208 protein-coding genes and 10 tRNA genes (1 of these 218 only partly in view) are annotated in these 227,031 nt (G+C 66.3%); 140 read left to right on the top strand and 78 right to left on the bottom strand.

Translation table 11 applies throughout. The annotated features are described in order from the left end of the window. Positions 1-26 carry the end of an EI24 domain-containing protein gene (locus tag ACTJLD_RS27615; protein ID WP_059699126.1) on the top strand. 802 nt of this gene lie to the left of the window's left edge, so the window shows 26 of its 828 coding nt (coding positions 803-828); the start codon falls outside the window, past its left edge; it ends in the stop codon at positions 24-26. Further along, a complete protein-coding gene (locus ACTJLD_RS27610; RefSeq protein ID WP_027786951.1) occupies positions 23-838 on the top strand; it encodes a competence/damage-inducible protein A in 816 nt (271 codons plus the stop codon). Before ACTJLD_RS27615 ends, ACTJLD_RS27610 begins: the two co-directional genes overlap by 4 nt. A gap of 115 nt (positions 839-953) precedes the next feature. On the opposite strand, the gene ACTJLD_RS27605 is transcribed toward ACTJLD_RS27610, so the two are convergent. After that, the gene (locus ACTJLD_RS27605) at positions 954-1,418 is read right to left on the bottom strand and encodes a rhodanese-like domain-containing protein (protein WP_440660038.1); all 465 of its coding nucleotides are present in this window, start codon (positions 1,416-1,418) and stop codon (positions 954-956) included. A gap of 407 nt (positions 1,419-1,825) precedes the next feature. Between ACTJLD_RS27605 and glnA the strand changes: the two genes are divergently transcribed. The 4 genes from glnA to ACTJLD_RS27585 all read left to right on the top strand — a co-directional run bounded on the left by glnA (position 1,826) and on the right by ACTJLD_RS27585 (position 8,306). Further along, entirely contained in the window at positions 1,826-3,241 is a 1,416-nt protein-coding gene (gene glnA / locus ACTJLD_RS27600; protein WP_017331833.1) for a type I glutamate--ammonia ligase, read from the top strand. A 160-nt stretch (positions 3,242-3,401) separates the two neighbouring features. Continuing rightward, positions 3,402-4,544: a nitrogen regulation protein NR(II) gene (gene glnL / locus ACTJLD_RS27595; RefSeq protein WP_021157653.1), complete on the top strand. Its 1,143-nt coding sequence runs from the start codon at positions 3,402-3,404 to the stop codon at positions 4,542-4,544. 46 nt (positions 4,545-4,590) lie between these two features. After that, a complete protein-coding gene (gene ntrC, locus ACTJLD_RS27590) occupies positions 4,591-6,108 on the top strand; it encodes a nitrogen regulation protein NR(I) (protein ID WP_021157654.1) in 1,518 nt (505 codons plus the stop codon). 89 nt (positions 6,109-6,197) lie between these two features. Continuing rightward, positions 6,198-8,306 carry a prolyl oligopeptidase family serine peptidase gene (locus tag ACTJLD_RS27585; protein WP_321907525.1) on the top strand — a complete coding sequence of 703 codons (2,109 nt, stop codon included), beginning with the start codon at positions 6,198-6,200 and terminating at the stop codon, positions 8,304-8,306. Positions 8,307-8,325: 19 nt separating this feature from the next. Here ACTJLD_RS27585 and xth read toward each other — a convergent pair whose 3' ends face one another. Then, positions 8,326-9,102, bottom strand: a complete 777-nt coding sequence (gene xth, locus ACTJLD_RS27580; RefSeq protein ID WP_048024087.1) for an exodeoxyribonuclease III — start codon at positions 9,100-9,102, stop codon at positions 8,326-8,328. Between the two features lie 183 nt (positions 9,103-9,285). On the opposite strand from xth, the gene ACTJLD_RS27575 reads away from it, so the two are divergent. Beyond that, positions 9,286-9,362 (top strand) — tRNA-Met (locus ACTJLD_RS27575). A gap of 98 nt (positions 9,363-9,460) precedes the next feature. Here ACTJLD_RS27575 and ACTJLD_RS27570 read toward each other — a convergent pair. Further along, the gene (locus ACTJLD_RS27570; RefSeq protein ID WP_060169985.1) at positions 9,461-10,153 is read right to left on the bottom strand and encodes an aspartate/glutamate racemase family protein; all 693 of its coding nucleotides are present in this window, start codon (positions 10,151-10,153) and stop codon (positions 9,461-9,463) included. Positions 10,154-10,289: 136 nt separating this feature from the next. On the opposite strand from ACTJLD_RS27570, the gene dinB reads away from it, so the two are divergent. After that, positions 10,290-11,483, top strand: a complete 1,194-nt coding sequence (dinB, locus tag ACTJLD_RS27565) for a DNA polymerase IV (RefSeq protein WP_272545952.1) — start codon at positions 10,290-10,292, stop codon at positions 11,481-11,483. A gap of 60 nt (positions 11,484-11,543) precedes the next feature. On the opposite strand, the gene ACTJLD_RS27560 is transcribed toward dinB, so the two are convergent. Further along, entirely contained in the window at positions 11,544-13,631 is a 2,088-nt protein-coding gene (locus ACTJLD_RS27560; protein ID WP_027786957.1) for a M3 family metallopeptidase, read from the bottom strand. Between the two features lie 237 nt (positions 13,632-13,868). Further along, positions 13,869-14,729, bottom strand: a complete 861-nt coding sequence (gene folD / locus ACTJLD_RS27555; protein WP_027786958.1) for a bifunctional methylenetetrahydrofolate dehydrogenase/methenyltetrahydrofolate cyclohydrolase FolD — start codon at positions 14,727-14,729, stop codon at positions 13,869-13,871. On the opposite strand from folD, the gene ACTJLD_RS27550 reads away from it, so the two are divergent. Further along, the gene (locus ACTJLD_RS27550; protein ID WP_027786959.1) at positions 14,728-14,922 is read left to right on the top strand and encodes a hypothetical protein; all 195 of its coding nucleotides are present in this window, start codon (positions 14,728-14,730) and stop codon (positions 14,920-14,922) included. The two genes, folD and ACTJLD_RS27550, sit on opposite strands and share 2 nt — an antisense overlap. Before the next feature lie 52 nt (positions 14,923-14,974). Here the strand turns inward: ACTJLD_RS27550 and fixJ are convergent, their stop codons facing one another. Continuing rightward, positions 14,975-15,613, bottom strand: coding sequence for an oxygen response regulator transcription factor FixJ (fixJ, locus tag ACTJLD_RS27545; protein ID WP_006493245.1), 639 nt, complete (start codon positions 15,611-15,613; stop codon positions 14,975-14,977). Then, positions 15,610-18,126 (bottom strand): oxygen sensor histidine kinase FixL, encoded by a 2,517-nt coding sequence (gene fixL, locus ACTJLD_RS27540; protein WP_027786960.1) that lies wholly within the window; start codon positions 18,124-18,126, stop codon positions 15,610-15,612. The genes fixJ and fixL overlap by 4 nt, the downstream gene beginning before the upstream one ends. Positions 18,127-18,399: 273 nt before the next feature. Between fixL and aceE the strand changes: the two genes are divergently transcribed. The 3 genes from aceE (at position 18,400) to lpdA (ending at position 24,885) form a co-directional block, all read left to right on the top strand. Then, a complete protein-coding gene (aceE, locus tag ACTJLD_RS27535; RefSeq protein ID WP_027786961.1) occupies positions 18,400-21,096 on the top strand; it encodes a pyruvate dehydrogenase (acetyl-transferring), homodimeric type in 2,697 nt (898 codons plus the stop codon). 68 nt (positions 21,097-21,164) lie between these two features. Then, positions 21,165-22,832, top strand: coding sequence for a dihydrolipoyllysine-residue acetyltransferase (aceF, locus tag ACTJLD_RS27530; protein WP_440660035.1), 1,668 nt, complete (start codon positions 21,165-21,167; stop codon positions 22,830-22,832). Between the two features lie 286 nt (positions 22,833-23,118). Beyond that, positions 23,119-24,885 (top strand): dihydrolipoyl dehydrogenase, encoded by a 1,767-nt coding sequence (lpdA, locus tag ACTJLD_RS27525; RefSeq protein WP_059699118.1) that lies wholly within the window; start codon positions 23,119-23,121, stop codon positions 24,883-24,885. 192 nt (positions 24,886-25,077) lie between these two features. Here lpdA and ACTJLD_RS27520 read toward each other — a convergent pair whose 3' ends face one another. Further along, the gene (locus ACTJLD_RS27520; RefSeq protein ID WP_006481973.1) at positions 25,078-25,644 is read right to left on the bottom strand and encodes a phasin family protein; all 567 of its coding nucleotides are present in this window, start codon (positions 25,642-25,644) and stop codon (positions 25,078-25,080) included. Between the two features lie 652 nt (positions 25,645-26,296). On the opposite strand from ACTJLD_RS27520, the gene pbpG reads away from it, so the two are divergent. Continuing rightward, positions 26,297-27,466: a D-alanyl-D-alanine endopeptidase gene (pbpG, locus tag ACTJLD_RS27515; protein WP_027786964.1), complete on the top strand. Its 1,170-nt coding sequence runs from the start codon at positions 26,297-26,299 to the stop codon at positions 27,464-27,466. Between the two features lie 94 nt (positions 27,467-27,560). On the opposite strand, the gene ACTJLD_RS27510 is transcribed toward pbpG, so the two are convergent. After that, complete coding sequence (locus tag ACTJLD_RS27510) at positions 27,561-28,370, bottom strand: IclR family transcriptional regulator (protein ID WP_027786965.1); 810 nt, start codon at positions 28,368-28,370, stop codon at positions 27,561-27,563. A gap of 183 nt (positions 28,371-28,553) precedes the next feature. Between ACTJLD_RS27510 and ACTJLD_RS27505 the strand changes: the two genes are divergently transcribed. From ACTJLD_RS27505 to iscX, 12 genes are all read left to right on the top strand, one after another. Further along, a complete protein-coding gene (locus ACTJLD_RS27505; RefSeq protein WP_021157667.1) occupies positions 28,554-29,276 on the top strand; it encodes a (Fe-S)-binding protein in 723 nt (240 codons plus the stop codon). A gap of 34 nt (positions 29,277-29,310) precedes the next feature. Further along, positions 29,311-30,720 carry a lactate utilization protein B gene (locus ACTJLD_RS27500; protein WP_440660033.1) on the top strand — a complete coding sequence of 470 codons (1,410 nt, stop codon included), beginning with the start codon at positions 29,311-29,313 and terminating at the stop codon, positions 30,718-30,720. A 129-nt stretch (positions 30,721-30,849) separates the two neighbouring features. After that, on the top strand, positions 30,850-31,077 hold the full coding sequence (locus tag ACTJLD_RS27495; protein WP_060169975.1) for a hypothetical protein: 228 nt from the start codon (positions 30,850-30,852) through the stop codon (positions 31,075-31,077). Between the two features lie 101 nt (positions 31,078-31,178). Next, positions 31,179-31,661 carry a low molecular weight protein-tyrosine-phosphatase gene (locus tag ACTJLD_RS27490; RefSeq protein ID WP_440660032.1) on the top strand — a complete coding sequence of 161 codons (483 nt, stop codon included), beginning with the start codon at positions 31,179-31,181 and terminating at the stop codon, positions 31,659-31,661. A gap of 114 nt (positions 31,662-31,775) precedes the next feature. Next, complete coding sequence (gene iscR, locus ACTJLD_RS27485; protein WP_009691731.1) at positions 31,776-32,315, top strand: Fe-S cluster assembly transcriptional regulator IscR; 540 nt, start codon at positions 31,776-31,778, stop codon at positions 32,313-32,315. Between the two features lie 65 nt (positions 32,316-32,380). Beyond that, positions 32,381-33,604 (top strand): IscS subfamily cysteine desulfurase, encoded by a 1,224-nt coding sequence (locus tag ACTJLD_RS27480; protein WP_021157672.1) that lies wholly within the window; start codon positions 32,381-32,383, stop codon positions 33,602-33,604. A gap of 68 nt (positions 33,605-33,672) precedes the next feature. Continuing rightward, positions 33,673-34,080 carry a Fe-S cluster assembly scaffold IscU gene (iscU, locus tag ACTJLD_RS27475; protein ID WP_006481982.1) on the top strand — a complete coding sequence of 136 codons (408 nt, stop codon included), beginning with the start codon at positions 33,673-33,675 and terminating at the stop codon, positions 34,078-34,080. 65 nt (positions 34,081-34,145) lie between these two features. Beyond that, positions 34,146-34,469 (top strand): iron-sulfur cluster assembly protein IscA, encoded by a 324-nt coding sequence (gene iscA / locus ACTJLD_RS27470; RefSeq protein WP_012492710.1) that lies wholly within the window; start codon positions 34,146-34,148, stop codon positions 34,467-34,469. A gap of 94 nt (positions 34,470-34,563) precedes the next feature. Further along, positions 34,564-35,091, top strand: coding sequence for a Fe-S protein assembly co-chaperone HscB (hscB, locus tag ACTJLD_RS27465; RefSeq protein ID WP_440660027.1), 528 nt, complete (start codon positions 34,564-34,566; stop codon positions 35,089-35,091). A 54-nt stretch (positions 35,092-35,145) separates the two neighbouring features. Beyond that, a complete protein-coding gene (gene hscA / locus ACTJLD_RS27460) occupies positions 35,146-37,014 on the top strand; it encodes a Fe-S protein assembly chaperone HscA (protein WP_440660026.1) in 1,869 nt (622 codons plus the stop codon). 88 nt (positions 37,015-37,102) lie between these two features. Further along, positions 37,103-37,444, top strand: a complete 342-nt coding sequence (gene fdx, locus ACTJLD_RS27455) for an ISC system 2Fe-2S type ferredoxin (protein ID WP_011352558.1) — start codon at positions 37,103-37,105, stop codon at positions 37,442-37,444. 19 nt (positions 37,445-37,463) lie between these two features. After that, entirely contained in the window at positions 37,464-37,673 is a 210-nt protein-coding gene (gene iscX / locus ACTJLD_RS27450; protein WP_021157676.1) for a Fe-S cluster assembly protein IscX, read from the top strand. 140 nt (positions 37,674-37,813) lie between these two features. On the opposite strand, the gene ACTJLD_RS27445 is transcribed toward iscX, so the two are convergent. The 5 genes from ACTJLD_RS27445 to ACTJLD_RS27425 form a co-directional block, all read right to left on the bottom strand. Continuing rightward, complete coding sequence (locus ACTJLD_RS27445) at positions 37,814-38,557, bottom strand: glycine zipper 2TM domain-containing protein (protein ID WP_021157677.1); 744 nt, start codon at positions 38,555-38,557, stop codon at positions 37,814-37,816. A 347-nt stretch (positions 38,558-38,904) separates the two neighbouring features. Next, on the bottom strand, positions 38,905-40,431 hold the full coding sequence (gene lysS / locus ACTJLD_RS27440; RefSeq protein ID WP_440660023.1) for a lysine--tRNA ligase: 1,527 nt from the start codon (positions 40,429-40,431) through the stop codon (positions 38,905-38,907). 82 nt (positions 40,432-40,513) lie between these two features. Further along, a protein-coding gene (gene prfB, locus ACTJLD_RS27435) for a peptide chain release factor 2 (RefSeq protein WP_099318679.1) occupies positions 40,514-41,618 on the bottom strand; the annotation gives its coding sequence in 2 pieces (ribosomal slippage) (positions 40,514-41,536 and positions 41,538-41,618; 1,104 coding nt in all). A gap of 131 nt (positions 41,619-41,749) precedes the next feature. Continuing rightward, positions 41,750-43,447, bottom strand: a complete 1,698-nt coding sequence (gene recJ / locus ACTJLD_RS27430) for a single-stranded-DNA-specific exonuclease RecJ (RefSeq protein ID WP_334045547.1) — start codon at positions 43,445-43,447, stop codon at positions 41,750-41,752. A gap of 14 nt (positions 43,448-43,461) precedes the next feature. Beyond that, positions 43,462-44,526, bottom strand: a complete 1,065-nt coding sequence (locus ACTJLD_RS27425) for a regulator (RefSeq protein WP_091921069.1) — start codon at positions 44,524-44,526, stop codon at positions 43,462-43,464. 162 nt (positions 44,527-44,688) lie between these two features. Between ACTJLD_RS27425 and ACTJLD_RS27420 the strand changes: the two genes are divergently transcribed. The 9 genes from ACTJLD_RS27420 to ftsB all read left to right on the top strand — a co-directional run bounded on the left by ACTJLD_RS27420 (position 44,689) and on the right by ftsB (position 55,579). Continuing rightward, positions 44,689-45,942, top strand: a complete 1,254-nt coding sequence (locus tag ACTJLD_RS27420) for a lipoprotein-releasing ABC transporter permease subunit (RefSeq protein WP_176097745.1) — start codon at positions 44,689-44,691, stop codon at positions 45,940-45,942. After that, positions 45,935-46,693 carry a lipoprotein-releasing ABC transporter ATP-binding protein LolD gene (lolD, locus tag ACTJLD_RS27415; RefSeq protein ID WP_027786974.1) on the top strand — a complete coding sequence of 253 codons (759 nt, stop codon included), beginning with the start codon at positions 45,935-45,937 and terminating at the stop codon, positions 46,691-46,693. Before ACTJLD_RS27420 ends, lolD begins: the two co-directional genes overlap by 8 nt. 64 nt (positions 46,694-46,757) lie before the next feature. Then, a complete protein-coding gene (locus ACTJLD_RS27410; RefSeq protein ID WP_027786975.1) occupies positions 46,758-47,546 on the top strand; it encodes a TatD family hydrolase in 789 nt (262 codons plus the stop codon). A 57-nt stretch (positions 47,547-47,603) separates the two neighbouring features. Then, a complete protein-coding gene (locus ACTJLD_RS27405) occupies positions 47,604-50,096 on the top strand; it encodes a DNA internalization-related competence protein ComEC/Rec2 (protein WP_440660019.1) in 2,493 nt (830 codons plus the stop codon). Between the two features lie 49 nt (positions 50,097-50,145). Continuing rightward, entirely contained in the window at positions 50,146-50,991 is an 846-nt protein-coding gene (locus ACTJLD_RS27400; RefSeq protein ID WP_031399457.1) for an alpha/beta fold hydrolase, read from the top strand. A 181-nt stretch (positions 50,992-51,172) separates the two neighbouring features. Beyond that, positions 51,173-52,831 carry a CTP synthase gene (locus tag ACTJLD_RS27395; protein ID WP_021157687.1) on the top strand — a complete coding sequence of 553 codons (1,659 nt, stop codon included), beginning with the start codon at positions 51,173-51,175 and terminating at the stop codon, positions 52,829-52,831. Next, positions 52,828-53,682 carry a 3-deoxy-8-phosphooctulonate synthase gene (kdsA, locus tag ACTJLD_RS27390; RefSeq protein WP_060084351.1) on the top strand — a complete coding sequence of 285 codons (855 nt, stop codon included), beginning with the start codon at positions 52,828-52,830 and terminating at the stop codon, positions 53,680-53,682. The genes ACTJLD_RS27395 and kdsA overlap by 4 nt, the downstream gene beginning before the upstream one ends. Positions 53,683-53,788: 106 nt before the next feature. Continuing rightward, positions 53,789-55,072: a phosphopyruvate hydratase gene (eno, locus tag ACTJLD_RS27385; protein ID WP_011352544.1), complete on the top strand. Its 1,284-nt coding sequence runs from the start codon at positions 53,789-53,791 to the stop codon at positions 55,070-55,072. An 81-nt stretch (positions 55,073-55,153) separates the two neighbouring features. Continuing rightward, the gene (gene ftsB / locus ACTJLD_RS27380; RefSeq protein ID WP_027786978.1) at positions 55,154-55,579 is read left to right on the top strand and encodes a cell division protein FtsB; all 426 of its coding nucleotides are present in this window, start codon (positions 55,154-55,156) and stop codon (positions 55,577-55,579) included. Between the two features lie 88 nt (positions 55,580-55,667). On the opposite strand, the gene ACTJLD_RS27375 is transcribed toward ftsB, so the two are convergent. The 3 genes from ACTJLD_RS27375 to ACTJLD_RS27365 form a co-directional block, all read right to left on the bottom strand. Beyond that, positions 55,668-56,030: a hypothetical protein gene (locus tag ACTJLD_RS27375; protein WP_027786979.1), complete on the bottom strand. Its 363-nt coding sequence runs from the start codon at positions 56,028-56,030 to the stop codon at positions 55,668-55,670. 134 nt (positions 56,031-56,164) lie between these two features. Further along, positions 56,165-57,115 (bottom strand): Hsp33 family molecular chaperone HslO, encoded by a 951-nt coding sequence (gene hslO / locus ACTJLD_RS27370; protein ID WP_027786980.1) that lies wholly within the window; start codon positions 57,113-57,115, stop codon positions 56,165-56,167. 25 nt (positions 57,116-57,140) lie between these two features. Then, complete coding sequence (locus ACTJLD_RS27365; RefSeq protein ID WP_021157692.1) at positions 57,141-57,665, bottom strand: gamma carbonic anhydrase family protein; 525 nt, start codon at positions 57,663-57,665, stop codon at positions 57,141-57,143. A gap of 149 nt (positions 57,666-57,814) precedes the next feature. Between ACTJLD_RS27365 and ACTJLD_RS27360 the strand changes: the two genes are divergently transcribed. The 10 genes from ACTJLD_RS27360 to ACTJLD_RS27315 all read left to right on the top strand — a co-directional run bounded on the left by ACTJLD_RS27360 (position 57,815) and on the right by ACTJLD_RS27315 (position 66,893). Continuing rightward, positions 57,815-58,672, top strand: a complete 858-nt coding sequence (locus ACTJLD_RS27360) for a ferritin-like domain-containing protein (protein ID WP_226151547.1) — start codon at positions 57,815-57,817, stop codon at positions 58,670-58,672. A 176-nt stretch (positions 58,673-58,848) separates the two neighbouring features. Beyond that, positions 58,849-59,739 carry an alpha/beta fold hydrolase gene (locus tag ACTJLD_RS27355; protein WP_175757828.1) on the top strand — a complete coding sequence of 297 codons (891 nt, stop codon included), beginning with the start codon at positions 58,849-58,851 and terminating at the stop codon, positions 59,737-59,739. Positions 59,740-59,821: 82 nt separating this feature from the next. Beyond that, the gene (locus tag ACTJLD_RS27350) at positions 59,822-60,652 is read left to right on the top strand and encodes a 3',5'-nucleoside bisphosphate phosphatase (protein ID WP_226151592.1); all 831 of its coding nucleotides are present in this window, start codon (positions 59,822-59,824) and stop codon (positions 60,650-60,652) included. A gap of 82 nt (positions 60,653-60,734) precedes the next feature. Continuing rightward, positions 60,735-61,367, top strand: coding sequence for an L-threonylcarbamoyladenylate synthase (locus ACTJLD_RS27345; RefSeq protein ID WP_021157697.1), 633 nt, complete (start codon positions 60,735-60,737; stop codon positions 61,365-61,367). A 49-nt stretch (positions 61,368-61,416) separates the two neighbouring features. Then, on the top strand, positions 61,417-62,079 hold the full coding sequence (locus ACTJLD_RS27340) for a site-2 protease family protein (RefSeq protein WP_027786984.1): 663 nt from the start codon (positions 61,417-61,419) through the stop codon (positions 62,077-62,079). Between the two features lie 8 nt (positions 62,080-62,087). Further along, positions 62,088-63,290 carry a tryptophan--tRNA ligase gene (locus tag ACTJLD_RS27335; RefSeq protein ID WP_011352534.1) on the top strand — a complete coding sequence of 401 codons (1,203 nt, stop codon included), beginning with the start codon at positions 62,088-62,090 and terminating at the stop codon, positions 63,288-63,290. 8 nt (positions 63,291-63,298) lie between these two features. Continuing rightward, positions 63,299-63,901, top strand: a complete 603-nt coding sequence (locus tag ACTJLD_RS27330; protein WP_059554211.1) for a class I SAM-dependent methyltransferase — start codon at positions 63,299-63,301, stop codon at positions 63,899-63,901. 48 nt (positions 63,902-63,949) lie between these two features. Then, positions 63,950-64,855, top strand: coding sequence for a 4-hydroxy-tetrahydrodipicolinate synthase (gene dapA / locus ACTJLD_RS27325; protein WP_021162674.1), 906 nt, complete (start codon positions 63,950-63,952; stop codon positions 64,853-64,855). 111 nt (positions 64,856-64,966) lie between these two features. Beyond that, positions 64,967-66,112 carry an outer membrane protein assembly factor BamC gene (gene bamC, locus ACTJLD_RS27320; RefSeq protein ID WP_027786987.1) on the top strand — a complete coding sequence of 382 codons (1,146 nt, stop codon included), beginning with the start codon at positions 64,967-64,969 and terminating at the stop codon, positions 66,110-66,112. A gap of 4 nt (positions 66,113-66,116) precedes the next feature. Continuing rightward, positions 66,117-66,893 carry an MBL fold metallo-hydrolase gene (locus tag ACTJLD_RS27315; RefSeq protein WP_059699095.1) on the top strand — a complete coding sequence of 259 codons (777 nt, stop codon included), beginning with the start codon at positions 66,117-66,119 and terminating at the stop codon, positions 66,891-66,893. A gap of 113 nt (positions 66,894-67,006) precedes the next feature. On the opposite strand, the gene ACTJLD_RS27310 is transcribed toward ACTJLD_RS27315, so the two are convergent. The 3 genes from ACTJLD_RS27310 to ACTJLD_RS27300 are packed head-to-tail and all read right to left on the bottom strand — an operon-like array spanning position 67,007 to position 68,722. Next, positions 67,007-67,270, bottom strand: coding sequence for a hypothetical protein (locus ACTJLD_RS27310; protein ID WP_034195863.1), 264 nt, complete (start codon positions 67,268-67,270; stop codon positions 67,007-67,009). Continuing rightward, entirely contained in the window at positions 67,200-67,445 is a 246-nt protein-coding gene (locus ACTJLD_RS27305) for a hypothetical protein (protein ID WP_075122947.1), read from the bottom strand. The genes ACTJLD_RS27310 and ACTJLD_RS27305 overlap by 71 nt, the downstream gene beginning before the upstream one ends. Positions 67,446-67,501: 56 nt before the next feature. After that, on the bottom strand, positions 67,502-68,722 hold the full coding sequence (locus ACTJLD_RS27300) for a cupin domain-containing protein (RefSeq protein WP_027786989.1): 1,221 nt from the start codon (positions 68,720-68,722) through the stop codon (positions 67,502-67,504). A 32-nt stretch (positions 68,723-68,754) separates the two neighbouring features. Here ACTJLD_RS27300 and ACTJLD_RS27295 point away from each other — a divergent pair, with 32 nt between their 5' ends. Beyond that, positions 68,755-69,297 (top strand): FKBP-type peptidyl-prolyl cis-trans isomerase, encoded by a 543-nt coding sequence (locus ACTJLD_RS27295; RefSeq protein WP_027786990.1) that lies wholly within the window; start codon positions 68,755-68,757, stop codon positions 69,295-69,297. On the opposite strand, the gene ACTJLD_RS27290 is transcribed toward ACTJLD_RS27295, so the two are convergent. After that, positions 69,277-70,548, bottom strand: coding sequence for a hypothetical protein (locus ACTJLD_RS27290; RefSeq protein WP_060084346.1), 1,272 nt, complete (start codon positions 70,546-70,548; stop codon positions 69,277-69,279). The genes ACTJLD_RS27295 and ACTJLD_RS27290 overlap by 21 nt on opposite strands. Next, a complete protein-coding gene (gene mutS, locus ACTJLD_RS27285; RefSeq protein WP_440660010.1) occupies positions 70,529-73,186 on the bottom strand; it encodes a DNA mismatch repair protein MutS in 2,658 nt (885 codons plus the stop codon). Before mutS ends, ACTJLD_RS27290 begins: the two co-directional genes overlap by 20 nt. A 993-nt stretch (positions 73,187-74,179) precedes the next feature. On the opposite strand from mutS, the gene ACTJLD_RS27280 reads away from it, so the two are divergent. From ACTJLD_RS27280 to ACTJLD_RS27270, 3 genes are all read left to right on the top strand, one after another. Beyond that, the gene (locus ACTJLD_RS27280) at positions 74,180-75,070 is read left to right on the top strand and encodes a transporter substrate-binding domain-containing protein (protein ID WP_440660009.1); all 891 of its coding nucleotides are present in this window, start codon (positions 74,180-74,182) and stop codon (positions 75,068-75,070) included. A gap of 983 nt (positions 75,071-76,053) precedes the next feature. After that, positions 76,054-77,055 carry a hypothetical protein gene (locus ACTJLD_RS27275; RefSeq protein ID WP_440660008.1) on the top strand — a complete coding sequence of 334 codons (1,002 nt, stop codon included), beginning with the start codon at positions 76,054-76,056 and terminating at the stop codon, positions 77,053-77,055. 699 nt (positions 77,056-77,754) lie between these two features. Beyond that, complete coding sequence (locus ACTJLD_RS27270; RefSeq protein WP_440660006.1) at positions 77,755-78,450, top strand: methyltransferase family protein; 696 nt, start codon at positions 77,755-77,757, stop codon at positions 78,448-78,450. Between the two features lie 117 nt (positions 78,451-78,567). On the opposite strand, the gene ACTJLD_RS27265 is transcribed toward ACTJLD_RS27270, so the two are convergent. Both ACTJLD_RS27265 and ACTJLD_RS27260 read right to left on the bottom strand, forming a co-directional pair. Next, positions 78,568-80,190: an NAD(P)/FAD-dependent oxidoreductase gene (locus ACTJLD_RS27265; RefSeq protein WP_059589645.1), complete on the bottom strand. Its 1,623-nt coding sequence runs from the start codon at positions 80,188-80,190 to the stop codon at positions 78,568-78,570. Between the two features lie 325 nt (positions 80,191-80,515). Beyond that, positions 80,516-81,319 (bottom strand): inositol monophosphatase family protein, encoded by an 804-nt coding sequence (locus ACTJLD_RS27260; protein WP_021162664.1) that lies wholly within the window; start codon positions 81,317-81,319, stop codon positions 80,516-80,518. A gap of 280 nt (positions 81,320-81,599) precedes the next feature. On the opposite strand from ACTJLD_RS27260, the gene ACTJLD_RS27255 reads away from it, so the two are divergent. Beyond that, positions 81,600-82,424, top strand: a complete 825-nt coding sequence (locus tag ACTJLD_RS27255; RefSeq protein ID WP_021162663.1) for an RNA methyltransferase — start codon at positions 81,600-81,602, stop codon at positions 82,422-82,424. A gap of 307 nt (positions 82,425-82,731) precedes the next feature. Further along, positions 82,732-83,505 (top strand): serine O-acetyltransferase, encoded by a 774-nt coding sequence (gene cysE, locus ACTJLD_RS27250; RefSeq protein WP_021162662.1) that lies wholly within the window; start codon positions 82,732-82,734, stop codon positions 83,503-83,505. A 58-nt stretch (positions 83,506-83,563) separates the two neighbouring features. Here cysE and ACTJLD_RS27245 read toward each other — a convergent pair whose 3' ends face one another. The 4 genes from ACTJLD_RS27245 to ACTJLD_RS27230 all read right to left on the bottom strand — a co-directional run bounded on the left by ACTJLD_RS27245 (position 83,564) and on the right by ACTJLD_RS27230 (position 86,315). After that, complete coding sequence (locus ACTJLD_RS27245; RefSeq protein ID WP_060084342.1) at positions 83,564-84,364, bottom strand: UDP-2,3-diacylglucosamine diphosphatase; 801 nt, start codon at positions 84,362-84,364, stop codon at positions 83,564-83,566. A gap of 27 nt (positions 84,365-84,391) precedes the next feature. Beyond that, positions 84,392-84,883 (bottom strand): peptidylprolyl isomerase, encoded by a 492-nt coding sequence (locus ACTJLD_RS27240; RefSeq protein WP_006751616.1) that lies wholly within the window; start codon positions 84,881-84,883, stop codon positions 84,392-84,394. 88 nt (positions 84,884-84,971) lie between these two features. Next, positions 84,972-85,553, bottom strand: coding sequence for a peptidylprolyl isomerase (locus tag ACTJLD_RS27235; RefSeq protein ID WP_021162660.1), 582 nt, complete (start codon positions 85,551-85,553; stop codon positions 84,972-84,974). Positions 85,554-85,592: 39 nt separating this feature from the next. Further along, complete coding sequence (locus ACTJLD_RS27230; RefSeq protein WP_027787046.1) at positions 85,593-86,315, bottom strand: tetratricopeptide repeat protein; 723 nt, start codon at positions 86,313-86,315, stop codon at positions 85,593-85,595. Between the two features lie 234 nt (positions 86,316-86,549). Here ACTJLD_RS27230 and cysS point away from each other — a divergent pair, with 234 nt between their 5' ends. From cysS to ACTJLD_RS27200, 6 genes are all read left to right on the top strand, one after another. Then, entirely contained in the window at positions 86,550-87,947 is a 1,398-nt protein-coding gene (cysS, locus tag ACTJLD_RS27225) for a cysteine--tRNA ligase (protein WP_021162658.1), read from the top strand. A gap of 43 nt (positions 87,948-87,990) precedes the next feature. Further along, complete coding sequence (locus ACTJLD_RS27220) at positions 87,991-88,818, top strand: DNA-3-methyladenine glycosylase family protein (protein WP_059493276.1); 828 nt, start codon at positions 87,991-87,993, stop codon at positions 88,816-88,818. Between the two features lie 103 nt (positions 88,819-88,921). After that, positions 88,922-89,893: an acetyl-CoA carboxylase carboxyltransferase subunit alpha gene (locus ACTJLD_RS27215; protein ID WP_006478433.1), complete on the top strand. Its 972-nt coding sequence runs from the start codon at positions 88,922-88,924 to the stop codon at positions 89,891-89,893. 46 nt (positions 89,894-89,939) lie between these two features. After that, positions 89,940-91,361: a tRNA lysidine(34) synthetase TilS gene (gene tilS / locus ACTJLD_RS27210; RefSeq protein WP_440660000.1), complete on the top strand. Its 1,422-nt coding sequence runs from the start codon at positions 89,940-89,942 to the stop codon at positions 91,359-91,361. Between the two features lie 343 nt (positions 91,362-91,704). Further along, positions 91,705-92,958, top strand: a complete 1,254-nt coding sequence (locus ACTJLD_RS27205) for an aspartate kinase (protein ID WP_027787050.1) — start codon at positions 91,705-91,707, stop codon at positions 92,956-92,958. A 110-nt stretch (positions 92,959-93,068) separates the two neighbouring features. After that, positions 93,069-93,162 (top strand) — tRNA-Ser (locus tag ACTJLD_RS27200). Positions 93,163-93,580: 418 nt separating this feature from the next. Here ACTJLD_RS27200 and ACTJLD_RS27195 read toward each other — a convergent pair. Beyond that, on the bottom strand, positions 93,581-94,513 hold the full coding sequence (locus tag ACTJLD_RS27195) for a LysR family transcriptional regulator (RefSeq protein ID WP_440659998.1): 933 nt from the start codon (positions 94,511-94,513) through the stop codon (positions 93,581-93,583). A 68-nt stretch (positions 94,514-94,581) separates the two neighbouring features. On the opposite strand from ACTJLD_RS27195, the gene ACTJLD_RS27190 reads away from it, so the two are divergent. Next, entirely contained in the window at positions 94,582-95,358 is a 777-nt protein-coding gene (locus tag ACTJLD_RS27190) for an SDR family oxidoreductase (RefSeq protein ID WP_060311907.1), read from the top strand. Beyond that, positions 95,351-95,749 carry a GlcG/HbpS family heme-binding protein gene (locus tag ACTJLD_RS27185; RefSeq protein WP_027787053.1) on the top strand — a complete coding sequence of 133 codons (399 nt, stop codon included), beginning with the start codon at positions 95,351-95,353 and terminating at the stop codon, positions 95,747-95,749. Before ACTJLD_RS27190 ends, ACTJLD_RS27185 begins: the two co-directional genes overlap by 8 nt. A gap of 399 nt (positions 95,750-96,148) precedes the next feature. On the opposite strand, the gene ACTJLD_RS27180 is transcribed toward ACTJLD_RS27185, so the two are convergent. After that, on the bottom strand, positions 96,149-96,526 hold the full coding sequence (locus ACTJLD_RS27180; protein ID WP_334045542.1) for a hypothetical protein: 378 nt from the start codon (positions 96,524-96,526) through the stop codon (positions 96,149-96,151). A gap of 594 nt (positions 96,527-97,120) precedes the next feature. Here ACTJLD_RS27180 and ACTJLD_RS27175 point away from each other — a divergent pair. The 6 genes from ACTJLD_RS27175 (at position 97,121) to ACTJLD_RS27150 (ending at position 103,454) form a co-directional block, all read left to right on the top strand. Beyond that, positions 97,121-98,650 (top strand): complex I subunit 4 family protein, encoded by a 1,530-nt coding sequence (locus ACTJLD_RS27175; protein ID WP_119337749.1) that lies wholly within the window; start codon positions 97,121-97,123, stop codon positions 98,648-98,650. Positions 98,651-98,919: 269 nt separating this feature from the next. Further along, the gene (gene cyoA / locus ACTJLD_RS27170; RefSeq protein ID WP_027787056.1) at positions 98,920-99,807 is read left to right on the top strand and encodes a ubiquinol oxidase subunit II; all 888 of its coding nucleotides are present in this window, start codon (positions 98,920-98,922) and stop codon (positions 99,805-99,807) included. A gap of 3 nt (positions 99,808-99,810) precedes the next feature. Then, positions 99,811-101,817: a cytochrome o ubiquinol oxidase subunit I gene (gene cyoB, locus ACTJLD_RS27165; RefSeq protein ID WP_021162481.1), complete on the top strand. Its 2,007-nt coding sequence runs from the start codon at positions 99,811-99,813 to the stop codon at positions 101,815-101,817. Then, complete coding sequence (gene cyoC, locus ACTJLD_RS27160; protein ID WP_021162482.1) at positions 101,817-102,425, top strand: cytochrome o ubiquinol oxidase subunit III; 609 nt, start codon at positions 101,817-101,819, stop codon at positions 102,423-102,425. The genes cyoB and cyoC overlap by 1 nt, the downstream gene beginning before the upstream one ends. After that, on the top strand, positions 102,426-102,758 hold the full coding sequence (cyoD, locus tag ACTJLD_RS27155; RefSeq protein ID WP_011352504.1) for a cytochrome o ubiquinol oxidase subunit IV: 333 nt from the start codon (positions 102,426-102,428) through the stop codon (positions 102,756-102,758). A gap of 330 nt (positions 102,759-103,088) precedes the next feature. Next, positions 103,089-103,454: a hypothetical protein gene (locus tag ACTJLD_RS27150; RefSeq protein ID WP_027787057.1), complete on the top strand. Its 366-nt coding sequence runs from the start codon at positions 103,089-103,091 to the stop codon at positions 103,452-103,454. A 315-nt stretch (positions 103,455-103,769) separates the two neighbouring features. Here the strand turns inward: ACTJLD_RS27150 and ACTJLD_RS27145 are convergent, their stop codons facing one another. Both ACTJLD_RS27145 and ACTJLD_RS27140 read right to left on the bottom strand, forming a co-directional pair. Continuing rightward, positions 103,770-104,153, bottom strand: coding sequence for a hypothetical protein (locus tag ACTJLD_RS27145; RefSeq protein WP_155647991.1), 384 nt, complete (start codon positions 104,151-104,153; stop codon positions 103,770-103,772). A gap of 423 nt (positions 104,154-104,576) precedes the next feature. Continuing rightward, positions 104,577-104,703 (bottom strand) — tRNA-Arg (locus ACTJLD_RS27140). A 75-nt stretch (positions 104,704-104,778) separates the two neighbouring features. Between ACTJLD_RS27140 and ACTJLD_RS27135 the strand changes: the two genes are divergently transcribed. The 5 genes from ACTJLD_RS27135 (at position 104,779) to ACTJLD_RS27115 (ending at position 110,124) form a co-directional block, all read left to right on the top strand. Beyond that, a complete protein-coding gene (locus tag ACTJLD_RS27135; RefSeq protein ID WP_148668953.1) occupies positions 104,779-105,462 on the top strand; it encodes an ABC transporter substrate-binding protein in 684 nt (227 codons plus the stop codon). Positions 105,463-105,512: 50 nt separating this feature from the next. Further along, entirely contained in the window at positions 105,513-106,556 is a 1,044-nt protein-coding gene (locus ACTJLD_RS27130) for a microcin C ABC transporter permease YejB (protein ID WP_027787059.1), read from the top strand. A 48-nt stretch (positions 106,557-106,604) separates the two neighbouring features. Then, the gene (locus ACTJLD_RS27125) at positions 106,605-107,702 is read left to right on the top strand and encodes an ABC transporter permease (protein ID WP_048020867.1); all 1,098 of its coding nucleotides are present in this window, start codon (positions 106,605-106,607) and stop codon (positions 107,700-107,702) included. Next, entirely contained in the window at positions 107,699-109,321 is a 1,623-nt protein-coding gene (locus ACTJLD_RS27120; RefSeq protein ID WP_060373099.1) for an ABC transporter ATP-binding protein, read from the top strand. The genes ACTJLD_RS27125 and ACTJLD_RS27120 overlap by 4 nt, the downstream gene beginning before the upstream one ends. 128 nt (positions 109,322-109,449) lie before the next feature. Continuing rightward, positions 109,450-110,124, top strand: coding sequence for a C40 family peptidase (locus ACTJLD_RS27115; RefSeq protein WP_021162486.1), 675 nt, complete (start codon positions 109,450-109,452; stop codon positions 110,122-110,124). 146 nt (positions 110,125-110,270) lie between these two features. Here the strand turns inward: ACTJLD_RS27115 and ACTJLD_RS27110 are convergent, their stop codons facing one another. Continuing rightward, positions 110,271-111,197 carry a patatin-like phospholipase family protein gene (locus ACTJLD_RS27110; protein ID WP_059694727.1) on the bottom strand — a complete coding sequence of 309 codons (927 nt, stop codon included), beginning with the start codon at positions 111,195-111,197 and terminating at the stop codon, positions 110,271-110,273. 280 nt (positions 111,198-111,477) lie between these two features. On the opposite strand from ACTJLD_RS27110, the gene gltX reads away from it, so the two are divergent. The 9 genes from gltX (at position 111,478) to ACTJLD_RS27065 (ending at position 114,686) form a co-directional block, all read left to right on the top strand. Next, positions 111,478-112,887, top strand: coding sequence for a glutamate--tRNA ligase (gene gltX / locus ACTJLD_RS27105; protein ID WP_027787063.1), 1,410 nt, complete (start codon positions 111,478-111,480; stop codon positions 112,885-112,887). Between the two features lie 128 nt (positions 112,888-113,015). After that, positions 113,016-113,091, top strand: a tRNA-Ala gene (locus ACTJLD_RS27100). Between the two features lie 141 nt (positions 113,092-113,232). Further along, positions 113,233-113,308 (top strand) — tRNA-Glu (locus tag ACTJLD_RS27095). 79 nt (positions 113,309-113,387) lie between these two features. Beyond that, positions 113,388-113,464 (top strand) — tRNA-Asp (locus ACTJLD_RS27090). A 63-nt stretch (positions 113,465-113,527) separates the two neighbouring features. After that, positions 113,528-113,603 (top strand) — tRNA-Glu (locus tag ACTJLD_RS27085). Positions 113,604-113,683: 80 nt separating this feature from the next. Continuing rightward, positions 113,684-113,760, top strand: a tRNA-Asp gene (locus ACTJLD_RS27080). 66 nt (positions 113,761-113,826) lie between these two features. Further along, positions 113,827-113,902 (top strand) — tRNA-Glu (locus tag ACTJLD_RS27075). Between the two features lie 73 nt (positions 113,903-113,975). Further along, positions 113,976-114,052: transfer RNA gene (locus ACTJLD_RS27070), tRNA-Asp, on the top strand. 169 nt (positions 114,053-114,221) lie between these two features. Further along, complete coding sequence (locus ACTJLD_RS27065; RefSeq protein ID WP_027787064.1) at positions 114,222-114,686, top strand: GNAT family N-acetyltransferase; 465 nt, start codon at positions 114,222-114,224, stop codon at positions 114,684-114,686. Positions 114,687-114,712: 26 nt separating this feature from the next. Here ACTJLD_RS27065 and ACTJLD_RS27060 read toward each other — a convergent pair whose 3' ends face one another. After that, a complete protein-coding gene (locus ACTJLD_RS27060) occupies positions 114,713-115,588 on the bottom strand; it encodes an AraC family transcriptional regulator (protein WP_059585839.1) in 876 nt (291 codons plus the stop codon). Positions 115,589-115,867: 279 nt separating this feature from the next. Between ACTJLD_RS27060 and ACTJLD_RS27055 the strand changes: the two genes are divergently transcribed. Then, positions 115,868-116,281: a gamma-glutamylcyclotransferase family protein gene (locus tag ACTJLD_RS27055; RefSeq protein ID WP_059651599.1), complete on the top strand. Its 414-nt coding sequence runs from the start codon at positions 115,868-115,870 to the stop codon at positions 116,279-116,281. Positions 116,282-116,408: 127 nt separating this feature from the next. Here ACTJLD_RS27055 and aceB read toward each other — a convergent pair whose 3' ends face one another. Both aceB and ACTJLD_RS27045 read right to left on the bottom strand, forming a co-directional pair. Beyond that, on the bottom strand, positions 116,409-118,001 hold the full coding sequence (aceB, locus tag ACTJLD_RS27050) for a malate synthase A (protein ID WP_334068656.1): 1,593 nt from the start codon (positions 117,999-118,001) through the stop codon (positions 116,409-116,411). Positions 118,002-118,066: 65 nt separating this feature from the next. Then, a complete protein-coding gene (locus ACTJLD_RS27045) occupies positions 118,067-118,828 on the bottom strand; it encodes a haloacid dehalogenase type II (protein WP_021159073.1) in 762 nt (253 codons plus the stop codon). 154 nt (positions 118,829-118,982) lie between these two features. On the opposite strand from ACTJLD_RS27045, the gene ACTJLD_RS27040 reads away from it, so the two are divergent. Then, positions 118,983-119,888, top strand: coding sequence for a LysR family transcriptional regulator (locus ACTJLD_RS27040; protein WP_021159074.1), 906 nt, complete (start codon positions 118,983-118,985; stop codon positions 119,886-119,888). Between the two features lie 171 nt (positions 119,889-120,059). Continuing rightward, positions 120,060-120,494 (top strand): universal stress protein, encoded by a 435-nt coding sequence (locus tag ACTJLD_RS27035; RefSeq protein ID WP_011352489.1) that lies wholly within the window; start codon positions 120,060-120,062, stop codon positions 120,492-120,494. A 188-nt stretch (positions 120,495-120,682) separates the two neighbouring features. Here ACTJLD_RS27035 and aceA read toward each other — a convergent pair whose 3' ends face one another. The 3 genes from aceA to ACTJLD_RS27020 all read right to left on the bottom strand — a co-directional run bounded on the left by aceA (position 120,683) and on the right by ACTJLD_RS27020 (position 124,565). Further along, positions 120,683-121,990 (bottom strand): isocitrate lyase, encoded by a 1,308-nt coding sequence (gene aceA / locus ACTJLD_RS27030; RefSeq protein ID WP_027787068.1) that lies wholly within the window; start codon positions 121,988-121,990, stop codon positions 120,683-120,685. Between the two features lie 393 nt (positions 121,991-122,383). Beyond that, positions 122,384-123,925 carry a DEAD/DEAH box helicase gene (locus ACTJLD_RS27025; protein ID WP_021159078.1) on the bottom strand — a complete coding sequence of 514 codons (1,542 nt, stop codon included), beginning with the start codon at positions 123,923-123,925 and terminating at the stop codon, positions 122,384-122,386. Between the two features lie 370 nt (positions 123,926-124,295). Then, positions 124,296-124,565 carry an acyl-CoA-binding protein gene (locus tag ACTJLD_RS27020; protein WP_011352486.1) on the bottom strand — a complete coding sequence of 90 codons (270 nt, stop codon included), beginning with the start codon at positions 124,563-124,565 and terminating at the stop codon, positions 124,296-124,298. Positions 124,566-124,712: 147 nt separating this feature from the next. Between ACTJLD_RS27020 and tsaB the strand changes: the two genes are divergently transcribed. From tsaB to ACTJLD_RS27000, 4 genes are read left to right on the top strand one after another with little or no spacing between them, the layout of a single operon-like run. After that, on the top strand, positions 124,713-125,480 hold the full coding sequence (tsaB, locus tag ACTJLD_RS27015; protein ID WP_060084335.1) for a tRNA (adenosine(37)-N6)-threonylcarbamoyltransferase complex dimerization subunit type 1 TsaB: 768 nt from the start codon (positions 124,713-124,715) through the stop codon (positions 125,478-125,480). Beyond that, positions 125,477-125,977, top strand: a complete 501-nt coding sequence (gene rimI / locus ACTJLD_RS27010; RefSeq protein ID WP_060170445.1) for a ribosomal protein S18-alanine N-acetyltransferase — start codon at positions 125,477-125,479, stop codon at positions 125,975-125,977. Before tsaB ends, rimI begins: the two co-directional genes overlap by 4 nt. Further along, a complete protein-coding gene (locus ACTJLD_RS27005; protein WP_226180169.1) occupies positions 125,964-127,001 on the top strand; it encodes a uracil-DNA glycosylase in 1,038 nt (345 codons plus the stop codon). The genes rimI and ACTJLD_RS27005 overlap by 14 nt, the downstream gene beginning before the upstream one ends. Further along, positions 126,998-127,963, top strand: a complete 966-nt coding sequence (locus tag ACTJLD_RS27000) for a DUF1853 family protein (RefSeq protein WP_060194431.1) — start codon at positions 126,998-127,000, stop codon at positions 127,961-127,963. The genes ACTJLD_RS27005 and ACTJLD_RS27000 overlap by 4 nt, the downstream gene beginning before the upstream one ends. An 18-nt stretch (positions 127,964-127,981) precedes the next feature. Here the strand turns inward: ACTJLD_RS27000 and thiD are convergent, their stop codons facing one another. Both thiD and lplT read right to left on the bottom strand, forming a co-directional pair. Then, positions 127,982-128,791, bottom strand: a complete 810-nt coding sequence (gene thiD / locus ACTJLD_RS26995) for a bifunctional hydroxymethylpyrimidine kinase/phosphomethylpyrimidine kinase (RefSeq protein WP_060311873.1) — start codon at positions 128,789-128,791, stop codon at positions 127,982-127,984. Between the two features lie 58 nt (positions 128,792-128,849). Continuing rightward, on the bottom strand, positions 128,850-130,157 hold the full coding sequence (lplT, locus tag ACTJLD_RS26990; RefSeq protein WP_027787074.1) for a lysophospholipid transporter LplT: 1,308 nt from the start codon (positions 130,155-130,157) through the stop codon (positions 128,850-128,852). Between the two features lie 218 nt (positions 130,158-130,375). On the opposite strand from lplT, the gene alr reads away from it, so the two are divergent. The 3 genes from alr (at position 130,376) to ACTJLD_RS26975 (ending at position 133,247) form a co-directional block, all read left to right on the top strand. Then, positions 130,376-131,446, top strand: a complete 1,071-nt coding sequence (alr, locus tag ACTJLD_RS26985) for an alanine racemase (protein ID WP_021159086.1) — start codon at positions 130,376-130,378, stop codon at positions 131,444-131,446. An 11-nt stretch (positions 131,447-131,457) separates the two neighbouring features. Next, the gene (gene radA, locus ACTJLD_RS26980) at positions 131,458-132,834 is read left to right on the top strand and encodes a DNA repair protein RadA (RefSeq protein WP_027787075.1); all 1,377 of its coding nucleotides are present in this window, start codon (positions 131,458-131,460) and stop codon (positions 132,832-132,834) included. Between the two features lie 146 nt (positions 132,835-132,980). Continuing rightward, complete coding sequence (locus tag ACTJLD_RS26975) at positions 132,981-133,247, top strand: DUF2866 domain-containing protein (protein WP_021159088.1); 267 nt, start codon at positions 132,981-132,983, stop codon at positions 133,245-133,247. Positions 133,248-133,449: 202 nt separating this feature from the next. On the opposite strand, the gene ACTJLD_RS26970 is transcribed toward ACTJLD_RS26975, so the two are convergent. Next, positions 133,450-135,381, bottom strand: a complete 1,932-nt coding sequence (locus ACTJLD_RS26970) for an ATP-binding cassette domain-containing protein (protein ID WP_042974800.1) — start codon at positions 135,379-135,381, stop codon at positions 133,450-133,452. 136 nt (positions 135,382-135,517) lie between these two features. Here ACTJLD_RS26970 and ACTJLD_RS26965 point away from each other — a divergent pair, with 136 nt between their 5' ends. Further along, positions 135,518-135,997 carry a glutathione peroxidase gene (locus ACTJLD_RS26965; protein WP_027787077.1) on the top strand — a complete coding sequence of 160 codons (480 nt, stop codon included), beginning with the start codon at positions 135,518-135,520 and terminating at the stop codon, positions 135,995-135,997. Positions 135,998-136,060: 63 nt separating this feature from the next. Here ACTJLD_RS26965 and cls read toward each other — a convergent pair whose 3' ends face one another. The 6 genes from cls to dapC all read right to left on the bottom strand — a co-directional run bounded on the left by cls (position 136,061) and on the right by dapC (position 142,231). Continuing rightward, positions 136,061-137,500, bottom strand: coding sequence for a cardiolipin synthase (gene cls, locus ACTJLD_RS26960; RefSeq protein WP_059694711.1), 1,440 nt, complete (start codon positions 137,498-137,500; stop codon positions 136,061-136,063). 108 nt (positions 137,501-137,608) lie between these two features. Continuing rightward, positions 137,609-138,517 (bottom strand): 50S ribosomal protein L3 N(5)-glutamine methyltransferase, encoded by a 909-nt coding sequence (gene prmB / locus ACTJLD_RS26955; RefSeq protein WP_027787079.1) that lies wholly within the window; start codon positions 138,515-138,517, stop codon positions 137,609-137,611. An 11-nt stretch (positions 138,518-138,528) separates the two neighbouring features. Further along, entirely contained in the window at positions 138,529-139,668 is a 1,140-nt protein-coding gene (dapE, locus tag ACTJLD_RS26950) for a succinyl-diaminopimelate desuccinylase (protein ID WP_060084331.1), read from the bottom strand. Positions 139,669-139,758: 90 nt separating this feature from the next. Next, positions 139,759-140,127: an ArsC family reductase gene (locus ACTJLD_RS26945; protein ID WP_006478478.1), complete on the bottom strand. Its 369-nt coding sequence runs from the start codon at positions 140,125-140,127 to the stop codon at positions 139,759-139,761. Next, a complete protein-coding gene (dapD, locus tag ACTJLD_RS26940) occupies positions 140,127-140,954 on the bottom strand; it encodes a 2,3,4,5-tetrahydropyridine-2,6-dicarboxylate N-succinyltransferase (RefSeq protein ID WP_014896723.1) in 828 nt (275 codons plus the stop codon). The genes ACTJLD_RS26945 and dapD overlap by 1 nt, the downstream gene beginning before the upstream one ends. Positions 140,955-140,998: 44 nt before the next feature. Then, positions 140,999-142,231 (bottom strand): succinyldiaminopimelate transaminase, encoded by a 1,233-nt coding sequence (dapC, locus tag ACTJLD_RS26935; protein WP_440659985.1) that lies wholly within the window; start codon positions 142,229-142,231, stop codon positions 140,999-141,001. 159 nt (positions 142,232-142,390) lie between these two features. Here dapC and ACTJLD_RS26930 point away from each other — a divergent pair, with 159 nt between their 5' ends. The 5 genes from ACTJLD_RS26930 to def all read left to right on the top strand — a co-directional run bounded on the left by ACTJLD_RS26930 (position 142,391) and on the right by def (position 151,125). Then, positions 142,391-143,332: a DMT family transporter gene (locus ACTJLD_RS26930; RefSeq protein WP_027787082.1), complete on the top strand. Its 942-nt coding sequence runs from the start codon at positions 142,391-142,393 to the stop codon at positions 143,330-143,332. A 139-nt stretch (positions 143,333-143,471) separates the two neighbouring features. Further along, positions 143,472-146,984, top strand: a complete 3,513-nt coding sequence (gene smc, locus ACTJLD_RS26925; protein WP_440659983.1) for a chromosome segregation protein SMC — start codon at positions 143,472-143,474, stop codon at positions 146,982-146,984. A gap of 85 nt (positions 146,985-147,069) precedes the next feature. Continuing rightward, positions 147,070-148,353: a cell division protein ZipA C-terminal FtsZ-binding domain-containing protein gene (locus ACTJLD_RS26920; protein ID WP_440659981.1), complete on the top strand. Its 1,284-nt coding sequence runs from the start codon at positions 147,070-147,072 to the stop codon at positions 148,351-148,353. Positions 148,354-148,519: 166 nt separating this feature from the next. Beyond that, on the top strand, positions 148,520-150,595 hold the full coding sequence (gene ligA / locus ACTJLD_RS26915; protein ID WP_440659979.1) for an NAD-dependent DNA ligase LigA: 2,076 nt from the start codon (positions 148,520-148,522) through the stop codon (positions 150,593-150,595). After that, positions 150,592-151,125, top strand: a complete 534-nt coding sequence (gene def, locus ACTJLD_RS26910; protein ID WP_059532269.1) for a peptide deformylase — start codon at positions 150,592-150,594, stop codon at positions 151,123-151,125. The genes ligA and def overlap by 4 nt, the downstream gene beginning before the upstream one ends. A 90-nt stretch (positions 151,126-151,215) precedes the next feature. Here def and ACTJLD_RS26905 read toward each other — a convergent pair whose 3' ends face one another. From ACTJLD_RS26905 to map, 3 genes are read right to left on the bottom strand one after another with little or no spacing between them, the layout of a single operon-like run. Then, on the bottom strand, positions 151,216-153,213 hold the full coding sequence (locus ACTJLD_RS26905) for a pseudouridine synthase (protein WP_440659977.1): 1,998 nt from the start codon (positions 153,211-153,213) through the stop codon (positions 151,216-151,218). Positions 153,214-153,229: 16 nt separating this feature from the next. Beyond that, positions 153,230-155,806 carry a [protein-PII] uridylyltransferase gene (locus ACTJLD_RS26900; protein ID WP_060170433.1) on the bottom strand — a complete coding sequence of 859 codons (2,577 nt, stop codon included), beginning with the start codon at positions 155,804-155,806 and terminating at the stop codon, positions 153,230-153,232. Positions 155,807-155,860: 54 nt separating this feature from the next. Continuing rightward, positions 155,861-156,676, bottom strand: coding sequence for a type I methionyl aminopeptidase (map, locus tag ACTJLD_RS26895; RefSeq protein WP_021159103.1), 816 nt, complete (start codon positions 156,674-156,676; stop codon positions 155,861-155,863). A gap of 377 nt (positions 156,677-157,053) precedes the next feature. Here map and rpsB point away from each other — a divergent pair, with 377 nt between their 5' ends. From rpsB to ACTJLD_RS26815, 16 genes are all read left to right on the top strand, one after another. Beyond that, a complete protein-coding gene (gene rpsB, locus ACTJLD_RS26890; RefSeq protein WP_006483818.1) occupies positions 157,054-157,794 on the top strand; it encodes a 30S ribosomal protein S2 in 741 nt (246 codons plus the stop codon). Between the two features lie 162 nt (positions 157,795-157,956). Then, positions 157,957-158,838, top strand: a complete 882-nt coding sequence (gene tsf / locus ACTJLD_RS26885; RefSeq protein WP_021159104.1) for a translation elongation factor Ts — start codon at positions 157,957-157,959, stop codon at positions 158,836-158,838. A 163-nt stretch (positions 158,839-159,001) separates the two neighbouring features. Further along, positions 159,002-159,715, top strand: a complete 714-nt coding sequence (gene pyrH / locus ACTJLD_RS26880) for a UMP kinase (RefSeq protein WP_011352459.1) — start codon at positions 159,002-159,004, stop codon at positions 159,713-159,715. Positions 159,716-159,806: 91 nt separating this feature from the next. Next, the gene (gene frr / locus ACTJLD_RS26875; protein ID WP_027787089.1) at positions 159,807-160,367 is read left to right on the top strand and encodes a ribosome recycling factor; all 561 of its coding nucleotides are present in this window, start codon (positions 159,807-159,809) and stop codon (positions 160,365-160,367) included. 47 nt (positions 160,368-160,414) lie between these two features. Continuing rightward, entirely contained in the window at positions 160,415-161,197 is a 783-nt protein-coding gene (uppS, locus tag ACTJLD_RS26870; protein WP_006478494.1) for a polyprenyl diphosphate synthase, read from the top strand. After that, positions 161,191-162,012: a phosphatidate cytidylyltransferase gene (locus tag ACTJLD_RS26865; RefSeq protein WP_027787090.1), complete on the top strand. Its 822-nt coding sequence runs from the start codon at positions 161,191-161,193 to the stop codon at positions 162,010-162,012. The genes uppS and ACTJLD_RS26865 overlap by 7 nt, the downstream gene beginning before the upstream one ends. Before the next feature lie 15 nt (positions 162,013-162,027). Beyond that, on the top strand, positions 162,028-163,224 hold the full coding sequence (locus ACTJLD_RS26860) for a 1-deoxy-D-xylulose-5-phosphate reductoisomerase (protein ID WP_027787091.1): 1,197 nt from the start codon (positions 162,028-162,030) through the stop codon (positions 163,222-163,224). A gap of 11 nt (positions 163,225-163,235) precedes the next feature. Beyond that, on the top strand, positions 163,236-164,621 hold the full coding sequence (gene rseP, locus ACTJLD_RS26855) for an RIP metalloprotease RseP (RefSeq protein ID WP_059694695.1): 1,386 nt from the start codon (positions 163,236-163,238) through the stop codon (positions 164,619-164,621). Positions 164,622-164,682: 61 nt separating this feature from the next. Beyond that, the gene (gene bamA, locus ACTJLD_RS26850; RefSeq protein ID WP_057056463.1) at positions 164,683-166,992 is read left to right on the top strand and encodes an outer membrane protein assembly factor BamA; all 2,310 of its coding nucleotides are present in this window, start codon (positions 164,683-164,685) and stop codon (positions 166,990-166,992) included. A gap of 64 nt (positions 166,993-167,056) precedes the next feature. Next, complete coding sequence (locus ACTJLD_RS26845; RefSeq protein ID WP_011549544.1) at positions 167,057-167,554, top strand: OmpH family outer membrane protein; 498 nt, start codon at positions 167,057-167,059, stop codon at positions 167,552-167,554. A 16-nt stretch (positions 167,555-167,570) separates the two neighbouring features. Further along, the gene (lpxD, locus tag ACTJLD_RS26840; RefSeq protein ID WP_060170429.1) at positions 167,571-168,650 is read left to right on the top strand and encodes a UDP-3-O-(3-hydroxymyristoyl)glucosamine N-acyltransferase; all 1,080 of its coding nucleotides are present in this window, start codon (positions 167,571-167,573) and stop codon (positions 168,648-168,650) included. A 129-nt stretch (positions 168,651-168,779) separates the two neighbouring features. After that, complete coding sequence (gene fabZ, locus ACTJLD_RS26835) at positions 168,780-169,247, top strand: 3-hydroxyacyl-ACP dehydratase FabZ (protein ID WP_021159112.1); 468 nt, start codon at positions 168,780-168,782, stop codon at positions 169,245-169,247. Positions 169,248-169,305: 58 nt separating this feature from the next. Next, positions 169,306-170,094, top strand: coding sequence for an acyl-ACP--UDP-N-acetylglucosamine O-acyltransferase (lpxA, locus tag ACTJLD_RS26830; RefSeq protein ID WP_021159113.1), 789 nt, complete (start codon positions 169,306-169,308; stop codon positions 170,092-170,094). 3 nt (positions 170,095-170,097) lie between these two features. After that, positions 170,098-171,267 carry a lipid-A-disaccharide synthase gene (gene lpxB / locus ACTJLD_RS26825; protein ID WP_027787095.1) on the top strand — a complete coding sequence of 390 codons (1,170 nt, stop codon included), beginning with the start codon at positions 170,098-170,100 and terminating at the stop codon, positions 171,265-171,267. Beyond that, positions 171,264-171,908, top strand: a complete 645-nt coding sequence (gene rnhB / locus ACTJLD_RS26820) for a ribonuclease HII (RefSeq protein WP_027787096.1) — start codon at positions 171,264-171,266, stop codon at positions 171,906-171,908. Before lpxB ends, rnhB begins: the two co-directional genes overlap by 4 nt. After that, positions 171,905-172,681, top strand: coding sequence for a TrmH family RNA methyltransferase (locus tag ACTJLD_RS26815; RefSeq protein ID WP_440659969.1), 777 nt, complete (start codon positions 171,905-171,907; stop codon positions 172,679-172,681). The genes rnhB and ACTJLD_RS26815 overlap by 4 nt, the downstream gene beginning before the upstream one ends. Before the next feature lie 103 nt (positions 172,682-172,784). On the opposite strand, the gene ppsR is transcribed toward ACTJLD_RS26815, so the two are convergent. Continuing rightward, complete coding sequence (gene ppsR, locus ACTJLD_RS26810; RefSeq protein WP_021159117.1) at positions 172,785-173,600, bottom strand: posphoenolpyruvate synthetase regulatory kinase/phosphorylase PpsR; 816 nt, start codon at positions 173,598-173,600, stop codon at positions 172,785-172,787. Between the two features lie 375 nt (positions 173,601-173,975). Here ppsR and ppsA point away from each other — a divergent pair, with 375 nt between their 5' ends. The 3 genes from ppsA (at position 173,976) to ACTJLD_RS26795 (ending at position 177,984) form a co-directional block, all read left to right on the top strand. Then, on the top strand, positions 173,976-176,375 hold the full coding sequence (ppsA, locus tag ACTJLD_RS26805; RefSeq protein ID WP_027787098.1) for a phosphoenolpyruvate synthase: 2,400 nt from the start codon (positions 173,976-173,978) through the stop codon (positions 176,373-176,375). Positions 176,376-176,580: 205 nt separating this feature from the next. Then, the gene (locus ACTJLD_RS26800; protein ID WP_027787099.1) at positions 176,581-177,015 is read left to right on the top strand and encodes an NfeD family protein; all 435 of its coding nucleotides are present in this window, start codon (positions 176,581-176,583) and stop codon (positions 177,013-177,015) included. A gap of 33 nt (positions 177,016-177,048) precedes the next feature. Further along, complete coding sequence (locus tag ACTJLD_RS26795) at positions 177,049-177,984, top strand: SPFH domain-containing protein (protein WP_014896750.1); 936 nt, start codon at positions 177,049-177,051, stop codon at positions 177,982-177,984. Positions 177,985-178,219: 235 nt separating this feature from the next. Here the strand turns inward: ACTJLD_RS26795 and smpB are convergent, their stop codons facing one another. Next, positions 178,220-178,666: an SsrA-binding protein SmpB gene (smpB, locus tag ACTJLD_RS26790; RefSeq protein WP_006478511.1), complete on the bottom strand. Its 447-nt coding sequence runs from the start codon at positions 178,664-178,666 to the stop codon at positions 178,220-178,222. A 98-nt stretch (positions 178,667-178,764) separates the two neighbouring features. Here smpB and ACTJLD_RS26785 point away from each other — a divergent pair, with 98 nt between their 5' ends. Both ACTJLD_RS26785 and ACTJLD_RS26780 read left to right on the top strand, forming a co-directional pair. Beyond that, complete coding sequence (locus ACTJLD_RS26785) at positions 178,765-179,202, top strand: type II toxin-antitoxin system RatA family toxin (protein WP_027787100.1); 438 nt, start codon at positions 178,765-178,767, stop codon at positions 179,200-179,202. Between the two features lie 4 nt (positions 179,203-179,206). Continuing rightward, entirely contained in the window at positions 179,207-179,530 is a 324-nt protein-coding gene (locus ACTJLD_RS26780) for an RnfH family protein (protein ID WP_021159122.1), read from the top strand. Positions 179,531-179,584: 54 nt separating this feature from the next. Here the strand turns inward: ACTJLD_RS26780 and ACTJLD_RS26775 are convergent, their stop codons facing one another. From ACTJLD_RS26775 to ACTJLD_RS26765, 3 genes are all read right to left on the bottom strand, one after another. Next, complete coding sequence (locus ACTJLD_RS26775) at positions 179,585-180,568, bottom strand: DMT family transporter (RefSeq protein WP_440659966.1); 984 nt, start codon at positions 180,566-180,568, stop codon at positions 179,585-179,587. A gap of 136 nt (positions 180,569-180,704) precedes the next feature. Continuing rightward, positions 180,705-181,388 carry a Vgb family protein gene (locus ACTJLD_RS26770; protein WP_091921063.1) on the bottom strand — a complete coding sequence of 228 codons (684 nt, stop codon included), beginning with the start codon at positions 181,386-181,388 and terminating at the stop codon, positions 180,705-180,707. A gap of 31 nt (positions 181,389-181,419) precedes the next feature. Continuing rightward, positions 181,420-182,640, bottom strand: a complete 1,221-nt coding sequence (locus tag ACTJLD_RS26765; RefSeq protein WP_440659964.1) for a helix-turn-helix domain-containing protein — start codon at positions 182,638-182,640, stop codon at positions 181,420-181,422. A gap of 114 nt (positions 182,641-182,754) precedes the next feature. On the opposite strand from ACTJLD_RS26765, the gene ACTJLD_RS26760 reads away from it, so the two are divergent. From ACTJLD_RS26760 to guaA, 5 genes are all read left to right on the top strand, one after another. Continuing rightward, positions 182,755-183,519, top strand: a complete 765-nt coding sequence (locus tag ACTJLD_RS26760) for a DUF899 domain-containing protein (RefSeq protein WP_175810408.1) — start codon at positions 182,755-182,757, stop codon at positions 183,517-183,519. 37 nt (positions 183,520-183,556) lie between these two features. Further along, complete coding sequence (locus ACTJLD_RS26755; protein ID WP_440660045.1) at positions 183,557-184,363, top strand: copper chaperone; 807 nt, start codon at positions 183,557-183,559, stop codon at positions 184,361-184,363. A gap of 278 nt (positions 184,364-184,641) precedes the next feature. Beyond that, a complete protein-coding gene (gene guaB / locus ACTJLD_RS26750; RefSeq protein ID WP_027787106.1) occupies positions 184,642-186,102 on the top strand; it encodes an IMP dehydrogenase in 1,461 nt (486 codons plus the stop codon). 6 nt (positions 186,103-186,108) lie between these two features. After that, a complete protein-coding gene (locus ACTJLD_RS26745) occupies positions 186,109-186,720 on the top strand; it encodes an alkaline shock response membrane anchor protein AmaP (RefSeq protein WP_226156390.1) in 612 nt (203 codons plus the stop codon). Between the two features lie 116 nt (positions 186,721-186,836). Next, positions 186,837-188,456: a glutamine-hydrolyzing GMP synthase gene (guaA, locus tag ACTJLD_RS26740; RefSeq protein ID WP_027787108.1), complete on the top strand. Its 1,620-nt coding sequence runs from the start codon at positions 186,837-186,839 to the stop codon at positions 188,454-188,456. A 304-nt stretch (positions 188,457-188,760) separates the two neighbouring features. On the opposite strand, the gene ACTJLD_RS26735 is transcribed toward guaA, so the two are convergent. Further along, complete coding sequence (locus ACTJLD_RS26735; protein WP_440659962.1) at positions 188,761-189,120, bottom strand: hypothetical protein; 360 nt, start codon at positions 189,118-189,120, stop codon at positions 188,761-188,763. A 180-nt stretch (positions 189,121-189,300) separates the two neighbouring features. Here ACTJLD_RS26735 and ACTJLD_RS26730 point away from each other — a divergent pair, with 180 nt between their 5' ends. Next, positions 189,301-190,656, top strand: coding sequence for a glycosyl hydrolase family 18 protein (locus ACTJLD_RS26730; protein ID WP_177203620.1), 1,356 nt, complete (start codon positions 189,301-189,303; stop codon positions 190,654-190,656). A gap of 205 nt (positions 190,657-190,861) precedes the next feature. Here ACTJLD_RS26730 and ACTJLD_RS26725 read toward each other — a convergent pair whose 3' ends face one another. Both ACTJLD_RS26725 and ACTJLD_RS26720 read right to left on the bottom strand, forming a co-directional pair. After that, positions 190,862-191,479 (bottom strand): 3'-5' exonuclease, encoded by a 618-nt coding sequence (locus ACTJLD_RS26725; protein WP_146252938.1) that lies wholly within the window; start codon positions 191,477-191,479, stop codon positions 190,862-190,864. A 235-nt stretch (positions 191,480-191,714) separates the two neighbouring features. Then, positions 191,715-192,368 (bottom strand): DJ-1/PfpI family protein, encoded by a 654-nt coding sequence (locus ACTJLD_RS26720; protein WP_440659961.1) that lies wholly within the window; start codon positions 192,366-192,368, stop codon positions 191,715-191,717. A gap of 96 nt (positions 192,369-192,464) precedes the next feature. Between ACTJLD_RS26720 and ACTJLD_RS26715 the strand changes: the two genes are divergently transcribed. Then, positions 192,465-193,031: a TetR/AcrR family transcriptional regulator gene (locus tag ACTJLD_RS26715; RefSeq protein WP_440659960.1), complete on the top strand. Its 567-nt coding sequence runs from the start codon at positions 192,465-192,467 to the stop codon at positions 193,029-193,031. Positions 193,032-193,162: 131 nt separating this feature from the next. Here ACTJLD_RS26715 and ACTJLD_RS26710 read toward each other — a convergent pair whose 3' ends face one another. From ACTJLD_RS26710 to ACTJLD_RS26690, 5 genes are all read right to left on the bottom strand, one after another. Further along, positions 193,163-193,627: an acetyltransferase gene (locus ACTJLD_RS26710; protein WP_060084316.1), complete on the bottom strand. Its 465-nt coding sequence runs from the start codon at positions 193,625-193,627 to the stop codon at positions 193,163-193,165. A 103-nt stretch (positions 193,628-193,730) separates the two neighbouring features. Then, positions 193,731-194,222 (bottom strand): NUDIX hydrolase, encoded by a 492-nt coding sequence (locus tag ACTJLD_RS26705; RefSeq protein ID WP_060084373.1) that lies wholly within the window; start codon positions 194,220-194,222, stop codon positions 193,731-193,733. Positions 194,223-194,268: 46 nt separating this feature from the next. Continuing rightward, on the bottom strand, positions 194,269-195,153 hold the full coding sequence (locus ACTJLD_RS26700) for an NAD(P)-dependent oxidoreductase (RefSeq protein WP_027787118.1): 885 nt from the start codon (positions 195,151-195,153) through the stop codon (positions 194,269-194,271). A 97-nt stretch (positions 195,154-195,250) separates the two neighbouring features. Further along, entirely contained in the window at positions 195,251-195,565 is a 315-nt protein-coding gene (locus ACTJLD_RS26695; RefSeq protein WP_321907458.1) for a gamma-butyrobetaine hydroxylase-like domain-containing protein, read from the bottom strand. Beyond that, on the bottom strand, positions 195,562-196,557 hold the full coding sequence (locus ACTJLD_RS26690; RefSeq protein WP_440659958.1) for a HEAT repeat domain-containing protein: 996 nt from the start codon (positions 196,555-196,557) through the stop codon (positions 195,562-195,564). The genes ACTJLD_RS26695 and ACTJLD_RS26690 overlap by 4 nt, the downstream gene beginning before the upstream one ends. Before the next feature lie 18 nt (positions 196,558-196,575). Here ACTJLD_RS26690 and ACTJLD_RS26685 point away from each other — a divergent pair, with 18 nt between their 5' ends. After that, on the top strand, positions 196,576-196,746 hold the full coding sequence (locus ACTJLD_RS26685; RefSeq protein ID WP_155687564.1) for a hypothetical protein: 171 nt from the start codon (positions 196,576-196,578) through the stop codon (positions 196,744-196,746). Here the strand turns inward: ACTJLD_RS26685 and ACTJLD_RS26680 are convergent. From ACTJLD_RS26680 to ACTJLD_RS26670, 3 genes are read right to left on the bottom strand one after another with little or no spacing between them, the layout of a single operon-like run. Further along, positions 196,715-196,960: a 4Fe-4S dicluster domain-containing protein gene (locus ACTJLD_RS26680; protein ID WP_006764074.1), complete on the bottom strand. Its 246-nt coding sequence runs from the start codon at positions 196,958-196,960 to the stop codon at positions 196,715-196,717. The genes ACTJLD_RS26685 and ACTJLD_RS26680 overlap by 32 nt on opposite strands. Before the next feature lie 11 nt (positions 196,961-196,971). After that, positions 196,972-198,711 (bottom strand): fumarate reductase/succinate dehydrogenase flavoprotein subunit, encoded by a 1,740-nt coding sequence (locus tag ACTJLD_RS26675; protein ID WP_440659956.1) that lies wholly within the window; start codon positions 198,709-198,711, stop codon positions 196,972-196,974. Beyond that, entirely contained in the window at positions 198,708-199,478 is a 771-nt protein-coding gene (locus ACTJLD_RS26670; protein ID WP_059694668.1) for a GntR family transcriptional regulator, read from the bottom strand. The genes ACTJLD_RS26675 and ACTJLD_RS26670 overlap by 4 nt, the downstream gene beginning before the upstream one ends. A gap of 324 nt (positions 199,479-199,802) precedes the next feature. Here ACTJLD_RS26670 and ACTJLD_RS26665 point away from each other — a divergent pair, with 324 nt between their 5' ends. The 11 genes from ACTJLD_RS26665 (at position 199,803) to ACTJLD_RS26615 (ending at position 209,997) form a co-directional block, all read left to right on the top strand. Continuing rightward, on the top strand, positions 199,803-201,032 hold the full coding sequence (locus ACTJLD_RS26665) for an MFS transporter (RefSeq protein ID WP_027787123.1): 1,230 nt from the start codon (positions 199,803-199,805) through the stop codon (positions 201,030-201,032). 277 nt (positions 201,033-201,309) lie between these two features. Beyond that, the gene (locus ACTJLD_RS26660) at positions 201,310-201,711 is read left to right on the top strand and encodes a DnaJ family domain-containing protein (RefSeq protein WP_006478536.1); all 402 of its coding nucleotides are present in this window, start codon (positions 201,310-201,312) and stop codon (positions 201,709-201,711) included. After that, positions 201,708-202,304 (top strand): tRNA adenosine(34) deaminase TadA, encoded by a 597-nt coding sequence (gene tadA, locus ACTJLD_RS26655; protein ID WP_440659953.1) that lies wholly within the window; start codon positions 201,708-201,710, stop codon positions 202,302-202,304. The genes ACTJLD_RS26660 and tadA overlap by 4 nt, the downstream gene beginning before the upstream one ends. A 101-nt stretch (positions 202,305-202,405) precedes the next feature. Next, positions 202,406-203,344, top strand: coding sequence for a muramoyltetrapeptide carboxypeptidase (gene ldcA, locus ACTJLD_RS26650; RefSeq protein WP_091920959.1), 939 nt, complete (start codon positions 202,406-202,408; stop codon positions 203,342-203,344). Positions 203,345-203,651: 307 nt separating this feature from the next. Then, positions 203,652-204,356, top strand: a complete 705-nt coding sequence (locus ACTJLD_RS26645; RefSeq protein WP_027787125.1) for a GntR family transcriptional regulator — start codon at positions 203,652-203,654, stop codon at positions 204,354-204,356. Positions 204,357-204,505: 149 nt separating this feature from the next. After that, the gene (locus tag ACTJLD_RS26640) at positions 204,506-205,990 is read left to right on the top strand and encodes an NCS1 family nucleobase:cation symporter-1 (protein ID WP_059694659.1); all 1,485 of its coding nucleotides are present in this window, start codon (positions 204,506-204,508) and stop codon (positions 205,988-205,990) included. Positions 205,991-206,000: 10 nt separating this feature from the next. Next, positions 206,001-206,792, top strand: a complete 792-nt coding sequence (locus tag ACTJLD_RS26635) for an aspartate/glutamate racemase family protein (RefSeq protein WP_048020956.1) — start codon at positions 206,001-206,003, stop codon at positions 206,790-206,792. Positions 206,793-206,940: 148 nt separating this feature from the next. Then, complete coding sequence (gene puuE, locus ACTJLD_RS26630; RefSeq protein ID WP_059694654.1) at positions 206,941-207,894, top strand: allantoinase PuuE; 954 nt, start codon at positions 206,941-206,943, stop codon at positions 207,892-207,894. Continuing rightward, positions 207,891-208,412 (top strand): 2-oxo-4-hydroxy-4-carboxy-5-ureidoimidazoline decarboxylase, encoded by a 522-nt coding sequence (uraD, locus tag ACTJLD_RS26625; protein WP_027787129.1) that lies wholly within the window; start codon positions 207,891-207,893, stop codon positions 208,410-208,412. The genes puuE and uraD overlap by 4 nt, the downstream gene beginning before the upstream one ends. 62 nt (positions 208,413-208,474) lie before the next feature. Next, positions 208,475-209,488: an allantoicase gene (gene alc / locus ACTJLD_RS26620; protein WP_027787130.1), complete on the top strand. Its 1,014-nt coding sequence runs from the start codon at positions 208,475-208,477 to the stop codon at positions 209,486-209,488. After that, a complete protein-coding gene (locus ACTJLD_RS26615) occupies positions 209,485-209,997 on the top strand; it encodes an ureidoglycolate lyase (RefSeq protein ID WP_027787131.1) in 513 nt (170 codons plus the stop codon). The genes alc and ACTJLD_RS26615 overlap by 4 nt, the downstream gene beginning before the upstream one ends. A gap of 86 nt (positions 209,998-210,083) precedes the next feature. Here the strand turns inward: ACTJLD_RS26615 and ACTJLD_RS26610 are convergent, their stop codons facing one another. Beyond that, positions 210,084-211,049, bottom strand: a complete 966-nt coding sequence (locus ACTJLD_RS26610; protein WP_440659951.1) for a LysR substrate-binding domain-containing protein — start codon at positions 211,047-211,049, stop codon at positions 210,084-210,086. Positions 211,050-211,201: 152 nt separating this feature from the next. On the opposite strand from ACTJLD_RS26610, the gene ACTJLD_RS26605 reads away from it, so the two are divergent. Continuing rightward, positions 211,202-211,606 carry a RidA family protein gene (locus ACTJLD_RS26605; protein ID WP_124816964.1) on the top strand — a complete coding sequence of 135 codons (405 nt, stop codon included), beginning with the start codon at positions 211,202-211,204 and terminating at the stop codon, positions 211,604-211,606. Between the two features lie 26 nt (positions 211,607-211,632). Here the strand turns inward: ACTJLD_RS26605 and ACTJLD_RS26600 are convergent, their stop codons facing one another. Beyond that, on the bottom strand, positions 211,633-212,448 hold the full coding sequence (locus tag ACTJLD_RS26600; RefSeq protein WP_440659949.1) for an aminotransferase class IV family protein: 816 nt from the start codon (positions 212,446-212,448) through the stop codon (positions 211,633-211,635). Between the two features lie 134 nt (positions 212,449-212,582). Here ACTJLD_RS26600 and ACTJLD_RS26595 point away from each other — a divergent pair, with 134 nt between their 5' ends. After that, the gene (locus tag ACTJLD_RS26595) at positions 212,583-213,503 is read left to right on the top strand and encodes a LysR substrate-binding domain-containing protein (RefSeq protein WP_440659947.1); all 921 of its coding nucleotides are present in this window, start codon (positions 212,583-212,585) and stop codon (positions 213,501-213,503) included. Positions 213,504-213,578: 75 nt separating this feature from the next. Then, entirely contained in the window at positions 213,579-213,989 is a 411-nt protein-coding gene (locus ACTJLD_RS26590; RefSeq protein WP_200058374.1) for an ACT domain-containing protein, read from the top strand. A 101-nt stretch (positions 213,990-214,090) separates the two neighbouring features. On the opposite strand, the gene ACTJLD_RS26585 is transcribed toward ACTJLD_RS26590, so the two are convergent. Together ACTJLD_RS26585 and uraH are read right to left on the bottom strand one after the other, a co-directional pair. Then, positions 214,091-215,284 (bottom strand): urate hydroxylase PuuD, encoded by a 1,194-nt coding sequence (locus ACTJLD_RS26585; RefSeq protein ID WP_021160368.1) that lies wholly within the window; start codon positions 215,282-215,284, stop codon positions 214,091-214,093. 52 nt (positions 215,285-215,336) lie between these two features. Further along, positions 215,337-215,690, bottom strand: coding sequence for a hydroxyisourate hydrolase (gene uraH, locus ACTJLD_RS26580; RefSeq protein WP_059694643.1), 354 nt, complete (start codon positions 215,688-215,690; stop codon positions 215,337-215,339). Positions 215,691-216,209: 519 nt separating this feature from the next. Here uraH and ACTJLD_RS26575 point away from each other — a divergent pair. Continuing rightward, a complete protein-coding gene (locus tag ACTJLD_RS26575; protein WP_060194407.1) occupies positions 216,210-217,622 on the top strand; it encodes an 8-oxoguanine deaminase in 1,413 nt (470 codons plus the stop codon). A 147-nt stretch (positions 217,623-217,769) separates the two neighbouring features. On the opposite strand, the gene ACTJLD_RS26570 is transcribed toward ACTJLD_RS26575, so the two are convergent. Both ACTJLD_RS26570 and ACTJLD_RS26565 read right to left on the bottom strand, forming a co-directional pair. Beyond that, positions 217,770-218,699 carry a LysR substrate-binding domain-containing protein gene (locus tag ACTJLD_RS26570; RefSeq protein WP_006478550.1) on the bottom strand — a complete coding sequence of 310 codons (930 nt, stop codon included), beginning with the start codon at positions 218,697-218,699 and terminating at the stop codon, positions 217,770-217,772. Between the two features lie 222 nt (positions 218,700-218,921). Further along, the gene (locus tag ACTJLD_RS26565; RefSeq protein WP_021160372.1) at positions 218,922-219,131 is read right to left on the bottom strand and encodes a dodecin; all 210 of its coding nucleotides are present in this window, start codon (positions 219,129-219,131) and stop codon (positions 218,922-218,924) included. 135 nt (positions 219,132-219,266) lie between these two features. Between ACTJLD_RS26565 and ACTJLD_RS26560 the strand changes: the two genes are divergently transcribed. After that, positions 219,267-220,160, top strand: coding sequence for an NAD(P)-dependent oxidoreductase (locus tag ACTJLD_RS26560; RefSeq protein ID WP_048020970.1), 894 nt, complete (start codon positions 219,267-219,269; stop codon positions 220,158-220,160). 66 nt (positions 220,161-220,226) lie between these two features. On the opposite strand, the gene ACTJLD_RS26555 is transcribed toward ACTJLD_RS26560, so the two are convergent. From ACTJLD_RS26555 to ACTJLD_RS26540, 4 genes are all read right to left on the bottom strand, one after another. Further along, on the bottom strand, positions 220,227-220,673 hold the full coding sequence (locus tag ACTJLD_RS26555) for a hypothetical protein (protein WP_440660044.1): 447 nt from the start codon (positions 220,671-220,673) through the stop codon (positions 220,227-220,229). Between the two features lie 333 nt (positions 220,674-221,006). After that, positions 221,007-221,438, bottom strand: coding sequence for a large conductance mechanosensitive channel protein MscL (gene mscL, locus ACTJLD_RS26550; RefSeq protein ID WP_006487991.1), 432 nt, complete (start codon positions 221,436-221,438; stop codon positions 221,007-221,009). Positions 221,439-221,670: 232 nt separating this feature from the next. After that, positions 221,671-222,834 (bottom strand): tetratricopeptide repeat protein, encoded by a 1,164-nt coding sequence (locus ACTJLD_RS26545; protein WP_440659943.1) that lies wholly within the window; start codon positions 222,832-222,834, stop codon positions 221,671-221,673. A 90-nt stretch (positions 222,835-222,924) separates the two neighbouring features. Further along, positions 222,925-223,605 (bottom strand): PspA/IM30 family protein, encoded by a 681-nt coding sequence (locus ACTJLD_RS26540; protein ID WP_021160377.1) that lies wholly within the window; start codon positions 223,603-223,605, stop codon positions 222,925-222,927. 443 nt (positions 223,606-224,048) lie between these two features. Between ACTJLD_RS26540 and ACTJLD_RS26535 the strand changes: the two genes are divergently transcribed. Beyond that, a complete protein-coding gene (locus tag ACTJLD_RS26535; protein ID WP_027787140.1) occupies positions 224,049-226,565 on the top strand; it encodes a penicillin-binding protein 1A in 2,517 nt (838 codons plus the stop codon). 83 nt (positions 226,566-226,648) lie between these two features. On the opposite strand, the gene ACTJLD_RS26530 is transcribed toward ACTJLD_RS26535, so the two are convergent. Continuing rightward, positions 226,649-227,031 (bottom strand): DUF3574 domain-containing protein (locus ACTJLD_RS26530; RefSeq protein ID WP_440659942.1); only part of this gene is annotated, 383 nt, incomplete at its 5' end.

The following is a 227,031-nucleotide window of genomic DNA, read 5'->3' as shown; positions in this document are numbered from 1 at the left end:
CCGCAATCGACATGGGGCAGGCATGAGCATCGGCATCATCATCATCGGCGACGAAATCCTTTCGGGCCGCCGGCAGGACAAGCATCTGGCGAAGGTCATCGAGCTGCTCGGCGCACGCGGCCTCGCGCTCGACTGGGCCGAATACGTCGGCGACGATCCGGCGCGCATCACGGCGACGCTCGCGCGCGCGATCGCGTCGGGCGACATCGTGTTCTCGACGGGCGGGATCGGCGCGACGCCGGACGACCACACGCGCCAGTGTGCGGCCGCCGCGCTCGGCGTGACGCTCGAGCTGCATCCGGAAGCGAAGGTGCTGATTTCGGAGCGGATCCGCGAAACCCACACCGACCCGGCCACGCCGGTCGATTTCGATTCTCCGGAGAACCAGCACCGCTTCAACATGGGCGTGTTTCCGGTGGGCGCGACGATCATCCCGAACGGCTACAACCGGATTCCCGGTTTCTCGGTCGGCGACCTGCACTTCGTGCCGGGTTTCCCGGTGATGGCGTGGCCGATGATCGAATGGGTGCTCGATACGAAGTACGCGCACCTGCATCACGCGACGCCGCACGCGGAGCGTTCGCTGTACGTGTTCGAGCTGCCGGAATCGACGCTCACGCCGTTGATGGAGCGCATCGAGCGCGATTTCCCGGGCGTGCGCGTGTTCAGCCTGCCGAGCGTGGGCGATGCGGAGCGTGGCGGGATCTTCGCGCGCCGTCACATCGACCTCGGCGTGAAGGGCGAGCCGGAAGCGGTCGCGGCCGCGTACGTGAAGCTGCGCGAGGGCGTGCACCTGCTCGGCGGCGACGTCGTCGAAGCCGAGACGTCGCGGGCCTGAGCGGCGCGCCAGCCGGCCGCGCAAAAACCACGGGCCGCGCAACGCGGCCCGTCATCGGCATGTCATCGCCCGGCTCGACGATAAGGCTGTCGTCACCGGCGGGCGCGGCGCGCCGTCAGGCGCCGATCCACGGCAGTTTCCGGAAGCACCAGCCGTCGACCGTCTTGCGGTGGCCTTCGGCGTCCTTCGCGCCCTCGAAGCCTTCGAGCAGGTCGAACGCCTTCGTGAAGCCGGCCTGCGTGGAGGCGACCGCGGCGAGCTTCGAGCGCGCGGCGCTGCGGCACAGGAACAGGATGGGGGTATCGGCCGGGAGGGCCGCCTTCAGTTCGTTGACGAATTCGGCGTTCGGCACGCCACCCGGGTAGCGCGTCCATTCGAGGTGCAGATACTGGCCGTCGCCGACGAGCGGGCGGCCGATCCAGTCGAGTTCGGCGCGGGTGCGCACGTCGACGAGGCGTGCCGACGGATCGAGCTGCAGCAGTTCGAAGGCTTCGGCCGGCAGCAGCGCCCCGGCGTAGTTGAGCGGGCCTTGGGCGCGGCGTTCGTCGGCCTTCGCGTAAAGCTGGTCGAGCGTACTCATGGCAGGGAGTCTCCGTATCGGTCAAACGAGCATTCTAGCGCGGCGTCGCGGCATGGATGGCCGCGTGCGGTGCGGTGCACGCGTGGCCCACGTGTTCACCAAAAAAGTGCAGAATGGCACGTATGCACCAGAATGATTCCTTGGTTGCGGCGGGCTGCCGGAATTGCACCATCACAGTGCTTTCGGCGAGCGACCGGTGCGGCGCAAGGCCCCGGAATCGCGCAGCCCGGCCCTGTCGTGGCGAGCCCCGGCGCGATTTGCGCCCGTCGTTCGCAAAGGTGGCACGGAAGCTGCTATATAGAATTCGGTCGAATCGGGGCGCGCTGCGCCAAAGCAAGACCCCGGTCAGCTCGATAAACGAGGCGGTTCCCAGTCCGCCGGAATTGTTCTAATCAGGAGAAGAGGTTATGAGTAAAACCGTCGCCGACGTCATGCAGCTCGTGAAGGACGAGGACGTCAAGTTTGTCGATTTCCGCTTCACGGATACGCGCGGCAAGGAGCAGCACGTGTCGGTGCCGGTTTCGGCGTTTGACGAAGACAAGTTCGAAAGCGGCCATGCATTCGACGGCTCGTCGATCGCCGGCTGGAAGGGCATCGAGGCGTCGGACATGCTGCTCATGCCGGACCCGAGCGCCGCTTTCGTCGACCCGTTCTATGAAGAGTCGACCCTCGTGCTGACCTGCGACGTGGTCGAGCCGGCCGACGGCAAGGGCTACGAGCGCGATCCGCGTTCGCTCGCGAAGCGCGGCGAAGCGTACCTGAAGAGCACGGGCATCGGCGACACGGCCTACTTCGGTCCGGAACCGGAATTCTTCATTTTCGACTCGGTCCAGTGGAACACGGACATGTCGGGCTGCTTCGTGAAGATCAACTCGGAAGAAGCGCCGTGGTCGGCAGGCAAGGAATTCGAAGGCGGCAACACGGGCCACCGTCCGGGCACGAAGGGCGGCTACTTCCCGGTCGCACCGGTCGACACGTTCCAGGACATGCGTTCGGAAATGTGTCTGCTGCTCGAACAGCTCGGCATTCCGGTCGAAGTGCACCACCACGAAGTGGCGGGCCAGGGCCAGAACGAAATCGGCACGAAGTTCTCGACGCTGGTTCAGCGCGCCGACTGGACGCAATGGTCGAAGTACATCATCCACAACGTCGCGCACTCGTACGGCAAGACCGCGACGTTCATGCCGAAGCCGGTCGTCGGCGACAACGGTTCGGGCATGCACGTTCACCAGTCGATCTGGAAGGACGGCCAGAACCTGTTCGCGGGCAACGGCTACGCCGGCCTGTCGGAACTGGCGCTGTTCTACATCGGCGGCATCATCAAGCACGCCCGTGCACTGAACGCGATCACGAACCCGACGACGAACTCGTACAAGCGTCTGGTCCCGCACTTCGAAGCACCGGTCAAGCTCGCGTACTCCGCACGCAACCGCTCGGCATCGATCCGCATTCCGCACGTGTCGAACCCGAAGGGCCGCCGTATCGAAACGCGCTTCCCGGATCCGATGGCGAACCCGTACCTGTGCTTCACGGCGCTGATGATGGCCGGCCTCGACGGGATCCAGAACAAGATCCATCCGGGCGAAGCAGCGGACAAGAACCTGTACGACCTGCCGCCGGAAGAGGATGCAAAGATCCCGACCGTCTGCGCGGGCCTCGACCAGGCACTCGAAGCGCTCGACAAGGATCGCGAGTTCCTGACGCGCGGCGGCGTGTTCACGGACGGCATGATCGACGCGTACCTCGCGCTGAAGGAGCAGGAGCTGGCGAAGTTCCGCATGACGACGCACCCGATCGAGTTCGAGATGTACTACTCGCTGTAATCGGCGATGGCGCTTCGATTCAGCGCCGTTTTGCCGGTTCGTTCCCGCCGCGCGGTTGGCGGCGGGGGCGGCGGAGTCTGAAAGGGGCGGCGTTCAGCCGTCCCTTTTTTGTTCCGGTGATTTTCCTTTTCTGGCCCGTTGAGGCGCGACAAGCACGCAGATGGTTCTGAAGAATCTGATCAAGGCGAAAACGGGGCAGCCCGAGCGACTGACGGACGACGAGCGGCTCGCACGCTCGGGCCTGCTGGCAGGGCTGGAAGCGCTGCCGACGGTTGTGCTCGTGCTCGACCGCAAGACGCTGCGGATCGCGTTCGCGAACCCCTCCGCGGAGGCGATGCTCGACATCTCGCGCCGGCAGCTCGCGCAGCGGCCGTGGGGCGAGATCTTTCCGAACGCGAACGAACTGGCGTCGACGATCACCGCGATCGGCGAGGAGCGCTTTCACGCGACGCACCTCGATACCGTGCTCGACCGGCCCGGCCGCGAACCGCTGCACGTGCATGCGATCGTCGGCTTCCTCGAGACCGCGCCCGATTTCGTGCTCGTCGAGCTGTTCGAGAACGAACGGCAGTCGCGCACCGATCGCGAGGAGCGCATCCACGACCTGACCGCGGTCAACAAGCAGCTGATCCGCAACCTCGCGCACGAGATCAAGAATCCGCTCGGCGGCATTCGCGGCGCGGCCCAGCTGCTCGAATTCGAACTCGGCGAGCGCGAGCGCGGCGAGTTGCGCGAATACACGCAGGTGATCATCAAGGAGTCCGACCGCCTGCAGACGCTCGTCGACCGGTTGCTGGAGCCGCACCGGCATCCGCACATCGTCGGCGACGTGAACATTCATGAAGTATGCGAACGCGTGCGCGCGGTGATGCTCGCGGAATTCCCGCGCGGGCTCACGATCGAGCGCGACTACGACGTGAGCGTGCCGGACCTGCGCGGCGACAAGGAGCAACTGATCCAGGCGCTGCTCAACATCGTGCGCAACGCGGCGCAGGCGCTGCGCGAACGGATCGCGCAGGGCGACGCGAAGATCGAGTTGCGCACGCGCATCGCGCGCAAGGTGACGATCGCGAAGCGCCTGTACCGGCTGGCACTGGACTTGCACGTGATCGACAACGGACCCGGCATCCCGGAAGACATCCGCGACCGGATCTTCTACCCGCTCGTGTCCGGGCGCGACGACGGCAGCGGCCTCGGCCTGACGCTCGCGCAGACGTTCGTGCAGCAGCACGACGGGACGATCGAGGTCGAAAGCCGGCCCGGACGTACCGAATTTCAGATCCTGCTGCCGCTCGATCATTGAGCGACGGCATGGCGATTCACCGGATTCACCAATATCTGACCGACCTATGAAGCCGATCTGGATAGTAGACGACGACCAATCGATCCGCTGGGTGCTTGAAAAGGCGCTCGCCCGGGACAGCTTCGCGACGAAGAGCTTCGCGAACGTGCGCGACGCGCTGGCCGCGCTCGACCACGAGACGCCGCAGGTGCTCGTATCCGACATCCGGATGCCGGGCGGCTCGGGCCTCGAGTTGCTGCAGGCGATGCACGAGCGCCTGCCGGGCCTGCCCGTCATCATCATGACGGCGTTCTCCGATCTCGACAGTGCCGTCGCGGCGTTCCAGGGCGGCGCGTTCGAATATCTCGCGAAGCCGTTCGACGTCGACAAGGCGGTCGAGCTGATCCGCCGCGCCGTCGAGGAAAGCCTGCGCGGCGGCGTGCCGCAGGACGAGCGCGTGGCCGAGGCGCCCGAGATGCTGGGCCAGGCGCCCGCGATGCAGGACATGTTCCGCGCGATCGGCCGCCTGTCGCACTCGGCCGCGACCGTGCTGATCACCGGCGAATCGGGCACCGGCAAGGAGCTCGTCGCGCGTGCGCTGCACCGTCACAGCCCGCGCGCGAACGGGCCGTTCATCGCGCTGAACACCGCGGCGATTCCGAAGGACCTGCTCGAATCCGAGCTGTTCGGCCATGAGCGCGGCGCGTTCACCGGCGCGCAGTCGACGCGGCAGGGCCGCTTCGAGCAGGCCGAGAACGGCACGCTGTTCCTCGACGAAATCGGCGACATGCCGTTCGACCTGCAGACGCGCCTGTTGCGCGTGCTGTCGGACGGGCAGTTCTATCGGGTCGGCGGGCACAACCCGCTGCGCGCGAACGTGCGCGTGATCGCCGCGACGCACCAGAATCTCGAATCGCGCGTGCGGCAGGGCCTGTTCCGCGAAGACCTTTACCACCGGCTCAACGTGATCCGGCTGCGGCTGCCGCCGCTGCGCGAGCGCAGCGAGGACATCGCGCTGCTCACGCGCCACTTCCTGCAGAAGAGCGCGCGCGATCTGGGCGTCGAGCCGAAACGCGTGTCCGACGAGGCGCTGGCCTACCTGACGTCGCTCGCGTTTCCCGGCAACGTGCGCCAGCTCGAGAACCTCGCGAACTGGCTGACCGTGATGGCGCCCGCGCAGACGGTCGAGATCAAGGACCTGCCGCCCGACCTCGTGCCGGCCGGCGCGCCGGTCGTCGCTGCGGGTGAAGGTGCGGGCACGCACGTCGGTGGTGGCGATACGGCACTCTCTGCACCGGTGACGGGCACGGCGCCGGTGGCGTCCGCGCCTGTCGCGGCCGCGCCGAACGGCAGCGCGCCGGCCGGCTATCCGGTGTGGGAGCATGGTTTGCGCACCGAGGTGGCGCGGCTGTTGCGCGAGAATTCGGCCGACGTGATGGACGAACTCGCACGCCGCTTCGAGGCGGCCGTGATCCGCGAGGCGCTCGACTTCACGCGCGGTCGCAAGGTCGAGGCCGCGGAGCGCCTCGGCATCGGCCGCAACACGATCACGCGCAAGATCCAGGAACTCCATCTGGAGCCCTGAGCACGATTTGCGGCATGCGCGGGCATCGCGCATGCCGCGATCGGACATAATCGCGGTTTGCACGCCGTTTGCCATTCCGCCCATCCGCAATGTCCGATTCCTTCCGCTGGCCCGCCGGGGCCGACCCGTTCCGTTTCCTCGAAGCGCTCGACAGCAAGCGCGCCCGCACGTGGGTCGACGAGCAGAACGCGCGCACGCGCGCCGCGCTGCGTGACGACGATGCCTATCGCGCGCTGACGGCGCGCCTCGCGAAAGCGTACCTGCCGCGCGAACGCCCGGTGATTCCAACCCGCTGGCGCGACTGGGCCTACGACCTGTGGCAGGACGATCTCCATCCGAAGGGGCTGTGGCGCCGCACGCGCTGGGACGACTGGCGTGCAGGCCGGCCGGCGTGGGAAACGCTGCTCGACGTCGACGCGCTCGGCGCGGAGGAGGGCGAATCGTGGGTGTTCGAGCAGGACGCGATCCTGTACCCGGACGGCGATCGCGCACTGCTGTCGCTGTCGCCGGGCGGTGCCGACGCGGTCGTCGTGCGCGAATTCGATCTCGTCGAACGTCGTTTCGTCGACGGCGGCTTCACGATCGACGAGCCGGGGCATCACACGGTCGGCTGGATCGATCGCGATACCGTCTACGTGAGCTGGGATCGCGGCGACGCGCATGCCACCGCGGCCGGCTATCCGTATGAAGCGCGGCGCTGGGTGCGCGGCACCGCGCTTGCCGACGCGCCGGTCGTCTTCAGCGGCGAACCCGACGACATCAGCGCGGGCGCGGGGTTCGATCCGATCGACAACCGCCACGTCGCGTGGCGCAGCGTCGACTTCTTCGACGCGCATGCGTACCGGCTGACCGATGCGGGCGAGTGGGCGCGCTACGACGTGCCGCCCCATGTCGAGGTCGGGTTCTGGGAAGGCTGGCTCATGCTGGAGCCGCGCCTCGACTGGGATTGCGGCGGCGTGCGCCATGCGGGCGGCTCGCTGCTGGCGATCCGCGAGCAGGCGTTCCTGGCCGGGTCGCGCGAACTCACGACGCTGTTCGCGCCGCAGCCGACGACGTCCGCGTGCACGTGGACGCACACGCGCACGACGCTGATCGCGAGCTGGCTCGACGACGTGCACAACCGCACGATGCTGTGGCAACCGCGACAGGTCGACGACGGTACGTGGACATGGGATGCGCGGCCGTTCGAGTGGGCGGGCGACGCGCAGATCGACGTCGAGCCCGTCGAGGCGACGCTGAACGACGAGGTGTACGTCGACGTCGACACCTATCTCGATCCGCCCGAATGCTGGCTGGCGGATCTGGCCGACCGCGCGGACGATGCGTCGTCGCGCCGCGTGCTGCTCGACCGGCCGCCGGTGCAGTTCGACGCGACGGGGCTCGTCGTGCGCCGCGCGAGCGCGCGCTCGCAAGACGGCACGATGGTGCCGTACACGCTGATCGGGCCGCGCGATGCACTCGATCCGGCCGAAGGCGCCACGCGCGTCGCGCGGCCGTGTTTGCTGTCGGGCTACGGCGGTTTTGCGATCCCGAACCTGCCGGGCTACAGCGACGCGTTCGGCATCGGGTGGCTCGAGCGCGGCGGCGTGATGGCGTTCGCGCACATCCGCGGCGGCGGCGAGTTCGGGCCGCGCTGGCACGTCGACGCGCAGCGCGAACACCGCCAGCGCTCGTTCGACGATTTCATCGCGGTGGCCGAGGACCTGGCCGCGACCGGCGTGACGAGCGCCGCTCAGCTCGGCATCGAGGGCGGCAGCAACGGCGGGCTGCTGGTTGCCGCGTGCATGGTGCAGCGGCCGGAGCTGTTCGGCGCGGTGCTCTGCCGCGTGCCGCTGCTCGACATGCGGCGTTATCCGAAGCTGCACGCGGGCGCCGCGTGGCTCGACGAATACGGCGACCCGGACGATCCGCACGAAGGTGCGGCGCTGGCCGCGTATTCGCCGTATCACCGCGTGCGTGAAGGCGTCGCGTATCCGCCGTTACTGCTGACGACGTCGACGCGCGACGACCGCGTGCATCCCGCGCATGCGCGCAAGATGGCCGCGCGCATGCGTGCGCTCGGTCATGAACGGGTGTGGTATTGGGAGAACACCGACGGCGGCCACGGCAGTGCCGACGATCTGGAACGCGCGGAAGCCGACGCGGCGGAATTCGGGTTCCTGTGGGCCCATCTCGGGCCGGCGCCCGCGCGGCGCTGAACGCGCGCGGGCTGCCCGGTCAGCCGACGACCGCGACCACGGGCGTGTGGTCGGACGGCTGTTCCCACGTGCGCGGCGTGCGATCGACCTCGCACGACGTGCAGGTTTGCGCGAGCGCCGGCGACAGCAGCACGTGGTCGATGCGCAGCCCCGCGTTGCGGCGGAACGCCATCATCCGGTAGTCCCACCACGTGAAGGTCTTCTCCGGCTGTTCGAAGCGGCGGAACGCATCGACGAAGCCGAGTTCGATCAGTTGCGCGAAGTGGGCGCGCTCCTGCGGCGACACGAGGTTCTGGCCTTCCCATTTCGCGGGGTCGTGCACGTCGCGGTCTTCCGGCGCGATGTTGTAGTCGCCGAGCAGCGCGAGCTTCGGGTAGCGCTGCAGCTCGGTGCGCAGCCACGCCTGCAGCGCGTCGAGCCATTGCATCTTGTAGACGAACTTGTCCGAGTCGGGCGCCTGGCCGTTCGGGAAATACGCGGACACGATGCGCACGCCGTCGACCGTCGCGGCGATCACGCGTTGCTGGGGATCGTCGAAGCCCGGAATGTTGCGCACGACGTCCGATTCGTCGACGGACAGCGTGTCGCGCGCGAGGATCGCGACGCCGTTGTAGGTCTTCTGGCCCGTGAACCAGCTGCGATAACCGGCGGCTTCAAGATCGGCGCGCGGGAATTTCTCGTCCGGCAGCTTCAGTTCCTGCAGGCACAGCACGTCGGTGCCGCTTTGCGCGAGCCAGTCGAGTACGTGCTGCTTGCGGACGTTGAGCGAGTTGACGTTCCAGGTGGCGATTTTCATGAACGGGGAGTGTGCGTGCGGGGTAAATGCGAAGGCCGCCATCTTACCGCGAGCACGCGGTGCGAACGCGCCCGTCGTGCGGGGCGGGGCGGTGCCTCGCACCGCCGTCACGGGGAATCGGGAAGAAATTGTGACAAAAGTATTGACGTGAGTACTTCCTCACCCTATAATTTATTTCTCTGACGCGGGGTGGAGCAGTCTGGCAGCTCGTCGGGCTCATAACCCGAAGGTCGTAGGTTCAAATCCTACCCCCGCAACCAAGCACACCAGACGATGTGCAGCGCATATGACCGATGCGCGCTTCGTCGACAAGAACCCGGCTCCATGCCGGGTTTTTTGTTTTCTGCGCGCGGCGCCGCTATCGCGCCGCCCACTCGACCGCCGCCTTCGCATGCAGCGCGGTCGTATCGAACACCGGCAGCGGCGAGTCGTCCGCGCCGATCAGCAGCGTGATTTCCGTGCAGCCGAGGATCACCGCCTGGGCGCCGCGCGTCGCCAGTTCCTCGATGATCGTCACGTACGTCGCGCGCGATTCCGGCGCGATGATGCCGTGGCACAGCTCGTCGTAGATGATCCGGTGCACGTCGTCGCGCCCGCGTTCGTCCGGCACGAGCACCTCCATGCCGAACCTGTCGCGCAACCGCTCCGCGTAGAACGGCAACTCCATCGTGTAGCGCGTGCCCAGCAGCGCGACGCGCTCGATGCCCGCATCGCGCAGCGCGGCGCCGGTCGGATCGGCGATGTGCAGGAACGGCAGTGTCACCGCGGCTTCGATCGCGGCGTGGACGCGATGCATCGTATTGGTCGTCAACACGACAAGATCGGCGCCGGCCGCTTCGAGCTGCCGCGCGGCACTCGCCATCCGCTCGCCGAGCGCGGCCCAGTCGTGCGTGCGCTGCAGCGCTTCGATCTCCGCGAAATCGACCGTGACCAGCACGCTTTTCGCGTTGTGATGTCCGCCGTGCAGCGCCTTCGAATGGCGATTGATCATCCGGTAGTACTCTGCCGACGATTCCCAGCTCATCCCGCCGATCAGTCCGATCGTCTTCATCCGTCACCTTTGCGTTTCGTGTATTGCGGCAGACGAGTATAGGCGCCGCTGCCCGCGCCGGCCGGTACGATCCGCGCAAAGCGGGCCGGTACGGCACAGCCGGGCGCGACCGCACGCGACAGTTGAAACCGGCACTGTGTTTTTGTACAGTATCGGCACCGTGAACCCGACCATCATTCCGCCTGCCGATCCGCACGCGCCGCCGCCGGGCGACGTGCTGCCGCGCATGCGCAAGATCATTCATTGCGATTGCGACTGCTTCTACGCGTCGGTCGAGATGCGCGACGACCCGTCGCTGCGCAACCGGCCGCTCGCGGTCGGCGGCCGGCCCGACCAGCGCGGCGTGATCGCGACCTGCAACTACGAGGCGCGGCGCTACGGCGTGCATTCGGCGATGTCGTCGGCGCTGGCGATGCGCAAGTGTCCGGACCTGCTGATCCTGCCGTCCGCGATGGACAAGTACCGCGCGGCATCGCGGCAGATCATGGCGATCTATCGCGACTACACGCCCGACGTCGAGCCGCTGTCGCTCGACGAGGCGTACCTCGACGTCAGCGGGTCGGAGCGGTGCCAGGGCAGTGCGACGCTGATTGCGCGGGAGATCCGTCAGCGCGTGCACGATACGGTCGGCGTGACCGTGTCGGCCGGCGTCGCGCCGAACAAGTTCATCGCGAAGATCGCGTCCGACTGGAACAAGCCCGACGGGCTGTTCGTCGTGCGGCCGCACGAGATCGACGCGTTCGTCGCGGCGCTGCCGGTGCGCAAGCTGCACGGCGTCGGCAAGGTGACGGCCTCGCGGCTCGACCGGCTCGGCATCCAGACCTGCGCGCAATTGCGCGACTGGCCGCTGATCGACCTGCACCGCGAATTCGGCGCGTTCGGGCGGCGGCTGTACGAATTGTCGCGCGGGATCGACGAGCGGCCGGTGCAGGCCGACCAGGAGCGCAAGTCGGTCAGCGTCGAGACGACCTACGTCACCGATCTGACGACGCTCGAGCAGTGCGCGGAAGAAATCCGCCGCCTCGTCGTGCAGCTCGACGCGCGTATCGCGCGGGCGGGCGCCGCGCGGTCGATCCGCAAGCTGTACGTGAAGATCCGCTTCGCCGATTTCCAGCGGACGACGGTCGAGTGCGTGGCCGACGCGACGCATGCGGATACGGCCGTCACGCTGCTCGCGAAGGGGCTGCAACGGCGTGCGCAGGCGGTGCGGCTGCTCGGCGTCGGCGTGCGCATCGACGAGGATACCGCCGAGCGCCACGGGCAGTTCTCGCTGTTCGACGACGAAGCCGGTAACGCCGACGACGCAGCCGGCGAACTCCCGGCGCCATGAAAAAAGGCACCGCCGCGGCGGTGCCTTTCGATGCAGCCGGACGAGCCGGACAGCGGGCGCTCAGTGCGCGGGGGCAGCCATCCCGTTGTGGCGCAGCAGCGCATCGATCTGCGGCTCGCGGCCGCGGAACGCCTTGAACGAGTCCATCGCCGGGCGGCTGCCGCCGACCTCGAGGATTTCGCGGCGATAGCGCGTGCCGGTCGCCGCGTCGAGTACGCTGCCGCTCGCGGCGGCCGCTTCCTCGAACGCCGCGTACGCATCGGCCGACAGCACCTCGGCCCACTTGTAGCTGTAGTAGCCGGCCGCGTAGCCGCCCGCGAAGATGTGGCTGAACGTGTTCGGCCAGCGCGAGAACGCGGCTTGCGGGATCACGTGATAGCGTTCGTTGATCTCGCGCGCGAATGCGGTCACGCCGGTGGCGCCGGCCGGGTCGAAGTCGACGTGCAGCAGCATGTCGAACATCGAGAACACGATCTGGCGCAGCGTGCCGAGCCCGCTCTGGAAGTTCTTCGCGGCGATCATCTTGTCGAACAGCTCGCGCGGCAGCGCGGCGCCCGTATCGACGTGCGACGACATCGACGACAGCACGTCCCATTCCCAGCAGAAGTTTTCCATGAACTGCGACGGCAGCTCGACGGCATCCCATTCGACGCCGTTGATGCCCGACACGCCGAGCTCGTCGACGCGCGTGAGCATGTGGTGCAGCCCGTGGCCGAATTCATGGAACAGCGTGATGACTTCGTCGTGCGTGAAGCATGCGGGCTTGCCGCCGACCGGTGCCGAGAAGTTGCAGGTCAGGTACGCGACCGGCGTCTGCACGGTGCTGCCGCGCTTCGCGCGCGAACGCGCGTCGTCCATCCACGCGCCGCCGCGCTTGCCTTCGCGCGCGTACAGGTCGAGATAGAACTGCGCGACGAGCGAGCCGTCGCGGTTTTCGACGCGGAAGAAGCGCACGTCCTTGTGCCACACCGGCGCATCGTCCGGCTTGATCTGGACGCCGAACAGCGTCTCGGTGACGGTGAACAGGCCCTTCAGCGCGGCCGGCTCCGGGAAGTACTGCTTGACCTCGTTTTCCGAGAACGCGTAGCGCTGCTGGCGCAGCTTCTCGGCCGCGTATGCGACGTCCCACGGCGCGAGTTCGGCGAGGCCGAGTTCCTTCGCGGCGAACGTGCGCAGCTCGTCCCAGTCCTTGTCCGCGTGCGGGCGTGCGCGCGTTGCGAGATCCTCGAGGAACGCGATCACCTGCTGCGGCGATTCGGCCATCTTCGGCGCGAGCGACACTTCGGCGAAGTTGCGGTAGCCGAGCATCTGCGCCTCTTCGCGGCGCAGCTTCAGCGCATCGGCGACGATCGCCGTGTTGTCCCATTCGGCCTTGCCGTCGCCGTACTGCGGACCGAGTTCCGACGCGCGTGTCGCATAGGCGCGGTAGAGCGTCTCGCGCAGCGCGCGGTTGTCGGCGTATTGCAGCACCGGGAAGTACGACGGGAAGTGCAGCGTGAATTTCCAGCCTTCCTTGCCGTCCTTCTGCGCGGCTTCGCGGGCGGCCTCGATCGCGTCGCCGGGCAGGCCGGCCAGTTCGGCGTCGTCCTGCACGATGTACGCGTACGCGTTGGTCGCGTCGAGCACGTGATCGGAGAAGGCCTTCGACAGCGCGGCCTGCTGTTCCTGCAGTTCCGCGAAGCGCGGCTTCTGGTCCTCGGGCAGCTCGGCGCCCGACAGGCGGAAATCGCGCAGCGCGTTGTCGAGAATCTTTTTGCGTTCGGTGGACAGCGTTGCGTATTCGGCACTCGCGGCGATCGCCTTGTACTTCTCGTACAGCGCGAGGTTCTGGCCGACGCTCGACCAGAATTCGGTCACGCGCGGCAGGTTTTCGCCGTAGGCGGCCCGCAGTTCGGGGGTATCGGCGACCGCGTTCAGGTGGCCGACGATGCCCCACGCGCGACCGAGCGGCTCCGTCGCGTGCTCGACCGTCTCGACGACATCCGCCCAGGTTGCCGGCGTCGCGGCCGCGCTTGCGGTCTCGACCGCGCGGTTGGCGGCATCGAGCAGCGTGTCGAGCGCGGGCGTCACGTGTTCCGGGCGGATCTCGCCGAAGCGGGGCAGGCCCGAGAAGTCGAGAAGCGGGTTGGTGTTGGCGCTGGCGGACATAAGACTCCCTGTCTGTTGCCGGATGAACCGGAGTGAAAAGGGTAAGGCGCGCACGGCAGCGCGGCGCCCGATATCGACATTATTGGGGCGCATCGCGCGCTTTCCAATCGTTAGTTTCTAACGACGCGATTGGCGCGGGGTCGAATGCGGGACGGGGCGGCCGGCAAGGTGCGGCCGGCCAGGTGCGGCCGGCGAGGCGCCGGCGCGCGGAACCGCACGCCGGCTGAACGGGCAGGGTCAGGCGGCTGCGTCGGCCGCGCGCTCGGCGGCTTCGATCGTGTTGATCAGCAGCATCGTGATGGTCATCGGGCCGACGCCGCCCGGCACCGGCGTGATGTGGCCGGCCACTTCCTTCACGCCCGCGAAGTCGACGTCGCCGCACAGCTTGCCCGCATCGTCGCGGTTCATGCCGACGTCGATCACCGTCGCGCCGGGCTTCACCATGTCGGCGGTCAGGATGTTGCGCTTGCCGACCGCGGCGACCACGACATCGGCCTGCCGCGTATGCGCGGCGAGGTCACGCGTCTTGCTGTGGCAGATCGTCACGGTCGCGCCGGCGTCGAGCAGCATCATCGCCATCGGCTTGCCGACGATGTTCGAGCGGCCGATCACGACCGCGTTCGCACCCTGCAGCGCGATGCCGTGCGCCTCGAACATCTTCATCACGCCATACGGCGTGCACGGCCGGAACAGCGGCTTGCCGGTCATCAGCGCGCCGGCGTTCGCGATGTGGAAGCCGTCGACGTCCTTCTCCGGCGCGATCGCCTCGATCACCTTGTGGCTGTCGATGTGCGCGGGCAGCGGCAGCTGGACGAGAATGCCGTGGATCTTCGGGTCGCGGTTCAGCTCGTCGATGCGCGCGAGCAGGTCGGCTTCCGACAGCGTGGCCGGGTACGCATCCTTCAGCGAGAAGAAGCCGTTGTCCTCGCACGCCTTGATCTTGTTGCGCACGTAGACTTCGCTCGCCGGGTTGGCGCCGACGAGGATCACCGCGAGACCGGGCTGGTGGCCGCGTGCGGTCAGGGCGGCGGCGCGTTCGGCGGCCTGCGCGCGCAAGGTCTTCGAGAGGGCGTTGCCGTCGATGAGGAGGGCTGTCATGGTGGTGGTCCTGCCGGGAAGTTGGAATGCGGGCGTGCGGCACGCGAAGCGCCGCAGCAAAGCACGCAATTATACCGGTCGCCTGCCGTCGTCCGACAGTGAATACAAGGAAAGCGTCATGGCGCCGGTGCCGGCGCTCCGGGAGGAAGCGCCGGGATGCCGCGCGAGTGGGCCGCATCGCGCGGCGCGGTAGTGTCCGATGGTGCGGCTGGCCGGGCAGGGCTGCCCGGAGCCGCGCGCGACGCTCAGGCCTGCTTCTTCGACAGCGCGAGGCGCAGCAGGTCGGCCACCGTATTGACGTTGAGCTTTTCCATGATGTTCGCGCGGTGCGCTTCGACCGTCTTGATGCTGATGCCGAGATCGTCGGCGATCTGCTTGTTCAGGCGGCCCGCGATGATCCGTTCGAGCACCTGCTGCTCGCGCGCGGTCAGCTTCGACAGGCGTTCGCTCGCGGCACGCTGCTCCTGGACGCTCTTGCTTTCGCTTCGGGCCTTGTCGAGCATCCGCTCGACGAGCTTGCGCAGCTCGGCTTCGTCGAACGGTTTCTCGATAAAGTCCATCGCACCCTTTTTCATCGTCGACACGGCCATCGGCACGTCGCCGTGACCCGTGACGAAGATGATCGGCAGCGCGGCATTGTCGGCGATCAGGCGCTCCTGCAGCTCGAGACCGCTCATGCCCGACATCCGCACGTCGAGGATCAGGCACGCGATCTGGCCGGCCTGCTGCGCCGGCTGGTACGCATCGAGGAACTGCTCGGCGCTCGAGAAGCATTGCACGCGATAGCCGTTCGCCTCCAGCAGCCAGCGCAGCGAGTCCCGTACGGCCTCGTCGTCGTCGACGACGAAGACGGTTTCCTGAGTGGTGGTGACAGGGCTATTCATAGTTCTCCCGTAACGGTATGTGATGCCGATGCCTCGCGCCCCCCTTGGCCGAGATCAGCGGGTTCCCCAATGGGCAGGCTGCAGTGGAACGTCGCGCCGGAAATGCGGCCATCCGGCTCGACGTTGTTGACCACCCACAGACGCCCCCGATGCGATTCGATGATCGAACGGCAGATGTTCAGCCCCATGCCCATGCCATCGGACTTGGTGCTGTAAAACGGTTCGAACAGGCGCTCGGCGGTCGCTTCGTCGACGCCCGGGCCCTGGTCGATCACGCGGATGTCGACGAATCCCGCCTCGATGTCGGCGATGACGCGGATCACGCCGTCCGCCGACGCCGGCTTCACGTCGGCCATCGCCTCGGCCGCGTTCTTCATCAGGTTCACGAGCACCTGCTCGATCAGCACGGGGTCGACATAAATAATAGGCATTCTTGCGAGGATTTCCGTGACGATCCGGATCCTGCGCTTCCTGGCCTCGATTTCAGCGAGCCCGACTGCGTCGGCGACGATGTCCGCGACCCGGGCCGGCTGGCGCTTCGGTTCGCTGCGCTTCACGAATTCGCGGATCCGCTTGACGATCATCCCGGCGCGCAGCGCCTGCTGCGCGGTCTTTTCCAGCGCGGGCTGCAGCGTCTCGGGCGTGCCGCGGCCGCTCTTCACGAGCGCGAGCGTTCCCGAGCAGTAGTTGTTGATCGCGGCGAGCGGCTGATTCAATTCGTGAGCAATCGACGACGCCATTTCACCCATCGTCATCAATCGGCTCGTGAACTGCAGCTTCTCTTCCTGCTGGTGCGCGAGCTCCTGCGCCTTCTTGCGGGTCGTGATGTCGGTCGCGATCTGCATCTGCGCGAGGTGGCCGTCCACCCACTGGATGTACTGGCGGCGCACTTCGAACCACTTCTGGATGCTCTCGACGTACACCTCCTGCGCATCGGCCGTGCTGCTCGTCAGCGCGGCGGCCGGCAAGCCCGCGAACGCGTCGACCATGTCGATCGAGTCGGACGATGCCTGCGCGCGGTCGAAGCCGCCGCCCGACAGCTCGAGATGGCCGTCCGGGCGAATGCCGAACAGGTGGCGGTAGTAGCGGTTCGCGAACAGCAGCTCGGCTTCGTCGGCGGCCAGCACCGACACCGCGGCGTCGAGGCTTTCGAGCACCGTCGTGAAGCGCTCGTGCGCGGCCGCGAGTTCCTCGCGCGCGCGCTTCGGCTCGGTGATGTCGGTCATCGACGACATCCAGCCGGTCTGTCGGCCCGAACTGTCGATCAGCGGCGACACGTACAGGCGCGCATGGAACAGCGTGCCGTTCTTGCGCCGCACGCGCAGCTCGAAGCCCGAACTCGGCGCCTTGCCGCGCAGCGTCATGTCGAGCTGGCGCTGCATTTCCGGGTAAGCGTCGCGCGGCCAGTACGGGAACGGCGCGACCTTGCCGACGAGGTCGGTTTCGTCCCAGCCGGTCATCCGGCAGAACGCGGGGTTCACGTGCGTGATGCGGCCGTGCATGTCGAGCACGCGCATGCCGATCAGCACCGAATTTTCCATCGCGCGGCGGAAGAACGCTTCCGCGTACAGCGCCTGCTGCGCCTCGAAGCGCTGGCGCGTGTGCTTCCACAGGCTCCAGAGGCTCCACAGCACGAAGCACGACAGGCCCGCCACGAGCCACACGAGCGTGTTGTTGGTGAGGTTCGTGAGCTGCGGGAATGCGTACACGCGCACGGTCAGCCCCTGGCCGGGCGGATCGAGCGGCAGGTCGTAGTGCGAGTCGCGCGGCAGGCGCGGGCGCGTCGACGTGGACGACAGCTCGCGGTTGTTCGCGTCGGTGATCGAGATCTTGTACTTCGACGACAGTTCCTGCGGGATGTCGTGCTTCAGGATGCCTTCGACCGAGAACACCGCGGCGATCGAGCCGAGGTACTCGCGGTCGCCGCGCATGACGGGCGTCTGCAGCGTGATGAAGCCGTTGCCGAAGTCGTCGTAGATCAGCGGCGAATAGGCCTGGCGGCGCGTGCTGCGCGCCTCGTCGTATGCGCCGCGCACGGCGTCCTGCATCTGCGCTTCGCCGGGCTTCGCGAGCCGCTGGCCGAGCAGCGGTGGATGCACGGTCGGCCAGCGCTGTACGCCGGGCGACGTGTACCAGTTCAGGTAGAGGATTTCCGGGTGCGTCTGCATCACGTCCGCGACGGCCATCTGGAACGCGTTCTGGTCGAGGCGGCCGGATGCGAGGTCGCGCGACAGTGCCTGGAGCTGTTCCTGCGCGCCCGTCATCGACAGGCGGATCTGCTGCTGCGCCCACGCGACGTTCCGGAAGAGGGTGTCTTCCTGCTGCTGCTGTTCGCGGCGGTTGAGGCTCCACAGGATGAGGCTCATCACCACCAGGAACACGAGGATCGACAGCAGTGGCGTCAGCAAATAGGAATTGGACCACCACGGTCCGTGGTGCCAACGGGACGGCTGCGACTCCGCCGGCGGGCCCGACGGTCGCGCCGAGCGTGCGAAAAGCCGATCGGTCAACATGGCAGGATTGTAGCGCAGCGCAATACATGGAAAACCTATACCGGATATGTTGAACGGAAACGGATTTGTTTCGCCGGGACGCGCCGGAGAGCCCCGAAATATGGGTGCAGCGCAGCAATATTTCGTATTGCGAGAAAAGATCTCACTATTCGAAAATTTTGTTGCGCAGGCCCGCGCACGCTCATTACAATCCGCTGGAGCTTGCCCGCAGCCGGTCGCGTCGCGTCGTCTGCACGAGAGCGATCCTCACATTCCAGGACCCAGGAGACGAGAATGTCCGCTGTACCGAACGAAGTGATGAAATATGTCGCCGCCGAACGTGACGACGACCCGCAAGAAACCGTCGAGTGGCTGGAGTCGCTCGATGGCGTGATCTCCTCCGTGGGCACCGGCCGCGCGCATTACCTGATCGAAAAGCAGATCGAGTTCGCCCGCATGCACGGCGAACACCTGCCGTTCTCCGCCAATACCCCGTACATCAACACGATCCCGGTCGAAGCCCAGGCGAAGATCCCTGGCGACCAGGACATCGAGCACCGCATCCGTTCGTACACGCGCTGGAACGCGCTGGCGATGGTGCTACGTGCAGGCAAGGACACGAACGTCGGCGGCCACATCGCGTCGTTCGCGTCGGCCGCGACGCTCTATGACGTCGGCTACAACCATTTCTGGCACGCAGCGTCCGAGCAGCACGGCGGCGATCTCGTGTTCGTGCAGGGCCACTCGTCGCCGGGCGTCTACTCGCGCGCATTCCTGCTCGGCCGCCTGAAGGAAGAGCAGCTCGACAACTTCCGCCAGGAAGTCGACGGCAACGGCATTTCGTCGTACCCGCACCCGTGGCTGATGCCGGACTTCTGGCAGTTCCCGACCGTGTCGATGGGCCTCGGCCCGATCATGGCGATCTACCAGGCACGTTTCATGAAGTACCTGGAAGCGCGCGGCATCGCGAAGACGGAAGGCCGCAAGGTGTGGGCATTCCTCGGCGACGGCGAGACGGACGAGCCGGAATCGCTCGGCGCGATCGGGATGGCGAGCCGCGAAAAGCTCGACAACCTCGTGTTCGTGATCAACTGCAACCTGCAGCGTCTCGACGGCCCGGTGCGCGGCAACGGCAAGATCATCCAGGAACTGGAATCGGAATTCCGCGGTGCCGGCTGGAACGTGATCAAGGTCATCTGGGGCAGCCGCTGGGATGCGCTGTTCGCACGCGACAAGACGGGCGCGCTGATGCGCCGCATGATGGAAGTCGTCGACGGCGAGTACCAGACGTACAAGTCGGAGTCGGGCGCGTTCGTGCGCGAGCACTTCTTCAACACGCCTGAGCTGAAGGCGCTCGTCGCCGACTGGTCCGATGACGACATCTGGGCGCTGAACCGCGGCGGCCACGATCCGCACAAGATCTACGCGGCTTTCCACGAAGCCACGAACACGAAGGGTGCGCCGACCGTCATTCTCGCGAAGACCATCAAGGGCTACGGGATGGGCGAATCGGGCCAGGCGATGAACATCACGCACCAGCAGAAGAAGCTGCCGGTCGAGCAACTGAAGAAGTTCCGTGACCAGTTCCGCCTGCCGATCACCGACGAGCAGATCGCCGACGTGCCGTACCTGAAGTTCGAGGAAGGCTCGAAGGAACTCGAATACATGCGCAAGCAGCGCATGGATCTCGGCGGCTACCTGCCGCATCGCCGCGAGAAGGCGACGTCGCTGCCGGTGCCGGCGCTCGACGCGTTCGAACCGCTGCTGAAGGGCACGGGCGAGGGCCGCGAGATCTCGACGACGATGGCGTTCGTGCGGATCCTGAACATCCTGCTGAAGGACAAGGCGCTCGGCAAGCGCGTCGTGCCGATCGTCCCGGACGAATCGCGTACGTTCGGCATGGAAGGCCTGTTCCGCCAGATCGGTATCTGGAACCAGCAGGGCCAGAAGTACGTGCCTGAAGATTCCGACCAGCTGATGTTCTACAAGGAATCGGAGACCGGCCAGATCCTGCAGGAAGGCATCAACGAAGCGGGCGGCATGTGCGACTGGATCGCGGCGGCGACGTCGTATTCGACGCACGGCGAGATCATGGTGCCGTTCTACATCTTCTATTCGATGTTCGGCTTCCAGCGGATCGGCGACCTGGCATGGGCCGCGGGCGACATGCGTTCGCGCGGCTTCCTGCTCGGCGGTACCGCGGGCCGCACGACGCTGAACGGCGAAGGCCTGCAGCACGAAGACGGTCACTCGCTCCTGTGGGCGGCATCGGTGCCGAACTGCGTGAGCTACGACCCGACCTTCGGCTACGAGCTCGCGGTGATCGTCCAGGACGGCCTGCGCCGCATGGTGCAGGACCAGGAGGACGTGTACTACTACATCACGGTGATGAACGAGAACTACGAGCACCCGGCGATTCCGCAGGGCGAGCACGTGGCGGCCGACATCATCAAGGGCATGTACTCGTTCAAGAAGGCCGACGCCGACAAGAAGGCGCCGCGCGTTCAACTGCTCGGCGCGGGCACGATCTTCAACGAAGTGATCGCTGCCGCCGACCTGCTGAAGAACGACTGGGGCGTCGCCGCCGACCTGTGGAGCGTGCCGAGCTTCACCGAGCTGGCGCGTGAAGGCCACCAGGTCGAGCGCTGGAACCTGCTCCATCCGACCGAGGAGCGTCGCCTGTCGCACGTGCAGAAGTGCCTGAAGGACACGCAGGGCCCGGTCATCGCGTCGACCGACTACGTCCGCGCGCTGGTCGACCAGATCCGCGGCCAGATCGATCGCCGCTTCGTCGTGCTGGGCACCGACGGTTTCGGCCGCTCGGATACCCGCGAGAAGCTGCGTCACTTCTTCGAAGTCGACCGTCACTGGGTCACCGTCGCCGCGCTCAACGCGCTGGCCGACGAGGGCACGATCGAGCGCAAGGTGGTCGCGGACGCGATCGCCAAGTACAACCTCGATCCGTCGAAGCCCAACCCGATGACCGTTTAACGCACACGCCGTGTGATGCCGCGCGCCGCTTCCGCGAGAAGCGCGCGCGGCCATGGAGACAGAAACAGATGAGTCAAGCGATCGAAGTGAAGGTGCCGGATATCGGCGATTACAAGGACGTGCCGGTGATCGAGATCGGCGTGAAGGTCGGCGACACGGTCGAGCCGGAGCAGTCGCTCGTCACGCTCGAGTCGGACAAGGCGACGATGGACGTGCCGAGCCCGGTAGGCGGCGTCGTGAAGGAAATCAAGGTCAAGGTGGGCGATTCCGTGTCGGAAGGCTCGCTGATCATCCTGCTCGAAGGCGGCGCCGCGGCGCAGGCCAACGGCGCGGCCGCGCCGGCCGCAGCACCGGCTCCGGCGGCAGCGCCTGCGCCGGCCGCAGCGGCACCGGCTGCCGCACCGGCAGCCGCACCGGCAGCCGCACCGGCAGCCGCCGGCGGCACGCTCGAAGTGAAGGTACCCGACATCGGCGACTACAAGGACGTTCCGGTGATCGAGATCGGCGTGAAGGTCGGCGACACGGTCGAGAAGGAACAGTCGCTCGTCACGCTCGAGTCGGACAAGGCGACGATGGACGTGCCGAGCCCGGCAGCGGGCGTCGTGAAGGAAATCAAGGTCAAGGTGGGCGATTCGGTGTCGGAAGGCACGCTGATCGTGCTGCTCGAAACCGCAGGTGCAGCGGCTGCCGCACCGCAGGCGAGCGCACCGGCGCCCGCCGCAGCAGCGCCGGCGCCGGCACCCGCCGCCGCACCCGCGAAGGCCGCACCGGCCGCTGCTGCGCCGGCTCCGGCCGCGGCACCGTCGGGCGAATACCGCGCCAGCCACGCATCGCCGTCGGTACGCAAGTTCGCGCGCGAACTCGGCGTCGAAGTCGCGCGCGTGCAGGGCTCGGGTCCGAAGGGCCGCATCACGAAGGAAGACGTCACGGGCTTCGTGAAGGGCGTGATGACTGGCCAGCGCGCGGCACCGGGCGCGGCAGCCGCGCCGGCAGGCGGCGGCGAGCTGAACCTGCTGCCGTGGTCGAAGGTCGACTTCTCGAAGTTCGGCCCGTTCGAAGCGAAGCCGCTGTCGCGCATCAAGAAGATCTCGGGCGCGAACCTGCATCGCAACTGGGTGATGATCCCGCACGTCACGAACAACGACGAAGCGGACATCACCGAGCTCGAAGCGCTGCGCGTGCAGCTGAACAAGGAGCACGAAAAGGCGGGCGTGAAGTTCACGATGCTCGCGTTCGTGATCAAGGCGGTCGTCGCCGCGCTGAAGAAATTCCCGACCTTCAACGCGAGCCTCGACGGCGACAACCTGGTGTTCAAGCAGTACTACCACATCGGTTTTGCCGCGGACACGCCGAACGGCCTCGTCGTGCCGGTGATCCGCGATGCGGACAAGAAGGGGCTCGTCGATATCGCGAAGGAAATGGCCGAGCTGTCGAAGGCCGCACGCGACGGCAAGCTGAAGCCGGACCAGATGCAGGGCGGTTGCTTCTCGATCTCGTCGCTCGGCGGGATCGGTGGCACCAACTTCACGCCGATCATCAATGCGCCGGAAGTCGCGATCCTCGGGTTGTCGCGCGGCCAGATGAAGCCGGTGTGGGACGGCAAGCAGTTCGTGCCGCGTCTGACGCTGCCGCTGTCGCTGTCGTATGACCATCGCGTGATCGATGGCGCGGAAGCCGCGCGGTTCAATGCGTATCTCGGCGCGTTGCTCGCGGATTTCCGTCGCATCATTCTTTGATGAGCGGGGAGCTTGCTCGCGGGGGCGTGGGTTTTATGTCGGTCATCCACGTTTCGGCGTTGAACCTGTCTTGCTAACGGTCTGCTAGCGTCGCCCCTGCGCGGGGCGGCGGTCACTTTTCTTTGTCTTCCAAAGAAAAGTAACCAAAAGAAAGGCGCGTCCTTGGGCGGACGGCAAAGGTGGTCCTGCCCAACGTCGCGTTCTCTTGTCAGGCCGTAGTCGCAGTAGTGGGTTCTTCCGCGGGTTTCTCCCTCTCTGTCTGCAGCTAATCAAGAAGGGGACAGTAATGAGTCTCATCGAAGTCAAGGTTCCGGATATCGGCGATTTCAGCGGCGTCGATGTCATCGAAGTCAACGTGAAGCCGGGCGACGTGATCGAAAAAGAGCAGACGCTCATCACGCTCGAATCGGACAAAGCCTCCATGGAAGTGCCCAGCGACGTCGCCGGCACCGTCAAGGAAGTCAAGGTCAAGGCCGGCGAGAAAGTCTCGCAAGGCACCGTCATCGCCATCGTCGAAGCAGCGGCAGGCGCCGCCGCGCCCGCGAAAGCACCCGAAGCAGCAAAGCCCGCGGCAGCTGCGCCGGCACCGGCCGCAGCCGCTCCGGCACCCGCGCCGCAAGCCGGCAGCTACGCAGGCGCCGTCGACATCGAGTGCGACATGCTCGTGCTCGGCGCCGGCCCCGGCGGCTACTCGGCCGCGTTCCGCGCAGCCGACCTCGGCATGAAGACCGTGCTCGTCGAACGCTACTCGACGCTCGGCGGCGTGTGCCTGAACGTCGGCTGCATCCCGTCGAAGGCGCTGCTGCATACGTCGCTCGTCGTCGAGGAAGCCGCGGCGCTCGCGTCGCACGGCATCACGTTCGGCAAGCCGGAAGTCGATCTCGACAAGCTGCGCGACTTCAAGGGCGGCGTCGTCAAGAAACTGACGACGGGCCTCGCCGGCATGGCCAAGGCGCGCAAGGTCGAAGTGGTCACGGGCGTCGGCGCATTCGTCGATCCGTTCCACATGGAAGTGCAGGGCGAAAACGGCAAGAAGGTCGTCAGGTTCAAGCAGGCGATCATCGCGGCGGGCTCGCAGGCCGTGAAGCTGCCGTTCATGCCGGAAGACCCGCGCGTCGTCGATTCGACCGGCGCGCTCGAGCTGCGTCAGCTGCCGAAGCGCATGCTCGTGATCGGCGGCGGCATCATCGGCCTCGAAATGGCGACGGTGTACTCGACGCTCGGCGCCGAGATCGACGTCGTCGAAATGATGGACGGCCTGATGATGGGCGCGGACCGCGATCTCGTGAAGGTCTGGGAAAAGTACAACGCGAAGCGCTTCGGCAACGTGATGCTGAAGACCAAGACGGTCGGCGCAGAAGCGAAGGAAGACGGCATCTACGTGAAGTTCGAGGGCGAGAAGGCGCCGGCGGAAGCGCAGCGCTACGACCTCGTGCTCGTCGCGGTGGGCCGCAGCCCGAACGGCAAGAAGATCGGCGCCGACAAGGCAGGCGTCGCCGTCACGGACCGCGGCTTCATCGACGTCGACAAGCAGATGCGCACGAACGTCCCGCACATCTTCGCGATCGGCGACATCGTCGGCCAGCCGATGCTCGCGCACAAGGCCGTGCATGAAGGCCACGTCGCAGCGGAAGCTGCACACGGCGAGAAGGCGTACTTCGACGCGCTGCAGATCCCGTCGGTGGCGTACACCGATCCGGAAGTGGCGTGGGCCGGCAAGACGGAAGACCAGTGCAAGGCCGAAGGCATCAAGTACGGCAAGGCGGTGTTCCCGTGGGCCGCATCGGGCCGCGCGATCGCGAACGGCCGCGACGAAGGCTTCACGAAGCTGATCTTCGACGAGGAAACCCACCGGGTGATCGGCGGCGCGATCGTCGGCCTGAACGCGGGCGACCTGATCAGCGAAGTGTGCCTCGCCGTCGAGATGGGCGCGGACGCGGAAGACATCGGCAAGACGATCCATCCGCACCCGACGCTCGGCGAATCGGTCGGCATGGCCGCCGAACTGTACGAAGGCGTCTGTACGGACCTGCCGCCGCAGCGCAAGAAGTAACGCGACCGGCATGTTGCCTGCCACAAAAAACGCCGCCTCCCGGGCGATCCGGGCGGCGGCGTTTTCTTTTGCGGGCGGCCGATGCTCAAACGACCGTTCGAGCACGGCCGGCGGCTTGGCGATTCCGGCGTGGTGCGGCGCCAGAAACGAAAAAGCCGCGCTGTGCGCGGCTCTTTCAGGAGCAGGGGACGCTTACGCGGCCGGCTTGCTCGAACGACGTGCGGCAGCGGCGGTAGCAGCCTTCGTTGCGACGGCAGCAGCAGCGTTGAAGTTCGTTTCAGCGATTTCGACGGCTTGCTTCGTGGCCTTCTGAACCGTTTCGTACGTGGTGTTCGCAGCGTTCAGCGCCGACTTCAGTGCGGCGACAGCCGTTTCCGAACCGGCCGGGGCGTTCTTCGCGACGTTGTCGACGAGTGCCTGGACCTTCTTGTTCTGTTCTTCGAATTGCGCTTCTGCAACCTTCGCGAACTCGGCTTGCGTCGACGATGCGATTTCGTACAGGTGACGGCCGTACGACAGCACCTTTTCCGCGACCGGCTGCGACAGGCTGGCTTGCAGGGCGATCAGTTCCTGTGCGTCCTTCACCGACAGCAGGCGCTGTGCGTTTTCCTGGCCTTCGGCCAGCGTCGACTTCACGACCTGCAGGTTGAGTTCGATCAGCTTCTCGACGCCTTCGAACGCCTTGGTCGTCAGACCGAACAGGCTTTCGAGGTTGGCTTTCTGTGCAGCGGCGATTTGCTCGGGGGTCAGCAAGGACATGTCCAGCTCCTGAAAAGCGATCGCGTCGATCGCAGGGTAAAGGGCACTACGACGGGGAACCTCGGATGCGCGTGCTTTGTGCAACGCAGCAATGAGGCCTATTTTAGGGCAGAGAAAACGGATGTCAAGTGTTTTTTGTGCGTTGCACAATCGCGACAAATTATCGATAAAACAACAAGTTATCGTGCCCGTTCGGAATCGGTTTCACGCGCGTCTCCCAGATGGTGCGCACGAACGCGGGGCGCACGCGGCGCACCATGATCATGCACAGGTAAACCTGACAGGGTCATGGAACGTTATCCTTCTGTTCCTGTCGAAAACGCGCCGTTTCGATGCGCGTACCGTGGCGACGTGCCGCCGCTACGGCCGAGACCGGCTCCCAGGCACCCCGAGCGCCGGATACGTAGTTTCCCCGCTTTAAATCGCCTCCGAAGTGACGTTATCTCAATTAACCGTGTGTAATCGGGAGACGGGTACTGTCGGGCAGCGCATCCCATGAATTTTTTCGATGGGAGCGGGAGGGTTCATTGGTCAGAGGTTGGCCAACCCTTACATTCCGGTTTAACGACGATCGGTAAGTGCCTAATATTGCTCTTTTTTTCAGCTTTAACTACACTTGCGGAAACCTCCCGCCCGCTTTGTCCAGACCCCAATGAAAGCCGAATCGTTTTCACCGCGCAGATTGTTGCAGAGCATGACGCTCGGCACGGCTGTGTCGGTCGCTGTCGCCTTGCTGGCGACCACTGCGTCCGTCACGCCCGCTGACGCCTTTGCCGCCACTGCGAAGACCCAACAAGCCGCCAAGAAAAAGGCTGTCGCTCCTGCTTCGTCCGCGAAGAAGAAGTCGGCCAGGGCTACCTCCGACAAATCCGCCAAGGTCGCCGCGGCCGATGCGCCGCGCGCAAAGGCGTCGCGCAAGCGCGTGACGCTCGCGGCGAACAGCGTGCGTGCCGGCCATCACGGCGCGGTTCGCAAGGTCGCGTTCCAGCCGCGTCGGCAGAGCGTCGGCCAGGCGTTCGGCCTGCACGACACGCCGGACGCGCTCGCGCTGCGTTCGAGCGTCGCGTACGTCGTCGACCAGAATTCCGGCGAGCCGCTGTTCGACAAGAATTCGCACGCCGTCGTGCCGATCGCGTCGATCTCGAAGCTGATGACCGCGATGGTCGTACTCGACTCGAAGGCGCCGATGGCCGACCAGATCGAAGTCACCGACGAAGACCGCGACTACGAGAAGGGCACGGGTTCGCGCCTGTCGGTCGGCTCGGTGCTGTCGCGTGAAGACATGCTGCACATCGCGCTGATGGCGTCGGAAAACCGCGCAGCCGCCGCGCTGTCGCGTTATTACCCGGGCGGTCGTCCGGCGTTCATCGCCGCGATGAACGCGAAGGCGAAGTCGCTCGGCATGGCCGATACCCATTTCGAGAATTCGACCGGCCTGTCGAGCTCGAACGTGTCGAGCGCGCGCGATCTGGTGAAGATGGTCAATGCGGCGTACCAGTACCCGATGATCCGTCAGTTCTCGACCGATCGCAGCTACGAGGTGTACACGGGCAAGCGCAATCTCGCCTACAACAGCACGAACGCGCTGATCCGCGGCAACGGCTCGTGGGACATCGGTCTGCAGAAGACGGGCTTCATCAACGAAGCGGGCGAATGTCTCGTGATGCAGGCGACGATCCACGGCCGGCCGATGGTGATGGTGCTGCTCGATTCGTTCGGCAAGTATTCGCGCTTCGCCGACGCGGCGCGTCTGCGTAACTGGCTCGACGCCGGCGGCGGCGAGCGCCTGACGGCGGCCAACACGCCGAACGGCGGGACCTGATCGCACGGCGGCGTGGCGGTTCGCCGCCGCGCCGATGGCCGAAAAAAAGCCCCGCAATCGCGGGGCTTTTTTACTGCGGGCGCGCGGGAGCGGCTTACGCCTGCCGTTGCAGCCCGTCCGCATCCTTCGTGGGCGCCGGCCGGTAGCCGAGCGATTCCGAAATGGTGAGGGCAGTACGGCTCAACTGGCCGAGCCAGGCATCCTGGAGGCGATCGGCCGGCGCCGACAGCGACAGGCCCGCGACGAGCTTGCCCGAATCGTCGTAGATGCCGGCCGCGATACAGCGCACGCCGAGCTCCAGTTCCTCGTTGTCGCGTGCGCACGATTGCTGGCGGACGATCGTCAGCTCGCGCTCGAGCTTCGCGATGTCGGTGATGCTGTTCTGCGTATGGCCGGACAGCCCCGTGCGCGTTGCATAGGCACGCACGCGCGACGTTTCGTCGGCTGCAAGGAACAGCTTGCCGACCGACGTGAGGTGCAGCGGCGCGCGGCCGCCGATCGCACGGACGACCTGCATCCCCGAGCGCTCCGAATACGCGCGCTCGATGTAGACGATCTCGTCGCCCTGGCGCACCGATAGGTTCACGGTCTGCCCGGTGAGACGGTGCAGCTCGCGCATCGGCATCAGCGCCGCGTCGCGTACCGACAGGCGTGCCTTCACGAGGTTGCCGAGCTCCAGCAGCCGCATGCCGAGGCGATACGTGCCGGGATCGGAGCGGTCGACGAGGCGGCAGGTCACCATGTCGTTGAGGATGCGGTGCGCCGTAGACGGGTGCAGCTCCGTGCGCTGCGCAAGTTCCTTCAGGCTCACGGGGTCACTGTGCGCGGCGAGCGCGTCCAGCAACCGCATCATGCGTTCGATCACCTGGATCGACGTTTTGGAATCCGGGGTGGGTTGGCTCATGTCGGGGGAGAAATCGGTTGACGCGGCAAGCGGTGTTGCAACGATTGTATCTCGTATCGTGAAAAAAGCGAACGCCGTTCGAGGAAGTCCTCGTTTCGCGCAGTGCGGGCTTGCGCGCGAGCCGGCGTTGGTCTCGCCGGCCAAACGGCGGATAATGAGAGCCGTTTTCTCGAAGGAGCACGTATGCGAGTCGGTTTGTTCGTGACCTGCCTGGTCGATCTGATGCGTCCGGAAATCGGTTTTTCGGCGCTCAAGCTGATTCGCGACGCCGGCTACGAGGTGATCGTGCCGCCCGCGCAGACTTGCTGCGGCCAGCCGGCCTACAACTCGGGCGACCGCGCGCTCGCCCGCGATCTCGCGGAAAAGACGCTGCGCGAGTTCGAGCAGTTCGATTACGTCGTCGCGCCGTCGGGTTCATGCGGCGGGATGATCCGCGCGCACTACGGCGACCTGTTCCGCGACGACCCCGAGCTGATGGGGCGCTACACGCGGTTCCAGCAGAAGGTCTACGAACTGACCGATTTCCTGGCGAATGTCGCGAAGGTCTCGCTCGCGCCGGGTGAATTCACGGGGCCCGTCACCTATCACGATTCGTGCTCGGGCCTGCGCGAGCTCGGCGTGAAGGCACAGCCGCGTGCGCTGCTCGCGCAGCGCGGCATTGCGGTCACCGAGATGAAGGACTGCGAGCACTGCTGCGGCTTCGGCGGCACGTTTGCGGTGAAGTACGGCGACATCTCGGCGGCCATCGCGGACGAGAAGTGCGCGAACGTGCGCGCGTCGGGCGCGGGCGCCGTCGTGCTCGGCGATCTCGGCTGCATGCTGAACATCGAAGGGCGGTTGCGCCGCACCGGCGACCGCGACACGCGCGTGCTGCACGTCGCGCAGGTGCTGGCGGGCGACGTCTGACGCCCGGTTCCGCTCACTTTTCCCCGATACCGCGATGCAAGTCCAATCGATGCATTTCAAGGCGCGCGCCGGCCAGAAGCTGGCCGACCAGCGCCTGCAGCAGAACCTGAAGAAGCTGTCGACGAAGTTCGTGTCCGCGCGTGCCGACGCGATGACCGCGATCGACTTCCCGGCCACGCGGGCGGCGCTGAAGGCGCGCCGCAACCGCGCGCTGGAGAACCTCGACGTGTGGCTCGAGGCCTTCGAGCAGGAGGCGACGCGGCGCGGCACGACCGTGCTGTTCGCCGAGACGACGGCGGACGCCGCGCGGCTCGTGGCCGACATTGCGCGCCGTCACGACGTGAAGAAGGTCATCAAGACCAAGTCGATGGTGTCGGAGGAAATGCGCCTGAACGCGGTGCTCGCGGAAATGGGCGTGCAATCGATCGAGACGGACCTCGGCGAATACATCCTGCAGATCAACGACAACGAGCCGCCGAGCCACATCATTGCGCCCGTCGTCCACAAGGACAAGGACGAGATCGCCGACCTGTTCGCGCGCACGCACCACCGCGAGCGGCTCACCGAGATTCCGGACATGACGCGCGAGGCGCGCGAGGTGCTGCGCCCGCATTTCATGTCGGCCGACATGGGCGTGACCGGCGGCAACTTCGTGATCGCCGAGACCGGTTCGGTCGCGATCGTGACGAACGAAGGGAACGAGGGGATGTGCACGGTGATGCCGCGCGTGCATGTGGCGGTGACGGGCATCGAGAAGGTGCTGCCGACCCTCGAGGATCTCGCGACCGCGATGCGCCTGCTGCCGCGTTCCGCGACGGGGCAGAAGACGTCGAACTATTTCTCGCTGCTGACCGGGCCGCGCGGGCCGGGTGACGAGGACGGCCCCGAGCACAACTACGTGGTGCTCGTCGACGGCGGCCGCACGGGGCTGATCGGCGGCGAGTTCCAGGAGATGCTGCGTTGCATCCGCTGCGGCGCATGCATGAACCATTGCCCGGTTTACCAGAAGGTCGGCGGCCATGCGTACGGCTGGGTCTACCCGGGGCCGATGGGTTCCGTGCTGACGCCGAGTTACGTCGGGCTCGATCGCGCGCTGGATCTGCCGCAGGCCGCGACGCTTTGCGGAGAATGCGACAGCGTCTGCCCGGCCGGGATTCCGCTGTCGCATCTGTTGCGCACGCTGCGCGAAAAACAGGTCGAGCGGCACCTGCGGCCGTGGCGCGAGCGGGCGGCGCTCACCGCATGGGGTTTCGTCGCGCGGCGGCCGATGCTGTACGCACTGACGACGAAGCTCGCGGTGCGCATCCTCGAGCGGCTGGGCGCCGGCGGCACGCTGCGGCGCCTGCCGATGATGGGCAGCTGGATGGACACGCGCGACATGCCGACCCCGACCGGGCGCACGTTCCGGGAACTGTACGCGGCGTCGCAAAGCCACCTCGGCTGACGACTGTTCATCCGGCGACAACAGAGCGTTCGCTATTTGGATATTTATCTCGATAGATGCGGTCTATAGAATCTCGTCTGTAGTCCCCGGAATTGGGTTTCGGGGTACGAGGTCAAGGAGGTCCGCATCATGAAAAAGACAATATCGATGTACTGGCCGCTGGCAATCGTCGTTCCGCTGGCCGCGGCTGCCTATCTGCATGCGATGGCCGATGCGCCGTCGCGTGGCCCGCTCGCAGTTCACCAGGCATCCGCTGAATTGGCGCGTGCGGTGTCGTTCGGGCTGGTCGACGACGCGGCGAAGCCGTTGCCGGCGGCATCCGGCGACGTCGCACTCGTCGTGCCGAAGGCGCTGTAATGCACGGCGCCGTCGCTTTGCCCGGCGGCGCGATTCCGGTCGCCTTTGTATAATGGCGCGTTCTTCTCCCGCGCGGTTCGCCGCGGCTTTCCGATAGTGCGATGACCCGCGTTTCGATCTGTTTCGTCTGTCTCGGCAACATCTGCCGTTCGCCCACCGCGGAAGGCGTGATGCGTCACCAGGTCGATGCGGCCGCGCTGGCGGACCGGATCGGGATCGATTCGGCCGGCACCGGCGACTGGCATGTCGGCGAACCGCCCGATACGCGTGCGCAGGCGGCCGCTCGCGGCCGCGGCTACGATCTGTCGGCGCTGCGCGCACGACAGGTGAGCGCGGCGGATTTCGAGCGCTTCGACCTGCTGCTCGCGATGGATGAGGCGAATCTCGCGGAGCTGCGTCGCCGCTGTCCGCCGCAGCATCTCGACAAGGTGCGCCTGCTGATGGAATTCGCGCCGGATTCGACCGAAACCGAAGTGGCCGATCCGTATTTCGGCGGCGCGCAGGGCTTCGAGCAGGTGCTCGATCAGGTCGAGCGCGCGTGCGCGGGCCTGCTTGAGACGCTCCGGCCCCGCACGGAGCGCTGATCGCGCGGTATTCAGCGGTCTACGAATACCCTTTCAAAGACATGGATACTTGACTAAAAACGTCAAATATTTATACTTGACCAAAATCGTCAAGATTGCAGTCCCCTAGACACCATGAGACTCACCACCAAAGGCCGTTTCGCCGTCACGGCGATGATTGACTTGGCACTGCGCCAGGAGCAGGGCCCGGTGACGCTTGCAGGCATCAGCCAGCGCCAGCGGATTTCGCTCTCGTATCTCGAACAGCTGTTCGGGAAGCTGCGCAGGCATGAAATCGTCGAATCCGTGCGCGGCCCGGGCGGCGGTTACAACCTCGCGCGTCGCGCGCAGGACGTCACCGTTGCCGACATCATCATCGCGGTCGATGAACCGCTCGACGCCACGCAGTGCGGCGGCAAAGGCACGTGCGACGGCTCGAAGCAGCCCGACGGCCATTGCATGACGCACGAGCTGTGGTCGACGCTGAACCAGAAGATGGTCGAATACCTCGACTCCGTGTCGCTGCAGGATCTCGTCGATCAGCAGCGCGCACGCGAAGGCGCCCCTGCGGTGTTGCGCGATCGCCGCACGCCGGAGCCCGTCGCCGCACCGGCCGAGCCGGTGCGCACGATGCCGCTCGGTCCCAATTCGGTGTTCAACATCGCGAGTTCGTGAGCGCGAAGGCGCCCGCCATACCCCATAACGCACATAGTCCCTGCACAGAATTCCCGGAGCGACAGATGACCCAAGAGACTCTCCACCTGCCCATCTACATGGATTACAGCGCGACGACACCGGTCGACCCGCGTGTGGTCGACAAGATGGTGCCGTACCTGCGCGAGCAGTTCGGCAACCCGGCATCGCGCAGCCACGCGTACGGCTGGGATGCCGAGCGTGCGGTCGAGGAAGCGCGCGAACAGGTGGCCGCGCTCGTGAACGCGGATCCGCGCGAGATCATCTGGACGTCCGGCGCAACGGAGTCGGACAACCTCGCGATCAAGGGTGCCGCGAACTTCTACAAGGGCAAGGGCAAGCACATCGTCACGGTGAAGACCGAGCACAAGGCCGTGCTCGACACGTGCCGCGAGCTCGAGCGCGACGGCTTCGAAGTCACCTACCTCGACGTCAAGGATGACGGCCTGATCGACCTCGACGTGTTCAAGGCCGCGCTGCGTCCGGACACGATCCTCGTGTCGGTGATGCACGTGAACAACGAGATCGGCGTAATCCAGGACATCGAGACGATCGGTGAAATCTGCCGCGAGAAGGGCATCGTGTTCCACGTCGACGCCGCACAGTCGACGGGCAAGGTCGGGATCGATCTCGCGAAGCTGAAGGTCGACCTGATGTCGTTCTCGGCGCACAAGACGTACGGCCCGAAGGGCATCGGCGCGCTGTACGTGCGCCGCAAGCCGCGTGTGCGCATCGAAGCGCAGATGCACGGCGGCGGCCACGAGCGCGGGATGCGTTCGGGCACGCTGCCGACGCACCAGATCGTCGGCATGGGTGAAGCGTTCCGCATCGCACGTGAAGAAATGGCGACGGAAAACGAGCGCGTCCGCATGCTGCGAGACAAGCTGCTGCGCGGCCTGTCGCAGATCGAGGAAACGTACGTGAACGGCGACATGGAACGCCGTGTCCCGCACAACCTCAACATCAGTTTCAACTTCGTCGAAGGCGAGTCGCTGATCATGGCGATCAAGGACGTCGCGGTGTCGTCGGGCTCCGCGTGCACGTCGGCGTCGCTGGAGCCGTCGTACGTGCTGCGTGCGCTCGGCCGCAACGACGAGCTGGCGCACAGCTCGATCCGCTTCACGGTCGGCCGCTTCACGACGGAGCAGGAAGTCGACTTCGTGATCAACCTGCTGAACAGCAAGATCGCGAAGCTGCGCGAACTGTCGCCGCTCTGGGAAATGCACCAGGAAGGCATCGATCTGTCGACGATCGAATGGGCCGCACACTGAGCGCCGGATTGAACATACCCGCGGGCGGATTCGCGCACGCAGACGTAACGAGTCAAGGAGTCTGAGTCATGTCTTACAGCAACAAGGTTCTGGATCACTACGAAAACCCGCGCAACGTCGGTTCGTTCGCGAAGGACGACGACACGGTCGGCACGGGCATGGTCGGCGCGCCGGCCTGCGGCGACGTGATGAAGCTGCAGATCCGCGTCGGCGCGGACGGCGTGATCGAAGACGCGAAGTTCAAGACGTACGGTTGCGGTTCGGCGATCGCGTCGAGCTCGCTCGTCACCGAGTGGGTGAAGGGCAAGACGCTCGACGAAGCACTGTCGATCAAGAACACGCAGATCGCCGAAGAACTCGCGCTGCCGCCGGTGAAGATTCACTGCTCGATCCTCGCGGAAGATGCGATCAAGGCAGCCGTGGCCGACTACAAGAAGCGCCACGACACCAAGGAAGGCGATCAGGCAGCAGCCTGAGCGGCATCGAGCGGCTAGAGAAGGAAACGCGGCAGGCCCCGGTGGCGTGCCGCGGCAAGGACATCATGGCAATTACACTGACCGAAAAAGCAGCACAGCACGTCCAGAAATACCTCGTCCGTCGCGGCAAGGGTATGGGCCTGCGGCTTGGCGTTCGCACGACCGGGTGCTCGGGGCTCGCGTACAAGCTCGAGTATGTCGACGAGCTGGCTCCCGAGGATCAGGTGTTCGAGAGCCATGGCGTGAAGGTGATCGTCGATCCGAAGAGTCTTGCGTACATCGACGGCACCGAGCTCGACTTCGCCCGCGAAGGCCTGAACGAAGGGTTCAAGTTCAACAACCCGAACGTGAAGGACGAGTGCGGTTGCGGCGAATCGTTCCGCGTGTGACGCGGGTCTCCGCGCGATGCGGGCAAGAGGCGGCACGGGCCGCCTTTTTAATGTGCGGCGTTTGCCGTGCGACGAACCGGAATTGAACGCGACGATGGTTTCGCTGAAAGACAGCCACTTCGACCTGTTTCACCTGCCGGCGCAATTCGCGCTCGACGAGACGGCGCTCGACGCCGCCTATCGGACGGTGCAGACGCAGGTGCATCCGGACCGTTTCGCGGCGGCCGGCGATGCGCAGAAACGTATCGCGATGCAATGGGCAACCCGTGCGAACGAGGCGTACCGCACGCTGCGCGATCCGCTGAAGCGCGCGTCGTATCTGCTGTTCCTGCGTGGTGTCGACATCGGTGCGGAAAACAATACCGCGATGGAGCCCGCGTTCCTGATGCAGCAGATGGAGTGGCGCGAGGGCATCGAGGATGCCGCGGCCGCCCGCAATGTCGACGCGCTCGACGCGCTGCTCGCCGAGTTGCGCGAAGAGCGGCGCATTCGTGTGGAGCGTCTCGGCACGCTGCTCGACAGCGGCGCCGATCAGGCGGCCGCCGAGGCCGTGCGCCAGCTGATGTTCATCGAACGGGTCGCGTCGGAAGTGGGCGCGCAGATCGAGCGCCTCGAAACTTAACCGCGTGCCTCGCGGCACGCGCAGCAAACGGGCCGAGCGCCCGAACGAACCAAGATGGCTTTACTGCAAATTTCCGAACCGGGCATGGCACCGGCGCCGCATCAGCGGCGACTCGCCGTCGGGATCGATCTCGGCACGACGAACTCGCTCGTCGCGGCCGTGCGTAACAGCGTGCCGGAGGTGCTGCCGGACGAGGCGGGCCGTGTGCTGCTGCCGTCGGTGGTCCGCTATCTCGAGAAGGGCGGCCGGCGTATCGGCCACGAGGCGAAAGAGCAGGCCGCGACCGATCCGCGCAACACGATCGTGTCGGTCAAGCGCTTCATGGGCCGCGGCAAGGCCGAGGTCGAAGGCGCGGCGAACGCGCCGTACGAATTCGTCGATGCGCCGGGCATGGTGCAGATCCGCACCGTCGACGGCGTGAAGAGCCCCGTCGAAGTGTCGGCCGAGATTCTCGCGACGCTGCGCTATCGCGCGGAAGATTCGCTTGGCGACGACCTCGTCGGCGCGGTGATCACGGTGCCCGCGTATTTCGACGAAGCGCAACGCCAGGCGACCAAGGACGCCGCGCGCCTCGCGGGCCTCAACGTGCTGCGCCTGCTGAACGAACCGACCGCCGCGGCGATTGCCTATGGCCTCGACAACGGGGCCGAAGGCCTCTACGCGGTGTACGACCTCGGCGGCGGCACGTTCGACCTGTCGATCCTGAAGCTGACGAAAGGCGTGTTCGAAGTGCTGGCCGCGGGCGGCGATTCCGCGCTCGGCGGCGACGATTTCGACCACGCGTTGTTCGGTCACGTGCTCGCGCAGGCCGACATCGATGCGAAGACGCTCGCGCCCGAGGACGTGCGCCTGCTGCTCGACCGTGTGCGCGTGCTGAAGGAAGCGCTGTCGTCCGCGCCGCAGGCGTCGCTCGACGTCACGCTGTCGGGCGGTGCGCATCTCGTGCAGACGATCTCGCACGACACGTTCGCGTCGCTCGTCGAGCCGCTCGTGCAGCGTACGCTCACGCCGACCCGCAAGGCGCTGCGCGACGCGCAGGTTACGCCGGCCGACATCAAGGGCGTCGTGCTCGTCGGCGGCGCGACGCGCATGCCGGTGATTCGCGACGCGGTCGCGAAGTATTTCGGCCAGCCGCCGCTCGTGAACCTCGATCCGGATCAGGTCGTCGCGCTCGGCGCAGCGATCCAGGCCGACCTGCTCGCAGGCAATCGCGGCACAGGCGACGACTGGCTGCTGCTCGACGTGATTCCGCTGTCGCTCGGTGTCGAGACGATGGGCGGCCTCGTCGAGAAGATCATCCCGCGTAACTCGACGATTCCGATCGCACGCGCACAGGAATTCACGACCTTCAAGGACGGCCAGACCGCGATGGCGATCCATGTCGTGCAGGGCGAGCGCGAGCTCGTCGCCGACTGCCGCTCGCTCGCGCGCTTCGAGCTGCGCGGCATTCCGCCGATGACGGCCGGTGCGGCGCGCATTCGCGTGACCTACCAGGTCGATGCGGACGGGCTGCTGTCGGTGTTCGCACGCGAGCAGCATTCGGGCGTCGAGGCGTCGGTCGTTGTGAAGCCGTCGTACGGTCTTGCCGACGACGACATCGCGAAGATGCTCGAGGACAGTTTCAAGACTGCCGAAATCGACATGCGCGCCCGCGCGCTGCGCGAAGCGCAGGTCGAGGCCGAGCGGATGCTCGAGGCGACGCAGGCCGCGCTGGCGGCCGACGGTGAACTGCTCGACACGGACGAGCGCACGCAGGTCGATGCGTTGGCCGCGGCGCTGCGCACGATCGCGCAGGGCGACGACACGGACGCGATCGAAACCGCGACCAAGGCGCTGGCCGACGGTACCGACGAATTCGCGGCGCGCCGGATGGACAAGAGCATCAAGCGCGCGTTGTCGGGCCGCCGGCTCGACGAGATCTGAACTCACGAACTGCGCATCGGCCGGTAACGGCCCGCGCGATATTGAACCGTGCGGTGCCTGGCGCCGCACCCTGACTGACGGAACGGACATGCCTCAACTGGTGGTGCTGCCTCACGTCGAACTGTGCCCGGACGGCGCGGTGATCGACGCGACGCCCGGCAAGAGTATCTGCGACAACCTGCTCGAACACGGGATCGAGATCGAGCATGCATGCGAGAAGTCGTGCGCGTGCACGACGTGCCACGTGGTGATCCGCGAAGGCTTCAACGATCTGACACCGTCCGAGGAGGACGAGGACGATCTGCTGGACAAGGCGTGGGGCCTCGAGCCGACGTCGCGCCTGTCGTGCCAGGCGATCGTGAAGGAAGATTCGGACCTGGTGGTCGAGATTCCGAAGTACTCGATCAACCACGCGAAGGAAAATCACTGACAGGAACCGGAGGCAGGCGATGAAATGGACCGATTCGCGTGAAATAGCCATTGCGCTGGCGGACAAGCACCCCGACATCGACCCGCAGCGGATCAACTTCGTCGACCTGCGTCAGTGGGTGCTCGAACTCGACGGTTTCGACGACGATCCCAAGCACTCGGGCGAGAAGATCCTCGAAGCGATCCAGGCCCACTGGATCGACGAATCGGACTTCGACGACGAAGACTGAACACCGCGTGCGCCGTAACGGCGCAGACGGCCGGTCATGAAAAAACGGCTCGTGAGCAATCGCTCACGAGCCGTTTTCGTTTTCAGGCCGCTTGCCCGCACACGACACGCGGGCAGGGGGACACCGATGCGATCAGGCGATTACGCGCCGACCAGCGTGCCGTTCTCGATCCGCACGCGCTGGCCCTGGCCGAAAGGCGGCGGGTTGTGGTACGTGAACGTGCGCGTCGCGCCGCTCTCCATCTGCACTTGCACCTGATAGTCGGTTTCCGCACGCACCTGCTTTTCAACCTGGTTGCCGGCGAGACCACCGCCCAGCGCGCCGATGATCGTCATCGCGGTGCGGCCGTTACCGTGGCCGAACTGGTTGCCGAGCAGGCCGCCGGCTGCAGCGCCGCCCACGGCGCCGATCCCCGAGCTCTGGCCCGGCGTGCGCGTCTGCGTGATCGCGACGACCGTGCCGCAGCTCTGGCAGTAGGTCTGGGCCGGCGCCGACGGCTGCTGCGCGTATTGCGGCGGCTGCGGTGCCGTCGTATGACGGCGGTGCGGTGCAGCCGGGCGCGGCGCGGGCTTCGGCTCGGCCTGCGCGATGGCAGCCTTCTGTTCGGCCGCCTTCTGCTGCGCGGCGGCTTGTTCGGCCGCCTGCTGCTGGGCTTGCGCGGCCAGCGCGGCGCTGGCCGCCGCGGCCGTATCGACGGCCGGCTGCGACGCGATCAGCGCGGCCTGGGTCTGGCCGTTCTGTGCGTTGCTGCTGCTGGCCTTCGGGAAGATGCCCGTGATCGCAGCCGTCGCCGCGAGGCTGGCGACGATGACGGCGCCGGCGGCGGTGGCGATAAGCGGGTGGAGGCGTTGCTTTTGCGGCGTGGTCTGATTCTGGTTGTCCATTTTTTTCTCCGATGTCGATCCGGATCGGCACTGCGGCGTCGGGCCGGATCCCACGCTTCGGGCTCGAGCAGACTTGGCGTTCCTGCGCCTCGTTCTGGTCCCGTGTCATGCGTGGTGACGCAAAAGGAGTGTCGTCCACCGGCAAGCGGCGCGCCGTATCAAGGTGTAACGAATTGCAGCGGGGCGCTGGTGACTATGACAGGGAAAACCCGGAGAAGGCCGTCGCGACGGGGGAATAAAACGGGGGAGGATCGAGAGCCGGCGGACGCCGGCCGAAGGGATTTACGCGTCGTTACAAAGCTGACGCGTGCGCGCCGCGGGGCGCGGCGCATACGCGGGCGCGGCGATCAGTCTTCGCGGCGCAGATGCGGGAACAGCAGCACGTCGCGGATCGTCGGGCTGTCGGTCAGCAGCATCACGAGACGGTCGATGCCGATCCCGCAGCCGCCGGTCGGAGGCATCCCGTATTCGAGCGCACGGATGTAGTCGGCGTCGAAGAACATCGCTTCCTCGTCGCCCGCATCCTTCTGCTCGACCTGCTTCTTGAAGCGTGCGGCCTGGTCTTCCGGATCGTTCAGCTCCGAGAAGCCGTTCGCGATTTCGCGGCCGGTCATGAACAGCTCGAAACGCTCGGTGATGCCCGCCACCGTATCCGATGCGCGTGCGAGCGGCGACACTTCGACCGGGTAATCGATGATGAAGGTCGGCTCCCACAGCTGCGCTTCGGCCGTTTCCTCGAAGAGCGCGAGCTGCAGTGCGCCGGTACCCGCGTTCAGGAACGCCGGCTGCGACACGTCGACGCCGAAGCGCTTCAGTTCGGTGCGCAGGAACGCGTCGTCCGACAGCTGGCCGTCGGTGTAGTCCGGTGCGTACTTCTGGATCGCCTGCGTGATCGTCAGGCGATGGAACGGCTTCGCGAGGTCGAGTTCGCGGCCCTGGTACTGGATCGTCGCGGTGCCGAGCGCATCGATCGCCGCCTGGCGGATCAGTTGCTCGGTGAAGTCCATCAGCCAGCGGTAGTCGGTGTACGCGGCGTAGAACTCCATCATCGTGAATTCCGGGTTGTGACGCGGCGACACGCCTTCGTTCCGGAAGTTACGGTTGATCTCGAACACGCGCTCGAAGCCGCCGACGATCAGGCGCTTCAGGTACAGCTCCGGCGCAATGCGCAGGAACATCTGCATGTCGAGCGCATTGTGATGCGTGACGAACGGCTTCGCCGCTGCGCCGCCCGGGATCGGGTGCAGCATCGGCGTTTCGACTTCCATGAACTCGGCGTTGTCCATGAACTTGCGGATCGATGCGATCGTCTTCGTGCGGGCGCGGAACGTGTCGCGCGTTTCCGGCGTGACGATCAGGTCGACGTAGCGCTGGCGGTAGCGCATTTCCTGGTCGGACAGGCCGTGGAACTTGTCCGGCAGCGGGCGCAGTGCCTTCGACAGCAGGCGCAGTTCCTTGCACTGGACCGACAGTTCGCCCTTGTTGGTGCGGAACAGCACGCCACGCGCGGCGACGATGTCGCCCAGGTCCCACTTCTTGAATGCGTCGTAGGTTTCCGCGCCGACGTCGTTCGGCGTCACGAAGAACTGGATCTGGCCCGACCCGTCCTGCACCGTCGCGAAGCTCGCCTTGCCCATCACGCGCTTGAGCATCATGCGGCCGGCCACCGACACCTCGACCGGGTTCGCTTCGAGCGCGGCCTTGTCCGAGTCGGCGAATTTCGCCTGCAGGTCGGCAGCGTGGTGCTCGGGCCGGAAATCGTTCGGGTAGGCGACGCCTTGCTCGCGCAGGGCGCGCAGCTTCTCGCGGCGCTCGGCGATGATCTGGTTTTCGTCCGCGGTGACGGCGGGCTGCGTTTGGGTCGGTTCGGTCATGATGGTCGGAATTCGGAGTGGGTGCGGCAACGCAAACGGGAAGGGCAAGGGGGCGCGGCCTGGCCAGGCCGCGCCGCGGCGCTTACACGCCCTGTTTGAGGCTCGCGCTGATGAAGTCGTCGAGGTCGCCGTCGAGGACGGCTCTCGTGTTGCTCATTTCGACGTTCGTGCGCAGGTCCTTCACGCGGCTCTGGTCGAGCACGTACGAGCGGATCTGATGGCCCCAGCCCACATCGGTCTTGCTCGATTCGAGCTTGTCCTGTTCGGCCTGGCGCTTGCGCATCTCGACTTCGTACAGGCGCGACTTCAGCATTGCCATCGCTTCGGCGCGGTTGCGGTGCTGCGAGCGGTCGTTCTGGCACTGCACGACGATACCGGTCGGCATGTGCGTGATCCGCACCGCGGAGTCGGTCTTGTTGATGTGCTGGCCGCCCGCGCCCGATGCGCGGTACGTGTCGATGCGCAGGTCGGCCGGGTTGATCTCGACTTCGATCGAGTCGTCGATTTCCGGATAGACGAACACCGACGAGAACGACGTGTGGCGGCCGCCCGACGAGTCGAACGGCGACTTGCGCACGAGGCGGTGGATGCCCGTTTCGGTGCGCAGGAAGCCGTATGCGTATTCGCCCGAGACCTTGACCGTCGCGTTCTTGATGCCGGCGACGTCGCCGTCGGACTCTTCGAGCACTTCGGCCTTGAAGCCCTTGCGTTCGCAGTAGCGCAGGTACTGGCGCAGCAGCATCGATGCCCAGTCGCACGCCTCGGTGCCGCCGGCGCCGGCCTGGATGTCGATGAAGCAGTTGTTCGGGTCGGCCGGGTTCGAGAACATCCGGCGGAACTCGATGTCGCCGACGCGCGCCTCGAGTTTCGCGGCGTCTTCTTCCGACGCGATGAGGGTGTCTTCGTCGCCTTCCTCGCGGGCCAGCTCGAACAGGTCGAGCGCGTCGCGCAGGTCGCCGTCAAGCGCGGTGAGCGTCGTGACGACGCCCTCGAGCAGCTTCTTCTCGCGACCGAGCGCCTGGGCGTTCTTCGAATCGTTCCAGACGTTCGGGTCTTCGAGTTCCTTGTTGACTTCGGTCAGACGCGCAGCTTTTGCGTCGTAGTCAAAGATACCCCCGGAGCTCGCCCGCGCGATTGCGCAGGTCGAGCAGGGAGCTTTCGATCGCGTTGAGACGTTCCGCTTCCATGATCGCTCGCTATTCTTGCTTCGTAAAAAAGCGGAATTATAGCCGATCGGCAGGGTTGCCCGGTGACGCAAACGGTGCTCGCGCGTGCACCGCGGCCCCGTCCGGCGCGGCGCGCATGCATCGGCGGGCGCTCAGCCGGCCGCGTGTTCGACGATCAGCTGGACGCGCGTGACGCCGTTCCACGTGTCGGCGACGAGCCGGTACGCGACCAGCGCGCTTTCCGGCAGGGGCTCCGTGTGGTTGAACCAGATCGCGTTGAAGCGCTGGCGGCCGCGTGCAAGCTGCAGTTTCAGGTGCTTTTCCTTCACGAGCGACTGGGACACGACGTCGAATTCGCCCGAGAAAAGCGGGGCCGGAAAACCTTGCCCCCAGACGGCCTCGTCGAGCAGCCCGACGAACTGCGGCGTGAAGTAGGCGTCCTCGAGTTCGCCGTCGGTCTCGATCACGCGGGCGAGCGCGTCGTCGGACAGCCATTCGCGCGCGACCGCCTCGAACGCGGCGGCGAAGCGCGGCACGTTCTCGGTGTCGAGCGTGAGGCCGGCCGCCATCGCGTGGCCGCCGAACGCGACGATCAGGTCCGGTTCGCGTTTCGACACGAGGTCGAGTGCGTCGCGCAGGTGGAAGCCCGCGATCGACCGGCCCGAACCCTTGACCCGCTTGCCTTCGTCGTCCGCGTGCGCAAACGTGAACGACGGGCGGTGGAATTTTTCCTTGAGCCGGCCGGCGACGATGCCGATCACGCCCTGGTGCCACTCGGGGTTGAAGAGGGTGATCGTGCATGCGTCGGCCGGGTCGACGTCGGCGAGATCGGCGAGCGCCTGCTGCTGCATGCCGGCCTCGATCTCGCGGCGCTCGCGGTTCATCACGTCGAGCTGTTGCGCCAGATCCCATGCGCGGCCGATGTCGTCGGTGATCAGGCACTCGATGCCGAGCGACATGTCGGAGAGCCGCCCGGCGGCGTTCAGGCGAGGGCCGAGGCCGAAACCGAGGTCGAAGCCCGATGCCGTGCGCGCTTCGCGCGCGGCGGCGCGGAACAGCGCGGCGACGCCCGGTTGCATGCGGCCGTTGCGGATGCGCTGCAGCCCCTGCGCGACGAGCACGCGGTTGTTGCCGTCGAGCCGCACGACGTCGGCGACGGTGCCGAGCGCGACGAGGTCGAGCAGGCCGTCGAGGCGCGGCTCGGCTTCCTTGCTCGCAAAGGCGCCGCGGCGGCGCAGCTCGGCGCGCAGCGCGAGCAGCACGTAGAACATCACGCCGACGCCGGCGAGGTGCTTGCTCGGGAACGCGCAGCCCGGCTGGTTCGGGTTGACGATCGCGCGTGCGGCGGGCAGTGCGTCGCCGGGCAGGTGGTGATCGGTCACGAGCACGTCGATGCCGCGCGCGTTCGCCGCTTCGACGCCCGCGACGCTCGCGATCCCGTTGTCGACGGTGATCAGCAGGTCGGGCTTGCGCGCGGCGGCGAGTTCGACGATCTCGGGCGTGAGGCCGTAGCCGTATTCGAAGCGGTTCGGCACCAGGTAGTCGATCTGCGCGCCGAACATCCGCAGGCCGCGCACCGCGACCGCGCAAGCGGTCGCGCCGTCGCAGTCGTAGTCGGCGACGACGAGCAGGCGCCGCTTGTCGGCGATCGCGTCGGCGAGCAGCGACGCCGCATCGGCGCAGCCTTTCAGCTCGGTGGGCGGGACGAGCCGCGCAAGCGCGGTCTCGATGTCGGCGGGGGACTGCACGCCGCGCGCCGCGTACAGGCGCGCGAGCACGGGATGCAGGCCGTGGCGCGCGAGCGCTTCGGCGTCGGCGGGCGCGACGGGGCGGGTAACGATCCGGGTCATACGGGGTGTGCTTGTTATTCGAACAGGGAGGCCAGCGCGCGGCGGCGCCAGAACTTGCGCAGGTCTGAGCGCGTCGCACGCAGCGTCACGGAACTCGTGTCGCCGCACAGCGTGAAATCGACGCCCGCCAGCTCGCCGTTCCGCAGCGCGGCGAGGGCCGGCGCGAACCAGTCGCGCTCGAGCGCGGCGAGTCCGTCGTGCCAGCGCGCCCAGTCCTGCTCGATGAACGGAGTGGTCAGCGCCGGCAGGTCGACGAGCGTCGCGCCGTCGGCAGCGGGCAGTGCGCCGAATGCGGCGGGTACGCCCGAGGCGTCGATCCGCGCGGCGCGCGCAAGGCCGAGCGCCGCGGGCGATGCGGACAGCACGCGCGCGAACGGCTGGCCGACCGGTTTCAGCGTGCCCTGCGCATGGAACCAGATCGAGTTGACGGCCGGCAGCCCGCGCGCTTCGCGCGCTTCGTTGACCGGGTGCTGGAACCAGGCCATCTGCACTTCGTTCTGCAGCTTCATCCACATCCGCGAGCGTTCGCCCGTATGCGCCTCGTGCGGCAGCCAGATTTCGATGTTGCGGCCGCTCGCGCGCAGCGGCGCGGCGCCGGCGAGCCGGGCGAGCTGCTCGCTCGACAGGTACCAGCGTGACGGGTTCGGCGCTTCGAGCCGTACGCCGAGCTCCTCGATCAGCGGCCGGGCGACCGCGAGCAACGCGGCCGCGTCGCCGTCGTCGAGCGCAAGGGCCGCCGGATCGACGAGCACCAGATGATCGTGCGCGATTTCGACGTGGACGGGCTCGACGCAGGCCCAGGCCCGGGCGCCCGGATCGCCGCCGTCCGCCAGCAGCATGTAGGGCGCGAGCGGCGCCTCGTCGGCGGCGTTGCCCTGGGTCGCGCCGAACTGGCGGGCCAGCCAGCGCTCGTGCGGCAGCGTGCGCTGGAAGTCCTCGCCGGCCACGCGCTCGACGAGGCTCGCGCGGGCGAGCAACTTTTCGAGCGCGGGGCTGTCCAGCGTGTGCAGGGACGAGGCCGCATCGGCCGCCGACGGCAGCGCGAACGGAACGAGAAAATGGAGGCGTCGGTCGTGCATGATGGTGCGCATTGTATGGCAAACTGCGCGCGTGATCGGGCCGGCTGACGGCCCGTTCGCGTCCGGCGGCCGTTTTTCGACCGTGCCCGGGCCGGTGGCCGCCACCGGGCGGCGGTCCGGCCGCGGGGCGCCTCCCCGCCGTAACCAGCAGAAAGGATTCGCTTGAAACTTCCGTACGAATGGCAGATCGGCTGGCGCTACACGCGCGCCGGCAAACGCACGACCGGTAACGGCTTCATTTCCTTCATCGCGCTCGTGTCGATGCTCGGGATCGCGCTCGGTGTCGCGGCACTGATCGTCGTGCTGTCGGTGATGAACGGCTTCCAGAAGGAAGTGCGCGACCGCATGCTGTCGGTGCTCGCGCACGTCGAGGTGTTCTCGCCGACGGGCTCGATGCCCGACTGGCAGCTGACCGCGCAGGAAGCGCGCCGCAATCCGGCGGTGATCGGCGCGGCGCCGTACGTCGACGCACAGGCGCTGCTCACTCGCCAGGACGCGGTGAGCGGCGTGATGCTGCGCGGTGTCGAGCCGACGCTCGAGCCGCAGGTGTCGGACATCGGCAAGGACATGAAGGCCGGCCAGCTCGCCGCGCTCGTGCCGGGCCAGTTCGGCATCGTGCTCGGCGACGCGCTTGCCGGCAACCTCGGCGTGACGGTCGGCGACAAGGTCACGCTCGTCGCGCCGGAGGGTTCGATCACGCCGGCCGGCATGATGCCGCGGCTGAAGCAGTTCACGGTCGTCGGTGTGTTCGAGTCCGGGCACTACGAATACGACAGCACGCTCGCGATGATCAACATCCGCGATGCCGAGGCGCTGTTCCGGATGGCCGCGCCGACCGGTGTGCGGCTGCGGCTGAAGGACATGCAGAAAGCGCCGGACGTGGCGGTCGAGCTGTCGCATACGCTGTCGGGCAGCCTGTACATCCGCGACTGGACCCAGCAGAACAAGACGTGGTTCTCGGCCGTGCAGATCGAGAAGCGGATGATGTTCATCATCCTCACGCTGATCATCGCGGTGGCCGCGTTCAACCTCGTGTCGTCGCTCGTGATGACGGTGACCAACAAGCAGGCAGACATCGCGATCCTGCGCACGCTCGGCGCGCAGCCGGGGTCGATCATGAAGATCTTCGTCGTGCAGGGCGTGACGATCGGCTTCGTCGGCACGGCGTCGGGCGTCGCGCTCGGCTGCCTGATCGCATGGAGCATCCCGTGGCTGATTCCGATGATCGAGCACCTGTTCGGTGTGCAGTTCCTGCCGCCGTCGGTGTACTTCATCAGCGAGCTGCCGTCGGAACTCGTCGCGAGCGACGTGATCCGGATCGGGCTGATCGCGTTCGCGCTGTCGGCTGTCGCGACGCTCTATCCGAGCTGGCGCGGGGCGAAGGTGAAGCCGGCGGAGGCCCTTCGCTATGAATGATCGCGCGACCGCATTCGCGGATTCACGACAACACAACACACAGGATTCGGCAGGTATGCAGGAATACGTGCTTCAGGCGCGCGGGATCACGAAGGCGTTCGTACAGGGCGGCTTCAACGTGCAGGTGCTCGACAATACCGAGCTGACGGTGCGGCGCGGCGAGAAGCTTGCGGTCGTCGGCGCGTCGGGCTCCGGCAAGAGCACGCTGCTGCACGTACTGGGCGGGCTCGACGAGCCGAGCGCGGGCGAGGTGTCGCTGCTCGGCAAGCCGTTCACGCAACTCGCCGAACGCGAGCGCAACGAATTGCGCAACCGTGCGCTCGGTTTCGTCTACCAGTTCCATCACCTGCTGCCCGAGTTCACGGCGCTCGACAACGTCGCGATGCCGCTGCGCATCCGCCGGATGACGACCGAGGCCGCGCGTGCCGAGGCCCAGGCGATGCTCGAACGCGTCGGTCTCGGGCCGCGGGCGAAGCATCGGCCGGGCGAGCTGTCGGGTGGCGAGCGGCAGCGCGTCGCGATCGCGCGCGCGCTGGTCACGAAGCCCGCGTGCGTGCTTGCCGACGAGCCGACCGGCAACCTCGACGGCACGACGGCAGATACGGTGTTCAACCTGATGCTCGAATTGTCGGAAACGCTCGAAACGAGCTTCGTGATCGTCACGCACGATCCCGATCTCGCCGCGCGCTGCGACCGCATCATGCGGCTGCGCGACGGCGTGCTGCACGAGGAGCCGGCGTTGCCGGTGTAAGTGAACGCCGCTGGCCGGCTGCCGGGTTCGTCCCGGCGCGGCGCCAGCGTGCTGGAACATCGCCATGTGGATCGATACGCACTGCCATCTCGATGCCGCCGAGTTCGACGCCGACCGCGACGCGGTCGTACAGGCGGCGCACGCGGCCGGCGTGTCGCGCATCGTGATCCCGAGCGTCGGGCGCGACAACTTCACGACGGTGCGCGAGCTTGCGCACCGCACGCCGGGCGCGGTCTATGCGCTCGGCATCCATCCGATGTATACGCCGCGCGCACGCGACGAGGATCTCGACCTGTTGCGCATGGAAATCGAGGCGAGCCTCGACGATCCGCGCTTCGTCGCGATCGGCGAGATCGGACTCGACTATTTCGTGCAGGGGCTCGACGACGCGCGGCAGCAGTTCTTCTACCAGGGGCAGCTGAAGCTTGCGCGCGAATTCGACCTGCCCGTGCTGTGTCACGTGCGCAAGTCGCAGGACCGCGTACTGGCCGGGCTGCGCCGCTTCGGCGTGCGGCGCGGCATCGCGCATGCGTTCAACGGCAGTTTTCAACAGGCCGAAGCGTATCTCGCGCACGGGCTGCATCTCGGCTTCGGCGGCAACGTGACGTTCACGCGGGCGCTGCAGATCCGCCGGCTCGCGACGCAGTTGCCGCTCGAGGCGATCGTCGTCGAGACGGACGCGCCCGACATCGCGCCCGAATGGGCATACAAATCCCGCAACACGCCCGACCAGGTGCCGCGCATCGGCGACGTGCTCGCCGAACTGCGCGGGATCGACACCGGCGCGCTCTCCCTATGCACTTCGGCTAACGCGCTCGCCGCGCTGCCGCGACTCGCCCTTTCGTCCGCATAATCGTTGCCGGAAGGCGCCGTATTCGCAATGGCGGCGCCGGATCGACGAGGAGGTGCGATGCGCGTGTGGTGGATCGCGTTCGCGCTCGGCGTGGTCGTACTGCAGCGGCAGGCGACGCTGCCGGGTGCGTTCGCATGGACGATCGGTGCGACCGGGCTCGCGGGCTGCGTGGTCCTGGGCGCGTGGTGCATGCGCCGCCGGCGTATGCGCATGACCGTCGCGTTCGGATGGATGCTTTGCGCGCTCGCGGCCTGCGTCGCCGGATTCGGCTACGCGGCCGCGCGGGCCGAATGGCGGCTGGGCGATAGCCTGCCCGTCGAGTGGGAAGGGCGCGACATCGTCGTCACCGGTGTGATCCGGGGGCTGCCCGTGGTCGACGACACAGGTGCGCGGCTGCTGTTCGCGGTCGAGTCGAACGATGCGCGGCTGGCCCGTTTCCCGCCGTTGATCCGTCTGTCGTGGCGCGCGTATGACGCGGCCGCGACGCGCGACGCGCTGCCCGATCTGCGCGCCGCGCAGCGCTGGCGTTTCGTCGTGCGCCTGAAGCGCCCGCATGCGGAGGCCAATCCCGGCGTGCGCGACAGCGAGGCGGCCTGGCTTGCCGCGGGCATTCGCGCCGTCGGTTATGTCAGCGCGCCCCGGCGGGCGGTATTGCTCGATGCGCGCGCGTCGGGATGGCGTGCATCGATCGATCGGCTGCGCGACGTGCTGCGCTCGCGCATCGGCGAGACGCTTGGCGGCGACGCCGGCCATCGCGGCATCGTCGCCGCGCTCGCGATCGGCGACCAGTCGGGCATCGGCGACGACGACTGGCGCGTGTTGCGCAACACGGGCACGAGCCATCTCGTCGCGATCTCCGGCCTGCATGTCGGGCTCGTCGGCGCGATCGCGGGCGGGCTGGTGTCGATGGTCTGGCGTCGCCTGCGCTGGCGCGCCCGGGCCGCGACGCTCGTATTGCCGGCGCCGTACGCGGCCGCGCTCGCCGCGCTGACGGCCGCGGCCGGTTATGCGGCGCTCGCCGGCTTCAACGTGCCGGCGCAGCGCGCATGGTGGATGATCGCGGCCGGCGGCATTGCGTATCTGGCCGGGCGCAGCGTGCCGGCTTCCGCGGTGCTGTGCGCGTCGCTCGGCGGCGTACTGCTTGCCGATCCGTGGGCTGTGCTGTCGGCCGGGTTCTGGCTGTCGTTCGGGGCGGTCGCCGTGATCCTGCTGGCGGTTTCCGGCTGGCGCGCCGTGCGCGAGGCCGATGCGCAAGGCGATGGGGGTGAGGAGGGCGGCGGCACCGCTGGCTTGTCGAACCGGGCGCGCGCGTGGGGTGCACGCGCCGGGCGCCGCATCGCCGAGGCCACGCGCGTGCAGTACGCGGTGACGATCGGCCTCGCGCCGCTGACGGCCGCCTGGTTTGCGCAGATATCGCTGTCGGGCCCGTTCGGCAATGCGTTCGCGATTCCCTGGGTCAGCTCGGTCGTGACGCCGGTCGTGCTGGCCGGCATCGCGCTGCCGGCGCCGTTCGATGCCTATGCGTTCCGGCTTGCGCACGCGGCGCTCGAACCGATGATGACGTTGCTGGGATACCTCGCCGACTGGCCGGCCGGTGTGTTCTGGTTGCGCATGCCCGACTGGCCGGTGCTGGCGCTGGCCTGCGTGGGCGTCGCATGGGCGGTGATGCCGCGCGGCTGGCCGCTGCGCTGGGCTGCGCCGCTCACGTGGCTGCCGCTCGTCGCGCCGGCAGCCGATGCGCCGCCGCCGGGCGGTTTCCGGCTGACCGTGCTCGACGTCGGGCAGGGTGCGGCGGTGCTGGTGGAGACCGCCCGACGGACCTTGCTGTTCGACGCGGGACCGGGCGCGGAGTCGACGCATGCCGGTGCGCGGATCGTCGCGCCGGCATTGCGCTCGCGAGGCATCGCGGTGGTCGATTCGCTCGTGCTCAGTCACGCGCACGCCGATCACGCGGGCGGCGCACCGGCCGTCTATGCGGCTGCCGACGTGCGCCAGCTGCTGGCGGGCATTCCGCCGACGAGCGGGCTGTGGCGCGATGCGATGGCCGCCGGCGTTGCCGACCGGCTGCCGTGCGCGGCCGGGCAGCGCTGGACCTGGGACGGCGTGGTGTTCACGATGCTCTGGCCGTCGGGCGGTCCGGGCGCGGGTTCGTCGAACGGGCAGTCGTGCGTGCTGCGCATCGATGCGGGCGGGACGTCCGCGCTGCTGACGGGCGACATCGAAGCGCCCGTCGAACGCCAGCTCGTGGGCACGGCGCGCGACACGCTGGCCGCGCAGATCCTGGTCGTTCCGCACCACGGCAGCCGCACGTCGTCGGTCGAGCCTTTCCTCGATTCGGTCGGGCCGCGCGTCGCGGTATTTCCTGTAGGCTATCGCAATCGTTTCGGACATCCGCACCGGGCGGTTCTCGCACGTTACGAGGGGCGCGGGATTCCGCTGCCGCGCACCGATCGCGACGGCGCCGTGCGGTTCGACGTCGCGCCGGCCGACGGCGGGTTTGCCTTCGAGCTTCATCGCGACGTTCGGCGGCGATACTGGATGGATCGGTGAGCGCGGCAAGGGCCGCATCAATTCCGGTCGACAAGGGAGACATCGGCGTTTGAAGGATATCCTCCATTTCTCGCATGCGAACGGCTTTCCGGCGTCGACGTACCGCACGATCTTCGCCGAACTGGCCGACGACTACGAGCTGCGCTACATCGAACGGATCGGCCACGACCGCCGCTATCCGGTGACGCGCGACTGGCCGCATCTCGTCGAGCAACTGCTCGACGACATCGGCAGCCGCTACGAGCGTCCCGTCTGGCTCGTCGGCCATTCGCTCGGCGGCTACCTGTCGCTGATGGCTGCGCTGAAGAAGCCTCAATGGGTGCGCGGCGTCGTGATGATCGATTCGCCGATCATCGCGGGCTGGCGCGCCGGCGCATTGCGTGCGAGCCAGTGGGCGGGGCTCGACGAGCGGCTGTCGCCGGCGGCCGCGACGCGCAACCGGCGCACGCGCTGGGTGAGCCGTGACGAAGTCTGGCGGCACTTTCGTGAGAAACCGGCGTTCGCCCGCTGGGACGAACGGATGCTGGCCGACTACATCGACTACGGGATTCCGCAGGCCGGGGCCGACGGCGAGCGGGCGCTCGCGTTCGACCGGCAGGTCGAATACCTGATCTACCGGACGCTGCCGCACACGCTCGGCCCGAGGCTCGCGCACGGCGCGCCGGTGCCGCTCGGTTTTCTCGCCGGCACGCGTTCGCGCGAGGTGCGCCAGGTCGGGCTCGATGCGACGCGCCGCGCGGCGCGCGGCCGCGTCGAATGGCTGGAAGGCAGCCACCTGTTCCCGATGGAGCGGCCGCTCGAGACCGCCCGCGCATTGCAGCGGATGCTGAATTCGCTGAAGGCAGCCGAGGGCGACGTGTCGCAGGGCGGCGCCCCGCTCGCGAAGCGCGCCTGACGCCGGGCCGGGTGACCGGGCCGCGCCGCCAGTGCGTGCGGCTGCGCCGGCCGGCGGGGGGGCTTCGCCCCGGCGCCCACGGCTGGTGCGGGGCGGCGCGAAAGGGCGCGATCATCGAGTCAATTGCTGAGAGAAGGGCGGGCTTTACGGTATAATCCGTTTTTCCCGCGAGCATTCAGCGATGACCAAATATGTTTTCGTCACCGGCGGCGTAGTTTCTTCCCTCGGCAAGGGTATTGCCGCCGCCTCCCTCGCCGCGATCCTCGAATCGCGCGGTCTGAAAGTCACCCTCCTCAAACTCGATCCCTACATCAACGTCGACCCCGGCACGATGAGCCCGTTCCAGCACGGCGAAGTGTTCGTGACGGAAGACGGAGCGGAGACCGACCTCGACCTCGGCCACTATGAGCGCTTCATCAGCACGAAGATGCGCAAGGCCAACAACTTCACGACCGGCCAGATCTACGAATCGGTGATCCGCAAGGAACGCCGCGGCGACTATCTCGGCAAGACCGTGCAGGTCATTCCGCACATCACGAACGAAATCCAGGCGTTCATCGAGCGCGGGGCGGCATCGGCCACCTGCGGCGAGCCGGATGTCGCGATCGTCGAGATCGGCGGCACGGTCGGCGATATCGAATCGCTGCCGTTCCTTGAAGCCGCGCGCCAGATGAGCCTGCGCCTCGGCCGCAACAGCGCGTGCTTCGTGCACCTGACGCTGGTGCCGTACGTCGCGACGGCCGGCGAGCTGAAGACGAAGCCGACCCAGCACAGCGTGCAGAAGCTGCGCGAGATCGGCATCCTGCCGCACGTGCTGCTGTGCCGTGCGGACCGCCGCATTCCGGACGACGAATCGAAGAAGATCTCGATGTTCTCGAACGTGCCGGAAGACGCCGTGATCTCGGTGTGGGACGCCGACAGCATCTACAAGATTCCGCAGATGCTGCACGACCAGGGCCTCGACCGGATCATCTGCGAGGAACTGAAGCTGTCGCCGAAGGACGCCGACCTGAGCATGTGGTCGGAACTCGTCGAGAAGCTCGAGAACCCGAAGCACGAAGTGACGATCGGCATGGTCGGCAAGTACGTCGACCTGACCGAGTCGTACAAGTCGCTGATCGAGGCGCTGCGCCACGCATCGCTGCACACGTCGACCAAGGTCAACATCGAATACATCGACTCGGAAGAGATCGAGTCGAACGGCGTCGACAGCCTGAAGCACCTCGACGCCGTGCTGGTGCCGGGCGGTTTCGGCCGTCGCGGCACGGAAGGCAAGATCGCGGCGATCCGCTATGCGCGTGAAGCCAAGGTGCCGTATCTCGGCATCTGCCTCGGCATGCAGCTCGCGGTGATCGAATTCGCACGCGACGTCGTCGGCCTGAAGCAGGCGAACAGCACGGAATTCGAGCCGGACACGCCGGAACGCGTGGTCGCGCTGATCACCGAGTGGTATGACCGCGACGGCAAGGTCGAGACGCGCACCGAGGAATCCGACCTCGGCGGCACGATGCGCCTCGGTTCGCAGCGCTGCCCGATCAAGCCCGGCACGATGGCCGAGGAAATCTATGGCAAGGACGTGAACGAACGCCATCGCCACCGTTATGAAGTCAATAACCGCTTCGTGCCCCAGCTCGAAGCCGGCGGCCTTATCATCAGCGCCCGTACCCCGAGCGAGGATCTGCCGGAAATGATGGAGCTGCCGCGTTCGATGCACCCGTGGTTCGTCGGCGTCCAGTTCCACCCGGAATTCACGTCCACGCCGCGTGACGGTCATCCCCTCTTCAAGTCGTTCGTCGAAGCCGCGCTCGCCAACAAGCAAGCGCGCGGAGTGCAAGCATGAAGCTGTGCGATTTCGAGGTCGGTCTCGACAAGCCTTTCTTCCTGATCGCGGGTACCTGCGTCGTCGAGTCGGAGCAAATGACGATCGACACGGCAGGCCGCCTGAAGGAAATCTGCGCGAAGCTGAACGTTCCGTTCATCTACAAGTCGTCCTACGACAAGGCGAACCGCAGCTCGGGCAAGTCGTTTCGTGGCCTCGGAATGGACGAGGGCCTGCGGATCCTGTCCGAGGTGAAGCGCCAGCTCGGCCTGCCGGTGCTGACCGACGTGCATTCGATCGACGAGATCGAGCAGGTCGCGTCGGTCGTCGACGTGCTGCAGACGCCCGCGTTCCTGTGCCGCCAGACCGATTTCATCCAGGCGTGCGCGCGCTCGGGCAAGCCCGTCAACATCAAGAAGGGCCAGTTCCTCGCGCCGCACGACATGAAGAACGTGATCGACAAGGCGCGCGACGCCGCACGTGAAGCGGGGCTGTCGGAAGACCGCTTCATGGCGTGCGAGCGCGGTGTCTCGTTCGGCTACAACAATCTCGTGTCGGACATGCGTTCGCTCGCGATCATGCGCGAGACGAGCGCCCCGGTCGTGTTCGACGCGACCCACTCGGTGCAGTTGCCGGGCGGGCAGGGCACGAGCTCGGGCGGCCAGCGCGAATTTGTGCCGGTGCTTGCCCGTGCGGCAGTCGCGACGGGCGTCGCGGGCCTCTTCATGGAAACGCACCCGAATCCGGCCGAGGCAAAATCGGACGGCCCGAACGCGGTGCCGCTGAACCGGATGGGCGCGCTGCTGGAGACCCTCGTCACGCTCGACCAGGCGGTGAAGCGCCACCCGTTCCTGGAAAACGATTTCAATTAAAGATCGAATGAACCTTGCGACGGTTTCGCGCGTCAGTAGCGAAAGCGGTTCGGGCGCGTGCGCCGTCGCAGTTTGAAGAATCCATCGTCATTCTCAGAGGAAACCCATGAGTGCAATCGTAGATATCATCGGCCGCGAGATTCTGGATTCGCGCGGCAACCCCACCGTCGAATGCGACGTGCTGCTCGAATCGGGCACGATGGGCCGCGCGGCCGTGCCGTCGGGCGCGTCCACCGGCTCGCGTGAAGCGATCGAACTGCGCGACGGCGAAGCCGGCCGCTACAACGGCAAGGGCGTGCTGAAGGCGGTCGAGCACATCAACACCGAAATCTCCGAAGCCATCATGGGCCTCGACGCGTCGGAACAGGCGTTCCTCGACAAGACGCTGCTCGAGCTGGACGGCACCGACAACAAGTCGCGCCTCGGCGCGAACGCGATGCTGGCCGTATCGATGGCCGTCGCGAAGGCGGCCGCCGAAGAGGCCGGCCTGCCGCTGTACCGCTACTTCGGCGGTTCCGGCGCGATGCAACTGCCGGTGCCGATGATGAACATCGTCAACGGCGGCGCGCATGCGAACAACAGCCTCGACATCCAGGAATTCATGATCGTCCCGGTGAGCCAGCCGACGTTCCGTGAAGCCCTGCGTTGCGGCGCGGAAGTGTTCCACGCACTGAAGAAGATCCTGAGCGACCGCGGCATGAGCACGGCAGTCGGCGACGAAGGCGGCTTCGCGCCGAACTTCGGCAGCAACGACGAGTGCCTGTCGACGATCCTGCAGGCGATCGAGAAGGCCGGCTACCGTGCGGGCGAAGACGTGCTGCTCGCGCTCGACTGCGCGGCATCCGAGTTCTATCACGACGGCAAGTACCAGCTCGCGGGCGAAGGCCTGCAACTGTCGTCGGCCGAATTCACCGACTACCTCGCGACGCTCGCCGACAAGTTCCCGATCGTGTCGATCGAGGACGGCATGCACGAAAGCGACTGGGAAGGCTGGAAGCTGCTGACCGACCGCCTCGGCAAGAAGGTGCAGCTGGTCGGCGACGACCTGTTCGTCACGAACACGCGCATCCTGAAGGAAGGCATCGAGAAGGGCATCGCGAACTCGATCCTCATCAAGATCAACCAGATCGGTACGCTGACCGAAACGTTCGCGGCCATCGAAATGGCGAAGCGCGCAGGCTACACGGCCGTGATCTCGCACCGCTCGGGCGAAACGGAAGATTCGACGATCGCGGATATCGCGGTTGGCCTGAACGCCGGTCAGATCAAGACGGGTTCGCTGTCGCGCAGCGACCGTATCTCGAAGTACAACCAGCTGCTGCGCATCGAGGAAGATCTCGGCGACATCGCGAGCTACCCGGGTAAATCGGCTTTCTATAACCTGCGCTAACGCGCTACTATCGGGTTCGTCATATCGACGCCGCTCTGTGCATGTGCGCGGAGCGGCGCTTCTTATATCTGCGTTTCTTACATGCGGCTTGTCACTGTCGTCCTGATTGCCTTGCTGGCGCTCATTCAGTACCCCCTATGGTGGGGACACGGCGGCTGGCTGCGGGTGCATGAATTGCGTCAGCAGCTCGACGACCAGCTCCAGAAGAATGCGGACGAGAAGCTGCGCAACGAGCGCACCGCCGGCGAAGTGCAGGATCTGCAGAGCGGCACCGCGGCCATCGAGGAGCGCGCGCGCTACGAGATGGGCATGGTGAAGGACGGCGAGGTGTTCGTGCAGTTCGTGTCGCCGAATGCGCCGGCCGCGCCGCTGAACAACATGCCGTCGAATACGTCGACGCGCGGCGCCGTGTCCGCGGCGCCGGTGCGCGTCGTGCCGAATCCGCAGTCGATCGCGAAGCCGTCGCGGCATCATGGCGGCGACAAGGGCAAGGCCGCACATCACTGACACGATCGTTCGAACCCATTGAAAAAGCGCGGGAAATGCCGCGCTTTTTTATTTCCTGCCGGTAGTCAATCGGCTGAGCGATGGATGCTCACCACCACCATCCCGGGTAACCGTAGCTGATACCCGTGCCCCAGCGATTGCCCCATCCGCCGTAATACCCGCCGTAGACGGTCACGGGCGGCGGCGAGTAATAAGCCCACGCGCGCGCGGCTGCCTCGGCTGCCATCGCGCTGTTCTGTTCGCGCAGCACTTGCTGGTCGATCTCGTCATAGCGCTTGCGTTCGGCGCTCGACAGCGCGGGCGGCTGGCCGCCCGATGCGCCGGGTTCGGGCAGGCGGCTCAGGATCGTGGAAGTCGGCGGCGGCATCGCGCAGCCGGCAAGCGCGAGCGTGCAGGCGGCAACGCTCGTCAGGACGACGGTTCGAAACGGGAGACGAAGCGGGCGATTCATGTGTTTCTCCTGCAGCGCGCCGACGACGGGAAGCGGCTTGCGCCGAAGTGCGGGACTTCGGCGCGCGAGCCTTGCGTGCGACGCTCGTGCGTCATTATGCGCCCGTGCCCGGACGGCGGGCATCGGGTCGCCGCTCAGTGACGCTGTTCGGTCGCGGGCGCGATGCCCGTCTCGACGCCGGGTGCCGCGAACAGCTGCGCGACGTCGACCGGATCGAATTCATAGCGCTGATTGCAGAACTCGCAATGGATCTCGACGTGGCCACGCTCGACGATCACGCTGTCGACTTCTTCGCGGCCGAGCATCCGCAGCATCGCACCGACCTTCTCGCGCGAGCACGAGCACTGGAAGCGCGTGCCGGCCGGCTCGAAGTGCTGCACGTTTTCCTGCCAGAACAGCCGGCGGAACACGACTTCCGGCTCGACCTCGAGCAGTTCCTTGGCGGACAGCGTGCCGCCGAGCGTGCAGACGCGTTCCCACGTATCGGTATCGGTTTCGGCGTTGCGCGGCACGATGCCGCCGTCGCCCGGCAGCTTCTGCAGCAGCATGCCGACCGCACGGTCGCGATCGGCCGCGAGCCACATCCGCGTGTCGAGCTGCTCCGAGTGATGCATGTAATGCTCGAGCACCTGCGAGACGGATTCGAGCGGGCCGTCGACGCCGTTCAGCGGCACGATGCCCTGGTAGGGCTGCTGGCCCGGCAGCTTGTCGGCCGGGTCGAGCGTGATCACGCAACGGCCATGACCGCTCGCGTTGACGAGAGATGCGAAGCTGGTGTCGTCGCCGATCGTCTGGGCGGCGTCGCCGGCGAACTTCGCGGTGGCCCGCATCGACAGATCCGAGCCGCACTGGACGACCAGCATCTGGACCGGCCCGTCGCCGAAGATCTGCATGATCAGGGTGCCGTTGAATTTCAGGTTCGCGGACAGCAGCGCGCATGCGGCCATCATCTCGCCGAGCACCGTGCGCACGGGGGCCGGGTAGTCGCGGCGGGAGAGCACTTCCTGCCACGTATTGCGCAGCGAAACGATCTCGCCGCGCACGGGCGCCGCATTGAACATGAATTTCTGTAACTGGTCGCTCACTCTTCTTCCTTGAAATCCGTGCGAATCACCCGATTCGCACGAGTTGCTCCTTGAAATGCGCACGCCGCTCGACGTACGTCTTCGCGTTCGTGCGCAGCCGCGCGATGTCTTCCGCCGTCAGCTCGCGCACGACTTTCGCCGGTGCGCCGAGAATCAGCGAATTGTCCGGGAACGTCTTGCCTTCGGTCACGACCGCGCCGGCACCAACCAGACAGTTGCGGCCGATTACCGCTCCATTCAAGACCACCGCCTGAATCCCGACCAGCGACCCCTCGCCGATCGTGCAGCCGTGCAGCATGGCCTGGTGCCCGATCGTCACGTTTTCGGCAATCGTCAGCGGAAAGCCCGGGTCCGTATGCAGTACCGCGCCTTCCTGGACGTTGCTGCCCGCGCCGACGGTAATCGTCTCGTTGTCGCCGCGAATCGTCGCACCGAACCAGACGCTCGCGTTCTCCTCGAGCACGACCTTGCCGATGATGGCCGCCGTGTCGGCGACGAATACGCTTTCGTGGATCGTCGGGGCCGTATCGCCCAGCTTGTAGATCGTCACGGAGTCTCCTTGTCTCTTCGATGATGGGCGCCGGTAGAATGGCGCGTCCGGTTTGCCCGGCGCGTTCGCATTGCGCCGCGGAACAATCGCCTATTGTAAACCGTCGCGTGCGTGCGCTCCCGCGATGCGCGCGCAGGGTGTCCCCGTTTATGAGCATGGAGTCTTCTTCTTTCGGCGATGCGCGTGCCTGCGTGCGCCGCGCCGCGCTTGTCGCACTGCGTGACGCAGAACCCGCGGCCAAGGCCTCACAGGTGCGCTCGCTTCACGATGCGCTGCTGGCCGGGCGGGCGACGATCGCCCCATCGCTCGAATTGCCCGAGCCGGCCGACTTGCCCGGGCGCCCGGCGCGCCCGCCGCTGGTCGAGCCGCGCCAGCTCGAGCGACGCAGCATGCGTTCGCCCGAAGGGCGCGCCGTGCTGCTGCACGCGCTTGCCCATATCGAGTTCAATGCGATCAACCTCGCGCTCGACGCCGTCTGGCGCTTCGCGGGCCTGCCGAACGCGTTCTACTCGGACTGGCTGAAGGTGGCGGCCGAGGAGGCGTACCACTTCACGCTGCTGTCCGACCGCCTGGCGGCATTCGGGCATGCGTACGGCGATTTTCCCGCGCACAACGGCCTGTGGGAGATGTGCGAGCGAACCAAGGGCGACGTGCTTGCGCGCATGGCGCTCGTGCCGCGTACGCTCGAGGCCCGCGGGCTCGACGCATCGCCGCCGATCCGCGCGCGGCTCGTACAGGCGGGCGACGAGGCGTCGGCCGCGATCCTCGACGTGATCCTGCGCGACGAAATCGGCCATGTCGCGATCGGCAACCGCTGGTTCCGGCATCTGTGCGACGAAGCCGGCCGCGATCCCGTGCCGACCTACCGGCAGCTCGCCGAGCAATACCATGCCCCGCGGCTGCGCGGCCCGTTCAATTTCGACGCACGCCGCGATGCCGGATTCGAGCAGGCTGAACTCGACGAACTGGCCGCGCAGGACGGGGCGGACGGAAGCGCGCCGCGCTGACCCGCTCGGGTTCGGCTGCGTTTCGACCGCCGCCGGCTGTCCAGGGCACCCGGCAGATGGCGCGTCCCGGCGGCCCGTGCGCGCCGGCGCCGCTAGAGCAGCGCCTCGACTGCCGACCACCGGAAAGAAAGCGCCGCCGCTATAATCGAACGACCATTCTTTTTTGAGCGGCTGCGATGAGTGCCTCGAGTTCTGTTTCCGATTTCGTCATGGTGCGCGGCGTCCAGCTGCATGTCCGGCGCTGGGGCCGGCCCGATGCGCCGACGCTGTTCATGCTGCATGGCTGGATGGACGTCGCGGCGTCGTTCCAGTTCGTCGTCGATGCGCTCGCGGGCGACTGGCAGGTGATCGCGCCCGATGCGCGCGGCTTCGGGCTGTCCGACTGGCCGGTCGCGCGGCAGGGTGGCGGTCACTACTGGTTCCACGAATATCTGGGCGATCTCGATGCGCTCGTCGACCACTATGCGCCGGTCGGCGAAGTCAACCTGGTCGGGCACAGCATGGGCGCGAACGTCGTGTGCCTGTATGCCGGCGCACGGCCGGAGCGCGTGCGGCGCGTGGTCGATCTCGAGGGTTTCGGGCTCGCGCCCGCGCGGGCCGAGCAGGCGCCGCGCCGGCTGCGCGGCTGGCTCGACGAGTTGCGCGAACCGCCCGCGCTGCGCCCTTATGCGTCACTCGACGACGTGGCGGCGCGCCTGACCAGGACCAATCCCCGGCTGGACCCGCGTCGCGCCGCGTTCCTCGCCGCGCACTGGTCGAAGCGCGGCGACGACGGCCTCTACCACCTGCTGGCCGACCCCGCTCACAAGATGCCGGGCCCGCTGCTGTACCGGCTCGACGAAGTGATGGCTACCTGGGCGCAGGTGCGTGCGAAGGTGCTGCACGTCGAGGCCGTCAACTCGCCGACGCTCGCACACATCGCCGGCGATATCCCGCTGCCGGAATTCAAGGCGCGTTTCAACGCGTTTCCCGACTGGCGCGAGAAGCTCGTCGAGGATGCTGGCCACATGGTGCATCACGACCAGCCCGAGCAGATCGCGGCGCTGATCGAGGCGTTCTGCGCGTAAGCCGCGCGTCGTCAGCGGCGGGGCAGGCGGGCGGCGCATTGCCGCGTTGCAGTAGAATGAAGCCTTACCTGCCATGCCGACAATGAACGCCGATCTCCACTGCCATTCGAATGTTTCCGACGGGTTGCTGTCGCCTGCCGACGTCGCGCGCCGCGCCCATGCCGGCGGCGTGACCCTGTGGGCGTTGACCGACCACGACGAAATCGGCGGTCAGGCGGCGGCGCGTAGCGAGGCGGAAGCGCTCGGCATGCGCTACCTGAGCGGCGTCGAGATTTCGGTCACGTGGGCGTCGCGCACCGTGCACATCGTCGGCCTGAACATCGATCCCGCGAATCCGGTGCTCGTCGACGGCCTGTATCGCACGCGCCACGGCCGCGCGGCGCGCGCGCTGGCGATCGGCGAGCAGCTCGCCACGCTCGGCATTCCCGGCGCGTACGAAGGCGCGCTGAAGTACGTATCGAATCCCGACCTGATCTCCCGCACGCATTTCGCGCGGTTTCTCGTCGAGAACGGCCATGCCGAATCGACGTCCGACGTGTTCGATCGCCTGCTCGGCGACGGCAAGCCCGGGTTCGTCCCGCACCGTTGGGCGACGCTGCCCGACGCCGTCGCCTGGATTCGGGCGGCCGGCGGCGAAGCCGTGGTCGCGCATCCGGGCCGTTATCGCTATACGCCCGTCGAATTCGACGCGTTTTTCGGCGAGTTCATCGATCTGGGTGGCCGCGCGATCGAGGTCGTGACGGGCAGCCACACGCCCGACCAGTACCGCGAATACGCGGACGTCGCACGCCGCTTCGGCTTCGAGGTATCGCGCGGCTCGGATTTCCATGCGCCAGGCGAGGGCCGTGTCGAGCTCGGCGGCCTGCCGCCGCTGCCGCCCGACCTGACGCCGGTCTGGGAGCGCTGGCTCTGACACCGGGCGGCGGTCTGCCGCCCGCGTTGCCGCCGGCGCGCGCATCCGATTTCTCTTCCTTTACGTACCCCCACGTACCCCCATGTCCCAGTTCTTCAGGATTCATCCGGATAATCCGCAACCGCGCCTGATCAAGCAGGCCGTGGAGATCGTCAGCAAGGGCGGCGTGATCGCGATGCCGACCGATTCGAGCTATGCGCTCGCGTGCCATCTCGACGACAAGGACGCGGTCGAGCGGGTGCGCCGGATTCGCGGCCTCGACGAGAAGCAGCACCTGTCGCTGCTCGTGCGCGACCTGTCGGAGCTCGCCAACTTCGCGATGGTCGACAACCGCCAGTACCGCCAGATCAAGTCGGTGACGCCCGGCCCGTACGTGTTCATCCTGCAGGCGACCAAGGAAGTGCCGCGCCGGCTGTCGCATCCGTCGCGCAAGACGATCGGGTTGCGCGTGCCCGATCACGCGATCACGCTCGCGTTACTGGAGTCGCTCGGCCAGCCGCTGCTCGGCACGACACTGATCCTGCCGCCGGACGACGAGCCGCTCAACGATCCCGAAGACATTCGCGCGCGGCTCGAGAAACAGGTCGATCTCGTGATCGACGGTGGCGCGTGCCCGCGCGAGCCGTCGACGGTGATCGACCTCACCGGCGACGAGCCTGAGCTCGTGCGCGCGGGGCGCGGCGCGCTCGAGCCGTTCGGCCTCTCGGCGCCGTAAGCGCGCCGTTCCATTTTTTGCGCGAGTGCGCTTGTTACAATAACGCGATATGGATGCTTCCCTGATACAGACCATCGCCGTCTACGCGCTGCCCGTGATCTTCGCGATCACGCTGCACGAGGCCGCGCACGGCTACGCCGCCCGCCTGCTCGGCGACAACACCGCCTACATGATGGGACGCGTGTCGTTCAACCCGATGCGCCACATCGATCCGCTCGGCACGATCGCGATTCCGCTCGCGATGTATTTCCTGACGGGCGGCGCGTTCCTGTTCGGCTATGCGAAGCCGGTGCCGGTGTCGTTCGGCAACCTGCGCGATCCGCGCTGGGGCAGCCTGTGGGTATCGCTCGCGGGGCCGGCCTGCAACTTCGTGCAGGCGCTGATCTGGGGCGTGCTGACGCTCGTGCTGCCCGCCGTCGGCATCGACGAGCCGTTCTTCACGCGGATGGCGTTTGCCGGCGTCAGCGCGAACCTCGTGCTGGGCGTGCTGAACCTGTTTCCGCTGCCGCCGCTCGACGGCGGCCGCATCCTGGCGGCGCTGCTGCCGACGAAGCAATCGATCGCGCTGTCGCGCATCGAGCCGTACGGTTTCATCATCGTCCTCGCGCTGGTCGCGACGGGCGTGCTGACGAACTTCTGGCTGCGCCCGCTCGTCAACGTCGGCTACGCCGTCCTGAGCGCCATCCTGTCCCCATTCGCCTCGCTTTTCTAACGACAATCATGTTCCCTGAACGTATTTTCTCCGGCATGCGACCCACCGGGTCGCTGCACCTCGGTCATTACCACGGCGTGCTGAAAAACTGGGTGAAGCTGCAGTCCGAGTACCCGTGCTTCTTCTGCGTCGTCGACTGGCATGCGCTGACGACGCACTACGAGACTCCCGAGGTCATCGAGAAGAACGTGTGGGACGTGCTGATCGACTGGCTTGCGTCCGGCATCGATCCGGCCCAGGCGACGCTGTTCATCCAGAGCAAGGTGCCCGAACATGCCGAACTCGCGCTGCTGCTCGGCATGAGCACGCCGCTCGGCTGGCTCGAACGCGTGCCGACCTACAAGGAGCAGATGGAGAAGCTGAAGGACAAGGATCTGTCGACCTACGGCTTCCTCGGCTACCCGGTGCTGATGGCGGCCGACATCCTGCTGTATCGCGGCTCGCTCGTGCCGGTCGGTGAAGACCAGGTGCCACACGTCGAGATGACGCGCGAGATCGCGCGCCGCTTCAACTACCTGTACGGCCGCGAGCCGGGCTTCGAGGAGAAGGCGCTCGATGCCGCGAAGAAACTCGGCGGCAAGCGCGCGAAGCTCTATCACGAGCTGCGCAATGCATACCAGCAGGAGGGCGACGACGAGGCGCTCGAACAGGCGCGCGCGATGCTGCAGGAATCGCAGAGTCTGTCGATGAGCGACCGCGAGCGCCTGTTCGGCTATCTCGAAGGCGCGCGCAAGATCATCCTCGTCGAGCCGCAGGCGCTCCTCACCGAAGCATCGCGGATGCCGGGTCTCGACGGGCAGAAGATGTCCAAGTCGTACGGCAACACGATCGGCCTGCGTGAAGACGCCGAGACGATCACGAAGAAGGTCCGCACGATGCCGACCGATCCCGCGCGCGTGCGCCGCACCGATCCGGGTGATCCCGACAAGTGCCCGGTGTGGCAGCTGCACCAGGTCTATACGGACGAAGCGACGCACGACTGGGTGCAGAAGGGCTGTCGTTCGGCGGGCATCGGCTGCCTCGATTGCAAGCAGCCGGTCGTCGAAGGGATCCTGCGCGAGCAGCAGCCGATGCTCGAGCGTGCGCAGAAGTACATGGACGATCCGTCGCTGCTGCGCGCGATCGTCGCGGACGGTTGCGACAAGGCGCGCAAGTATGCGACGGAAACGATGCGCGACGTGCGCGACGCGATGGGCCTGTCGTACAACTGATCGACCGCATGAGCGCATCCGTCATCGCCGCCGCGGGCGGCCACGTCGCCCAGGCCGAGCCGTCGCGCTGGGTCGCGCAATGGTCGCGGCTCGTGCCGGCAGGCGGCGCGGTGCTGGATGTCGCCGCGGGCGGCGGGCGCCATGCGCGCTGGTTCGCGTCGCGCGGGCATCCGGTCGTCGCACTCGACCGCGACCCGGTCGCGCTGGCCGCGTTGCGTGCGATTCCGGGCGTCGACGCCCGTGACGCCGATCTCGAAGGCGCGCCGTGGCCATTGCCGGCCGGCGAGCAGTTTTCGGCGGTGATCGTCACCCATTATCTGCATCGTCCGCTCTGGCCCCATCTGCTCGATGCGGTGGCGCCGGGCGGCGTGCTCATCTACGAAACCTTCGCGCAAGGAAACGAATCGGTCGGTAAACCGTCCAACCCCGCGTTCCTGCTCGCCCCGGGCGAGCTGCTGGATGCCGTGCACGGCCGCCTGCGGGTGGTGGCGTACGAGGACGGGTTCGTTGCCGCGCCGCGCGAGGCGTTCGTCCAGCGTCTCTGCGCAGTGCGCGAGGGCGCGACCCCGAAGGCGGGGGCGGGAATTCCACGTTACGAACTGCCCGGCTAATCCGCTACAATCTCAACGTTTACCGGTACATAACCTCAATCGCGTTTCATGGCTAACGGCACCCAAGACGGCATTCAAATCCGCGGCAGCATCCCCGCGATCGTCACCCCGATGCTCGAAGACGGCAGTCTCGACCTGCCGGCGTTTCGCAAACTGATCGACTGGCATATCGCGGAAGGCACCGATGCGCTCGTCGTGGTCGGTACGAGCGGCGAGTCGGCAACGCTCAACGTCGAAGAGCACATCCTGATGATCCGCACGGCGGTCGAGCATGCGGCGAAACGCATCCCGATCATCGCGGGCGCGGGCGGCAACTCGACCGCCGAGGCGATCGAGCTGACGAAGCACGCGAAAGCTGTCGGCGCGGACGCGACGCTGCAGGTCGTGCCGTACTACAACAAGCCGACGCAGGAAGGCATGTACCGTCACTTCAAGACGATCGCCGAAGCGGTCGACCTGCCGGTGATCCTGTACAACGTGCCGGGCCGCACGGTCGCGGACATGGCGAACGAGACGATGCTGCGCCTCGCGGAAGTCCCGGGCATCATCGGCGTGAAGGAAGCGACCGGCAACATCGATCGCGCCGCGCACCTGATCAAGGCTGCACCGAAGCATTTCGCGATCTATAGCGGCGACGATCCGACGGCAATCGCGCTGATGCTGCTCGGCGGCCACGGCAACATCTCGGTCACGGCGAACGTCGCACCGCGTGCGATGAGCGAGCTGTGCCGCGCGGCGCTGGCCGGCGACGTACAGACGGCCCGCGAACTGCACATGAAGCTGCTGTCGCTGCACAAGAACCTGTTCATCGAGGCGAACCCGATTCCGGTGAAGTGGGCGCTGCAGGCGATGGGCAAGATGCAGGGCGGCATCCGGCTGCCGCTCACGGCGCTCGACGAGCGCTGCCACGATGCCGTGCGTTCGGCCCTCGTCGAGGCCGGCGTCCTCGCCTGATGCCGGGGCGGCCGCGTCCTGCGGCCGCCGGCTCGTACCCTGATCAACCCGCACCGGCCGGCTCCGTCCGGCGCCGCTCCTGACGAGCGTTCTAGCAAGACGAAGGATTTCATGAAACGTTTCGCCTTTTCCTCTCGCGCCATCCAGATGTCGGTGGTGGCGCTGGCGCTGGGCGCGCTCGCCGGCTGCGATACGCTGAACGACTATCTGGCCCCCGACCGGGTCAACTACAAGAACACCGGTTCGGCGCCGCCGCTCGCGGTGCCGAGCGACCTGAAGCCGGTGCCGACGACGCAGCAGTTCGTCGCGCCGCCGAGCAACGCCGGCCTCGGCACGCTGCCGCCGCGGGCCACGACCCAGGCCGGCAACGCGACCGACGGCATTCCGAGCGCGCAGGATCCGTTCGGCATGCACATCGAGCGCGACGGCGACCGCCGCTGGCTCGTCGTCGATGGCCGGACGCCCGAGCAGCTGTGGCCGATCCTGAAGGAGTTCTGGCAGGAGAACGGCTTCTCGCTGAAGACCGACGCGCCGTCGACGGGCATCATGGCCACCGACTGGGCCGAAAACCGCGCGAACATTCCTGACGACTGGTTCCGTCGCACGATCGGCAAGGTCATCGATTTCGCATACTCGTCCGGTACGCGCGACCGCTTCCGTACGCTCGTGAACCGCACGTCGGACGGCAACACCGACATCTCGATCACGCACAGCGCGATGGAAGAAATGATGGTCGGCCCGCAGGGCGGCACGTCGTCGCGCTGGGAGGAGCGTCCGCGCAACCCGGTGCTGGAAGCCGTGTTCCTGTCGAAGTTGATGCAGAAGTTCGGCCTGACCGATGCGCAGGCGAAGCAGCTGCTGACCGATGCACGCCCCGCGACGGCGCCGGCGCAGGTCAGCGACGCGAGCAACGGCGCGGCAACGCTGCAGCTGGCCGAGTCGTTCGACCGTGCGTGGCTGCGAGTGGGTCTGGCGCTCGACCGGACCAACTTCACGGTCGACAATCGCGACCGCGAGAAGGGCGTGTACACCGTGCGCTATGCGAATTCCATGGAAGAGCTGAAGCGTGACGGCCTGTTCGGCAAGCTGTTCTACGGCGGCCCGGCGGCCGCGAAGCCGGGCAAGGAATTCCTGGTCAACGTGCGTGCGCAAGGCAACGGCGGCACGCAGGTCGCGGTGATCGGCGCAAACGGTCAGGTCGACAACTCGTCGGACGCGCAGCGGATCATTTCGCTGCTCCACGCGCAGCTGAACTGAGCGCGTGCGATTCGCCAGCCTCGGAAGCGGCAGCGAAGGCAACGCGCTGGTCGTCGAGGCCTCGAGCGGCACGACGACCACCCGCGTGCTGCTCGATTGCGGCTTTTCCGCCAAGGAGGTCGAGCGTCGGCTCGGCCGTCTGAATCTCTGCATCGGCGATCTCGATGCGATCCTGATTACCCACGAACACAGCGACCACGTCGGCAGTGCGCTGACGCTCGCCCGCCGGGCGTCGCTGCCACTCTACATGAGCTGGGGCACCGCGCGCGCGGTCGGCGCGGACGAGGCCGATGTCGACCTCCACGTGCTGTGGGGCGACGAGACGGCCGCGATTCGCGATCTGGCCGTGATGCCCTATACGGTCCCTCACGACGCGCGCGAGCCGCTCCAGTTCGTCTTTATGGACGGCTGCAGCCGGCTCGGCGTGCTGACGGACGTCGGCATGGCCACGCCGCACATCACGACGGTACTGAGCGGTTGTGACGCGCTGGTGCTCGAATCCAACCACGACACCGCAATGCTGGCCGCGAGCCGCTATCCGCAGTCGCTGAAGGCGCGCATCGGCGGCAACCACGGCCACCTGAGCAACGACGCGGCGGCGGCCATCCTCGCATCGCTTGAGCGCAGCCGTCTCCGGCACTTGGTCGGGGCGCATCTGAGCCAGCAGAACAACCTGCCGGAACTGGTCCGCCAGGCGTTTGGCGGCGTACTGGGGACGAACGGGGAGGACGTGATCGTAGCCACGCAGGACGCGGGCTTCGACTGGCTGGCGCTCGAATGAGCGGGGCAGGGCCGTTGCGGCGGCCCGGTACGACTGCCGGGCGACAGACGCGAAAACGGCAGACGTAAAAAAACCGGCCCTCGGGCCGGTTTTTTTTCAGCTGACGCTGAGGCTTACTGGCTTGCGCCCGAAGCCGGAGCAGCCGTCGCTGCCGAAGCAGCCGACGCCACTGCAGCAGCAGCGTCGCTCGCAGCAGCCGTTGCCGACGAAGCAGCGGCAGCAGCGTCGCTCGCTGCACCAGCAACTGCCGAAGCAGCCGTCGAAGCAGCAGCAGCCGCGTCGCTTGCAGCCGACGAAGCAGCTTGATCAGCGCTCTTGTTGCAAGCAGCCAGTGCAACAGCAGCCAACAGGGAAGCTACGAGGAGGGATTTCTTCATGATCACGTCCTTTTATGGTTAAAGGTAAGCAACAGCGCGAAACAATACCGGTAATGTGCTCCAACACCGACCTGGGCCGCTGGTGGAGATGCACTTCTAGAGCGTGAATCTTCCCTACGGCTTGGGCGGAAATTATATGCACTTTCCTATCGACCGTCGACAAATGCGGGGTCAATACGTTGTCTTTCCCATACAGAATTTGATCTGTACGGGCATACGGGGCGACTCACACTAATTCCGGTTTCCGACCCGTATCCAGCCCGCACGATACCACTCGTGCAATAAAGCTGTCATTGAGGGAGCCCGGGATAGTGTTACAAACCGTTTCGCCTCCATCTGGCGTTGATTGGCCAGTTCGGGCAGCCATTCGCTGGCTTGCTCGAGCGGTCCTTCCTCGCCATTAATGAAGTACGAGCGCGCGTTATACATCAATGCGGCCCTTCTGTCGAGACACACGCCACGACGTGACGCTTGCGTGACGAACGCGGCTTCGGACAGCGGCCGCGCGGGTGGGTCGAAAACGACGTTCGGTTTGGGCTCGCTCAGGTAGCAGCCGAGAAACTCTGCGACGTCGCGCTTGCGCCAGCGAATCGCGTCGACGATCTCGGCAACGCGCTCGACCATCGCCGGAGGCAGTTGCGCGGGCGTGTCGACGGCCGGCTGCTTCGGGTCGCGGTAGAGGTCGTCGCCGCACCCGTCCCGCAGGCCGCCACGCTCCGCGAGATAGTACAGGAACTGGGCGCCCAGTTCGCCTGCGGACGGCGCCCGGAAGCCGATCGAGCAGGTCATGCATTCGCCTTCGGCCACGCCGTCGTGCGCGATGTGCGGCGGCAGGTACAGCATGTCGCCGGGTTCCAGCACCCATTCGTCGCTCGGCTCGAAGTTTTCGAGGATCTTCAGCGGCACGTCCGGCTGCAGCGACAGGTCCTTCTGCGCGCCGACGCGCCAGCGGCGCCGGCCCTCGACCTGCAGCAGGAAGACGTCGTATGAATCGAAATGCGGGCCGACGCCGCCGCCGTCCGTCGCGTACGAGATCATCAGGTCGTCCAGCCGCGCGTCGGGGATGAAGCGGAAGCGGTCGAGCAGCGCGCGCGCCGCGTCGACGTGCAGGTCGAGCCCTTGTACGAGCAGGGTCCAGGCCTTGCGCGTGACGGCCGGCAGCGAGCCCGGTTCGAACGGGCCGTGAGCCAGTTGCCACTTGTTACGAAAATGGGTGATCAGTCGCGATTCCGCGTCATAGTCCGTGGCGAGCTCGAACAGCGCGTCGCGCGAGACCGGCGACGCGACGCCGGGGATCGCCTGGCGGATCAGGAGCGGCTTCTTCTGCCAGTAGCCGCGCATGAATTGCGTCGGCGTAAGACCGCCGAGCAGCGGTGTGGGAAGATCGGAGGGCGGCGCGCCGAGCGGGGCGGCAGCGGCATCCCGCGGTTCGGCTTGAGACCGGTTGCGCATCGTATAATGAGACTTGTATTTGGGAGAATTGGATGAAAATCGCAAAAAACACCGTCGTGTCGGTCACTTACAAGCTGTCGGATGCACAGGGCAATCTGATCGAGGAAAGCGACGAGCCGATGGTTTATCTGCACGGCGGCTATGATGGCACGTTCCCCAAGATCGAGGAACAGCTCGACGGCCACGAGCCGGGCTACGAGGCACAGGTCCAGCTCGAGCCGCAGGACGCGTTCGGCGACTACGATCCCGAACTCGTGAAGATCGAGCCGCGCGATCGTTTTCCCGAGCCGCTCGAAGTGGGCATGCAGTTCGAAGGCACGCCGGAAGACGGCGACGAGGAAGTCGATTCGCTGATCTATACGGTCACCGACATCGCCGAAGACAAGGTCGTGCTCGACGGCAACCACCCGCTGGCAGGCATGGCGCTGCGTTTCGCGCTGACCGTGAAGGACGTTCGCGAAGCCACCGAAGACGAAATCGAGCATGAGCACGCACATGGCGCTGAAGGGCTCGAGATCGTCGACGAGGACGAAGACGAAGACGGCGAAGCGCCGTCAGGGCGCACCCTGCACTGAGCTTGCAGGCAGGCCGGGCGCCGGCCCCGACGCTGGGGTTGGCACGGGCCACGACGCGCCGCCCGGGGCGGTGCCGTCGCCCTGCAGCGGCGGCGCGACCGACGACGAGTCAGGTAGCGCCGGCAATGCAGGGATTTCCGGCATCTGCGGCAGCGGGACGTCGTCACGGGGCACGAGCGGCAGCGCGGGCGGCACGGGCAGGTTCTTCGGTACTTCCTGCAGGCTCACGTTGAAGATCGTCTGCCGTGCCGGCGACACGCTCACCTTGACCCACTGATTCACCGGATGGCGCGGTCCGATCGCGACGCGCGTCACGTTACCGACCAGTTCACCGTCGTCCGCACGCAGCGGGCGGTCGATCAGAAAGCCGTTCGCCAGCGCTTCGCTGCTCGCGTGCATCACGAGTATCGGGCCGCGGAACGTCGCCGCCGCCTTCACCAGCGTTCGTTTCAACTCGCGGAAGCCGTCCCGCACGCGCGGCCGGTTGAAACGCAGCCATGCGAAGCGTTCCGCGCGTTCATAGCGCTCGAACTGCGGATCGCCTTCGAATATCACCACCATCGCACGCGCCTCGCGCCGCTTCGCGTATTCGGCCGCGTGGTCGATCCAGAAACCGTTCGCGATGATGCGGTCCTCGAATTCGCCGTTGCGGCCGCCGGCCGTCAGGTAATGGTTGTTCGGCGCCGGCGCGTTGAGTGCGACGTAGACGATGTCGTCGCGCATCCAGCGTGCATTTTCCCGATACGGCCGGAACCGTGCGACTTCGCTTTCCCGCGTGATCGGCAGCGCGCCGGGATCGGGCAGTGCCGAATCGGCGAGCAGCGTCTGCCGCAGGAAGTCGAGCCGCTCGACCGGATCGTAGCTACCGCCGGCCACGGTGTTGCACGTTGCCCAGTCGTCGTGACCGGGAACGAATACGAGCGGCACGCGTGCCGCATCCAGGATCGCGCCGCGCTGCGAATACAGTGCATCGCGGCACGCTTCCTTCGAACCCTTCAGATCGCCCGCATACACCACGAACGCGAGATTGCGCTCGCGCGCGATCGCATCGAGCAGCCGCTGGGCGGCCGGTTCGTCCGCAGGAGTGTTGATCACGCCCGACACGACCGCGAACGAGTAGGGCGCGGTGCTGCGCTTCGGCGGCGCAGCCAGCGCGGCGGCCTGCGCGAGCGCGAGCACCGCCGCGACGAGCGCGGCGGCGGCGCGTGCCGGCAGGCCGCGCGGAATGCGCTTACGCGTGCCCGTCGGCATCGTGCGACCGGACCAGCGTGCGCAGTTCGTACAGCAGGTCGAGCGCCTCGCGCGGCTTGAGATCGTCGGGATCGATGTCGCGCAGTTTTTCGAGCGCCGGATGCGGTGTGTCGGGCAGCGCCGGTGAGTCCGCGCATTCGAGATCGTCGGCGGCCACCGGCGGCGCGCTGAACAGGTCGAGCTGCGGCGTGTGCTGCGACGCCGACTGCTGTTCGAGGTACGCGAGGTGCTTGCGCGCGGCACGGATCACGGGCGCCGGAACGCCTGCGAGCTGTGCGACCTGCAGGCCGTAGCTCTGGTTGGCCGGGCCTTCGTTGACCGCGTGCAGGAACACGATGCCGTGGCCGTGCTCGACGGCCGACAGGTGGACGTTGGCCGCTTGCGGAAATTCCGCCGGCAGTTGCGTCAGCTCGAAGTAGTGCGTCGCGAACAGCGTGTAGCACGCGTTGTGTGCCAGCAGGTGGCGCGCGATGGCCCATGCGAGCGCGAGGCCGTCGAACGTCGACGTGCCGCGGCCGATCTCGTCCATCAGCACGAGGCTTTGCGGTGTCGCGTCGTTGAGGATCGCCGCGGCTTCGGTCATCTCGACCATGAACGTCGAGCGGCCGCCCGCGAGATCGTCCGCCGCGCCGATGCGCGTGAAGATCCGGTCGATCGGGCCGAAGCATGCCGACCTGGCCGGCACGTAGCTGCCGACGTAAGCCATCAGTGCGATCAACGCGGTCTGCCGCATGAACGTCGACTTACCGCCCATGTTCGGGCCGGTGATCAGCAGCAGCTTGCGCTCGGCGCCGAACCGGCAGTCGTTCGCGATGAACTGTTCGACCTGCGCCTCGACGACCGGGTGGCGGCCCTGTTCGATTTCGATGCCGATCTCGTCGGTGAAGGTCGGCGCGACCCAGTCGAGCGCGCGGGCGCGTTCCGCGAATGCGGCGAGCAGGTCGAGTTCGGCGAGCGCCGATGCGACGCGCTGACACTCGGGGATGAACGGCAGCAGTGCCTGCAGCACTGCGTCGTACAGCGCGCGTTCGCGCGCCAGGGCGCGTTCCTGCGCGGACAGCGCCTTGTCCTCGAAAGTCTTCAGTTCGGGCGTGATGTAGCGCTCGGCATTTTTCAACGTCTGGCGCCGGCGATAGTCGTCGGGCACCTTGTCGGTCTGGCCGCGCGTGACCTCGATGTAGAAGCCGTGCACCTTGTTGTATTCGACGCGCAGGTTCGCGATGCCGGTGCGCGTGCGCTCGCGCGCTTCGAGATCGATCAGGAACTGTCCGCAGTTTTCCGAGATGTCGCGCAGCTCGTCGAGCTCCGCGTCGTAGCCGCGCGCGATCACGCCGCCGTCTCGCACCATCGCGGCCGGTTCGGGCGCGATCGCGCTCGTCAGCAGGTCGAGGCATTCGGCGGGCGGTGCGAGTGCCGCGTCGACGCGGGTGAGGGCGTCCGCGTTCGGGACGATCGCGCTGATACGCTCGCGTAGCGCGGGGAGGGCGGCGAACGTGTCGCGCAGGCTCGACAAGTCACGCGGGCGCGCGGACAGCAGTGCGAGGCGCCCGGTGATCCGTTCGACGTCCGCGATCTGGCGCAGCGCACTGCGCAGCGCATCGAGGCTTGCGTTTGCCGGTGCATCGAGCAGCGCGCCGATCGCCTGCTGGCGCGATTGCGCGGCGACCGACGCTCGCGGCGGGTGATGCAGCCAGTGACGCAGCAGGCGGCTGCCCATCGTCGTGCAGCAGGTGTCGAGCAGCGAATACAGGGTCGGCGACTCGGTGCCGCGCAGCGTCTCGGTCAGTTCGAGGTTGCGGCGCGTGGCCGGATCGAGCCCGATGTACTCGGTTTCGTTTTCGACCTTCAGGCTGCGCACGTGCCGCAACTGCTGGCCCTGTGTGGCCGCTGCGTAGAGCAGCAGCGCGCCGGCCGCGCCGCACGCGCTCGTCAGCGAATGTGCGCCGAAGCCGTCGAGGCTCGCGACATCGAGCTGGTCGCACAGGCGCTGTGTGCCCGACGCGATGTCGAAGTGCCACGCCGGCACGCGCTTGCTTGCGCCTGCGCCTGCCGGCACGGCGTCGGTTGCGCCGTCCGGCGTCAGGATCTCGGCCGGCCGGATGCGCTCGAGCGCGGCAGCGAGTTGCTCGGGTTCGATTTCTGCGAGCCGCAGCGCGCCGCTTGCGAGGTTCAGCCACGCGAGGCCGACATTGACCGCGACGCCACGCTTGTTGTGGCCCGTGCACATCGCGAGCAGGTAAACATCGTTCTTGTCGGACAGCAGTGCTGCATCGGTCAGCGTGCCGGGCGTGACGACGCGCACGACCTTGCGCTCGACGGGGCCCTTCGACGTGGCGGGATCGCCGATCTGTTCGCAGATCGCGACCGATTCGCCCATCTTCACGAGCTTGGCGAGATACTGTTCGACCGCGTGGTGCGGTACGCCCGCCATCTTGATCGGCGTGCCGGCGGATGCGCCGCGTTGCGTGAGGGTCAGGTCGAGCAGGCGTGCGGCCTTTTCCGCGTCTTCGAAGAACAGCTCGTAGAAGTCGCCCATCCGGTAGAAGACAAGCGTGTCGGGATGGTCGGCCTTGATGCGCAGGTACTGCTGCATCATTGGAGTGACGGGTGCAGGTGCTGCGGTGGGTTGCGTGCTCATGTGACCGGGAAAAGTTGCTTTGGCTGCCCGAGTTTACCAGTGGCTTCAGCGTTCACGCGCGAAGTTCGCCGTTTGGCCAGGTGCGGGTGATGGTGAGCGGCAGCCAAGCGTTTCCAAACTCTCGCGACGCTAGACAACGAACAAGCAATCACAAAATATCAGAGACGGACCATTAGTACATATCTTCGCCCGGCTTGCACCAGGGCAAAGGTATTGACCGCATCGTAAACGTCACTCTGCGCGTATCGACGTTCGCATTCTGCGCGTGAATAAAATCTACGAAACGGTATTGATTTGGAGGTGGCAGATCTTCGCTGGCTCCCAGTCCAAACTGACGGCAGTGAGGCGTCTCGACACGAATGAACCCGTACTCGCCGTCCGGGCCATTCATATGCCTAGATAGATCCTTTGATAACCCGATGAGAGTCGCAGCGTTCTGTCCCTGCGCTGTCGAAACGACCGACAAGCCTGTTAATGCAACCAGAATGAGTAGTGACTTCACAAGCTGCCCAGTTGGTTTTTCGCGACGACGCATGATTGTGACACGTTCGATGCCATGCCCTTTTCGGCTAACGACAGATTCTGAAAAGGGGGCGTAGGTCTTGGCGTAGCTTTGCGGGCTGATCCCTGTCAGGCGAGGCGCAGGTACTGCTGCATCATTGGAGTTACGGAGGCAGGTGCTGCTGCTGATTGCGTGCTCATGTGACCGGGAAAAGTTGCTTTGGCTGCCCGAGTGTACCAGCGGCCCAGACATGGAGGGGCCAAGTCTGCCTTTAGGTCAGCCCCTTCAGATCTGCCGAAGCTCTCTCCCTGCATTCGTTCCATCGCGACTGCGCCCTTGACCTGAGTCAATCGGCGGTGATCGACTCCGCTTAAAGTAAATTCACGTCGGAGTTGATGGACGTGCGGTAAGGGATACCACGGGTCTGCCACTGACGGAAATGGCTCGGGAAATCGAGCTTCTGCGGGGGAAACGTCGTGAACAGAGGCATTATGAGATATCAATTCACTGCCATGCTCGCCGCACTATTTGCGGGGTATGCCACGTCGACGACTGCCTGTGCGCAGACGTTAGACAAAATCTCCCGGTCCAATCAAATCGTTGTTTCGTACAGGGAAGCCGCCGTGCCGTTCAGCTATCTGCTGACGCCGCATAAAGCCGTGGGCTTTTCGATGGACGTAACCGAAGCAATCGTCGACGACGTTCGCAAGGCACTTCGCAGGCCGGATCTGAGGGTCGCCTATGTGCCGGTTACCGGACAAAATCGCATTCCGCTGCTCGTCAATGGCAGCTACGACCTGGAGTGCGGGTCGACGACAAACACGTCGGCGCGCAGCAAGGATGTCGCGTTTTCGATCAATTACTTTTATGCCGGTACGCGGCTGATGGCGAAACGGGCGTCGCACATTGGGGATTATGCCGACCTCGCGCATAAGGCTGTCGTGACAGTCGGCGGAAGTACGAATGAAAAAACGCTGCGACGCCAACTCGAAGCGCAGCACATCGATGCCGAAGTCGCGCTGACAAAAGATTACGCCGAGGCCCTGAAGATCGTCGCGGACGACAAAGCAGCAGCACTCGCGCTCGATGACGTTCTGCTGTATGGGTTGAGGGCGAACGCTGACGACCCGAGTACGTGGGTTGTCACCGGGAACGCACTGCAGGTGGAGCCGTACGCATGTATGGTGCGCAAAGACGATCCAGTGTTCAAGCGACTCGTCGATGGCACGCTCACTCGGCTCATGAAAAGTGGCGAATTCACTCGCCTGTACGCAAAGTGGTTCGAATCACCGATTCCGCCGCGCGGCGCGAATCTCAACATGCCGATGAGCGCGGCGCTAAAGGGAAATCTCGTCACGCGCAGTGATCGGCCTGCGCAATGACTAGCCATGGTGCGGACATAGCTAAGCGCCGCGCTTGAATCGCGGCCGTTCCGTTGCGACTTACTGGGCACTCAATGCGGCCAACTAAAGCGGGCGTTTGGCGGCGTAAGCGGCATTGCCGTGTTGTCGATGGCTGCTTCTCCTGAGTGCCCGGATGCAACTTCGCTGATACCTGGCTGCGCCATCGAGGCGGGGGCGAGAATGTTTGGTGCCTCATTGAGGCAGAGCCACTCAGTGGTACCGGGTTGCAGCGGATCGGACTCCGACAGCCAGTTTGTACCACACTGACGGCAGTGATACTGTCGGACGACTATTGTGGGCCGTCCTAGTGGGCGCAACTTTTTGGGCTTGTGCAATTCCACCAGTTCGTCGTGTGCGACCTGAGTCGGGATCGTGCACATTCGCATGCAAGCTTGGCAAGGCATGTGAGTCAGCCTCTCAAGAATTTATCCGCTCGCTGAAACGTCTCTTGGCACATGACTCAATAGTCTGCGGATTGCAACGCGATCGGTATTGCACCGCTCCCACGTTCAATTAAAGCACGCTCGCTATCGTGATGGGCGCCAATTTTCTCCGGGAAAGGGTGGCGTAGCTATCAGCGTAGGTTTGTGCGGCAGGCGTTATCAGATAAGGTGAAGGTACTGCTGCATCATTGGAGTGGCGGTAGCAGGTGCTGCGGTGGGTTGCGTGCTCATGTGACCGGGAAAAGTTGCTTTGGCTGCCCGAGTTTACCAGCGGGCCGGATGCGCTTGGGCGAAGTTCGCCGTTTGGCCAGTTGCTGGTGTTGGAGAACGGTAGCGATCGTTATCACCCGGCTTTAGCGCCCCGACTCGCGCATAACGGTAACAAAGACTAGCCATTCGACATCGTCCAGCAGATCGTCGACAATCTGCACGCGCGTCGTGCAACGGCATGGCAGTCTCGCATTGCTCAAAGGATTTGGCGTATGTCGAAGTCTTCGAACTGACGCACCGGAAATTGCCATGAGATATCCGAGAACCGCGTTCATTCTGTCGGCGATCGATCCGGATCTTCTGTACCCGTGCCTTGAGGTTCGATTCGAAACCGACCACCTTGATGCGCTGCGGCGACTGGTCGACCCGGACGCACCAGAGGATGCGGACCTCGACGACTGCTATCTTCTATCGCCGACACAGGTCGCCGCCGTATGCGACACCTTTGCGATCGAGTTTGACCATGGTTCGCGTGATGCCGTCATCTCGAAGTATGTCGATACTGGTGTTCGTATCCCTTACCTTGTCCATACAGGTTACGAACTGGCTTTGATGGTGCAAGGGCGCAAACCATTCGGGTTCATCGAATTCAACAGCGAATGGTGGCCGTCGGTCATACTGAAGGCTCGCTTCGACGAGTATGTGGCTCAAGGCGTCTTGCACTCGCACGAAATCATCCATGACGCACCGGCCCGTCCAGGTCTTCCCGCGCGTCGAATTGGGCAAATTCTGTATACGCTCAAAGGCGAGGAGTGGCGCATCCCGGCTCTGGAATTTTTCCGTCAGAATCTCAACCGGCAAGGCGACGGCTGCGAGAACATGGAGCGCCTAGAGGGTGCGTTGCTCGGTTACGAGCGATGGCAAAACGACTGGTGGATCGACCATCTCGAGCGCAGCGGTACCGGCCTTTACGGCGCGTCCAGTATCGTCAAGGTGAACCGGGCGCAATTCGACTGGCTTGTCCATGCGGGTTTCCGGGCGCTTCCGCCGGTCGACGCACCGACGTTCACACTATACTCGTCGCGTTGGTTCGACGAGGATGCAATGAAAGCGGCCATGCGGAACGACCAGACCATTGAAGCGTTCGTTCAGTTCAACGTCGGGTTGGTTCACATCATGCACGCAGCCGATTTCCGGACCGCCGGCCCTTATGAGATTCCGGCAACACTGATTCCGACGATAAACCATCACCTCTTGCGCGCGGTAAGGGTCTTGATCCGTCGAAGTGATTGCCTCGAAGCTGCTTCGTAAGGAGGAATTCGGCCAGTTGTCGGCGGCGCAGAGGCGATGGCGAACGTTCATCATCGATTAGTTTCGATGTCTAACGGCCGAGCGACAAAAGCGCCGGCGTAGGTTTTGGCGTAGCTTTCGATCGGAAGCCTTGTCAGACAAGGCGCAGGTACTGCTGCATCATCGGGGTGTGGCCGGCGAAGGCTTCGGGCGACAGCGTGGTCATAGGTCAGGCATGAAGTTGTTGCTTGGGTTGCCCGAGTTTACCAGTGGCTTCCATGTGCAAGCGCGAAGTTCGCCGTTTGGCCAGTTGCGGGTGATCGGCGAACCCTTGCGTGCTGACGGCGTCCCGCATATCAGCGCGTGTGTTTGGACGTCAGGCGGCGTGCGCGGCTTAGAACCCGGCGGCGCGGCGCCGCCGGTCGGTTTCGAGCATGGCGGCCCGATCCGCGGCTCTCATTCCGCCCCTTTATCGCCTGGGAGACTAGCCACTCATTATCATCGACCGCAGACGATTTCGTCCGTCCGGACAGCGCTACAAACTGTGAAACGTTTGGCAGACCGCGTAATCCAGTTACTCGGTCTTTATATTTGCCCACGCTCTCGGGACTTACACCAATCAACCTCGTAAAACTGAAACTTAGGCAAGTTTCAATGAATGGAGCGTGCTAGTCTGAAACGGCAATATATATAAAAACGCAGTAAGTTCGGGGCACAAACATGAAGCAGGCCATACAGGATGCGGGGGGCGCGTGCGCGCAAAGTACCCTGGTGCCGCACGTTACAACGGTCGCGGACGAGTCGGAGCGGATCAATCTGATCGAGCTTGGTGCTCGCGTGTTGTCAGTGACCGTGCTGGGCGTATTTGCCTATCTGATTTATATACCGTGGCGATTGGACCCGAGCCGGATTACGCTGGTCCTGCTGCTGGTATCCGCGGTACTGACCGTCTGCATGTCGGCTTTTGCCAAATTGCCGAAACGGCGCGACTGGCATCCCGTTGCAGTGTGCTTGTCCCTGGGCGGTTCGTTCTACTGCCTGACCTATCAGCTGACTGCCAGTACCCAACTGATCCCGGAGTGGGCAGGGGGCGCCTGGCAAATATGCGGGATTGCGTGGCAACTGTTCGCGAAACGGTCGCTCGGGCGCTCGTTCGGCTTGCTGCCGGCGAATCGCGGCGTCGTTTCGACCGGAGCGTACCGGTTCATGCGCCACCCGATCTATGCCGGTTATCTGTTGTCCGAAATCGGTTTCCTGCTCGCAAACTTCAGTACGCGAAACCTGCTCGCGATCGGCATCTGGATGCTGTTGCAGATCGGGCGAATCAGTTTGGAAGAGCGGATGCTGTCGGAAGACGCCGATTATCGTGCGTACAAGACGAAGGTTCGGTACCGGCTGATTCCCGGTGTGTTTTGACGGGCGTGCCCAAAGCGCGCCGTGGTGGTGCGCCGGTGAAACAGACTGGCACGGCGAACGTGCAAAAGTCGGCGTACTCGGGTCACGGACCTTCGCACGCCGACTCTGTCCTGCGTGTCAGGACGTGTGTCCTGATGTGAGGCTGAGAGCCACCGCCTGCGCAACTTCGATGCCGTCGATCGCCGCCGAATAAATGCCGCCTGCATACCCGGCGCCTTCGCCGGCCGGATACAGGCCTTCGACGTTCATGCTCTGGTAATCGTCCTTGCGTCGAATCCGGATCGGTGACGACGTGCGCGTCTCCACACCGGTGAGCACTGCATCGTGCATCGCAAAGCCGGCGATCTTCTTGTCGATCTGGGGCAGGGCTTCACGGATCGCTTCGATCACGTAGTCCGGCAGCGCGGTGCTGAGATCGGTCGGGTTCACGCCCGGCTTGTACGACGGCTCCACGGAGCCCAGCGACGTCGACGGTCGGCCTGCGATGAAATCGCCGACCAGTTGACCCGGCGCGCGGTAATCGCCGCCGCCGAGTTCGAACGCGCGCTCTTCCCATTTGCGCTGGAACGCGATGCCCGCCAGCGGGCCGCCGGGATAATCGTCCGGCGTGATGCCGACGACGATACCCGCGTTCGCGTTGCGCTCGGCCCGCGAATACTGGCTCATGCCGTTGGTGACCACGCGGCCCGGCTCGGAGGTCGCCGCGACCACGGTGCCGCCAGGGCACATGCAGAAGCTGTAGACGGCGCGGCCGTTGCTGCAGTGGTGGACCACCTTGTAGTCGGCGGCGCCGAGCTGCTTGTGGCCCGCGAACTTGCCGAAGCGGCTGCGATCGATCAGCCCCTGCGGATGCTCGATGCGAAAACCCAGCGAGAACGGTTTGGCTTCGATATAGACGCCGCGATCGTGCAGCATCTGGAAGGTGTCGCGCGCGCTGTGGCCCACGGCCAGCACCACGTGGTCGCACCGCAGCGTTTCTCCGTTCGAGAGCTTCAGCGAGCGCACCTTGCCCTGATCGATCTCGATGTCGTCGACCCGCGTTTCGAAACGCACTTCACCACCCAGTTCGTGGATGGACGCACGCATTTTTTCCACCATGCTGACGAGGCGGAACGTGCCGATATGCGGTCGGCTCAGATACAGGATGTCTTCCGGTGCGCCTGCCTTGACGAATTCGTCCAGCACCTTGCGGCCATAGTGGTTGGGATCCTTGATCTGGCTGTACAGCTTGCCGTCGGAAAACGTCCCGGCCCCGCCTTCGCCGAACTGCACGTTGGATTCGGGGTTGAGCACGCTCTTGCGCCACAGGCCGAAGGTGTCCTTGGTGCGCTCGCGCACGGCCTTGCCGCGTTCGAGGATGATGGGACGGAAACCCATCTGCGCGAGGATCAGCCCAGCGAACAGGCCGCACGGCCCCATGCCGATCACGACCGGGCGCAGGAAATTGCCGTGCTCGGGCGCCTTCGTGACGAAGTGGTACGCCATGTCGGGCGTCACGCCGCAATGCGGCTTGCCGGCGAGGCGCTTGATCGCGGCCGCTTCGTCCGCGACTTCGACGTCGACGATATACGTGAGCTTGATGTCGGCGCGCTTGCGCGCATCGTGCGCACGACGGAACACGGTGTAACGGAGGAGCTCGTCCGCGGCCACGCCAAGCTCCGCGAGGCGCGCGCGAATCGCGGCCTCGAGCGCGCTTTCGGGGTGGTCGAGGGGGAGTTTAATTTCGCTTAGCCGTAACATGGGGACTCGGATGCGATTGCCACGGCGTCGTGGCGGTGTTGATACGGTCGGGGGCCGGCAGGCCGGCGGGGTTGTCCGCCGCGCGGGCGTGCCGCGCGCAAACCCGCACGCAAACCATTTATTGTCGTTGCGGGAACGGCGGTGTGGGCGGCAGTACGCTACCGGCCCCGACAAACTCAAGCAACTTCAGGATAGGCGCACGAAGCGACCCTTGTGCGGGAAGATTTTCCCGCCTCCCGGCAACCGGGAGGCGAACGGTGCGCCGTCGTGACGATGCCCGCGAGCGGTGTGCGCGAAAGCCGCGCCGCTCGGGCGCGGCCGGGGCTTACTCCGCCGCCGGATGTACGCGGGTGTAACGGTTCAGGATCGGGATCATCTGCGCGTAGATCTTCGGGTTCGCCGCGACGATTTCATGGCGATGCAGGAAATCGGCGTCGCCCGTGTAGTTGCCGACGAGGCCGCCGGCCTCGGTGATCAGCAGGCTGCCCGCTGCCATGTCCCACACGTTGATGCCTTGCTCGAAGAACGCGTCGAGGCGGCCGGCCGCGACGTTCGCGAGATCGAGTGCTGCCGCGCCCGGACGACGCAGGCCGGTGCAGGCTTGCGTCATTTCGGTGAAGAGGCGCGCGTATGCATCGAGGCCGTCCTTTTCGCGGAACGGGAAGCCCGTGCCGACCAGTGCGTCCGACAGGCGGTCGCGGCGGCCGACGCGGATGCGGCGGTCGTTCAGGTACGCACCGCGGCCGCGCGTGGCCGTGAACAGGTCGTTCTTGTTCGGGTCGTAGACGACGGCCTGCGTGACGACGCCCTTGTGCTCGAGCGCAATCGACACGCAGTAGTACGGGAAGCCGTGGATGAAGTTGGTCGTGCCGTCGAGCGGATCGATGATCCACTTGAATTCGGATTCGTTCTCCGATTCGCCCGATTCCTCGGCGAGGATCGCGTGGTCGGGGTAGGCGGTCTTCAGCGTCTCGATGATCGCGTCTTCGGCGGCCTTGTCCACTTCGGTGACGAAGTCGTTCTGCTGCTTCTTGCGGATCTCGATCAGGTCGAGATCGAGGGACGCGCGGTTGATGATCTGTCCGGCGCGGCGCGCAGCCTTGACAGCGATGTTGAGCATGGGATGCATGAGCCTGGATCCTGTAGCCGGCGGCACGGGCCGCCACGAAGTGGAACAACCGCCCGGCACGGCGCAAGCGTGGCAGGCGAGGTGAGACGCGAATTGACAAAGAACGGGGTACGACCCGCGCCGCACGGAGTGCGACGCGTAAAGGCATGATTTTACCCGATTTTTGGCGGTTTCAGGCGACCGGAATACGGGGAAACCCCCACTATCCATCCGGACGAGTGGGTTTGCCGCGGCGATGGCGATACCATACTGCCATTCTGATGAACCGAGTCGTATCGTAGTGGAAACCCCGCAGATCACCGCCGCGCCGTCCGAGCCGGGCGCGGCCTCGTCCCGGCCGCCGTCCGGCGGCTTCACGTCCACCCGTTTCGTGCTCGTCGAGCCGAGCCATCCCGGCAACGTCGGGGCGGCCGCCCGCGCGCTGAAGACGATGGGTTTCTCGCGTCTGGTGCTGGTCGCGCCGCGTGTGCCGCACGTCCAGAGCGATCCCGAGGCGATCGCGATGGCCAGCGGCGCGGACGACGTCCTCGCCTCCGCGCATGTCGTGCCGACGCTTGGCGACGCGCTGTCCGGCGTGCACTGGTCGATCGCACTGACCGCGCGTACACGCGAATACGGGCCGCCGCGTCTCGCGCCGCGCGCGGCCGCCACGCAGGCGTGCGCACAGGTCGGCACGGGCGACATCGCGCTCGTGTTCGGCAACGAGCGCACGGGCCTCGCGAACGAGCACGTCGAGCAGTGCAGCGCGCTCGCGCACATCCCGGCGAACCCGGCCTACAGTTCGCTGAATCTCGCACAGGCCGTGCAGGTGCTCGCATACGAGCTGCGCGTCGCGTTTCTCGAGCAGGCGAGCGAGCCGTCGGCGCAAGCGCCGGCCGAAGCCGGCACGCTCGCGCAGAGCGACGAGATCGAGCGGATGTACGTGCACCTCGAGAACGCGCTGATCGCACTCGATTTCCTCGATCCGCGCAACCCGAAGAAGCTGATGCCGCGGTTGCGGCGCCTGTTCGCGCGCACGGGCCTCGAGCGTGAGGAGGTCAATATCCTGCGCGGTATCGCGAAGCACATCCTGCTGAAATCGGGCAAACCGGGCGGCGACGCGTAAGCGGCCGGCGCACAGTGCACGGGCCGCAGGACGGCTCGGCGCGCGGGGCCGTTTCCCTGTCGGGCAGATGCTACGCCGGCCGCCGGAAGCGCCGGGCCGAATCGCCCGGCCTGTTCGGCCATCCCGCAAACTCAATGCCAGCAAGCGTTCCGGCCGAATACCCGCGCCGTCGGCGGGGTGAACACGCGGGCTCGTGCGGCCGTGCGCGACTCGCCCTACAATCGCCGAACGTCATAACTAAATTACCCGGCGCGATAACGGCCGGTCATTGCCGGCGATGCGCGCCGGCTTTTTCCCAGACCACATCATGTTCACGAGACTGCGCGAAGACGTTGCAACGATTCGCGAGCGGGATCCCGCCGCTCGCAGTGCATGGGAAGTGCTGACCTGCTATCCGGGGCTGCATGCGCTCGTACTGCATCGTTTCGCGCACGCATGCTGGCGCGCGAAGCGCTACTGGCTCGCGCGTTTCGCGTCACAGGCCGGCCGGTTCCTGACCGGCATTGAAATCCACCCGGGCGCGACGATCGGCCGGCGCGTGTTCATCGATCACGGCATGGGTGTCGTGATCGGCGAGACGGCGATCATCGGCGACGACTGCACGATCTATCAGGGCGTGACGCTGGGCGGCACGTCGCTCACGCGCGGCGCGAAGCGCCACCCGACGCTCGAGGCCGGCGTGATCGTCGGCGCGGGTGCGAAGGTGCTCGGCGGTTTCACGGTCGGTGCGGGTGCGAAGATCGGTTCGAACGCGGTCGTCGTGAAGCCGGTGCCGGCAGGTGGCACGGCGGTCGGCAATCCGGCGCGCATCGTGATGCCGGCGCAGCCGAAGCCGCAGCCCGAACGCGCGGCGTTTTCCGCGTACGGGATCACGCCGAATGCCGACGATCCGATGTCGCTCGCCATTCACGGGTTGATCGATCACGCTGCGAAGGAAAGCCGCCGCGTCGACGAGATCGTCGCGGCGCTCGAGCGGCTCGGCACGCATCTGGAAACGCTGCAGGGCGCCGACGCGGCGCGCCTCGATCTGCGCCGGCTGTCGGCGGTGCTGGAAGGCAAGACGGTCGAGCGCCAGGCGTAATGTGATCGATGCGGGTCGCTGCCGGTCGCGACAGGTCGGTTCGACGGCGGCGGCCGCGTCAGTCGAGCGGCATCGCGTGGATGCCTTCCGCGTCGACACGCAGGTAACCGCCGCGCGGCTTGCCGTGGTCGAGATCCCAGTCGGGCAACACCCAGCGAATGCCGCCCGGCTCGCTGTGGCGCGCGGGGCGGTGCGTGTGGCCGTGAATGATCACGCTCGCGCGGCTTTTCCGGAACAGGGCGGCCACCCCTTCGCGCGTGACATCGTAAATCGCCGAAGCAGGGCGCATCCGGCCCGCTTCGCTGTTCGAGCGCATGCGGTGCGCGAGCGCGCGGCGCCAGCGGAACGGCCATGAGAGAAACAGCCATTGCGCGACGCGGTTGCGTGCGAAGCGGCGGAACAGCTGGTAGCCGCGATCGGCCGTGCATTGCGCGTCACCGTGCGCGAGTACGATGCGCTGGCCGAACGCCATGATCAGCGACGGGTCGGGCAGCAGCATCGCACCGGCTGCCTTCATGAAGCGCCGGCCGAGCAGGAAATCGCGGTTGCCGTGCATCACGTAGAGCGCAATTCCGCGTTCCGAGAACGTGTGCATCAGCGCGGCCATGCGGGCCGCGAACGGATCGTCGTCGAGGATGTCGTCGCCGATCCAGTATTCGAACAGATCACCGAGGATGAACACCGAGTCGGCGCTGTCGGCGGTGTATTTCACGAAATGCTCGAACGCGGCGACCGTCTTCGGAATCGCTTCGCTCAGGTGCAGATCGGAGAGAAACAGGAACGGGCGTGCGGCTTGCGCGTATTCGCGCTCGCCCGGCACGCCCGCGGAGACGCTTCGCGGCGGACTCTCCTGCAACATCGAAGTGCCTCCGTTACGTGCTGTGCGTCAGACCACGACGGCCTTTTCGATCACGACGTCGTCGGCCGGCACGTCCTGATGGAAACCGGCGTTGCCCGTCTTGACGCCCTTGATCTTGTCGACCACGTCCTGGCCTTCGACAACCTTGCCGAACACAGCGTAGCCCCAGCCTTGCGGCGTCGGCGACGAGTGGTTCAGGAAGTCGTTGTCGTTCACGTTGATGAAGAACTGGGCGGTCGCCGAGTGCGGATCGTTCGTGCGCGCCATCGCGATCGTGTAGTTGTCGTTCTTCAGGCCGTTGTTCGCTTCGTTGTCGATCGGCGCGTCGGTCGGCTTTTGCTTCAGGCCCGGCTCGAAGCCGCCGCCCTGGATCATGAAGCCGTTGATCACGCGATGGAACACGGTGCCGTCGTAGTGGCCCTTCTTCACGTAGTTCAGGAAGTTTTCGACCGTCTTCGGTGCCTTCGCGGCGTCGAGCTCGAGCTTGATCACGCCGTGGTTCGTATGCAGTTCAACCATGATGAATTCCTTCGGTGAGGCGGTTTAAATGGCACGCGGCCGGTCGTGCGACGCGGCCGCGTGAGGCGCCGGACGTGCCGGCAGGTTCTTACTTCGAGACGACGCTCGCCGATTCGATCACGATCGGTTGTGCGGGCACGTCCTGCATCGGGCCGCGCGAGGTCGTCGCGACGCCTTCGATCTTCTTCACGACGTCGAGACCCGACACGACCTTGCCGAACACCGCATAACCGTTGCCGTCCGGGTTCGGGTAGTCGAGGCCGCTGTTGTCGACCGTGTTGATGAAGAACTGCGCGGTGGCCGAGTTCGGATCGCTCGTGCGTGCCATCGCGATCGTGCCCGTCAGGTTCTTCAGACCATTGCGGCTTTCCAGCGGGATCGGCGCGCGGGTCGGCTTCTCCTCGAAGTTGGTCTTGTAGCCGCCGCCCTGGATCATGAAGCCCTTGATCACGCGATGGAAGATCGTGCCGTTGTACTGGCCGGCCTTCACGTAATCGAGGAAGTTGGCGACCGATTTCGGCGCCTTCTCCGGGTAGAGCTCGACGCGGATGTCGCCCTGCGAGGTCTTCAGCTGCACGACGGGGTGCGCGGTAGCCGATTGCGCGAACGCAGGTGCGGTCGCGGTCGCGAGAAGGGCGGCGCCGCCAAGCGCCAGCAACAGACGTTTCATTGCGATCCTCAGGTTGGGAGGGAAAGAAGGCCGCGCCGCTTATTGCGACGGCGCGACGTACGGCGCCGCCAGTGCGCCCGACGGACCGCTGAACTGGAACGTCGGCGACATCGGCAGCGTGGTGGTGCTCACGTTCGCGGCGGCGCGGTCGGAGTAGTCGCGCGTGGCCGGTGAGGCCGCGCGGGCGTTCGGCGCGGTCTTCGGCGGCGACACGATCTTCTGGAGATCGGCGAGGCGCTGAGCGGTCGCGCCGCTCGTGCGGCCGAGCGATTGCGCACGCTTGTACGACTCGGCCGCGAGGCGCAGGTAAAGATCGCCGAGGTTCTCGTATGCGAGCGAGTAGCTCGGGTTCGCTTGCGTCGCCGTGACGAGCGCGGTGCGCGCTTCGTCGTATCGGCCATGCTTCGCGTAAAGCGCCGCAAGGTTGTTGTACGGCTCGGGCAGTTCGGGGTACGCCTGCGTGATCGCGACGAACTGCTGGATCGCGTCGTCGTCGCGGTTCAGGCGGGCCAGCACGGTGCCGCGCTTGAACTGCGCCTGCAGGTCGTGCGGGTTCGATGCGATGCGCGCGTCGAGCTGCGCGAGCGCCTGCTTCCACTGCTTGCCGGCGATCGACGCGTCGATTTCGGGGGTGCCGTCGGCGGTGGCCGGGGCCTTCTGCGCATGCGCCGCCGGGGCCGCGAACAGCGTCAGCGCGACGCCCATGACGGTGGTCGCAACGAGGGTCGCAGCGCTCGGCGCGCGGCCGCGATGAGGTTTCATAGGCGTAAATCGGAATGTTATACTCCGAGCCATTCTAACAAAACGTCTGCGCGTTCCGGCGAGCCGCAGGCAGTCTTTCTTAGCCTCTCGTGGCCGTCACCGCTGTGCTTGCAGCCTGACCGCCCCATGTGATATCGAGGACGCTCGGCCTGGTGCCGCAGCAGATGGTCCGTCCGTTTCGCATGCTGGGCGAGCTTCGCCAGGGCGGTTTCCTTCGGCTCACGGTTCATCTCTATGGAATCACTGCGCATCTACAACACGCTCGCGCGTGACAAGCAAGTTTTCGTGCCGCGCCAGCCCGGCGAAGTGCGGATGTACGTATGCGGAATCACCGTATACGACTATTGTCACGTGGGCCACGCGCGCATGCTGGTCGTGTTCGACCTCGTCCAGCGCTGGTTGCGTGCGATCGGTTACCGGGTCACGTATGTGCGCAACATCACCGACATCGACGACAAGATCATCCGCCGCGCGGTCGAGAACGGCGAGACGATCAAGTCGCTGACCGACCGGTTCATCGGCGCGATGCACGACGACGAAAGCGCGCTCGGCATCCAGCGGCCCGACATCGAGCCGCGGGCGACGGCGTTCATTCCGCAGATGCTCGGCATGATCGAGACGCTCGAGACGAACGGTTATGCGTATCAGGCGACCGACGGCGACGTCAATTACTCGGTGCGCAAGTTCGCGAACTACGGAAAGCTGTCGGGCAAGTCGCTCGACGATCTCCGCGCGGGCGAGCGCGTCGCCGCGAACGACGCGAAGGAAGATCCGCTCGACTTCGTGCTGTGGAAGCGGGCGAAGCCGGAAGATCCGGAAGGCGCGTCGTGGGCGTCGAAGTACGGGATGGGCCGCCCGGGCTGGCACATCGAGTGCTCGGCGATGGGCTGCACGCTGCTCGGCGAACATTTCGACATCCATGGCGGCGGGCAGGATCTGCAATTCCCGCACCACGAGAACGAGATCGCGCAGAGCGAAGGCGCGACCGGCCAGACGTTCGTCAATTACTGGATGCACAACGGCTTCGTGCAGGTCGACAACGAGAAGATGTCGAAATCGCTCGGCAACTTCTTCACGATCCGCGAAGTGCTCGAGCGCTACGACGCGGAAGTCATGCGTTTCTTCATCGTGCGCACGCACTACCGTTCGCCTCTCAATTACAGCGATGTGCATCTCGACGATGCGCGCGCGTCGCTCACGCGCCTCTACACCGCGCTGAAGGACGTCGATGCCGACACGCTCGCGCTCGACTGGAACGAGCCGCACGCGCAGCGTTTCGCGGCCGCGATGAACGACGACTTCAACACGCCGGTCGCGGTGGCGACGTTGTTCGAGCTGGCGGGCGAGGTGAATCGCACGCGCGACGCATCGCTCGCGCGGCAACTGAAACAGCTGGCGGGGCTGCTCGGCCTGCTGGGCCGCGAACCGCGCGCGTTCCTGCAGCAGGCGTCGGGTGCCGCGCAGGCGGGCGGGCTCGCCGCCGACGAGATCGAAGCGAAGATCGCCGCGCGCGTCGCGGCGAAGCAAGCGAAGGACTATGCCGAAGCGGACCGGATCCGGGCGGAACTGCTCGAGACCGGTATCGCACTTGAAGACAAACCGGGCGGATCGACCGAATGGCGTCGCGTATGAGCGCGGTGCGTTCCACTGACCGATCCGTCAGGTAGGAGGCAAGATGGCAACGGCCAGAAAAGCGCCGGTCAGGCGCGCGACCCCGGTCGCCGCGCGTCCGGCAGCCAAGCGCGTGCCGCCGGTGAAGACGGACGCAACGCGCGCCGTGCCGAACGGCGCGCTCAACGGTCATGCGCAGCCCGCGGCCGCGCAACCGGCCGCCGACGCGGCCCGCAAGGCCCGTGCGTCCGAAGCGGACGGCGAGGAGGTCGTCGTGCGTCCTGCTTACTGGGACAAGGCATGCGCCGACCTCGTCAAGCGCGACCGGATCCTGAAGAAACTGATTCCGAAGTTCGGTCCCGCGCATCTCGTGAAGCGCGGCGACCCGTTCGTCACGCTTGCGCGCTCGGTCGTCGGCCAGCAGATTTCGGTGCCGTCGGCGCAGTCGCTGTGGGCGCGCATCGGGGATGCCTGTCCGAAACTCGCGCCGCAACCGGTGATCCGGCTCGGCGCGGACAAGCTGATCGCGTGCGGGCTGTCGAAGCGCAAGACGGAATACATCCTCGATCTCGCGCAGCATTTCGTGTCGGGCGCGCTGCACGTCGACAAATGGACGTCGATGGACGACGAGGACGTGATCGCGGAACTCACGCAGATCCGCGGCATCAGCCGCTGGACGGCCGAGATGTTCCTGATCTTCAACCTGTCGCGGCCGGATGTCCTGCCGCTCGACGACCCGGGCCTGATCCGCGCGATCAGCGTCAATTACTTCAGCGGGGAACCCGTCACGCGCAGCGAGGCGCGTGAAGTCGCGGCCAACTGGGAACCGTGGCGCACCGTTGCGACCTGGTACATGTGGCGCAGCCTCGATGCGCCCGACGCCGACGCCTGAGCGGCGGCTATCGGGTTTTAAACATCAATAGTTGAGAGTCGGTTTTGAGCGTCGCCCGCGCGGGTAGAATACGCGCTGCCGCAAGACCCAAGGATTCGAACACATGAAGACCACGTTTCTGGATTTCGAACAGCCGATCGCCGAACTCGAGGCCAAGATCGAAGAGCTGCGATTCGTGCAGGACGACTCGGCTGTCGACATTTCGGAAGAAATCGAGCGGCTGTCGAAGAAAAGCCAGCAACTGACGAAAGACCTCTACGCGAACCTGTCGCCGTGGCAGGTTTCGCAGATCGCGCGGCATCCGCAGCGCCCGTACACGCTCGATTACGTTGCGGAACTGTTTACCGATTTTCACGAGCTGCACGGCGACCGCGCATTCGCGGACGACCTGTCGATCGTCGGCGGTCTCGCGCGCTTCGGCGGCCATCCGTGCATGGTGATCGGTCACCAGAAGGGCCGTGACACGAAGGAACGCGCCGCGCGCAACTTCGGGATGCCGCGTCCGGAAGGCTATCGCAAGGCCGAGCGCCTGATGCGTCTCGCCGAGAAGTTCGGGCTGCCGATCTTCACGTTCGTCGACACGCCGGGCGCGTACCCGGGCATCGGCGCGGAAGAGCGCGGCCAGTCGGAGGCGATCGGCCGCAACCTGTACGTGATGGCCGAGCTGAAGACGCCGATCATCACGACCGTGATCGGCGAGGGCGGTTCGGGCGGCGCGCTCGCGATTGCGGTGGCCGACACCGTGATGATGCTGCAGTTCTCGACCTACTCGGTGATCTCGCCGGAAGGCTGCGCGTCGATCCTGTGGAAGAGCGCAGCGAAGGCGCCGGAAGCCGCGGAAGCGCTCGGCCTGACCGCGCACCGCCTGAAGGCGCTCGGCCTGATCGACAAGATCATCAACGAACCGCTCGGCGGCGCGCATCGCGATCCGAAGGGCATGGCTGCGCTGCTGCGCCGCGCGCTTGCCGATTCGCTGCGCCAGTTCCAGGGCATGAGCATCGATGCGCTGCGCGAGCGCCGCTTCGAGCGCCTGATGGCCTACGGCAAGTTCAAGGAAACCACGCCGGGCGCATGACCGGCCGCGTGTTCAATACGCGCGCCGCTGCGCGCGCATTCCTCTCGTGATCCCACCGACCGAATTCTCCGCCGACCGCGTCGTCCTCGACGCGGTCGGCGTTGCGCTTTCCGGCATGCCACCCGATGCGCGCATCGCGATCGCGTACAGCGGCGGCCTCGACTCGACGGTGTTGCTCGATGCGGCCGTGCGCGTCGCGGGCGCGTCGCGCTGCGTCGCGCTGCACGTGCACCACGGGCTGAGTGCGAACGCCGACGCCTGGGTTGCGCATGCCGAGGCGAGCGCGGCCAGGCTCGGCGTCGCATTCGAATCGATGTGCGTCGACGTCCCGCGCGACAGCGGCCTCGGTGTCGAGGCGACAGCGCGCGAGCGGCGCTATGCGGCGCTCGACGAGATGTGCGAACGCCACGGCGCGGCCGCGCTGTGGCTTGCGCAGCATGCGGACGACCAGGCCGAGACCGTGTTGCTGCAGTTGTTGCGCGGCGCGGGGATCGCGGGGCTTGCCGCGATGGCGCCGCGTTACCGCCCCGACGGCGTGAGCGTCGAGCGCGTGCGCCCGCTGCTGCGATTGCTGCGCGCGCAACTCGAGCGTTATGCGGCGCAGCGCGCGCTCGAATGGATCGACGACGAATCGAACAACGACACGCGTTACGCGCGCAATGCGCTGCGCATCGACGTGCTGCCGGCGCTGGCCGTGCATTTTCCGGGCTTTCGCGACGCGCTGGGCCGCGCGGCCCAGCACGCGGCCGCCGCCCAGCGGCTGCTCGACGATCTGGCTGAACTCGACTTCGCCGTTGCCGCGCGCGATGACGGGCAGGCGCTGTCACGCGATGCACTGGTTGCGTTCGACGATACGCGTGGCGCGAACCTGCTGCGCTTCTGGATGCGCCGGCTCGGTTTGCCGGGCGCGTCGGCCGCCCGGCTCGCCAACATGATGCGGCAGTTGCGTGCCGCACACGATGCCCATGCATTGCGCGTCGATCACGCGGGGCAATGCCTGCGGCTTTATCGCGATGTCGTCTACTGGGAAGCGGGCGACAGCAGCGAGCCGGCCGACGACGGCACCGGCACCCCCCATCCGGACGCGTCGCTCGCGTGGGACGGGCAGGAGGTCTGGCACCTGCCGGGATGGCGCGGCACGTTCGTGTTCGCGCCGGTCGACGCGGCAAGCGCCGATGCGGTGCCGGAGGCGCTGCTGCGCGGCGCGCGGCTCGTGGCGCGCGCCCGCGCGGGCGGCGAGCGGATGCGCACGTCGCCGGGCGGGCCGGGCCGCACGTTGAAGAACCTGTTCCAGGAGCGCGGCGTGCCGGCCTGGCAGCGCGACGTGCCGCTCTTGTTCGCGGGCGAGCGGCTGATCTACGTGCCGCGGCTCGGCATCAATCGCGATGTCGGCGCGTTCGGCAGCGAGGCGGCAGGCGACGGCACCTGGCGCCGGATCGAATGGCGTCCCGACCTGCTGATCGCGTAACGGCGGGCAGGCTTCCGGCAGCGCGATGGCGCGCGCATTTTCACCATTTGGTAAACAGCGCCGGAACGGCTCCGGACGCGGCGAGCGGCTTGTCAAGCGGGCCTCTATCGGGTACGCTCGGTCGTTTGCTCGGCTCGATTTTTGAGCGATTTGTGCAGGTTTTCCGCGTGACGTACCCGGTTTGCGCGGCCTGATCGGCCTTCCGGGCAAAATCCGTCACGCTTGCGTGTTGCGTCCCAGCCGTCCCCCTCGTCGTCCGTCCACAGCCACAAGCCGCGTGACCGAACGGCTACGCGGCCTGCCCAGCGCGCCCGTGCGGTTTCTCCTCCAGTTCAGAACGACAATGGCACTCATCGTACACAAATACGGCGGCACTTCGATGGGCTCGGTCGAGCGCATCAAGAACGTCGCGAAACGCGTCGCAAAATGGCATCAGGCCGGGCACCAGATGGTGGTCGTGCCTTCGGCGATGTCCGGCGAAACCAACCGTCTGCTCGGTCTTGCGAAAGAGATTTCGAGCCAGCCGAGCCCGCGCGAGCTCGACATGATCGCGTCGACCGGCGAGCAGGTCAGCGTCGGCCTGCTGTCGATCGCGCTGCAGGAAATCGGCGTCGAGGCCGTGAGCTACGCGGGTTGGCAAGTGCCGATCAAGACGGACAGCGCGTTCACGAAAGCGCGCATTCACTCGATCGATGACGAGCGCGTGAAGGCCGATCTGAATGCAGGCAAGGTCGTGATCATCACGGGCTTCCAGGGCGTCGATCCGGACGGCCACATCACGACGCTGGGCCGTGGCGGCTCGGATACGTCGGCGGTGGCGGTCGCGGCTGCGCTGGGTGCCGAAGAGTGCCTGATTTACACGGACGTCGACGGCGTCTACACGACCGACCCGCGCGTCGTCGAAGAGGCGCGACGCCTCGATCGCGTGACGTTCGAGGAAATGCTGGAAATGGCCAGCCTCGGCTCGAAGGTCCTGCAGATCCGCTCGGTCGAATTCGCCGGCAAATACCAGGTGAAGACGCGCGTGCTGTCGAGCCTGACCGATCCGCTGATTGCGCTCGACGAAGAAATGCGCTCGGGCACCCTGATTACTTTTGAAGAAGACGAGACCATGGAAAAGGCAGTCATTTCCGGCATCGCGTTCCAGCGCGACGAAGCACGCATTGCTGTGATGGGCGTGCCCGACAAGCCGGGCATCGCGTATCAGATCCTCGGCCCGGTCGCGGATGCGAACGTCGACGTCGACATGATCATTCAGAACCAGAGCGTCCAGGGCAAGACCGACTTCACGTTCACGGTCGGCCGCGGCGACTACCAGAAGGCGATGGACATCCTCACCAACCAGGTGAAGGGCCACGTGAACGCCGAGCAGGTGCAGGGCGATCCGAAGGTGTCGAAGGTGTCGGTGGTCGGTGTCGGCATGCGTTCGCACGTGGGTGTTGCGAGCAAGATGTTCCGCACGCTGTCGGAAGAGGGCATCAACATCCAGATGATCTCGACGTCCGAAATCAAGATTTCGGTGCTGATCGACGAGAAATACATGGAGCTGGCCGTCCGCGCGTTGCACAAGGCATTCGAACTCGACCAGGCATCGTGAATTTTTCGTGATGCATTGAAGAAAATGCATCACGGAAATTGACGTGCGGTTCGAAACCCTATATTATTTCGTTCTCGTCGCACTGCCTCCCTGGTGCGAGCGAAAGTTTGGGAGACGTGGCCGAGAGGTCGAAGGCACTCCCCTGCTAAGGGAGCATCTGGGCCAAAACCTGGATCGAGGGTTCGAATCCCTCCGTCTCCGCCAAAAGCGGTGACAAAGCCCCGCAAGTTCTCGGACTTGCGGGGCTTTTTCTTTTTGACTATCAAATCAACTCACAAGCTTCCTGTGAGCATGAGCACGATGAACGAGCGGTTCGCCGGTCGCAGTCGTTCTGATGCCGAGAGAATATTCGCGCGGTGAAGGGTGATCACTCGTCAAGCGGCGATCCGTGTCCGCGTGCGGCATGCTTGAGCCGGACTCGATGATTTCCTGAACCATCTCAAGTCGACTCGAGAAAGTGAGTTCCTTCGGCTGGGTTCCCGGAAGGTTGGGTGTTTGGCGGCTTCCAGTCTTCCAGACTCAGTCCGGATGAACCATCGATACAACCTATTGACGCTTCGCAGCTAACCCGGCGGTATCGTGCGACTGGCGCGAATACGAGCCGGCCTTGCCATGCAAAAACTCAACTGCGCAGCTGCTCGCCCTTGATAAAGGCAATCAGGGCGCGCAGAGCCTGCGAGACATGGCGATGGCCGGGATAGTAAAGGCATAGTCCCGGAAAAGGCGGACACCAGTCGTCAAGAACGCGTTCGAGGCGTCCGTCACGCAAGGCCTCGACGACGAGGTGGTCAGGGACGAAAGCGATGGCTATGCCGTCCATGGCGGCGTCGACCATCAGCGGTTGGTCCGTCAAAGTAAGCGGGCCCGAGACATCGATGGTCTCGCTCACGCCGCGTCGCTCGAATTCCCACTGGTAGATCGCGCCGCTCTCGAAGCGAAAGCGAATACAGTCGTGTCGATAAAGATCGTGCGGCGTAGTGGGGCGTCCATGTGCAGCGAAATACGCGGGCGACGCGACTGCTGCGAAACGAACGTTGCCCATGATCGGAACGGCCACCATGTCCTGCGGCACGGCCTCGGCCAGTCGGATGCCCGCGTCGAATCCCGCTGCAACGATGTCACCGAGGCGGCCGTCGCTTACGATGTCGAGATGCACGTCCGGATACGACTTCAGGAAGCTTGCCAGGATGGGACGCAGGATGAGGCGGATGGCGCCTTCGCTTGCATTGATGCGCACGGTTCCGCTGGGAGCCAGACGGAGATCGTCGACTTCGCGCATCGCTTCGTCAATGATCGAAACCGCCGGCCGGAGTTTGGCTGCCAGACGTTCGCCGGCCTCGGTGAGCGAGGTGCTGCGAGTCGTTCGATTCAGGAGCCGGACGCCCAGACGCCGCTCGAGCGCTTTTACCGAATGACTGACCGCTGACGGCGTGATCTCGAGTTCGGTCGCTGCTGCGCGAAAGCTTCGTCGTGTTGCAACGGCCAGGAACACGGTGAAAGAGAAAAAATCGAAGCTCCTTGATTGGTGAGTAACTCTCATCGTTTCATCAAGCATTGGTGATCTTGTTTTGATACTAGGGGCTCCCTACACTGGGTGCAACTATTTCAGTCAAGGAGCGCCAGATGTCTCGAAAGATATTGATCACGGGTGCCAGCTCAGGTTTTGGGCGTGGTGCGGCAATCGAACTTGCACGCCTTGGCCACCACGTCGTGGCGACGGCCGAAACGTGGCCGCAGGTTCGCAGCCTGCGTGCGGACGCAGCCGAGGCCGGTGTGGTGCTCGAGGTGATCAAGCTGAATCTGCTCGACGCGATCGACATCGCTCACGCGGGCTCGTTCGATCCCGATGTCCTGGTGCTGAACGCCGGCGTCATGGAAGGCGGATCGATCGTCGACATCCCGATGCAGCGCGTTCGGGAGTCCTTCGAAATCAACGTCTTCGGCCATCTTCAACTGGTACAGGCGATCGTGCCGAAGATGGTGGCACGCAGGTCCGGAAAAGTCGTATGGACCTCGTCGATGGGGGGCATTCTGGTTGTCCCGTTTGTCGGTGCCTACTGCGCGACCAAGCATGCGATCGAGGCCATCGCCGGGTCGATGAAAGCGGAACTCGAACCCTTTGGCGTCAAAGTCGCGACCGTGAATCCGGGCGTTTTCGGTACCGGATTCAACGACACTGGCGCCGAGAGCTACGTACAGTGGTACGACGCCGATTCCGCCGTTGTGCCGATGCCGGATTTCGGCGACAGCCTGATGAACCAGGCCGACCCCAAGGAGATGATCGACGCCATGGTCGAGATCATTCCGGCCGATACGCATTTGTATCGAACCATGCGCCCCTTTGCGACGATTGACGCTGCGAAGCAGTGGCAAGAGACGGAGTGGACGCAAAATGCCTGAGCTCACGTTGGAGCGGGCGGATCGGATCGTGGCCCAGGGGCGTGCCGCAGCCCAGGACGCGGGACTCAATGCCGTGTTTGCAATTCTGGATGCGGGTGCGCACCTGGTCACTTTCTCGCGGATGGACGGGGCATGGCTTGCGTCGAATGAACTGTCGATTGCAAAGGCCCGGGCTTCGGTGATGTTCCGGGCGCCGAGCGAAGCGCTCAATGTCCCGTGGCAGGCGGGCCAGCCAGTTCCACACTTCGACCACATCCATGCAGGCGGGCTGTTGCTGATGGGAGGAGGAGTGCCTCTCTTGGATGGCGATGGCCAACTGATCGGCGCCCTCGGCGTGTCCGGCGGTACACCCGAGCAAGATGCGGTACTTGCTCGTGCTGCGATTGCCTGAGCGCTGGAGGTGGTGGGCGAGACTCCGATACCTCGGCTATCGCGTCGATCCGCGGCGACACGTCACGGTTTCGTCGTCGGCATGTTGTGGGCGCTGGCCCGCTTGGCGTGCCAGTCGTCCTGTGTATCGCGCGGTTGTGTACTCGCGCAGGAAGAAATATTCACGGCCCGCGTCAAGAATGTATATCTGCGATGCGTAAGGTGAGGGCGCGACAGCCTGCCGCGATGGTGGATGACCCGCGCGCGTTGGAATATTCACTGCGCGCACTGAAAATACACACGCGCCATGCAGGTAGCGGGTGCGCATCCGCCCGCTGTGGTGGCGGCTGGCGCAAGCGACCCCATATTTACTTCGACAGCACGGATGTTGCGCGACCGGTTGTTCGGGCCGCGCTTCGGTTCAACCGTCGATTTCGCTCGAATCGAACGTGATTTGCACATCATGGTCCGCAGGCCGGTACGACGCGGCGTAACCACACTGTTTGCCAGCGAAGATGATCGTGCGCTTGCAGACCGGCGAATTGAAGTCCACCGGCGTTTGCTCGATCAGCCTGGTGTCCGGGCAGGATGCGGACACGTTCGGCAGCTTCTGTTGCGCGGATTCGCTCGCCTGATTCGCGTCCATCCCCCGATCTTTCGCGGTGCGCGCCCGCTGAGCAGCGGTGGATGCACGATGGTCTCCGATCGTATTTTCACGGGCAGCGTCGCTGTTGGCGTTCGCCGCTTTCGCTGCGGTTGCAGTTTCTGCGGCGCATTCTGCGCGCTTGGCAACCATCATCACGCCGACCATCGGCGCCTGACAGCGGTTGGCGTCGCAAATTGCTCCGGCTCCTTGCCGAGCGGAAAGGTGACTACGTAAAGCACGTTGATGGGTATCGGCTTGCTGTTCTAGTCCGCCCCCACGGGAGCGTGGAGGGTGGGCGGCGCGGCCAATCACTCGATCCGCGTCGAGCAAGGCGAAATGAAATAAAAATGAAAGTTATCTTGTAAGAAATCAGCGCTGCATTCTCGCCGTCTTGTCTGGTGCCAATCAGCTCGTTCCGACCCTCCGGAATGGCAGGCGGATGTCAAAAATGCGGCGCTGCGTCGATTTTTGCAATCTGTCTGATCGATCAATACAAAAAATTACTCATAAAAATCAGCAAGATAAGGTGGATTGTGAAAATCAATGCTCTGCTGCGATGCAGAAAATAATCAATCGCCTTATGCTGGTTAACCCGATCGCGTTTGAGCGGCGTCAAGCTTTCCCGTGATGCCGCTTTACATTTTGCCAACATTGGCGATTCACGAAATCTTTCTGTCGATTTGATTTCGTTCCTTTCGTCTCGCCTGTCTCCGATGCAGTGCGCGACTTCATCAAGGCCCTGTTGACATGCATGATTTCCCCTTCCTGAGCCTGGCCATCTGGGCTCCGATCCTGTTCGGCGCGTGCCTGCTGCGCGCCGGTTCCGACCATCATCCACGTCGAACGCGGCTGATCGCGCTCGTCGGCGCGCTGGTGGGGCTTGCGGCCGTCGTTCCGCTGGTCGCCGGTTTCGATGCGCACTCGGCCGCGATGCAGTTCGTCGAGAGCCGCAACTGGCTGGCGGCATTCAATTCCGGATGGCGGGTCGGCATCGACGGTGCGTCGCTGTGGCTCGTCGTGCTGACCGCGTTCACGACGCTCGTGGTGGTCGTGGCGTCGTGGGAGTCGGTCACGGTGCGCGTCGCGCAGTACTACGCGTCGTTCCTGATCCTGTCGGGGCTGATGGTCGGCGTGTTCGTCGCACAGGACGGGCTGCTGTTCTTCATCTTCTTCGAGGCGACGCTGATCCCGCTTTACCTGCTGATCGGCACATGGGGGCGCGAGCGCCGCGTGTACGCAGCCGTGAAGTTCTTCTTCATCTCGTTCGCCGGCTCGCTGTTGCTGCTGATGGCGATGCTGTACCTGTACGCGCAGTCGCACACGTTCGACATGGCCGTGTGGCGCACGCTGCAGCTCGGCTTCGCTCCGCAGTTGCTGGTATTCCTCGGCTTCTTCGCCGCCTTCGCGGTCAAGGTGCCGATGTGGCCGGTCCACACGTGGCTGAGCGACGTCTATACCGACGGCCCGACGGGCGCGGCGCTGATGCTCGCGATGCTCAAGCTCGGCGGCTACGGGTTCCTGCGCTTCGCGCTGCCGGTGACACCCGACGCGAGCCACTTCTTCGCGCCGGCCGTGATCGCGCTGTCGCTGTTCGCGATCGTCTATGCGAGCCTGATCGCGCTCGCCCAGACCGATCTCGGCAAGCTGCTCGCGTATTCGACGGTCGCGCACATGGGGATCGTCACGCTCGGGCTGTTCCTGTTCAACCGGATCGGCGTCGAAGGTGCGATCGTGCAGCTCGTGTCGTACGGCTTCGTCGCGGGCGCGATGCTGTTGTGCGTGAACGTGCTCGTCGACCGCACGAAGCAGCGCGAGATTGCCGCGTACGGCGGCGTCGCGGGCGTGATGCCGCGTTTCGCGACCTTCACGGTGCTGTTCGCGATGGCCAACGTCGGCCTGCCGGGCACGTCGGGCTTCGTCGGCGAGTTCATGGTCATCATGGGCGCGATCCGCTTCAACTTCTGGATCGGCGCGATCGCGGCACTGACGCTGATCCTCAGCGCGTCGTACACGCTGTGGATGCTCAAGCGCGTCGTGTTCGGCAAGGTCGCGAGCCAGCGGATCGCAAAGCTCGCCGACCTGAACCGTCGCGAAATCGTGATGTTCGCGTCGCTCGCACTGGTCGTGCTGGCGGTCGGCATCGATCCGAAGCCGTTCACCGACGCGATCGATCCGACCGTCGGAAGGCTGATCGAAGACGCGAGCCATTCGAAGCTGCCGGCAGGGGACGGCCCTGCGCAGCCGCAGCCGTCGTACATGGCATCGACGCACGGCTGATCGCGGCACGTCGCGCGAACGGGGCTCATCGCGCGGCGGTGCGGCCGTTGCGTACACATCGATCGCGGTCCGGCGCAGGTAGCGCCGGCCCGCTTGCGGCTGCGTGAAATTGCCCCGCGACAATGTGTCTCACAACAGATTCTGCAATGATGATTTTCCGCATTAGCTGGTTCTTCATCGCACTCGCGCGACGTATGATTCGGCCACTTTCGTGGATCGAATGCGCATCGGGCATACGCAAACGGATTCAATGACCCTCGGGCGGTGTGATGAAAAGAAGAGCTTCAAAAGGCGGGGTGGCGCTGATGTCGATCGGCGCGGCCCTGAGCCTGTCAGGCTGTAATTTAGATGTACTAAATCCGAAAGGAAGCGTGGGTGCTGCCGAAAAGGCGCTGATCGCGACGTCCACCTGGGCGATGCTGGTCGTCGTCGTGCCGGTGATCCTGCTCACGCTGTGGTTCGCGTGGCGTTACCGCGCATCGAACCGCAACGCCACCTACGCGCCGAACTGGTCACACTCGACCGCGATCGAGGTCGTGATCTGGACGGTGCCGACGCTGATCATCCTGTTCCTCGGCGTGCTCACGTGGAAGACCACGCACGAGCTCGACCCGTACAAGCCGCTCGAGTCGTCGGTGAAGCCGATCGACGTCGAGGTCGTTGCGCTTGACTGGAAGTGGCTGTTCATCTATCCGGAACTCGGTATCGCGTCGGTGAACCAGCTCGCGATTCCGGTCGGCACGCCGGTGAACTTCCGCATCACGTCGGATTCGGTGATGAACTCGTTCTTCATCCCGCAGCTCGGCGGCCAGGTCTACGCGATGGCCGGCATGCAGACGCGCCTGCACCTGATCGCCGACGAGCCCGGCAACTACGCGGGCACGTCCGCCAACTTCAGCGGCCGCGGCTTCTCCGACATGAAGTTCCGCACGCTCGCCGAGCCGCGCGAACAGTTCGATGCATGGGTGCAGAAGGTGAAGGCCTCGCCCGACCGTCTCGACGCGACCGTGTACGGTACCGTCGCCCAGCCGAGCGAGAAGGCGCCGGTGCGCTACTTCTCGTCGGTCGATCCGCGGCTCTTCCACAACATCATCGCGAAATACAACGATGGCCACGTCCTCGACCTGAAGGACGCCGCCTGCGGCACGAAGGGGTAACGCATGTTCGGCAAACTCACACTTTCGGCGATCCCGTTCGATCAGCCCATCATCATGGGGGCAGGCGCCTTCATGGGGCTGGTCGTGCTGGGCATTCTCGCCGCGCTGACGATCACCGGCCGGTGGAAATGGCTGTGGACGGAATGGCTGACCACGGTCGACCACAAGAGACTCGGCGTGATGTACATCATCGTCGCGCTGATCATGCTGCTGCGCGGCTTCGCCGACGCGATCATGATGCGCATGCAGCTCGCGCTCTCGTACAACGGGCCCGGCTACCTGCCGCCGCACCACTATGACCAGGTCTTCACGGCACACGGCGTGATCATGATCTTCTTCATGGCGATGGTGTTCATGGTCGGCCTGATGAACCTGGTCGTGCCGCTGCAGATCGGCGCGCGCGACGTCGCATTCCCGTTCATCAACTCGCTCTCCTTCTGGATGACGGCCGTCAGTGCGATCCTGATCAACGTATCGCTCGTGATCGGCGAATTCGCGCAGACGGGCTGGCTCGCCTATCCGCCGCTGTCGGAGCTGCAGTTCAGTCCGGGGGTAGGGGTCGACTACTACCTGTGGGCGCTGCAGATATCGGGCGTCGGCACGCTGCTGACCGGCGTGAACTTCTTCGTGACGATCATCAAGATGCGCGCGCCGGGCATGACGCTGATGAAGATGCCGGTGTTCACGTGGACCGCGCTCTGCACGAACGTGCTGATCATGGCGTCGTTCCCGATCCTGACCGCGACGCTCGCGCTGCTCGGCCTCGACCGTTACCTCGGCATGCACTTCTTCACGAACGAAGCCGGCGGCAACGCGATGCTGTACCTGAACCTGATCTGGGCGTGGGGCCATCCGGAGGTGTACATCCTGATCCTGCCGGCGTTCGGGATCTTCTCGGAAGTCATCGCGACGTTCGCGAAGAAGCCGCTGTTCGGCTACAAGACGATGGTGTACGCGACCTGCGCGATCATGGTGCTGTCGTTCCTCGTGTGGCTGCACCACTTCTTCACGATGGGCTCGGGTGCGAACGTGAACGCGTTCTTCGGCATCATGACGATGATCATCGCGATTCCGACCGGCGTGAAGGTGTTCAACTGGCTGTTCACGATGTATCGCGGCCGGATCGAATTCACGACGCCCGTGCTGTGGACGATCGGCTTCATGGTCACGTTCACGATCGGCGGCATGACCGGCGTGATGATGGCGATTCCGGGTGCGGACTTCGTGCTGCACAACAGCCTGTTCCTGATCGCGCACTTCCACAACGTGATCATCGGCGGCGTGCTGTTCGGTTATCTCGCGGGCTTCAACTACTGGTTCCCGAAGGCGTTCGGCTTCAAGCTGAACGAGAAGCTCGGCAAGGCTGCGTTCTGGTTCTGGCAGGTCGGCTTCTACGTCGCGTTCGTGCCGCTCTACGTGCTCGGCTTCATGGGCATGACGCGCCGGCTCAACCACTACGACAACCCGGCCTGGCATCCGTGGCTGCTGGTCGCCGCATTCGGCGCCGTGCTGATCGCGGTCGGCATTGCGTGCCAGTTGCTGCAACTGGTGGTCAGCATCCGCAACCGCAACCTGCCGGCATACCGCGACACGACGGGCGATCCGTGGGGCGGCCGCACGCTGGAGTGGGCGACCTCGTCGCCGCCGGCCGACTACAACTTCGCGGTGATCCCGCAGGTGCGCACGCTCGACGCGTATGCGGACATGAAGGCACGCGGCGAAGGCCGGCCGAACCCGGCGTCGTTCCGCGACATCCACATGCCGTCGAATACCTGCGCGGGCCTCGTGGTGGCGATCTTCAGCCTGGTGCTCGGCTTCGCGCTGGTGTGGCACATCTGGTGGATGGCGATCGGCGGACTCGTCGGGATCGTCGCGACGCTCGTGATCTACAGCTCGCGCGATAACGACGGTTATTACATCCCTGCGTCGACGGTGCGCAAGACCGAAGACAAGCAGCCGACGCAGCGCGTGGCCGCGCGCGTCGACGACGTGGAACTGGAGGCCAACTGATGTTGCAGAAAACCTTGAGCGCGACCCTGCTCGAGCACGACGACCATCCGCCGTCGCACTCGGTGTTCGGGTTCTGGCTTTACCTGATGACCGACTGCGTGATCTTTGCCGCGCTGTTCGCGACGTTCGCGGTGCTCGGCCAGCAGTATGCGGGCGGGCCGACCGCGAAAGACCTGTTCGACATTCCGGGCGTCGCGGTGGAAACCGCTGCGCTGCTGCTGTCGAGCATCACGTACGGTTTCGCGATGCTCGCCGCGTACAAGCAGCGGCGGGGCGCGCTGCTCGCATGGCTCGCGGTGACGTTCGTGCTCGGCGCGGCGTTTCTCGTGATGGAACTGCGCGAGTTCTCGCACCTGATCGCGGAAGGCGCGGGCCCGCAGCGCAGCGCGTTCCTGTCGGCGTTCTTCACGCTGGTCGGCACGCACGGGCTGCACGTGACGGCCGGGCTGCTGTGGATGATCGTGCTCGCCGGGCAGATCGTGTTTCGCGGCGGCGACCTGACCGATCGCGACCTGCGACGCCTGACGTGCCTGAGCCTCTTCTGGCACTTCCTCGACATCGTATGGATCTGCGTGTTTTCCTTTGTTTATCTCGCGAGCGTGATCTAAATGGCCCATTCGCATTCGTCTCAACTCGAAGAAGGGCACGGCAGTGTCGGCGGCTATGTCGCCGGTTTCATCCTGTCGGTGCTGCTCACGGCCGCGTCGTTCGGCCTCGTGATGGGCGGCGTGCTGTCGCCGCACGCGTCGCTGATCGCGCTTGCCGTGCTCGCGTTCGTGCAGATCGTCGTGCACCTCGTGTACTTCCTGCACATGAACGGCTCGTCGGGCCAGCGCTGGAACGTGATGGCGTTCAGCTACACGGTGCTGACCGCGGCGATCCTGATCGTCGGCACGCTGTGGGTGATGCACAACGTCAGCATGAACATGATGTCGCGCTGAGCGGCATCGCGGCGCGATGCGTCGACCGGAGAAGCGGCACGAAGGTGCCGCTTTTTTTCGTCCGCGAGAAGGGCGCTGCGGCCCGCGAGGGCGGTGCCGGGGGGGCATCGACTGTATGATTCGGCGCGTGCGCACTGCCGGTGCGAACGCCGATCGGCAAAGGCGGAAGGGAGCCTGGGCGCCTCCGACGGGCCGTCGATTGTTACAAGACGTTAGCGCAAGCTTGCCCTTGCGATGCCGCGCATCAGTTCTTACAAACTTGAAATATGCGGTGGCAACGCTTGCCGTTATAGTCGAATCACACATCAAACAACCCCCAAAGAGGAATCCATGAAGACCTTGCGTATTGCCTCGCTCTTGACCGGTATGACGGCCTTGCTCGTGTCGGGCGCAGCAATGGCGGGAGTCAATGTCGGGATCAATCTCGGCGTTCCGGCACCGGTCTACGTCGCGCCCGCACCTGTGTATGCGCCGCCGCCGCCTCCGCCGGTCGTCTATCAGCCTGCGCCGGTCTATGCGCCGGCACCCGTCTACGCACCGGCGCCCGCTATCGTGATCGGCTGGCATGGCGACCGCTACTGGGACGGCCGTCGCTACTGGGGTCGCGACGAGTGGTACCACCGTCACGGCGGCCGCCCCGGCTGGGATCGCGGTCACGGCCATTGGGACAACGGTCGCCACAACGGCTGGCGTTGATCGGCAGGGCGCACGCGTGATGTGCGCGCAACGTTCGCTGATGAGGAAACCGCCTGCATGGCGGTTTTCTTTTGGCCCGACGGATTGAATGGGTAGAATCGTCCCTCGTTACTACCCTCATTCGACCGACAGGGCCTCTATGACGAAGGGTTCGCCCCGGGCCGCCGCGCGTGTCCGCCATGCCGTACGGGTTGCCGGCCGCACGGCCGCGGTGTTCGTGTTGCAGGCGGCGCTGGCCGCGACCGCCGCGCACGCGGCCTACGCCATTGCGCAGTACGGCGAGCCGAAGTATCCGCCGGGCTTCAGGCATTTCGACTACGTCAACCCCGACGCGCCGAAGGGCGGCACGCTCGTGCTCGCGAACCCGAACCGGCTGACCTCGTTCGACAAGTTCAACCCGTTTACGATGCGCGGCAATCCTGCGCCGGGCATCGACATGCTGTTCGAGAGCCTCGCGACCGGCAGCTCGGACGAGCCCGCGTCCGCGTACGGGCTGCTCGCCGACGACATCGACATCGCACCGGATCGCCGTTCGGTCACGTTCCACCTGAATCCGCGCGCGCGCTTTTCCAATGGCGACCCGGTCACGGCCAACGACGTCAAGTTCTCGTTCGACACGCTGAAGAGCAAGCTGGCCGCGCCGCAGTTCGGCGCGTATTTCGCGGAAATCACGAAGGCCGTGGTGGTCGATCCTGCCACCGTGCGTTTCGAGTTCCGCAGCGCGAATCGCGAACTGCCGCTGATCGCCGGCGGCGTGCCGGTGTTTTCGCGCAAGTGGGGATTGCGCGCGGACGGCTCGCGCATCCCGTTCGACCAGCTCGCGTTCGAGCAGCCGATCGGCAGCGGCCCGTACCTGATCGAGCGCTACGACAACGGCCGGACGATCACTTACCGGCGCAACCCGGCGTACTGGGGGGCCGACCTGCCGGTGCGGGTGGGCACCAACAACTTCGAACGGATCGTCTACAAGCTGTACGGCGATGGCGTTGCGCGGCTCGAAGCGTTCAAGGCCGGCGAATACGATGTGCTCGTCGAGTACATCGCGCGCAACTGGACGCGCCGCGACGTCGGCAAGCGTTTCGACAGCGGCGAGCTCGTCAAGCGCGAATTCCGCCAGCACAACGGCGCCGGCATGCAGGGCTTCTTCATGAACCTGCGCCGGCCGCTGTTTCGCGACGTGCGCGTGCGCCAGGCGCTCGACCTTGCGTTCGACTTCGAATGGCTGAACCGCCAGCTGTTCTACAGCGCCTACACGCGTCTGGACAGCTACTTCGCCGACACCGACCTGCAGGCGACCGGCACGCCCGGCCCCGGCGAGCTGAAGTTGCTGGAGCCGCTGCGCGCGCAGCTCGATCCGGCCGTGTTCGGGCCGATGGTCACGCAGCCGGACACGAATCCGCCGGGCTCGCTGCGCGCGAACCTGCTGAAGGCGCGCACGCTGCTCGCGCAGGCCGGCTGGACCTATCGCGACGGCGCGCTGCGCAATGCGAAGGGCGAGCCGTTCACGTTCGAGATCCTCGACGATTCGGGTGCCGCGATGGAAGGTGTCGTGACGGCCTATCAGCGCAATCTGGCGAAGCTCGGCATCGATGCACGCTTTCGCACGGCCGATTTCGCGCTGCTGCAAAAGCGCCTCGACGCGTTCGACTACGACATGACGACGATCCGCCTGCCGGGCGTGCAGGTCCCGGGTGCCGAGCAATACTCGCGTTACGCCAGCAAGTTCGCCGACGAGCCGGGCTCCGACAACCTCATCGGGCTGAAGTCGCCGGCCGTCGACACGCTGCTGCACGCACTCGGCACCGCGCAGTCGCGCGACGAATTGCTCGACGCGACGCACGCGCTCGACCGCGTGCTGATGCATGGCTACTACGCGGTCCCGCAGTGGTACAGCACGACGCACCGGATCGCGTACAAGCGCACGCTTGGCTACCCGCAGACGCTGCCGCTGTACTATTCGGCCGAGGGCTGGGTCGTGTCGACCTGGTGGGCGAAGCCCGATCACTGAGCCACGCCGCCCTACGTCCAACCCCGCCTACCGATCGCGAGTCGACGCCCATGTGGAGCTACATCCTCAAACGCCTGCTGCTGATGATCCCGACGCTCGTCGGCGTGCTGACGCTTACGTTCGCGGTGATCCAGTTCGTGCCGGGCGGCCCCGTCGAACAGGCCGTGCAGGAATTGCGCAAGGGCGCGACGGAGCAGGGCGCGGTGCCGTTCGGGATGCGCGCACACACCGGCGTCGACGCACAGCAGCTCGCGCAGCTCAAGGCGCTGTACGGTTTCGACAAACCGCCGCTCGAACGCTACTGGCTGATGCTGAAGCGCTTCGCGCGCTTCGATCTCGGCGACAGCTACTTCCGCCACCAGAGCGTGTGGTCGCTGGTCGTGCAGAAGCTGCCCGTGTCGATCAGCATCGGGCTGTGGACGTTCTTCCTCACGTACCTGATCGCGGTGCCGCTCGGCATCGCGAAGGCCGTGCGCAACGGTTCGCCGTTCGACGTCGCGACGAGCCTCGTCGTGCTCGTCGGTTATGCGATTCCGGGCTTCGTGCTCGGCGTGCTGCTGCTCGTGCTGTTCGGCGGCGGCTCGTTCTGGCAGCTTTTCCCGCTGCGCGGGCTCACGTCGGACAACTTCGCCCAGCTGTCGCTCGTCGGCAAGGTGCTCGACTACCTGTGGCACATCGCGCTGCCGATCACGGCGTCGGTCGTCGGCAGCTTCGCGGTCGTCACGATGCTCACGAAGAATGCATTTCTCGACCAGATCCGCCGGCAATACGTGCTGACCGCGCGCGCGAAGGGGCTCTCCGAGCGCAGCGTGCTGTGGAAGCACGTGTTCCGCAACGCGATGCTGCCGCTGATCGTCGGTTTCCCGGCCGCGTTCATCGGCGCGTTCTTCACGGGCAGCCTGCTGATCGAGACGCTGTTCTCGCTCGACGGCCTCGGGCTGCTGTCGTACGAATCGGTCGTGCGGCGCGACTATCCGGTCGTGCTCGGCACGCTGTACCTGTTCACGCTGATCGGCCTTGCGACCAAGCTGATCTCCGATCTCTGCTATGTGTGGGTCGATCCGCGCATTCAATTCGACACCCTGGAGCGCTGACATGAAACCGTCCGTCTGCATGCCCGGCGTCACCGGGCGAGGTGCGCGATGAACCGGGCCGTCGTGTCGTCCCGCATCGACGCGGCGCGCGCCCGCGTGTCGCCGTCTCCCGCGCGCCGCGTATGGCAGCGCTTCAGGCAGCAGCGCCTCGGCTACTGGAGCTTCGTGATCTTCGTCGTCGCGTTCGCCGCGAGCCTCGCGGCGCCGCTGTGGTCGAACGACAAGCCGCTCGTCGTGCGCTACGACGGCCAGACCTATTTCCCGATGTTCCATGCGTATCCGGAGACGACCTTCGGCGGCGATTTCCCGACGCCGGCCGACTATCTCGATCCGTATGTGCGCAAGCGGCTCGAGGCGCCCGGCAACTTCGTCGTCTACCCGCCGAACCATTATTACTACGACACGCTGAACTACTTCTCGAACGTGCCGAACCCCGCGCCGCCGTCGCGCGCGAACTGGCTCGGTACCGACGCGCAGGGGCGCGACCTGCTCGCCCGGCTCGTGTACGGGTTCCGCGTGTCGGTCGAGTTCGGGCTGATCCTGACCGTGATCGGCACGCTGCTCGGGATCGCCGCGGGCGCCGTGCAGGGCTTCTTCGGCGGGCGCATCGACATCGTCGGGCAGCGCCTGATCGAGATCTGGAGTTCGCTGCCCGAGCTGTACCTGCTGATCATCTTCGCGTCGATCTTCGAGCCGAGTTTCCTGCTGCTGATCGTGCTGCTGTCGCTGTTCGGCTGGATCGGGCTCGCCGACTACGTGCGCGCGGAATTCCTGCGCAACCGCACACAGGACTACGTGCGCGCGGCGCGCGCGATGGGGCTCACGAACTGGCAGATCATCTGGCGCCATGTGCTGCCGAACAGTCTCACGCCGGTGATCACGTTCCTGCCGTTCCGGATGAGCGGCTCGATCCTCGCGCTCACGAGCCTCGATTTCCTCGGGCTCGGCGTGCCGCCGCCGACCCCGAGCCTCGGCGAACTGCTCGCGCAGGGCAAGGGCAACCTCGACGCATGGTGGATCTCGTTGTCGACCTTCGGCGTGCTGGTCACGACGCTGCTGCTGCTGACCTTCATGGGCGACGCGCTGCGCAACGCACTCGATACGCGGATCGCCGATTCGGTGCGCGCGGCGGGAGGCCAGCGATGAGCGAACCGGTCGTATCGACGCAGCATGACCCGCTGCTGGCGCTCGAGCATCTGCATGTGCGCTTCGGCGACACGGTCGCGGTGGACGACGTGACGCTCGAGATCGGTCGCGGCGAGCGCGTCGCGCTGGTCGGCGAATCGGGTTCCGGCAAGAGCGTGACCGCGCTGTCGATCCTGCGGCTGCTGCGCGACGCCGACGTGAGCGGCGCGATCCGCTTCGCGGGGCAGGACCTGGCTGGCAAGAGCGAGCGCGAGATGCGCGGGCTGCGCGGCTCGGACATCGCGATGATCTTCCAGGAGCCGATGACGGCGCTCAACCCGCTGTATACGATCGGCGTGCAGATCGGCGAGACGATCGTGCTGCACGACGGCGTATCGGCGGTCGAGGCGCGCAAGCGTGCGATCGCTCTGCTCGCGCGCACGGGCATCGCGGAGCCGGAGAAGCGTGTCGACAGCTATCCGCACCAGTTGTCGGGCGGCCAGCGGCAGCGCGCGATGATCGCGATGGCACTCGCCTGCCGGCCGCGCCTGCTGCTGGCCGACGAGCCGACCACCGCGCTCGACGTGACGATCCGCGCGCAGATCGTCGACCTGCTGCTGGAACTGCAGCGCGAGGAAGCGGAAAAGCGCGGGATGGCGATCCTGCTGATCACGCACGACCTGAATCTCGTGCGGCACTTCGCGGACCGCGTCGCGGTGATGGAGCACGGCCGGCTCGTCGAGAGCGGGCCGGTCGAGCGGATCTTCGCGGAACCCGAGCATCCGTATACGCAGCGGCTGCTGAACAGCCGGCCGCAACGCGCGGTCGCGCCGGTGATGCCGATCGCACCCGTCGTGCTCGACGCCCGTCACGTGAGCGTGCAGTTCGCGCGCAAGCGGCCGGGCATCGCGGGCTGGTTCGGCTCGGTACCCGTGACGGCCGTCGCGGATGTGTCGGTGTCGGTGCGGCAGGGCGAGACGCTCGGCATCGTCGGTGAATCGGGATCCGGGAAGTCGACGCTCGCGATGGCGCTGCTCGGCCTGCAAAAGACGGCCGGCGGCACGATCGAATTCCAGGGGCGCGCGCTGTCGACCTATCGAGGCCGCGAACAGACGGCACTGCGCTCGAACATGCAGGTGGTCTTTCAGGATCCGTTCAGTTCGCTTTCCCCGCGTCACACGATCGAGCGGATCGTCGGCGAGGGGCTCGAACTGCATCGCCCGGACATGACGCCCGATGCGCGTCGCGCGAAGTCGCTCGCGGTACTGCGCGAAGTCGGCCTCGACCGCACGGTGCTGCACCGTTATCCGCACGAATTCTCGGGCGGGCAGCGCCAGCGGATCGCGATCGCGCGCGCGCTGGTGCTGGAACCGCGCATCCTGATTCTCGACGAGCCGACGTCCGCGCTCGACGTGTCGATCCAGCAGCAGGTGCTCAAGCTGCTCGCGAATTTGCAACAGAAATACAACCTCGGCTATGTATTCATCAGCCATGACCTGGAGGTGATCGGGGCGATGGCGCATCGCGTCGCGGTGATGCAGGGCGGGGCCGTCGTCGAGTCGGGAGAGGTGGCCGACATCTTCACCAGACCGTCACATCCTTACACACAAAAGCTGTTGAAAGCGGTCTGGAAAGCGTGATAGGCCGCCAATGGTCTGATCATCTCGATTGTATTTATTAATTTGTTTTGACAAACGATTACGCGCTGGCTAGTATCGACCGAAATTTTCCGCCAATCAGCTGATTTTTAAGCAAATTCCATCGACCAATGCAGCATCGATCCCTGACCCAGGCATGCGCGCGCACCATCGCCGGGCTATTCATCGGCGCCCTGTTCGCAGCAGCACCCGGCGCGTTCGCCGACGAAGTCAGCAGTTTTAACCAGAATGTCACAAATTCGACGCAGAACGCGTCGAATTCCTCCCTCCAGCAGACCAGCGCGCAGCCGTCGGGCGGCGGCGCGAAGTCGTTCCTCGCCGGCATGGCCGGCAAGGCGGGCGACGTGGTCGTCGGCGCGCTGAACATGATCGGCGTGCGCTATCGCTGGGGCGGCAACTCGCCGGATTCGGGCCTCGACTGCAGCGGCTTCGTGCGCTACGTGTTCCAGGACACCCTCGGCATGTCGCTGCCGCGTCGTGCGGAAGAGATGAGCCGCGTCGGCGAGAAGGTGAGCATGAGCAACCTCAAGCCGGGCGATCTCGTGTTCTTCAACACGATGCGCCGCACGTTCTCGCACGTCGGCATCTACATCGGCGACAACAAGTTCGTGCACTCGCCGTCGACGGGCAGCACCATCCGCGTTGACGATCTCGATAGCGGCTACTGGGAAAAGCGTTTCACCGGCGCGCGCCGGCTTGAGTCGGAGTTCCCGATGAAGCCGGAAGATCTGCGTCAGCGCGTGCGCGCGACGATTGGCGACGATTCGGCGAACGGCAACAACTGACGTTCGACGGCCGGTCCGGCCGGATCGAAAAAACCCTGTCACCGAAAGGCGGCAGGGTTTTTTGTTTTGGGGCGGTGCAAACGGTGAATGACGGTCGCACCGTCGTTTGTGGGCCGGCGGCATGCGCCGGCCGGCGCGTCGCGTGCTTACGCGGCGGCCACGCCGCGCGCTGCCGCGAGCTTGCGCTGCAGTTCCGGCATGATGCGCGCGACGGCTTCCTCGCCTGCAAGAATGGCCGCGTTGCGCTGGTTGAAGTCGCTGCCGCCCATGGCCGCGAGGTTCGGGCGGATCACGACGTCCGCGTACTTGTCGAGCTCGTAGGTCTTGATCGTCTGGCCCATGATCGTGAAGGTCTGCAGCAGCATCTCGATCGGGTTGTTGGTTGCCGCGCCGTCCGGCCGGGCCGAGATGTCGACCGCGATCACGAAGCTCGCGCCCATCTTGCGCGCGTACGACGCCGGCACGGGGCTCACGAGGCCGCCGTCGACATATTCGCGGTTGCCGATCTTCACCGGTTCGAACACCGACGGCACGCTGCACGATGCGCGCACCGCGAGCCCCGTGTTGCCCTGCTGGAACAGGATCGGCTGACCGCTCTGCAGATCGGTCGCGACAATACCGAGCGGCTTCGCCATCTTCTCGATCGGCCGGTTGTTGAGCGTCTTGTTCAGGAAGTTCTGCAGCGCCACGCCTTGCAGCAGCCCGCGCGAACGGAACGGCAGCGCCCAGTCGCTGATCGCTGCCTGATCCATGTCGAGCGCGATCTTGTTGATCTGCAGTGCGCTCATGCCCGACGCATACAGTGCGCCGACCACCGAGCCCGCGCTCGTGCCTGCGACGATTTCGACCGGGATGCCGCGCGCCTCGAGCGCCTTCAGCACGCCGATGTGCGAGAAGCCGCGCGCGGCGCCGCCGCCGAGCGCGATGCCGATCTTCACCGGTTTCTCGCGAGGCTGCGTGGCGCCGGAAGTATTGTCCGAACGGGATTTGTCGCCGAACGACGTGCAGGCGGCGAGGCTGGCGGACGCGGCGGCGATCGTGAAGTGGCGGCGCGACAGGCGAGGGGACGACATCGAATGGTTCTCCGGCGGCTTGGCGGCGGGTTACACGGCCCGCGGCGGCGATAGGTTCCGAGCGGCCGCGCGGCAGGTTCCGTGCGGCCGGTGCCGCGCCGGCTGGCGGCCGCGGCGCGCACATCATAAAGCAAGCGGCGCGCTTGGCGCGATGTCCGGCGCGAGTATAATTCCGGCTTCTTTCCCGTTCCGGGCGCGGCCGGCCCCGTTGCTGTCCGGGCTGCCGCCGTCGATCCCGCGTCGAATCATTCATGCGCCCCAGGCGTTCGAGTTACCGTTTATGACCCGTCCTGTCCGTACCCGCTTCGCGCCGAGTCCCACCGGCTTCATCCACCTCGGCAACATTCGCTCCGCGCTCTATCCGTGGGCGTTCGCCCGCAAGATGAAGGGCACGTTCGTGCTGCGCATCGAGGACACCGACGTCGAACGCTCGTCGCAGGAAGCGGTCGACGCGATCCTCGAAGGGATGCAATGGCTCGGCCTGGATTTCGACGAAGGCCCGATCTACCAGATGCAGCGGATGGACCGCTATCGCGAGGTGCTCGCGCAGATGCTGGAGAAGGGGCTTGCATACCCGTGCTACATGTCGGCCGAGGAACTCGACGCGCTGCGCGAACGCCAGCGCGAGGCCGGCCTGAAGCCGCGCTACGACGGCACGTGGCGTCCGGAGCCCGGCAAGGTGCTGCCGGAGCCGCCGGCCGGCGTGAAGCCGGTGCTGCGTTTCCGCAATCCGCTGACGGGCACGGTCGTGTGGGATGACGCGGTGAAGGGGCGCGTCGAGATTTCGAACGAGGAGCTCGACGACCTCGTGATCGCGCGCCCGGACGGCACGCCGATCTACAACTTCTGCGTGGTGGTGGACGACATGGACATGGGCATCACGCACGTGATCCGTGGCGACGACCACGTGAACAACACGCCGCGCCAGATCAACATCCTGAATGCGCTCGGCGGCGAGGCGCCGGTCTACGCGCACTTACCGACCGTGCTGAACGAGCAGGGCGAGAAGATGAGCAAGCGGCACGGCGCGATGAGCGTGATGGCGTATCGCGACGCGGGTTTCCTGCCCGAAGCGGTCGTCAACTATCTCGCGCGCCTCGGCTGGTCGCACGGCGATGCCGAAATCTTCTCGCGCGAGCAGTTCGTCGAATGGTTCGATCTCGAGCATCTCGGCAAGTCGCCCGCGCAGTACGACCACAGCAAGCTGAGCTGGCTGAACGCGCATTACATCAAGGAAGCGGACAACGCGCGCCTCGCCGAGCTGGCCAAACCGTTCCTCGCCGCACTCGGCGTCGACGATGCGGCGATCGCCACGGGCCCGGCGCTCGATGCCGTGGTCGGGCTGATGAAGGATCGCGCGACGACGGTCAAGGAGATCGCGGAAGGCGCAGCGATGTTCTACCGTGTGCCGGCACCGGATGCCGATGCGCTTGCGCAGCACGTGACCGATGCGGTGCGTCCGGCGCTGGCCGATCTCGTCGCTGCGCTGAAGGCGGCCGACTGGACGAAGGAGGCCGTATCCGCCGCGCTGAAGGCGACGCTCGGCACGCACAAGCTAAAGATGCCGCAACTCGCGATGCCGGTACGCCTGCTGGTGGCGGGGACGACGCACACGCCGTCGATCGACGCGGTGCTCGTCCTGTTCGGCCGCGATGTCGTGGTGTCGCGTATCGAGGCCGCGCTGGCCTGAGATTCGGGGGCGAGCGAAGCTGCCCGTGCGTGACATCGCGGCAGCTTCGCAAAAAATTTCGCTCCAATCGCAAAAAGGGTATTTACAAGTTCAAAGTAGCTCCATATAATCTCATTTCTGTTCTGCAAGGGGGTATAGCTCAGCTGGGAGAGCGCTTGCATGGCATGCAAGAGGTCAGCGGTTCGATCCCGCTTACCTCCACCATCAGAACAAGCTGGATTGATTTGCGAAGCAGCGGTGGTAGTAATAAATGCTTCACAAAATGATTCAAAGCAGTTAGAATTTCGGCCTTCGCTGTTGATTGAAAAGTGAATAGCGAAAGTCAGACAGATCTGAAAAGATTTTGTCCCCTTCGTCTAGAGGCCTAGGACATCACCCTTTCACGGTGAGTACAGGGGTTCGAATCCCCTAGGGGACGCCAGGATTCAGCGGCGTTTCGTAGAAGTGTCGCAAGGCTCGCAGGAACGTAACCGACGTCCTGCGGGTTGGGTAAGAAAGCTGGAGCGGTAGTTCAGTCGGTTAGAATACCGGCCTGTCACGCCGGGGGTCGCGGGTTCGAGTCCCGTCCGCTCCGCCAGAACGAAGCCCGTTCAAGACGTTTTTGAGCGGGCTTTTGTATTAAAGATGTAAGCAGTACGCTGTCCCCTTCGTCTAGAGGCCTAGGACATCACCCTTTCACGGTGAGTACAGGGGTTCGAATCCCCTAGGGGACGCCAGGATTTAGTGGCGTTTCGTAGAAGTGCCGCATCGCTTGCAGGAGCGTGACAAGATCCTGCGGGCGAGGGTAAGGAAAGCTGGAGCGGTAGTTCAGTTGGTTAGAATACCGGCCTGTCACGCCGGGGGTCGCGGGTTCGAGCCCCGTCCGCTCCGCCAGAACGAAGCCCGTTCAAAGAACGTTTTTTGAACGGGCTTTTGCATTAAGGATGTAAGCAGTACGTTGTCCCCTTCGTCTAGAGGCCTAGGACATCACCCTTTCACGGTGAGTACAGGGGTTCGAATCCCCTAGGGGACGCCAGATTTTGGCGTCGTTCGAACAAACGATGCGCCGGCAGGAAGCAACCGACGCCTGCCAGGCAAGCAGCAAGACTGGAGCGGTAGTTCAGTCGGTTAGAATACCGGCCTGTCACGCCGGGGGTCGCGGGTTCGAGTCCCGTCCGCTCCGCCAAAAATGAAGAAGCCCGCCTCGTGCGGGCTTTTTTATTTGCGTTTCCGGTTGTGCCAGCCGGCGGGACGTAACCACCGGTCATCACGCGTCGAGCCGCTACGAGAAATCCGCGATTGCATCCGCACGCGACTGCGCTATCGTGGCGGGATGCGTTCTTGACCCCTGCGCGATGCTCGATCCGACCGACCTGCGACTCCTGTATCAGCTCCGGCCTGCGGAGGCCGGCGATTTTCCGTTTGCCGAAGCGCTGACGCACGGCAACATGGGCGGCTATTACAAGCGCCATGGGCTCGTGTGGCGCAGCGACCTGTTCTACGCGAGCTGGCGCGAATCCGAGAACTTCATCCTCGAGGCCGACGGCGAGCGCATCGGCGTGCTGCGCGTGACCGAGGAGGGCGACTCGCTGCACATCCGCGACGTACAGATCGCGGCCGGTCATCGCGGGCAGGGCGCCGGCACCTACATGCTCGACATGTCGCACCGCTGGGCGCGTGCGCGCGGGCTGCACGAACTTCAATTGCGCGTGTTCGTCGACAATCCTGCCGCGCGTCTTTATTTGCGCATGGGCTATCAGGTTGCCGGGTCGCGGCTCGCGCAACTTGGCTCGATCCGCCACATGGTGCGGCCGGTCTGACGCGCTGATGACTCCGAATGACGCGTTCAGCGGACAGCGCCGATGGCGTCGTCGTCCGGGGTTTCGTCGTCCGCGAGGCTGCCTTCCGGGCCGCGGTGTTCGTAGCCGCGCAGCATGAATGCGCGGGGGCTTTCGCCGAATGCACGCCGGAACATCGCCGAAAAGGCGCTCTGGCTCTGGTAGCCGAGCTCGCGCGCGATATGCGACAGCGGGCGCCCCTGGTTCAGCAGCGGAATGGCCCGTGCCAGCAGTGCCTGCTGACGCCACTGCGAAAAACTCACGCCCAGTTCCTGCTTGAAGAGCCGCGAAATCGTGCGCGTGCTCGCGCCGACCTCGCTTGCCCAGTGCTCGAGCGACTCCGCATGCGCCGGATGCGCGAGTACCGATTCGCACAGCATGCGCAGCCGTTTTTCGTCGGGCATCGGCACCGCGAGCGGCAGCGGTTCGGCGCGACTCAGCTCGTCGAGCACGAGCCCGCACAGCAGGCGCTCGCGCGCGGTGCTCAGGTCGCGCGCGTCGAGCGCGACGATCAGTTCGCGCAGGAGCCCCGTCACTTCGACGACGCGGCACGCGTCAAGCCCTTCCGGCACGATCGACTCGTCGATGTACAGCGTGCGCAAGAACGCCTCTTCGACGATCACGACTTCGTGCGTCACGTGTGGCGGTACCCAGATCGCACGGGACGGCGGCACCATCCATGTCGTGCCGGTCGTCGCGACGCGCAGCACGCCGCGCGACGCGTACGCGAGCTGTGCCCACGCATGCGTATGCAGCGGGATGCGGCGTCCGGCGTCGAGCTGCCGTGCGCGCACGCGCATCGGATGGACGGCGGTCGGCGCGAATTCGGGCGGAATGTCGATGACGTACAGGTTCGGTACGTCGGCTTGGGCGGGCGGATTCATGGACGATTCGGGCAACGCTGCGGCGATGCCGTTATTGTAGAAGGCGCCGCGAAAGCGCATGCGACGGTTTGTCGGGCGATCATGCCGCGCTCAAATGAACTTTGTGTGGGAGCGCCGGAGATTTCAGGGCCGCCCGAAACCAGACGCGCTCGTGGGCCCGAACCATCGGGCCGGTATCGTGGTCTATCGATGCGCGGGGGATTGCGCAAGAATTGCGCACGGATCGCGCATGAATCGCCCGTGAACACGGCAACACACGAATCAAAGAGGAGAACCACGATGCGTTACGTATTCGTCTACGGCACCTTGAGAAACGGGGAGGCCAACGACATCGGCCACGCGGCCGCCAGGCACGGAATTGCCGCGCCGACGCTGCTCGGCGCCGCCGCGCTGCCGGGAGAACTGTACGATTTCGGCACTTATCCGGGGATGGTTGCCGGATCGGCCGGCAAGTCGCTGGTCTGGGGTGACGTCTACGAAGTCGACGACCGGCTCGTTCCCGTGCTCGACGAAATCGAGCGCGTCTATCCGGGTGTCGACTCGCTGTTCAAGCCGGACGACGTGACCGTCGAACTCGGCGGCCGGCAGTACGCGTGCCTTTACTATCCGGTCGCCGCGCACGCGACCGCCGGGCGTCCGCGCATTGCGTCGGGCGACTGGGTTCAGCACCGGCGCGAGCGGGAAGCCGTCTGACCGGTCGCGCGGCAGCCGCTTCAGCCGCAAAGGAAAAAGCGCCCCGAGGGGCGCTTTCGTTTGTGCCGTCATTCGCGTGCGACCGGCGCCGACGCAGGGGCGGCCCCGATCGGGACGGGCGGCTTCGTCAGATTTCCTCGTACAGCGGCAGCGTCAGGAATTCGGTGAAGCCTTCCGACGTCGACATCTGCTCGAAGATCGCGGCGGCGCGCTCGTACGGCTGCGTGTTGCCGCCGACAGAGCGCTTCACGTTGTCGAGTTCGGCCTTCGAGAATTCCCGCACGAGTTCGGCCGTGACCTTGCGGCCGTCGTCGAGCACGCCCTTCGGCGAGCGGATCCATTGCCACACCTGCGAACGGGAAATCTCGGCCGTGGCCGCATCTTCCATCAGGTTGTGGATCGGTACGCAGCCGTTGCCGTCAAGCCAGGCGCCGAGGTAATGGATGCCGACGTTGATGTTGTTGCGCAGGCCGGCTTCGGTGATCGGCGCTTCGGGCTGGAAGTCGAGCAGGTTCCTGCCTTCGACCTGCACGTCGTCGCGCTGCTTCGCGATCTGGTTCGGCTTGTCGCCGAGCACCTTGACGAACTCTTCCATCGCGATCGGCACGAGGCCCGGGTGCGCGACCCAGCCGCCGTCGTAGCCGTCGGTCGCGTCGCGCTGCTTGTCCGAACGCACGCCGCCCATGGCCTTGTCGTTCGCTTCCGGATCGTTCTTGATCGGGATCAGCGCGCTCATCCCGCCGATCGCCGGCGCGTTGCGCTTGTGGCAGGTCTTCAGCAGCAGCAGCGCGTACGCGCGCATGAACGGCACCGTCATCGTGATCTTCGAACGCTCGGCCAGGCAGAAGTCGCGGTCGTTCTTGAACTTCTTGATCGCCGAGAAGATGTAGTCCCAGCGGCCCGCGTTCAGGCCCGAGCTGTGTTCGCGCAGTTCGTACAGGATCTCGTCCATCTCGAACGCGGCGAGGATCGTCTCGATCAGCACGGTCGCGCGGATCGTGCCGCGCGGCACGCCGACGGCTTCCTGCGCCGCGACGAAGATGTCGTTCCACAGCCGTGCCTCGAGATGGCTTTCCATCTTCGGCAGGTAGAAGTACGGGCCCGAGCCGCGCGCAAGCAGTTCCTTCGCGTTGTGGAACAGGAACAGCGCGAAATCGAAGATGCCGCCGGACACGCGCTGGCCGTCGACCGTCACGTGCTTCTCGTCGAGGTGCCAGCCGCGCGGACGCACGATCAGCGTCGCGACCTTGTCGTTCAACTGGTAGGACTTGCCGTTCTGCTCGAGCGAGATCGTCCGGCGCACCGCGTCCTTCAGGTTGATCTGGCCGTCGATCTGGTTCGTCCAGCTCGGTGCGTTCGAATCCTCGAAGTCCGTCATGTACGAATCGGCGCCCGAGTTCAGCGCGTTGATGATCATCTTGCGCTCGACGGGGCCCGTGATCTCGACGCGGCGGCATTGCAGGTCGGCCGGCAGCGGCGCGACCTTCCAGTCGCTTTCACGGATCGCCTTCGTCTCGGCCAGGAAGTCGGGGCGCTCGCCCGCGTCGAGGCGCTTCGTGCGCTCGACGCGCGCCTGCAGCAGCGCCTGGCGGCGCGATTCGAACGTGCGGTGCAGCGCCGCGACGAGTGCGAGTGCGTCGGGCGTCAGGATTGCTTCGTAACCCGGCTTGATTTCGCCGGTGATCGCCATGCCTTGCGGCAGCGTGATCGGGGTGCTCATGAGTCTCATCTCCTTGGTCGGTCAGTTGCGGTTTCGGTAAAGGGGGAAGGCGGCAGCTGCAAACGTCATGCACCCGGGCCGGGGCGCGTGCGGTTTGCGGGTCTGCCGGACGGAGCCGGGGTGGCGAGGAATGCGAGCAGGTCGGCCATGCCGGTGCCCGTACCGTCCGGCGGCGCGCCGAGTTCCTCGGCGGGCGCGCCCGTGCGGTTGAGCCAGAACGTGGTGTAGCCGAACCAGACGGCGCCGGCGACGTCCCACGCGTTCGACGACACGAACACGATGCCGCGCCGGTTCGGTCCGAACGCGGCGGTGCCGAGCGCGTAGGCCGCCGGACTCGGCTTGTACGCGCGCACGGTATCGGCCGACAGCACGCGATCGAACAGCCCGGACATGCCGGCGCTCTTGATCGCGATGTCGAGCATCTGCGGCGTGCCGTTCGACAGGATCGCGAGCGGCGGGCGCGGGTCGAGCGCGCGCAGCTTGCGCAGCGCGGGCACCGTATCGGGATAGGTGGACAGGCACGCGTATTCGTCCATCAGTCGCTTCTCGGCCGCGCTGTTCAGCGCGAGCCCGAGCCGGCGCGCGGCGAACCGCAGCGCATCGAGCGTGATGTCCCGGAACGGGCGGTAGCGGGCGCCGGCCGGATCCGCGAGCGTGCGCAGCTGCGAGTATTCGATTTGCTTGCGTCGCCACAGCTGCGACAACCGTTCCCCGTGACCCGGAAACATCTGCTCCGCCGCGGCCAGCACCGCACGCACGTCGAACAACGTGCCGAATGCGTCGAAGAGGATTGCGTCGGGAGAGGAGAGTGTCGTTGTGGCCGACATAGCCTTGCGCTCCGGTTTCAGAGGTCGGGTAAATTCTATTCGTGATCGTATGCGCTAAAAAAGACGCTATTCATCACTTGATCTTTTACTTTCATATACCTAATCTTGAGCCGTTTAAGCTATTTGAAGGGCGGCGGCACCGCCCCGGCGAGTCATGGACCGGTTCAAGCAGATCGAAACGTTCGCTGCGGTCGCGGCGAAGGGCAGCCTGTCGGCGGCCGCGCATGCGGAAGGCGTCGCCCCGGCGATCATCGGCCGACGCCTCGACGCGCTCGAGGAGCGGCTCGGCGTCAAGCTGCTGGTGCGCACGACGCGCAAGCTCACGCTGACGTTCGAGGGCTCGGCGTTTCTCGAGGATTGCCAGCGGATCATCAACGACATGCAGAACGCCGAGGCGAGCGTATCCGCCGGCGGCGTCAAGGCGAGCGGCCACCTGCGTATTTCCGCGCCGGCCGGCTTCGGCCGGCGGCACGTCGCGCCGCTCGTGCCCGAATTCAGCGTCGGGCATCCCGACGTATCCGTCACGCTCGACCTGTCCGACCGCATGGTCGACCTCGTCAACGAGGGGTTCGATTGCGCGGTGCGGCTCGGCGAGCTGCCCGACTCGTCGCTCGTGTCGCTGAAGCTCGGCGAGAACCGCCGCGTGTGCGTCGCGGCTCCCGCGTATCTCGTACGGCGCGGCACGCCCGCGACGCTCGCGGAACTGGCGCGGCACAACTGCCTCGCGCTCGCGGCAAACGCGAACCAGCAGCGCGGCTGGGCGTTCCAGGAGGACGGCAAGGTCGTGTCGATCCGCGTGAACGGCACGATGGAATGCTCGGACGGCGCGGTGCTGCACGAGTGGTGCCTCGCCGGACATGGCCTGGCGTGGCGCTCGTGGTGGGAGGTCGGCGAGGACATCGCGGCCGGCCGGCTCGTCAGCGTGCTCGACGCATTTGCCGCCCCGCCGATCGGCATCCACGCGGTGTTCCCGCAACGCCGGCACCTGCCGCTGCGTGTGCGGCTGTTTCTCGACTACCTGAAGCACACTTACGAGCGGCCCGGATATTGGGGCGAGTAGCAGCGGGAGCCGGTCGCGTTCGCCCGCGTGTTTCCGATATGAGGGCGAACCCGCTGCCGGGGCCGGTTGGGCGGTTTCGCGCACTACACTCGTAGGAGGCATGTCCGACGCGCCACGGCCGACCCGGATGGGATCGCGGCTTGCGGCGTGTACTTGACGAAGGAGGGCGCGATGTTCCGGCACATCCTCGTTCCAACCGACGGTTCCGAACTGTCGCAGAAGGCGATCGACGGCGCGATCGACCTGGCCCGGGCGGTCGGTGCGCGCGTCACGGCGTACGCGTGCCTGCCGCAGTATCCGTACTCGCCGTTTTCCGAAGTGATCATCGAGCCGCCCGCCGATTTCCGGGCGCGCAGCGAGCGCGAGGCGCGCACGCATCTCGACGAGGTCGAATCGGCCGCGAAGGCGGCCGGCGTCGACTGCGACACCTGGACGAGCGTCCATCCGTCGCCGTATCTCGGCATCATCGAGGCGGCAGAACGCGGCGGTTGCGACGTGATCTTCATGGCGTCCCACGGACGCCGCGGGCTCGGCAGCTTGCTGATCGGCAGCGAGACGCAGCGTGTGCTGACCCATACGAAAATTCCGGTGATCGTCTATCGGTAGGGCGGTGCCCTGGAAAAAGGGCGCGCCGGACGAAGCCGGCGCGCGTCGTTGCTGGCGGCACGCAGGCCGCGCGGCCGGTCGCGCGATCGGTATCGCGCGCCTGCCGTCTCCTCCCTGATTCTTGTTCGGTGGCCGATGCCGCACCGTCGCGAGACGGTGCGGCATCGGCATGACACGCCTGGCGCGTGTTACGCGACCTTCTTGCCGTCGAAGAACTGCTCGTCCTCGGTCGAGCCGTGCAGTGCGGTCGTCGACGCTTCGCGTTCGACCGTCTGCGTCACGGCGTCGAAGTAGCCGGTGCCGACTTCGCGCTGGTGCTTGACGGCCGTGAAGCCCTTGTCCGCGGCCGCGAACTCGGCCTGCTGCAGTTCGACGAAGGCGCTCATCTGTGTGCGGGCATAGCCGTGCGCGAGGTTGAACATCGAGTAGTTCAGCGCATGGAAGCCGGCCAGCGTGATGAACTGGAACTTGTAGCCCATCGCGCCGAGCTCCTTCTGGAACTTCGCGATCGTCGCGTCGTCGAGGTTCTTCTTCCAGTTGAACGACGGCGAGCAGTTGTACGACAGCAGCTTGCCCGGGAACTGCTTGTGGATCGCTTCCGCGAACTTCTTCGCATACTCGAGATCCGGCTTGCCGGTTTCGCACCAGACCAGGTCGGCGTACGGCGCATAGGCAAGACCGCGCGAGATCGCCTGCCCGATGCCCGGCTTCGTGCGGAAGAAGCCTTCCACAGTGCGCTCGCCCGTGAGGAACGGCTTGTCGTTGTCGTCGACGTCGGACGTGATCAGGTCGGCGGCTTCCGCGTCGGTGCGGGCGACCAGCACGGTCGGCGTGCCCATCACGTCGGCCGCGAGACGCGCTGCCGACAGCTTCGCGACGGCTTCGCGGGTCGGCACGAGCACCTTGCCGCCCATGTGGCCGCACTTCTTCACCGACGCGAGCTGGTCCTCGAAGTGGACGCCCGATGCGCCGGCTTCGATCATCGCCTTCATCAGCTCGAACGCATTCAGCACGCCGCCGAAACCGGCTTCCGCGTCGGCGACGATCGGTGCGAAGAAATCGACATAACCTTCGTCGCCCGGATTCTTGCCCTCCGACCACTGGATCTGGTCGGCGCGCGTCAGCGTGTTGTTGATGCGCTTCACGACGAGCGGCACCGAGTTTGCCGGGTACAGCGACTGGTCCGGGTACATTTCGCCCGCGACGTTCGCGTCGCCGGCCACTTGCCAGCCGGACAGGTAGATGGCCTTCAGGCCGGCCTTCACCTGCTGCATCGCCTGGTTGCCGGTCAGCGCGCCGAGTGCGTTGACGAACGGCTCGTTGTTGACGAGGCTCCACAGCTTTTCCGCGCCGCGCTTGGCGAGCGTGTGCTCGATCGGAACCGAACCGCGCAGGCGGACCACGTCCTCAGCCGAATAGCTGCGCTTGATGCCTTTCCAGCGCGGATCGGTTTCCCATTGCTTTTGCAGTTCCTGTGCCTGTTGCTGACGCGACATGATGAGCTCCTTGATGCGGTGCGATGCCTGATGGGTTGAATCTGACGGTGGTGAGGCTGTTCTCGAAGCCGGGAGCGTTGCGTTCCGGTTCGTGAGGTCTTGTATAAGAGTCTAGGCAAATCGACCGAGGCGGGACAGGGGGCTTTGTGGGGCGGCAGTCAAATTTTTAGTTGTTTTGAATCAGTGGCTTGAAGTTGTAATTTCGAGATAAGAAATGCCTTTTCCCATCCCGCAATCGCCCGGGTTGTGCCACGCAGCATGATTTTTTACGACACAAAAAAATTTTCCGCATCGTGAAATGTGGGGCGGGGCGAAAAAAAACCGGCGCAGATGCGCCGGTTGGCTGAATGGGCAGTGCCATCCGTGGGGCGGCCGGTGGCCGCCCGTGCGTGCTTACGACGCGGAGTTGCTGCGACGCGGGCCGCCGCTGCGTTGACCGTCGCGGCGCGGGCCGCCGTCACGGCTGCCGCCCGGCTTGCCGCTCCAGCCGCCGCCATTGCCGCCGCCGTAGCTGCGGCCGTTGCCGCCATGACCGCCGCCCGGCTTGCCGCCGAAACGTCGACCGCCGCCGTTACCGCCGCCCGGACGGCCGCGGCCGCCGGTGCCGCCGTTGCGCGGGGGTGCCTTGCGCGGCTCGAAACCTTCGATCACGTTGACCGGCAGCGGCGAGCGCACGAAGCGTTCGATGCGCTTGAGCGCGCCCTGTTCGGCGTGGTGCACGAGGCTCACCGCGGTGCCCGAACGGCCCGCACGGCCCGTACGGCCGATACGGTGCACGTAGTCTTCCGCGAACTTCGGCAGGTCGTAGTTGAACACGTGCGTGATGCCCGGGATGTCGATGCCGCGCGCCGCGACGTCGGTCGCGACCAGCACGCGCACACGGCGCTCGCGCAGCGCACGAATCGTGCGGTTACGCGCGCCCTGCGGCAGGTCGCCGTGCAGCGCGGCCGATTCGAAGCCTGCGTCGGCGAGACGGCCGGCGAGCTGGTCGGCATCGATCTTGGTCGCCGTGAAGATGATCGCCTGGTCGAGCGCGTCGTCGCGCAGCAGGTGATCGAGCAGGCGATCCTTGTGGTCGCGGTCGTCCACGTAGTGCACGGTCTGCGCGATGTTCGCGCGCGACTCGAGGCGCTGCTGGATCTCGATACGCTCGGGATCCTTCAGCAGGCGGCTCGTCAGCGAACCGATCTTGCCGTCGAGCGTGGCCGAGAACAGCATCGTCTGGCGCGTCGCGGGCGTCGCGGCGACGATCGTTTCGATGTCGTCGATGAAGCCCATGTCGAGCATGCGGTCGGCTTCGTCGAGCACGAGCATCTTCAGCTCGGACAGGTCGATACGGCCGCGTTCGAGGTGATCGAGCAGACGGCCCGGCGTGGCGACCAGGATTTCGGGATTCTTCGCGAGCAGCATCAGCTGCTGGCCGTAGGCGACGCCGCCGAGGATGCTGACCGTGCGCAGGCGCTTCAGGTGCTTGCCGTAGGTCGACGCGGCGGTGGTGACCTGCATCGCGAGTTCGCGGGTCGGCGTCAGCACGAGCAGGCCCGGGCGCGCGACGGGTTGCGGGCGGCGCGCACGGCGGTCGCCCTGGTTCGGTTCACGCGGCGCGCGCGGTTGCTGCGCCTGTGCCTTCTGGAGCTGCGCGAAACGTTCGATCGCGGGCAGCATGAATGCAGCGGTCTTGCCCGAACCGGTCGGGCTCGAGACCAGCAGGTCACGGCCGGCGATGCCGGCCGGAATCGCGCGCTGCTGGACCGGCGTCGGCTTCACATAGCCGGCGGCCTGCAGCGCGGAGACGATCTCCGGCGACAACCCGAGCGACGCGAAGCTCGGCTCGTCCGACGCCGGTTCGACCGCGGCCGGTGCGGCGGCGTCGTCGAGACCGAGCGCCTGGTCGGCGATCGCGTTGAGCGGGCTGGAGTTGATGCTCGAAGTCATAACAATCCTTGAAACACAGTGGGTGAAACGTCGGCGCCAATCGCGCATACCCAAGTCGTCGGATTCAGCGAGCAAATCGGGAAACGGGTGCAATCCGCCGAACCGTCGGCGGATGAGGCATTAGAAGCTGTTTTGGGTGCGGCGCGCTTCAGGAGCGGGGCCGCCAGCCTGATAAGTGACGACCGCGAAGGTCGAAGCAGGAGGGGACAGGTTCTAAACCGGATTGGAGCTTAACGCTACGAGGCGTCGGGCCGGAACGGCTTGCGAGCCGAGCGCGGAGATGACGCAGCCAGCATTATAAAGAGATTTGCTGCGCTGCGCCACTGATTTGATTGCCTATTGCGACCGGGGGCGGCCGAAGGCTATTCGGTCAGGATGCCGTGCCGTTCTTCAGCGATTCGACGAGTTCGATGTACTGCTGCTTTGCCGCATCCTGCGACGTGCCCTTCAGCGCATCCCATGCGTCGTACTTGTATTTGCCGACGATGTCGGTGAAGCCCGGCTTGTCGCCATGGGCGTCGCCGTCGGTCGCCTGCTTGAAGAGCGCGTACAGGCGCAGCAGGGTCAGGTTGCCCGGCCGTTCCGTCAGTTGCTTGACGTCGATCTGGGCCTGGTCGAATTGGGCGGTGAGTTCGCTCATCGGGTGTCTCCGTAAGGGTTTCAGGTCGGGCGATCTTAACAAGCGGACCGCCGCGCGGGGTCGAGCGATCCTTCCAAACCGCCGCCGGGCATGCGCGTGCGCACGGATCGGGCCCGATCGCCCGTGGGAGCGGGGTGCCGCATTACAATGTCGCCCATGACGCAAACAGTGCTCCTCGCCATCGATACGTCGACCGAATACTGCTCGGTCGCGCTGCTGCGCTCGGCCCACGCCGATGACGCCGTTTCCATCCCGCAAACCTGGGTCCGCCACGAGCTGACGGGCGCCGTGTCGAGCACGCGCGTGCTGCCGGCAATCCAGGCGCTCTTCGCCGAATCGGGGCTGACGCTCGCCGATTGCGACGCGATCGCGTTCGGCGCGGGCCCAGGCTCGTTCACGGGCCTGCGCACCGCGACGGGCATCACCCAGGGGCTCGCGTTCGGGCGCGGGCTGCCGGTCGTGCCGATCGGCACGCTGCTCGCGTGCGCCGAGCACGCGCGGCTGCGCGCCCCCGGTACGACCCGCGTCCTCGCCGCGCTGGATGCGCGGATGGACGAAGCCTACTGGGCGGACTTCGCGTGGGATGAAAGCGCCGGCGACTGGCTCACGCTGCATCCGGCTTCGCTCGATGCGCCGGGTGCGGTCGGCGTGCCCGATACGCCGTTCACGCTCGCGGGTAACGCGGCTGCCGCATTCGGCGCGCAGTTGCCGGCCGCGGCGCACGCGGCCGTGATCGACGGCGACGCGATGCCGCACGCGCTGGCGGTCGCCCATGCCGCGCTGCGCGCGTTCCGCGCCGGCCGTGCGGTGCCGGCCGACCAGGCCGCACCGGAGTACGTGCGCGACAAGGTGGCACAGACGACCGCCGAGCGCGTCGCGGCACGCGCCGCTCAGGCAGGCGGAGCGAAGGGATGACGGGCGTACTGCTGAGCGACCGCTACCTGGCGCCGATGACGGATGCCGATCTCGACGAGGTCGTCGCGATCGAGCACGTCGCGTACGAGTTCCCGTGGAGCCGCGGCAACTTCGAGGATTCGTTGCGCAACGGCTACCTGGGCGTGTGCCTGCGGCACGTGACTGGTGCGCTCGTCGGCTATTGCGTGCTGATGCCCGTGGTCGACGAGATGCACCTGCTTAATCTGTGCGTCGCGCCGGCCGCGCAGCGCGCGGGTGCGGGCCTTGCGCTGCTGCGCGAGGCTGTGCGCATTTCGCGCGCGGAGCGGCTCGACGGCGTGCTGCTCGAGGTGCGGCCGTCCAATCCGCGCGCGATCCATCTGTACGAGCGCTTCGGCTTCGTGACGATCGGTCGGCGCAAGAATTACTACCCGGCGAAGCACCACAGCCGGGAAGACGCGATCGTGATGCGTCTGACGCTGAACAAGGATGAGGGGGACGCGCATGGCATGGGCTGAAGCGGCGCTCGAGGAAATGGGCCTCGCGCAGATCTGGGTGCGGCGCGGGCAGGGCGCGAATGAAGGCGCGGACGCGGGCGCGGCAGTCGAAGCGCCCGCCGCGGCGCAAACGGGGGCGGAGAACGCCGCACCTGCCGTCGTTGCGACCGAGCGACCTGCGCGCACCGCGCGTACGCCGGTGCAAGACGAGGTGACGCCGGCAGTGGCGCGGAGCGTCGATGTTCCGCCGGTTCGCGAGCCTGCCGCCCCGGCGCACCGCGTCGACGACGGCGATCGCGTGCCCGCGCGCGCCGCGCCGGTCGCATCGACCGACACGATGCCGCCGATGGACGATGCGCCGCCTGCCGGAGCCGACGATTTTGCGTGGTTCGATGCGGCGCCGCCGGGCGATCCCGCGCCGGCGGCCCCATTGCGACGCGCCGAAACCCCGGTTGCGACACTCGACTGGGACGCGCTGGCTGCGCGCGTGGCCGACTGCACGCTCTGCCGGCTGTGCGAGAAGCGAACGAACACCGTGTTCGGGGTCGGCGACCGCGAAGCGGACTGGATGCTGATCGGCGAAGCGCCGGGCGAGAACGAGGACAAGCAGGGCGAGCCGTTCGTCGGTCAGGCCGGCAAGCTGCTCGACAACATGCTGCAGTCGCTGTCGCTCCAGCGCGGCGACAACGTGTACATCGCGAACGTGATCAAGTGCCGGCCGCCCGGCAACCGCAACCCGGAGCCGGACGAGGTCGCGCGCTGCGAGCCTTATCTGCAGCGTCAGGTCGCGCTCGTGAAGCCGAAGCTGATCGTCGCGCTCGGCCGTTTCGCCGCGCAGACCTTGCTGAAGACGGATGCGAGCATCGCGTCGCTGCGCGGCCGCGTGCATGCGTACGAGGGCGTGCCGGTGATCGTGACCTACCACCCGGCATACCTGTTGCGCAGCCTGCAGGACAAGTCGAAGGCATGGGCCGACCTGTGCCTCGCACGCGACACGTTCCGGCGCGCGGAAGGCGCCGACGTGAACGGGCCGGCCGGGCAATGACGACGGGCGCGGCGTGCGCATTCGTCGATACGCTGCATGACGCCGCGGTTCGCGATCTGGGCTGGTTGCTTGCCAGTCCGAGCCTCCTCACCGCGGTACCGGGAGCGCCGCTTGCGCGCCCGTGGCCGGATGCGGCCGGGCAGTCGGCCGTCCACGCGTGGCTCGCCGCGCTCGATGCGCAACCCGGGCCGCTGCATCGCGCGCTCGACGGGTTCCGGCCCACCCGGCTCGGCCGCTACGCGGAATGCCTGCTCGAGTATTTCCTGACGCACGGCCCGTCGCTGCGGCTCGTCGCGGCCAATCTCCCGCTGCGCAGCAATGGCAAGACGCTCGGCGAAGTGGATTTTCTCGTCGACGCGCCGGGCGGTCAGCGCCTGCATTGGGAGCTCGCGGTGAAGTGCTATTTGTGCGCGCCGGTACGCGACGGTGCATCGCTTGCCGACTTCGTCGGCCCCAATCTCGTCGACCGGTTCGATCGCAAGCGCAGCCGGCTGCTCGATCACCAGTTGCGCCTCGGCGAACACGACGGGTTTGCGCGGCTCGGCTACGGCGCGCCGTCCGACGCGCAGATGTTCATCAAGGGCTGGTTGTTCTATCCGCACGGCGAGCCATTGCCGCCGGTGTCCGCCGAAATCGCGCCGGATCACCCGCGCGGATTCTGGCTGACGCACGCGCAGTGGCCGGCGTGGGCGGCCGCGCAGCGTGCCGGCGCCGCATGGAGTGTGTTGCCGAGGCTGGCGTGGCTGGCGCCGCGGCGTGCCGCCGCCGATACCGGATTCGAGCCGGAACCGCTGGCGGCCGCTCTGGAACTGCCGCCCGTGTTGACGACGCGCGAGGCCCCCGCGCTGATCGGCATTCATGAAAAGGGCGGTGACGGCACCTGGCGCGAACGGGCGCGCGGGTTCGTCGTGCCGGACGACTGGCCGGTGCGCGCGCAGGCGTTCGCGGCGCAGGATCACTGACGCCGCGTCAGCCGGCGCTCACCACCAGCGATGGAAGTGATGGACGGGGCCGACGCCGTGGCCGACGTCGAGGTGGCCGCTCGCGGCGATCGCGCCGGTCAGGTAGGTCTTGGCTTCGCGCACCGCGCTTTCGAGGTCGGGCTGTTGCGGAAGCAGCGCGGCGATCGCCGACGACAGCGTGCAGCCGGTGCCGTGCGTGTTGCTGACCGGTACGCGTGCACCGTCGAGCCGCACGGTGCGCGCCGCTTCGACGAGCCAGTCGGGGCTCGCGGACGCGTCCGGCAGGTGGCCGCCTTTCATCAGTACGGCACGCGCGCCCGTCTGTAGCAGGGCCCGGCCTTGCCGGACCATGTCGTCTTCCGTGGTGGCGGGCACGTCGTTCAGCAGCGCGGCCGCTTCGGGCAGGTTCGGCGTCACGACCGTCGCGAGCGGCAGCAGCGCATCGCGCAACGCGTCGACGGCGTCGGGCGCCAGCAGCGCGTGCGAGCTCTTCGAGATCATCACCGTGTCGAGTACGACGAAGCGTGGCGTATAACGCCGCAGCGCGTCGGCGACCGCGTGCACAATCGCGGCATTCGCGAGCATCCCGATCTTGACCGCATCGATGCGGATGTCGCTGAACACCGCGTCGAGCTGTGCGGTCACGAACGCCGCGTCCGGCGCATGCACGCCCGTTACGCCGCGGGTGTTCTGGGCGGTCAGCGCGGTGATCGCGCTGGCGCCGTAGGCGCCCAGCGCGGAGAACGTTTTCAGGTCGGCCTGGATGCCTGCGCCGCCGCCCGAATCGGAGCCGGCGATCGTCAGGATGTTGGGTATCGGGTGCGTCATCGGGGCAATGCGCCGGTTCGGAGACCGGCGCCGGCGGACGGGAACGGGAAGTGTAGCGTCAGTGCCGCGATTCGCCGATCAGCGCGACCGAGTCGAACTGGCGCTGGTTTGCCTGGTGGCGGCGCATCACGAGCCACATCGTCAGGCAGACGAACGTACCGAACAGGACGATCACGACGCCGACCGGTACGTCGAGCCACACGAGCACTGCATACAGGCACAGCATCACGAGCACCGACAGGTTCTCGTTGAAGTTCTGCACCGCGATCGAGTGGCCGGCCGACAGCAGCACGTGGCCGCGATGCTGCAGCAGCGCGTTCATCGGAACGACGAAGTAACCGGACAGCGCGCCCACGCACATCAGGAAGATGTACGCGATGATCAGGTACACAGGCATGCGCAGGTGGCCGAAGTGCACGGCCCAGTGCGGCGGAAACAGGTCGCGCGTGTAGAACGCCATCAGCATCACCGCGATGCCCATGACGATGCCGACGGGCAACACGGTCAGCGACTTCTTCAACGGGATCCGGGCCGCGGCGGCGATTGCGCCGGCCGCGACGCCGACGGCGACCACGGCCTGGAGGATCGCGCCTTCCGACAGCGACATGCCGAGCGAGACTTCAGCCCACTTCAGCACGATGAACTGCAGCGTCGCACCCGCACCCCAGAACAGCGTCGTGACCGCCAGCGAGATCTGGCCGAGCTTGTCGCGCCACAGCACCATGAAGCAGTCGGCGAAATCGGTGAGGAGCTTGACCGGGCCGCGTTCCTGCTTCGGGTAGCGGGCGCCGGTATCGGGGATGCGCAGGTTGAACAGCGCGGCGACCACGTAGATCGCCATGATGATCGCCATCGCCGCTTCGGCGGGCGTGCCGATCCAGGCGGGGGTGTGCGCGATCACGTGCGACGCGATGTGCGGGCTGATCAGCGCACCGCCGAGCACGGTGCCGAGGATGATCGAGCTGACGGTCGTGCCTTCGATCCAGCCGTTGGCGGCGACCAGCCGGTCGGCCGGCAGCAGCTCGGTGAGAATGCCGTATTTCGCGGGCGAGTAGGCTGCCGCGCCGAAGCCGACGATCCCGTACGCGATCAGCGGGTGGGCGCCGAACAGCATGATCATGCAGCCGACCACCTTGATCGAGTTGGTGATGAACATCACGCGGCCCTTCGGGCGTGAATCCGCGAACGCACCGACATACGCCGCCAGCACCACATAGGACAACACGAAGAACAGCTTCAACAGCGGTGTCATCCAGTTGGGGGCGTGAAGGTCTTTCAGCAGGGCGATGGCGGCGATGAGGAGCGCATTGTCGGCCAGCGACGAGAAAAACTGCGCGGCCATGATGGTGTAAAAACCTTTTTTCATCTGATGCGATGCTTTCGTCGCTGCGGCAGGGCCGCGTAGGCCGCCTGGTATGCGATCGGCTTATTCCGTTCGAAATGGGTTGTGCGCACGGCTTTATAACATGAAAATACGCCAATTCGGACTAGCAAGATTCCCCGATCGTTCCGCAAGTTGTCGGCTTCAGTGCTCAAAAGGCGCGGTAAGCTGATGATTCGCAAGCGTCTTTACGTAAATTTCCCATGCCGCGCCCGATCTCCGCCACCATCCACACCGCCGCTCTCGCGAACAATCTCTCCGTCGTCCGCCGCTTTGCCGGCCCGTCCAAGGTCTGGGCGGTCGTCAAGGCGAACGCGTACGGGCACGGTCTCGCCCGCGCGTTTCCGGGCCTGCGCGGCACCGACGGCTTCGGCCTGCTCGACCTCGACGAGGCAGTCAAGCTGCGCGAGCTCGGCTGGGCCGGCCCGATCCTGCTGCTGGAGGGGTTCTTCCGCTCGACCGACATCGACGTGATCGACCGCTACAGCCTGACGACGACCGTCCACAACGACGAGCAGATGCGGATGCTGGAAACGGCGCGGCTGTCGAAACCCGTCAACGTGCAGCTCAAGATGAACAGCGGGATGAACCGGCTCGGCTACCTGCCGGAGAAATACCGCGCCGCGTGGGAGCGCGCCCGTGCGTGCCCTGGCATCGGCCAGATCACGTTGATGACCCATTTTTCGGATGCGGACAACGAGCGCGGCGTCGCCGAGCAGCTCGCGACGTTCGAGCGCGGCGCGGAAAACATCGCCGGCGCGCGCAGTCTCGCGAACTCGGCCGCCGTGCTGTGGCATCCGGACACGCATTTCGACTGGGTGCGCCCGGGGATCGTGCTGTACGGCGCGTCGCCGTCGGGGCTGTCGTCCGACATCGCCGACACGGGGCTGAAGCCGGCGATGACGCTCGCGTCCGAACTGATCGCGGTGCAGACGATCGCGAAGGGCCAGGCGATCGGCTACGGCTCGACGTTTTCCGCGCAGGCGCCGATGCGGATCGGCGTGGTCGCATGCGGTTATGCGGACGGCTATCCGCGGGTCGCGCCCGAAGGCACGCCCGTGATCGTCGACGGCATCCGCACGCGGATCGTCGGTCGCGTGTCGATGGACATGATTACCGTCGACCTGACCCCGTGCCCGCAAGCCGGCGTCGGCGCGCGGGTCGAGCTGTGGGGCAATGCATTGCCGATCGACGACGTCGCCCGCCATTGCGGCACGATCGGTTACGAGCTGATGTGTGCAGTCGCCGGCCGCGTGCCCGTGCGCGCGGAATAAGGGCGTCGCGCGTGGCCAAACAGAAAACCGTATACGTCTGCAGCGAGTGCGGCGGACAGACCCCGAAGTGGCAAGGGCAATGCCCGTCGTGCCAGGCCTGGAATACGCTCGTCGAATCGGTTCCTGAAACGCCGTCGGCCCATCGTTTCCAGTCGCTCGCGAAGCGTGCGCCCGTGCAGCGTCTCGTCGACATCGAAGCAGCCGACGTGCCGCGCTTCTCCACCGGCATCGGCGAATTCGACCGCGTGCTCGGCGGCGGGCTCGTGCCGGGCGGCGTCGTACTGATCGGCGGCGATCCGGGTATCGGCAAATCGACGCTGCTGCTGCAATCGCTCGCGGACATCGCGAGCGAGCGGCGCGCGCTCTATATCAGCGGCGAGGAATCGGCTGCGCAGATCGCGTTGCGCGCGCAACGGCTTGCGCTGCTCGACGGCGGCGCGCCGGCAGACGAACTGAAGCTGCTCGCCGAGATCCAGCTCGAGAAGATCCAGGCCGCGATCGACACGGAACGGCCGGACGTGGCCGTGATCGACTCGATCCAGACCGTCTATTCGGAAGCGCTCACGTCGGCCCCCGGCTCCGTCGCGCAGGTGCGCGAATGCGCGGCGCAGCTCACGCGCATCGCGAAGCAGTCGGGCACCGCGATCATCATGGTCGGGCACGTGACGAAGGAGGGCAATCTGGCCGGCCCGCGCGTGCTCGAGCACATCGTCGACACGGTGCTGTACTTCGAAGGCGACACGCACTCGTCGTTCCGGCTCGTGCGCGCGTTCAAGAACCGCTTCGGCGCGGTCAACGAACTCGGTGTGTTCGCGATGACGGAGCGCGGGCTGCGCGGCGTCGCGAATCCGTCCGCACTGTTCCTGTCGCAGCACGAGCAGGTCGTGCCCGGCTCGTGCGTGCTCGTTACACAGGAGGGCACGCGCCCGCTGCTCGTCGAAGTCCAGGCGCTCGTCGACACCGCGCACGTGCCGAACCCGCGCCGGCTCGCGGTCGGCCTCGAACAGAACCGGCTCGCGATGCTGCTCGCGGTGCTGCACCGTCATGCGGGCATCGCGTGCTTCGACCAGGACGTGTTCCTCAATGCGGTGGGCGGCGTGAAGATCACCGAGCCGGCCGCCGACCTCGCGGTGCTGCTCGCGATCCATTCGTCGATGCGCAACAAGGCGCTGCCGAAGGGGCTGATCGTGTTCGGCGAAGTGGGGCTGGCGGGCGAGATCCGGCCGTCGCCGCGCGGGCAGGAGCGGCTGCGCGAGGCCGCGAAGCTCGGTTTCACGTCCGCGTTGATCCCGAAGGCGAACGCGCCGAAGCAGCCGATCGAAGGGCTGAACGTGATGGCCGTCGATCGGCTCGAGCAGGCGATCGACCGCGTGCGCGATCTCGAGTGACCGGCTGCACGGGCACGCGGGCCGGGCCTGCCGGCGATCTGGCGCGTAATTCGTTGTAAAGAATATGTAGGCTTCTGTAACCCGCCGGACATCGCTTTTCCCTATCCTTGGCCGGATTGTCGAACCGCGCAATGCGAAGGGAACCTATGTTGAAATCCTATGGGGAAGCGCCGGGCGGACGCCTTTACAACCTGCGCGGCTGCCGCGTGTCGGAGCCGATTCGGCAACCCTGGGGCGGTGGATGCCGGATCGTCGAATGGATCGACGAAGAGGGGCGTCTCGCGCGCAAGGTCGTGTCCGAGGACGTGACGGAAGCGGAAGTCGCTGCCGCGATCCGGCGGCCGACCGAAGGGCGCCGGTACCTGATGGGCGACGACGAGCAGATGCCGCGCGATACGCTGCCGCGACGCTGAGCCGGCAGCCTGGCGGATGGCCGGCGAACCGGGTGACGACGGTAGTGAATGAACAGGCCGGGACCGTGTGCCCGGCCTTGTCGTATCCGCGCCCGAAGAAGGACGGATAGGCCTGTCGAGGTGTCGCGATATCAAGGTGCTGCGGTGCCGAGGCAGCCGGCACGCCGGGCTGGCGTACCGGCCGGTTGTGCCGCGACAGCGGTCAGCCGATCTGCTCGAGCTCTTCCTGCGCGGCAAGCCAGTCGGCCTCGACCGTCTCGAGACGCGTGTTGACGTCCCCGAGCTTGCGGATCGCATCCGTCAGCTCCGTCTTGCGCTCGGCTTCGTAGCTCGCCGGATCGGCGACGAATGCGTCGAGGCGTGCCTTCTCCGCGTGCAGCGTCTCCATTTCCTTTTCGAGCTTCGTGATACGCGTTTGCAGCGGCTTCTTCAGCACCGACAGGCGCTGCCGTTCCTCGGCGGCCTGACGCTTCTGGTCCTTGCGGTTGGCCGCGGCACCCGCGCCCGACGAAGCCGCGCTGTCCGCCTTCGCGGCGGCGCGCTGCTCGGCCGCGTGCTGCAGCAACCAGTCGCGGTAGTCGTCGAGGTCGCCGTCGAACGGCTGCAGCCGGTGCTTCGCGACCAGCATGAACTGGTCGGTCGTCGCGCGCAGCAGGTGGCGGTCGTGCGAGACGAGGATCAGCGTGCCCTCGAACTGCGCGAGCGCCATCGTCAGCGCATGGCGCGTTTCGAGGTCGAGGTGGTTGGTCGGTTCGTCGAGCAGCAGCAGGTTCGGTTTCTGCCAGATGATCAGCGCGAGCGCGAGGCGTGCCTTTTCGCCGCCCGAAAACGGCCCGACCGGGCTGGTGGCCATGTCGCCCGAAAAGTTGAAGCCGCCGAGGAAGTCGCGCAGTTCCTGCTCGCGCGTGTCGGGCGCGAGCCGCGCCAGATGCGCCAGCGGCGAATCGTCCTCACGCAGCGTTTCGAGCTGGTGCTGCGCGAAATAGCCGATCGTCAGCCCCTTGCCGTCGCGGACGTGCCCCGACAGCGGCGCGAGCGTGCCGGCCAGCGTCTTGATCAGCGTCGACTTGCCCTGGCCGTTCGCGCCGAGCAGGCCGATGCGCTGGCCGTTCTGGATCGACAGCGCGACGCGCTCGACGATCGGGATCTCCGCTCCGCCGTCGGCGTGGTAGCCGCAGCGGACGTCTTCCATCACCATCATCGGGTTCGGCGCGGCATCGGGTGTGCGGAATTCGAACGTGAACGGCGACGCGATGTGTGCGGGCGCGATCAGCTCCATCTTCTCGAGCGCCTTCATCCGGCTCTGCGCCTGCTTGGCCTTGGTCGCCTTGGCCTTGAAGCGGTCGACGAAGCTCTGCAGGTGCTCGATCGTCTTCTGCTGCTTTTCGTAGGCGCTTTGCTGCAGCGCCAGTTGCTGCGCGCGCAGCACTTCGAACTGCGAGTAGTTGCCGCCGTAGCGCTTCACCTGGCGGTTTTCCAGGTGCAGCGTGACATTGCAGATCGAATCGAGGAATTCGCGGTCGTGCGAGATCACGACGAGCGTGCCGGGGTAGCGGTGCAGCCAGTCTTCGAGCCAGACGATCGCGTCGAGGTCGAGGTGGTTCGTCGGTTCGTCGAGCAGCAGCAGGTCGGAGCGGCACATCAGCGCCTGCGCGAGATTCAGGCGCATGCGCCAGCCGCCGGAGAAGCTGGCGACGGATTCGCGCGTCTGCGCGAGCGTGAAGCCGAGACCGAGCAGCAGCGCCTCGGCACGGGCCGGCGCGGTGTAGCCGTCGGCGTCGGCGAACGCCGCGTGCGCGTCGGCTTCGGCGGCGCCGTCATGCGCGGCGGACGCGGCGGCGATGCGCGCCTCGATCTCGCGCAGCGCGGCGTCGCCGTCGAGCGTGTAGTCGAGCGCCGAGCGGTCGACGGCGGGCGTTTCCTGCGACACGTGGGCGATCCGCCACGACGGCGGCATCGAGAAATCGCCGCCGTCGGAGTGCAGCTCGCCGCGCAGGACCGAGAACAGCGTCGACTTGCCGGCGCCGTTCGCGCCGATCAGGCCGGCTTTCTCGCCGGGATTGAGTACGAAGGAGGTCGACTCGAACAGCGGCTTGGTGCCGCGCGCAAGGCTGAACTGATTGAAACGGATCACGGCGGAAATGACTGGCCAAAACCGCTATTCTAGACTGCGCGCCGCCTGCGCCGGGCATTGGCCGTTCGGCGGATGCCGCAATGGCGCAATTTCGCCTAGACTCCACGTCGATCCGGTTTCGTAAAAGGAGTGCCCGATGTCCACCCTGTATTCGTTCAGCGCAGAGACGCTTGCCGGCGCGCCGGCCTCGCTCGACGCGTATCGCGGCAAGGTGCTGCTGATCGTCAACACCGCGAGCGAGTGTGGTTTCACGCCGCAGTACGCGGGCCTGCAGAAGCTGTACGACCAGTACGCGGCGCGTGGCTTCTATGTGCTCGGCTTTCCGTGCAACCAGTTCGGCAAGCAGGAGCCCGGCGACGCCGCGCAGATCGGCGCGTTCTGCGAGCGCAATTACGGCGTCACGTTCCCGATGTTCGCGAAGATCGACGTGAAGGGCGACCATGCGCATCCGCTGTACCGCTACCTGACCGATGAGGCGCCCGGCATTCTCGGCCTCAAGGCGATCAAGTGGAACTTCACGAAATTCCTGATCGATCGCGAAGGGCGCATCGTCAAGCGCTATGCGCCATCCACCAAGCCGGACGAAATCGCCGCGGATATCGACAAGCTGCTGTGACGGCTGCCGGCGGCGTTCGCGGCGCCGGTGCGGGTCGCCCGCCCGCCGCCGCGGTCCCGGCCGTCAGAGGATCGGTGCGAACAGTCGCGCGACGTGCATCGCGATGCGTCGCCAGGCAGGCGAGCGGCGGTATTCGTTCGCATCGACCTCGTACGCCTGTGCGAAGTCGGCAACGAGCATCGTCTCGACCTCGTCGGCGAATGCGCGGTCGACGGTCAGCACCATGATCTCGAAATTGAGGCGGAACGAGCGGTTGTCGAGATTCGCGCTGCCGATCGCCGCTGCGATGCGGTCGATCAGCACGACCTTCTGGTGCAGGAAGCCGGGCCGGTAGCGGAATACCTTCACGCCTGCATCGATCAGATCGCGCGCGTACAGCTTCGACGCCTCGAATACCACGTAGTGATCGCGCCGGCTCGGAATCAGGATGCGCACGTCGACGCCGCGCATGACGGCGAGCTTCAGCGCGGAGATCACGGCTTCGTCGGGAACGAGGTACGGCGTGGTGATCCAGACCCGTTCGCGCGCGGCGTTGATCGCCTCGACGAAGAACAGCGAGCCCGTCTCCTGCTTGTCGGCCGGCCCCATCGGCACGGCGAGGCAATGCATGTTGTCGCCCGGCTGCGCGGGCGGCGGCATCGCGAGCGGCGGCAGCTTCTGCGTCGCCCAGTGCCAGTCTTCGGCGAACACGTACTGGATGCTCGCGACCACGGGGCCGCGTATCTCGATGTGCGTGTCGCGCCACGGCGACAGGCGCGGCTTCGCCCCGAGATATTCGACGCCGACGTTGTGGCCGCCGACGAACGCGCGATTGCCGTCGACGACGACGATCTTGCGGTGGTTGCGGAAGTTGAGCTGGAAACGGTTGACGAACTTCCGGTTGGTCGCGAACGGATGAACCTCGACGCCGCCCCGGCGCAATGTGTCGACGTAGCTGTGCGGCAAGTCGAAGCTGCCGATGCTGTCGTACAGGAGGCAGCAGCGCACGCCGGCTGCCGCACGCGCGAGCAGCGAGTCGCGCAGCATCCGGCCGAGCGCATCGTCGCGCACGATGAAGAACTGCACCACCACGTAATCGCGCGCGGCGTCGATTGCGGCCAGGATCGCCGAGAACGTCGCATCGCCGTTCACGAGCGTGCGCACCGAATTGCCGCCGAGGAACGGCATGCCGCCGAGCCGCGTGAGCGCGAGCACCGCGGCCTGGCCGATCGCGTCGGCGGCCGGCCCGTCGGTCGCGTCGGTGCTGAGCCAGGGCGAGCGGGGTGTGTGCATGCGCAACATTTCCAGCTCGTGGCGCCGGGCATCGACGTAGCCGGAGAACTTGCTGCGACCGAGGAACAGGTATGGAACGAGCGTCAGGTACGGCATGGCCGCAAGCGAGACGGCCCATGCGATCGCGCCTTGCGACGTGCGCGTGTTCATGATCGCGTGGCACGCCGCGACGATCCCGAGCACATGGATGGTCAGGATCAGGGTGCCGAGATGTAGCCAGTCGAGGGTCATGGGCGCGTGACGGACTCCTGAGGTCGCGCGGCCGGGCGGCCGCCTACGCGCATCTTACCCAACCGTGCGGCGCAATGGTGCGCCGCACGGCGGGCGTGCCGGAAAGGCTCAGGCCTTGCGCGGCAGGTCGGACGCCTGGATCAGGAAGACAGCGTCGTCGCCCGCGCTGGTGGGCAGCCACGTGAGTTCGAGGCCGCCGAACGCGGCTTCGACGTTCTCGCGCTCGTTGCCGATCTCGACGACGAGCACGCCGTCGTCGTGCAGCCAGCGATGGGCTTCGGCGACGATGCGTCGTACGATGTCCATCCCGTCATCGCCACCCGCGAGCGCCATCTCCGGCTCGTGACGGTACTCGGGCGGCAGTGCGGCCATCGACGAGGCATTCACGTACGGCGGGTTCGTCAGGATCACGTCGTAACGCGTGCCCGGGTCGGTGCGGAACGCGGGCAGCGGTGCGTAGAGGTCGCCGCGGTGCAGTGCGACGCGGTCTTCGAGGCCGTAGTCGCGCACGTTGATCTCGGCGACTTCGAGGGCCTTGTCGGACAGGTCGACCGCGTCGATCTCGGCATTCGGGAACGCGCTCGCCGCGAGGATCGCGAGGCAGCCCGAGCCCGTGCACAGCTCGAGCACGGCGCCGACCTGTTCGGGATCGGCGACGTACGGCTGCAGCCCGTCGTCGAGCAGTTCGCCGATGAACGAGCGCGGCACGATCACGCGTTCGTCGACGTAGAAGCGGTGGCCATGCATCCAGGCTTCATGCGTGAGGTACGCGGCCGGCACGCGGTCGGTCGCGCGCCGTTCGATCACCGCGAGCACGGCCGCGATTTCGTCGGGCAGGAGCCGTGCATCGAGGAACGGCTCGAGCGTGTCGAGCGGCAGTTCGAGCGTGCGCAGCACGAGATAGGCCGCTTCGTCGTACGCATTGTCGGAGCCGTGGCCGAACGCGAGCTTCGCCTTCGAAAAGCGCGTGACCGCGTAGCGCAGCAGGTCGCGAACAGTGGCAAAAGGTGTCGTCATGCGAGGCTCCATCAGGCGATCAGTTGTTCGAGCACGCGTCGGTACACGTTCTTCAGCGGATCGATGAAGCGCACTTCGATGTGCTCGTCGATCTTGTGGATGCTGCCGTTCGGCGGGCCGAACTCGATCACCTGCGGGCAGATGCGCGCGATGAAACGGCCGTCCGACGTGCCGCCCGTGGTCGACAGCTCGGTCGTGATGCCGGTCTCGGTGCGGATCGCGTTTTCCAGCGCGCCCGACAGCTCGCCACGCGGCGTGAGGAACGGCAGGCCGCTCACCGACCACTTCAGCGTGTATTCGAGGCCGTGCTTGTCGAGGATCGCGTGCACGCGCGCCTGCAGGCCCTCGACCGTGCTCGCGGTCGAGAAGCGGAAGTTGAACAGCAGGTCGGCGTGGCCGGGGATCACGTTGGTCGCGCCGGTGCCGGCGTGCAGGTTCGACACCTGCCAGGTGGTCGGCGGGAAGTATTCGTTGCCTTCGTCCCACTGCTCGGCGGCGAGCTCGGCGAGCGCCGGCGCGAGCAGGTGGATCGGGTTCTTCGCGAGGTGCGGATAGGCGATGTGGCCCTGTACGCCCTTGACGACCAGTTCGCCCGACATCGAGCCGCGGCGGCCGTTCTTGACGACGTCGCCGAGTTCGTTGGTCGACGTCGGTTCGCCGACGATGCAGTAGTCCATGCGTTCGCCGCGCGCTTCGAGCAGCTCGACGACCTTCACGGTGCCATCGGTGGCGGGGCCTTCCTCGTCGCTCGTGATCAGGAACGCGATCGCGCCGCGGTGGCCGGGGTGTGCCGCGACGAATTCCTCGGATGCGACGACGAACGCCGCGAGCGATGTCTTCATGTCGGCCGCGCCGCGGCCGTACAGCTTGCCGTCCCGATGGGCGGGGATGAACGGCGGCGAGCTCCATTGCTCGAGCGGGCCGGTCGGTACGACGTCGGTGTGGCCCGCGAAGGCGAGCAGCTTGCCGTCGCGGCCGTCGGCGCCGCGCTTGACGGCCCACAGGTTGGTCACGCCGTGCGACGCGATGGTCTCGCATTCGAAGCCGAGCGCGGCGAGGCGCTCGGTCAGGATCTGCTGGCAATGCTGGTCGTCGGGCGTGACGGACGCGCGGGCGATCAGCTGTTCGGTAAGGGCTAGGGTGGCGGACATGGTTCGGACCACTTTCGATAAAAAATGCCGGCGCGGTGGCCGGCAGCGACAAGACGTCGGGCTGCGCCGACAGGCGCAGCGCGGGCAGCCCTATGCGGCAAACAGCGCCGCGTATTGATCGGCCACGAAGCCGAGCGATTTCACGCGGCCGTTGACCACCAGCACGGGACGCTTGATGACCGACGGCTTGTGGATCATCAGCGCGACCGCGCCGGTCTTCGTTTCGGCGGCCGCCTTCATTGCGTCGTCGAGGCCGCGCCACGTGGTGCCGCGCTTGTTGACGAGTGCGTCGAGCGACACGTCCTTCAGCCAGTCTTCGATCAGCGGCGCGCTGACGCCGAGCTTCTTGAAGTCGTGGAACTCGAATTCGACGCCGTGATCGTCGAGCCACACGCGGGCCTTCTTCACGGTGTCGCAGTTCGGAATGCCGTAGACGACCACGGTGTGCGGCTTCGCCATCAGTCGCCTCGCAGCAGCTCGTTCAGGCCGACCTTCGCGCGCGTCTTCGCGTCGACCTTCTTGACGATCACCGCGCAATACAGGCTGTGCGAACCGTCCTTCGACGGCAGGTTGCCGGCGACGACGACCGAACCGGCCGGGATGCGGCCGTAGCTGACTTCGCCCGTCTCGCGATCGTAGATCTTCGTGCTCTGGCCGAGGTACACGCCCATCGAGATCACCGAGTTTTCCTCGACGATCACGCCTTCGACGACTTCCGAGCGGGCGCCGATGAAGCAGTTGTCTTCGATGATGACCGGGTTCGCCTGCAGCGGCTCGAGCACGCCGCCGATGCCGACGCCGCCCGACAGGTGCACGTTCTTGCCGATCTGCGCGCACGAACCGACCGTTGCCCACGTATCGACCATCGTGCCTTCGTCGACGTACGCGCCGATGTTGGTGTACGACGGCATCAGCACGACGTTCTTCGCGATGAACGAGCCGCGGCGCGCGATGGCCGGCGGGACGACGCGGAAGCCGCCTGCGGCGAAATCCTCTGCCGTGTAGTTCGCGAACTTCGACGGCACCTTGTCGTAGAACTGCGAGTAGCCGCCGGCGGGCATCGGCGCGTTGTCCTCCAGGCGGAACGACAGCAGCACGGCCTTCTTCAGCCACTGATGCACGGTCCAGTTGCCGTCGATCTTCTCGGCAACGCGCAGCGCGCCTTTGTCGAGCTGCTCGATCGCGTGCGCGACGGCTTCGCGGACGTCGGCCGGTGCGGCCTTCGGCGACAGCTCGGCGCGGTTGTCCCAGGCGGTATCGATGATTTGCTGAAGTTGTTGCGACATGTTCGTTTTCGCAGGAGATTGGATGGAATTGATCGGATGGACGATTACCGCGCGAGAGACCGGCAGAAATCGACGATGCGTTGCGCGCCCTCGACGCATTCGGGGGTGCCCGCGACGAGCGCGATCCGGATGAAATCGCGGCCCGGATTCGTGCCGTGCGCATCGCGCGCCAGGTACGAGCCGGGCAGAACCGTCACATTATAGTCGGCGTACAGGCGACGGGCGAACTCGGTGTCCGACAGGCCGGTGCGCGACACGTTGGCCCACAGGTAGAACGCCGCGTCGGGCAGCTTCACGTCGATCACGTCGGCGAGCATCGGCGTAACCGTGTTGAACTTCTGCAGGTACAGCGCGCGGTTCTCGCGCACGTGCGCCTCGTCGTTCCACGCGGCGATGCTCGCGTGCTGCCAGACCGGCGACAGCGCCGCGCCGTGGTACGTGCGGTACAGCAGGAATTTCTTCAGCAGCGCCGCGTCGCCGGCGACGAAACCCGAGCGCATGCCCGGCACGTTCGAGCGTTTCGACAGGCTCGACAGCATCACGAGCCGCTCGAAGCCGCGGCCGAGGCGGTGCGCGGCCTCGAGGCCGCCGAGCGGCGGTGCCGCTTCGTCGAAATAGATCTCCGAATAGCACTCGTCGGACGCGATCACGAAACCGTGGCGGTCGGACAGCGCGAACAGCTCGCGCCAGTCGTCGAGCGTCAGCACGGCGCCCGTCGGGTTGCCCGGCGAGCAGACGTACAGCAGCTGCGTGCGCGCCCAGACCGCGTCGGGCACCGACGCGTAGTCGCACGCGAAGTTGCGGGCCGGGTCGCTGTTCGCGAAATAGGGTTCGGCACCGGCCAGCAGCGCCGCGCCTTCGTAAATTTGATAGAAAGGATTCGGACAGAGTACGATCGCCTTCTCGCCCGTTTCGGACGGGCGTGCGTCGATCACCGTCTGGGCAAGCGAGAACAGCGCCTCGCGCGAGCCCGACACGGGCAGCACCTGCGTGGCCGGATCGATGGCCGGCAGCCCGTAGCGGCGCTCGAGCCAGTGCGCGATAGACGTACGCAGCGCGTCCGAGCCGGCGGTGGCCGGGTACGACGCGAGACCGTCGAGGGCGGCCACCACGGTGTCGCGGATCAGCGCCGGGGTCGCATGTTTGGGCTCGCCGATGCCGAAGCTGATCGGTTTGAGGGCGCCGGAAGGCGTCACGTCCTTGAACAGGGCGCGCAGCTTTTCGAAGGGATAGGGCTGGAGCGAGTCGAGTCGAGGGTTCACGGGCGAAGCGGCCATCGCGGCCGGTTGGAGCGAAAGAAGCGGCGGGCGCGCCGCGCGGCTGCGAACGGGCGCCGCGGGCGCACGGGTCGCAACGGGCGATTATAGCGTGACGGAACGCGGTCACGGCCTGCCGGAACGGCGGCCGGGCCGGTCGAATAAAGGGTATCGAACCAAATGAATAACGCGGTACGCGGCAGCCTGCCGACGCTGGCCATCCTGATCGGCGCCTCGGTATGGGGCCTGATCTGGTATCCGCTGCGGATCCTTGCGTCGCTCGGCGTGACGGGCACGCTCGCGAGCGCGCTGACGAGCCTCGTCGCGTTCCTGTTCGTGATCGTCGCGCGGCACCGCACGATCGCGACGCTGCGCTGGCACTGGGTGCTGGCCGGCATCGCGGTGACGGCCGGCGTGACGAACCTCGGGTTCGTGTGGGGCACGATCCACGGCGAAGTGCTGCGCGTGATGCTGCTGTTCTACCTGACCCCCGCGTGGACCGCGATCTACGCGCACTTCCTGCTGCGCGAGCGGCTGACCTGGGCCGGCGCGGGGCTCGCGGCGCTGTCGATCGGCGGCGCGATGCTGATGCTGTGGTCGCCGGCGCTCGGCCTGCCGCTGCCGGCCAGCCCGGCCGAATGGGCCGGCCTCGCTGCCGGGCTGAGTTTCGCGATGAGCAACGTGCTCGTGATCAAGGCGAGCCGCGAACTGCCGGAGATGCGCGCGGAGATGCGCACCGCGACGCTGTTCGGCGGCGCGGCCGTGTTCGGCGCGATCGCGTCGCTGTTCGAGGGGCTGCCGGCTGCGCCGGCGGGCGGCCAGCTCGGTGTCGCCGCGCTGATCATCGTCGCGATCGGCGTGACGATGGCGTCGAACAACCTGCTCGTGCAGTACGGGCTCGCGCGTGTGCCGGCGAACCGTGCGTCGATCATCATGCTGTTCGAGATCGTGATCACCGCGCTGTCGGCGTGGGTGTTCGCGAACGAGCTGCCGACCGCGCGCGAGTGGGCGGGCGGCGCATGCATCGTGCTGGCCACGCTGCTGTCGAGCCGGGTCCATCGTGCCGCGCCGGCACCGGACAAACCCGGCGACGGTCGGGACGGTGCACGCGCGATGGTATGATGGAAGCCGTTTGCGGGGCCCAACGCTGGATGCGCGCGGCCCCGCTTTTGAATTCCGGGGCGCGTCGCGCGCATGGGCCGTCCGGCCTCGCGCAGTGCGGCTCCGTCCGTTTCACACCTTCTTCACATCCGATACCGCCGTGCGTCTGAGCTCGATCAAACTCGCTGGCTTCAAATCCTTTGTCGATCCCACGCATTTCCAGGTTCCGGGCCAGCTTGTCGGCGTGGTGGGCCCGAACGGGTGCGGCAAGTCCAACATCATCGACGCCGTGCGCTGGGTGCTCGGCGAGTCGCGCGCTTCCGAGCTGCGCGGCGAGTCGATGCAGGACGTGATCTTCAACGGCTCGACCGCCCGCAAGCCCGGCAGCCGGGCCAGCGTCGAACTGATCTTCGACAACTCCGACGGCCGCGCGGCCGGCCAGTGGGGCCAGTACGGCGAGATCGCCGTGAAGCGCGTGCTCACGCGCGACGGCACGTCGAGTTACTACATCAACAACCTGCCGGCGCGTCGCCGCGACATCCAGGACATCTTCCTCGGCACGGGCCTCGGGCCGCGTGCGTACGCGATCATCGGGCAGGGCATGATCGCGCGGATCATCGAGGCGAAGCCGGAAGAGCTGCGCGTGTTCCTCGAGGAAGCCGCGGGCGTCTCGAAGTACAAGGAGCGCCGCCGCGAGACCGAGAACCGCCTGCACGACACGCGCGAGAACCTGACGCGCGTCGAGGACATCGTCCGCGAACTCGGTGCGAACCTCGAGAAGCTCGAGGCGCAGGCCGTCGTCGCGACCAAGTACAAGGAACTCGTCGCCGACGGCGAGGAGAAGCAGCGCCTGCTGTGGCTGCTGCGCAAGAACGAGGCCGCGGGCGAGCAGCAGAAGCAGCAGCGCGCGACCGAACAGGCGCAGATCGACCTCGAGGCGCAGACGGCGAAGCTGCGCGAGGTCGAGGCGCAGCTCGAGACGCTGCGTGTCGCGCATTACTCGGCGAGCGACGCGATGCAGGGCGCGCAGGGTTCGCTCTACGAGGCGAATGCCGAGGTGAGCCGTCTCGAAGCCGAGATCAAGTTCATCGTCGAATCGCGCAATCGCGTGCAGGCGCAGATCGCCGCGCTGAACGCGCAGCGCGAGCAATGGCGCGCGCAGGCCGAGAAGGCGCAGGACGAGCTCGAGGAAGCCGAGGAAGCGCGCGCGATGGCCGACGAGAAGGCCGCGCTCGCCGAAGACAACGCCGCCGCGAAGCACGACGCGCTGCCGGCGCTCGAAGCGAAATGGCGCGATGCGCAGGCGCAGCTCAACGACGAGCGCGCGCGGATCGCGCAGACCGAACAGTCGCTGAAACTCGAGGCCGCGCACCAGCGCAACGCCGACCAGCAGCTTCAGCAGCTTCAGCAGCGCCATGAGCGCCTGAAGAGCGAAGCGGGCGGGCTCGACGCGCCGGACGAGGCCCAGCTCGAAGAGCTGCGCATGCAGCTGGCCGAGCAGGAAGAGATCCTTGCCGAAGCGCAGGCGCGCCTCGCCGACGCGCAGGAAACGGTGCCGCGCCTCGATGGCGAACGCCGTGCCGCGCAGGAGCGCGTGCAGGCCGAGGCCGCGCAGATCCACCAGCTCGAGGCGCGTCTCGCCGCGTTGAAGCAACTGCAGGAAAACGTGCAGACCGAAGGCAAGGTGCAGCCGTGGCTCGACAAGCACGAGCTCGGCGCGCTGCCGCGCCTGTGGAAGAAGCTGCACGTCGAGGCCGGCTGGGAAGCGGCGCTCGAGGCCGTGCTGCGCGAGCGTCTCGCCGCGCTCGAAGTGTCGAATCTCGACTGGGTGAAGGCATTCGCGACCGATGCGCCGCCGGCGAAGCTCGCGTTCTATGCGCCGCCCGCGGCCGGCGAACCGCCCGCGGCCGTGGCGGGTCTGCGTCCGGTGCTGTCGCTCGTGCGCATCGACGATGCGGGCATCCGTGCGGTGCTGAACGACTGGCTCGGCAACGTGTACGTCGCCGACGACGTCGCACAGGCGCTCGCGACGCGCACGCAGCTGCCGGCAGGCGGCGCGTTCGTCGTCAAGGCCGGCCATGTTGTCACGCGCGTCGGCGTGCAGCTCTACGCCGCCGATTCGGAGCAGGCCGGGATGCTGGCCCGCCAGCAGGAAATCGAAAACCTGACGCGCCAGGTGCGTGCGCAGGCGCTGCTCGCCGACGAGGCGCGCACGGCGGCCGTGCGCGCGGAAGCCGCGCACACGCAGGCCACGCAGGCGCTCGGCGACGTGCGCGCACAGGCCGAGCGTGCGACGCAACGCGTGCACGCGCTGCAGATGGACGTGCTGAAGCTCGCGCAGGCGCACGAACGTTACACGCAGCGCAGCACGCAGATCCGCGAGGAACTCGAGGAAATCGGCGCGCAGATCGAAGAGCAGCGCGCGATGCGCGCGGAATCGGAAGCGAATTTCGAGCGTTTCGACGGCGAACTCGCGGAGCTGCAGGCGCGCTTCGAGGACAACCAGCTCGCATTCGAAGCACTCGACGAATCGCTGACGCAGGCGCGTCAGGAAGCGCGCGACCTGGAGCGCGGCGCGAACGACGCGCGCTTCGCCGCACGCAACGCGGTCACGCGGATCGACGAACTCAAGCGCAGCATCCAGGTCGCGCACGAGCAGAGCGAACGTGTTGCCGGATCGCTGGAAGACGCACGCGCCGAACTCGAGACGATCAACGAGCAGACCGCGCACACGGGCCTGCAGGACGCGCTCGAAGTTCGTGCGGTGAAGGAAGAGGCGCTGCAGGCCGCGCGGATCGAACTCGACGACCTGACCGCGAAGCTGCGCGCGTCGGACGAGCAGCGGCTCGTCGCCGAGCGCTCGCTACAGCCGCTGCGCGACCGCATCACCGAATTGCAGTTGAAGGAGCAGGCCGCGCGCCTGGCGGTCGAGCAGTTCGCCGAGCAACTGACGGCGGCCGAGGTCGACGAGGAAGCGCTGCGCGAGAAGCTCACGCCGGATCTGAAGCCGTCGTACCTGCAAGGCGAGGTCACGCGCCTGAACAACGCGATCAATGCGCTCGGCCCGGTGAACATGGCCGCGCTCGACGAGCTGAAGGCCGCGAGCGAGCGCAAGGTGTTCCTCGATGCGCAGTCGGCCGACCTGATCGACGCGATCACGACGCTCGAGGACGCGATCCACAAGATCGACCAGGAAACCCGCACGCTGCTGCAAGGCACCTTCGACGAGGTCAACCGTCACTTCAGCGACCTGTTCCCGCGCCTGTTCGGCGGCGGCCAGGCGAAGCTGATCATGACGGGCGACGAGATCCTCGATGCCGGCGTGCAGGTGATGGCGCAGCCGCCGGGCAAGAAGAACGCGACGATTCACCTGCTGTCGGGCGGCGAGAAGGCGCTGACCGCGACCGCACTGGTGTTCGCGATGTTCCAGCTCAATCCGGCGCCGTTCTGTCTGCTCGACGAGGTTGACGCGCCGCTCGACGACGCGAACACCGAGCGTTTCGCGAATCTCGTGCGCGCGATGTCCGACAAGACGCAGTTCCTGTTCATTTCGCACAACAAGATCGCGATGGAGATGGCGCAGCAGCTGATCGGCGTGACGATGCAGGAGCAGGGCGTGTCGCGGATCGTCGCGGTGGACATGGAAACCGCCGCGGGTTTTGCCCAGAATTGACGTTTGACGAAACCGGACCGCGTTCGCGCGGCGCATGGGCGCCCGTTCGCGGTTCCGACGAACAAGAATTGCTGATGGAGCGTGCATGGACGAGTTGACACTCGGTTTGATCGGCGCGGGCGCCGTCGTGGTGGGCGGCGTCGTGGTCTACAACGCATGGCAGGGCGCGAAGGTGCGGCGCAGGATGCCGCGCCCGATGCCGGAGGAAGCGGCCGAGGCGATGAACCGCCCCGAGCGCGACGAAGAGTTGCCGTTCATCGAGCCGGTGCGTCAGCCGGTGCGGCGCGAGCCTGTGGCGCCGGCTGCTGCGGCTGCCGCGTCGGCGGAAGTCGCGCGCGTCGAGCCGACCTTCGGCGGTGCGGCGCCTGCCGACATGCCGGCCGATCTGCAGGCCGAGGCGACCGGCGTCGAGTCGTCGGCCGAGCCGGTCGAGCCGGTCGACGCGGTTGCCGGCGAAGACACCGTGCCGGCCACCGCGCACGACACGCACGCTGAAGCGGCCGAGCCGGTCGAACCCGTGCTGCCGGCCGCGACGACGATCTCGTCGGCACCGCCGGCGATCGTCGACCGCCGGATCGACTGCATCGTGCCGATCCGCCTCACCGGTTTGCTGCCGGGCGACAAGATCCTGCCGGCCGCGCAGCGGCTGCGCCGCGCGGGCAGCAAGCCCGTGCATATCGAAGGCAAGCCCGAAGGCGGCCAGTGGGAGCTGCTGCAGAACGGCGTGCGCTACGAGGAACTGCGCGCGGCCGCGCAGCTCGCGAACCGCAGCGGCGCGCTGAACGAGCTCGAGTTCTCCGAATTCGTGACGGGCGTCCAGCAGTTCGCCGACGCGATCGACGGCGCGCCGGAATTCCCGGACATGATGGAAACGGTCGCGATGGCGCGCGAGCTCGACGCGTTTGCCGCGCAATGCGACGCCCAGTTGTCGATCAACGTGATGTCGGACGGCGCGCCGTGGTCGGCGAACTACGTGCAGGCGGTCGCGTCGCAGGACGGGCTGCTGCTGTCGCGCGACGGCACGCGTTTCGTGAAGCTCGACGCGAAGCAGAACCCGGTGTTCATGCTGCAGTTCGGCGACACGAACTTCCTGCGTGACGACCTCACGTACAAGGGCGGCAACATGATCACGCTGGTGCTCGACGTACCGGTCGCCGAAGAGGACATCCTGCCGTTCCGGCTGATGTGCGACTACGCGAAGTCGCTGTCCGAACGGATCGGTGCGCGGGTCGTCGACGATTCGCGCCGGCCGCTGCCGGAATCGACGCTCGTCGCGATCGACCAGCAACTGATGAAGCTGTACGCGAAGCTCGAGGAAGCCGGCATTCCGGCCGGTTCGCCGGTCACGCGCCGCCTCTTCAGCCAGTAACGCGAACGCACGGGCGGCGGGCTTCGGCGCCGCCGTTCGTCGCTGCGGCGCACACCTCGCTGTTTGCGCTGCAGCACGCGCATCGGGCGCGTTTTGCGCGCCCCGCCACGGCGGCAAACTGAGATAATCGGGCATCCGATTTTCTCAGAACGAATCTGCCGCCAGCATGGCCCGAACCCAAGCCGAACCGCCAGCCAGCCAGCCCGACGCGCGCGCCGCGTGGCTGCGCGACCAACTCGAGCGGGCGAACTACGCCTACTACGTGCTCGATCAGCCGGATCTGCCCGACGCCGAGTACGACCGACTGTTTCGCGAGTTGCAGCAGCTCGAAACCGATCATCCCGAACTCGTGACGCCCGATTCGCCGACGCAGCGCGTGGGCGGCGAGGCGGCCGGCGGCTTCACGCCGGTCGTCCACGATGCGCCGATGCTGTCGCTGAACAACGGCTTTGCCGACGAGGACATCGTCGCGTTCGACAAGCGCGTCGCCGATGCGCTCGACAAGGCGACCGATCTCGCCGGTTCGGTGACGGAGCCGGTCGACTACGCGTGCGAACTGAAGTTCGACGGTCTCGCGATCTCGCTGCGTTACGAGCAGGGCGTATTCGTGCAGGCGTCGACGCGCGGCGACGGCACGACCGGCGAGGACGTGACCGAGAACGTGCGCACGATCCGCTCGATTCCGCTGAAGCTGAAGGGCAAGAACGTGCCGGCCGTACTCGACGTGCGCGGCGAGGTGCTGATGTTCAAGCGCGATTTCGCACGCCTGAACGAACGCCAGCGCGCGGCCGAGCAGCGCGAATTCGCGAACCCGCGCAACGCGGCGGCCGGCAGCCTGCGCCAGCTCGACTCGAAGATCACCGCGCAGCGTCCGCTGTCGTTCTTCGCGTACGGGATCGGCGTGCTCGACGGGATGCCGATGCCCGATACGCACAGCGCGCTGCTCGACTGGTACGAGTCGCTCGGCCTGCCCGTGAACCGCGAGCGCGCGGTCGTGCAGGGCGCCGAGGGCTTGCTCGACTTCTTCCGCAAGGTCGGCGAGAAGCGCGAGTCGCTGCCCTACGACATCGACGGTGTCGTCTACAAGGTCAACCGGCGTGACGAGCAGGAGCGCCTCGGCTTCGTGTCGCGTGCGCCGCGCTTCGCGCTTGCTCACAAGTTCCCCGCGCAGGAAGCGCTGACGAAGCTCGTCGCGATCGACGTGCAGGTCGGGCGCACCGGCGCGGTCACGCCGGTCGCGCGCCTCGAGCCGGTGTTCGTCGGCGGGGCGACGGTGACCAACGCGACGCTGCACAACGAGGACGAGGTGCGCCGCAAGGACATCCGGATCGGCGATACCGTGATCGTGCGCCGCGCCGGCGACGTGATCCCCGAGGTGGTCGGTGCGCTGCTCGACCGGCGCCCGGCCGATGCGGCCGAATTCGTGATGCCGACCGAATGCCCGGTGTGCGGCTCGAAGATCGAGCGCCTGCCGGACGAGGCGATCGCGCGCTGCACGGGCGGCCTGTTCTGCCCGGCGCAACGCAAGCAGGCGCTGTGGCACTTCGCGCAGCGCCGCGCGCTCGACATCGACGGCCTCGGCGAGAAGATCATCGACCAGCTCGTCGAACTGAATCTCGTGCGCACGCCGGCGGACCTGTTCAATCTCGGCTTTGCGACGCTCGCCGAGCTCGACCGGTTTGCCGAGAAGTCCGCACAGAACCTGCTCGACTCGCTCGAGAAGGCGAAGCACACGACGCTCGCGCGCTTCATTTACGGGCTCGGTATCCGCCACGTGGGCGAATCGACCGCGAAGGATCTCGCGAAGCATTTCGGCTCGCTCACGCCGATCATGGACGCGTCGATCGAAGAGCTGCTCGAAGTCAACGACGTCGGGCCGATCGTCGCCGAGTCGATTCATCAGTTCTTCGCGGAAGAGCACAACCGGACCGTGATCGAGCAGTTGCGCGCACCGGGCAAGGTGACGTGGCCGGAAGGGCCGCCCGCGCCGAAGGCGCCGCAGGGCGTGCTGGCCGGCAAGACCGTCGTGCTGACGGGCACGCTGCCGACGCTCACGCGCGATGCCGCGAAGGAAATGCTCGAAGCGGCGGGCGCGAAAGTGGCCGGTTCGGTATCGAAGAAGACGGATTACGTGGTCGCGGGCGCCGAAGCCGGCAGCAAGCTCGCGAAGGCCGAGGAACTCGGCATCCCCGTGCTGGACGAAGACGGCCTGCACCAACTCCTGGAGGGCAATACGCCATGATTCGCGAGATCCTGAAGATGGGCGATCCGCGCCTGCTCGAAGTCGCCAAGCCGGTCGAGCGGTTCGATACACCCGAGCTGCACGAGATCGTCGCGGACATGTTCGAGACGATGCACCATGCGAACGGCGCCGGCCTGGCCGCGCCGCAGATCGGCGTCGGGCTGCAGATCATCATCTTCGGCTTCGGCAACAACAACCGCTACCCGGAAGCGCCGCCGGTGCCCGAGACCGTGCTGATCAACCCGAAGGTCGAGTACATGCCGCCGGACATGGAAGAGGGCTGGGAAGGCTGCCTGTCGGTGCCGGGCATGCGCGGCGTCGTCAGCCGCTACGCGAAGGTGCGCTACAGCGGCTTCGACCAGTTCGGCGAGAAGATCGATCGTGTCGCCGACGGTTTTCACGCACGCGTCGTCCAGCACGAATATGACCACCTGATCGGCAAGCTGTATCCGATGCGGATCACCGATTTCACGCGCTTCGGCTTCACGGAAGTGCTGTTCCCGGGGCTCGATCCGGCTTCCGACGACTGATCCCTCTGCTTTCCCGGTTTCTCGCAGACAAGAAAAAGCCCGCTTGCGCGGGCTTTTTCATTGCATGGTGCACGTGTGGCGCGCCGGCGGTCAGAACGTCTCGTCGGCCGACAGATAGCGCCATTGCCCCTGTGGCAGTGCGCCGAGCATCACGCGGCCCATCCGGACGCGCTTCAGGCCGATCACGTCGAGACCCACCAGTTCGCACATGCGACGGATCTGGCGCTTCTTGCCTTCGCGCAGCACGAAGCGCAACTGCTCGCCGTTCTGCCAGCTCACCATCGCGGGCTTCAGCGCGACGCCGTCGAGCTCGAGGCCGTGGCGCAGCTTCGCGAGCGATTCCGCCGGGAAGTGCTGGTCGATGTCGATCAGCCGTTCGCCGAAGCGCACGCGCACCAGGTATTCCTTGTCGATATCCGACTGCTCGCCGATCAGCTGCTTCGCGATCACGCCGTTCTGCGTCAGCACGAGCAGGCCGGTCGAATCGATGTCCAGGCGGCCGGCCGGGGCGAGCGCGTGCAGGTGCTGCGGCGAGAAACGTACCGGCGAATGGTCGCCGCTCCAGCGGTTCGCGCGCGTGATCAGCACGGCTGCCGGCTCGTAGCCGTCTTCCGCCTGGCCCGACACATAACCGACGGGCTTGTGCAGCAGGATCGTCACTTGCGCGGCCTGCGCGGCGCTCGCGCGTTCGTCGATCTCGATCTTCTGGTCGGCGCGGACCTTGGTGCCGAGCGTGTCGATGCGTTCGCCGTCGACGAGCACCCAACCCTTTTCGATCCATTCGTCGGCTTCGCGGCGCGAGCACATGCCGAGCTCGGACATCCGCTTCGACAGGCGCATCAGGCCCGTTTCGTCGCCGTAGTCGACGTCGGCCGCCGCGCGCTTGACCGGTTGCGCGGTCTTGACCGCACCGAACGAGCGGCGTTCGCCGTCGCGCGCGGGGCGGGCCGGGCGGTCGCCGAAGCTGCGCTTCGCACCTTCGCCGGCCGTCTTGTCGCGATAGGACGGGCGCTTGCCGTCGTCGGCGCCTGCGCGGCGCGGACGGGCATCGTCATCGCGGCGCGGCGGACGATCGGACGACGGGCGGCGGTCGCCGAAGCTGCGCTTCGCACCTTCACCGGCTGCCTTGTCGCGATAGGACGAGCGTTTGTCGTCGTCGCCACCTGCGCGGCGCGGACGGGCATCGTCATCGCGGCGCGGCGGACGGTCGGACGACGGGCGGCGATCGCCGAAGCTGCGCTTTGCACCTTCGCCGGATGCCTTGTCGCGATAGGACGAGCGTTTGTCGTCGTCGCCACCTGCGCGACGCGGACGGGCATCGTCATCGCGGCGCGGCGGACGATCGGACGACGGGCGGCGATCGCCGAAGCTGCGCTTCGCACCTTCACCAGCTGCCTTGTCGCGATAGGGGGTACGCGGGCCGCCTTCACCACCGGCGCGACGCGGACGTGCGTCGTCATCACGGCGCGGCGGGCGATCGGACGACGTGCGACGGTCGCCGAAGCTGCGCTTCGCGCCTTCGCCGGATGCATTGTCACGGTACGGCGCGCGTGCGCCGCCTTCACCACCGGCGCGACGCGGACGTGCATCGTCATCGCGGCGGGGCGGGCGATCGGACGACGTGCGACGGTCGCCGAAGCTGCGCTTTGCACCTTCACCGGCTGCCTTGTCGCGATAGGACGAGTGTTTGTCGTCGTCGCCACCGGCGCGACGCGGGCGGGCATCGTCATCACGGCGCGGCGGACGATCGGACGACGTGCGGCGATCGCCGAAGCTGCGCTTCGCCCCTTCGCCGGCCGCGTTGTCGCGATACGGCGCGCGCGTGCCGCGTTCGGCACCGCCGTCACGCGGCGCACGCTTGGCCGGTGCGCGATCCGCGCCCGGGCGCTCGGCGCCGGCCGCGCCGCGCGGCTTGAACGAGCGTTCGCCGGCGGCGGCCGGGGCGGCCTTCTTCGGGCGGGCCGGCTTGTCCCCTGCGGGCGGCGCAGCGGGACGCACCGCCTTGCGGGCGACGAGGCTGCCGGAGCGGACAGGGGCGCGGGTCGGCGACGCCGGCTTCGGATTCTTGACGGTTAGTTTGGTGCGCATAAACGCTGGAATTCATTCAGACTGCGATCGCACGCAGCAACTCGGTTTCAAGCTGGATCTGCAGGCGGTTGTCGGACAGGCCGGCACCCGCGAGCAGGAAGATGTCCTCGACGCGTTCGCCGAGCGTATTGATCCGCGCCGCGTGGACGCCGATCCGATGCTCGGCGAGTACGCGCGCGATCGAATAGAGAAGGCCCGGCCGGTCGTTGGCCGACACGGACAGGATGTAGTACTGGCCGCGCTCGTCGGCCCGCAGGTCGACGCGCGGCGTGATCGGAAACGTCCGGGACAGCCTCGACAGGCGGCCCTTGGACGGCTCCGGCAGCGGTGCGGTTTCGGCGAGCCGCGACGCGAGCTGTTGTTCGACGAGATTCGCGATGTCGCGGTAGCGCACGTCGCGTTCGGTCTGCGTGACGATGAAGTTGTCGAGCGCGTAGCCGTGCCGCGTCGTGCTGACGCGCGCGTCGAGCACCGACAGCCCGTTGCGGTCGAAATACGCGCAGATGCCCGCGAACAGGTCGGGGCGATCCTTCACGTACACGAGCACCTGCAGCGCGTCGCCGATCGGCGACGGCCGCGCCCGGACGATCGCGGTTTCGGCGTTCACGTGCCGGTACAGCACGCGTGTCTGCCACGCGATGTCGGCTGCGTCGTGACGCAGGAAGAAGCCGACGTCGAGCTGGTCCCACAGCGCGCGATGGGCGTCCTCGGGCACGGTCTCGAGGCGCAGCAGCGCGAGCGCCTGCTCCTGCCGCGACTTCAGCTCCGAATGCGCGTCGGGGTTGGCGCCGCCGAGCACCGCGAGCGTGATGCGGTACAGGTCCTCGAGCAGCTTGCCTTTCCACGTGTTCCACACCTTCGGGCTCGTGCCGCGGATATCGGCGACGGTCAGCAGGTACAGCGCGGTGAGGTAGCGTTCGTTGCCGACGACTTCGGCAAAGCGCTTGATGACTTCGGGGTCGCTCGTGTCCTGCTTCTGCGCGACCTGGCTCATCGTCAGGTGATGCTGGACGAGCCACACGATCAACGACGCGTCGTCGCCGGCGATGCCGTGCTCGCGGCAGAAGCGCCGCGCATCGGCCATCCCGAGCGTCGAGTGATCGCCGCCGCGGCCCTTCGCGATGTCGTGGAACAGCGCGGCGACATACAGCACCCACGGGCGCTCGAAGTTGCCGATCAACTGGCTGCAGAACGGATATTCGTGCGCGTGCTCGGCCACCGCGAAGCGGCGGATGTTGCGCAACACCATCAGGATGTGCTGGTCGACCGTGTACACGTGGTACAGGTCGTGCTGCATCTGGCCGACGATGCGGCGGAAGTTCAGCAGATAGCGGCCGAGCACGCTCGTCTGGTTCATCAGCCGGAACGCGTGCGTGATGCCTTCGGGCTGCTGCAGGATCCGCATGAACGTGTCGCGGTTCTGCGGATCGCGGCGCCACGCGTTGTTCATGATCTCGCGCGAGTTGTACAGCGCGCGCAGCGTGCGGGCGGACAGGCCCTTCACGCCGCGGGTCGTCTCGTACAGCAGGAACGCTTCGAGGATCGCGTCGGGATGGCGCTCGAACACGCCGTCGTCGACGATCTCGAGCATCCCCTGCTTCTCGACGAAGCGGTCGGGCGACAGCACGCGCGTGATGCCGCTCGTCGCGGGAAAGAGCTGCGCCTCGATGTTCTGGATCAGGATCGTCGCGAGCTGCGTGACGGCTTTCGCGGCCCAGTAATAGCGGCGCATCAGCTGCTCGCTCGCGCGCTTGGTCTGCGTCGGCTGGTAGCCGAAGCTCTCGGCCGCCTGCGTTTGCAGGTCGAACACCAGCATGTCCTGGCGGCGGCCGGCGATCACGTGCAGCCGCGCGCGCAGCGTCTTCAGGAAGCCTTCGTTGCGGCGCAGCTCGCGCGCTTCGCGGTCGGTGATGAGGCCGCGCGTATCGAGTTCGCGCCAGCTGCTGCCGAAGCCTGCCGCGCGCGCGATCCACAGGATCGTCTGCAGGTCGCGCAGCCCGCCGGGGCTTTCCTTCACGTTCGGCTCGAGGCTGTACGGCGTGTCCTGGAACTTCGCGTGGCGCTGGCGCATCTCGAGCACCTTCGCGGTGAAGAACGCGCGGGCGTCGAGCGCCTCGTGGTAGCGCACCGTGAAGCGCTCGAACAGCGCGGTGCTGCCGACGATGCGGCGCGCTTCCAGCAGGGACGTTTGCACCGTGACGTCCTGCGACGCCTCCTCGATGCACTGCGCGACCGTGCGCACGCTGCTGCCGATCTCGAGGCCGAGATCCCACGCCATCCCGATGAAGCGTTCGATGCGCGCGTCGAGCGCGGGGTCGTGCGCATCGGGCAGCAGCACGAGGATGTCGACGTCGGAATAGGGCGCGAGCTCGCCGCGCCCGTAGCCGCCGACGGCGACGAGTGCCAGCGTCGCGGGCAGCCCGCAATCGTCCCACACGCGCTTGAGCGCATCGTCGGTGAGTTTCGACAGCGCGTGCATCAGGGACGCGACGTTCGTCGCGCGGCGAAAGCGCTCGAGCATCTCCGTCTTGGCGGCCTTGAATTCGGCGCGCCGCGACAGCGCGTCGGGCGAGGGGGCGGCGTGAGCGCTCATGGGCGGCCGGTCAGGTGCAGGTGGTGCGGGTGGGGCGGGCTGGCGCGACGGCGCTCAGACCGCGGCGGCCGGTTGCGCGAACACGGGGCGCGCCGGCGTGCCGGCCGACACGGTCAGCACCTCGTAGCCGGTTTCGGTGACGAGCACCGTGTGCTCCCACTGCGCCGACAGGCTGCGGTCGCGCGTCTTGACCGTCCACTGGTCGGGCATCGTGCGGATGTCGCGCTTGCCGGCGTTGATCATCGGCTCGATCGTGAAGATCATCCCGGCCTTCAGTTCGATGCCGGTACCCGGACGGCCGTAGTGGACGACCTGCGGATCCTCGTGGAACACCGTGCCGATGCCGTGGCCGCAGTATTCGCGCACGACGCTGTAGCCTTGCGCTTCCGCGTGCTTCTGGATCGCGTAGCCGATGTCGCCGAGGTGCGCGCCGGGCTTGACCTGGTCGATGCCGAGCCACATGCATTCGTAGGTGGTCTGCACGAGGCGCTTCGCGAGGATCGAGCCCTCGCCGACGATGAACATCCGGCTGGTGTCGCCGAAGTAGCCGTTCTTGATCACGGTGATGTCGATGTTCAGCGCGTCGCCGTTCTTGATCACCTTCTCGCCGGGAATGCCGTGGCAGATCACGTCGTTGACCGAAATGCAGGTGGCCTTCGGGTACGGCGGATAGCCGGGCGGCTGGTAGTTCAGCGGTGCCGGGATCGTGCCCTGTTCGTTGAGCATGAACTCGTGGCAGAGGCGGTCGAGTTCGGCGGTCGTGATGCCCGCGACGACGTGCGGCGTGATGAAGTCGAGCACTTCGCTCGCGAGACGGCAGGCGACGCGCATCTCGGCGATATCGTGTTCGTTTTTGAGCGTAATAGCCATCGAGGTATGCCTGGAATGCGGTGAATTGACGGATTATCGCACCTTCTGGCAGGCGTCGCAGCCCCTGCCGGCGGTGCGGGTGCGGGTTTTCGCGGATTGTCCGGCCGGCTGCCGCGCGGCTAGCGAAAGTGGTGAGCGACTTGAGAGCGGACAAATCGGCGTGCTATACTCTTTGGCTAAGTCGACATCCAAATGCCGTAGTGCCCCATTCCGGGGCGGCATCGCGGTGAAAGGCTTACGGCACGGGCGTTTTGCACGTGCCGAATCGCAAGCCGGCGCAACCAGGGTGCCGACCGCGCGGAAATCGTGCCTTTCGGGGCAGGTTCGTGCGGCGGTACGGCGGCCGGCTTAAGACCCAACCCTCGTGGAGAATTTACATGGCAGTTACGATGCGCCAAATGCTGGAAGCGGGTGTCCACTTCGGTCACCAGACGCGCTTCTGGAACCCGAAGATGGCTCCGTTCATTTTCGGTCACCGCAACAAGATTCACATCATCAACCTCGAAAAGACGCTGCCGATGTTCACGGACGCACAGAAGTACGTGCGCCAGCTGGCAGCGAACCGCGGCACGATCCTGTTCGTCGGCACGAAGCGTCAATCGCGTGACACGATCGCCCAGGAAGCGCAGCGCGCGGGCATGCCGTACGTCAACGCACGCTGGCTCGGCGGCATGATGACCAACTTCAAGACGCTGAAGGTATCGATCAAGCGCCTGAAGGACATGGAAGCGGCAGTCGAGGCAGGCGAGCTCGAGAAGATGAGCAAGAAGGAAGCGCTGCTGTTCGAACGCGAAATCGCGAAGCTGCAGAAGTCGATCGGCGGCGTGAAGGACATGGGCGGCATTCCGGACGCAATCTTCGTCGTCGACGTCGGCTATCACAAGATTGCCGTCACGGAAGCGAACAAGCTGGGCGTGCCGGTCATCGCCGTGGTCGATACGAACCACTCGCCGGAAGGTGTGGATTACGTGATCCCGGGTAACGACGACTCGAGCAAGGCAGTCGCGCTGTACGCTGAAGGCGTGGCCGACGCGATCCTCGAAGGCCGTGCGAACGCGGTCAACGAAGTGGTCCAGGCCGCACGCGGCGACGACGAGTACGTCGAGGAAAACGCGTAACTGGCCCCGAGCCGGCGCAAAAAGGGGGCTCTCAACAGGCCCCCTTTTTTTAAGCTTGTGCGCCGGACCTGATCGCGCCGAATCGGCGCGGGTCCGGAAACGATTTTCGGCCGTTCGCGTCCAAGCGGGCGGCGTTGTGAATACAGACTCAAGGAGCGAATGATGGCGGCAATTACCGCAAGCATGGTGGCAGAACTGCGCGCGAAGACCGACGCACCGATGATGGAGTGCAAGAAGGCGCTGACGGAAGCCGACGGCGATCTGGCCAAGGCTGAAGAGCTGCTGCGCGTCAAGCTCGGCAACAAGGCGAGCAAGGCGGCATCGCGCGTGACGGCAGAAGGCGTCGTCGCATCGTTCGTCGGCGGCAACGCAGGCGCGCTGGTCGAGCTGAACTGCGAAACCGACTTCGTCGCGAAGAACGACGACTTCCTCGCATTCTCGAAGACGGTTGCAGAACTCGTCGCGACGCAGAACCCGGCCGACGTGGCAGCGCTGTCGGCACTGCCGCTCGAAGGCTCGACGGTCGACGCAGTGCGCCTGGCCCTGATCGGCAAGATCGGCGAGAACGTCTCGATCCGCCGTTTCGTCCGTTTCGAAACCGCGAACAAGATCGCAACGTACCTGCACGGCGCGCGTATCGGCGTGATCGTCGAGTACACGGGTGCGGAAGAGCAGGTCGGCAAGGACGTCGCGATGCACATCGCGGCAATGAAGCCGGTCGCGCTGTCGTCGGCTGACGTGCCGGCGGAACTGATCGAGACGGAACGCCGCGTGGCCGAGCAGAAGGCTGCGGAATCGGGCAAGCCGGCCGAGATCGTCGCGAAGATGGTCGACGGTAGCGTCCAGAAGTACCTGAAGGAAGTGTCGCTGCTGAACCAGACGTTCGTGAAGAACGACAAGCAGACGATCGAGCAGATGCTGAAGGCAGCGAATGCGGCAGTGCAGAAGTTCGCGCTGTTCGTCGTCGGCGAAGGCATCGAGAAGCGCCAGGACGACTTCGCCGCCGAAGTGGCCGCGCAAGTCGCAGCAGCAAAGCAGCAGTAAGCCGTAAGCAGTCAGGCAGTATCCGCGGCGGGCGTCCGCTCCGCCGCGGTCGGCGCCGCCGCCGGCCGGCCGGGAAACCCGGTTCGACCGTCGGCGCTTGCCCGAATCAGTATTTCGCCCCTACAGTTCGTGGTTGTCATCCTCTCGTCGCTCGGAAGCCCCTATGTCCAATGCCTATAAACGCGTCCTCCTCAAACTCTCCGGCGAAGCGCTGATGGGCGACGATGCCTTCGGCATCAATCGCGCGACGATCGAACGGATGGTGGCCGATATCGCCGAAGTCGTGCGTCTCGGGACGCAGCTCGCGGTCGTGATCGGTGGCGGTAATATTTTCCGCGGTGTCGCGGGTGGCGCGGCCGGCATGGATCGCGCGACGGCGGACTACATGGGGATGCTCGCGACGATGATGAACGCGCTGGCGCTGCAGGACGCGATGCGCCACGCCGGCATCGAGGCGCGCGTGCAGTCCGCGCTGCGCATGGACCAGGTTGTCGAGCCGTACATCCGGCCCCGCGCGATTCGCCAGCTCGAGGAAGGCCGCGTCGTGATCTTCGCGGCCGGTACGGGCAACCCGTTCTTCACGACGGACACGGCCGCCGCGCTGCGCGGTTCGGAAGTGGGCGCCGAGGTCGTGCTGAAGGCGACCAAGGTCGATGGCGTATATTCTGCCGATCCGAAGAAGGATCCGTCGGCCACGCGCTACACGACGATCACGTTCGACGAGGCGATCAGCCGCAACCTGCAGGTGATGGACGCGACGGCCTTCGCGCTGTGCCGCGACCAGAAGCTGCCGATTCGCGTGTTTTCGATCAACAAGCCGGGCGCGCTCAAGCGCATCGTGCTGGGCGAGGACGAAGGTACGCTCGTCCACGTGTAAACTCCCGCGGATGCGGGCCATCGGCCGCGGCGCGCCGGACGCGCCGGGCAGGGCCCGCGTTCTTTGAAGGTTAGAAGGTTCGGAGGTTGAAATGAGTGTCGCTGATACCAAGAAGGGCGTCGAGCAAAAGATGCAGCGCTCGATCGAAGCGTTCAAGAACGATCTGGCAAAGATCCGTACGGGCCGTGCACACACCGGTCTGCTCGATCACGTGCAGGTCGACTACTACGGGTCGATGGTGCCGATCTCGCAGGTCGCTAACCTGACGCTCGTCGATGCGCGCACGATCGGCGTGCAGCCGTGGGAAAAGAACATGGTCGCCAAGGTCGAAAAGGCCATTCGCGAAGCCGACCTGGGCCTGAACCCGGCTACGGCCGGCGACCTGATCCGCGTGCCGATGCCCGCGCTGACGGAAGAGCGCCGCCGCGAACTGACCAAGGTCGTCAAGGGCGAAGGCGAAACGGCCAAGGTCGCGATCCGCAACCTGCGCCGCGACGCGAACGAAGCGCTCAAGAAGCTCGTGAAGGACAAGGAAATCTCGGAAGACGACGAGCGCCGTGCGAGCGACGACGTGCAGAAGCTGACCGACAAGCACGTTGCCGAAATCGACAAGCTCGTGCAGACCAAGGAAGCCGAGATCATGACGGTCTGACGACCGTCCTCGCGCGCCGCCTTCTTCCCGCAACTGTCTCAACGGCCATGACCTATACCAGCTCTACCGTTCGCGTGCCTGACGTCGGTGTCGTGCCGCGTCACATCGCGATCATCATGGACGGCAACGGCCGTTGGGCGACCGAACGCCGCTTGCCGCGCGTCGCGGGGCATACCCGCGGCGTCGATGCCGTGCGGGCGGTGGTCGAGGGCTGCGCGCGCGCCGGCGTCGAATACCTGACGCTGTTCGCGTTCAGTTCGGAAAACTGGCGCCGGCCGAACGACGAAGTGTCGTTCCTGATGCGGCTCTTCATCACCGCGCTCGAGCGCGAGGTCGGCAAGCTCCATGCGAACGGGATCCGCCTGCGTGTCGTCGGCGATCTCGACCGTTTCGAGCCGCGCATCCGCGAACTGATTCGCCGCGCCGAAACCAAGACGGCGCGCAACACCCGTCTTACGCTCACCATCGCGGCCAACTACGGCGGCCGGTGGGACATCCTGCAGGCGACGAAGAAGCTCGTCGAGCAGGCCGTGCGCGAAGGGCGCGAGGTCGAAGTGACCGAGGACGCGTTCGCGCCGCACCTGGCGATGGCCTATGCGCCGGAGCCCGATCTCTTCATCCGTACCGGTGGCGAGCAGCGCGTCAGCAACTTCCTGCTGTGGCAGCTCGCGTACGCCGAATTCTATTTCACCGACAAATACTGGCCGGATTTCGACGGCGCGGCACTGGCCGACGCCATGGCGTCGTATACGGAGCGCGAACGTCGTTTCGGCCGCACGAGCGCACAGCTCGAACCGCAATCGCAGAACGCCGACTCCCTTTCATGCTGAAAACCCGTGTGATCACGGCGATCGTGATGCTGGCGGTACTGCTGCCGGTGACGCTGTTCGCGCCGCTCACCGCGTTCGGCGCGCTGATCGGCGTCGTGCTCGTGTTCGCCGCGTGGGAATGGGCGCGCCTGCTCAAGCTCGGCGGCGCCGGCCCGGTCGTCTATGCAGTCGTCGCGGCGCTTGCGCTCGCGGCGACGGTGCCGCTCGGCGTCGATGCGGCTTCGTCCCGTCCCCTTTTCATGGCAGCCGGCGTGTTCTGGCTGCTGGTCGGCCCGTTCGCGCTGCGGCGCAAGCCCGAACTCGCGGGCGGCGTCTGGCGGCCGTTCCTGCTGGCGGCCGGCCTCGTGGTCTTTGCGGCCTGCTGGCATGCGCTCGTCGCGGCGCGCGCGCTGGGCGTGCCGTTCGTGCTGTCGCTGCTTCTGGTCGTCTGGCTGGCCGATATCGGCGCATACTTCGCGGGCAAGGCCTTCGGAAAGCGTAAACTGGCCATCACGATCAGCCCCGGCAAGAGCTGGGAAGGCGCGATCGGCGGCTGGCTCGCCGTGATGGTCGTCGCCGGTGTTGCGATGGTCGTGCACGCGTTCGAGCCGACCCTGTTTTCCGCGTTCGCCGTGCGTTACGGAATGCCCGGCGCGTGGGCCGCACTGACGCTGCTGGTCGCGTACAGCGTGATCGGCGACCTGTTCGAGTCGCTGCTGAAGCGGCAGGCGGGCGTGAAGGATTCGAGCGGACTGCTGCCTGGCCATGGCGGCGTGCTCGACCGTGTCGACGCGCTGCTTCCGGTGCTGCCGCTCGCGATGCTGCTGCTTGGTTAAACCACTATTTCTGTTATGCAAAAACGTCTGACATTGCTCGGTTCCACGGGCTCGATCGGAGACAGCACGCTCGACGTGGTCGCGCGCCATCCCGAGCGCTTCTCGGTCTACGCGCTGACCGCACACCGCAACGGCGACAAGCTGGTCGAGCAATGCCTGCGCTTCGCGCCTGAAGTGGCGGTGGTCGGCGATGCCGCGACCGCCGCGCACGTCGAAGCGAAACTGCGTGCGGCGGGCAGCAAGACGACCGTGCTGCACGGGCCGCAGGCGCTCGTCGACGTGTCGAAGAGCGACGGCTGCGACACGGTGGTCGCGGCGATCGTCGGTGCGGCCGGCCTCGCGCCGAGCCTCGCGGCCGCGCGCGCCGGCAAGCGCATCCTGCTCGCGAACAAGGAATCGCTGGTGATGTCGGGCGCGATCTTCATGGACGCCGTGCGCGACCATGGCGCGATCCTGCTGCCGGTCGACAGCGAACACAACGCGATCTTCCAGTGCATGCCGCGCGACGAGAACGAGCACGGCGGGATCTCGAAGATCATCCTGACCGCGTCGGGCGGCCCGTTCCGCACGCGCGAACCGGCCACGCTCGTCGACGTGACGCCGGACGAAGCGTGCAAGCATCCGAACTGGGTGATGGGCCGCAAGATCTCGGTCGACTCCGCGACGATGATGAACAAGGGCCTCGAGGTGATCGAGGCGCACTGGATCTTCGGACTGCCGGGCGACCGGATCGACGTGCTGATCCATCCGCAGAGCGTGATCCATTCGCTCGTGTCGTACCGCGACGGCTCGGTGCTCGCCCAGCTTGGCAACCCCGACATGCGCACGCCGATCGCGCACGCACTCGCGTTCCCCGAGCGCGTCGATGCGGGCGTCGATCAGCTCGACCTCGCGCAGATCGCCCAGCTGTCGTTCGAGAAGCCCGATTACGCGCGCTTCCCGTGCCTCGCGCTCGCGCTGAAGGCACTCGAGGAAGGCGGTATCGCGAGCGCCGCATTGAACGCGGCGAACGAAGTGGCGGTCGAAGCGTTTCTCGCGCGCCGCATCGGCTTCATGGCGATTGCGGCGACGGTCGACGCCGTGCTCAACACGCTGCCGAACCGCGCGCCCGACGGGCTCGACGACGTCCTGGCGGCGGATGCAGAGGCACGCCGCCTCGCCGCCGAGATCATTGCCAAAGCGCCTGCGCCACGCGTGGAGCGCACTGTCTGAATGGGGTGCTCATGAACGTGCTGGTCGAACTGATCGCGTTTGCGGTGGCGATCGGGGTGCTGGTCGTCGTGCATGAGTACGGACATTATCGCGTCGCGCGCTGGTGCGGCGTGAAGGTGCTGCGTTTCTCGATCGGCTTCGGCCAGCCCGTCGCGCGCTGGGTCAGCCGCCGGACGGGCACCGAGTGGACGCTGTCCGCGTTGCCGCTCGGCGGCTACGTGAAGATGCTCGACGAACGCGATCCCGGCCCCGGCATCCCGCCCGAGGAGCTCGGCCAGGCGTTCAACCGGCAATCGGTCTACAAGCGCATCGCGATCGTCGCGGCCGGGCCGATTGCCAACTTTCTGTTGGCAATCTTCCTTTTTTCCGTCGTATTTGCCACCGGTGTGACCGAGCCGGCCGCGATCGTCGCGCCGCCGGCCGCCGGTACTGCGGCGGCGCGCGCGGGCTTTGACGGTGGTGAGGCGATCGTGTCGATCCGCAACGTGCGCACGGGCGACGCGCAAGGCGGCGAGTCCGAGCCGGTAAGGTCGTGGTCGGACCTGCGCTGGAAGCTGCTCGCGGCCGCGTTCGATCACCGCGAGATCGTGCTCGGCGCGCGCGACGGCAACACGACGTTCGATTTCCGCGTCGACCTGCGCAACGTTCCCGAAAGTCAGCTCGACGACGATTTCATGGCCCATCTGGGCTTCGAGACCGGCGGCGGCACGCTGTCGGTCGCGTCGGTGCAGCCCGGCAGCGCGGCGGAGCAGGCGGGCCTGAAGTCCGGCGACAAGCTGGTCGCGCTCGACGGCAAGCCGATCGGCGGCGCGACGCGCTTCATCGATTTCGTGAAACACCATGCGGGCAAGCCGCTCGAGCTGCAGATCGAGCGCGACGGCGCCGCGCAGACGGTGTCGATCGTGCCGCAGATGCAGCGCGACGACGAATCGGGGCAGCAGGTCGGCCGTATCGGTGCGGCGCTGTCGATGCATGCGCCGTCCGTTGACGTGCGTTACGGGCCGATCGAGAGCCTGCGGCTCGGCGCGCACCGCACGTGGGACATTTCCGTGTATTCGCTGCGGATGTTCGGGCGCATGATCACGGGCAACGCGTCGCTGAAGAATCTGTCCGGCCCCGTGACGATTGCCGACTACGCGGGCAAGAGTGCGCGGCTCGGTCCGTCGGCGTTCCTGTCGTTCCTCGCCCTTGTCAGCATTAGCCTTGGCGTCCTGAACTTGTTGCCGATTCCCGTTTTGGACGGGGGGCATCTGTTATATTATGCGGTTGAAGCCGCGACCGGGAAAGCCGTCTCGGAGCGCTGGCAGCTGATTCTGCAAAGAGCCGGGTTGATCTGCATCGTCGCGTTGTCGGCGATCGCGCTGTTCAACGATCTGGCTCGGTTAATCCATTTCTGAAGCGTCAGGCGGCGGCCGCTGGGCAGCCGCCTGATTTGATGCAGCTAAATATTGGGGATGCATGTTGTTCAAACCTCATCGTTTTGTACCTAAGACAGTTGCAGCGGCCGCGCTCGCCGCGCACGGCCTCGCGGCGCATGCAGCGGCACCGTTCGTGGTGCAAGACATCAAGATCGAGGGGCTGCAGCGCGTCGAAGCGGGTTCGGTGTTCGCCTACCTGCCGATCAAGCAGGGCGATACCTTCACGGACGACAAGGCATCCGAAGCAATCCGCGCGCTGTACGCGACGGGCTTTTTCAACGACGTACGCATCGCCACGCAGGGCAACGTCGTGATCGTGCAGGTGCAGGAGCGTCCGGCCATTGCGTCGATCGACTTCACCGGCACGAAGGAATTCGACAAGGACAACCTGACGAAGGCGCTGCGTGCGGTCGGCCTTGCCGACGGCCGTTATTACGACAAGGCGCTCGTCGACAAGGCGGAGCAGGAGCTCAAGCGCCAGTACCTCACGCGCGGCTTCTACGCGGCCGAGGTCAAGACGACGGTCACGCCAGTCGACGCGAACCGTGTGTCGATCCTGTTCGCGGTGGCCGAAGGCCCGAGCGCGAAGATCCGCCAGATCAACTTCATCGGCAACAAGGCATTCAGCACCAGCACGCTGCGCGACGAGATGCAGCTGTCCACGCCGAACTGGTTCTCCTGGTACACGAAGAACGACCTGTACTCGAAGGAAAAGCTGACGGGCGACCTCGAAGCGGTGCGCTCGTACTACCTGAACCGCGGCTATCTCGAGTTCAACATCGATTCGACCCAGGTGTCGATCTCGCCCGACAAGAAGGACATGTACCTGACGGTCACGCTGCACGAAGGCGAGCCGTACACGGTGTCGGGCATCAAGCTGTCGGGCAACCTGCTCGATCGCGAGGCCGAACTCAGCAAGCTGATCAAGATCAAGCCGGGCGATCGCTTCTCGGCCGAAAAGCTGCAGCAGACCACCAAGTCGATCGTCGACAAGCTCGGTGAATACGGCTATGCATTCGCGACCGTCAACGCGCAGCCGGACATCGACCAGGCGAACCACAAGGTGAACCTGAACCTCGTCGTCGATCCGAGCCGCCGCGTGTACGTGCGCCGGATCAACGTCGTCGGCAACACGCGCACGCGCGACGAAGTCGTGCGCCGCGAAATGCGCCAGCTCGAAAGCTCGTGGTTCGATTCGAACCGCCTCGCGCTGTCGAAGGATCGCGTGAACCGTCTCGGCTACTTCACCAACGTCGATGTGACGACGGTGCCGGTCGACGGCACGAACGACCAGGTCGACGTGAACGTCAAGGTCGATGAAAAGCCGACCGGCGCGATCACGCTGGGCGCCGGCTTCTCGTCGACGGACAAGGTCGTGCTGTCGGCGGGCGTGTCGCAGGACAACGTGTTCGGCTCGGGTACCAGCCTGTCGGTGAACGTCAACACCGCGAAGAGCTACCGTACGCTGACCGTCACGCAGGTCGACCCGTATTTCACGGTCGACGGCATCAAGCGGATCACGGACGTCTACTACCGCACGTACCAGCCGCTCTACTATTCGACGAGCTCGAGCTTCCGGATCATCAGCGCGGGCGGCAACCTGAAGTTCGGCATTCCGTTCTCGGAAGTCGACACCGTCTACTTCGGCGCCGGCTTCGAGCAGAACCGTCTCGACGTCGATTCGAACACGCCGCAGAGCTACCAGGATTACGTGAACGAGTTCGGCCGCGTGTCGAACACGGTGCCGCTGACGGTCGCGTGGTCGCGCGACGCGCGTGACAGCGCGCTGATTCCGAGCCGCGGCTACTTCACGCAGGCGAACATGGAGTACGGCGTACCGGTCGGCAAGATCCAGTATTACAAGGCCGACCTGCAGGCCCAGTACTACTATTCGTTCTCGCGCGGCTTCATCCTGGGCCTGAACCTGCAAGGCGGCTACGGTAACGGTATCGGCAACCCGTACCCGATCTTCAAGAACTACTACGCGGGCGGTATCGGCTCCGTGCGTGGCTACGAGCCGAGCTCGCTGGGCCCGCGCGACACGAAGACGAACGACCCGATCGGCGGTTCGAAGATGCTCGTCGGCAACATCGAGCTGACGTTCCCGCTGCCGGGCACGGGCTACGACCGCACGCTGCGCGTGTTCACGTTCCTCGACGGCGGTAACGTGTGGGGCAACGCGCCGGGCGGCACGAGTACGGGCGCCAACGGCCTGCGTTACGGCTACGGCGTGGGTCTCGCGTGGATCTCGCCGATCGGCCCGCTGAAGCTGAGCCTCGGCTTCCCGCTGCAGAAGCACGAAGGCGACCAGTACCAGAAATTCCAGTTCCAGATCGGGACGGCGTTCTGACCGAACGCATGACAACAGCAACGAGAGGGTAATTTTGCTAACCGGTAAGTTTTCGAAACGAGTGATGTGCGCGCTGACCGTTGCGCTGGCCTTGGGCGCTGCGACGGTGCACGCACAGGACGTCGCCCGCATCGCGGCGGTCAATTCGGATCGGATCCTGCGCGAGTCGGCGCCCGCGAAGGCGGCGCAGACGAAGCTCGAAGCCGAGTTCGCGAAGCGTGACAAGGATCTGCAGGATCTTGCGGCACGCCTGAAGTCGATGTCCGATTCGCTGGACAAGAACGGTGCGTCGCTGTCGGCGGCCGATCGCGCGCAGAAGCAGCGCGATCTCGCCCAGCTCGATACCGACTTCCAGCGCAAGCAGCGCGAGTTCCGCGAAGACCTGAACCAGCGCCGCAACGAGGAGCTGGCGGCCGTGCTCGAGAAGGCGAACAAGGTCATCAAGCAGATCGCCGAGCAGCAGAATTACGACCTGATCGTGCAGGAAGCCGTGTACGTCAGCCCGCGCATCGACATCACCGACAAGGTGCTCAAGGCGCTCGCGTCCGGCTCGACGAACTGAACGGAGCAGACGACGAATGGCATTGACGCTTGAGGAACTCGTAAAGCGGTTCGGCGGCGAGATCGCCGGCGACGCACAGTGCAAGGTGAGCGGGCTCGCACCGCTCGACCAGGCAGGCCCGCAGCAACTCGCGTTCCTCGCGAATCCGAAGTACCTGTCGCAGGTCGAGTCGACCCGCGCCGGCGCGGTGCTGATCGCGCCGAAGGATCTGGAAAAGCTGGGCGCGGCCGCGACGGGTCGCAATTTCATTGTCACGCCGAATCCGTACGCGTACTTCGCGCGCGTCGCGCAGATGTTCATCGATCTGGCCACGCCGCAGCGTGCCGCCGGCGTGCATCCGAGCGCGACGATCGATCCGGCCGCGCAGGTCGCCGCGAGCGCGGTGATCGGCCCGCACGTGACGGTCGAGGCCGGTGCGGTGATCGAGGACGGCGTGCAGCTCGACGCGAACGTCTTCATCGGCCGCGGCACGACGATCGGCGCGGGCTCGCACATCTATCCGAACGCGTCGGTGTACCACGGCTGCAAGGTCGGCCCGCGCGCGATCATCCATGCGGGCGCCGTGATCGGCTCCGACGGTTTCGGCTTCGCGCCGGATTTCGTCGGCGACGGCGACGCGCGCACCGGCAGCTGGGTCAAGATCCCGCAGGTCGGCGGCGTATCGATCGGCCCGGACGTCGAGATCGGCGCGAACACGACGATCGACCGCGGCGCGATGGCGGATACCGTCATCGAAGAATGCGTGAAGATCGACAACCAGGTGCAGATCGCCCACAACTGCCGGATCGGCGCCTACACGGTGATCGCCGGCAAGGCGGGCATCGCGGGCAGCACGACGATCGGCCGCCACTGCATGATCGGCGGCGCGGCCGGGATCGCCGGCCACGTGACGCTCGGCGACTATGTCATCATCACCGCGAATTCGGGCGTATCGAAGTCGCTGCCGAAGGCCGGCATCTATACCAGCGCGTTCCCGGCCGTCGACCACGGCGAATGGAACAAGAGCGCCGCGCTCGTGCGCAACCTCGACAAGCTGCGCGAGCGCATCAAGGCGCTCGAGGCCGCGCTCGCCGCCCAGGGCGGCACGGGCGCCTGAGCGCATCATGCGAGACCTCGAACCGGGCACGGCCAGCGCAACCGGCCCGGTTTGCCAGACTGGGCCGCACGGCGGCCCGCTTCAGCCTTTGCATCACCACCGCGCAGCCTCTGCGTGAGACGAACCATCATGAGCACTGAAAAAATCAATCTCGACATCCACAAGATCCTCACGCTGCTGCCGCATCGCTACCCGATTCTGCTCGTCGATCGCGTGCTCGAACTCGAACCGCACAAGGGAATCAAAGCGCTGAAGAACGTGTCGATCAACGAGCCGTTCTTCCAGGGGCATTTCCCGAAGCGGCCGGTGATGCCGGGCGTGCTGATCCTCGAGGCGCTCGCGCAGGCCGCGGCGCTGCTGACCTTCTCGGAAGAGCAGCCGAAGGATCCGGAGAACACGCTGTACTACTTCGTCGGGATCGACGGCGCGCGCTTCAAGCGTCCGGTCGAACCGGGCGACCAACTGATTCTGAACGTGACGTTCGAACGCTACATCCGCGGCATCTGGAAGTTCAAGGCGGTGGCGGAAGTGGACGGCAAGGTGGCGGCGGAAGCCGAACTGATGTGCACGGTCAAGACGACCGACGTGGCGCCCTGAGCGACGCGGCACGCACAGGCAACGCAACGCGACACATCACATCGAGAGGCAACGGCGCATGACCAGGATTCATCCCACCGCGATTGTCGAACCGGGCGCGCAGATCGACGAATCGGTAGAGATCGGCCCGTACGCGATCGTCGGCCCGCACGTCACGATCGGCGCGCGCACGACGATCGGCTCGCACAGCGTGATCGAAGGCCATACGACGCTCGGCGAGGACAACCGCATCGGCCATTACGCGTCGGTCGGCGGCCGTCCGCAGGACATGAAGTACAAGGACGAGCCGACGAAGCTCGTGATCGGCAGCCGCAACACGATCCGCGAATTCACGACGATCCACACGGGCACCGTGCAGGACGGCGGCGTGACGACGCTCGGCGACGACAACTGGATCATGGCCTATGTGCACATCGGTCACGACTGCACTGTCGGCAGCCACGTGATCCTGTCGAGCAACGCGCAGATGGCCGGCCACGTCGAGATCGGCGACTGGGCGATCGTCGGCGGGATGTCGGGCGTCCACCAGTTCGTGCGCATCGGCGCGCACTCGATGCTCGGGGGTGCTTCGGCGCTCGTGCAGGACATTCCGCCGTTCGTGATCGCGGCGGGCAACAAGGCAGAGCCGCACGGCATCAACGTCGAAGGGCTGCGTCGGCGCGGCTTCTCGCCCGATGCGATCTCGGCGCTGCGCAGCGCTTACCGCCTGCTGTACAAGAACGGCCTGTCGTTCGAGGAAGCGAAGGTGCAGCTGCGCGAGCTCGCGGAAGCGGGCGGCGACGGCGACGCGGCGGTCAAGGCGTTTGTCGAGTTCATCGACGCGTCGCAACGCGGCATCATCCGCTAAGCGATGCCGCTTCCGACCACTCAGCTCCGGCTCGCGATGGCGGCCGGCGAACCGTCGGGCGACCTGCTCGGGGCGTCGCTGCTCGGCGGGCTGCGCGAGCGGCTGCCGGAATCGGCCCAGTATTACGGGATCGGCGGGCAGCGGATGATCGCGCAGGGCTTCGACTCGCACTGGCAGATGGACAAGCTGACCGTGCGCGGCTACGTCGAGGCGCTCGGCCAGATTCCCGAGATCCTGCGGATTCGCGGTGAGCTGAAGCGCCAGTTGCTCGCCGAGCGACCGGACGCGTTCATCGGCATCGACGCACCCGACTTCAACTTCAGCGTGGAACAGGCCGCGCGCGACGCCGGTATCCCGTCGATCCACTTCGTGTGCCCGTCGATCTGGGCATGGCGCGGCGGCCGGATCAAGAAGATCGCGAAGTCCGTCGACCACATGCTGTGCCTGTTCCCGTTCGAACCGGCGATTCTCGACAAGGCAGGTGTTGCCTCGACCTACGTCGGCCATCCGCTGGCCGACGAGATTCCGCTCGAGCCTGACATGCACGGCGCGCGCATCGCGCTCGGATTGCCGGCCGACGGCCCGGTGATCGCGGTGCTGCCGGGCAGCCGGCGTTCGGAAATCGCGCTGATCGGCCCGACGTTCTTTGCGGCGATGGCGCTGATGCAGCAGCGCGAGCCTGGCGTGCGGTTCGTGATGCCGGCGGCGACGCCCGCGTTGCGCGCGCTGCTGCAGCCGCTCGTCGACGCGCATCCGCAGCTTGCGCTGACGCTCACCGACGGCCGCTCGCAGGTCGCGATGACGGCGGCCGACGCGATCCTCGTGAAGAGCGGCACGGTCACGCTGGAAGCCGCGCTGCTGAAGAAGCCGATGGTGATCTCCTACAAGGTGCCCTGGCTGACCGGGCAGATCATGCGCCGGCAGGGGTACCTGCCGTACGTCGGCTTGCCGAACATCCTGGCGGGGCGTTTCGTCGTGCCCGAGCTGCTGCAGCACTTCGCGACGCCCGAGGCGCTCGCCGATGCGACGCTCACGCAGCTGCGCGACGACGCGAACCGCCGCACACTGACCGAAGTATTCACCGAAATGCATCTTTCGCTGCGGCAGAACACGGCCGCGAAGGCGGCCGAAGCGGTCGTGCGCGTGCTCGAACAACGCAAGGGGCGCGCATGACCGCAGTACGTGCACCACGCCGCCGCGCGTCGAGCGACGTGCAGGACGGTTTCGATTTCAGCCGGCCCGACGAGATCGTCTGCGGCGTCGACGAAGCCGGTCGTGGCCCGCTCGCGGGGCCGGTGGTGGCCGCCGCCGTGATCCTCGATCCGGCGCAGCCGATCGACGGGCTCGACGATTCGAAGGCGCTGTCCGCGAAGAAGCGCGACGCGCTGTACGACCTGATCGTCGCACGTTCGCGCGCGTATTGCGTCGCGTCGGCGAGCGTCGACGAAATCGACACGCTGAATATCCTGCACGCGACGATGCTCGCGATGAAGCGGGCGGTCGAGGGCCTGTCGGTGCTGCCGACGCTCGCGCAGATCGATGGCAACCGCTGCCCGACGCTGACGGTGCGTGCCGAGGCGATCGTCAGCGGCGATGCGCTCGTGCCGAGCATCTCGGCCGCGTCGATTCTCGCGAAGGTCACGCGCGATCGCATGCTCGTCGACCTGCACGAGCGTTTCCCGGTGTACGGCTTCAACGTACATGCGGGCTACGGCACCGCGAAACACCTTGCCGCGCTACGCGAGCACGGGCCATGCGAAGCGCACCGGCGCTCGTTCGCGCCGGTTCGCGCGGCACTCGACCTGATTCGATGAAAAGCATCACTTCCCGCGACAACCCGCTGTACAAGCGCCTGAAGGCGCTCGCGGGTTCGACGCCCCATCAGCGCCGCAGCGGCCAGGCGCTGCTCGAAGGATTCCATCTCGCGAGCGCGTACCTCGATACGGGCGCGACGCCCGAGCTGTGCGTGGCGACCGAAGGCGCACTCGGCCACGCGGAAGCGCAGGCGATCGTCGCGCGCATCGATGCGCAACGGATCGTCACATTGCCCGACGCGCTGTTCGGGCAGTTGTCGAACGTCGTCAACGGCGTCGGCTTCCTGCTGCTCGTCGAGCGTCCGGCGCAACCGCTGCCCACTCGCGTCACGCATACGTCGGTCGTGCTCGACGGCGTGCAGGACGCCGGCAACGTCGGCTCGATCCTGCGCAGCGCGGCGGCCGCAGGCGTGCGCCACGTGTTCTGTGCGCCGGGGACGGCGTACGCATGGTCGTCGAAGGTGCTGCGTTCGGGCATGGGCGCGCATTTCCTGCTGTCGATCCACGAGGATGTCGAAGCCAGTGAACTCGCCGAACGCCTCGATGTACCGGTTGCGCTGACCGACTCGCACGGCGCGCAGGCGATCTACGATTGCGATCTGTCGGGCCCCGTGGCGTGGGTGTTCGGCAACGAGGGCGCAGGCGTCTGCGCGTACTGGCGCGAGGTCGCCACGCATCGCGTGACGATTCCGCAGCCGGGCGGGATGGAGTCGCTGAACGTCGCAGCCGCGGCGGCGGTGTGCCTGTTCGAGCAGGTGCGTCAGCAGCGGTGAGCGTGACGCCACGCTCGCGCATTCCGCGCACCAAGAGAAAAGGCCGCGTTCGACGCGGCCTTTTCGTTTCCGGCGGCGTCTGGGCGGCCGCCGGCGCTCGACCTTAGTACGACTGCCGGTCGAGGCGGACTTCCTGCAGGATCGTCGTCGCGATTTCCTCGATCGACTTGTGCGTCGACGACAGCCACTTGATCCCCTCGCGGCGCATCATCGCTTCCGCCTCGTTGATTTCGTAGCGGCAGTTCTCGGGTGCCGCGTACTTGCTGCCCGGGCGCCGCTCGTTCCGGATCTCCGACAGGCGCTGCGGGTCGATCGACAGCCCGAACAGCTTCTCGCGGTGCGAGGCGAGCGCCGACGGCAGCTTGCCGCGTTCGAAGTCTTCCGGAATCAGCGGATAGTTCGCTGCCTTCACGCCGTACTGCATCGCGAGATACAGGCTCGTCGGCGTCTTGCCGCTGCGCGACACGCCGACGAGGATCACGTCGGCCTCCGACAGGTTGCGGTTCGACTGGCCGTCGTCGTGCGCGAGCGAGAAGTTGATCGCTTCGATCCGCGTCTTGTATTCCTCGGTGTCCGCGTTCTGGTGGCCGCGGCCCATCGCGTGGCTCGACTTGAGCTCCAGTTCCTGTTCGAGCGGTTCGACGAAGCGCTGGAACATGTCGAGCACGAGTGCGTTCGAGCGTTTGACGATGTCGTTCGACTCGCTGTCGACGAGCGTCGTGAACACGATCGCGCGGCGGCCGTCGTGCACGGCGGCCTCGTTGATCTTCTCGACGGTCGCATAGGCCTTGTCGAGCGAGTCGACGAACGGCACGCGCACGAGACGGAATTTCTGGTCGAACTGGGAGAGGATCGAGTGCGCGAAGGTTTCGGCAGTGATCCCGGTGCCGTCGGAGACGATGAATACGGTAGGCAGCATGAATCTGGACGTCGAGCGTGAAGGGCGGTTGCGCGGGCGGCTGGAGGGTCGCCTCCAGACGCAGTGACAAGGTCGCGCCACATCCGGCAGCCGGCACGGTAGAATAGCGGCAACCTGTTGGATAAGCAATTGCGGGGGCAGGGCGCGAACGGCGCCCCAGGCTTTGCCGCTCGATTCCATAATTCCCGGCAAGTTTGGCGATTTGTCTGCAAATATCGCCCTTCTGCCGGGATTTTTGCAAATCGGGTCGGAAGATTTTCGCCGCTGCGAGTGTTTCTCCAACAGGTTGCGCAAGACGCGCCGCGCCTTTTTGCAAGCGCCCGCGTCCGAGCCCACTTGCGCAATCGAGCATTTTTTTCACACTTAGGGGCTTGTATGACTAACGCAGCAAACGTCGCAAAGGACCAGGCGTATGTAATTCCGTTCGAGCAGTTGCGGATGACCGATGTGGAAATCGTCGGCGGCAAGAATGCGTCGCTTGGCGAAATGATCAGCCAGCTTTCCGAAGCAGGCGTTCGCGTACCCACCGGTTTCGCCACGACCGCGCTCGCGTTCCGCGATTTCCTCAAGCACAACGACCTTACCGACCGCATCGCCAAGCGTCTCGAGTCGCTCGACATCGACGACGTGAAGGCGCTCGCCGAAGCTGGTGCGGAAATCCGCAAGTGGATCGTCGATGCGCCGATGCAGGCACGTCTCGAGCAGGAAATCCGCGAGCAGTTCGACATCCTGAAGAACAGTTCGCCGGGCGAGCTGTCGTTCGCCGTGCGCTCGTCCGCTACCGCGGAAGACCTGCCCGACGCATCGTTCGCCGGTCAGCAGGAGTCTTACCTGAACGTCGTCGGCATCGAAGACGTGCTCGACCGCATGAAGCACGTGTTCGCGTCGCTGTACAACGACCGCGCGATCTCGTACCGCGTGCACAAGGGCTTCACGCACGCGGAAGTCGCGCTGTCGGCCGGTGTGCAGCGCATGGTTCGCTCGGACGTCGGCGCGGCCGGCGTGATGTTCACGATCGACACCGAATCGGGCTTCAAGGACGCCGTGTTCATCACGTCGAGCTACGGCCTGGGCGAAACCGTCGTGCAGGGCGCGGTGAACCCGGACGAGTTCTACGTGTTCAAGACGACGCTCGCACAGGACAAGTACCCGATCATCCGCCGCTCGATCGGCTCGAAGCTGATCAAGATGGAATTCACGCAGCCGGGCGAGCCGGGCCGCGTGAAGACGGTCGACGTGCCGCACGAACAGCGCAACCGCTACTCGATCACCGACGAAGACGTGATCGAGCTGGCGAAGTACGCGGTCATCATCGAGAAGCACTATCAGCGTCCGATGGACATCGAGTGGGGCAAGGACGGCCGCGACGGCAAGATCTTCATCCTGCAGGCACGCCCGGAAACCGTGAAGAGCCAGGCAACCGGCAAGGCCGAGCAGCGCTTCAAGCTGAAGGGCCAGTCGCAGGTGCTCGCGACGGGTCGTGCGATCGGCCAGAAGATCGGCGCGGGCCCCGTGCGCGTGATCCAGGATCCGTCGGAAATGGAACGCGTGCAGCCGGGCGACGTGCTGGTGGCCGACATGACCGACCCGAACTGGGAGCCGGTGATGAAGCGTGCGGCCGCGATCGTCACGAACCGTGGCGGCCGGACCTGCCACGCGGCGATCATCGCGCGTGAGCTCGGCGTGCCGGCAGTCGTCGGCTGCGGCGATGCGACCGACGTCCTGAAGGACGGCGCGCTCGTCACCGTGTCGTGCGCGGAAGGCGACGAAGGCAAGATCTACGACGGCCTGCTCGAGACGGAAGTCACGGAAGTGCAGCGCGGCGAACTGCCGGAAATCCCGGTCAAGATCATGATGAACGTCGGCAACCCGCAGCTCGCGTTCGACTTCTCGCAACTGCCGAACGGCGGCGTGGGTCTCGCGCGTCTCGAGTTCATCATCAACAACAACATCGGCGTTCACCCGAAGGCGATCCTCGAGTACCCGAACATCGACCAGGACCTGAAGAAGGCCGTCGAGAGCGTCGCGCGCGGTCATGCATCGCCGCGTCAGTTCTACGTCGACAAGCTGACGGAAGGTGTCGCGACGATCGCTGCGGCGTTCTATCCGAAGCCCGTGATCGTGCGTCTGTCCGACTTCAAGTCGAACGAGTACAAGAAGCTGATCGGCGGTTCGCGTTACGAGCCGGACGAGGAAAACCCGATGCTGGGTTTCCGCGGCGCATCGCGCTACATCGCTGAAGATTTCGCGCAGGCGTTCGAGATGGAATGCCGTGCACTGAAGCGCGTGCGCGACGAGATGGGCCTGACCAACGTCGAGATCATGGTGCCGTTCGTGCGTACCGTGAAGCAGGCGGAGCGTGTCGTCGGCCTGCTCGAGAAGTTCGGCCTGAAGCGCGGCGAAAACGGCCTGCGCCTCGTGATGATGTGCGAAGTCCCGACCAACGCGATCCTCGCCGAAGAGTTCCTGGAGCACTTCGACGGTTTCTCGATCGGCTCGAACGACCTCACGCAGCTCACGCTCGGCCTTGACCGCGATTCGGGCATGGAACTGCTGGCTGTCGACTTCGACGAACGTGACCCGGCCGTCAAGTTCCTGCTGAAGCGCGCGATCGATACCTGCCGCAAGATGGGCAAGTACGTCGGTATCTGCGGCCAGGGCCCGTCCGATCATCCGGACTTCGCGCAATGGCTGACCGACGAAGGCATCGTGTCGATCTCGCTGAACCCCGACACGATCATCGATACGTGGCAGGCGCTTGCCAACCGGAAGTAACGGTCGGCGATGCCGCTTCGGTGAAAGCGCGGTGCCGCCGCGCTTTCGTTGAAGGCAAAATGCAAGGTTCGTGTTATAAACACCCCGGTACGCACCGGGGTGTTTTTATTTGTCGGTACGCAACGTGCCGATCCGGGCGTGCCGGTCGCCTCCGCTCGCGGCAGCGAATATAGTGAGTATCGGGGGCGTTTTTCTGGAGGCCAAAATGATGTCGGGGCATCTGTTCTGGTGGGTCGCGGTGGGCGTGCTGGTCGTGGCCGAACTGCTGACGGGCACGTTCTACCTGCTGATGATCGCACTCGGCTTTCTCGCGGGCGGCTTGCTGCAACTGGCTGGTTTCGCACCGCACGTGCAGTTCGGTGCGGCGGCCGCGGTCGCGATCGTCGCGATGATCGCGCTGCGCCGCTCGGGGCTCGGCCGCAAGCAGAAGCGCGACACGTCGACGAATCCGGACGTCAATCTCGACATCGGCTCGACCGTTACGGTCGATGCGTGGCGCGACGGCCGTGCGCGCGTGCAGTATCGCGGTGCCGACTGGGACGTCGAGCTCGCGAACGGCGAGCGCGACGATGCGCATGTGTATCAGGTGAGTGCCGTGCGCGGCAATTGTCTCGTGGTCGTGGCGAAACCCGCGGGCTGATCGTCCGCCGATACAACAAGGAGGGAATATTTCATGGATTCGCTGATCATCTGGGTTGTCCTGCTCGTCATTGCGATCGTGATCGTGTCGAAGACGGTGAAGATCGTGCCGCAGCAGCATGCGTGGGTGCTCGAGCGCTTCGGGCGCTATCACGCGACGCTGTCGCCCGGCCTGAATATCGTGCTGCCGTTCGTCGATCGCATCGCGTACCGGCACGTGCTGAAGGAAATCCCGCTCGACGTGCCGAGCCAGGTCTGTATCACGCGCGACAACACGCAGCTGCAGGTCGACGGCGTGCTGTACTTCCAGGTGACCGATCCGATGAAGGCGTCTTACGGGTCGAGCAACTTCGTGCTCGCGATCACGCAGCTCGCGCAAACGACCTTGCGTTCGGTGGTCGGCAAGCTCGAACTCGACAAGACGTTCGAGGAGCGCGACTTCATCAACCACAACATCGTGTCGGCGCTCGACCAGGCCGCGGCGAACTGGGGCGTGAAGGTGCTGCGTTACGAGATCAAGGACCTGACGCCGCCGAAGGAAATCCTGCACGCGATGCAGGCGCAGATCACCGCGGAGCGTGAAAAGCGCGCGCTGATCGCCGCATCCGAAGGCCGCAAGCAGGAGCAGATCAACCTCGCGTCGGGCGCGCGCGAAGCGGCGATCCAGAAATCCGAAGGCGAGCGCCAGGCTGCGATCAACCAGGCGCAGGGCGAGGCCGCTGCGATTCTGGCGGTGGCCGAGGCGAACGCGCAGGCGATCCAGAAGATCGCGAACGCGATCCAGTCGCAGGGCGGGATGGATGCGGTGAACCTGAAGGTCGCCGAACAGTATGTCGGGGCGTTCTCGAATCTCGCGAAGCAGGGCAACACGCTGATCGTGCCGTCGAACCTGTCGGATCTCGGCACTGCGATCTCGTCGGCGCTGACGATCGTCAAGAACGCGGGGGCGGCCTCGGGCGGGAAGGCCTGAGTCGGACGCACGCGGTGTGCGAAGGGCACGCCGCCTACGATCGGTGTGCGGCGAATCGTCGCGCAGTCGGGGCGCGGATGATGCCCGCGGCACCTTTCTTCGGCCGTCGCAGGCGGCATGGCGTGCCGAAAGCCGCCTCAGCCGCCGCCGCACAGCCGGCATCGGCGATTCACGTAGTCCAAAGCAACACGGCCCGCTTCGAGCGGGCCGTGTCGTTTGCGGGGTGCGTCGCGCGTCAGGTGCCGGCGCGCATGATGCGTGCCTTTTCGCGTTCCCAGTCGCGCTTCTTCTCGGTTTCGCGCTTGTCGTGCAGCTTCTTGCCCTTTGCGAGCGCGATGTCGCACTTCACGCGACCGCCCTTGTAGTGGAAGTTCAGCGGCACGAGCGTGTAGCCGCGCTGCTCGACCTTGCCGATCAGCTTCTTGATTTCCTCGCGGTGCAGCAGCAGCTTGCGCGTGCGAACCGGGTCGGGCTTGATGTGCGTCGAGGCTTCGGGCAGCGGGCTGATATGGGTACCGATCAGGAAGATCTCGGCGTTCTTCACCACGACGTAGCCTTCCTTGATCTGGCCGCGCCCGGCGCGCAGCGCCTTGACTTCCCAGCCCTCAAGCACGAGCCCCGCTTCGTAGCGTTCCTCGATGTGATAATCGAAGTGCGCTTTCCTGTTGTCGATGATGCTCATGAAAGGATCGGGCCAACTCGTTTAAAATCACGATTTTAGCAAAGCAGGGCGGGAATCGCCCGGCTTGCGTTCTCACCTTGAGCGATGCCGCGCGATTTATGGCAGATGTCCAGAAAACCGTATTGATCCGTCATTCGGCGGAACAGATGTTCGACCTCGTCACCGACGTGGCCGATTACCCCAATTTCCTGCCCTGGTGCGGCGGTGTCGAGGTTCGCCGTCAAGACGAGAGCGGGATGGAAGCGCGCATCGACATCAACTTCAAGGGCATCAAGCAGCACTTCGCGACGCGCAACACGCAGCAGCGCCCGACGCGGATCGACATGGAGTTCACGGACGGCCCGTTCAAGAAGTTCACGGGCTCGTGGCGCTTCACGGCGCTGCGTGCCGATGCGTGCAAGATCGAATTCGCGCTGCACTACGAGTTCTCGAACATCCTGCTCGAGAAGATCATCGGGCCGGTGTTCAGCCACATCGCGAACACGTTCGTCGATTCGTTCGTGAAGCGCGCCGACCAGCGCTACGGGAAGGGGTGACGCGATGCTGTCGATCGAAGTCTGTTACGCGCTGCCGGATCGCCAGACGCTGATTCCGCTGTCGCTCCCCGAAGGGGCGACCGTTCGTTCGGCGATCGATGCGAGCGGCGTGCTCGCGCTGCACCCGGAAATCGATCTCGCGAACGCGAAGACGGGCGTGTACGGGAAGCTTGCGCCGCTCGACACGCTGCTCGCCGACCATGACCGCGTCGAGATCTACCGCCCGTTGATCGTCGATCCGAAACTCGCGCGCCAGCGGCGCGTCGACAAGTCGCGCCGCGACGGCTCCATCGAGGGCCGCAAGTGGATGCACAAGGACGCGCGCTGACGCGGAGCGATCCGCGTCCTTCAACTCGATTCGTCTGAGCAAACGCCGCGGCGTTCAGTGGGCTGCGGCATTCGCGTTTGCCGGCGTGCTTCCCGCCGTCCCGCCGCTGGCGGGCGTGTCGCCATGCCGGCGCACCGATCCATAGACGCCGGCGAGCAGCAGCACCAGCGCGGCGATCTCGAGCGCATGCGGCATCCGCTGGTCGTACACGAACGCGTAAAGCATCGCGAATACGGTTTCGAACACGATCAGCTGGCCCGACAGCGTGAGGGGCAGCCGCTTCGACGCCGCATTCCACAGCCCGTTGCCGAGCCACGACGCACCGATCGCGAGCACGAGGTTCAGCAGCCAGAACAACTGCCAGCGCGACGCGGGCACCGCTTCCTGGAACGTGCCGGCCGGCAGCGCGAGGATCGCGATCCAGACGAGCCCGCCGATCAGGCCCGTCACGACACCCCACAAGACCGACCACTCGTTGCCGCCGAAACGATGATGGCGCTGCAGATAACGTGCGTTCGCGACCGCATACCAGGTCCAGCTCGCGAGCGCGCCCGCCGCGCAGGCGATGCCGGCGAGTTTCTGGCCGAGCGTCGTCGCATGTGCGGCCTCGGACGTGAACAGGTCGACGTTGATGCAGACGATGCCCGCGATCACCAGCGCCAGCGGGGCGGCGAGCCGGCGCAACGGCACGGCGCCGTGGTCGCCGAGGCCTGCGAGCGTCACCGTGACGGGCAGCACGCCGACGATCAGGGAGCTGGGTGCGATGCCGATCAGGTGCACCGCACCGGACAGCAGCATGTAGTACGCGACGTTGCCGATGACGGCGAGCCTGACCAGCGCGACGAGATCCTCGCGGGTCAGGCGCGCGAGCAGCGAGCGGGCCGCCGGCAGCGCGGCCGCGAGCGACACGAGACCGTACATCGCATAGCGGCCGGCGCTCAGCAGCAGCGGCGAGAAGTCGGTCAGCAGCCGCGGAACGAGAAACACCATGCCCCACAGGGCGCCTGCCAGGACACCATAGACCACACCGCGCTGCATCGACTGCTCCGAACACGTGACTGATGAGCGCGCATCTTAGCGACGCCGTCGCAGCGTCGTCTTGTTCATTCCTGCACTCGGGGCAGGCCGGTGGGTGGGCGCGCCGCGCGCAGCAGCGATCGCGGCAGGCGGCGGGTCAGTCGTCAGCCGGATCGGGCGCCGCCGCACCGCCGCCCGGTGCCCGCACCCGCGCGGGCCGCCGCACGGCGCGCAGCGTGCCGCTGTTGCCGCCGCCGCAGTAGAAGCGGTCGTGGCCGTCGGATTCGAGCCCCGACACACCGACGCCGGCCGGCATGTCGATCTGCTCGAGCACCCGGCCCGTGCGCGGATCGATGTGCCGCAAGTCGGCCTGATCGGCTTCCCAGGTGCCGTGCCACAGCTCTCCGTCGACCCACGTCACGCCGGTGACGAAGCGGTTCGACTCGATCGTGCGCAGCACGGCGCCCGACTGCGGATCCACCTGATGAATCTTGCGATCGCGGTACTGGCCGACCCACAGCGCGCCTTCGGCCCATGCCAGCCCCGAATCGCCGCCGCCGCCGGGAGCGGGAATCGTCGCGAGCACGCGGCCCGATTCGGGGTCGATCTTCTCGATGCGGTCCTCGACGATCTGGTACAGGTGGCGGCCGTCGAAAGCCGTGCCCGCATGCGCGGCGACGTCGATCGAGCGGACGGTCGTGCCGCGCTCCGGGTCGAGCGCATTCAGCTTGTCGCCGGACGCGTACCACACGTATTTCCCGTCGAACGTGACGCCGTGTACGCCGTCGACGCCGGGAAACGGGCCGTATTCGCGAAGGATCTCTGCACTGGAGCGTTTCATGTTCGTCACCTCGTCGTTCGGTGAGGTCATCCTAATCTCCCGGCAGCGGGGCAGGGAGTAACAAGGTCGTCGCGAAACCGGGCAGCGGCGGCGTCATCCAGCGGCGCGCGCGGCCGCGGCCGAGCGCCTGGACCTTGTCGGCTTCGGCGAGCACGTCGAGCGCGCGCTGCACGGTGCGCTGGCTCGCGCCGAGGGCCAGCGCCAGCGCGGAGCTCGACCATGCTTCGCCATCGGCGAGGAGAGCGAGCACGGCTGCGTGACGATCGTCGACCGGGCGCGCGAGGACGACGGTCTCGCGTACGCCGAGCGGTTCGAGCGCAAAGCCGCGCGGCGTCGCGACGATGTTTGCGAGCGGCCGCAGCACCGCGCGCAACCGGCCGATCTCGACGCGCAGGCGCGCGCGATGCGATTCGTCCGCGTGTTTCGCGCGGAACGCGGCCGCGACGAGCGCGTTTCGCGACACGTCGGCCGGCCACGCCTCGCCGAGCGCGCGGGCGAGCACGAACAGCACGGGCCGCCGCGCGAGCGACACGGTCGTGCGCGCGTCGCGTACCGTGTGGCGGCACGCGTCGACGACGAGTGCGTTCGACGCGAACAGCGTCTCGACTTCGTCGAGCTGCACGAGCCGCGACGTGCCGCGCACGATGAGGCGCGCGGCCGGTGCGTCGAGCACGCGTGCCGCGGTGTCGATTTCGGCCGTCAGCGCGGCGATGCCGGCGTCGCGGGCCGCCGCGCGCGCCCGCACGAGCGCCGCGCGGGCCGCCTGCGTGCGGATGCGGCGCATCGCGATGCCGGCCGCGATCAGCTCATGGGCGGCGCGCGATGCAGCCGGCAGCGGTGCGGGATCGAGATTCGCGAGCATCCGTTCGGCGTCGTCGAGCTGGCCGACCAGCAGCAGCCGGCGCACGCCGAGATAGCGCGCGTGCGCGGCGTTCGCGCGGTCACCGTGTGCGTCGAGCGTCGCACAGGCGGCATCGAGCGCGCGTGTCGGCCAGCGCAAGTCGCGCGATGCGAGCGCGATCTCCGCTTCCGCGACGACGCAGCGCGCACGCGCCACGGCCTCCCGGGTGCCGAACGCGCGTGCGGCGCCGCGCACGAGTGTGCGCGCGCGTTCGAAATCGCCGAGCTGCGCCATCGCGATCCCGCGCAGCGCGAGCGCCGGCGCGTCGTCGCGCAGCGCGACGCGGTTCAGCGCGCCGAGCGCGTCACCGGCCGCGAGCGCGCGCGCGGCCGCCGTGATCAGCGAATCCATCCGAATCCCGACACACTTGTCACTCCCTCCGGCCCGATGCCCGCCACTAATCTAGCACCACGCACACGGCACCGGACGCCGTGCCCGGCTACCCATCGGAAGGAGGAACCCGCAATGACGACCCATCTCACCGGAACGCGCGACGAATGGCTGGCCGCGCGGCGCGCGCTGCTCGACGCGGAAAAGGCGCTGACGCGGCAAAGCGACGAACTCGCGCGGCGGCGCCAGGCGCTGCCCTGGGTACGCATCGACAAGACCTACCGGTTCGACACCGAAGACGGGCAGGCCACGCTTGGCGACCTGTTTCGCGGCCGTTCGCAACTGCTCGTCTATCACTTCATGTTCGGCCCCGACTACAAGGCAGGCTGCCCGTCGTGTTCGGCGCTCGCCGACGGTTTCGACGGCTTCGCCGTGCACCTGGCGAACCACGACGTGACGCTCGCCGCCGTGTCGCGTGCGCCGCTCGCGACACTCCTCGCTTACCGGCAGCGGATGGGGTGGCGCTTCCCGTGGGCGTCGTCGGTCGGCAGCGATTTCAACTTCGACTTCAATGTGTCGTTCACCGAAACGCAGCAGCGCGCGGGCGCCGTCGAATACAACTACGCGCTGGCCGGCCATGCGATGGACATGGATCCGCCGCCGGCACCCGTCGTGCAGTTCGCTGCGACGTGCGGCACCGACGCGCTCACGTATTCGCTCGACCGGCCGGGGATGAGCGCGTTCGTGCGCGAGGACGGCGCCGTTTATCACACGTACTCCACCTATGCGCGCGGGCTCGACGGGCTGTGGGGGATGTACCAGTGGCTCGATCGCGCGCCGCGCGGACGCAACGAGGCCGGCCCGTGGTGGCGCCGTCATGACGAGTACGCACGCGGCTGAGGGCGCCGGCGACGGGCGGGGGCGGCTGGGGCGGGCGATGGCGCGGCCGCCGGCCCGCGACGCAGGCCCCGATCCGCGAGCCTTCGGCGCGGCGCTCGTGGCCGTGTTCGCCGTTGCCGCGCTCGCGACCGTGGCGCAGCATGCGTCGATGGCCGCGATGGGCCGCGAACCGATGGCCGGCGGCTGGATGGCTTCGGCCGCATGGCTGCAGCCGTGCGGCCGAAGCGCCGGACGCGCATTCGGGGCGTTCGCCGGAATGTGGGGCGCGATGACGGTGACGATGATGCTGCCGGTGCTGGCGCCGATGCTCTGGCGATACCGGCAGCGCATCGGCCCGATGGCGACGGCGCGTTCCGCCTGGCTCGTCGTCGTGGCGGGCGCCGGGTACTTCGCGGTGTGGATGGCGCTCGGGGCGCTCGTGTTTCCGGCTGGCGCCGCGCTGACGGCCGCCGCCGCACGGCTGCCGGCGCTTGCCCGCGCGCTGCCGTTTGCGGCCGGCGCGGTCGTGTCGGTTGCGGGCATGCTGCAATTTTCCGCGTGGAAGGCCCGGCGGCTGGCGTGCTGCCGGCATGCGGCAGGCGACGCACACCGGTCGTCGGCAGTTGCCGGTGCGGCATGGTGGCACGGCGTGCGGGGCGCCATGCACTGCGGCGCCTGTTGCGGGAACCTGATGGCGATCGCGCTGGCGGCCGGCATGATGGACCTGCGCGTGATGGCCGCCGTGACGGTCGCGCTCACCGCCGAGCGCCTCGCGCCGCCCGGCGGGCGTGTCGAGCGGATCGCCGGTTGCGTGGCGGTCGGCGGCGGCATCGCGATGATCGCGCGCGCGGCCGGGCTGCTATAACTCAGGGTAGGCAGGCCGATTCGACACGTTGCCTGGCCTTGCTTCGCCGTGGCTGCTTCGGCTGCGTGGCCCGTTTGCAACAGGCCGATGGGCCATATTGCCGCCCGTTGCGCGAATGGCTCGATGCGGCGGTGAAACGAAAGACGATCGAAAACGAACCGAACGGCGAACCGAACGATTCGGCCCCCGAACGGCCGAAACCGGCTAAGCCGTTGTTCGTGTTGTGAAAATTCACGGCGCTTCGCGTATAATTCGCTTTTGCGCCCATAGGATTTGCCATGCGTCTGATCCAAAAAGCACTCACTTTCGATGACGTGCTCCTCGTTCCCGCCTTCTCCGACGTTCTCCCGCGCGACACCAGCCTCAAGACCAAGCTGACCCGCAACATCTCCCTGAACATGCCGCTCGTGTCCGCCGCGATGGACACGGTCACCGAAGGTCGCCTCGCGATCGCGATGGCCCAGCAGGGTGGCGTCGGTATCGTCCACAAGAACCTCACGCCGGCCGAGCAGGCCCGCGAAGTCGCGAAGGTCAAGCGTTTCGAATCGGGTGTCGTCCGCGATCCGATCACGGTGCCGCCGCAAATGAAGGTGCGCGACGTGATCGCGCTGTCGCGCCAGCATGGCATCTCGGGCTTCCCGGTCGTCGAAGGCCCGCAGCTCGTCGGCATCGTCACGAACCGCGACCTGCGTTTCGAAACGCGCCTCGATGAGCCGGTCAAGTCGATCATGACGCCGCGCGAGCGCCTCGTCACGGTCAAGGAAGGCACGCCGCTCGCCGAAGCGAAGGCGCTGATGCACAGCCACCGCCTCGAGCGCGTGCTGGTCGTCAACGACGCGTTCGAACTGCGCGGCCTGATGACCGTCAAGGACATCACGAAGCAGACCGAGCACCCGGATGCGTGCAAGGACGAACACGGCAAGCTGCGCGCAGGCGCGGCGGTCGGCGTCGGCCCGGACAACGAAGAGCGCGTCGAGCTGCTGGTGCAGGCCGGCGTCGACGTGATCGTGGTCGATACCGCGCACGGTCACAGCAAGGGCGTGCTCGAGCGCGTTCGCTGGGTCAAGCAGAACTTCCCGCACGTCGAAGTGATCGGCGGCAACATCGCGACGGCCGCCGCCGCGAAGGCGCTCGTCGAATACGGCGCGGACGCGGTCAAGGTCGGTATCGGCCCGGGTTCGATCTGCACGACGCGGATCGTCGCCGGTGTCGGCGTGCCGCAGATCAGCGCGATCGCGAACGTCGCGGAAGCGCTGAAGGGCACGGGCGTGCCGTGCATCGCCGACGGCGGCGTGCGCTTCTCGGGCGACGTGTCGAAGGCCCTCGCGGCCGGCGCGAACGCGGTGATGATGGGCAGCATGCTCGCGGGCACCGAAGAGGCGCCGGGCGACGTGTTCCTGTATCAGGGCCGCCAGTACAAGTCGTATCGCGGCATGGGTTCGGTCGGTGCGATGAAGGACGGCGCGGCGGACCGCTACTTCCAGGACAACTCGGCGAACATCGATAAGCTCGTGCCGGAAGGCATCGAAGGCCGTGTCGCGTACAAGGGTTCGGTCAACGCGATCCTGTTCCAGCTGGTCGGCGGTGTGCGCGCCAGCATGGGCTACTGCGGCTGCCGCACGATCGACGAGCTGCACGACAAGGCTGAATTCGTCCAGATCACCGCGGCAGGCATGCGCGAGTCGCACGTGCACGACGTGCAGATCACGAAGGAAGCGCCGAACTACCACGTGGACTGATCGCCGATGAAACCGCTGCTGCGAGCCGTGCTGATCATCGATGCCGTGCTGCTGCTGGCGTTCGGCGTGCTGTTCGTGCTGACGCCCTGGCAGTCGCTCTTCAACGCGCTGCAGCTCGCGAACGTCCAGCCGGCGATGCTCGGCCAGGCGTTCGGCATCGCGTTGCTCGGGCTCGCGTGGCTCGCGTTTCATGCAGCGTTCAACGGGGATCTCACCGCGCCCGTCGCGCGCGCGGTCGGCCATGTGTACTGGCTGACCGGCGCGCTGACGATCGTCTGGTCGATCGGCACCGGCAGCGGTCCCGCGCTCGCCGCCGCCGGCAGGGTGCTGTCGGCCGTGGCGGGTGTCGCACTGATCGTGCTCGGTCTCGGCGGCGTGCGGCTCGCATCGGCCGTGCGCCGGCGCGAAAAAGCGCAGGCGCTCGAGGCGCGCGCGCCGGCGCCGCGTCCGGACGAGCCTGCGATGGCGCAAGCGTCGTCGGCCGCGCCGCAGCGTGTCGAACCCGTCGTCAGCCGCCCCGCGGCGCCGTCGCCGGCCGCCGCATCGTCATCCGCCGCATCCGGCCAATCGTCGTCAGGCACCGTCGCACTCGACGAGCGCCCGCCGATGCAGGATTGACCGGCCATGCGTCGCGCGTGCTGCCTTCCGCCCGACGCCGCTGTCCTTGCTTGTGACGCAGCGCATGATGCAAACGATGCGCTGCTTTTCTTATTCTCTTCATCCCGTCCGCAGCCATGCACGACAAAATCCTGATTCTCGACTTCGGTTCGCAAGTCACCCAACTGATCGCGCGCCGCGTGCGTGAAGCGCACGTCTACTGCGAAATCCATCCGAACGACGTGTCCGACGACTTCGTCCGCGAATTCGCGCCGAAGGCGGTGATCCTGTCGGGCAGCCACGCGAGCACGTACGAAGACCACCAGCTGCGCGCGCCGCAGGCCGTGTGGGATCTCGGCGTGCCGGTGCTCGGCATCTGCTACGGCATGCAGACGATGGCCGTGCAGCTCGGCGGCAAGGTCGAGTGGAGCGACCACCGCGAATTCGGTTACGCGGAAATGCGCGCGCACGGCCATACGCGCCTGCTCGACGGCATCGAGGATTTCAAGACCGACGAAGGCCACGGGATGCTGAAGGTCTGGATGAGCCACGGCGACAAGGTGGCCGAGCTGCCGCCGGGCTTCGCGCTGATGGCGTCGACGCCGAGCTGCCCGATCGCCGGCATGGCCGACGAGGCACGCGGGTACTACGCGGTGCAGTTCCACCCGGAAGTCACGCATACGGTGAAGGGCCGCCAGATCATCGAGCGCTTCGTGCTGCAGATCGCCGGCGCGAAGCCCGACTGGATCATGAAGAATCACATCGAGGAAGCCGTCGCGAAGATCCGCGAGCAGGTCGGTGACGAGGAAGTGATTCTCGGCCTGTCGGGCGGTGTCGATTCGAGCGTCGCAGCCGCGCTGATCCATCGCGCGATCGGCGATCAGTTGACCTGCGTGTTCGTCGACCACGGCCTGCTGCGCCTCAACGAAGGCAAGATGGTGCTCGACATGTTCGAAGGCCGCCTGCATGCGAAGGTCGTGCACGTCGACGCATCCGAGCAGTTCCTCGGCCACCTGGCCGGCGTGACCGATCCGGAAGCGAAGCGCAAGATCATCGGCCGCGAGTTCGTCGAGGTGTTCCAGGCCGAGGCGAAGAAGCTGTCGAAGGCGAAGTGGCTCGCGCAGGGCACGATCTACCCGGACGTGGTCGAATCGGGCGGCACGAAGACGAAGAAGGCGACCACGATCAAGAGCCACCACAACGTCGGCGGTCTGCCGGAAACGCTCGGCCTGAAGCTGCTCGAGCCGCTGCGCGACCTGTTCAAGGACGAAGTGCGCGAGCTGGGTGTCGCACTCGGCCTGCCGCCGGAGATGGTGTACCGCCATCCGTTCCCGGGCCCGGGCCTCGGCGTGCGGATTCTCGGCGAAGTGAAGCGCGAATACGCGGACCTGCTGCGCCGCGCGGACGCGATCTTCATCGAGGAACTGCGCAACACGACCGCGACCGCGCAGGATGCGGCTGCCGGCCTGTGCGGCGAAGCCGATGTCGGCAAGACCTGGTACGACCTGACGAGCCAGGCGTTCGCGGTGTTTCTGCCGGTCAAGTCGGTGGGCGTGATGGGCGATGGCCGCACGTATGACTACGTGACGTCGCTGCGCGCCGTGCAGACGACCGACTTCATGACCGCACACTGGGCGCACCTGCCGTACGCGCTGCTCGGCCGCGCGTCGAACCGGATCATCAACGAGGTGCGCGGGATCAACCGGGTCGTGTACGACATCTCGGGCAAGCCGCCGGCGACGATCGAGTGGGAGTGAGCGGTAAAAAGCTCCTCTTGAATCATTGGCTTACGCAGGACCTTGCAGGGTTTTCGTTGCGATCCGCATGGTTGTAAGCCATTGACGTAGAAACGAAGTTTCTACGAATCCGGAGACTGCCCGCCGCGTATGCGCTGCCAATGACAGTGGGGCGGGCAGTAGCCGAATGCACGATTGCGACTCGATAATCTCCCGGCAACGGGATTCAGTCGTGGCAGTAAAAATCCTTCCGGAATGCGGGACGCGGTGCGGGTTTGCGGGCACATCGAGGACTCGTGATTGGTAACGGTAAAAGCGGTACCAATCACGAGAACAAAAAACGAGGCTCACTGAATTCGCATTCCGCAATCCTCTTGAATCCCGTACAGCCCTGTACAAGATCGCCGACCGCGACGACATGCATGTCGCAGTATCTCGGGCGGCCATATTTCCTTTCTTCGATACGATTACCCGCATTATTGAGTGAAGAGAAACGATGGCGGCCGCGCGCCGTGTCGAAGCTTTTCACTGAATGCGTCGCCAGTTGGCGTAATGAAGCCGGAATGGCGAATCCGAAAGTGCATTGTTGCGCTCGACAGGGATTTTGTCGTCGAATTGGTGTCGCGTGTTTCTCCAAAGGATCGATATTTTTTCGCGCAGTTGGCACCGTTTTATCTTTTGCCACTTCCTATAATGGTCTTCAGCAACGTGGAACGCCTTGGTTCATTGCGGGGCTGTGTCGTCTCCGGGCGTGACCGCATTGCCGATGCGCCATGGTCAATTGGCCGTGGTATTTGGTGGCCTTCTACTGTAGTTGCAGCGTCGCGCGCCACCGCCAAAAAACGCTACGTCACAGGAAAGAAAAATGGCAAACCTACAAAACGGCATCAATGCGTGGATTTTCTTGAACGAAGACGAACCGCCAAAAACCAACTACAACAGCCCAGAAAGTTGCTATCAATCGCTGATCGATTGCAAGGTTTACGACAGTGCAAATTTTCTTGGCATTGCTTTTTTCGAGGTCGTTCCCGCCGCACAGGGTTCCACGATCCAGATCGGCAACGCGTCGCATTCGGGTGGGCTGACCAATCAGGACTATTTGAATTTTGTACTCCGTGACGCGCGTCAGGTGAATCCTGGAATTAAATTTCTGGCGACGATGGTGTATTCCGGCACCAATACATTGGCGGCGGTTTTCTCGGGAGGAGGAGATCCGCAAACACAGGCGGCCAACTTTGCGAATAATCTGGTGACATATCTCCAGAATAATGGAATGAATGGCCTGGATATCGATTGGGAAGGTGATGTTTCCGATAAAATGACGCGAACGCAGTTTCAGATTCTGTTCTCTGCAATTCGCGCCGAATTCGATCGTCAACCGGTGAAATATTATCTGTCATTCACGCCCGCATGGCCGACCAGTTCGATTGATTACGCTACGGTCAATAGTCAGTTCGATTTTGTCTCTCCGCAATTCTACGACGGCACGCCGCTATCGGATTTTCTTGATGCCGGCATATCGCCGTCCAGGATTGGCTATGGCGCTCAGTTCGAACCGGGAAATTCAGCCCCCAATGCCAGTGCGCAACAGGTCTGGAGCATGGTTTCGGAAGGTTTTTCTTCCGGGGGTACGCGGTACGATTATCAGGATATTTTTGTCTGGCGCTTCAATTCGGGAAACTTCCAGTTCGAGCAGGCGCAGTTCATGATTCTCGATCAACTCGGAAATCCGCCCACCAGCAACGCCTTCGACGACACACCGATTATCAGCGCCGCAGGTAATCCCAACCTTACCCGAATGACGATCCGGTCAGGCGACGTACTCAACGCGGTTCAGGCCGTCAATACCGGGACGGGGCCATATAACACCGGCACCCAGGGAACGGGAACCGGAATATTTACCTTGTTGCAACACGGCGGAAACAGCGGGACTGCCCAGGTCATCAATATTCCGCTTGACGATCCGATCGTGTCCATTTCCGGCTACACGGGCGTGTGGTACGGCTGGCAATGTGTTTTGCAACTCACGTTGACCGGGAAAAGCGGAGCCACTTATGGCCCGTTCGGCAGTATGGCCGGCTCAACCACCCGGAATGGTTTCGTACAGTCTGCTCCGGCCGGACAAAGCGTGGTCGGCTTCAGTGGATCTACGGTGACGGTTCCGTTGGCAGGGGGCAGCCAGACCGCAATTCTTGCAACGCTGAATGCCGTTTTCGCCTGAGGCACCTGATAACGATTTTTCAGTACCTGCGGCAATAGTTGACCAAGGCCATGCGACTGCATGGCCTTTTTTCAATTCGTGTCGGGAGATTCCCAAGCCGTTTTGCGCTCACATGCTGCCCGAGTCATGAAACGTCGCGTGGCACGCGTGATGCGGCAATCCGTCATGTGCCCGACAGCGATCGCCTGCGGCCGTCGACCGATTCTCACGCATGCGCGCCCGCGAGCGAGCGCAGGTATATCGGCACTTTCGCCTTCGCCGTTGCCTGGACACGTGTCATGAGCGCGTGATCGATACGATCCAGCCCGTAAGTCCGGGCAATGTCCTGCTGCAGCCTGCACCACAGGTGGCTGGCCATTTCGGCATCGACCATCGCCCGGTGCGCCCGTCCCGATTTCGGCAATCGCAGCATGTCCGCGAGGCTCGACAGGCGATGACTCAGCGCGTCCGGGTAAATGCGCCGCGCCACGAGCATCGTGCAGGCAAAGGCATGCTCGGCCGTCATGCCAAGCAGCCCGAGTTCCGCCTGCCAGAACCGTTTGTCGAAACCGGCGTTGTGGGCGACGACCGCGTGTTTGCCGACGAACGCAGCCGCTTCCTTCATGACTTTCGATGCCGGCGGCGCCGATGCGATCATCTCGTTCGTGATGCCGGTCAGCGCGACGACGTCCGACGGTATGCGTCTGCCTGCATTCATCAGGCTCTGGAAACGATCGACGACTTGTCCGTCGCGGAGGAGGATGACGGCGATTTCGGTCGCACGATCACCCAGGTTCGGCGAAAGTCCGGTTGTTTCGAAGTCCAGTACCGCAACGGTTTGCATGGTCGAATCCTGTTGCTTCACGCGGTGTCGTTCAGAGAGGCCGAGAGGTTAGCATTTCCCGGCCCACGACGGACTCGTTCAGCCCGGCAAACAACCGTCCGTGCGGCGCAAGCCGATCCGATCGATGCCTGGGATCGCCCGCGAATGCGTCCCGATTCGCCGTTGGCCTGGCAGGACGCACGAGGCGCGACGATGCAGAAGGGTGCAGGCTAGCGGCAGCCCCTCGACCCGCGCGTCATGCCGCAAGCCCGTTTCCGCCTTCGCCGATCCGGATCGGGCCCGTGGCGTGTCCCGCACCCTGCCCGAGACTGAACTCGATCAGCGCTTCGAAAATCTCCCGTTGCCCGGCTGGCAGCACGGGCAGCAGCGTCTCGCGCCGCTTGTCCGCATCGAACATCGATTCGACCAGCCATCCCGTCAGGTAGAGCGACGCAAGGCATCCGCCCGCGGTCGCGACGTTGCCGTGACACACCAGCGGCTGGTCCATCACTTGCAGCCCGACTGCCTGCAAACCCTGCCGCGCTTCGGGGTGCGTCGTCGCGCGGCGCTGCGGTAGCAGCCCGAGCCGTTCGAGAATGAAGGCGCCGCCGCAGATCGACCCGACAAGCTGGCGTTCGGGATCGAGATCGAACGACGGCAGGAAATCAGGATCGGCGAGCGCGGCCGGTACGCCTTCCTTGCCGCTCGAAAACAGGACCGCGTCGGCGCGATTGGCGTCGGCGAGCGGGCCGTGCGTCGGGATCGCCAGACCCTGGGCGGAATGCAGCACCGGCTGCGCGCCCAGGATCCGGACGCGCCAGTCCTTGCTGTTGCGACCGAGAATGTCCCACATCAGGAACAGGTCGATATCGGTGAACCGGTCGAATGCGACGAGCGCGATGTCTTTCAAGGCGGACTCCTTACGTAATGGCGCGCTGCCGGAAGCGGCGGCGGCCGTGATAGAGTGCGCAGCCTATCTGTCCATGCCGCACCATACACAGCCTGTATGGCGAAGACGATGAGCACACTGACGCGAAATGACTGGATTGCCGCGGGCTTCGACGCCCTCGACGGAGAGGGGTATGTGGGGATTTCGGCCGAGAGCCTCGCGCGTCGGCTGAACGTGACGCGCGGATCGTTCTATCACCACTTTCGCAATCGCGAGGACTTCGTCAGGACGCTGCTGACCGCGTGGGAGGACGACTACACCGTGCGCATGCTGGCGTATGCGGCGGAGGGCCACGGTGCCGGGGACACGCTGTTGCGCTACCTGCGCATTGCCGCCGAGAAACGGCCAGGGCGTGAAATCGCGATCCGTGCCTGGGCATTGCACGATCCGCTGGTCGCGGAATGCCAGCAGCGTGTCGACGCGGCGCGGCTCGCGTTTGCGATCGACACGTCGCGCCGGCTGGTGCGCACGCCGGGCGAGGCCGAGATCGTCGGGCAGGCCGTGCACTTGTGCCTGATCGGTGGGCAGCAGTCAGGGCTGCGGCGCGACGCCGACCGGTTCAACGGCTTCGTGCAGCGTGCTTTTTCAATGGTCGAACGCGTGCTGCCGATGCGTCGCCCATGACGCGCCATCTGGCACACGTACCGGTGCGTGCGCGGCATGCGTGGCGCGGACGCGGTAGTACGCAGCCGCATTCGCGTGCCCGGCGCGGGTGACGTGGCGGGCGGCGCGATATCCCTCTCAGGCCAGGTGGGTTACGCGTGCCGTGGCGACGAGGGCGGTGCCGCGCGATGGCGCAGGTGGATCAGCGGATACGGCCGTCCTTGTCCATCGAGCGCCGAGCGCCCGCAGCGCTCGAAGCCGAGCCGTTCATAGAATCGCGCTGCCGATTCGTTCTGCTCGTTGACGTCGGTCGACAGGTCGGGATGACGCGTGAGTGCGTCTTCCACGAGCAGGCGCCCGACGCCTGCCCCATGGTGCGCGGGATCGACGAACAAGGCTTCCATGTGACTGCCGTCGAGCAGCATGAAGCCGATCGCATGGTCGGCCTCGTCGACGGCGAGATCGAGCGGCGCACCGGGCAGGAACCCGACCACTTCGGATTCGATCGCGCGACGGTCGTCGTCGCTCAGGAAGTGATGCGTCGCGTCGACCGCGTTGCGCCAGATATCCAGCACGCGTGCGCCGTCGGCCTCGGTGGACTTGCGAATTCTGATCATGGTTTGACCTGTCTTGATTTGTAGTTTGAAGGTCGGCGGCCCGCCGACACCGTCATGGCCGCGATCGGGCCGCTCGCAAGGGATGCGGGCAGACGGCGCCGTTTCAGGGAATGGCCGGACGCCGTGCGTCGCCGAGGCTGGCGGCACGCTCGATCGCTCGTCGCGCGACGTCGCGAACGCCCGCGCTCATCGGCAAATCGTCGCGGTCGAGCTCGGCGAGATCGAACCAGCGCGCGTCGAGCGCATCGTCGCCGGCAGCAGGTGTGCCGCGCAACCAGTTGCACAGCACCGCGACCATGACGAAATGCTGGTGCACGTTGCCGCCAGCATCGTAATCGAAGGCATCCAGCGCGGTAAAGACGTCGAGTGCCTCGACGTCGACGGTCGTCTCTTCCACGATCTCGCGCACGATCGCGTTCGCAATCGATTCGCCTGCTTCGATCTTGCCGCCAGGAAAGCCCCAGCAGCCCGCATCGGGCGGATTGGCGCGGCGCACCAGCAGCACGTCGCGTTCCCGCAGGACGATGCCGATCACGGCGGGAACGGGGCGTACGGCGGCGATGATGCCGGTCGGGGAGCGGGGCGAGTCGGACATGACGGATCGATGCGTGCGCGTGGTCGAGAGGGCGGCCGGTGACGATTCACCGCGCGTCGTGCGTGCGCTGCTCGATCGCGCGGATCACGGCGACCATGTCGTCCGCACCATGTCCGGCCCGCTCGGTCTCGCCGTAAAGCGCGTGGCAGATGTCGAGCAGCGGCGACGCGATGTTGGCGCCGCGTGCGGATTCCGCGACGAGGCGCGCATTTTTCAGCACGTCGGTGATCGCGGCCTGCACCGAGAAATCCGCCGCGACGAGTTTGCCGAGTTTCACGCGCGACACGTCGCTCGCCATCGGTCCCGCGTTCAGCACGTCGGCGAAGCGGGCGAGATCGATACCGTGGCTTTGCGCGAAATGTGTGGCTTCGGTCAGGCCGGTGACCATCGTGATGAGGAACAGGTTCACGGCGAGCTTCATCGTCAGCGCCGACGGTACGTCGCCGCACACGAAGCTGTCGCGGCACAGCGGCTTCACGAGCGCGCGGACGGCGTCGACGTCGTCCGGCGCGCCGGCGAGCATCACGACGAGTTGACCGGCTTCGGCCGGCTTGCGCGAACCCGACACCGGCGCTTCGACGTAGCGCCCCGACGCGGCGGCGATTTCATCGGCCAGCGCGCGCGAATACCCGGGTGCGTTCGTGCCCATGTTCACGATGGTGTGCCCGCCGACACGGGTAGCGAAACCGGGCGTGCCGCGCGCGAGAACGGCGTCGATCGCCGCGTCGTTCGCGAGCATCAGGATCACGGTGGAGCAGGCGGCGAACACGTCGTCGGCGTGCTCGGCCACGCGTGCGCCGGCGTCGCGCAACGCATCGTCGCTGCCGTGCGACCGGCTCCATACGACGAGCGGCGTGCCGGCCCGCGCGAGATTGAGCGCCATCGGCGTGCCCATCACGCCGAGGCCGATGAATCCGACTGCGGTTTGCATGTTCTGACTCCCACGGTGGGTGGAGACGATCGTGGGCGTCAGTATCGCAGCGTTTCCGCACGTCTGCCATGTCGTCCGCGCACCCGCGGGAGCTACGTCACGGCCGCGTCGTCGTGTCCGCCCCATCAGCAATGTCAGCCATGTCAGCCAAAAACGGCCACGGATAGATGCCGCGGGCATGGCCGTCGCCGAAGAGGGCGCGGATGCCGTAGCCGGCTGCTTCGAGGCCGGCCAGCGTCAGGTCGGGCCGCGCATCGACACGACCGCCGTCGAGCCGGATCCTTCGGCATTCCGCACACGGGCAATCGCCGCGCAGCTGCGCATAACCGATGCGCTGCGTGCGACCGTCCGGCCAGCGGAGCGTCAACGTGCGTGCAGCGTGATCGAGTGCAATTTCGGTCGGCGCGATCATCGCGACGTCTCGTCGATTTGCCGGATCGCGATTCGCACGGCTTTGCGTACTTCCGGATCGTGATCCTCCAGCGCGTGGGTGAGCGCGGCCAACGTCTCGCGGTCGCGCAATTCACCGAGCGCAAGCGCGGCTTCCTTGCGCAGGTTGCTGATCGCATGCGACAGCAGTGCGGCGACGGCCGGCGCCGCAGCAGCATCGCGCAGTTGCCCGAGCGCACGCGCGGCGCGCAAGCGCACCTGCCAGTAGTCGTCGTCGAGCGCGGCGGCGAGCGGGTCGCGCGCGGCCGCGACACGCAACTTGCCGAGCGTCGTGGCCGCTTCCTCGCGCACCTGCCATTCGCGGTCGCGCAGCGCGGCGAGCAGTGCGTCGATGGTGGCCGCATCGTCGGGTGTCGCGAACCCGATCGCGCTGACCGCGGCGCGTCGCACATCCGCTGCGGCATCGGTGGTCGCGATGCACGCGAGCGACGGCAGCGCACGCGGATCCCTGAGCCAGCCGAGCACCGCGACGGCTTCGGCGCGCACGGCGGCGTGTTCGGCATCGAGTGCGCGCAGCGCGGGCGCGAACGCGCCGGGGTCGCGCAACTCGCGCAACCCGCGCAGCACGGCACGGCGCACGAACGACTCGGGCCGGTCGGCCCATCGGCACAGCACGGCACCCGATGCCGCGTCCTTCAGTTCGGACAGGCTCTGCGCGGCGGTGGCGCGTACACCTTCGTCCGGATCGAGCAATGCGCCGCACAGTGCGTCGACGACGTCGGGCTGTTCCCATGCGCCGAGCACGCGCGCAGCCTCGCTGCGTACGTCGGCCGACGGATCGTCGCACAGTGCCGCAACGAATGACGGCACCAGATCGGATTCCTCGAGATCGGCAAGCTCGATCAGTGCGATGCGGCGCACGGATGCGTCGGGCGCGGCGAGGCGGAGGGCGAGTGCGGCACGATCCGGATCGTGCGTGCCGGGCAGCGAGGCGGTGGAAGAGAAAGCGGTCATGGGCAAAGGATCGGTTCGGTGAAAAAGCCGCTGCTCGCGCAGCGCGATGCATGGGCGGCGCGGCATGGCGACGCGAACCTGGCGAACGCCGGCCCGGCCGTCACGTCGTCGATGCACGGCCCGCGCGGGCGGCACGACGACGACCGGCCGCGCGCGCTCAGCGCAGCAGGTAAGGGATGTCGACCTTGACCGCGCCGGTCGGGCAGTCGCGCTCGCACGGCATGCAGTACCAGCATTCGTCGAACTGCATGTAGGCCTTGCCCTTGGTCACGTCGATCGCGAGCAGGTCGAGCGGGCACACGTCGACGCAGACGGTGCAGCCCTTGTCGGCAATGCAGCGTTCCTCGTCGATCGTCACGGGCGCGCTGCTGCGCAGGAAGATGTCGTGCGGGGTATGGGGCACGGTGGGGCTCCTCAGAGGGCGGCCGCGAGCGCGGCCGGTTCGCGGATGCGCAGATTCGTGTAGGCGCCGCGATCGTCGTCGGCGAGCGGCACGACGTACGGTTCGACCGGGCGCTTCTCGCTGCGCATCGCGCCGTCGGCGTCCTTGCGCAGCCAGGTGTGGCAGAACCATTCGGCGTCGTTGCGATGCGGAAAGTCGACGCGATGGTGGTACAGCCCCCAGCGGCTCTCGGTGCGGAACAGCGACGCGCGCGCGGCCATTTCCGCGCAGTCGCGGATCGCGCGCACCTCGGCGGCGCGCATCAGTTCGTGCGGATGGCTTGCCTTTATCTCTTCGATATCCTCGGCAATGGCATCGAAGCGCTGCAGCCCGATTTCCATTTTGCGTGTCACCTTCGGCGGTTGCAGATAGTCGTTCACCATGCGGCGCAGCTTGTATTCGACCTGCGCCGGTGCCAGGCCGCGCTCGCGCAGCAGCGGGGCAAGCACGCGCTTGCGTTCGGCGGCGACCTGTTCGTCGTTCACCGGCGCATGCTCGCGGCCGACCACGTAGTCGGCCGCGTTCTGCCCGGCAAACCAGCCGTACGTAAATGCGCCGAGCATGTAGTTGTGCGGGACGGCCGCCATGTCGCCGGCCGCGTAGAGGCCGGGCACGGTCGTCTCCGCGCGTGCGTTCACGTACACGCCGGACGCGCTGTGGCCGCTGCAGAAACCGATCTCGGAGATGTGCATCTCGACCATCTGGCTGCGGTAGTCGGTGCCGCGCCCCGCATGGAAGCGGCCGCGGCTCGGCCGCTCGTTCGTATGCAGGATCTGCTCGATGGTCTGGATCGTTTCCTCCGCGAGATGATCGAGCTTGAGGAACACGGGGCCGTTGCCGCTTTGCAGTTCCTGGTAGAACTCCCACATCATCTGGCCGCTCCAGTAGTCGCATTCGATGAAGCGTTCGCCCTTGCCGTTCGCGGTGAATCCGCCGAGCGGGCCCGTCACGTACGCGCACGCGGGGCCGTTGTAGTCCTTGATCAGCGGATTGATCTGGAAGCATTCGAGATTCGCGAGCGCGGCACCGGCGTGATAGGCCATTGCGTAGCCGTCGCCCGCGTTGGTCGGGTTCTCGTACGTGCCCATCAGGTAGCCCGAGGCCGGCAGGCCGAGGCGGCCGGCCGCGCCGCAGCAGAGAATCACGGCCTTCGCGCGGATCACGTGGAACTCGGCCGTGCGGCAGTCGAAGCCGAGTACGCCGCTCGCGCGGCCCTGTGCGTCGGTCAGCACGCGCGTCGCGACGATCCGGTTCGTGATCGCGATGTGCGCGCGCTTCAGTTGCCGGTACAGCACCTTCTTGATGTCGTGTCCTTCCGGCATCGGCAGCACGTACGAACCCATGTGATGGACCTTCTTCACCGCATAGTCGCCGGTGCCGTCCTTCTCGAACTTCACACCCCAGCGGTCGAGCTGCTCGATCGTCGCGAAGCTGTGTGTCGCATACGCGTACACGGCTTCCTGGTCGACGATCCCGTCGTTGGCGATCGTGATCTCGCGCGTGTATTGCTCGGGCGTCGCATGCCCGGGAATCACCGCGTTGTTCAGGCCGTCCATCCCCATCGAGATCGCGCCGCTGCGTTTCACGTTGGCTTTTTCGAGCAGCAGCACGCGCAGGGACGGGTCGCGCTCCTTCGCCTTGATCGCCGCCATCGGGCCGGCCGTGCCGCCGCCGACCACGACGATGTCGTATTCGAGCACATGGGTAGTCATCGTTGTTTCCTTGCAGGTTTGCGCGGTTTTTGCCGGTCGATGCGCAGCCGGTACTGGAAGGCATCGCCGCGGAAGTACAGGTATTCGTAGTCGATCGGTGCACCCGACGCGTCATGCGTGAGGCGCTCGATGCGCAGCACGGGGCTGCTTTCCTCGACGTGCAGCGCGTCGACGATCTCGTCGTCGGCGAGGATCGCGTCGATCGACACGTCGGCATGGCCGAGCGGAATGCCGCAGTCGTTTTCCAGCACGAGGAAGATGTCGCGGGTCGCGAGATCGGCACCCGCGAGGCGCTTGCCGAGTGCCTCGGGCACCCAGGTCTGTTCGAGCGACACGGGCTCGCGGTTCAGCAGCCGCACGCGGTGAATCTCGACGAGCGGCGCGCCTTCCGGCACGTTCAGCTTCGTTGCGAGATGGCGGTCGGCCTTGACGGTGCGGACACTGCGCACCTGGTTGACGATCTCGTAGCCCATCGACGACATCGCCTCGGCGAAGCCCTGCAGCGACGTCACGTTCTGGAATGCCTTCGGTTTCGACACGAAGGTGCCCTTGCCGTGCAGCTTGAACAGCAGTCCTTCCTTCTGCAGATCGCCGAGCGCCTGGCGCACCGTGATCCGGCTGACGCCGAACGCCGCGCAGAGTTCGTGCTCCGAAGGCATCCGGCTGTGCGGCGCATAGGTGCCGTCGAGGATGCGTGCGCGCAGCGTGTCCTTGATCTGCACGTAGAGCGGGGCCGCCGACAGCGGCACGACGTTGGGTGAGGTCATCGATCAACTTGTTATGACAAGATCGCTCGAGTGTAGTCAGCGCGATCGCGCGTCCCAACCAACGATTTCTGATTTCGACTTTCCGATTCCGGAAAAGCACGGCGGCAGGGGCGGACCGGACGGACGATCCGGCGTGCGGTGTCGATCCGATCCACCCATGACGGGCGAAGTGGAGCGGCGGACAATCAAGGAAATTCGCGGGCGCATGTGCCGCGCGTGTCGATTTCCCGATGCGTCGCCCGTCGTATCCATGTCGACCGGGCATTGCACCGTGCGGGTAGCGCCCGGGTACCGAGGATTGCCGTAACGAAAAGGAGACATCCCATGCCGGATTCCCGATACCGCTGGGTCATCGTCGCCGCGGGCGGCTTGATGGGCTGCATCGCCATCGGCGCGATGTTTTCGCTGCCCGTTTTCCTGCGCGCGATCGCGCGCGACACCGGCTGGTCGATGACCGGCATTTCCGGCGCGATGACGCTCGGCTTCATCGCGATGGCTTTCGCGAGCATGGGGTGGGGCAGCCTGTCGGACCGCGTCGGCACGCGCCCGGTCGTCATGACGGGTGCCGTCCTGCTGTCGGCAAGCCTGGCGCTGGCGAGCCGCGCGCCGTCGCTGCTCGCGTTCCAGCTGACTTTCGGCCTCGCCGTCGGCGGTGCGACGGCCGCGATATTCGCGCCGATGATGGCATGCGTGACGGGCTGGTTCGACACGCACCGCAGCCTGGCGGTGTCGCTCGTGTCGGCCGGCATGGGAATGGCGCCGATGACGATGGCCCCGCTGGCCGCGTGGCTCGTGTCGGTGCGCGACTGGCGCACGTCGATGCTGCTGATTGCGGCGCTGGCGGCCGTCGTGATGATTCCGGTGTCGTTGCTGGTGCGCCGGGCGCCCGCGCTCGACGGCGCGCATGCGGCCCCGGCGGCCTCCGCGGCTCCCGCGCCGGCCGGCGACCCCGCGGCGATGTCGGTCGCGCACGCGCTGCGTTCGCCGCAGTTCATCGTGCTGCTGCTGACCAACTTCTTCTGTTGCGCGACGCATTCCGGCCCGATCTTCCATACGGTCAGCTACGCGGTGACTTGCGGGATTCCGTTGATCGTCGCGGTGTCGATCTACAGCGTCGAAGGGCTCGCCGGCATGGGCGGCCGGATCGCGTTCGGGATCCTGGGCGACCGCATCGGCGCGAAGCGCACGCTGGTGGCCGGGCTGTTTGCGCAGGCGCTCGGCGCGCTCGGGTACGACTTCGTGCGCACGCTCGACGGGTTCTACGCGGTCGCGACCTTGTTCGGCTTCATCTATGCGGGCGTGATGCCGCTGTATTCGGTGCTCGCGCGCGAGAACTTCCCGTTGCGGATGATGGGCACCGTGATCGGCGGCTGCGCGATGGCCGGCAGCCTCGGGATGGCCGCGGGCCCCGTGGCCGGCGGCCTGATCGTCGATACGTTTGGCAGCTATGGCTGGTTGTACGTCGGTTCGTTCGCGATCGGCGTCGGCGCGTTCCTGATGGCGATGATGTTCCGCCCGTTCGCGAAAGCGCGGCCGGAAACGGTGGCCGCGTGACCCGGCGGCGGAAACACGGCGGCCTGAATTTCACCGTATCGGCGCGGCTCGGCCCGCGTCGCCACTGACAAAAAACGGGGCCGGCATTGCGTCCGTTCGCGGGTGTCTGGACAGCCCGCAGCCCGCTGCGGCGCAGCAGCGCGGCAAATGATGCCGATCGGCACGCATGCGCGGCGATTCGGCCCCTAAAACGCAATGTCGAGCATATCTTCGAAGGGCCTGTCATACCCGCGTCACCCTGCTAGAATTCGGCCTGCCGCATTGTTCCGATTGACTGATGAGATTGCTTGACGCCCTGGTCGAACAACGTATTGCCGCCGCCGCCGCGCGGGGCGAGTTCGACGATTTGCCGGGTACCGGCGCGCCGCAGGCGCTGGATGACGACCTGCTCGTGCCCGAGGAGGTGCGGGTGGCCAACCGTATCCTGAAGAATGCGGGCTTCGTGCCGCCGGCCGTCGAGCAATTGCGCGCGCTGCGCAACCTGCACGACGAAGTGCAGGCGGTCAGCGACCGTGCCGCGCGGTGCCGGCTGCAGGCGAAGATCCTCGCGCTCGACATGGCGCTCGAATCGCTGCGCGGCGGCCCGATGGTGATGCCGCGCGATTACTGCCGGCGCATCGCGGAGCGCCTGTGCGAGCGCGGGCTCGACGAAGCGTCCGCCGAAGCGGGGCCGATGTGACGTCCGACGCGCTGCACGACGCAGCCCGCCCGGCAGACACCCCGGCGGCCGAACCCGCCGCCGATTCCCCCGTTCCCGAAGCTGCGCCCGTATCGGCGCGCGACCTGCATTTCATGCGTCTCGCGCAGGCCGCCGCCGAAGAGGCGCGCGCGGCCGGCGAAGTGCCGGTCGGTGCGGTGCTCGTGCGCGGCGATGAAGTGATCGCGCGCGGCTTCAACCATCCGATCGGCGGGCACGACCCGTCGGCCCATGCGGAAATGGCCGCGCTGCGCATGGCCGCGCAGCATCTGCAGAATTACCGGATGCCCGGCTGCGAGCTGTTCGTGACGCTCGAACCGTGCCTGATGTGCGCGGGCGCGATTATGCATGCGCGTATCGCGCGGGTCGTCTACGGCGCCGCCGATCCGAAGACGGGCGCCTGCGGCAGCGTGATCGACGCGTTCGCGAATCCGCAGCTGAACCACCATACCGAAGTGACCGGCGGCGTGCTCGCGGACGAGTGCGGCGCCGCGCTGAAGTCGTTCTTCGCCGAGCGCCGTCGCGCGCTGCGCGAAGCGCGGCTGGCCCGCGACGCCGAATCCGGCGCGTCATAGGCGCGCCCGCCGCCCCGACCCAAGCCGGGGCATGCACGGCTTCGTGAACCGGAGACGGTTCAGACCCTCTAAGCAGGTTTGACGACCCGACACCTTTCGCCATGTCCTTCCAGCCCGCCGCGTCCTACACCATCCGGCTGCTTGCGCCGTCCGGCTATCCGCACGACCCCGACGCGATCAACCGCGCGCTCGAGCGCCTCAGCACCGCGCAGCACCGCATCGAGAACATCGAGGCGACGCAGCGGCGCTTCCAGCGGTTCGGCGGCACCGACGGCGAGCGGGCAGGCGACCTGAACCGTCTTGCCGATCCCGAGCGGCCGCTGCCGGACATCGCGCTGGCGGTGCGCGGCGGCTACGGCGCCGCGCGCATCCTGCACGGGCTCGACTATCGCGGGCTCGAACGCAGGCTGCGCGACCAGCCGGTCGCGCTCGTCGGCCACAGCGACTTCACGGCACTCCAGCTCGCGCTGTATGCGAAGGCACGCATCAAGACGTTCGGCGGCCCGATGCTGTCCGCCGATTTCGGCGCGGAAACGCCGAGCGACTTCACGATGCAGCACTTCTGGCAGACGCTGACGCAGCCGAGCACGACGATCGTCGCCGACGCGCCGCAGGTGCAGAGCGTGAACGTGACGGGCACGCTGTGGGGCGGCAACCTCGCGATCCTCTCGTCGCTCGTCGGCACGCCGTACATGCCCGACATCGAAGGCGGCATCCTGTTCATCGAGGACGTCAACGAGCAGCCGTTCCGGATCGAACGGATGATCTATCAACTGCACCTGTCGGGGCTGCTCGCACGCCAGCAGGCGCTGGTGCTCGGCCAGTTCACCGGTGCGCGGCCGTTCGAGTACGACAACGGCTACGACATGCAGGCGATGATCGAGCAGGTGCGTGCGGTGGTCGGGATTCCGGTCATCACGGGGCTCCAGTTCGGCCACGTGCCCGACCTGCTGACGCTGCCGTTCGGCGCGCACGCGCAGCTGGTCGCGAATGCGCACGGTTTCCGGCTCACGCTGTCCGACTATCCGCACCTCGGTTGAGATGGGCGCGATCGATCGAAAGGCGGGTTTCCCGCCTTTTTCTTTAGGTAAGCGCGCAACTAACGATCAAGTTTTTTCGTCGACATCCGCAGCACGGTCGCCGAATTTTGCACCAGTTTTGTCAACAAAAAAGCCGGAAGGGTATACGACGAGAAGGGCCTCTGTCGTACGTCTAGGCCTTGTCGTGCATGGATTCGACGCATCATGCACCGAACGGGGTCGCGTCGATGCACGCCGATTGTGCGCAATGCCGGAAAAGAATTGTTGACAATCTTTATGTCCGCCCTAGGATGAGGATCATCACACGATGCCGATCATGAACGAGCCCGAAGCCCACCTGTCCGGTGCAGCCAGCCCCGAAGCGATCGCCGAGCGGATCCGCACGGCGATCCTCGAGCATCGGCTCGCGCCTGGTTCGAAGCTGACGGAGGCGCAGCTCTGCGACGTATTCGGCGTGAAGCGCGGGACGATCCGCCAGGCGCTTGCGCAGCTCGCGACCGACAAGCTCGTCGAGCTCGAGCCGAACCGCGGCGCGTTCGTCGCGAGCCCGACGCTGCAGGACGTGCACGAGGTGTTCGAGATGCGCCGGATCATCGAGCTCGCCGTGGTCGAGCGGCTCGCGACCGGGCCCGGCGCGAAGCGGCTGAAGGGCGTCGCCGCGCTGATCGACAAGGAACGCAAGGCGTTCGAGCGGCACGACTTCGCGGCGTGGATCCGGCTGTCGGGCGAATTCCACACGGCGCTCGCCACGCTGATGGGCAATGCGACGCTCAGCGAGTGCCTCGAAGGGCTCGTCGCACGCTCGACGCTGATGTCGGCGCTGTACGAATCGCACGGGCGCAGCCCGTGCTCGTGCGACGACCACGAAGAGATCCTCGCCGCGCTGGAAGCGGGCGATCCGAAGCGGGCGGTGACGCTGATGGCGCACCACCTGCAGCATGTCGAACTGAAGATGCTGGACCGGCCCGCACAAGGGCAGGTCGATTTGCGCGAAGTGTTCGGCGGCGCCTGAGCGGCGACGCGAACCCGGCCGCGCGCCACATAACGAGCGAAATGCAGGCCCGCGGCGTTTGCCGCGGGCCGCTGGTCCGACTCCGGGCGTCGATCCGGAGCGATATCGATGACGGTGGAGCGGCCATCCGGTCGCGTCAAGGAGAAGTCATGGCTCAGTTCAGTGTGGCGCACGATAGCGCTTATCCGGCGGAAGAAGGCGGCGAGGGCGGCGACCCGACGCTGCCGAAGGGTTACAGCGAACGTCTGTATAACGAAGATTTGGCACCCCTGAAAAACCAGACATGGGGTTCGTACAATATCTTCGCGTTCTGGATGTCGGATGTGCACAGCGTGGGCGGCTACGTGTTCGCGGGCAGCCTGTTCGCGCTCGGGCTGACGAGCTGGCAGGTGCTGATCGCGCTGATCGTCGGGATCAGCCTCGTGAACGTGCTGTGCAACCTGATCGCACGGCCGAGCCAGCAGATCGGCGTGCCGTACCCGGTCGCGTGCCGCGCGACGTTCGGCGTGCTCGGTGCGAACGTGCCGGCCGTGATTCGCGGGCTGATCGCGATCGCGTGGTACGGCATCCAGACCTATCTCGCGTCGAGCGCGCTCGTGATCGTCGTGCTGAAATTCTTCCCGCAATGGCTGCCTTACGCGGACGTGCATCGCTACGGCTTCCTCGGGCTGTCGGCGGTGGGCTGGGCCGGCTTCATGCTGCTGTGGGTGCTCCAGGCGTTCGTGTTCTGGAACGGGATGGAGACGATCAAGAAGTTCATCGACTTCGCGGGGCCGGCCGTCTACGTCGTGATGTTCATCCTCGCCGGCTACATGGTGTGGCGCGCGGGCTGGCGCAACATCGGCATCAACCTCGGCGGCGTCAAGTATCACGGCGCGGAAGTGATTCCGGTGATGATCACGGCCGTATCGCTGGTCGTGTCGTACTTCTCCGGGCCGATGCTGAACTTCGGCGATTTCTCGCGCTACTGCCGCTCGTTCGGCGACGTGAAGCGCGGCAATTTCTGGGGGCTGCCGGTCAACTTCCTCGCGTTCTCGCTCGTCACGGTGATCACGACGGCAGCGACCTTGCCCGTGTTCGGCGAACTCATCACCGACCCGGTCGAGACGGTCGGCCGCATCGACCATCCGACCGCGGTGATCCTCGGCGCGCTGACGTTCACGATCGCGACGATCGGCATCAACATCGTCGCGAACTTCGTGTCGCCCGCGTTCGACTTCTCGAACGTCGCGCCGCGCCTGATCAGCTGGCGCGCGGGCGGGATGCTCGCGGCCGTCGCGTCGATCTTCATCACGCCGTGGAACCTGTTCAACAACCCGGCCGTGATCCACTACACGCTCGACGTGCTGGGCGCGTTCATCGGCCCGCTGTACGGCGTGCTGATTGCGGACTTCTATCTCGTCAAGCGCGGCCGGCTCGTGCGCGACGACCTGTACACGATGTCGGAAAGCGGGACGTACTGGTACACGGGCGGCGTGAACCGCCGCGCGCTCGTCGCGCTGTTGCCGGCCGCGGTGATCGCGATCGTGTGCGTGATGGTGCCGGGCTGGCAGGGCGTCGCGAACTTCTCGTGGTTCATCGGCGCGGGGCTCGGCTTCGTGTTCTACCGGCTGCTCGTGAACACGAAGGCCTGAGGAGCGTGCGATGAAGATCCGGCTGATCAATCCGAATACGACGCAGCGGATGACCGACGCGATGGGCCGCTGCGCGCGCGAGGTCGCGGCCGCCGGCACGGAGATCGTGGCGGTGAGCCCGCCGATGGGGCCGCCGTCGATCGAAGGGTATTACGACGAGGCGCTCGCGACACCGGGGCTGCTTGCCGAGATCGCACAAGGCGAGCGCGATGGCTGCGACGCATACGTGATCGCGTGCTTCGGCGATCCGGGCCTGTACGCGGCGCGCGAACTCGCGCGCGGGCCGGTGATCGGCATTGCCGAGGCCGCGATGCATGCGGCGAGCGTGCTCGCGCCGGGCTTCTCGGTCGTCACGACGCTCGCGCGCACCTGCGGGATGGCGTGGCACCTCGCGGAGCGCTACGGAATGAAGCGGTTCTGCCGCAACGTGCGCGCGACCGACGTCGCGGTGCTCGAGCTCGACCGGCCGGGCTCGGCCGCGCGGCGGATCATCGTCGACGAATGCCGGCGCGCGCTCGACGAGGACGGTGCCGACGCGATCGTGCTCGGCTGCGCGGGGATGGCCGAGTTCGCGCACGAAATCGAGCAGCAGATCGGCGCGCCGGTGGTCGAGGGCGTCACGGCGGCGGTCAAGTGGGCCGAGGCGCTCGTCGCGCTGCGCCTCGCGACGGCGAAGCGCGGCGATTACGCGCGGCCGCTGCCCAAGCGCTACGACGGCGCGTTCGCCCGCTTCAGCCCGCCGGACGGGGACGAGGCGGAGCCGGCCCCGAATTTGCCGCAACCGCACATACACACCGTCTGACACGCACTATCTGCGCCGCTGTATGGGCGCGTATGGGCGTTTTCGCTACACTGGGCCGTCATCGCATCGGCTTGCGCAGCCGGCCTCCGGCACCCGCGCGGTCGATGCGAACCCATTATTTCAGCGAGCTTTTGCCGCACCTCGAACCATGTCACTCGATCCCAACTATCCTCGCGACCTGATCGGCTACGGCCGCCATCCCGTGCAGGCGAACTGGCCGGGGCGCGCCCGCGTCGCCGTGCAATTCGTGCTGAACTACGAAGAGGGCGGCGAGAACTGCGTGCTGCACGGCGATCCGGGCTCCGAGCAGTTCCTGTCCGAAATCGTCGGCGCGGCCGCGTATCCCGACCGCCACATGAGCATGGAGTCGATCTACGAATACGGCTCGCGGGCCGGCGTGTGGCGCATCCTGCGCGAATTCGAGAAGCGCGGGATGCCGCTGACGGTATTCGGCGTTGGCATGGCGATCGAACGCCACCCGGAGCTCGCACGCGCGTTCGTCGAGCTGGGCCATGAAATCGCGTGCCACGGCTGGCGCTGGATCCACTACCAGAGCATGGCGCCGGAACTCGAGGCCGAGCACATGCGCCTCGGGATGGAAGCGATCGAGCGCGTGACGGGCGAGCGCCCGCTCGGCTGGTACACCGGCCGCGACAGCCCCAACACGCACCGTCTCGTCGCGGAATACGGCGGTTTCCTGTACGACTCCGACAACTACGGCGACGATCTTCCGTTCTGGATGGACGTCGAAGTGTCGGGCGGCAAGACGTCGCCGCAGCTGATCGTGCCGTACACGCTCGACACGAACGACATGCGCTTCGCGACGCCGCAGGGCTTCAACACCGGCGATCACTTCTTCGACTACCTGCGCGACGCGTTCGACGTGCTGTACGCGGAGGGCGACGAAGCGCCGAAGATGCTGTCGATCGGCATGCACTGCCGGCTGCTCGGCCGGCCGGGCCGTTTCCGCGGGCTGCAGCGTTTCCTCGATCACATCGAGAAGCACGATCGCGTATGGGTGACGCGCCGTGTCGATATCGCGCGTCACTGGCGTGAACATCATCCGTATCAGCCCAATCATCGAAACGAAGGGAAAGCATGAAGGCGATGCGCTACACGTTGGATCAACTGAACACGATGGCGCCGAGCGCATTTGTCGCGGCGCTGTCGGGGATCTTCGAACATTCGCCGTGGGTGGCCGAAGTCGCCGCCGGCGAGCGGCCGTTTGCGAGCATCGACGCGCTGCACAAGACGATGTCGGGTGCAGTGGAATCGGGCGGCGAAGCGCGCCAGCTCGCGCTGATCAACGCCCACCCGGAACTGGCCGGCAAGGCCGCCGTGCGCGGCGAGCTGACGGCCGAGTCGACGCGCGAGCAGAGCGGCGCGGGCCTCGACCAGTGCACGCAGGAAGAGTTCGACAAGCTGCTGACGCTGAACCGCACGTATCGCGAGAAGTTCGGCTTCCCGTTCATCCTCGCGGTGCGCGGTTATGACCGGCACGGCATCATCGCGAACTTCGAGTCGCGCGTGAATCATTCGCGCACCGAGGAACTGCGCGCGAGCCTCGACCAGATCTACCGGATCGCGCGCTTTCGCCTCGACGACCTGATCGACGCCTGACACCGCAGTACGGCCCGCTGCGTCGCAGCGGCCGGATCGCCTCACTGAAACAAGGAAACATCATGGCTGTTCCGCTTCTCGATCCCAACGCACCCGAATTCACGCGGCGCTACGTGAATCTTGCCGACCCGCGTCTCGGTGCGCAGGCGCTCGAGGCCAGCGACGATTTCTTCGCGCCGAAGGACCGGATGCTGAACCCCGAGCCGGCCGTCTTCATTCCCGGCAAGTACGACGACCACGGCAAGTGGATGGACGGCTGGGAAACGCGCCGCAAGCGCACGACGGGCTACGACTGGTGCATCGTCAAGCTCGCGCGCCCGGGCGTGATCAAGGGCTTCGACATCGACACGAGCCACTTCACCGGCAACTTTCCGCCGGCCGCGTCGATCGAGGCCGCGTTCGTGGCCGACGGCGCGCCGACGCAGGCGACCGAGTGGGTCGAGATCGTGCCGTCGACGACGCTGCAGGGCAACAGCCATCACTATGTCGACGCCAGCGACGCGCGTGCGTTCACGCACCTGCGCGTGAACATCTACCCGGACGGCGGCATTGCACGCCTGCGCGTGTACGGCCAGCCGCAGCTCGACTGGGCCGGCGCGAGCGCGACCGAGCAGTTCGATCTCGCGGCGATGGAAAACGGCGGTTACGTGGTGGCCGCGAACAACCAGCACTTCGGCGTCGCGTCGAACCTGCTGCTGCCGGGTCGAGGCGTGAACATGGGCGACGGCTGGGAAACCCGCCGCCGCCGCGAACCGGGCAACGACTGGGCGATCATCGCGCTCGCGCAGCCGGGCGTGATCCGCAAGATCGAAGTCGATACTGCGTTCTTCAAGGGCAACTATCCGGATCGCTGCTCGATCCAGGCCGCGTACGTGTCGGGCGGCACGGACAGCTCGCTGATCACGCAGTCGATGTTCTGGCCGGTGCTGCTCGGCGAACAGAAGCTGCAGATGGACAAGCAGCACTACTTCGAACAGGACATCGCGTCGCTCGGCCCCGTCACGCACGTGCGACTGAACATCATTCCGGACGGCGGCGTGTCGCGCCTGCGTCTGTGGGGGACGCTCGACAAATGAAGACGCTTGTCATCGAACCGCTGACCAGGGAAGCGTTCGCGCCGTTCGGCGACGTGATCGAAACGGAAGGGGCAAAGCAGATCCCGATCAACCTCGGCACGACGATCCGCTTCCACGATCTCGCGAAAGTCGACGTGACCGATGAAGACGGCCGCACGCTCGTCAACCTGTTCCGCGGCCAGCCGCGCACGCTGCCGTTCGAAGTGAAGATGCTCGAACGGCACCCGCTCGGCAGCCAGGCGTTCGTGCCGCTGAACGACCAGCCGTATCTCGTCGTCGTGGCGCCCGCGGGCGATCTCGATCCGGCGAAGATCCGCGCGTTCGTGACGAGCGGGTGGCAGGGCGTCAACTATGCGAAGGGCGTGTGGCATCACCCGCTGATCGCGCTCGGCGGCGTCAGCGACTTCATCGTCGTCGATCGCGGCGGCGACGGCCTGAACCTGAACGAGCAGGACCTGCAGGAATCGCTGTGGCTCACCGACGAGGCGCTGCACGCACTGACGGCCTGAGTCGTCGCTGGTGGTTCCGCCATGGCCGATCGAAAACCCGCGCACGTTGCGCGGGTTTTTTCATGGTGCCGCCGTTTCGACGCGATTCAGGTCGCCGCGGTCTTGCGCGCGTCGCGCGAACCGTGGGCGCCGCGGCGCCGGTTCGCGACCGGCGCATGCTCGGCGATCAGCCCGGCGGCCCAGTCGATGAAGACACGCAGCTTCGCGCTGACGTGGCGGTTCGGCGGGAACGCGACGTACATCGGCATCGGTTCGAGCTGCCATCGCTCGAACAGCGGCACCAGTTCGCCACGGGCGCGATGCGCACCGGCCATGTAGTCGGGCAGCCACAGAATGCCCAGCCCGGCGAGGCCGGCCTCGAGGTACGCATTGCCGTCGTCGACCGCGAGCACGTAGCGTCCGCGCACGGTGATCCGCTCGCCGTCGTATGCCATCGCAAACGGCAACGCCTTGCCGGTGCGCGCCCACAGGAACCCGACGATCCGGTGATGCGAGTCCTCCAGCTCGTCCGGATGAGCCGGCGTGCCGGCACGCGCGAGATAGGCCGGCGACGCGTACACGCCGAGCCGCAGGTCGCCGACATGCCGCGCGACCAGTGAGCGGTCGGTCGGCTCGCCGCCGCGCACGACGCAGTCGACGTTCTCGCCGATCACGTCCACCACGCGGTCGCTCACGCCCATGTCGAGCTGGATGTCCGGATAGCGCGCATGGAACGCGGGCAGCGCGGGGATCAGGATCAGGCGCGCGAACGGGCTCGGCACGTCCACGCGCAGCCGCCCGCGGGGCGTCGCGGACGCCGCGGACAGGCTGGTTTCGGCATCGTCCATGTCGGCCAGCAGCCGCACGACGCGGTCGTAGTACGCGGCGCCGTCCGCGGTGACGACGACCTTGCGCGTCGTGCGGTTGAACAGCTTCACGCGCAGCCGTGCCTCGAGCTGCTGCACGAGTTGCGTGACGGTGGTGCGGCTCATGTGCAGTGTCTCGGCGGCCTTCGTGAAGCTGCCGGCTTCCACCACGCGGGCGAACGCCTGCATTGCGTCGAATCGGTCCATCGGGTCAGGGCTCCGCGTCGGTCGGGAATTGTTTGGGGCGCGCAAACAGTGTTGGACAGGGTTGCCGGTTTATTCGCCGTGCCACCGTCCTTAAAGTGCCTTCATCGTTGATGCCGGGGCGGTTTCGCCCCACAAACCGAAGGAGGTGCTGAATGGTAAAGCGTAGCGTGGTTTTTCCGCCCGGTCGGCAGGCACTGTACGAGCGCAACCGTTATTCGCCGGCGCTGCGCTCGAACGGCTTCCTGTTCGTGTCCGGGCAGGTCGGCAGCCGCGACGACGGCTCGCCCGAACCGGAACTCGGCGCGCAGGTCCGCCGCGCGTTCGACAACCTGAACGCGGTACTGCGCGCGGCCGGCTGCACGTTCGACGACGTCGTCGACGTGACGGTGTTCCTCGTCGATCCCGAAGCGACGTTCGAGCGGATCTGGGAGATCGTCCCCGAGTACTGGGGCGACGCGCCTCATCCGACGCTGACTGCCGTCGGCGTGACGTGGCTGTACGGCTTCCAGTTCGAGATCAAGGCGATCGCGCGGCTGCCGGAGACGGTCGACGGGTGAGCCATGCCCGACACGGGGCCCGCGCGTCACGGCGCGACGGGCACCTCCTGTTCGTACGCGCGATGCAGCAGGGCGACGAACGACGACGCGTCCGGCAGCGTCGCCGTGCCGAAGCGGTGCACGGCGATACCGGGCGTCCACGAGTTCATCACGACGGCGCCGGCCATCGACGGCAGGTCGGCCGGCGTCAGTTCGCGATCGTGCTGCGCGACGCCCAGGCGCGCCAGCTGCCGGCGCACGATGCGCATCGTGACTCCGCCGAGCATGCCGGCCACCGGCCACACGACCGCGTCGCCCGTCCAGAACGCCAGGTTCCAGATCGAGCCTTCGCTGATGCGTCCGTGGCGATCGACGAATGCCGCATCGTCGAAACCCTGCGCGATCGCGCGGCGCAGGAAGTGCGTCTTGGCGACTTCGCCGACGTGCTTGATCTCCGGCAGCACGCGCTCGTGATCGAACAACGCGAGATCGAGCGGGCCCGCCGGCCCCGACGACGGCGCGGCGGTGCGCACCAGCACGTCGAGCGCTTCGTCGTCGCGCGGCGCGACGAATTCACCCGTCGTCGCATGCACGGTCGCCGTCAGCGACAGCGCCGACGGCGCGCGCTCGAGCGCAGCGCGCAGGAGCGCGCGAATCCGGGTGTCGGGCAACGCCTGGCCGAACAGTGCGTTCGACGCATCGCGCAGCCGCGCGAGATGCAGGTCGAGGCCGCGTACGCGGCCGTCGCGCACCTGCATCGCGGTGAAATGCGCGTGGCCCGCGAATGCGAGCGGCGCGAGCGCGTCCGGGGTGGCGGCGCCGCCGTTGAGCTGAACGACGGACGGGAACGGGGCAACGGTCATCGGCGGATCTCCGGGTTCGGTCGCGAGCGCGGGGCGGCTCGCGGCATCGTCAAGAAAGCCTATTGTTTGCGGATTGATGGCATCTTGAAAAACGAGTAGTTTTGGAACGGTCATCAAATCCGGTTTGAAGATCGATGGAACGCATGTGGCCCGGTACGCGCGCGCTGAGGACGTTCGATGCGGCGGCGCGGCACCTGAATTTCTCGCGGGCGGCCGACGAGGTCGGGCTGACGCCGGCGGCGGTCAGTCATCAGATCAAGGAAATCGAGGCGCAGCTCGACGTCGTACTGTTCGTCCGCACGAGCCGCAGCATCCGGCTGACGCCGGCTGGTGTCGTGCTGGCCGCCGCGGCCGCCGATGCGCTGGCGGGCCTGCAGCGCGCGACGGCCCGGGCGCGGCGCATCGCGCGGGAGCAGACGGAGTTGCGCGTGTCGGTCGGCGCGCGTTTCGCGACGCACTGGCTGCTGCCGCGCCTGCCGCGTTTCAGGGCCGCGCATCCGGCGTTCGAGCTGACGTTCGACATCACCGACCGGTTGCGCGATTTCGACGATGACGACGTCGATGTCGCGATCCGCTTCGGCACCGGGCGCTATCGCGACGCGTGCGCGCAGCGCCTGTTCGATACGTCGGTCGTCGCGGTCTGCGGCCCGGCACTGCTGTCGGCCCGGCCGCCGTTGCGCAAGCCGCGCGATCTGCTGCGCCATACGCTCTGCCAGGTCGACTGCGAAGTCGACGGCGTGACCTGGCCGCGCTGGTCGGCGTGGATGGCCGCGGCCGGCATCGACGGTTTCGACGACAGCCGGTGCGTGTCGTTTCCGGATTCGAGCCACGTCGTGCAGGCCGTGACGGACGGCACGGCGGTCGGTCTTGCGGAACCGCACATGATCGCGCGCGATCTCGCGGAAGGGCGCGTGGTGCAGCTGTTCGACGTGAGCGTCGGGGTGGCGCCGGGCCTTGCGTATCACGTCGTGTATCCCGAACGCACGCAGGACGATCCGCGCATCGTCGCACTGCGCGGCTGGCTCGCGGACGAGGTCGCGACGATGCGCGCGTAGCGGTAGCAGCGGCGGCGCATGCTATCGTGCCCGCATCTCCACCGCACGATGCCCGGTTCCGGGCGTGTTCTTCCGATGAGCCAACCTGAAAACGACCTCGCGGTCCTGCTGCGCACGATGCAGCCCGAACTGCATCCGGGCGCGTTCGCCTTCGTGTCGCTGCCGGCCGATGCAGACGTATCGTTATCCGAAGTCATTGCGACGTTCCGCGAAGCGGAAGGGCTGACGGTCGTGGTCGACGAGGAAACGGCTGCACGTCGCGGCTGGCCGGTGCTGTTCCGCTCGGCCTGGATCACGCTGACCGTGCATTCCGACCTGGCGGCCGTCGGCCTCACGGCGGCGTTCGCGCGGGCACTCGGCGCGGCCGGCATCAGCTGCAACGTGATGGCGGCCGCGTACCACGATCACATCTTCGTGCCGTTCGACGACGGCCCGCGCGCGCTCGATGCGCTCGTCGCGCTCCAGCGCGACGCGACGCGCGTCTGACGCGCGAAGGGCATCCGGGACGCGCCAAAAAGAACGGGCCCGTCACCGGGCCCGAGAACGGAGAGGATTGCACCGGGCACTCACACCCGGCGCACGGCGGCTTACTTGTTCGCGCCACCCTCGAACCAGGCGGCGAGCTTCGTCCGCTCGTCGTCGGTCATGTGCGTGACGTTGCCGATCGGCATCGCCTTCAGGCGCACCGCCTGTTCGTAGATGCGCTGTGCGTTCTTCGACACTTCGTCCGGCGTGTCGAACATCACGCCCGCGGGCGCGCTGCCCATCAGCGTCGGCTTCGACGAGTGGCACTCGACGCAGCGTTGCTGCAGGATCGGCATGATGTCGTTGATCACGATCTTCGGTGCGTTGGCCGCCTGCGCTTCCGGCGCGACCGGCTTCGGCATCGTCCAGACCAGTGCGCCCGACAGCAGTGCGACGCCGCCGATCGGCAGGTACCACAGCTGCTTGCCGCGGTGACGCATCACGAAGAACTGGCGGATCAGCGCGCCGGCCAGCATGATCAGCACGAGCACGACCCAGTTGAACTTGTTCGTGTAGGTCATCGCGTAGTGGTTCGACAGCATCGCGAACACGACCGGCAGCGTGAAGTACGTGTTGTGCACCGAGCGCTGCTTGCCGCGCTTGCCGTAGATCGGGTTCGGCTCTTCGCCCTTGAGCATCTTGTCGACCATCTTGCGCTGGCCGGGGATGATCACGAAGAACACGTTCGCCGACATGATCGTGGCGAGCATCGCGCCGACGATCAGGTAGGCGGCACGGCCCGCGAAGATATGGCACGCGAGGTAGGCGGCGGCGACCACGTAGATGCCGACGCAGATGCCGAGCACGCGGTCGTTGGTGCCGAGGATGCGGCACAGCGAGTCGTAGACGATCCAGCCGGCCGCGAGGAAGCCGAGTGCGGATGCGACGGCGACCACCGGGCCCATGTCGAGCACGCTCTTGTCGATCAGGTAGGTGTTCGGTGCGAGCAGGTACAGCACGAAGAACAGCGAGAAGCCCGACAGCCAGGTCGTGTACGACGGCCACTTCGACCAGTGCAGGTCATCGGGCATTTCCGGCGGGGCGACCGTGTACTTCTGCATGTTGTAGAAACCGCCGCCGTGGACATGCCACAGCTCGCCGAACACGCCGCGCTTGCGCTGGTTCGGGTCGGTCGGCGGTTTCAGGCTGTTGTCGAGCGCGACGAAATAGAACGACTCGCCGATCCACGCAATGGCGACGATGACGTGCAGCCATCGCAGCGCGAGGTTCAGCCAGTCGGTGATGAAGCCTTCCATGAAACTCCTCCAGACTCAAATCGTTTGTTTGATGCGGGCGCTGATTCGAATGTCAGCTGCCGCGATAGGTGCTGTACGACCACGGCGACACGAGCAGCGGCACGTGGTAGTGCGAAGCGGTGTCGGCGATGCCGAAGCGCAGCACGACGCGGTCGACGAAGCGGGGTTCGGGCACCTTCACGCCGAGCGACGCGAAGTAGTCGCCGGCGTGGAACACGAGTTCGTATTCGCCGGCGGCGAGCGCGGCGCCTTCCAGCAGGGGTTCGTCGCAGCGGCCGTCGCTATTGGTCAGCACGGTCTTGAGCGCGCGGCGCGATTCGCCGTCCAGCGCGTAGAGGTCCACCTTGATTGCCGCGCCGGGACGGCCGTGCGCCGTATCGAGTACGTGGGTAGTGAGCTTTCCCATTCGTTGTGTCCTTATGTGAATGCGGGGTTCGGCGGCGACTCGATCCATTGACTGTGCGGCGGATCGAGGCTCCACGTCACGTGGCTACATACCCGTCGGCGAGATTGAAGCGAGCGCCGTGCAGGCATTGTAAAAAGGTTCCCCGCGCAAATACGGGCGCGATATCAAAGATAATGCGCCGCGCATGAGCGGCTGTCGACGGTATGCCGGATACCGCTTCCGGCGGGCTTTTCGGGTGTTTCCGGCCTTTCGCCGGGTGGTGCGCGGCGTACCATATCGAAACCGTGAAGCGCGGTATTCCGGATCGCGCATTGTGTGCGGCGCGTGCTTGGGCGATCCTCCCGCCGTGCGCGTCGGCCTGTGGCCCGCGCGTACCCCGAAGACGGCGAGCACGCCGGGTAACCGGGCCAGGGCGTTCGAACGGACGCAGGCACCGGAGCGTGCCGCGATTCAGCGTTCGAACGGCTGTGTGACCGCCTCCAGGATCAACGCCTGGAGGCAGACCGACGCGGAGAACGCATGAACCTCGAGCAGCACGCTGGCGCACGCGCGCCGAACCCTTCCTCATCCCGCCCGAAAACCCTGCTGGTCAAGCACGCCGACGTGCTCGTGACCATGGACGACACGCGCCGCGAGCTGCGCGACGCCGGGCTCTACATCGAAGACAACCGGATCGTCGCGGTCGGCCCGAGCGCCGAGCTGCCCGACACGGCCGACGAAGTGCTCGACCTGCGCGGCCACCTCGTGATCCCGGGGCTCGTGAACACGCACCACCACATGTACCAGAGCCTGACGCGCGCGGTGCCGGCCGCGCAGAATGCCGAACTGTTCGGCTGGCTCACGAGCCTGTACCGGATCTGGGCACACCTGACGCCCGAGATGATCGAGGTGTCGACGCTCACCGCGATGGCCGAGCTGCTGCAGTCGGGCTGCACGACGTCGAGCGACCACCTGTATATCTACCCGAACGGCAGCCGCCTCGACGACAGCATCGGCGCCGCGCAGAGGATCGGCATGCGCTTTCACGCGAGCCGCGGCTCGATGAGTGTCGGCCAGCGCGACGGCGGGCTGCCGCCCGATTCGGTCGTCGAGCGCGAGCCCGAGATCCTGCGCGACACGCAGCGCCTGATCGAGACCTATCACGACGAAGGCCGCTACGCGATGCTGCGCGTGGTGGTCGCGCCGTGCTCGCCGTTCTCGGTGAGCCGCGAGCTGATGCGCGACGCGGCCGTGCTGGCGCGCGAATACGGCGTGTCGCTGCACACGCACCTCGCGGAGAACGTCAACGATATCGCGTATAGCCGCGAGAAGTTCGGGATGACGCCGGCCGAATATGCGGAAGATCTCGGCTGGGTCGGCCACGACGTGTGGCATGCGCACTGCGTGCAGCTCGACGATGCGGGCATCGGCCTGTTCGCGCGCACCGGCACGGGCGTCGCGCACTGTCCGTGCTCGAACATGCGGCTCGCGTCGGGCATCGCGCCGGTGAAGAAGATGCGTCTCGCGGGCGTGCCGGTCGGCCTTGGCGTCGACGGTTCCGCGTCGAACGACGGCGCGCAGATGGTCGCGGAAGTGCGGCAGGCGCTGCTGCTGCAACGGGTCGGTTTCGGGCCCGATGCAATGACCGCGCGCGAAGCGCTCGAGATCGCGACGCTCGGCGGCGCGAAGGTGCTGAACCGCGACGATATCGGCGCGCTGAAGCCCGGCATGGCGGCCGACTTCGCCGCATTCGACCTGCGCCAGCCGCTGTTCGCGGGCGCGCTGCACGATCCGGTCGCGGCGCTGGTGTTCTGCGCGCCGTCGCAGACGGCGTACACGGTGGTGAACGGGAAGGTGGTGGTGCGGGAGGGGCGGCTGGCGACGCTCGATCTGCCGCCCGTCATCGCGCGGCATAACGCGCTGGCGCAGGCACTCGTGGAGGCGTCGCGCTGAGGCACTGAGCTGGAGAGTGCGCCGCGCGCTGCACGTCGGGCGCGTGGCGGCCGAGGCCGGGATCCGTCACGCGCGGCCGCACGAGGCCGCTTCGGGCCACGCCGGGCCACACCGCAGCGGCGTGGCCGGCGCGCGCGTCGTGCGCGCTTACGCTTCGATCAGCGTGCGGGTGGCTTCGGCGACGAGGCTGCGCAGCCAGCGCACTTCGTCGGAGTAGTGGCAGCGCTCGTGCCACAGCTGGTAGTACTGCATCGGCGGGAAGTCGAGCGGTGCCGGCACGACCGACAGCGGCAGGAACTTCGCGTAGTGATCGGCGAACAGGCGCGTCGTCGTGAAGATCAGGTCGGACTTCACGAGCACGTACGGTGCGAGGTTGAAGTACGGCAGCGTGACGACCACGTGGCGCTTGAGCCGTTCGCGCGCGAGATGCACGTCGATCGCGCCGCGCTGGCCGACCGAGTACGGCGTCGGCGCGAGATGCGGCGCGTTCAGGTACTGGTCGAGCGTGAGCCCGCCACGCTTCGCGAACGGGTGCGTGTTGCTCATCAGGCAGACGATTTCATCGACGAACAGGTTCGACAGGTGCAGCTGCTCGGGCGGTTCCGGCCAGTTGCCGACGACGATGTCGAGCTTGCCGTCTTCCAGCGCGAGCTCGTAGTCGAAGGCGGGGCCGAGCGAATGGAACTCGAGCGTCGCGTTCGGCGCGGCCAGGCGAAAGCGCTCGACGACGGTCGGCACGAACAGCACGTTCAGGTAGTCGGGGCAGCCGATCCGGTAGCAGCGGATCGACGTGGCCGGGTCGAAGTTGTGCTGCTGGAACTTGATCCGCTCGATTTCACGCAGCGCGTTCTGCACGGGCTCGAGCAGGCGCAGCCCGTATTCAGTCGGCACCATGCCGGATTTGCCGCGCACCAGCAGCGGATCGCCGGTGATGTCGCGCAGGCGCCGCAGCGCGGCGCTGATTGCCGGTTGCGACTGGTTCAGTTTGACGGCCGCGCGCGTGACGCTGCGCTCCATCAACAAGGTGTGCAAGACGCGCAAGAGGTACGTGTCGATCGCCTCGCGTTGCTGACTCATGATTTCTCCGGGTTATATGGCTGGGCTGATCGAGGGGTACTGTGGGTATATCGTTTTTAATATGAACGAAAATCAGCGTCAAGAGATGGATACCCGCAGGCACCCGCCGGCCGGGCCGCGACAAGGGGCCTGAACGGGGTTGCAAGCGGGCGCGCCGCGCCGTGCGGAGGCACGTGTCGTGCGACTCCGGATCGCGGCGCGGCGTGGGGTGCGACGGGCGCGTCAGTCGTCGATGCGCATGCCGACCTTCAGCGTCACCTGCCAGTGAACCACCTGGTCGCCTTCGATGTGGCCGCGCGTTTCGGTCACCTGGAACCAGTGCAGGTTGTGCAGTGTCTTGCCGGCTTTCGAGATCGCGTTGCGGATGGCGTCGTCGCTCGATTGCTGTGACGAACCGGTCAGTTCGATCATCTTGTACACGTGGTCGCTCATGATGCGCTCCCTGGGATATCGGCATATATCGCCGGTGCAGGTCGCGTTCCCGAAGCGGCGCCGCGCGTGCCCGGCTTCTTGAGTGATAGGTATGATGGGCGGCAAGTGCAACCCATATCGGAGACGAGGAACATCGTGGAAGTCGGATTTTGCGGACCGGGATTGATGGGCGCGCCGATGATTCGGCATTTGCTGGCGGCCGGGCATCGGGTCAGCGTATGGAATCGTTCGCGCGACAAGGCCGAGGCGCTCGTGAAGGACGGCGCGCAAGTGGCCGGCACGCCGCGTGAACTGGCGGAGCGCGTCGATACGGTATTCGTGTGCGTGCTCGACGGCCGCGCGGTGGGCGACGTCGTGTTCGGCGAGCACGGGCTGCTGGCCGGCGACGCCGCCGCGCGTCGCCTGCAACGCATCGTCGATCATTCGAGCATCCCGCCCGCCGCGACGCGCGATTACGCGGCGCGCGCGGCCGCACTCGGCGTCGGCTGGATCGATGCGCCCGTATCGGGCGGCGTGCCCGGCGCGCAGGCCGGCACGCTCGCGGTGATGGCCGGCGGCCGCGCGGCCGATCTCGACACGGTGCGGCCGCTGATCGACACGTACGCGTCGCGTATCACGCACATGGGCGACGCGGGTGCGGGGCAGACGGCGAAGCTGTGCAACCAGGCGATCGTCACCGCGACGGTGACCGCGATTGCCGAGGCCGTCGGTCTCGCGCAGGCGAGCGGCATCGATGCCGCCCGGCTGGCCGAAGCGCTGGCCGGCGGCTGGGCCGATTCGGTGCTGCTGCAGACGTTCGTGCCGCGCATGACGTCGGGCGGTCATGCACCGATCGGCGCGCTCGGCACGTTCCAGAAGGACGTCGATGCGATCGCCGACGCGGCGCGCGACACGGGTGCGGTGATGCCGGTGTCGGCCACCGTGCAGCAGGTGCTGCGGCTGGGCGCCGCGCAAGGGCTCGCCGGCGCCGATTTCGCCGCGTTCATCGACATCGTGCGGCCCGGCAACGGGCGTCGGCAGGCGTCGTGACGGGCAAGCGGGGCGGGTGAATGGCAGATGGGCCGCCCGGAGGCGGCCCATCGAATGGCAGGCGGATCAGCCGAGGGAGCGGGGTGTCGTGTCGCCGGCGTTCTGGCGGCCGAGCCCGCCGTGCAGGCTCGCTTTCGTGCCTGCACCAAACTCGGGCAGGATGCGCGCACGCGCACGGCTGGCAAACACGAGGAAACCGAAGCCGTTCGCTTCGTACCAGTAGCCACCGTTCTCGAGGCCGTCGAGCGGCTGCTCGAGCGCGTTGGCGATCGATTCGATGCAGCGCTTGCGCAGCTCGGCGATGGCGGGATAGGGCGGCTGGGCGCCGCGCACGCTGCACAGGAGCACATCGAGACCGGGCAGCACGTGTGCGTACAGGACGGGTTCGTCCTGCGCACGGGCGCGGGCAATCTTGGTGTCGAGCTGGGCAAACGGTTTCGAGTGGCGCAATACCGCGAGGAATGACTCCTGGCCATCCTGCTGGGCACGCCGACGTTTTTTCGGGAAGGACATAAACACTCGCCTCAAAAACAATTGCAAGAAATGCGGCATTTTCATGCGACCCACTCCCGGCTATGTACGCCGCATGTCGATCCTTTATAGCACACGAAAATGCTGCCTTCGTGCAGTACGACGATCAATGTCTCCCGTCGACCTGCTCGCCATGATCGACACAGTCAGCGTCTTGGCGCCCGTACTGTCGTTTAGTCTCCATCATAGACCTGCTTTTCCCGTGCGTGCATTCGCCCGTCACAAAAAAGTGAGATAGGCCGCATGCGGCGGTGCATCGCGCGCGCAACAAAAAGGCCCGCACGGGGCGGGCCTGGCAGGCGGGGTGCTCGGCGATCAGCGCTGCTTCAGCGAATCGCGGATCTCGCGCAGCAGCACCGTGTCTTCCGGCGTCGCGGCCGGTGCGGCTTCTTCCGGCTTGCGCAGCTTGTTGATGAATTTCACCATCAGGAAAATGATGAATGCGAGGATGACGAAATTGATCGCCACGGTGATGAACGAGCCGTAGCCGAACGCGGCGACACCCGCGGCCTGCAGGTCCTTGAACGAATCGGGATTACCCTTGAACGTCGGGGGGATGGTGCCGAGCAGAACGAACTTGTTCGAGAAATCCAGACCGCCCGTCAGCACGCCGATCACCGGCATGATGAGGTCTTTCACGACCGAGTCGACGATCTTCGAGAACGCGCCGCCGATGATCACGCCGACGGCGAGATCCATGACGTTGCCCTTGACGGCGAACTCCTTGAATTCCTTGATGATGCTCATGAGCGGCTTTCTCCTGTTGGGGGCGAGGGGAGGCGTGCCGCGACGCGCGGGGATGCGAAGCGTCGAATGAGGGTCGGTGGCACGCCGATGGCCGCATGATAGCGAACGCTCCCCATTGCCGGTAGTCCATCTTGAAATGATTGACAAATCCGCGCGTCGGCGCGGCCGGCGCTGAAGGGGAGCGTGGCGTGCGTTGCAGTGCGTCGCAGGTGTGTCGACGCGCTGCGCGGCGTCAGGTGTTGTCGTCGGTCCAGCCGTCGTCGTTGCTGCCGAGATCCATGCCGCCGCCGCCGTTGCCGTCGCTCCAGTTCGACGCATCGCCGCGGCCGAGGTCGAAGCCCGGATCGTTGTCCTGCCGGTGGCGTTCGCCGTCGACGATCACGTCGCGTTCGACCACGCGCTCGCGGCCGCCCGACATCGCCTCGCCGAGCAATACGCCCGTCAGCAGGCCGCCCATGCCGCCGCCGAAACTGCCGCCGCCTTGCTGGATCACGACAGGCGGCTGCTGTTGCGGGTAGGGTTGCGGCGGATACGGCTGGCCCTGCGCGCCCGTCATGCGATCGGCTTCCTGCGCATACACGGAGCCGCTGCCGTTCGCCGGTGCAGCAGGTTGCGCGGCCGGGTCGGGACGCCCCTCTACGCGTGCCTTCACGCTCGCATGGCGCTGTTCGAGTTCGTCGACGCGATAGGGCGGTACCGGATTCTTGCCGTTGGACAGCGTTTCGACGAGCGTGCGCGCGTCGGTCTCGATCGCTTCGAGCTCGCCCGTGAGCGCCGCGGCCCCCGGCGCCGTCGACAGCTTCGCGTCGAGCTTCAGCGGGCGGATGTCGTTCAGCACGTCGGTGGCGCGCTTGAGCTGCGTGCGGCGTTCGTCGTCGGCGCGGCTGTCGTCGGCCGTGCGCGCGCGCCGCAGCGTCCAGCGCAGCACCAGCGCGATCACCGCGACGATCAGCCCGAGGCCGATCCACATGCCGGTCGACGGGCCGTGTTTTTCGGCCGGCGCGGCAGCGGGCGCGAGCGACGATTGCAGCGTGCCGGCCTGCGTCGCCGACGGCGCGTTGCCGCTCACGCGCGCGGCGTCGGCGCGAATGCGCGACTCCGTCTGGGCAAAGCGCGACGCATCGGTGAACTTCAGTTGCGGATCGAGCGACTTCGCGCGCTGCAGCTGCGCGAGCGCATCGGACGCGCGGCCCTCGCGGTCCAGCACCTGTGCATACAGGTAGCGCGCGTGCGCATTGTTCGGATGGGCGTCGATGACTTGCGACAGCTGCGTGTCGGCTTGCTGCCAGTTGCGTTGCGCGATCGACTGCTCGACCTGCTGCAGCGACGGGACCGCAAACGCGGCGGACGACAGCAACATCAGCGAGAGGCCGAGTGCGGCGAGAGATTTCTTCATGGTCGAACCGGGCGCAGGCGCCCGTCTCCTGACGATCGGTTCGCGCCGCGCGCCCGGGGCGGGCGGCGGCGCGGTTGCCCGCAGTTGCCGTTACTGCGCGGGCGTGTCGAGCTGCTTCTTCAGCGCGGCGAGGCGATCCTCGACCGACGGGCCCTTGTTCAGCGCGGCGAGCTTGTCGTCGAGTGCCTTGCCGCTCGACGTGTCGGCGGAATTGAGGCGCGCGTCCGAGCGGGCGTTCTGCAGCGCGACCTTGTCCTCGAGCTTCTGGAAGTCTTCAGACAGGTTCTTGCCGCCGATGCCGCCCAGCGCGCTTGCCGCGACGTCCTTCGCCTGCGCGATTTCCTGCTTGGCCTGCAGGATGTTCGAGCGTGCATTCAGGTCGTTGCGGCGCTGACGCATGTCGGCGATCTGCCCCTTCAGCTTGTCGACCGACGGCTCGAGCGTCGACAGCTCGGCCGCGAGCGCGTCACGCTCGGCTTCCGCGTTCGACTGCGCGCCGAGCGCCTCGCGTGCGAGCGCCTCGTCGCCGGCCTGCAGCGCGCGCTTCGCGCCGTCTTCGTACTTCTTCACCTTGTCGTCGGCCGCATCGCGCTTGCTGCGCTGGGTCGCGACCTGTGCCTCGATCTCGATCAGCGAATTCTCGGCACGGCCGATGCTGTCGTCGAGCTCCCGCACGATCTGCCGTGCGTCGCGCGACGGATCCTGTACCGAATCGGCCGCATCGTTCAGCAGGCCTTTGATCGTGCGCGAAACAGAGTCGAAAAGCGACATGAAATCCTCCGTGGTTGAAAGGCGCCGCGTAGCCGCGGCAGTGCCCGTAGCGAGCCGGTTCCGACCCGCATGAGCCGGCGGATATTACACCACCGGTTCACTTAAATACGGCTTAAACGCGCGAGTTCAAGCGGCGCGCGCATCAGGATGTCGAACCTTTCGCGGTTGAAAGAAAATCGACCGTGCGCACCATATTGCGTGTCCATGATAGGCAGAGGATGCCGACAATACGTTCCTCAAATCACGGCATTGCGGGAATTTTTACAAAAAATCGCGAAGGCACCCGGTCGATTTCATTAAAATGCGCTGTCACGTCGCGGGAACGGATCGCCGCGCGGCGGGGTCTGTCGACGTGACAGCCGCATCACGCTGTACCCGCTCTGATTCATCCGCTTGCATTTCCGCATGCGTCCGAGGGTGCCACGTACGCCCGCCATTCCGACATGCCAATTATCAAACGACCGCCTTCTTCTTCCGACAGGAACGAACCCCACTACACGCTGCGCCGTTCGCCGTCCGGAGCCTATTACCCCGATGACGACGATCGCGACGACGACCGCCGCACCCAGCGCAGCGGCGGCGGAGGGCGCCGTCGCTCGTTCGGCTCGCGCGTCGCGCTGTGGTTCGCCGGCCTGTTCGCGACGCTGGCGATCGTCGGCGCGCTGATCGTCGGCTACGCGCTGGTCGTGATGGCGCCGCAACTGCCGTCGCTCGATGCGCTGACCAACTACCAGCCGAAGGTGCCGCTGCGCGTGTTCACGGCCGATCACGTGCTGATCGGCGAGTTCGGCGAGGAGCGCCGCAGTCTCGTGCGGTTCCAGGACATTCCCGACGTGATGAAGAAGGCCGTGCTCGCGATCGAGGACTACCGCTTCTACGAGCACGGCGGTGTCGACTTCGTCGGCATCCTGCGCGCGGGCGTCGCCGACCTGATGCACGGCGGCGCGCGCCAGGGCGCGAGCACGATCACGATGCAGGTCGCGCGCAACTTCTTCCTGTCGAGCGAGAAGACCTACACGCGCAAGATTTACGAAATGCTGCTCGCGTACAAGATCGAGAAGGCCCTGACGAAGGACCAGATCCTCGAGCTGTACATGAACCAGATCTATCTCGGCCAGCGCTCGTACGGTTTCGCGGCCGCCGCGCGCGTGTATTTCGGCAAGGACCTGAAGGACATCACGCTCGCTGAAGCGGCGATGCTCGCGGGGCTGCCGAAGGCGCCGTCCGCCTATAACCCGGTCGTCAATCCGAAGCGCGCGAAGGTGCGCCAGGAATACATCCTGAAGCGCATGCTCGAGGTCGGCTACATCACGCAGCCGCAGTACGACGAGGCCGTGAAGGAAGAGATCCACGTGCGCACGCCGGGCAACCAGTACGCGGTGCACGGCGAGTACGTCGCCGAGATGGTGCGGCAGATGATGTACCAGCAGTACAAGGACGAAACCTATACGCGCGGGCTGACCGTCACGACGACGATCAATTCGGCCGACCAGGAAGCGGCGTACCAGGCCGTGCGTCGCGGCATTCTCGACTACGAGCGCCGCCACGGCTATCGCGGGCCGGAAGCGTCGATCCAGCTGCCCGCGGCCGGCGACGACCGCGACGAGGCGATCGACGACGCGCTCGCCGATCACCCGGACAACGGCGACCTTCAGTCGGCGGTCGTGCTGTCGGCGTCGCCGAACGCGGTCGAGGTGCAGTTCGTCGGCGGCGCGACCACGACGATCGGGCCGGCCGGGCTGCGCTTTGTGTCGGCCGCATTGAGCCCGCGCGCGAACGATACGCTGCGCATCAAGCCGGGCTCGGTCGTGCGCGTGCTGAAGGACGGCAAGACGGGCTGGCAGGTCGTGCAGCTGCCGCAGGTCGAAGGCGCGCTCGTCGCGATCGCGCCGCAGGATGGCGCGATCCGCTCGCTCGTCGGCGGCTTCGACTTCAACAAGAGCAAGTTCAACCACGTGACGCAGGCATGGCGGCAGCCGGGCTCGTCGTTCAAGCCGTTCATCTACTCGGCGTCGCTCGACAAGGGCATGGGGCCGGCGACGATGATCAACGACGCGCCGCTGTACTTCCCGCCGAGCGTGCCGGGCGGCACCGCCTGGGAGCCGAAGGACGACGACCAGCCGGACGGCCCGATGACGATGCGTACCGGCCTGCAGCGTTCGAAGAACCTCGTGTCGATCCGGATCCTCGCGTCGATCGGCACGCAGTATGCGCAGCAGTACGTGACGCAGCGCTTCGGCTTCGATCCCGCGAAGACGCCGCCTTACCTGCCGATGGCGCTCGGCGCGGGCCTCGTGACACCGCTGCAGCTCGCGACGGGTTATGCGGTGTTCGCGAACGGCGGCTACAAGGTCGATCCGTACCTGATCGCCGAGGTCGACGACGCGCGCGGCCAGCCGCTGCAGAAGTCGCAGCCGGTGCTCGCGGGCAGCACGGCGCCGCGCACGATCGAAGGCCGCAATGCATATGTGATGAACAGCCTGCTGCATTCGGTCGCGACGGCCGGCACGGGCGCGGGCACCAACGCACTGGGCCGCAGCGACCTGCAGGGCAAGACCGGTACGACGAACGACGCGAAGGACGGCTGGTTCGCCGGCTACCAGCAATCGCTCGTCGCGGTTGCATGGATGGGCTTCGACCAGCCGAAGAGCCTCGGCAGCCGCGAGTTCGGCGCGCAGCTCGCGTTGCCGATCTGGGTGAACTACATGCGCACCGCGCTGAACGGCGTGCCCGAGCAGCAGATGCCGATGCCGGACGGCCTGACCTCGATCGACGGCGAGCTGTACTACGCCGATCGCACGCCGGGCAACGGCTTCGTCGCGAACGTCGACATCAACCCGGCCGAGAACGCGATCAGCGCGAACGACGCGCTGGGTTCGGCCGGTGCGGCCGGGCTGGCGCCGCCGCCCGTCACGCCGCAGGAGAAGCAGCAGATCATGGACATGTTCGAGAACAAGTAAGCGGGATACCGCTGTTCATGCATGCGACGGGCGCCTTCGGGCGCCCGTTTTTTTGTGCGTCGAGGCAAGCGGGAGCAGCTGAATCAGAACGACGCGCAGGCAGGCACCACCGTCATGCCGACCGATTCCTGATGAAACCGCTGCATATAGGCCTTGCGGATCGCGGCGAGCCGCACGCGCGTGTCGGGCGTATCGTCGGCGATGATACGGATCACGAAGCTGTCCTCGCGCGTGATGCCGCCCGTCGTGCGGTCGCGCCATTGGCCGTGTGTATCCCAGTAGGTCAGGCCGTCGGGAAAACGCGGCGTGACCGTGTCGGCGAGAAACGCCGCGCGCTCCGCATCGGTGACGGAGCCGTGTCCCGCGATGTCGCGCCCGAACAGCAGGTCGGCCTGCAGCATGCGGCTCTCGCCCGGCCGGGTGCAGGCCGGCGCCGTGCCGGCGGCGGGCGGGGGCGGGCGGGGGC

This window comes from Burkholderia sp. 22088, assembly GCF_052045915.1.
GTDB classification, from domain to species: domain Bacteria; phylum Pseudomonadota; class Gammaproteobacteria; order Burkholderiales; family Burkholderiaceae; genus Burkholderia; species Burkholderia cepacia.
Note: the sequence above shows the minus strand (reverse complement) of the source record. Positions and strands in the feature narration are given on the sequence as shown.

Coding starts and splice junctions, on each gene's coding strand:
- ACTJLD_RS27610 (WP_027786951.1), top strand. CDS start 23: ATGAGCATCGGCATCATCATCATCGGCGACGAAATCCTTTCGGGCCGC.
- ACTJLD_RS27605 (WP_440660038.1), bottom strand. CDS start 1,418: ATGAGTACGCTCGACCAGCTTTACGCGAAGGCCGACGAACGCCGCGCC.
- glnA (WP_017331833.1), top strand. CDS start 1,826: ATGAGTAAAACCGTCGCCGACGTCATGCAGCTCGTGAAGGACGAGGAC.
- glnL (WP_021157653.1), top strand. CDS start 3,402: ATGGTTCTGAAGAATCTGATCAAGGCGAAAACGGGGCAGCCCGAGCGA.
- ntrC (WP_021157654.1), top strand. CDS start 4,591: ATGAAGCCGATCTGGATAGTAGACGACGACCAATCGATCCGCTGGGTG.
- ACTJLD_RS27585 (WP_321907525.1), top strand. CDS start 6,198: ATGTCCGATTCCTTCCGCTGGCCCGCCGGGGCCGACCCGTTCCGTTTC.
- xth (WP_048024087.1), bottom strand. CDS start 9,102: ATGAAAATCGCCACCTGGAACGTCAACTCGCTCAACGTCCGCAAGCAG.
- ACTJLD_RS27570 (WP_060169985.1), bottom strand. CDS start 10,153: ATGAAGACGATCGGACTGATCGGCGGGATGAGCTGGGAATCGTCGGCA.
- ACTJLD_RS27560 (WP_027786957.1), bottom strand. CDS start 13,631: ATGTCCGCCAGCGCCAACACCAACCCGCTTCTCGACTTCTCGGGCCTG.
- ACTJLD_RS27550 (WP_027786959.1), top strand. CDS start 14,728: ATGGTGGTGGTCCTGCCGGGAAGTTGGAATGCGGGCGTGCGGCACGCG.
- folD (WP_027786958.1), bottom strand. CDS start 14,729: ATGACAGCCCTCCTCATCGACGGCAACGCCCTCTCGAAGACCTTGCGC.
- fixJ (WP_006493245.1), bottom strand. CDS start 15,613: ATGAATAGCCCTGTCACCACCACTCAGGAAACCGTCTTCGTCGTCGAC.
- fixL (WP_027786960.1), bottom strand. CDS start 18,126: ATGTTGACCGATCGGCTTTTCGCACGCTCGGCGCGACCGTCGGGCCCG.
- aceE (WP_027786961.1), top strand. CDS start 18,400: ATGTCCGCTGTACCGAACGAAGTGATGAAATATGTCGCCGCCGAACGT.
- aceF (WP_440660035.1), top strand. CDS start 21,165: ATGAGTCAAGCGATCGAAGTGAAGGTGCCGGATATCGGCGATTACAAG.
- lpdA (WP_059699118.1), top strand. CDS start 23,119: ATGAGTCTCATCGAAGTCAAGGTTCCGGATATCGGCGATTTCAGCGGC.
- ACTJLD_RS27520 (WP_006481973.1), bottom strand. CDS start 25,644: ATGTCCTTGCTGACCCCCGAGCAAATCGCCGCTGCACAGAAAGCCAAC.
- pbpG (WP_027786964.1), top strand. CDS start 26,297: ATGAAAGCCGAATCGTTTTCACCGCGCAGATTGTTGCAGAGCATGACG.
- ACTJLD_RS27510 (WP_027786965.1), bottom strand. CDS start 28,370: ATGAGCCAACCCACCCCGGATTCCAAAACGTCGATCCAGGTGATCGAA.
- ACTJLD_RS27505 (WP_021157667.1), top strand. CDS start 28,554: ATGCGAGTCGGTTTGTTCGTGACCTGCCTGGTCGATCTGATGCGTCCG.
- ACTJLD_RS27500 (WP_440660033.1), top strand. CDS start 29,311: ATGCAAGTCCAATCGATGCATTTCAAGGCGCGCGCCGGCCAGAAGCTG.
- ACTJLD_RS27495 (WP_060169975.1), top strand. CDS start 30,850: ATGAAAAAGACAATATCGATGTACTGGCCGCTGGCAATCGTCGTTCCG.
- ACTJLD_RS27490 (WP_440660032.1), top strand. CDS start 31,179: ATGACCCGCGTTTCGATCTGTTTCGTCTGTCTCGGCAACATCTGCCGT.
- iscR (WP_009691731.1), top strand. CDS start 31,776: ATGAGACTCACCACCAAAGGCCGTTTCGCCGTCACGGCGATGATTGAC.
- ACTJLD_RS27480 (WP_021157672.1), top strand. CDS start 32,381: ATGACCCAAGAGACTCTCCACCTGCCCATCTACATGGATTACAGCGCG.
- iscU (WP_006481982.1), top strand. CDS start 33,673: ATGTCTTACAGCAACAAGGTTCTGGATCACTACGAAAACCCGCGCAAC.
- iscA (WP_012492710.1), top strand. CDS start 34,146: ATGGCAATTACACTGACCGAAAAAGCAGCACAGCACGTCCAGAAATAC.
- hscB (WP_440660027.1), top strand. CDS start 34,564: ATGGTTTCGCTGAAAGACAGCCACTTCGACCTGTTTCACCTGCCGGCG.
- hscA (WP_440660026.1), top strand. CDS start 35,146: ATGGCTTTACTGCAAATTTCCGAACCGGGCATGGCACCGGCGCCGCAT.
- fdx (WP_011352558.1), top strand. CDS start 37,103: ATGCCTCAACTGGTGGTGCTGCCTCACGTCGAACTGTGCCCGGACGGC.
- iscX (WP_021157676.1), top strand. CDS start 37,464: ATGAAATGGACCGATTCGCGTGAAATAGCCATTGCGCTGGCGGACAAG.
- ACTJLD_RS27445 (WP_021157677.1), bottom strand. CDS start 38,557: ATGGACAACCAGAATCAGACCACGCCGCAAAAGCAACGCCTCCACCCG.
- lysS (WP_440660023.1), bottom strand. CDS start 40,431: ATGACCGAACCGACCCAAACGCAGCCCGCCGTCACCGCGGACGAAAAC.
- recJ (WP_334045547.1), bottom strand. CDS start 43,447: ATGACCCGGATCGTTACCCGCCCCGTCGCGCCCGCCGACGCCGAAGCG.
- ACTJLD_RS27425 (WP_091921069.1), bottom strand. CDS start 44,526: ATGCACGACCGACGCCTCCATTTTCTCGTTCCGTTCGCGCTGCCGTCG.
- lolD (WP_027786974.1), top strand. CDS start 45,935: ATGAATGATCGCGCGACCGCATTCGCGGATTCACGACAACACAACACA.
- ACTJLD_RS27410 (WP_027786975.1), top strand. CDS start 46,758: ATGTGGATCGATACGCACTGCCATCTCGATGCCGCCGAGTTCGACGCC.
- ACTJLD_RS27405 (WP_440660019.1), top strand. CDS start 47,604: ATGCGCGTGTGGTGGATCGCGTTCGCGCTCGGCGTGGTCGTACTGCAG.
- ACTJLD_RS27395 (WP_021157687.1), top strand. CDS start 51,173: ATGACCAAATATGTTTTCGTCACCGGCGGCGTAGTTTCTTCCCTCGGC.
- kdsA (WP_060084351.1), top strand. CDS start 52,828: ATGAAGCTGTGCGATTTCGAGGTCGGTCTCGACAAGCCTTTCTTCCTG.
- eno (WP_011352544.1), top strand. CDS start 53,789: ATGAGTGCAATCGTAGATATCATCGGCCGCGAGATTCTGGATTCGCGC.
- ftsB (WP_027786978.1), top strand. CDS start 55,154: ATGCGGCTTGTCACTGTCGTCCTGATTGCCTTGCTGGCGCTCATTCAG.
- ACTJLD_RS27375 (WP_027786979.1), bottom strand. CDS start 56,030: ATGAATCGCCCGCTTCGTCTCCCGTTTCGAACCGTCGTCCTGACGAGC.
- ACTJLD_RS27360 (WP_226151547.1), top strand. CDS start 57,815: ATGAGCATGGAGTCTTCTTCTTTCGGCGATGCGCGTGCCTGCGTGCGC.
- ACTJLD_RS27355 (WP_175757828.1), top strand. CDS start 58,849: ATGAGTGCCTCGAGTTCTGTTTCCGATTTCGTCATGGTGCGCGGCGTC.
- ACTJLD_RS27350 (WP_226151592.1), top strand. CDS start 59,822: ATGAACGCCGATCTCCACTGCCATTCGAATGTTTCCGACGGGTTGCTG.
- ACTJLD_RS27345 (WP_021157697.1), top strand. CDS start 60,735: ATGTCCCAGTTCTTCAGGATTCATCCGGATAATCCGCAACCGCGCCTG.
- ACTJLD_RS27340 (WP_027786984.1), top strand. CDS start 61,417: ATGGATGCTTCCCTGATACAGACCATCGCCGTCTACGCGCTGCCCGTG.
- ACTJLD_RS27335 (WP_011352534.1), top strand. CDS start 62,088: ATGTTCCCTGAACGTATTTTCTCCGGCATGCGACCCACCGGGTCGCTG.
- ACTJLD_RS27330 (WP_059554211.1), top strand. CDS start 63,299: ATGAGCGCATCCGTCATCGCCGCCGCGGGCGGCCACGTCGCCCAGGCC.
- dapA (WP_021162674.1), top strand. CDS start 63,950: ATGGCTAACGGCACCCAAGACGGCATTCAAATCCGCGGCAGCATCCCC.
- bamC (WP_027786987.1), top strand. CDS start 64,967: ATGAAACGTTTCGCCTTTTCCTCTCGCGCCATCCAGATGTCGGTGGTG.
- ACTJLD_RS27310 (WP_034195863.1), bottom strand. CDS start 67,270: ATGAAGAAATCCCTCCTCGTAGCTTCCCTGTTGGCTGCTGTTGCACTG.
- ACTJLD_RS27300 (WP_027786989.1), bottom strand. CDS start 68,722: ATGCGCAACCGGTCTCAAGCCGAACCGCGGGATGCCGCTGCCGCCCCG.
- ACTJLD_RS27295 (WP_027786990.1), top strand. CDS start 68,755: ATGAAAATCGCAAAAAACACCGTCGTGTCGGTCACTTACAAGCTGTCG.
- ACTJLD_RS27290 (WP_060084346.1), bottom strand. CDS start 70,548: ATGCCGACGGGCACGCGTAAGCGCATTCCGCGCGGCCTGCCGGCACGC.
- mutS (WP_440660010.1), bottom strand. CDS start 73,186: ATGAGCACGCAACCCACCGCAGCACCTGCACCCGTCACTCCAATGATG.
- ACTJLD_RS27280 (WP_440660009.1), top strand. CDS start 74,180: ATGAGATATCAATTCACTGCCATGCTCGCCGCACTATTTGCGGGGTAT.
- ACTJLD_RS27275 (WP_440660008.1), top strand. CDS start 76,054: ATGAGATATCCGAGAACCGCGTTCATTCTGTCGGCGATCGATCCGGAT.
- ACTJLD_RS27270 (WP_440660006.1), top strand. CDS start 77,755: ATGAAGCAGGCCATACAGGATGCGGGGGGCGCGTGCGCGCAAAGTACC.
- ACTJLD_RS27265 (WP_059589645.1), bottom strand. CDS start 80,190: ATGTTACGGCTAAGCGAAATTAAACTCCCCCTCGACCACCCCGAAAGC.
- ACTJLD_RS27260 (WP_021162664.1), bottom strand. CDS start 81,319: ATGCATCCCATGCTCAACATCGCTGTCAAGGCTGCGCGCCGCGCCGGA.
- cysE (WP_021162662.1), top strand. CDS start 82,732: ATGTTCACGAGACTGCGCGAAGACGTTGCAACGATTCGCGAGCGGGAT.
- ACTJLD_RS27245 (WP_060084342.1), bottom strand. CDS start 84,364: ATGTTGCAGGAGAGTCCGCCGCGAAGCGTCTCCGCGGGCGTGCCGGGC.
- ACTJLD_RS27240 (WP_006751616.1), bottom strand. CDS start 84,883: ATGGTTGAACTGCATACGAACCACGGCGTGATCAAGCTCGAGCTCGAC.
- ACTJLD_RS27235 (WP_021162660.1), bottom strand. CDS start 85,553: ATGAAACGTCTGTTGCTGGCGCTTGGCGGCGCCGCCCTTCTCGCGACC.
- ACTJLD_RS27230 (WP_027787046.1), bottom strand. CDS start 86,315: ATGAAACCTCATCGCGGCCGCGCGCCGAGCGCTGCGACCCTCGTTGCG.
- cysS (WP_021162658.1), top strand. CDS start 86,550: ATGGAATCACTGCGCATCTACAACACGCTCGCGCGTGACAAGCAAGTT.
- ACTJLD_RS27220 (WP_059493276.1), top strand. CDS start 87,991: ATGGCAACGGCCAGAAAAGCGCCGGTCAGGCGCGCGACCCCGGTCGCC.
- ACTJLD_RS27215 (WP_006478433.1), top strand. CDS start 88,922: ATGAAGACCACGTTTCTGGATTTCGAACAGCCGATCGCCGAACTCGAG.
- ACTJLD_RS27205 (WP_027787050.1), top strand. CDS start 91,705: ATGGCACTCATCGTACACAAATACGGCGGCACTTCGATGGGCTCGGTC.
- ACTJLD_RS27195 (WP_440659998.1), bottom strand. CDS start 94,513: ATGCTTGATGAAACGATGAGAGTTACTCACCAATCAAGGAGCTTCGAT.
- ACTJLD_RS27190 (WP_060311907.1), top strand. CDS start 94,582: ATGTCTCGAAAGATATTGATCACGGGTGCCAGCTCAGGTTTTGGGCGT.
- ACTJLD_RS27185 (WP_027787053.1), top strand. CDS start 95,351: ATGCCTGAGCTCACGTTGGAGCGGGCGGATCGGATCGTGGCCCAGGGG.
- ACTJLD_RS27180 (WP_334045542.1), bottom strand. CDS start 96,526: ATGATGGTTGCCAAGCGCGCAGAATGCGCCGCAGAAACTGCAACCGCA.
- ACTJLD_RS27175 (WP_119337749.1), top strand. CDS start 97,121: ATGCATGATTTCCCCTTCCTGAGCCTGGCCATCTGGGCTCCGATCCTG.
- cyoA (WP_027787056.1), top strand. CDS start 98,920: ATGAAAAGAAGAGCTTCAAAAGGCGGGGTGGCGCTGATGTCGATCGGC.
- cyoB (WP_021162481.1), top strand. CDS start 99,811: ATGTTCGGCAAACTCACACTTTCGGCGATCCCGTTCGATCAGCCCATC.
- cyoC (WP_021162482.1), top strand. CDS start 101,817: ATGTTGCAGAAAACCTTGAGCGCGACCCTGCTCGAGCACGACGACCAT.
- cyoD (WP_011352504.1), top strand. CDS start 102,426: ATGGCCCATTCGCATTCGTCTCAACTCGAAGAAGGGCACGGCAGTGTC.
- ACTJLD_RS27150 (WP_027787057.1), top strand. CDS start 103,089: ATGAAGACCTTGCGTATTGCCTCGCTCTTGACCGGTATGACGGCCTTG.
- ACTJLD_RS27130 (WP_027787059.1), top strand. CDS start 105,513: ATGTGGAGCTACATCCTCAAACGCCTGCTGCTGATGATCCCGACGCTC.
- ACTJLD_RS27125 (WP_048020867.1), top strand. CDS start 106,605: ATGAACCGGGCCGTCGTGTCGTCCCGCATCGACGCGGCGCGCGCCCGC.
- ACTJLD_RS27120 (WP_060373099.1), top strand. CDS start 107,699: ATGAGCGAACCGGTCGTATCGACGCAGCATGACCCGCTGCTGGCGCTC.
- ACTJLD_RS27115 (WP_021162486.1), top strand. CDS start 109,450: ATGCAGCATCGATCCCTGACCCAGGCATGCGCGCGCACCATCGCCGGG.
- ACTJLD_RS27110 (WP_059694727.1), bottom strand. CDS start 111,197: ATGTCGTCCCCTCGCCTGTCGCGCCGCCACTTCACGATCGCCGCCGCG.
- gltX (WP_027787063.1), top strand. CDS start 111,478: ATGACCCGTCCTGTCCGTACCCGCTTCGCGCCGAGTCCCACCGGCTTC.
- ACTJLD_RS27065 (WP_027787064.1), top strand. CDS start 114,222: ATGCTCGATCCGACCGACCTGCGACTCCTGTATCAGCTCCGGCCTGCG.
- ACTJLD_RS27060 (WP_059585839.1), bottom strand. CDS start 115,588: ATGAATCCGCCCGCCCAAGCCGACGTACCGAACCTGTACGTCATCGAC.
- ACTJLD_RS27055 (WP_059651599.1), top strand. CDS start 115,868: ATGCGTTACGTATTCGTCTACGGCACCTTGAGAAACGGGGAGGCCAAC.
- aceB (WP_334068656.1), bottom strand. CDS start 118,001: ATGAGCACCCCGATCACGCTGCCGCAAGGCATGGCGATCACCGGCGAA.
- ACTJLD_RS27045 (WP_021159073.1), bottom strand. CDS start 118,828: ATGTCGGCCACAACGACACTCTCCTCTCCCGACGCAATCCTCTTCGAC.
- ACTJLD_RS27040 (WP_021159074.1), top strand. CDS start 118,983: ATGGACCGGTTCAAGCAGATCGAAACGTTCGCTGCGGTCGCGGCGAAG.
- ACTJLD_RS27035 (WP_011352489.1), top strand. CDS start 120,060: ATGTTCCGGCACATCCTCGTTCCAACCGACGGTTCCGAACTGTCGCAG.
- aceA (WP_027787068.1), bottom strand. CDS start 121,990: ATGTCGCGTCAGCAACAGGCACAGGAACTGCAAAAGCAATGGGAAACC.
- ACTJLD_RS27025 (WP_021159078.1), bottom strand. CDS start 123,925: ATGACTTCGAGCATCAACTCCAGCCCGCTCAACGCGATCGCCGACCAG.
- ACTJLD_RS27020 (WP_011352486.1), bottom strand. CDS start 124,565: ATGAGCGAACTCACCGCCCAATTCGACCAGGCCCAGATCGACGTCAAG.
- tsaB (WP_060084335.1), top strand. CDS start 124,713: ATGTCGCCCATGACGCAAACAGTGCTCCTCGCCATCGATACGTCGACC.
- rimI (WP_060170445.1), top strand. CDS start 125,477: ATGACGGGCGTACTGCTGAGCGACCGCTACCTGGCGCCGATGACGGAT.
- ACTJLD_RS27005 (WP_226180169.1), top strand. CDS start 125,964: ATGGCATGGGCTGAAGCGGCGCTCGAGGAAATGGGCCTCGCGCAGATC.
- ACTJLD_RS27000 (WP_060194431.1), top strand. CDS start 126,998: ATGACGACGGGCGCGGCGTGCGCATTCGTCGATACGCTGCATGACGCC.
- thiD (WP_060311873.1), bottom strand. CDS start 128,791: ATGACGCACCCGATACCCAACATCCTGACGATCGCCGGCTCCGATTCG.
- lplT (WP_027787074.1), bottom strand. CDS start 130,157: ATGAAAAAAGGTTTTTACACCATCATGGCCGCGCAGTTTTTCTCGTCG.
- alr (WP_021159086.1), top strand. CDS start 130,376: ATGCCGCGCCCGATCTCCGCCACCATCCACACCGCCGCTCTCGCGAAC.
- ACTJLD_RS26975 (WP_021159088.1), top strand. CDS start 132,981: ATGTTGAAATCCTATGGGGAAGCGCCGGGCGGACGCCTTTACAACCTG.
- ACTJLD_RS26965 (WP_027787077.1), top strand. CDS start 135,518: ATGTCCACCCTGTATTCGTTCAGCGCAGAGACGCTTGCCGGCGCGCCG.
- cls (WP_059694711.1), bottom strand. CDS start 137,500: ATGACCCTCGACTGGCTACATCTCGGCACCCTGATCCTGACCATCCAT.
- prmB (WP_027787079.1), bottom strand. CDS start 138,517: ATGACGACACCTTTTGCCACTGTTCGCGACCTGCTGCGCTACGCGGTC.
- dapE (WP_060084331.1), bottom strand. CDS start 139,668: ATGTCCGCCACCCTAGCCCTTACCGAACAGCTGATCGCCCGCGCGTCC.
- ACTJLD_RS26945 (WP_006478478.1), bottom strand. CDS start 140,127: ATGGCGAAGCCGCACACCGTGGTCGTCTACGGCATTCCGAACTGCGAC.
- dapD (WP_014896723.1), bottom strand. CDS start 140,954: ATGTCGCAACAACTTCAGCAAATCATCGATACCGCCTGGGACAACCGC.
- dapC (WP_440659985.1), bottom strand. CDS start 142,231: ATGGCCGCTTCGCCCGTGAACCCTCGACTCGACTCGCTCCAGCCCTAT.
- ACTJLD_RS26930 (WP_027787082.1), top strand. CDS start 142,391: ATGAATAACGCGGTACGCGGCAGCCTGCCGACGCTGGCCATCCTGATC.
- ACTJLD_RS26920 (WP_440659981.1), top strand. CDS start 147,070: ATGGACGAGTTGACACTCGGTTTGATCGGCGCGGGCGCCGTCGTGGTG.
- ligA (WP_440659979.1), top strand. CDS start 148,520: ATGGCCCGAACCCAAGCCGAACCGCCAGCCAGCCAGCCCGACGCGCGC.
- def (WP_059532269.1), top strand. CDS start 150,592: ATGATTCGCGAGATCCTGAAGATGGGCGATCCGCGCCTGCTCGAAGTC.
- ACTJLD_RS26905 (WP_440659977.1), bottom strand. CDS start 153,213: ATGCGCACCAAACTAACCGTCAAGAATCCGAAGCCGGCGTCGCCGACC.
- ACTJLD_RS26900 (WP_060170433.1), bottom strand. CDS start 155,806: ATGAGCGCTCACGCCGCCCCCTCGCCCGACGCGCTGTCGCGGCGCGCC.
- map (WP_021159103.1), bottom strand. CDS start 156,676: ATGGCTATTACGCTCAAAAACGAACACGATATCGCCGAGATGCGCGTC.
- rpsB (WP_006483818.1), top strand. CDS start 157,054: ATGGCAGTTACGATGCGCCAAATGCTGGAAGCGGGTGTCCACTTCGGT.
- tsf (WP_021159104.1), top strand. CDS start 157,957: ATGGCGGCAATTACCGCAAGCATGGTGGCAGAACTGCGCGCGAAGACC.
- pyrH (WP_011352459.1), top strand. CDS start 159,002: ATGTCCAATGCCTATAAACGCGTCCTCCTCAAACTCTCCGGCGAAGCG.
- frr (WP_027787089.1), top strand. CDS start 159,807: ATGAGTGTCGCTGATACCAAGAAGGGCGTCGAGCAAAAGATGCAGCGC.
- uppS (WP_006478494.1), top strand. CDS start 160,415: ATGACCTATACCAGCTCTACCGTTCGCGTGCCTGACGTCGGTGTCGTG.
- ACTJLD_RS26865 (WP_027787090.1), top strand. CDS start 161,191: ATGCTGAAAACCCGTGTGATCACGGCGATCGTGATGCTGGCGGTACTG.
- ACTJLD_RS26860 (WP_027787091.1), top strand. CDS start 162,028: ATGCAAAAACGTCTGACATTGCTCGGTTCCACGGGCTCGATCGGAGAC.
- rseP (WP_059694695.1), top strand. CDS start 163,236: ATGAACGTGCTGGTCGAACTGATCGCGTTTGCGGTGGCGATCGGGGTG.
- bamA (WP_057056463.1), top strand. CDS start 164,683: ATGTTGTTCAAACCTCATCGTTTTGTACCTAAGACAGTTGCAGCGGCC.
- ACTJLD_RS26845 (WP_011549544.1), top strand. CDS start 167,057: ATGTGCGCGCTGACCGTTGCGCTGGCCTTGGGCGCTGCGACGGTGCAC.
- lpxD (WP_060170429.1), top strand. CDS start 167,571: ATGGCATTGACGCTTGAGGAACTCGTAAAGCGGTTCGGCGGCGAGATC.
- fabZ (WP_021159112.1), top strand. CDS start 168,780: ATGAGCACTGAAAAAATCAATCTCGACATCCACAAGATCCTCACGCTG.
- lpxA (WP_021159113.1), top strand. CDS start 169,306: ATGACCAGGATTCATCCCACCGCGATTGTCGAACCGGGCGCGCAGATC.
- lpxB (WP_027787095.1), top strand. CDS start 170,098: ATGCCGCTTCCGACCACTCAGCTCCGGCTCGCGATGGCGGCCGGCGAA.
- rnhB (WP_027787096.1), top strand. CDS start 171,264: ATGACCGCAGTACGTGCACCACGCCGCCGCGCGTCGAGCGACGTGCAG.
- ACTJLD_RS26815 (WP_440659969.1), top strand. CDS start 171,905: ATGAAAAGCATCACTTCCCGCGACAACCCGCTGTACAAGCGCCTGAAG.
- ppsR (WP_021159117.1), bottom strand. CDS start 173,600: ATGCTGCCTACCGTATTCATCGTCTCCGACGGCACCGGGATCACTGCC.
- ppsA (WP_027787098.1), top strand. CDS start 173,976: ATGACTAACGCAGCAAACGTCGCAAAGGACCAGGCGTATGTAATTCCG.
- ACTJLD_RS26800 (WP_027787099.1), top strand. CDS start 176,581: ATGATGTCGGGGCATCTGTTCTGGTGGGTCGCGGTGGGCGTGCTGGTC.
- ACTJLD_RS26795 (WP_014896750.1), top strand. CDS start 177,049: ATGGATTCGCTGATCATCTGGGTTGTCCTGCTCGTCATTGCGATCGTG.
- smpB (WP_006478511.1), bottom strand. CDS start 178,666: ATGAGCATCATCGACAACAGGAAAGCGCACTTCGATTATCACATCGAG.
- ACTJLD_RS26785 (WP_027787100.1), top strand. CDS start 178,765: ATGGCAGATGTCCAGAAAACCGTATTGATCCGTCATTCGGCGGAACAG.
- ACTJLD_RS26780 (WP_021159122.1), top strand. CDS start 179,207: ATGCTGTCGATCGAAGTCTGTTACGCGCTGCCGGATCGCCAGACGCTG.
- ACTJLD_RS26775 (WP_440659966.1), bottom strand. CDS start 180,568: ATGCAGCGCGGTGTGGTCTATGGTGTCCTGGCAGGCGCCCTGTGGGGC.
- ACTJLD_RS26770 (WP_091921063.1), bottom strand. CDS start 181,388: ATGAAACGCTCCAGTGCAGAGATCCTTCGCGAATACGGCCCGTTTCCC.
- ACTJLD_RS26765 (WP_440659964.1), bottom strand. CDS start 182,640: ATGGATTCGCTGATCACGGCGGCCGCGCGCGCGCTCGCGGCCGGTGAC.
- ACTJLD_RS26760 (WP_175810408.1), top strand. CDS start 182,755: ATGACGACCCATCTCACCGGAACGCGCGACGAATGGCTGGCCGCGCGG.
- ACTJLD_RS26755 (WP_440660045.1), top strand. CDS start 183,557: ATGGCGCGGCCGCCGGCCCGCGACGCAGGCCCCGATCCGCGAGCCTTC.
- guaB (WP_027787106.1), top strand. CDS start 184,642: ATGCGTCTGATCCAAAAAGCACTCACTTTCGATGACGTGCTCCTCGTT.
- ACTJLD_RS26745 (WP_226156390.1), top strand. CDS start 186,109: ATGAAACCGCTGCTGCGAGCCGTGCTGATCATCGATGCCGTGCTGCTG.
- guaA (WP_027787108.1), top strand. CDS start 186,837: ATGCACGACAAAATCCTGATTCTCGACTTCGGTTCGCAAGTCACCCAA.
- ACTJLD_RS26730 (WP_177203620.1), top strand. CDS start 189,301: ATGGCAAACCTACAAAACGGCATCAATGCGTGGATTTTCTTGAACGAA.
- ACTJLD_RS26725 (WP_146252938.1), bottom strand. CDS start 191,479: ATGCAAACCGTTGCGGTACTGGACTTCGAAACAACCGGACTTTCGCCG.
- ACTJLD_RS26715 (WP_440659960.1), top strand. CDS start 192,465: ATGGCGAAGACGATGAGCACACTGACGCGAAATGACTGGATTGCCGCG.
- ACTJLD_RS26710 (WP_060084316.1), bottom strand. CDS start 193,627: ATGATCAGAATTCGCAAGTCCACCGAGGCCGACGGCGCACGCGTGCTG.
- ACTJLD_RS26705 (WP_060084373.1), bottom strand. CDS start 194,222: ATGTCCGACTCGCCCCGCTCCCCGACCGGCATCATCGCCGCCGTACGC.
- ACTJLD_RS26700 (WP_027787118.1), bottom strand. CDS start 195,153: ATGCAAACCGCAGTCGGATTCATCGGCCTCGGCGTGATGGGCACGCCG.
- ACTJLD_RS26695 (WP_321907458.1), bottom strand. CDS start 195,565: ATGATCGCGCCGACCGAAATTGCACTCGATCACGCTGCACGCACGTTG.
- ACTJLD_RS26690 (WP_440659958.1), bottom strand. CDS start 196,557: ATGACCGCTTTCTCTTCCACCGCCTCGCTGCCCGGCACGCACGATCCG.
- ACTJLD_RS26675 (WP_440659956.1), bottom strand. CDS start 198,711: ATGACTACCCATGTGCTCGAATACGACATCGTCGTGGTCGGCGGCGGC.
- ACTJLD_RS26670 (WP_059694668.1), bottom strand. CDS start 199,478: ATGACCTCACCCAACGTCGTGCCGCTGTCGGCGGCCCCGCTCTACGTG.
- ACTJLD_RS26665 (WP_027787123.1), top strand. CDS start 199,803: ATGCCGGATTCCCGATACCGCTGGGTCATCGTCGCCGCGGGCGGCTTG.
- ACTJLD_RS26660 (WP_006478536.1), top strand. CDS start 201,310: ATGAGATTGCTTGACGCCCTGGTCGAACAACGTATTGCCGCCGCCGCC.
- ldcA (WP_091920959.1), top strand. CDS start 202,406: ATGTCCTTCCAGCCCGCCGCGTCCTACACCATCCGGCTGCTTGCGCCG.
- ACTJLD_RS26645 (WP_027787125.1), top strand. CDS start 203,652: ATGCCGATCATGAACGAGCCCGAAGCCCACCTGTCCGGTGCAGCCAGC.
- ACTJLD_RS26640 (WP_059694659.1), top strand. CDS start 204,506: ATGGCTCAGTTCAGTGTGGCGCACGATAGCGCTTATCCGGCGGAAGAA.
- ACTJLD_RS26635 (WP_048020956.1), top strand. CDS start 206,001: ATGAAGATCCGGCTGATCAATCCGAATACGACGCAGCGGATGACCGAC.
- puuE (WP_059694654.1), top strand. CDS start 206,941: ATGTCACTCGATCCCAACTATCCTCGCGACCTGATCGGCTACGGCCGC.
- uraD (WP_027787129.1), top strand. CDS start 207,891: ATGAAGGCGATGCGCTACACGTTGGATCAACTGAACACGATGGCGCCG.
- alc (WP_027787130.1), top strand. CDS start 208,475: ATGGCTGTTCCGCTTCTCGATCCCAACGCACCCGAATTCACGCGGCGC.
- ACTJLD_RS26615 (WP_027787131.1), top strand. CDS start 209,485: ATGAAGACGCTTGTCATCGAACCGCTGACCAGGGAAGCGTTCGCGCCG.
- ACTJLD_RS26610 (WP_440659951.1), bottom strand. CDS start 211,049: ATGGACCGATTCGACGCAATGCAGGCGTTCGCCCGCGTGGTGGAAGCC.
- ACTJLD_RS26605 (WP_124816964.1), top strand. CDS start 211,202: ATGGTAAAGCGTAGCGTGGTTTTTCCGCCCGGTCGGCAGGCACTGTAC.
- ACTJLD_RS26600 (WP_440659949.1), bottom strand. CDS start 212,448: ATGACCGTTGCCCCGTTCCCGTCCGTCGTTCAGCTCAACGGCGGCGCC.
- ACTJLD_RS26595 (WP_440659947.1), top strand. CDS start 212,583: ATGGAACGCATGTGGCCCGGTACGCGCGCGCTGAGGACGTTCGATGCG.
- ACTJLD_RS26590 (WP_200058374.1), top strand. CDS start 213,579: ATGAGCCAACCTGAAAACGACCTCGCGGTCCTGCTGCGCACGATGCAG.
- ACTJLD_RS26585 (WP_021160368.1), bottom strand. CDS start 215,284: ATGGAAGGCTTCATCACCGACTGGCTGAACCTCGCGCTGCGATGGCTG.
- uraH (WP_059694643.1), bottom strand. CDS start 215,690: ATGGGAAAGCTCACTACCCACGTACTCGATACGGCGCACGGCCGTCCC.
- ACTJLD_RS26575 (WP_060194407.1), top strand. CDS start 216,210: ATGAACCTCGAGCAGCACGCTGGCGCACGCGCGCCGAACCCTTCCTCA.
- ACTJLD_RS26570 (WP_006478550.1), bottom strand. CDS start 218,699: ATGAGTCAGCAACGCGAGGCGATCGACACGTACCTCTTGCGCGTCTTG.
- ACTJLD_RS26565 (WP_021160372.1), bottom strand. CDS start 219,131: ATGAGCGACCACGTGTACAAGATGATCGAACTGACCGGTTCGTCACAG.
- ACTJLD_RS26555 (WP_440660044.1), bottom strand. CDS start 220,673: ATGTCCTTCCCGAAAAAACGTCGGCGTGCCCAGCAGGATGGCCAGGAG.
- mscL (WP_006487991.1), bottom strand. CDS start 221,438: ATGAGCATCATCAAGGAATTCAAGGAGTTCGCCGTCAAGGGCAACGTC.
- ACTJLD_RS26545 (WP_440659943.1), bottom strand. CDS start 222,834: ATGAAGAAATCTCTCGCCGCACTCGGCCTCTCGCTGATGTTGCTGTCG.
- ACTJLD_RS26540 (WP_021160377.1), bottom strand. CDS start 223,605: ATGTCGCTTTTCGACTCTGTTTCGCGCACGATCAAAGGCCTGCTGAAC.
- ACTJLD_RS26535 (WP_027787140.1), top strand. CDS start 224,049: ATGCCAATTATCAAACGACCGCCTTCTTCTTCCGACAGGAACGAACCC.